The organism is Paludisphaera borealis (genome assembly GCF_001956985.1).
GTDB classification, from domain to species: domain Bacteria; phylum Planctomycetota; class Planctomycetia; order Isosphaerales; family Isosphaeraceae; genus Paludisphaera; species Paludisphaera borealis.
This window is the reverse complement of the sequence record NZ_CP019082.1, coordinates 5181668-5412353: the sequence shown is the minus strand read 5'-3', so window position 1 is coordinate 5412353 and position 230686 is coordinate 5181668. Positions and strand designations below refer to the sequence as shown.

The window sequence follows — 230686 nt, the reverse complement described above, 5'->3', positions numbered from 1 at the left end:
ACCTGGCGATCGCGCTGGCCGTGCAGACGGTCCGGATCGTGGCGCCGATCCCCGGCAAGACGACCGTCGGCATCGAGGTCCCCAACGACCGGCGATCGATGGTCCGGCTCAGCGACGTGATCGCCGGGGTCGACGGCGAGAGCCAGAAGTGCCGGATTCCGCTGTTCCTGGGCAAGGACGTCAAGGGCGTCCCCATGGTCTTCGACATGGCCGACATGCCCCACCTGCTGATCGCCGGCCGCACCGGGACGGGCAAATCGGTCTGCCTGAACGCGATGATCCTGTCGATTCTCATGACCCGTCGGCCCGACGAGGTCAAGATGATCATGATCGACCCCAAGGTGGTCGAGCTGTCGCAGTTCAAGAAGATCCCCCACCTGATGCACCCGGTCGTCACCGACATGAAGAAGGCCGAGTCGATCCTGGCCTGGGCCTGCGACAAGATGGACGAGCGGTACGGCTTCCTCGCCCGCGCGGGGGTGCGGAACATCCAGTCGTACAACGCGCTGGGGGCCGACGAGATCATGGCCCGCACCCAGCCCGAGGACGACGAGGAAGCGAAGCGGATTCCGACCTACATGCCCTGCATCGTGATCGTCGCCGACGAGATCGCCGAGCTGATGATGACCGCCGGCAAGGAGGTCGAGCAGCACATCGTCCGCCTGGCGCAGAAGTCGCGGGCCGTCGGCATGCACCTGATCCTCGCCACTCAGAAACCGACGGTCGACGTCGTGACCGGCCTGATCAAGGGCAACATGCCCGCGCGGATCGCCTTCCAGGTCGCCAGCCGGAGCGACTCGCGCGTCGTGCTCGACGAGATGGGCGCCGACAAGCTGCTGGGCAACGGCGACATGCTGTTCCTGGTCCCCGGCACGTCGCAGATCGTCCGCGCCCAGGGGACCTACGTCTCCGACGCCGAGCTGAACCGCGTCACCGAATACCTCAGCCAGTACCCGGCTGAATACAGCCGCGAGATGATGCAGCTCAAGGTCGGCGGCGGCCCCTCGGGCAAGGAGCGCGGCGCGGCGCTCAAGGAACGCGACGACCTGTACGAGCCCGCCATCGAGATCGTCATCCGCGAAGGCCGAGGCTCGTGCTCGCTGCTCCAGCGCGCCCTGGGCATCGGCTACGGCCGGGCCTCGCGGCTGATCGACTTCATGGCCGAGGACGGCGTCGTCGGCGAATTCAAGAGCGGCTCCGCCCGCGAAGTCCTCTACACCTGGGACGAATGGGAAGCTCTCAAGGGGGGGGAGACGGCGGAGACGGCGGCCGGAGCGAAGCGGCGGCCTGATCGCCGCGGAACTCCGCTGGTGCGAAGCCGCGCGGCAGGCCCTTCCCTAGCACCAAGTCTCAATTGTGTCGAGCCTGAGACCCCATCGCCCTTCCGCCGAGTCTTAATTGTTTCGTTCGCAACATCATTACATGGACATTGCGTCTTAATTCTTGAGTTCGGCCGTTGTTTCTCCGATTTCCATCTGGGTTCGACGAAACTTCTTGACACCGCCGCCTAGGAAAACATAGATTGCTTTGATCACTCCGCAGGGTTCTTTCATTCGACCACAACACCGACACGACTGACGGCGTCCGAGGCGCATCCAGTCCTCGACTCGCGTGTTTTTTTGCGCCCGTCGTCATTCGCTTGGGACCGAGGGCGAACAAGAGAATATGCGGAGCGCCTGACTGGAATCTTGCTTACGGGATCATCGAACGGCGGGTCGTGCTTCGGCGTCGTTGACTAGTAAGTATTCATCGATCACCCGACGCGCGGGAATCCCGTGCGGCGAAGAGCCTGGGCTTATTCGGCCTCGGGTCGCCGCACCGCCATGAGTAGCCTTGGCCCAGACGAATCCAATCTGCACTAATCAAACAAGATTGGTGCCGCGACAGGAGATGATTTGACAATGCAACGACTTATTGTCGCCGCTCTGGCACCGGTTGTGGTGTGTTCTCTCGCTTTCTTGAGCGGCTGCGGGGGCGACGAGGACCGGGCGACCGTCACGAGTTCTCCGGAAGCCAAGAAGGCCGACGCCGGGGCCCAGAACGGCATGATGGAGCTCATGCAGACCAAAGGCGCGGCGAAGGCAAAGCCCGCAGCGAAGCCCTGACGTTCCTCCCCTCGACCAGCAAGCGCGTCGGCACCCGATCCCATTTCCTGGTAATCGTCATCTTCGGGCGGCGAGGTCCTTCCGCCCGGGGCGTCGACTCGCTGCCCTCGACATCGAGCCTTGTTCCGCAAGGAGCCTCGCTGCGTCGCTTCGATTCTGAAGGTGACTTGCGAGGCTGAGATTTCCGCACTCTGTTCTCTCTTCGTATCTCATCCTCCGTTATTCGTGGAGATTGTGCATGTCTCAGAAAAATTCTCGAGGATTCACGCTGATCGAGCTGCTGGTGGTGATCGCCATCATCGCCGTCCTCATCGCTCTCCTCTTGCCGGCCGTCCAGTCGGCCCGCGAGGCCGCCCGCCGCGCCCAGTGCATCAACAACTTGAAGCAGATCGGTCTGGGTCTGCACAACTATCACCAAGGCGTCGGCTCGTTCCCGATGGGCAACGCGATCGCCTACAGTGATCCTGGCGTGCAGACGACCTGGGGTACGTTCAGCGCCCTGGCGATGATGCTCCCCTACGTCGAACAGACCCCCGTTTACAACTCGTGCAACTTCGCCTGGACCGTCTGGTACGGCACGGGAGCGGCGCTCAACAGCACGGTCTGGAACGTCAAGGTCAACGGCTTCCTCTGCCCGTCCGACGGCAACGCGGGCCGCGACCACCTGAACAGCTACCACGGCTCGTTCGGCACCGGCACCCTGCCCTGGAACGCTAACACCAACGGCATTTTCGCCCCCGAGAACACGGCGTACGGCGTCGCCGACATCCCCGACGGCACGTCCAACACCATCGCCTACGTCGAGGCCCTCACCGGCGACTTCAACAAGCTCTCGGCCCGCCATCGCGGCGTGATCTCGGGAACAGGGATGAGTAGCGACGCGACCACAAACATCTACGACGCGCGCACCAACCTCGTGGGCGTCATGAAGAACGCCCAGGGTTGCCAGCAGGCCTTCGTGGCCGCGCCTGGAGGGGGTTCCAACCGCGGCCAACGTTGGCAGACCGGCTCGCCGGGACTGTCGCTCACCAACATCATCCTGACGCCGAACTCGAACCTGGTCACCTACTCGGCCTGCCGGTGGGATTGCTCCAACACCTGCGGCTCCGACTTCGGCCACCTGTTCTTGCCCAGTAGCGCCCACCCTGGCGGCGTCAACGTTCTGCTGGCCGACGGCTCGGTGCGGTTCGTTAAGGACTCGGTCGCCCAGCAGACCTGGATGGCCCTCGGTTCGCGGGACGGCGGCGAAGTGCTCTCGTCCGACAGCTATTGACGATGGTTCTCGCAAGCCGAACTCAGCGCGTGGTTTCGCGCGGCGAATGGAGGGCCTCTCGGGCCCTCCGTTCGCTTTTCATGGCAAGCTCAAGCCACCGGCCGGGCCGGCGACGGGGCGACGACTTCGTTGAGAGCCAGGGCGTTCCATTTCGATCCGTCCCAGGCGAGGTCGTTGATCGAGGCGAAGTCGATGGCGATCCGGTCGAAGTCGGCGGGGACGTAATCCGGTAGAAGGCTCAGAAGCGCCACGCGGATCACGATCCCGTGAGCGACCACGATAGTCGTCCGCCCCTCGTGGCGGCGGCGAAACTCCTCAAGGATCGGCAGGACCCGCCGGGCGATCGCCGCGAACGACTCGCCGCCGGGATGGCTGAATTCGAGATCCCCGGCGATCCACCGCCGCTTCGATTCGCCGTAGACGTCCCACCCGGCTTCGCGGGTCTGGCCGCTGAGGGCGCCGATCCGCCGCTCATGGAGATCGACGACCACCTCGGGCGTCAAGCCGCAGGCCGCGCCGACGGGCCCCGCGGTGGCGATCGCCCGGCGCATCCCCGAGCAATACAGGGCGTCGGCCCGGACGTTCGCGAGGCGATCACCCAGCAAGGCCGCTTGACGCTCTCCCCAGGGGCTCAAACCGATGTCGGATTCTGCGCCGTGGAAGACGTTGGGGGTCGAGGTCTCGGCGTGTCGGATCAGAAGAAGGCGAGTTTCCTGCAACGTCTTGCTCCGGGCGTGACGAAAGAGAAAGAATAGGGGCGGCGACCGATCGCCGGTCCGCCCGACTTCATGAAAACAGGCTCGCGATCGGCGGCCCCCGAATACAAGCCCGAAGCGCCAGCGAGTGAATTGATTCCAACGGCCGATCGGAAATTCACTCGCTGGCGCTTCGGGCTTGTATTCGGGGAATTCGGATTCGCAGAGTGCGCGACTCAAATGCAAACCGCGACAGGTAAAGCCATATGACCCCCACCCGGAACAGCTTCGACTTCGTCGACTACCAGGGCAAGTGTCGCACGATCCTCCTGTTCGGCATGCCCGGCAGCGGCAAGGGGACGCAAGGCACGGTGCTCGGCCAACTCCCGGACCTCGTCCACATCTCGATGGGCGACGTGTTCCGGAAAATCCCCAAACTCGGCAAGTTAGGCGCGGAGATCGAGAGCTATACGTCGGTCGGCAAGATGGTCCCCGACGACCTCACGGTCCGGATCTTCGAGCGGCACATCAAGATCCTCGAACTCCAGGAGTTCTTCCTCCCCGACCAGCAGACCCTGATTCTCGACGGACTGCCCCGCAACCGCGCCCAGGCCGAGCAGCTCGACGCCAGCCTCGACGTCGTCCAGATTTTCCATCTGAACATCGACGACGTCAAGCTCGCCATGAAGCGGCTGCGGGCCCGGGCCTTGCGCGAGAACCGCCTCGACGACATGAGCGACGAGGTCATCAAACGGCGGCTGAACACGTACCACGAAGAGACCTTCCAGACCCTCAGCTTCTATCCTCCCGAGCTGGTCTACAAGATCGAGGCCGGCCAGGCCATGATCCACGTCCTCCGCGACATCGTCAACCGGCTCTCCGAACTCCGAAACGCCGGGATCGCCTGAGCGGGTCAGGTTACGCAGCGCAAGGCAATGCCGAGATCCGAATACAAGCCCGAAGCGCCAGCGAGTGCATGGATTCCAGCGGCCGACCGGAAATGCACTCGCTGGCGCTTCGGGCTTGTATTCGGAGGGACCTGAAGACATCCCCCACGCCTCACTCGAAGGAGAATCGCCGCACATGGTCCACCCCGAAGCCGCCTTTCAGCCCCACGTTCCCGACGACTCCCAGATGCCCGAGCTGACCGTCCGGGCGGTCGTGCTCGGGTCGCTGCTGGGCGTGGTCTTCGGGGCGTCGTCGCTCTACCTGTTCCTCAAGGTCGGCATGACGGTCTCGGCCTCGATCCCGGTCGCCGTGCTGGCGATCACGATCTTCCGAGGGCTCTCGAAGGCGTTCCAGCTTCGCCGGGCGACGATCCTCGAGAACAACATCGTCCAGACGGCGGGCTCGGCCGGCGAATCGATCGCCTTCGGCGTCGGGGCGACGATGCCGGCCCTGATGCTGCTGGGCTACGACCTGGAATGGTCGCGGGTCATGCTGGTCTCAGTGCTCGGCGGCCTGCTGGGGATCTTGATGATGATCCCCCTGCGGCGGGCGTTCATCGTCAAGCAGCACGGCGTGCTCCCCTACCCCGAGGGGACGGCCTGCGCCAAGGTGTTGATCGTCGGCGAGCAAGGGGGCTCGAACGCCCGGACGGTGTTCCTGGGCTTCGGCCTGGGGGCGGCGTACAACCTGTTGATGAAGGGGTTGAAGCTCTGGCCGGGGGAATGGTCGAAGGCGATCACCGGCGTGAAGGGCTACTCCAAGGCGGTCGTCGGCCTCGAACCCGACCCCACGCTGCTGGGCGTCGGCTACATCATCGGGCCTCGGGTCGCCTCGATCATGGTCGGCGGCGGCATGCTTACGGCGCTGATGCTCATCCCGCTCATCAGCCTGTTCGGCGACGGCCTGACGAGCCCGCTCCCCCCCGGCAAGACGACCATCAGCGCGATGAGCGCGCGGCAGATCGGCAACACGTACGTGCGGTACATCGGCGCCGGCGCGGTCGCCACCGGCGGCATCCTGAGCATGCTCAACGCCCTCCCCTTGATCATCGCGTCGATCGCCGGCAGCTTCCGGTCGCTCGGCAAGGGGGACGAGACGAGGCTTGACGAACTGGAGAACGGCCGCGACGGCGTCCCGCGCACTGACCGCGACATCCCGATCCCCCTGGTCTTCCTGGGCGTTCTCGGCCTGATCGCGGCGATCGCCTCCTCGCACCTGATCCCGACCGATACGGTGGGGCGGATCGCCGGGGCCGTGATGATCGTGCTGTTCGGCTTCCTGTTCGTGACGGTCAGCTCGCGGATCACGGGCGTGATCGGCTCGTCGTCCAACCCGATCTCGGGGATGACGATCGCGACGTTGCTGTTGACCTGCGTGGTCTTCGTGATGCTCGGCTGGGTGGGCCCCGAGTACCGCCTGATCGCCCTGTCGATCGCCGGCATCGTCTGCATCGCGTCGTCCAACGGCGGCACGACCTCGCAAGACCTCAAGACCGGCTACCTCGTCGGCGCGACCCCCTGGAAGCAGCAGGTGGCGATCCTCGTCGGCACCCTGCTCTCGGCCGTCGTCATGGGGGGCACGCTGCTCTGGCTCAACGACGCCTACACGACCAGAACCAGCCGACCCGAAGACCTTCCCAAGATCGTCGTCGACGTTTCGACGCTCACCGAGACCGAGACCTTCGACGGCAAGGAGTTGAAAGTCTGGCACCCGAGCAAATCCGACGAAGGGGCGCCGCTCGCCAAGTACCTCGTGGATGAAGCGGGCCATGTGCAGGTCGCTTTCGATCCGGGCATCGGCGGACGGCTCAACTACTCGACCAGCGGCGCACCGATCAAGAAATTCAGCCCGCCGCAGCCGGAGATGTTCGCGACGATCATCGACGGCATCATGGCCGGCAGCCTCCCCTGGGGCCTGGTCATCCTGGGCTCGGTCCTCGCAATCGTCGTCCAGCTCGCGGGAGTCTCGGCCCTGGCCTTCGCGGTCGGGGTTTATCTGCCGCTGTCGACGACACTGCCGATCTTCGTCGGCGGCATGATCCGCCTCGTCGTGGACCGCGTCCGCAAGTTCAACGCGGAGGATTCCGACACCAGCCCCGGCACCATGCTGTCGACCGGCCTGATCGCCGGCGGCTCGCTGGCCGGGATCGTGGTCGCGCTGCTCATCGTGTTCGAGGACGTCGGCAAGAAGCTCGACTTCTCCACGCTGACGCCCTCGGGCGAGGAGTTCCTGCTGCCGGCGCTCCCCACGTTCGCCATCCTGGCCGCCGCGCTCCTGTACGTCGCCCTGACCGGCAAGCGTCCGGGCGTGGAGGAAGTCGGCAAGGGCGCCCCCGATCAGCTCGACTGACGCGGGTGATCGCTCAGATTCAGCCGTTCGCCGCATGACTTGATTCCGGCCGGTGTCTTTGAGGATGGAGTCCACGATCAAGACCCGGCCAGGAGTCGAGCCATGCCAACCACCGCCCCTTTGACCGTCGCCGAGCCCCTCAGCGACGAGGCGCTCCTGCGGCGCTTCGCCGATCGCCGCGAGCCCGAGGCGTTTACGACGCTGGCCGAGCGGCACGCGGGCCTGGTTTACGGCACCTGCCTGCGGATCACGGCGGACCGCCACGACGCCGAGGAACTGACCCAGGACTGCTTTCTGCAACTGGCGAGGAAAGCGTCGACCGTCCGCTCGTCGGTCGCCGGTTGGCTGCACCAGCTCGCGACGCATCGGGCGCTCAACGCCGTCCGGGCTCACGGTCGACGCCGGGCGCACGAAGCCCGCGCGGCGGCCGAGGGAAGCCACGAAGCCGAACCCGTCGAAACCTCGTGGCGCGAGGTCGAGCCGCTGCTGGACGAGGCGGTCGACGCCCTGCCCGACGGGGTCCGCGACGCGATCATCCTCCACTTCCTCAAGAGCCTCCCGCAAAGTGAAGTCGCCGACCGCCTGGGAGTCCACCAGTCGACCGTCTCCCGCCGCGTCGGCGAAGGGTTGAAGCTACTCCACGACCGCCTGCAAGCCTCGGGCGTGATCTTCTCGGCGACGCCGCTGGGGGTGCTCCTGGCGGCCCACGCGGCGCGGCCGGAGGCCCCCGACCTGGCCGCGAGCCTGGGCAAGATCGCGCTTCTCGGCGCGGGTTCGGGAGCAGCCGGAAAGGTCGTCGCCTGGCTGGGCGTCTCTCTGAGCCAGCTCAAAGCCTGGGGACTGCTCGCCGCCGCGGCGATCGTGCCAATCCTCGTTCAACTGATCGTGGGGGGGTGGTATGGCTTTCCGGTGTTTTTGCTGATGCTGGCCTACATAGACTGGCGGCGGCCGGCGTGGGCTGAGTCCATCGCCCTTTCGCCGAGAGGAGGGGTCTGTGACAACCCATACCACATCTTCAAGCGGTGGACATGGACGGCCCCCCCCCAGAACTGGCGCGGGGCGCTGGCGAGCTCGCTGGCCGGGGCAGCCATATTCAGCGTCTTGGCGTGGGCGCTCGTGCAAGGCCCCACTCCCATGCCGGGACTCAGCCCCTTTTTTGTCATCACCGCGCTCTTTCAATTGAGTGTGGCCGTGCGCGTCGGCGTCCGGGTCCATCGCCACGGGAAAGCGAGAGGACGCGAAGACGAGACGGCCGACGTCGCCTCCGTCCCCGATCTCGCCTGCGTGATTCAAAGCGCGGCCTCTGCCACCGTGGGGGTGCTGGCGACCCCTGTCATCGCCTTCCTCGCCATCCGCACTCAATGGCCTCTCAAAGCTGCCTTGGGCGTTCTACTCACTGTTGCGACCACCACGGTCTGGGGGATCGTCGATGCGGCTCGCAACTACCTCCGATATCGGCGGCTCGCGCCGACGCCTCCCCACGAGGGTGAGGCGCGGCCTCAGTCCGCCAAGGGAGGTCTCGTCTTCATGATGTTCACCGGAGTCTTGTTCACGGCGAACGCCCTGATCGAAGCCCTCCAGATCGCGCCCGTCTCGCCCGACTACGCGAAGACGGCCGAACGCCTGGTGCGTCATGCGGCGACCGTGGGACTCCTTCCATCGGCCGCACTGCTCTTTCTCACCTTCACGATCCGCCCCCTCGCCCAACTCCGCAGGACAACGCGACCGGCGCTCTGGCTGTTCGCCGTCGCCGTCGTTGCGCTCTGCGGCTTGCTGGACCTGGGCCTCTGCATCGCCTGGCTCATGCCGCGAAATTGAGGCGTTGTCAGGCGACCTTCGTCGACCCGCCGGCGTCGGCGACCTCATCGGTCCAGACGACGAACTTCTGGAGGGTGGTCGGACCGAAGCTGGTGGTCAGAGCGACGTCGGTGGCGTCGCGGCCGCGGGCCATGACGATGCGGCCGATCCTCGGCTTGTTGTGGCGGGCGTCGAACGTGTGCCAACGGCCGCCGAGGAAGACCTCGAACCAGGCGCTGAAGTCCATCGGATCGGGAACGGCCGGGACGCCGATGTCGCCGAGGTAGCCGGTCGCGTAACGGGCGGGGATGTTCAGACACCGGCAGAACGTGACGGCCAGGTGGGTGAAGTCGCGACAGACCCCCTTGGCCTCGACGAAAGCGTCGTAGGCCGTCTTGGTCGACCGCGCGTGCTGGTAGCCGAACTCGATGTGGCTGTGGACCCAGTCGACCACGGCCTGCACGCGGCCCCAGCCCCTGGGCGTCTTGCCGAAGAGGTCCCAGGCCGCCTCGCCCAGCCGGTCGACCTCGCAGTAGCGGCTGGCCAGCAAGAACTGGATCACCTCGGTCGGCAGCTCGGCCACGGGATGCTCGCGGGCGTCGGGGTGCGCGGGGTCGGGCTGTCCGTCGACCGCGACCACCGCGTTGTTGGTGAGACGCAATTGGCCCGGGGGGGCGAGAATCCGCCTCACGCGATTGCCGAAGCCGTCCAGATAGTCCGACGCTCCGACTTCAGGCTCGATCACGAGCGCCTCGGGGTTCTGGAGCGACGGCTCTACCGAAGGATGCACCCGAAGGAGCATCAGCATGGGAATCGGGGTGGGGACGTCGAAGACGATGTCGTAGCCGATCCTGATGTACATCGCGCAGCCCCGAACGGGTGCAAGTGGAGAACCCACGGAGAGAGGTCCGAGAATCGTAACACAGTTCTCCGCCCTCGTCGATCGGCCGGCGTCGTGGTTGGAACCGCCGAGCCGAGCAACGGATCTTGCAACGGGTTGGACGGTCATGGTATGCAAGCTCGATCGATCGTCGGGCGATCCGCCCGACCGGGAAGACCGTGTGTCGAGATTCGCGGAGACCGTCGACGATGACGTATTGCCTGGGCATCACCACGAAGGACGGGTTCGTGGTCGCCTCCGATTCGCGTTCGAACGCCGGCTACGATCAGGTCAACGTCTGCCGCAAAATGCACCTCTTCGAGCAGCCGGGCGAACGCGTCTTCGTCGCCATGACCAGCGGCAGCTTGTCGTGCAGCCAGTCGATCGTGACCCTACTCCGCAAAGACTTCGGCATCGGCGCCGGTCTCGCCGCCGCCGAATCCATGTACGACGCAGCCCGCGCCGTGGGCGAACAGGTCCGGCGCGTCTCCGACCTCGACCGCAGATCGCTCGAACAGGACGGCTTGAAGGTCAACGTGCACGTCATCCTGGCTGGCCAGATCCGGGGCCAGCCCCACGACCTGTACATGATCTATCCCCAGGGAAACCCCCTCCGCTCCACCGAGGAGTCTCCATTCCTTCAGATCGGCGAATGCAAATACGGCCGCCCGATTCTCGACAGGGGCGTCCGGTTCGAACACACTTCGCTCGAAGACGCGGCGCGGTACGCCTTGATCTCGATCGACTCGACCCTGCGCTCGAACGTCACCGTCGGGCCGCCGATCGACCTCCTCGTCTACGGCCGCGACGAACTCCACCTCGATCGCCGCAGGCGGTTCCTCGACCGCGATCCCGACCTCATCGCCATCCACACCCAATGGGAACAGGCGCTCCGACTCGCCGTCCAGGCGATCCCACGCGTCAATTTCGAGCCCGAAACGTCCATGTAGCATGGTTTACTTTTGCAATGAAGACGGCAATGGGTGACTGCGGCAGAATGCCACAGATGCGAGGGCCAAGGCGTCCGCCCTGTGGCGTTGCTTCGCTCCGTCACAGCCACCCAGACGCGATCAGGGTTTGACGACGGTCTTCTTTTCGATCGTGGTGGTGGTCGTCGACGTCGGCTTTTCGATCGTGGTGGTGGTCGTCGAGGCCGGCGGTACCACGCGGACTGGTTTCGTCGGAGACGCGGGGATCACGCGGGCGGCGCCGGCGATGGTCAACTCGTCGACAACGGTGGTCACGCCGACCGTGTCGCGAGCAAGGATGACGGCCCGCTTCTTGGCGGCGGCGTCCGCCACCGCGCCTCGAAGCGTCGTCGTGCCGTCGGGCTGGACTTCGAGCTCGATGACCGAATCGGTGAGCTTCTTGTCCCAGTGGATCCGGGCGTAGACCCGGCCAAAAACGTCCGTCTCCCGAACCGCCGCCTGACCGCGAGCAACGGCGCCTTCGACGCCACGGCGGATGTTCCGACCGGCGTTGTCGAGGGCTTCGCCCGCTCGCTCGACCACGCCTTGAGCCTTGCAGTCTGGGGTGGCGGCGGCCAGCGAGGCCGCCAATAAGGCGAACGAGAGCATCCAGGCCGCCCTCGTAATCGATCGACTCGGCATAACTTGAGTTCCTTCGTGTCTCGGCTCCCCGTGCGAAGCCGGATCGCCATGGTTCGGAGCATCGCCTCCCAAACCGATCCGCCGGCATGAGAGTGGTCGAATATCAACCCGCGAGTCGACGTTTTCCTGACGCACTTCGCATGCCAGGAGTACCGTTCGAGTGAACCTTCTCAGCGCAGATTGGCGGGGTCGGTCGATCCCGTCAGAGCGGCATGCTAGAGGGCTGGTGGTTGTGGACCTGTCGCGCCGTGAGATCGGAAAGGGAATGATGACAAAATCTCAATGCAGCTCCTTGTCAAGGCCGATCGAGAATGATACTGTTAGGTTGTCTCCTTCTCTTTCTGACTATTCAAAACATTCCATCTCGTTCTCGACTCGGGTTGCTCGCAACGTCCGACGATCTCCGTCCGTCTAGAGGTCGGTTTTCGACGGCGCTGATCGAGCTGGGCTTGGGTTCCGCCTTGGGCAGGGATGTGTGCGTCGAGGCCGGTCGGCTTCGCGAGGAAGGGTTTTGAAGGGAGTCGTCGCAGCCGGACGAGGCGGCCGTGGGATCGGCGCCGCGGCCCGGACCGCTCGGTTCAATCCAAGCTTCAATTGAGGAACGCACTCCATGGGGATTCGTCGTCCAGCGTGGTTTTTTCGCGTTGCGCCTTCCGCTCCCATCGCATGGGGCGGTGTGGCGTTCTTCGCCCTGGCAATGCGGGCGGCGAGCGAGGAGCCGGTTTCGACAGCCGCTCCCAGACCCATTGCGCCGACGTACACGAAGGACGTTCAACCGATCCTCCAGAAGAAGTGCCAGAACTGCCACCGGCGCGATCAGGTGGGGCCGTTCGCACTCGAAACGTATGAGCAGGCCCGCAAGCGAGCCGCCGACATCGCGTCGGTGGTCGGCGACCGTTCGATGCCCCCCTGGAAGCCGAAGTTCGGGTTCGGCCCCAAGTTGAAGCATGACCCGTCGCTCACCCACGCCGAGATCGCCGTGCTCCACGCCTGGGCCGCCGCCGAGGCTCCTAGAGGCGACCATCATCCGACCGCGGCCGCCGCGGCCCCCGAGGCCGGCGCCTGGGCGCTCGGCAAGCCCGACCTGGTGCTCGAGATGACCGAGGAGTTCGTCGTCCCCGCCAGCGGCCCCGACATCTACCGCTGCTTCGTCATCCCCTCGAAGCTGCCGCACGACGTCTACGTCTCGGCCGTCGAGTACCAACCCGGCAACCGCCGCGCGGTGCATCACGTGATGGCGTTTCTCGACCTTCAGGGGGCGGCGCGGGTGCGCGACGAGGCCGACCCGGGCCCCGGCTATTCGTCGTACTCGGGCGCGGGCGTCGAAGTCGACGGCGACCTCGGGGGCTTCGCCGCCGGTAACCAGGTGTCGCACCTCCCCGACGGCGTGGGCCGTCTGGTGCACCGCGACGCCGACGTCATCCTCCAGGTCCACTATCATCCCACCGGCAAGGCCGAAGTCGACCGCACGCGTCTGGGGTTGTACCTCTGCCGCAAGCCGGTCCAGCAGACCGTGCATTGGGCCAATGCGAACAACGACAAATTCCGGCTCCAGCCGGGCAAGTCGAACATCGAAGTCAAGGCGTCGTGGTACGTCCCCGTCGACGTCGAGGCGCTGGGCGTCACCCCGCACATGCACCAACTCGGCCGCGACTTCCGGATGACCGCCACTCTGCCCAACGGCAAGATCCAGGACCTGGTGCATATCGCCGAGTGGGATCCTTCGTGGCAGAACACGTACTACTTCGAGAAACGGATCGACCTGCCCAAGGGCTCGACAGTCAACATCGTCGCGCACTACGACAACTCGGCGCATCCTCGAAATCCACACTCGCCGCCCAGACTCGTCACCTGGGGCCCCGAGGCGGCCGACGAGATGTGCGTGGGCTATATCGGCATCGTCAAGAAGGGCCAGGATTTGACCACGGCCGGCGAAAAAGACGACCTCTACCAGATCCTCGCCCAGCAGTACCTTCGCAAGGTCGTTCGCCAGCAATCAGCCCGCCGCTGAGAGCGTCGACCGGCTCGCCCCCCCTGGCACGCACGGTTGGGCGGCCCGACGCTTCATCCAACATCACTTGGTCGCATCCAGAGGTCAGCCAACGCGGATTTCTTCGTTTCTTTGTTGTTGAAAATCTTTTCGGTCGCGTTCATGATGAGAAATCAAGACGTTCGATGGGAATCGTCGCACGACTTCTTTTCCGCCTGTTCGAGACTCGATCATCATGAAACGTCTCCTCCTGCTGATCGCGGTTCTACTCGTCTCTCTCTCCTTCGCTCGGCCCGCTTCCGCCCAGTACGGGATGCCGAATTTCGGTGGCGGCACAACGCTGGACGAAGACATCCAGTCGCAGCGATCGAAACAGATGAGCCAGCAACAGGTCTACACCAAGCCCCACGCCAGGCCGGCCGTTCCGGGAGCGAACGCTTCTTCTTATAAACGAGGCGCGGCGGATGCGTTCGGCCGCGTCGATCTCTCCGGCAGGGCGGCGCCCCGCTACCCGACCATTCGCGACGGCTCGTACAACTTCAGCCCCTCGCATTACTCGCGCGGACGCCAAGGTGGAGTGAAGCGCCCGCAAGCGCCTCGGCTGTTTCCGAGCGTCGGAACGCCCAGGCGATCGCGATGAGCCCACGGCGTCGCGTGTGAAAACGCGCACGGCCGGCGTCAATCGCGATACCCGCGGCGGTTCTCGGGGTTTCCTACTCCAGGAACATCTTTTTCCAAAGCCTTGGGAGCGCCGCCATGCGGAATACCTTTCGACTCGCTCTCCTTTGCGGGCTCGTCCTGGTGACGGCCTCGACCGCTGACGCCCAATGGGGACGAGGCCGCTCCGGAGGCGGGGTCGTGATGGGTCCCGACGGCCCCCTTTACGACACGCGATCGCCCGAGTGGCGAATGTCGGGTGGCAATATCTTCGTCTATCAGGAATTGATGGAACAGAAGATGGAACTCGCGCAACAGAAGTACATGTACCAGCAGATGCAGCAGGCCGCCAAGCAGCAGAAGAACCAGGCCAACGGCAAGGGCAAGACCAAGGCCAAAACCCCCAGTCAGTCCAACGGCTCGCCCCTCAACACGCCGGCCGCCGCCGGCTTCAACGATCCGTTCGCCGAACCCGTCAATCATTACAAGCGCAAGAAGTATAAGTCCCTCAAGTCATCGTCAACCGTCTCGTCAAAGACGGACAAGGCGAAAACGGCTCCGTCGAACACGACGCCCTGATTCGCGCTGTGACGGATCGGCGCGGGCCGATCTTCCGCCTGAACGCAAAAGGAGAGCTGAGGACTCGCGTCCCCACTCTCCTTTTTTCGTCGCGGCCAGCCCGGAAGCCGTTGCTCAGGCTTTGACGGGCTGGAATGTGAAGTTCTTGCCGTCCCAGTCGATCTCGACGACGTCGGTGGGGTTCACGCGCTGGTCGAGCAGCGCCTTGGCGAGCGGGTTAGCCAGACGCTGCTGGATCACGCGCTTGAGCGGCCGAGCGCCGTAGGCCGGCTCGAACCCCTCCTCGGCGAGCTGTTCCCGAGCTTTGTCGCTGATCCGGACCGTTAGATTGGCCTCGGCGAGTTGACGCTCCAACCGCTTGATCTGGTAACCGACGATCTGGGCCAGCTCCTTCCGCCCGAGCGGATGGAAGATGATGGTCTCGTCGATCCGATTGAGGAACTCGGGCAGGAACGCCTGCCGCAGCATGTTCTGAACCTCGTGGCGCATCGTCGACTCGTCGGCCTTGCCCGAGAGGTCGGCGATGACCTGGCTGCCAAGGTTCGAGGTCATGATAATGACCGTGTTGCGGAAATCGACCGTACGGCCCTGGCCGTCGGTCAAGCGGCCGTCGTCGAGCACCTGAAGCAAGACGTTGAAAACGTCGCGGTGGGCCTTCTCGATCTCGTCGAGCAGGACGACCGAGTAGGGACGGCGGCGAACCGCCTCGGTGAGCCTTCCGCCTTCCTCGTAACCGACGTAGCCTGGAGGCGCCCCGATCAACCGAGCGACGTTATGGCGTTCGCCGTATTCGCTCATGTCGATTCGGACCATCGCGGCCTCGCTGTCGAACAGGAACTCGGCGAGCGCCTTGGCCAGCTCGGTCTTGCCGACGCCGGTGGGGCCGAGGAACAGGAACGAGCCGATCGGCCGGTTGGGGTCTTGCAGCCCCGCCCGGCTGCGGCGCACGGCGTCGGACACGGCGCGGACGGCGTCTTCCTGGTTCACGAGGCGGAGGTGGATCTGGTCTTCGAGCTTGAGCAGCTTCTCGCGCTCCGTGGCAAGCATCCGCGAGACGGGGATGCCGGTCCACTGGCTGACGACCTCGGCAATCTCTTCCGAATCGACCTCGCGCTTGAGCAGCCGGCCCGCCTCCTTGGGCTGGTCGTCGCCAGCAGCGGCCTCGGCTTCGGTGATCCGCTTCTCCAGGGCCTTGCGTTCGGAGTCGAGCGCGGCGAGGGTCTGGAACTGCTTCTCGTCGGGCCGTTCGCCGCGCTGCTGCATGTGGCGGATCTCGTCCCAGAGCCGCGCGTAGTCGTTCTTCACGGCCTCAAGCCGCTCCCGGACCTTCTGAACGTCTCCCAGGCCGGATTTCTCCATCTCCCACTGCCGGCGGAGGTCCTGGAGTTGCTTCTCGACCTGCTCGATCTCCGACTCGATCTCGGCGAGCCGTTCGAGGGCGTGCTCCTCTTCTTCCTTCTGGAGCATCCGCTGGGCGAGCTGGAGCTGGAGCAGCCGGCGCTGGAGGACGTCGATCTCGGTGGGAACCGACTGAAGCTCCATCGACAGCCGGCTGGCCGCCTCGTCGATAAGGTCGATCGCCTTGTCGGGCAGGAACCGGTCGGTGATGTACCGCGAGGCGAGCTTGGCCGCCGACACGAGGGCCGAGTCCTTGATCTTGACCTTGTGGTGGACCTCGTAGCGTTCCTTGATGCCCCGGAGGATGGCGATCGTGTCGTCGATCGAGGGCTCGCCGACGAAGACCGGCTGGAACCGGCGCTCGAGCGCCGCGTCTTTCTCGATATGTTCGCGGAACTCGTCGAGGGTGGTGGCGCCGATGCACCGCAATTCGCCCCGCGCCAGCGCCGGCTTGAGCAGGTTGGCGGCGTCCATGGCGCCTTCGGCCTTGCCCGCGCCGACGACCAGGTGCAGCTCGTCGATGAAGAGGATCACCCGCCCCTCGGAATCGGAGACCTCCTTGAGGACCGCCTTGAGCCGCTCCTCGAACTCGCCGCGGAACTTGGCGCCGGCGACCAGCGCCCCCATGTCGAGAGCGATCAGCTTGCGGTTCTGGAGGCTCTCGGGGACGTCGCCGGAGACGATCCGCTGGGCCAGGCCCTCGGCGATGGCCGTCTTGCCGACGCCCGGCTCGCCGATCAACACGGGGTTGTTCTTGGTGCGACGGCTGAGCACCTGGACGACGCGGCGGATCTCCGAGTCGCGGCCGATGACCGGGTCCATCTTTCCCTTGCGAGCGAGCTCGACCAGATCGCGCCCGTACCGCTCAAGCGCCTGGTACTTGTCGTCGGGGTTCTGATCGGTGACCGTCTGGTTCCCGCGCACCTTCTGAAGCGCCTTGAGCACCTCGGGCGTGACCACGCCGAGGGCTTCCAGCAGTTGCTGGGCCTTGCTCTTGACCTTCGTGAGACCGAGCAACAGATGCTCGACCGACACGTACTGGTCTTTCATCCGGTCGGCTTCGGCCTGGGCGAAGTCGAGGACCGCCGACAGGTCGGGGCCGATCGAGACTTCGCCGCCGGTGACACGAGGGAGCGAGTCGAGCCCTCCCTCGGCCGCCTTGAGCACCTGGGCGGGGTTGACGCCGAGCTGAGTGAGCAGGGCGCGGACCACCTGCTGGTTCGGGTCCAGGAGGCTCGCCAGCAGGTGCATCGGCTCGAGCCGCTGGTGGCCGCGGTCGCGAGCCAGCCCTTGGGCCCCTTGGAGGGCCTCCTGGCTCTTCAACGTCAGTTTATCGAATCGAAACGCCATGATGGGTCGTCGCCTTTCGGGAATCACGCCGCGACGGGCTCGATCACGGCGCCCGCCGTCGTTCGTCGGCGTACAATGGATCTTACGTGTTCATCCCCCGAGAAGTTCACATGCTCTTGCGAACGAAGCGGCGGCGGCGCGTCGTCCGGGCGCGCGAACGGGACGGAGGCGTCGACGGCGTCGAATCCTCCGTCCCGTGGAGCGGTCGGCTGAGAAAGAGCGATCGATCAGGGTCGAGACCCGGCGGTCACTTCTTCTCCTCGAACTCGACGTCGATGACGTCGTCGGGCTTGGGCTCGGCCCCGGCGGCGGCGGCGCCCGCGGCGGAAGCTCCAACCTCGGGACCGGCCCCCGGCGCGGCGCCGGGGCCGCCGGGCGCGGCGGCGTAGAGGTGCTCGGACATCGCCTGGCTGGCCCGCTGAAGGTCGTCGATGGCGCGGTTGAGGGCGGCGGCGTCGTCCCCCTTCTTGGCCTCGTTGACCTTCGCGATGGCCGCGCTCAGGGCCGTCTTGTCGGAGTCGCTGAGTTTGTCCTTGTGCTCTTCCAGCAGCTTCTCAAGCTGGTAGACGCGCTGCTCGGCGGTGTTGCGGGCCTCGGCCAGCTCGCGGCGCTTCTTGTCTTCGGCGGCGTGCGACTCGGCGTCGCGGTTCATCCGTTCGATCTCCTCCTTGCTGAGTCCGCCGGAGGATTCGATGCGGATGGTGTGCTCTTTGCCAGTCCCCTTGTCGCGGGCGGTGACGTTGAGCAAGCCGTTGGCGTCGATGTTGAAGGTCACTTCGATCTGGGGCACGCCCATTCGCGCCGGGGGAATGCCTTCCAGGTTGAAGTCGCCCAGCGATCGGTTGTCCGACGCCATCGGGCGTTCGCCCTGGAAGACCTTGATCGTCACGGCCGTCTGGTTGTCCTCGGCGGTCGTGAACGACTCTTTCTTCTCGGTCGGGATGGTCGTGTTGCGGGGCACGAGCACCGTCATCACGCCCCCCTTGGTCTCGAGGCCCAGTGACAGCGGAGTGACGTCGAGCAGGAGCACTTCCTTGACGTCGCCGGTGAGGACGGCGCCCTGGATGGCGGCGCCCACGGCCACGACCTCGTCGGGGTTGACGCCCTTGTGGAGGTCCTTGCCGAAGATGTCCTTGACGATCTGCTGGACCCGCGGCATCCGAGTCGATCCGCCGACCATCACGATCTCGTCGATCTGCGCGGGCTTGAGCTTGGCGTCTTCGAGCGCCTTGAGGACCGGACCGCGGCAGCGCTCGAAGAGGCTGTCGGTCAGTTTCTCGAACTGGGCGCGGCTGATCGTCATCGTCAGGTGCTTGGGACCGGACGCGTCGGCGGTGATGAACGGCAGATTGATGTCGGCCTGAGACTGGAACGAAAGGTCCTTCTTGGCCTTCTCGGCGGCTTCCTTGAGCCGCTGGAGCGCCATGGCGTCCTTCCGGAGATCGATCGACTGTTCCTTCTTGAACTCGTCGGCGATGAAGTTGATGAGGGCCTCGTCCCAGTCGTCGCCGCCCAGGTGGGTGTCGCCGTTGGTCGAGAGCACCTCGAAGACGCCGTCGGCGACGTCGAGGATCGAGATGTCGAACGTGCCGCCGCCCAGGTCGAAGACCGCGATCTTCTCGTTCTTCTTCCTGTCGAGGCCGTAGGCCAGCGCGCCCGCGGTGGGCTCGTTGATGATCCGCGCGACTTCCAGGCCGGCGATCTGGCCGGCGTCCTTGGTCGCCTGCCGCTGGCTGTCGTTGAAGTACGCCGGCACCGTGATGACGGCCTTGCGGACCTTGTGCCCCAGGTAGCTCTCGGCGGCCTCCTTGAGCTTCCGCAGGATCAAGGCGGAGATCTCGGGAGGCGTGTAGTCCTTGTTGTTGACGTGGACCTTGACGAAGTCGCTGGAGCCGCCGACGACCTTGTAAGGCACCATCTTCTCTTCCGACCCGACCTCCTCATGACGGCGGCCCATGAACCGCTTGATCGAGTAGATCGTGCCGGCGGGGTTCGTGATCGCCTGCCGCTTGGCCGGGTCGCCGACGAGGATCTCCCCCTTCGACGAGAACGCGACGACCGAGGGCGTCAGCCGGCTCCCTTCCTGGTTGGGGATGACCGTGACGTCGCCCCCTTCCATCACCGCCACCACACTATTCGTGGTCCCCAAGTCGATCCCGATGATTTTCTCACCTTCCGCCACAACCAGTCTCCTTTCCCAACGCTGAGCGATGTCGAGGATGCACGCGCGGCACGCCGCCTCGCGAAGCGACCAGCCCTAACGACCCATGGTTTCCGAAATTGGACTCGCTGGCGCTTGGCCGCTCGGCTCCAATTTCACCGTCGCTCAACCGATGCTTCCTCCGAAAAGCAAGCGTCGTGCCAGACTGCCGCGTTTCTTCCTGGGACACCGTAAGACAAATTGACGCCGCTATTTAGAAGCTCGTCCGCCTACCCGACGGAATCGCGCTGCTTTCACGTATCGCTGCCGATTTGACAGCCGACGATCACCGCCTCCACGGCGACCGTCTTTTTGGCAGTCCTGTTCGGGACCGTCTTCGGACGACTTGGATCACCGACTTCCCCAAACCCTTAATCATAGGCGGCTGAAAGGGCCGGGAGAATTGGGTAGAGGCGGAAGTCAAAAATTGCTTGACAGCAACCCACTTTTCTTTTAATTACTTATGCCTGTGAACCTTGCGTCCGAGGTTCCGGACGTGCAAAGCGTTGGTGCGTATCTCATGGGGGCGTTTTGGAAAGCCGTGACGGTCGAGCGTAAGGCTCGGCTTCACGGGAACTTTCGCCTGGAACCCTCATCCTCCGAGAGATTTCTCCGCATCTTGCCTGATCGAGGACGTTCGCACTTACCTTCTGGTCGTATCTCCCGAGTGCACCGATGGCCCGCAAGTCCAGTCCCCCAGGTCGTACCGTTCCACCGGCGAAGGGATCGGCGGCCGAGCCCGCCGACGCCAAGAAGGCACCCACTCTGGCGAGCCTGCGCGGAGAGATCGACCGCATCGACAAGGAGTTGGTGACGATCCTCAACCGCCGGGCGTCGATCGCGACGCAGATCGGCCAGGTCAAGAACACCAACGGCCTGGAAATCTGGTCGGCCGCGCGTGAGGAAGAAGTGCTCGCCAAGGTCCTCGGGGCCAGCCAGGGCCCCCTGCCCCAGGACACCCTGCGGCTGATCTTCCGCGAGTTGATGAGCGGCACCCGCGCGCTGCAACGGACCCTCCGCGTGGCTTGCCTGGGTCCCAAATACAGCTACAGTTATCTCGCGGCGGTCGCCAAGTTCGGCGAGGCGGTCGAGCACGTCACGGTCGGCTCGATCGCGGCGGTGTTCGAGGAGGTCAACCGCCGCCACGTCCAGTTCGGCATCGTGCCTCTTGAAAACTCGACCGACGGGCGAATCGCCGACACGCTCGACATGTTCACCAAGCTGCCGAACGTCAAGATCCGCGCCGAGGTCCGGCTGCGAATCCACCACTGCCTGCTCGGCCGTTGCGAGTGGAGCCAGATGCGGCGGGTGTACTCGAAGTCGCAGGCGCTCTCGCAATGCCGCAACTGGCTGGGCAAGAACCTCCCCCAGGCGGCCAAAGTCGAGGTCGTCTCCACGGCCGCCGCGGCCGAGCTCGCCCAGCGCGAGGAGTACGCCGGCGCCGTCGCCAGCAAGCCCGCCGCCCAGGCGTACCGGCTCAACGTCCTGGCCGAGAACATCGAAGACCAGGCCAACAACCTGACCCGCTTCGCCGTCATCGCCGAGACCCCCGAGGCTCGCACCGGCCGCGACAAAACGACCCTGATGGCTCGACTCCCCAACGAGGTCGGCTCGCTGGCCAAAAGCATTGCCCCGCTCGAAAAGCTCGGCGTCAACATGACGTGGATCGAGTCGTTCCCGATGCCCACCGGGTCGGGCGACAAGGACCCCGCCTACCTCTTCTTCCTCGACATCGAGGGCCACGTCACCGACCCCCAGGTCCAGAAGGCCATCGAGGCCGTCCGCAAGCGGTGTGAACGCCTCGACGTCCTCGGCTCTTACCCCCGCAGCGAGATCATCGAGAGCTGAGCCGCGGACGGCGGCGGAAAATCGGCGGGCGCGGTGCGGTCAATGCGGGCGCGGCCAGCTCAAGCATCAGGTCGGGCGCCATCACCCGAAGAGGACCATCGCGGGCAGGCGTCGGAGTCCGTCGTCGGGTGTTTGAGTCGCCCCCAGCATCGGAGCCCCCGGATGGCCAGGAGAACGCGTGGACGGCTCGGGAAGCGCGTCGCGGTAGTTTGCTTTCTCGCCGCGACGGCGGCCGTGGCTGTTGGAATCGCCGCATTCCTCGCGTCGAATCGCATCGGCTCGACTTGGCGGCTGGTTCGCGGCAAGGCGGCGTACACCCGAGGCGAATGGGCGGAATCCGCCAGAGAGGCTCGGGACCTGCTCAAGAATGACCCTGAGAATCGAGGCGCGCTCCTCCTCCTCGCTCGATCCATCGCCAGCTCCGGGCATTTCGATTCGGCGATGGACGTCTACCGCCGGGTGGGGCCCAGCGCTCTCGAACCTCAGGACTATCTCCTCATCGGCGACGGCTCCTCGAAGTCGGGTCAGGAGACGCTGGCGCTCTCGGCCTGGCTCAACGCCGAGCGGCTCGATCCCGACAGTCCCGACGCTCTCGGCCGGCTCGCGCGCTACTACCACGACGCCGGGAAACCACTTGAGGCGCTCCCGAGAGCCCGGAAACTCGCGAGCGATCCCAAGCTCGGCCTCCGCGGCGCCTGGATCGAGGCGCGGATCTCCAGCGACCTCGACCAGCCCGAGGCGGCGGCCGAGCCGCTCGAACGGGTCTTGAAAGCCGACGGCCCGAGCCTCCAGACGATCGGGATCGATCGCGCCGAGGTCGTCTCGCTCGCCGCACGCGTCAATTTAAAGCTGGGCCGCCCAAAGCGCGCCCTGGAGATTCTCGACGTCGCCCCGGGGGCCGAACCGATACGCGAATCGCGATGGCTCGCCAGCCGCGCCCTGCTCCAGCAGGGCAAGGCGCGCGAAGCCGAATCGGCCCTCGCCGCCGTCGTCCCCTCCGAATCGCCGCTGAGGCGCGAGCCCTCCCCGTACACAGGGGCCGCAAGCTGCCGGCCGTGCCACTCCTCGAATTACGAGTCGCAGCAGTCCAGCCGGCACTCCCAGACCTTCCACGACCGCTGGGACGGCCCAACCGCCTCGGGACGCGAGGGAGAGATCGCCGACCCAGCCTGGCGCCGCGTCCACCATCGCTTGACGACCGACGACGGGACGACTTCCCTGGAGACGACGGTCGTCGACCAGACCTTCCGGGCGATCGTCCAGTACATCGTCGGCTCGGGAAACCATGGTCAGACCCTCGTGGTCAAGGACGAGCACGGCGAGTTCCGCGAAAGCCGCGTCTCCTACGAGCCGAAGCGAGGCGCGTGGACCAAGACCATCGACCACCCCGATTCGCCCCCTGACGCGCTCGGCTATCTCGGACGACCCGTCTCGTAGGACGCCGCTCGGAAATGCGTTCACTGCCACACGACCACCGCGTCGGCGGTCTTGAGCCCTGCGCCGAATCGCCCCCACGATCGAGGGATCGGCTGCGAACGCTGTCACGGCCCCGGCGGCAACCACCTCAAGGCGGTTGAGCTTGGGTTCTCCGACCTGGCGATTGCAAGGCCCTCGACGGCCACTGCGGCCGAAGTGACGAACCTCTGCGCCGAATGCCATCGCGAGGCCGCGCCGGGGATGGCTTCCGGATCCGCCAGCTTCATCCGGTTCCAGGCCCCGAATTTCGTCAAGAGCCGTTGCTACATCGAGAGCGGCACGTTCAGTTGCGTGAGCTGCCACAACCCCCACGAGAACGTCGCGTCCTCGCCGGCCGTCTACGAGGCCGTCTGCCTCCAGTGCCACTCCACGACGAAGCCTCCCGCTCCAACCCCGCGCCAGGCGGCGGGGGAAGCCAAAGCCGGCGCGACCTGCCCCGTGAACCAGACCGAAGGGTGCTTGAGCTGCCACATGCCCAAGGTCCCCAAGGCCGTCCCAAACGCGGAGTTCACCGACCATTACATCCGCGTGCGAAAAGACTCAAAGGCCGCGGAGCCTCGGACCGCTCGCCGAGAATGATCGAAAGCCTCCGGTCGATCACGGCCACGCCATTGCCCGCGCCCCGACCCGACGATTATCCTGTCGCTATCAATAAGCGGCCACGAGACGCGAAAGGATTGGTGGATGGGCGATCTGGCTTGTATCAACGGCGAGTTGACGGCGGTCGAACAGGCGAAGGTCTCGGTCTTGGATCGAGGCTTCCTGTTCGGCGATTCCGTCTACGAGGTTTGCCGGATTTATGACGGCCGGTGCTGGCTGGAAACTCAGCACCGCGCCCGGTTGAAGCGAAGCCTCAAAGAGCTGGATTTCCCCCCATACGACGACGACCGCCTGTTCGAGCGGATCTACCGGACGATCCGGGCCAGCTTCGTCAAGGAGGGGCTGGTCTACGTGCAGATCACGCGAGGCGTCGCGCCACGGACGCACACGTTTCCCGACCCGCCGGTCGACCCTACCGAGGTGATCATCGTCCGCCCGTACGACGACGCCCCGACGGCCGCCCGCCGCGCGACCGGCGTCCCGGTCGTCAGCTATCCCGACCTCCGCTGGAAGCGCTGCGACATCAAGTCGACGAACCTGCTGGCGAACGTCCTGGCGATCGAGAGCGCCCGTCGCGCCGGCGCGTTCGAGGCCGTGCTGATCGACGCCGACGGCTACGTGACCGAGGCGACGCACACGTCGCTGCTCTGGGTCCGCGAGGGCCGTCTTGAAGGAACGCCGGAAGGCCCCGAGATCCTGATCGGCATGACCCGCCACCTGGCCCAGCGGCTGGCCGCCGAGATCGACGTCCCGTTCGTCGAAGGCCGGATCACGCTCGCCGCTCTTCAGGCCGTCGACGAAGTGATCCTGGTCGGAACCTCGACTGAGATCCTCCCCGTCTCGACGGTCGACGGCCAGAAGATCGGCACGGGCAAACCGGGGCCGATCGCCCGGAGACTCCAGACCGCCTACACGGCGGCACTCGACGCCTGGCTCGCCGACGGAAACTCTGCGACCCCGCGAAAGCCCGCGACGGGGGCTCAATGACGTCGCCCGAGCCTTCCGACCCGCTCGACCCGTTCGAGGCGCACTTCCACCGTGAGCCGCTCCAAGGGGCCGGCGTGAGCCTGGTCCTGCTCGCCGACGCGGACGCCGACTCTGAGGCGTCGGCCGCCGTCCTCGCTCCCTGCGCCGAATGGCTGCGAGGCGATCATCGAGCGGTGGAGACCTTGATCGTCCCAGTCGATCGAGCAAACTCCCGGCTCAAGGACCTGATCCACGACGCCCTCGAATCCGTCTCCCAGCCGATCGTCCTGCTCTGCACGGCCGTCGAGCCGCTCGCCCCGGCGCATCTTAAGGGGCTGCTGAAGTCGATCGACCAGGCCGACCACGTCATCGGAAAGCGGCCGGTGGAACCTCCGACGGAGATCGTCCGCCGGCTGGCGAGCCTGGTTCGACGCCTCGTGTTCGCCGTCCCAATCCTCGACGTGAACTCCCCTTGCCAGCTCCATCGGACCGAGAAGCTCCGCGCGATCCCGCTCCAGTCGGGTTCGTCGTTCGTGAACGTCGAGATCCTCGCCAAGGCTACGTTTCTCGGCCACCTACTCGACGAGGTCGAGATTCCGGCGCTCGCCGGGAAGGTCTGGCGGCGCGGCCGGTTCAAGGATCTCCGACAGGTCCTCAAGCGACCAACCTTCCGCTCCGCTCCGGAGTGGGAATCAAGTCCACTTGAAGAGGCGGAGAGCCAGCCAGAACGTGCCGATCGCCCAGGCGGCGAGGATGGCGATCGCCTTGAGGACGTCGAAGCTGTCGAGCCCCGCCCCTTCGAGAATGACCAGCCGCAGGGCGTTGACGAGCTGGGTCAGCGGCAGGGCCTGGATGAACGGCTGGAAGAAGCTGGGGAACCGCTCCGAAGCGAAGAAGACGCCGGAGAAGAGCCACATCGGCAGCATGACGAGATTCATCAGGCCGCTGACCGTCTCAGTGCTGGAGGCCCGGCTGGCGACCAGGAGGCCGATACCCGCGAACGCCAAAGCGCCGATCACGTCGAGGACGATCACGAGCAGCAGGCTGCCGTGGATCGGCATCCGGTAGGCGAACACGCCGAGCAGCAAGAGCACCGCGAGGTCAGGGATCAAGAACGTCAGCCGCGAGGCCAGAATGGCGCCGAGGAAATCGCGCCGGGGCATGGGGGTGGCGACGAAGCACTTCAACAGCTTGCCGATCCGCATGTTGACGAGAAAAAACCCGACGCCCCACAACCCGCCCCCCATCGCGTTGATCCCGATCAACCCCGGGATCAGGAAGTCGATGTAGCGTGATCCGGGCTCGGTCACCAGGACGTCCGTGGTGGCCCTCGGGTTCGTCCTACCGGCCGCCTGCTGAAGCACGTCGTCGATCGCCAGCCGGGCGGAAGCCGCCTCGGGACGGGTCGGGTCGTACTGATAGGTCCACGAGGTCTCGCCGTCGGGGTTGATCACGATCGGCGTCTTCCCGGTCTTGAGCCGATGCAGCGCCTGGGCTTCCGGATGCACCGAAAGCTCGACGATCGGCGCGATCCCGCGGGCCGATGCGCTCGCGGCGGCGGCGCGGGCGTTGTGATCAGCGACGGCCTTCTCGATCGCGGTGGCGGCCGGTCCGGCGACCAGGTCGGCCTGGACGGGCGCGGGGGGACGGTTCTGGAACGCGAAGCCCAGGACAACGGCCAGGAGCATCGGGAATCCGTAGACCCAGAAGATCCGCGCGGGCTGGCGGACGAACTCGCGAAGTCGCGCGAGGTAGAGCTGGAAGAACGGAGAGTTGCGGAGCATTCGCGATCCTCGAAGCGGCGGGGAAACCTCGCCGCATGTTCCTGTTCTCGTCCAAGAAACCGGTCCGTCGCCAGTCAGGCGCGGCTTCTCCGCCGGCGTCCACCGCGCCTGGCTGGGGAGGGTTCCTCGGCGACGTCGTCGCGGAGGTGGCGGCCGGTCAGGGAGACGAAGACGTCTTCCAGGCTCACGTGCCGGGTGGTCAGCCGGGCCAGTGGGCGTTCCTGAGCCCCGAGCGCATCGAGCAAGGCGGGAATGGCCCGGTGCGGCTCGCCGGCCGTCAGGGAATAGCCGTCGGCGTCGATCCGCGCGGAGAGCACCGAGTCGAGACCGCCGAGCGCATCCGTGTCGAGCGGCGGCCCTTCACCGCCGAGCGCGAACTCGATGATGTGGTCGCCTCCCAGCCGCGCGATCAGCTCGGCCGGCGACCCCAGCGCGATGATCTTGCCGTGGTCGATGACCGCAACACGATCGCAGAGCCGCTCGGCCTCGTCCATGTAGTGGGTCGTTAACAGCACGGTCCGGCCGCTCTCGCCGAGTCCGTGGATGACGTCCCAGAGCTGCCGCCGCGACTGCGGATCAAGGCCGGTCGTCGGCTCGTCGAGGAACAGGACGTCAGGGTCCCCCACCAGGCTGACGGCCACGGCCAGCCGCTGCTGCTGGCCGCCGGAAAGCTGCTCGATGAGGGCGTTGGCCTTGGTTTCGAGCGACACGCGCGCGATCGCCTCGTCGGCCGTCAACCCCTGGCGGTAGAAGCTGCGGAAGACGGTCAGCAACTCTCGGACGGTCTCCTTATCGGGGAACCGGGTCTCTTGCAACGTAACCCCGATCCGCTCGCGGATGGCCGCGTCGCCGTCCTCCCAGCGGAGGCCGAGGATTTCGACCTCGCCGGAGGTCGGCCGGGTGAGCCCTTCCATGATCTCGACCGTCGTGGTCTTCCCCGCGCCGTTGGGGCCGAGCAGGCCGAAGCACTCGCCTCGACGGATCTCCAGGTCGATCCCGGCGACGGCGTGGACCGGGCCGTCGCGGCCGGGGTATTGCTTGTGCAAATCCTTGACGCGTATCGCCAGCTCCGTCGTCACGCTCGTCTCTCCGCAAGGCCGTCGCATCGCCAGGTTCGTGATAGGCGTCGATCTCGTCGCATTCAGATCACGAGCCCTTCTCGAAGAATCGTCGTCTTGGGAACGACGACGACGCCGTCCCGGATCACGTGGGTCGGCGTCTCCTCGGAATCGACGATCCCGGTCTCGTTGACGATCTTGACGTTGCGGCCGACGCGCACGTTCTTGTCGATGATCGCTCGCTCAATGACCGCGCCGGCGCCGACGCCGAGGTTGGGACGGCCCTCGCGCTGGTTTTCCTCGACGTCCTTGGTCTGCTCGTAAAAGTCGCCGCCCATCAGGTACGAATCGCGAATGGTCACGTTCTCGCCGATGAAGGAACGGACGCCGATCACCGAGTTCTCAATGACCGCCCCTCGGCCGATGACGCAGCCGTCGCAGATCAGGCTGTTCTTGATCGTCGCTCCGACCACGCGCGAGCTGGGCAGGTAGCGGGGCCTCGTGAAAATCGGCTGCTCGCCGTGCGTGAAGTCGAACGGCGGGTGGTCGAGCGTGAGGTCGATGTTGGCCTGGTGGAAGGCGCCGACGGTGCCGATGTCTTCCCAGTAGCCGTCGAACAGGTGCGCCTGCACGCGCTGCTGGGCGATCGTCTGGGGCAGAAGCTCGTGGCCGAAATCGGTGGCCGAGCTGTTGCCGAGCAGTTCGACCAGCGTCTTGGTGTTGAAGACGTAGATTCCCATGCTGGCGAGATACGGCCGCCCTTGCGCGCTCACGCCCATCTTCCCCAGCCAGTTCGGGTCGGTGCGGACCCGGTTGAGCTTCTCTTGGGTCTTGGGCTTCTCCTCGAAGTCGATCACCCGGCCGTCGGCCTGGATGCGCATGACGCCGCAGGAGCGCGCCTCGGACTCGGCGACCGGCAGGGCGGCGATCGTGACCACCGCCTTGTTCTCGAGATGAGTGCGGATCATCTCCCTGAAATCCATCCGGTAGAGCTGGTCGCCCGAGAGGATCAACACCAGGTCGTACGACTTCTCCGTGAAATACGGGATGTTGCGGCGGACGGCGTCGGCGGTCCCTTGATACCATGTTTCGTTTTGCATCGTCTGCTGGGCGGCCAGGATCTCGACGAAGCCCCCGTTGAACGGGTCGAACTTGTACGTGTTGTAAATGTGCCGGTGCAGGCTGACGGAATTAAACTGGGTGACGACGAAAATGCGGTGCAGCCCGGAGTGAATGCAGTTCGACACGGGGATGTCGATGAGACGATACTTCCCCGCGATGGGCACCGCGGGCTTGCTCCGCGATTTCGTCAGAGGATAGAGACGCGTGCCTCGACCGCCTCCCAAGATCAACGAGATGACCCGAGGCATGAGACCCCTCCTTCATATTTTGCTACATCAACAGCGCAGACCGTCGGCCGATTCCACGACCACGACGGCCGTGTTCCCGCTCACGACCTCACGACCTCGCCTTGTCGTCGACAAGCTTATCGTACACGACCCGGAGCAACGCCGCGAGCGGTCGAAAAAGTCGCTGGAACGAGCGTCGAAAACCCCACGACCATCCCAGTCGGCCCGCCGGCCGAAAAACCTCGGCCCCGACAAGACGAGGCTCAAGATCGAACGGCCGACAGGCCCGGCGCGCGACGGTCGTCGGCGACCTCACCAACCGCGCGACATGTTCGATTCGACGGCCTTGCGGGCCTTTTCAAGATCCGTGCCCGTCGACTGCATGTACAGCCGGACGGCGTGGATCTTGTCGCCCTGCGCCTTGGCCAGGCACTCCCGAGCCGTCGAACACGGGTCGGAATCGGCCTGGACGCCCAGCAGGTTTTTGGAGATCACCCAGGCGTCTCGCGGACGATGCGCCACCCGAAGAATCTCCTCACCCGGGTAGTTCGTGCTGGCGAACGACCGGGCGGAGTCTTCGTCCTCGGCGGACGCAATCATGATATGCGACGTAGTCTCGACCTCAAAGAGAGGCATGATCGACTCCCCTTCTGCAAGAGGACCTGTTCAAGGGAAAACAACCCGCGATTGGGTCGTCGTCGACGTCGTCAGGATCTTCATCCTGGATCGTACTCCCCCCATTGAGCCGGGTCAAATGGGCTGATCGGCGGTCTCGATCCGAATCGGAAGCCATCGCGGACGCGCCAGGAATTTCGATCCGCGCGGCGCGACTCCTCCGATCGCCCTCGCTCTCGCCCCACTCCCCATCGTGTTCCGCTCACTTCGATTCGATCCACGACCCTCCAGGCACGCCGCGCCGCCGAATAAGCGTCGTTCGACGACCACGGTCGATTTTCATTAAGGTTGCTTCCGGCACGATTAATTCTATTGAATTTCCCCTGATTCGTCGTAGACTTGTCTTCAAATCGGTCTCATCTTCGCTTTCCAGGCGATTTTGCCGTTCCGATCTGCGTCGAACTCGCTTTTTGGCAACCACCCATGGGCGACGACACCTCCAAATCCAGAGGCGTAACCTCGGCGTGGCCGTTGCCGGCCGCGGTCATCGCCATGTTGACGTTTCTGGGCTTCTCCAATCTTCCCGGAACACAGCAATCCGGTTCAACGCCCGCCCGCAACGCGGCTCCGGGGGCGGCCTCGCCGGCCGACGATACGCCGATCGACACGCTTCTGGATGCGCACCTATTCGGCGACGGCCGCAACACCGAGGAGGAACTTCGAGAGAAGATCACGATCCTCGACCCCCTGCTCCGGTTTTACGCGTCCCGGCTGGCTCGGTTGGATCCGGCCGATCGATCCCTTCTCGCCAAGGATCCAAAGTACGCGAAAAGCCCTCTGGACCCCTCCAAGGTCGTCGGCTGGATGATCGATCCCGAAAAGACCCACGACGATCTCAAGGTCCTCGTCTGCATGGTCCCCGACCCGAGTCTGTCGGGTTCCGCCTACAGTTTCGACAGTACGATCACCGCCTTGCTGCTGGCCCTGCGCAACACCGGATACGTGCTCGACGGTTATCAGATCGACTGGAAAGGGCCGGCCGGCCGAAGGGTCGAAGTACCCACCTCGACGCCGGCGTCAGGAACTTTGCGCCTGAGCCTCTCCGCGCCGGGCGCCGACGCGCGGATCCGGCGGCCGGGCGTCATGCTGGTTCGCAGAATGAAGCTCAGCGATGGGAAAACCGGCGAAGAGAAGATCCAGCACGAGTTGGTCATGCTGCTCCTGGTGCCCGAGACGCCGATCGTGGGAGTCGATACGGGGATCTTCCAGACGAGCCTCGACATCGCCGCCGAATTCGATGGGCGGCATCCTCCCGGCCCGGTTCGAATCATCGGTCCGAGCTTCTCCGGATCGGTCTCGTCGGTCATGCGAGCCTTGAAGGCGTGGCTCGACTCCACGAAGCCGCCCGCTCCAGCCAAGCCGGGAAGTCCGCTTCGCGTCCACTGGATCAACGGCACGGCTCTCTCGCTCGACGTTGATGCAATCCAGGCCGCCTTCTCCTCCTCATCTTCGAGGAACGAACAGGTCGTCCGACTCGAGAACGTCATTTACGGCTATGTCGACCTGCTGACGTTCGCTCTGAAATTCCTGAGAGAGTACGCCAGCCCATTGGTCCCCAACAACCGTATCGCTTTCCTGACCGAGGAGACGACAGGCTACGGAGCGTCGCTGCGACGGTCGAGAATTCCCGCCGAGGCCGGATTTGATGAGTTTCGGTTTACATTCCCCGCGCAGATCGCCGAGATGCGCCGGCGGTACGCCCGCCAGGACCAGGGGAGCGCGTCGTCGCACTTGCTCCGCACCGCCGAACGGCTGCGCTTTGAAGAGGAAGAGTCGGAGAAGTCCGAGTTCATCCGTCCCGAGTCGCCCGCCTTCACCTCGGCCAGCGACGAGCTCCGCCTGCTTCGCGTCGCCGAGCAGATCAACAGCCTCGACATTCGTTTCGTCTATCTCTCGGCGACCGACGTCCGGGACCGCCTCTTCGTCGCCGAGTTCATCAAGGCCAATTGCCCCGACGCCATGGTCGTCCTTCCGCAAGCGGAACCCGCCTTCACGCACAAGGAGACGATCGGCCAGTTGCGCGGCATCTTATTCGCATCGACTTATCCAATGTGGACCAATCACGCCAATCGACGAGAGCCGATCTTGACGCTGCCCGAGCACTCCGCCTATGGCGTATACAACGCCGCCATCGCGCAGCTTTGCGAACTCGCCACGCCTGGAGAGGAGTTCGACCGTTGCCAGCGACAATTGGCCGACTACGCGTGGAATGATGATCGATCCGGGCGCAGGAGCCCCGCAGTATGGATGACCGTCTCCAGCCAGAAAGGCCATCTCCCGCTGGCCGTCGACGTGCCCCAGGAGCCTAAGCATCCAACGGGTCCTGGTCGATACGCCGCCAGCATCTGGCGACCGTCCGGGGGAGATCCCCCACTGCGGAAGGCCGGGGCTTCCGAGACGTCTCGCGAGCTGTTTTTGTCGCGCGTTCCGATCACCAGCGGCGTCTCGTGGCTGCTGCCATTCGTCTTCGGCGTCGCTGCGGCGGCGTTGCTGTCTCACTGCCACGCGAAAAACCGCCGGATTCGTGAAGATCGTCTCGTCGTCGACGCACACTACCCCCTTCCCTCCGAAGCGGTCGGCGTCCGTCTCCCGTTCAACAGCCTTCTGAACCAGGGCGCGGCGAAGGCCAAGGACCTGAGCCTGTTCGCCGAAGCGAGTATGGGCCATGTGTATCGGCACGAGGGTCTCGGCCTGCTCGGCCTTGTGATGTTCTGGTTCATGTATTTCTACGCCTCGTTCGGCGGCCGGCACCTTCAGAACAGGAATTGGCTCGTCCCGCTCGCCGTGGCCGTCGTCATCTGGACGATTCTGAGGTGGAGACTGCTCCACTACTCCGCCGCGAGCGCGCCCTCGATTCCGCTGACACGGCCCCTGTTCATCGCCGCCCTTTCCGGCTGCGTCATCGTGGCGGCGGTCTTTCCGCGAATCGCTCAGACGTCGCTCGCTGTCCGCTCGAATTTTTTTACGGCGTGCGCGTTGGTCTGCGTTTCCACCTTCACGCTTCTTGTCAGGCGGCGACGATCGCGGGCTCACGGCGGGGAGAAGTCTCAAGACAACAGCCCCGACGATGAGCGGATCGTTCCGACATCGGTGACTCTCGGCGTACTCATCTGGAGCATGCTCCTTGGTTTCTTGACGTTCAGCGCCAGCACGTTGGAGCCGTCCGCCCTTTTGTCGTTGGCGATGAGGCTCCTGCTCGCCGCCCTCTTCGGCGCCGTGATTCACATCGCGATCTATCTCCGCGAATATTGGACGAGACTCGACGCCTGGACGGAATCGCTCCTCAGCCTGCCCATGGGGGACGCGTTCGACCGGCTGCCGCTCCGGCTGACCTCGCGTCTGGGGAATTTCGCCGACGTCTGGACCGGCGGCGCCGACAAGGAGTTAGACGAGCGGCTCCACCTGATCCGCGCGAATCTGGGTAGGAACCTCAAGTCCGGCGCCGCTCACGGCGTCCGCGTTCGAAGCGAGGATTTGCGAGCGGTTCGCGCCGAGTTGGAGAACAAGCCTCGGGCGGAAGGGGCTTCCTGCGCAACGCGAGCGATCACCAGACTTTTGACTCACGTCTGGCTGGATCGCAGCCCGGTCAAGGCGTTCTCCGATCAGGGTGTGAAGCCGCCCGAAAAAGATGAGCCGAAAGCCGACAAGGCTGAACCAGCAGCGACCCCATCATCGAGCGACGACCAGTCCCAGTTCGACTCGCTGCAGGCGAGCGCCGTCGAGGGCGTGGAAACCTACCTCGCGATCGAAGTGGTTCGCTACCTCAACCGGCATCTCGAAATCCTCTGGGTGCGCGTCACGGCGCTCACCGTGTTGACGCTCATGCTCGTGGCCACGGTCAACAGCTATCCGTTCCAGCCCGCGGGGACGCTCTTCCAGTGGACGATGTTCATCGTCGTCCTGATGGTGATGGTGCTCACTCGCGTGCTCGTGGGGTTTCACCGCAACGCATTGATCTCGCGCGTGAACAAGCTTCCGACCGACCGGTCTCTGTGGAACCTCGACTTCGTCGGCAAGCTCATCGCCTACGTCGGCCCCGTCGTCGCGGTGTTCGCCGCGCTGTCGGTGAGCATTTCCGACCTGATCCGCCTTGTGCTCGGTCCGCTGGTGCGTTGAATGCAAAGGCTTCTGTTGGAATGCGCTCCCTGGAGGTCTCCATGTCCCAGGCGAATGGTTTGTGCGTCCACCAGCTCTTGGAGCATCCGCTGAAGGCTGGGGGACCGAGCGTCGAGACGGCGGTCGACGACCTGCGGAAACGGGTCGAGGGCAAGGAGTTCAGCGACATCATCGATGACGAGGGGCATCAGTACGTCGATCTGGTCCTGCAAGGAGGCGGGCTCCTGGGCATCGCGCTGGTGGGCTACGTCTACGTGCTGGAGAAGGCCGGTATTCGCTTTCTCGGGATTGCGGGGTCGTCCGCCGGGGCGATCAACGCGTTGCTCATCGCCGCCCTGGGGCCGCCTTCGGAAGCCAAGAGCGAGAAGCTGCTGAAACACCTCGCCCTTCTGGACGCGAGCCAGTTCCTCGACGGTGGTTTTTTCGCGAGGAACCTGTCCGCCGCAGTCTCGCGCGGGGCGGGCAAACTCTCGATTCTGTCCCAGGCCGCCTTCGTTTTCCCGGGCTTGGTCAAGTCTTTCGGCCTTCATCCCGGGCGAAAGTTCCTGAGCTGGTTGGACGACATCCTCGACAGCGAGGGAGTTGAAACCTGCGAGAAGCTGGAAGCCAGGATGAGCGTCCTGCCGAAAGGCTTGCGACTGAGATCGAATCGAGACGACGAAGAGGCCCGGAAACGATTCAAGAGCCGCCTCCCAGGCCGCCTGGCGATCGTCGCGGTCGATGCTTCCACCAAGACGAAGTTCGTCTTTCCGGAGATGGCTGATCTGATCTGGGACGACGTGGGGGCGATCTCGCCGTCGAGGTTCGTACGGGCTTCAATGTCCATACCCTATTTTTTTGAACCGAGTCGCGTGGAATGCGACCATCGAGCGACCAAGGCGCCGCGGTGGAAAGAATACGGCTACGAGGCGGAGCTTCCCGAGCATCACCTGTTCGTCGACGGAGGGGTCGTGTCGAACTTTCCGATCAACATCTTCCATGCGACGGACGTCGTGCCGTTCGCGCCGACTCTGGGCGTCCGCCTGGGAATGGAGCGACGCGCTCCGGATCTGTCGTCGCTCGGGGGATTCTCGGCTGCGTGGATCGGCTCGGCCAGGCAGGCGCTGGATTTCGACTTTCTCTACAACAACCCGGATTATCAACACCTGATCGGTACGATCGAGACCGAGGGATTCAACTGGCTGAACTTCAACCTCGGCCCCGAGGAGAAACTCCAACTTTTCGCACGCGGGGCGGAAGCGGCGATCGACTTTCTCGCGGGGCCGAAATCGGAGAACGGCGCAAGTTCGAAGAAGCGTATGGGCTTCGACTGGGGCAGGTACAAGGCACTCCGCGAAAAGCTGGCCGAAGCGGACGTGAGATCCAAGGACATGCAACTCCCCGTCCCCTCGCCCCGCTCAAATCTTGAAACCGTCGCCGCGGAACGATGAAGCATGCTGAGCCAAACCTGCCGCCAGCCCGCCTGGCAGGTCCACTACATCGTCGAGCCGCGTCGTCTGGGCGATACGGCTTTCAGTGGTCGCCCCGGCAGAATCAGCGACCTCGCCTGAAAGAGTGCTTGCAATGCGCCCCGATGATGTTTAATTATTGAAAGGTCGTCCCCACATGATCTCGTGACGAGCCGGATTCAAAAACAGTTTAAAATGGGTTTTTCGCCCGCAAGACGATCGAGTCATCCGATGTACGGAGCGGTGGTCCTGCTCCTGGGACTGATCGCTTATGCGTCCAACCCGGCTGGAGCGGCTTGCGGAGACTACAGCGCCTCCCACTCCTGGCGATCGTCCCTGGCTTTGTTCTCCGATTCTGGAACACCCAGGCACTCCGACGTCGATCGGGAAGGACCGACGCCCGGCCACGACGTACCGTGCTCCGGTCCCTCGTGCTCGGAAAGGTCGAGCGTCCCCCTCAGCCCGCCCCCGGCCCCCTTGGCGCGCCCCGACCCCTCGTGCTGGACGATGGCTTTCCCCCCCCTGGCTGCGCCGAATCCGACTGGAGTCCTCGCCAGCGAGACGCCTTGCCGCCCTCGGCGCGTACCCACGTCCATCGAACGCCCCCCGCGATTCCCCGGCCTTCTCGGCTTCTGATCCTGTTCATCGGCGTCGCCGCGGTTCTCGCCCGATCCCTCTTGGGCGTTGGTTTGCACCGTCGTCCCTGACGAGTCGGGTTTCCGTGGAACCCCGTGAAATACGCCAGGCGCGGTTCGGGACGCAGGCGACGACGATCGCCGCGGATTCCACCTGATCAAACCTTGTCCTCATCTGGGTTGCGCCGGCCAAGCGAAGGTTCGCGGCCTCGCGTCATTGCGATATTCATCCCTCCCAAAATATCCCGTTGGAGCCTTCTCGCCATGCGTCGTCGAGCGTTCACGTTGATCGAACTGTTGGTGGTGATCGCGATCATCGCCGTGCTTATCGCGATGTTGCTGCCCGCCGTTCAAAGCGCCAGGGAAGCGGCGCGGAGAGCGCAATGCACGAACAACCTGAAACAATTCGGCATCGCCCTGAACACTTACGAGAGCGCCTACGGCGTCTTCCCCTTCGCACGAGGCGGCTATTACGCGACCGCCCCCTGGTATGGTCGATGGTCGGCCCACGCCATGGTCTTGCCGCAACTTGAACAGGCGACCATTTTCAACGCGATCAATTTCTCGCTGTCGCCGACGACGCCGGACCTGGGGGCCAACGCGATGGGCGGCGTGATCTTGCCGGCGCTCCCCGTGCCGGAGAACTCGACGGCCTCCCAGGCGGCGATCGCGACTTTCACTTGCCCTTCCGACTACACCGAGAGCAACTGGCAGGGCAGGAACAGCTACGTCATCAACCAGGGCGGTTGGATGTACGATTCGACCAAGAACTCCGAGACGGTCGGCGCCTTCTCCGACCGCAGCGCCGCGCGGCCGGCCTCGGTGACCGACGGCATGAGCCAGACCGCGTTCGCGAGTGAGAGGCTGCTTGGCGGCGGGATCAAGACGAAGGATCTTTCGGGATGGTACATGTCCATGACAGGACCCATGCCGAAGTCGGCGGACGAGACCTACGCGAACTGCCAGGCGGTCGGGGGGAACAAAAGCGTCTGGTTCAAGCATACAGGCTCGGCTTGGGCTTCGGGAGAGATGGCGAGCACGGCCTACAACCACGTCGCGCCCCCGAACGGCCGCTCCTGCGCGATCATGAACAGCGCCCAAATGATGGGCTCCTGGTCGGGCGATTCCATGAACCTCCCATGGTACATGCAGGTCACGCCTTCCAGCGGCCATCCGGGAGGCGTGAACGTCCTGGCGGGAGACGGCTCGGTGCGATTCGTCAAGGATTCCGTTGCGGTTCAGGCATGGCGGGCCCTGGGATCACGAGCCGGGGGTGAAGTCGTCTCGTCGGACGCGCTGTAACGCGGGCTTCGTTTGGCTTCCGCGCCCCGGAATCTGTTCGGATGGCGACGATCAGCCATGCTGAACCCATCGTCAAGATCGGGTGGGGGCCGCTTCACAACCTTGAGGCGATCTCCACCAACTCACATAGACCCGACCCGGCGCCGATCGAGCAATCGGCCGTCGCGACTTCGCATCGGAGACAATTCATGAACATCCCCCGCGTCTTGTTCCCTCTGGTCTTCGGTCTCGTGCTGGCGCTCGCAGCGCCGGTTCTCATCGGCGGATGTTCGAACCGCTCCGCCTCCGACAGCGTTCAGGCCGAGGACAAGGACGAGCAGTCTTACTTGCAAGAACGCATTCAAAAGAGCTTCGACAAGAGGCCGAGCAAGAAGACCAGATGATCAAGGCCGTCCGAGGCACGACCGAGAAACCCTCAACGTTCTGACTCCCACCCATTCCCTGATCCTCGAACGCGTAATTCGCGAAGTCCTCGACTTCCGTTGCGGCGCGTCGCAAACCGACGATCTGACTCTGGTCGTCCTCAAGCGGATCTCGTAATCCGCCGACTCCCGAACGGGCTGACGCGTCGTGGGATCTTGCGGCGAACGGTCGACGGCCCGATGATGGAAGGATCGGCACTTCGCCCTCGTTCTCTATGCGTTCCTGGTTTCCGTCGTGGGAGAGTCGCTTTGGATCGAGCGGCGAAGTATGCGGCCTCCTCTCAGGTGATCCTGGCGGTTCTGGGCGTCGTCGGTGCGCTCTACCTGCTGAAGACGATCCTGGCGCCGATCGCGTTCGCCCTGATGCTGGCGTGCATCTTGTCGCCGGTCGCCAACTTCTTCCGGCGATGGTTCCCGTTCGGGCCGATGGGGGCGTTGGGGTTCTTCCTAATGCTGGTCTTGGGGGCGATCTATCTGGCCAGCCTGACGGCCGAGAGCCTGGTCCACGCCGCCAACACGCTGCCTTCGGACATCGAGCGGCTCGCCGGCCAGGTCAGCGCCCGGATCACCGACCTGATTCGCGACCAGCCGTATCTCCGCGTGATCCTCCCCGAACCCGGCACCATCGACCGACTCGGCGACACCAACCGCGCCCTGCTGATCGAGAAGCTGAGCCTGGGGCTGACCGACTTCACCGCCTGGGTGGTCCAGGGGTTCATCGTCCTGGTCCTTGTGATCTTCCTGCTGATCGAAAGCGACATGCTTTCGAGCAAGGTCTTGCGGTTCTTCGCCCGGACGCCGGAGTCGGCCCGTAGCGCTCATCTGATTCTGGATCAGGTGACGCGAAAGATCCGGGCGTACCTGATCGCGCGGACGATCATCAACCTCGGCCTGGGCCTGGTCGTGGCGCTCGGCCTCTGGGTCCTGGGCGTGAACTTCGCCTTGCCGCTGGGGCTGTTCGCGGCCGTGACGAATTTCATCCCCTATATCGGCCAGCTCGCGGGAGGCGCCCTGCCGACGTTGATCGCGCTGGGGCAGTCGGGATCGCTGGGCGACGGCCTGATCGTCGCGGCCATGTACCTCGCCGTGGTAGGGATCGAGGGCTACGTGGTGACTCCCATGGTCATGGGCAAGTCGCTCGACCTCAACGGCACGACGGTGTTGATCGCCTGCTTGTTCTGGGGGTACATCTGGGGGCTCTCGGGCCTGATCCTGGCGATGCCCATCACGGCCAGCCTCAAGCTCGTCTGCCAGACCGTCCCCGAGCTGAACCGCTGGGCCGAGCTGATGAGTGTCGACTGGCAGTCGCCTTCGCCGGCTGACACCCGAAAACCGGCGGCGGCCGACGCCGACTTCTCGAACGCCTCGGCCGAGCCTGCTCCCGCCTCCAAAACGAGCGAGCCCTCGGCGGTCGGTTGACGTTCCTCCTACGATGATCGTGGAACGAATTCGAACAACCCCGCCCTCACATTCTCGAAAAGGAGTCCTGACATGGAAATCACGCTCGAATACTGCGCCCTCTGAGGCTACGAGCCGCAGGCCGTCAGTTTGACGGCGAAGCTTCTGACCCGCTACAAGCGGGCGATCAGCCGATACGTGATGATTCCCTCGTCGAAGGGGTGTTTCGAGCTGACCGTCGGCGGAAAACGCCTCTACTCGAAACTTCAAACCGGCGAGTTCCCGGACGAGAACCAACTGGTCGACGCCGTCGGCAAGGCGCTGGGGGCCTGATCGTCGGCCTCACATCGAGGTGCTCATGACGACGACCCCGAAACGACTCACCGACTACGCCAACTGCGCGGGGTGCGCGGGAAAGATCTCGCCGGCAGGGATTTCCCAGGTGCTCCGCGACTGGGCCAAGGCCCCAAACCATCCCAACGTGCTGGTCGGCACCGAGACCATGGACGATGCGGGGGTGTACCGGATCGCCTCGAATCTGGCCCTGGTGCAGACGCTCGACTTCTTCCCACCGCTGGTGGACGACCCGTTCGCGTTCGGCCAGATCGCCGCGGCGAACGCACTTTCCGACGTCTACGCGATGAACGGAACGCCGATCACGGTCCTGAACATCGCGGCCTTCCCGGTCGACGACGCATCGCTGGAGATCCTCTCCGAGATCCTTCGAGGCGCGGCCGACCGCGTGGGCAAAGCGGGGGCGGTCACGCTCGGCGGCCACACGATCCGCGACAAGGAGATCAAGTTTGGGCTGAGCGTCACGGGGCTGGTCGATCCGGCCGAACTCTTGACGAACGCCGGAGCGCGCGTGGGAGACCGGCTCGTCCTGACCAAGCCGCTGGGAACCGGGTTCGTCACCACGGCGGCCAAGCGCCAGGAGTGCCCGGAAGAGGTTCTGGCCCGCGCCATCGCTCAGATGGTGGAACTCAACGCCGACGCGCGCGATGCCCTCCGCGCAGCGGGAGGCGCGCACGGCCTCACCGACGTCACCGGCTACGGCCTCGCGGGTCATGCCTTCGAGATGGCTCAGGGCGCCGGGCTGACTCTGGAGATCGACTCCCGGGCCTTGCCGATCATTGCGGGAGCCTTGCCCCTGGCCGTCGAGCGTTATCACACTCGGGCCAGCACGACGAACCGCGAGCACCTGGAAGGCCGGCTCCGGGTCGACTCCGACGCCGACCCGACGCTCGTCGCGTTCGCCTTCGACGCCCAGACGTCGGGCGGGCTGCTGATCGCCGTTGATCCCGACCGCTGCGCCGCCCTCGTGGATGAGCTGACCGTGCGCGGCACTCCCGCCGCGGCGGTCGTCGGTCGCGTAGTCGCCCGGCGAGGCGCGATCGCCGTGGCCATCCATTGACCGAACTTGAACCGGCTCGAAATCACGGGATCGACTAACGAAACAACCCATCCGGCGGATCATACAGATCCGCCGGATGGGTTTGGAAATCCCCGTCGTCTCGTTCAGATGAGGGCGTCCACCAGCTTATTGCACGAAGGCGTCCTGGCTGACCGGCAGTTGCTTGTAGGCACCGGGCGCGACCGGCAGCTTGCTGCCGGCGGGGGAGACGATCTTGGCGAAGACGGTGCCGTCGATCGTGTTGTTAATGAACCGCACGGCACCGTCGCAGAAGGCGTAGTTGGCACCGTTGGGATGGCCGCTGTTGATGAACGGCGAGGCCCCCTTGCTCACGGACGACAGGATCGCTCCGTATCCGATGTTCTCATAAGAGCCGAGCTTGTTGGCGTTCGACCACGCGGCATTGTCGTTCTGGTTGCTGTACGTGCTTCCGAACGCCGTGACACAGGCGCCCGTCGCCGCATGGAAGGCCGTCTCGCAGACGTCGTCGGAGGCGTTGAACATGATGACGCCCGGCCAGGGGGACGACCAGTTGGACGCGATGCCGCCCGTGTAGGCGCCGCCGGAGGAGTATCCGGCCATCGTGTTCTCACCCAGCAGGATCGTCGAGCCCGCGCCGTCAGTGATGCCGGCGACCGTGGTCTTCAGACCGCCCCAGGCGGGGTTGCGGCCGTTGAGGTTCGCGGGGGCGGTGTAGGGAGAGGGGGCCTGAGAGTCGTAAACCGAGTTCAAGAACATCACGCCGAGCTTCTGGTGGACGCCCTGGGCGAGCAAGCCGGTGGGATCGGCCGCGCCGAACCACTGGAGCTGAGCCCCCGAAGTGCCGCCCTTGGCGTCGCCATCGGTCTGAAGGCCGACGAACGCCAGGGGATTGGCCGCGAACCGCGTGAATCCGCCGTTGACGACGTAGCTGAGGTTGCCTTCGTTCGGAGTGGTGTTGGTATCGTCGGGGCATCGGAGAATGCCGAGGGACGCCCGGCCGATCAGATCGTTGGGGGTCGTCGCGGTGTCCGGAGCGACTGTCGACCAGTAGGGGAAGTGGGTGGACCAGTTGTTCGCCATGTCGGCCTGGTCAAGATCTCCGAGGAGGTCGACGACCCAGCTCCACCCGGCGGCACCCGTCGTCGTTGCGGCGACTCCCGTCGCGCCCGATCCGATGGCCGCGGTCAGAATCGACGTCGCGGGGCTGACCGCGTTGACGGGGTCTTCGAAGAACGTGCCGGCGGCCGGATAGGCGTTCTTGCGGGTGGCGAACCCGTTGAGGGCCAAGGCGAGCTGACGCATGTTGTTCTGACAGGCGGCGCGGCGGCCGGCCTCGCGGGCGGAGTTGATCGCCGGCAAGAGCATGCCGACCAGGACGCCGATGATGCTGATGACGACCAGCAGCTCGATCAGCGTGAAACCACTACGACGACGGGGATTCATGAGCGACCCTTTCATGGACAGAAGAACGAGACTCGGTGAATTTTATCGATGTATTGCCCCCTTAGACAATACGTTCGACGTGTGATGTTGTGACGTGACGGCGGCTCCGCGCCCCGGTTTCCACGCGGGAAGCCCGCGACGCGCGTCCTTCAACCAACGGCAACGGTCAGGGCGGCCGGGCTCCGGGCGAACCGCCCGTCGGCTCGCTCGAGTCGATACACACGACGATCATTGGATGATCTTCCGGTAGAGGACGGCTTCGCGGTACTGGCCCGGGCTGCGGGGGTCGAAGCCGCTGAGCTTGAGACGGTCGACGATGAAGAACGCGCGATGGCGGACGTTTTTGCCGTTGAGCATGCCGACCTCGCGGCCGAGGACGTCGTAGGCCATATTCGGGCTGATCGCGGCCATCGCCGGGTCTCCCAACGTCGTCACCTCAAAGAACCCGACGGTCACCCACACCGCGTACTGATGCGTCCGCACCGTGCTTAGATTCATCATCTTCTGCATCCATTCCGACCGGTAGTACGGATGCTGGGCCGAGTCGGCGAGAAATGCGGATGGGTTCTGGGTCAGGTTGACCGTTTGATCGTCCAGAGCCAGGACGGCCGGCGGCGTGTATCCGAGCTCCTGCGTATCCGTAGGGACGACATAGGCGTTGCTCGTGTTTTTCGTGTCCGGCAACGAGAAGAACCGGCGCGGCGGGATCGCCGGAGGGTAATACTGGTTCGTGACGGACGGCGGGGCGGTTCGATTGAGGATGTTCTGGTTCTTGACGCCCGAGTCCTGGGCCGTAATCCCGTGGTCGATCTGCTTCTGATTAACCGTCGCGAACGCCGGACGCATGATCGTGAAATTGATGTCGGGATACGTCAGCGACCGGAACGGGGTCTCCGCCGACAGGGGTACCTGTTGGGCGGGGGGCAGGTTATCGTACTGGGGGTTCGAGGTTGCATGTTGCGATCCGAAGTACATATAGCCCGACGAGCCGTGGCGGACCTTAAGGAAGTCGGTGAAGGCCGCCTTGAGCGGGGAGACAGGCACCCCAAGATTGAATCCCGTGTTCGATATGGAGTAGGAAGCCGTGGGCGCGCCCGTGGCGCTGACCTGGGTCACGATCTGGGGGGGAGTCGTGCTCGTCACGGCGCCGTTGAGCTTCGACGGGACGGTGACGACCTGCTGAGATCCTCCCGGGTTGTCCGTGCGGTCTCCCGCGTTGCCGACCAGGCCCAGGAACACTTCCTCGTCCATGATCAGATTGAGGTTGATCTGGCCCGGCCGGACGTCCTGACGAAGCCAGTCGAAATTCACGCCCTGCGCGGCGGTGCCGATCGCGCCTATCACGGGGCTCGGCACCTCAAAGGCTTCGAACATCTTGTACCAGCCGCCGCTGCTCGGCCCGGCCACGGGGTCCCAGGTGGTCGGATTGCCGTTCTTGGCCAGCGAGGCGGACGAGTAGAAGAGTTGATCGACCAGGTAGGGGTAGGTCTGGGGTTCGGCTGGGAGCGCGAGCCCCAGGGTGACGGGGGAGGTGGTCGAGGGGGGCGGATCACCGGGGCTAGCCGCCCTGTTGAAATAGACGCCGGTATTGCTCGCCGTGGGCTCAGCCTCGACGAACAGCTTGGTGAAAAGCCCTGGAGGGCAGCCGGGCACCAGCATCAGTTCAGCCGGGCTGGTGAAGTCTCGGTCGTTGAAGACGAAGCGGTTCCACCGGGTGTCCTTCTGGCCCGCACCGACATCGATGCCGAGCGAGTGGAAGATGTTCGGCTCGGTGGCGGGGTTGGTCTGCGCCGTCTTCGTGTAGATCCCGTAGTTGGTCGGGGCGCCCGAGATCGCGGCGGTGACTTGTTCGGTGAATCCGTATCGGGTCACGTCCAAGTTTTTGGTGTTGATGATGTTGGGGACCTGGGGGACGAGATGCCCGCCGCGATAGGGCTGAAACCGCTGAACGGAATAAATCTGGTTGGCCGCCGTGGTGTTCGGGATGACGTTCCCGGTCTCATCCGTTTTCGTGCCGTCCAGCGGGCCGGTCCCTTCGATGAGCGGGAACCGCATCGAATCGACGACGACCATTGGATTGGTCGCGGAGACCGCCTTGAACGGGTTGGCGGGGCGGCGCAGGCAGACCCACTTGTACTTATTGGCCAGGGGGGAGGACTGGATCGGCAGCCGCGGCGTCGGCGGGTAGGTGGTCCTCCAACTGGGGGTGCCAGACCCCGCCACGACCTCCTGGTACAGCGCGCCCGGGGGGATCGTGAAAGTCGGATTAGGCGCGGCCGTGGCCTGCGTGAGGGGGTCGAAGCTCGTCCCGAACGTCTGCGACAGGGTGGTGAGGGGAGCCGACTCGCTGCTGGCGACGGGCAGGGAGTTGCCGAGCGTGTAGAGCCAGCCCGTGGGGAACGCACCGTCGGTCTGGGCCAGGGGCGTGAGCACCACGTCCTGCCCCCCCGCGAACGATTCGCGGTTCAGGGGCGTGGGGCTGTAGTAGCCCGTTGCGCCGGTCGGAAGCGGCAGGAGTTGGCCGGTGTAGGGGTCGGGGCGGGTGTTGGGAAAATCGTCAGTGAAGATCAGGTCCCAGCAGCCGCCGCTGTAAGGATTGGAGGCCGTGAAGGTGAACCCACCGAGATTCAGATAGCTCGCGTTGGGGGGCGCCAGCGGCGGGTAACCCGTCTGGGCGTCCGTAAGCGTGTTGACGAGTTCGATGAAGAACCGCCCAACGGCCACCTGGCTCCCCGTCACCTTCGTCAGGAACGAGTAGGCCAGCACCTCGTTGATCGCGACCGGGTTGTACTCCATGCCGTACTGGGTCAGCGCCAGGTCGGTCGTCGCGGAAAACAGCGGATCGCTGCGGAGGATCAAGCTGGGGGCCGCGGTCGCGGTGCCGGGACGGACGCAAACGTCGGGGTTGACGAACTGCGTCATGGTGGCGTCGGGGTCGCGGAAATCGATGATGTTGATCAGATACTGGCTCAGAAGCGCGAGTTCCTCGGGCTGGTTGATGCTCATCGGCGGCAATATGGTCTTGAGGAACTGGTAGCTCTCGGTGATCCACTTCACCCGCGTGGGCTCGGTCGACTCGTTCGAGACCGGCAGGGGGAAGTTGAGGTTGATCTTACGGTCGCGGTGAACCAGGCTCGGAGCGCTCGACTGGATCGCGCTGGCGGACGGCGGGTTGACGAAGGCGACCCCCGTCTGGTTCACCGCGTACAGGCTGGCGTTGGCCGTCGCGCCGGACGTCGTGACGACCTGATAGGGATCTGCGGCGGAGGGGCTGGCTCCGGGCTGCTGGAACGGCCACTTGAAGCGGCTGTTGTCGCTGAAGTTGTTGCCCGGGTTGTCGTTGGTCCAGGTGAAGGCGTTGGTCTCCCAGACGTCGATCGAGTACAGCCGCCGCCGCCGCAGCGCGTCGGAGGCGTCGCGGAAGCTCAGGGGCGCCAGCTCCGAGAGCCGGCTGTAAAGCGACGAGCCGTCCTGGTCGTGGGCCCGGTAGAGCCACTCCAGATCCTCGACGCCGAAGATCGCGTCCGACGCGCCGGGGTAATAGAGCGCCGTCTCGTTGGCCTCGTTCAGCCCGGCGCTGTGCTGCTGGGAGTTGATGTTCACGTCGTAGGTCGGCAGCGCCGACCCGCCGCTCGTGGGGACCGGCTGGTTGTTGTAGGGGTCGAGTACGGTGCTGGGGTTGCCGCTGGCGTCGAGGTGCGTCGGCGTCGCGGCGTAGAGCAAAGCTGTCTCCGCGGGATGCGTCGCGGCCGAGACGACAGCCAACGAGGGGTTGCGTTGCGATTCGTAGCCGTGCAAAAGGTTGTTGGTGACGTCATACGGCGCGGGCTTGCCTGCCGTGGTGGCCGGGTACTGTGGCATGGGGCTGGGGATTGTGACCGTCGCGACCGGGATGCCCGGCGGTCGGAAATACTTGTTGTAGGCGACGCGCCCGCGATTGTCGTTGCCCACGCTTCCCGGCGCCGTGTATATTCCCACTCGGCCGTCGCCCGCGAGGTCGATCGGGGTGACGAAGCGACGCGCTCGCTCGGAGAACACGGCGGTGTCGCCCGCCGCATCGTAGTAATCGGCCGGCCAGTTGGTCGACCAGAGACCGTAGGAAGTAAGACCGGAACTAGGGGCCAGGTTCGAAGGGCCCATCGACTCACCCGCGGCTCCCTGTGGCCAGAAGTCCAGGGCCGTATAGTTGTCGTCGCGGCCGTCCCCTCCCAGTACTGCGGGCGATCCGGTCCCCGTCAGCGACAGGCCGGCGCGCACCAGGTTGGGGAACGCCATGAGCGGCGTAACGCCGCCGGTGTTGAAGAGGCTCGGGATGTAGCTCTCCTCGCCCCACCGGCCCGCCACCGTCCGGGGAGGAAGCGCGCCGATCCCCATGCTGAGCGTGTCCGACAAGTCCGCGACGTTGTTGGGCAGGAAGTAGCCGCCCACCATGTTCTGGTCGGCGTAGTTATCGCCGGCGTACGGTCGCGTCCCCGCCAGGATGTTGCGGAGCTGCGTCACGTTCACCGAGATGGGCGTGGGTTTGACCGTCACGCCATCGGTGTCGTAGCTGGTCGCGTTGTCGAGCTGATTGCCCCCGGCGTTCTGCAAGCCGAAGCTCGGATCGACCTCGCTGGGCGAGTTGCCCAGGTGCGACGTGTGCATATGGAGCGGCACGCCGTTCGCGTCGCGCATCTGGAGGTTGCCGGCCGTGTTCAAGGGGATCCGGCCGTTGAGGCCGATGACCATGAACGAAAACAGGGGCTTGTACCAGAGGCCGCGGCTGTCGCGGACCGGAGGGTAGCCGAGGTCGACCCACACCGAGTCGGTGATCCCGTCGGCGTCGTTGTCGACGTCGTACTCGATCCTCCCGGTGGTTGGGTCCGGGGTAAGATTGCGGAACGAGACCGAATCGTGGCCGTCGATCGTCCGAGGGCGAAGGATGCGCGACCGCGACGCGGCGCTCAGGCCCGTCCAGTCGGCCGCCTGGAGCATGCCCGGGCGGTGGAACGAGGGGACGATCGCCTTGCCGTCGGCGCTCTGGATCGCCAGGAACCAGTTTTCGAGGTCGCAGGCGTCGTAGTCCTCGTCCATGCCGACGACGTTGGGGCGGCCGGGCGCGATCGACGCGATCGAGGTGTCGCCGTTGAGGAGCCCGCGGTTGTATCGCATGTTGGCGTACTGCGCCAGCGGCCCCATCCCCGGACCGTTGAAGGCGCGGAGGAACCGGCCGTCGAGCGTGAATGTATAGCCGATCGGCACGTACGGAGTGGCGGCGTTCTCACCGATCAAGACGCTCCGAATGACCTCGACGGCCTGATTGGACGGCCGCTTTGTAAAGTCGGGGCTGCGGTAGATGTAGTCAGTGCCGGGCTGTCCTCGGCGGCCGATTTGCGCGGAGGGGGGCGGCGCGAGGAAGAAGGTCCGGAACTTGCCGGCGCCACCTTCCAAAAGCCCCGTCGTATCATCCTGAACGATCTCGAACGTCTGGCCCATCAGCCGCGTTTCTTGATTCGCAGCGTTGACGCTGCCGTACTGGTGGTTGAACTGGACCACCCATCGCGTGAAGTCGTAACCGTAGTACGGTTGGTAGATGTCGGTGGCGGCCGGGATGTTCGTGATGCACTGGATCGTGCCCGAGCGAACTCCCGAGGTGATCAGCGTAGCGGCGGAGAAGCTGGCGACCTGCGCGAGGTAGCCGTTGTTCTGGGCGTCGTTGCCGTACGCGTCACGGGCCAGGCTGTGGCCGCGAATCGCCGAGCGGACGTCATCGGTGTCACCGACAAGCTGAGAGAGGGCGAACTCCATCAGCTCCGCCGGTTGGGGCCGCATGACCGACTGGGCGTAGTTTCGCGCGCCGACGCGGGCCTGCCCCGAGATCGTGGCGAACGTCACTCCGATGAACGCCAGCAAGCCCAGCATGCCCAGAATCAGGATCAGCGCGATTCCCCGGCGCTTTCGCAGTCTGGCTCGGTTCGTCGTCAACATACGGGCTCTCCCTCTCGAATCGCCGCGACGGGCCCGGACGGCCCCATGAGTCGATCGTCGTAAGCTCGTCCGCTTCTACGGGGCCGTGCGGCCCGCGTCAGAGACGGTCGGTGAAATCGTGCCGGATGGTTACCTGTTTGATGCGCTGATTCGTCGGGTCGACGACCCGGACCTGGATCTGAATCCCCTTCAACGGCGCGGGATACGGCGGCGGATACGACGGATAAACCGGCGGCGTGAACGGCGGTCCGTAGACCGTGCCGGTCGTCGGGTCGACCGCGTGCGCGGGTGCCACGGAGTAGTCGGTCGACCAGGTGTCGAAGACGCGGCGAAGCCGGTTGATGTTCGGGGCGTCGTCGCCGAGGTTGGTGACGCCGTTGCCGTCGATCGGATAATTCGTGAAGGCCGGGTAGAACCCCGTGGGAAACTGGGCGTCGGACCGGAAGTCGCCGAGAAGCGGCGGCATCCGCCCCTCATGGCCGAACGTCGCCAACGTCGGCATCGACCGGGCCCCGTCGAACGGCCGGCCGTTCAGACCCGTCGCCGGCCCGTCGGCGCCCGTCGCGCCGGCGAACGGTGAGTAGGCTTTGCTCGGGGTACCCGAGAGGAAATTGTAGTTCTGTGTGTTGTCGGTACTGCGATTGAACTCGGGGATGTTGCCGTCCATGCGGACGTCGTTCTTCCATCCCAGGTCGACGTAGCCGGCATAAAGGTCGTCGTACGCCTTGATGTCGAAGCTCCGCACGCCGGTCATGATCAGGTCGTCCTCGCCGACGTAGGGCCAGAGCGAGATTGTGCCGGCCGCATCCACCGTGCCGTAGTTGGTGGTGATCACGCTGGCGGTGCCGAAGTCGTCGGAGTACAACTGCGGGTTGAGCCGCACGGGCACGGGAGTGGGCAGAGCAGCCATCATTCCCGTCATCGGCGGCAGCAGCTCGACGTCGTCGACGACCTTGAGCATGCCCCCGTTGAGGTTGGTGGGGGCTCTCGGATTGAGCCCCGGCGCCTGCGCGCCGCTGTTCAGGTTGAGCTGCCACGTCGGGTCGAGCCAGCCGAACGAGAGGGTCTCGCGCGAGGTCGGGAAGCCCCACCAGGTCTGGAACGTGCCTTCGGCGGCGACCGGTCGATAGAGGTTGTCGCCGAGGTCCAGCGGGTTGTGGTTGAGCCGCTGGAGGTAGAGCAGCGCGCTGGCCGAGCCATTGCTGAACCTGTTGATGTTCTGGTCGGGCGTCGGCGAGTGGATCCAGCCGACCTTCGGGAAGGAGCTGTCGGTCTCGGGCTGCGTGTAGGCGCCCGGGAAGATGTACGGGAAGGCCATCGAGGAGAAGTGGCCTCCTGTCGGCATGGCGTAATTGGGGGCGAAAATCAGCTTGAGAGGGGCGAGAGCGGTCGTGAAAGCCCCGGTCGAGTCGGTGTAGAGGGTCGGATAGAAGTCGGGCACGCCGTCTTCATTGGAGTCGTCGGCGATCCCGTCAGGGCCCGCCGCGAGCGTGGCGTTGTTGATGTAGTCGTCGCTGAACCGTGGGGAGAAGGCCCGGTTCTCCCGGTTGGTCAGGTCGCCCAAGGAGTTAAGCACGATGTGCGAGAACGCACCGCCGATGGGACCCGACGACCCCGGCCGGGCCGAGAGGTCGTTCACGCCCTGCCAGCTCACCTGCGCATTACCGCCGAAGGCGCCGGGTGTGAACACGACGTTCTTGGCCCAGCCGGTCTGAGCCTTCAACATCGTGTTGCCAGTCATCTGGACGATCGAGCTCTGCCGCTCCGGCGCGATCAGCAGGACCCGGCGGTAGAGGTTGCCGTTGCGGAGGAAGTAGATGATCTCCGCGAAATCGCTGGTGATCAGGATCGGCTGGTTGTTGGTGTACAGGCTCAACTGAGCGCTCGTCAAATTCGAGGGGTCGTCGACGGGAGCGGTGCTAGAGTTGACGGGAGGCTTCAGAAGCACCCGCCCGCGGAACGGCCGGCCGGCAGGCGCCTTGGCCGTGAACCGGATGTAGTCGTCCGAGTCTTCGCCCTGGATGTCGGCGAACGCATTCTCGCCGTACTCGAGATAGCCCAAGCCGTCCTTGGGATTCAACGGGGGGGTGAGCCGGGCGGTCACCCCGTTGAGGTCGGACCGGACCATCGCGTCGAGCCGCCGCAGCGAGTTGTCCAGCTCCTGATAGCTCTGGGCGGACGAGAGCGAGCCGGTCGCGGCCTGGAAGATCTGCACGAGGATCGTCATCAGTAGGACCAGCACCGCGACCGTCACGAGCATCTCGACGAGCGTGATGCCGCGCCGGCTCGGGCGAAGTCTGCGAGGGTCGACGGCGGTCGGTTTCACGGCTTTACCCTTGATGTCGGAGGAGCGCCGCGGCGGGCCGAGGCGGTTCAGACGCAAGTCGATGATTCGAGGTCGAGACGAAGGATTCGAGACGGATCAAGGCACCACGATGGTACGAGGCGCGACGCCGATCACGAACGGCGAGACCAGCGCCGCGTTGACGTGGTAGGGCACCATGTTGGTAACGTCCCAGAGCGTCTTGGCGCGAAGATTCGTGTTCGTGTAAACCAGGGCGTACCGGCCATTGCCGAACGTCGCGTACGGCGTGCCGGCGGTGTCGGCGGGGGCCGTCACCCGCTGGATCTGATACCAGAAGCAGCGCTGGGCCGGCGGCGGCGGCGGGCTGCCGGCGTATTGAAACCGGGACTGAGCGACGAGTTGCCGCCGCTCGTACGTGACGTCGGCGACCCACGAGCCCGTCTTGATCTCGAGGTCGGGCGTGCCCGAAGGCCAGAGCAGCAGAATCGCGTTGTTCGAGCCCAAGGGCACGCCGACGACCGTGTTGTTGCCGTCGTTCATCGTCCCCACCTGGACCAGGTTCGTCCCGTAGCCGAAAACCGCCTGGACTACTCGCTCGCCAGCGACGTGGGTGGTGCTCGTGCCCGTCAGCGTGTTGTTCAATGTTTCGAGGCCGAACGGACGGTTCTCGAAGACCACCACGTCGCCGTCGAAGATCCGGCCGTTGTAGCTGTCCGACTGCTGGCCGACGAACATGCAGGTATAGCGCCAGTCGTTGGTGACGGCGACGCCGTTCGCCATCGCGAGATCGTGGTTCCCGTCCTTGTCGACGAAGGCGGGGTTGTTGTTCACGAGGTCGGGGATCACCGGGCTCGGCGTCGACAGGGGGGAGACGGGCGCCGTGGGGTTCTGGTAGTCCTGGTAGACCCCCTCGGTCTCCTGCCACAGCACGTCCTCCGGCGAGACGAACGTCGACAGGATCATGTTGGCATTGTAGTCGGAGTACAGGTAGGTCTTCAGGATGGGGTCATAGGTCGTCTGGGTGAGGTCCGTCAGCCGTTGCAAGCCGCACACGCTGGGCAGGCTGGCGCTGTCCCCGCCGCTACTGTCGGACAGGCCCAGCGAGGTGCCGTCGCCGAACCGGAACTCGACGCCGTTGCTCGGGTCGGGCACGATTCCCTGCTGATACCACCAGAGCGGGTCGTAGGCGACCGGAAGGCCCGGCCCCGGGATGGCGCTCAGGCCGTTGACCGTGACCTGGTTGTTGGCGTATTTGGCCCCCATGCCCCCGGTTCCCCGGTAGGCCCCCGCGTTGGCGGGCGTGGCGTTGCCCGACCAGTCGGAGACAGTCGACAACGGGGTCGGCGTGTCCTGGATCCAGGGGTCGAAGCCGCCGTACGTGGGGTAGTAGAACGCCGAATACCAGGGGCAAAGGTTGGGGTTGAGGAACCGCGTCTTGCTCAAAAGCCCGCGCGACGTCAGGTCGGCGCCGACCGACTGGGAGAGGAACGCGGTCCGGCTGTACCGCTGCGCTTCGCGAAGCCGGAGCAGGCCGATCGGGAACAGCGTCGCCAGCGAGACCAGGCCGATCCCGAGGATCATGATGGCGATCAGGATCTCGGTCAGGGTGATGCCCCGCCGCGTCGATCGGACTTCAACCGCGCGCCGCATCGTCATTGACCACCTCGCACGCCTTGCTGCGCCTTGATGAGCGGAAAGCTCGGGTTGTAATTGGGGACGCCGCTGTTGGCGGTGTTGTAGTCGCCCGGGACCGTATCAAAGTCGCTGATCTCGTTGACGGCGATCTGACCGTTGCGGGTGAAAAGGGTGAGCAGGCGGTTCTCCCCCTTCAAGTACATGGTCGAGTTCGGATTGAACCCCGCAGGCACCGGCAGGAACGGGGGGAGCTGAGGCGTGCCGTCGGCGTTCGCGGATGCGGAGCCGGTGATCTTGAAATCCGAAGTCGCGTAGAGATCCGTGCGCTCGGCCAGCCAGAAGTGGAAGTAGGAGTCGGCCAGCGAGAAGCTCGACGGCGCCGAAAAGATGCTGTTCGGCAGGACCTCGCCCTGGGGCGAGACCATGATGTCGATGGCGCCGGTGAACCGATTCACCGGCAGCCGCGACCGCTCCGGGCTGGCGTCCGCCCAGGTCGTCAGGTCGACGACGACGCTCGCCGGCAGCGACGTCTCGCGAGCATTCGCCGACGGCGTGGGACGCCGGCTGATGGTGTAAGGGAGATTCAAGCTCGCGCCGCCGCCGTTCACGTTGCCCAGGCTGCCAAGCCAGCGCTCCGTCTCCCATTCGCTGTACGGCGGAGGCGTCGACGCGGCGATGTTGTCGACGAACCCGTCGAGGTTGTTGTCGAGCCCGTCCCAGCCCTCGTCAATGGCCCCGTTACCGTTGTCGTCATAGCCGTTGACGACGAAGAGGAACTCGTGGGGGATGGTGTTGGGCTGGTTGGGATACAGCAGCGGCACTCCCGACTGTCCCGCAAGCGGTGCCTGTCCCGGCAACCCGATGTTGACGAATAGTTCAGCGTTGCCGCCGGCAGGCCCGACGCTCATGGGCCCCACGACGGTGTAACGCGTCCCGGAGTTGCCGATCTGGATCTTGTCGCCGACTCGCACGTTCCAGAACCAGGACGTCGGATTGTTGCGCGGAATCAAGCTGGGATTGCCGAGATAGCCGAAATCGTGATCGGAGAGGGCTTCTTCGACGACGAGCACGGGAACCGCAGGGGGCAGAGTGGTCTGGGCGGGAAAAAAGGGCCAGCTCCCCCCGCCCTCGCCCGGGTAAAGGAGGCTGAGCGGCGGGCCGTTGGCCAATGGCACATTTAGGAAATTGGACGTAGGCCGGACGTTGACCCTCCCCTCCGTGTAATCGGGCGCCGGCTCGATCGCCACGATCCGGTTGGCGGCGAGGATCCTCGCGGGGTCCAGTTGTCCGTAGTTGGGCAAAGTCGAGTCGGTGACGAAGGTGACGAAGTTCGGGTCGGGGAGCAGGCGGATGCCCCGCGGCGCGTTGGCGTGGACGGCGGCGTCGCGGGCCCCGACGAGGGCGCCCTGGAGAATCCGCGCGGCCTCGCTGACCTCGCGATGGCTGAGCGCGGGGATGATCACCGGCAGGGCCACCGCGCTGACGAGGAGGATGATGAGCATCACCACCAGCAGCTCGATCAGCGTAAACCCGGTTCGTCCGTGGCGACCGCCCGTCGAGGGGCGCGGCCGTGTCGTTGCTGCGGGCCTCATGGCGCGGACCCTCCGATCCCACCTGCCGGGATGTTGTGGTTGTTGATGTCGTCCTGACCCTGGGCCTGAATGTCTAGGGTCGTCGGAGGGTAGTTCGGAGACGAAGACACACTGGTAACCGTGTCGCCCAGGCTCACTTTGCCCGTCACCAGATTGGTGAGATCCTGATAATTCAACGGAGCCGCAAGGCTCTCCATGCCGAGCAACGGAAACGCCGCCGAGTAAATGCTGCCACTCGCTGCGGTCGCAAGGTCGGACTGCAAAGCGGCGTCGCCGTACAGAAACACGCCGAGCTGCTTGTCGGGGCCCGCCGAGACGACCAGGAACTTGCTGGAGAACGACCGCCGCGCGGCAAAGTCGCCGCCCGGCGCGCCGCGATCCCAGAACTGGCCGGGAACGGGGGCCGTCGCCGACTGAAACAGGGGCTCGTGCAGCAGGTGGAAGTAGTTCTCGAAGAAGGCCACGCCGGGGCTCCATTTGCCCGTCCCGTTGGACGTGAAGCCCGCGGGGAACGGCGGCACGGCGCTGTTCTGGGTGGCGTCGTTGTACCCGCTCGACCACCAGGCCGCCGACATGAGCTGCTGGTTGGGGTCGAGCGCGTCGAGCTCGCGCTGCTGGATCATGTCGTCGTAGGGCGACGAATAGACGGGATTGCCGGTGGTCGTGTTGGTGAGGAACCTCTGACCCTGCTGAAAGTCGGAATGGAAGAGCAACGGCCAGCGGAAGAACTGGAGCGGCTCGCCCCAGGCGTCGACGAACTCGGGGAGGCCGTCGCCGTCAGTGTCCTGAACTTCCTTGTCGGTGAAGTCGTCGCGGTTGAGGATCGAGCCGAACGGCCCTTGCGCTTCGACCAGCAGGGCGTACAACATCTCCGCCCGCGCGGTCTTGTGCGTGTGGGCCGCGAGGTTCGTCTGAACGAGCGCCAGGACGGCGGCGTTGCCGCCCACCCCCTCGGCCCACTCGTCGACGCGGCCGTCGCCGTTGTTGTCGACGCCGTCGAACCCCGTGGGCAAATAGCCGAGATTCTTGTACACGCCCGCGGCCACGTTGTACGACGCGCCGTAGATCCCCAGGCCGGGGTTGAAGTAGTTCGCCCCGGTCACTGCACTGTACGGCCACCCCGTGCCGAGCGGCAGGACGTACGGGGCGTCGGCGTCGGGCGCGGTGGCGACGGTGTTTGGAGAACCGTCGACGATCGGGTACGGGTTGGCCGCGAAGTTGAGCGGGTAGCCGTACGTCGCGGGGTCTTGAACGTAGAAGACGTCGGGCATCTCGCGCTGGAACAGCTCGATCTGGGCCAGCACGAAGGCCCGCTCGGAGGTCGAGGCGTTCATGGGCGTGACACCGTCGTAGATCTGCGAGACGATGGTCTGCACCGCCGTCGGCGAGGCGACGCGGGCCTGGAGGATGGCGTCGACGCGGTCGCTGAGGGCCGAGTCGATCTTGGCGATCAGGCCCTGGGTCGCCTTCTCCTGGGCCGACCGCAGGGCGCTCATCGACGCGTTCAGCATGAACACGAGGATGATGCTGATGATGACCATGACGACGATCAGCTCGACCAGCGTGAACCCTCCCGGTCGGCGCGTCGCCGACGAGGGTCTGGACCGCCCGCCGTCGTTGTTCCGCAATGTATCGAGCACGATGGACAACCTCGAAGACCGATGACCGGGGCGAAGTCCGAAAGGGCCGCAAGAGCCTGCGCCGGGCCGTCCCCGGCGATGACCGGCCGGGGCCTCGCGCCCCGGCGGAGCGTCGGCGTCAGTCGAGCCGGCCCCCCTTGAAGTTCGTCACGTTGTCTTGTTCCCGCTGCCGCATGCTGGGCGCCAGGTTGACGGGCATCGCCGCGGCGGCGTTGAACACGAGCGGATCGGTCGCGTTGGCCTTGTACCCGCCGCCGGGTCCGAATTGCCCGTCGATCCCCGCCGAGATGATCTGGAACGAGTTCTTGTTGATGTATTCCGGATTCACGGTGTTGCCCGTCGATACGATGGGCGCCCCGTTGGTGTAGGGGTTGGGGGCGAAGCTGCCGTTGACCTCGTTGAAAAAGATGGAGCCGATCCCCGAACTGGGCTGGCCGGTGGCCGCCCACGTCGCGTTCACGACGGTGCCGTCCTTGAGCGCCCCCTCCTCGGCGTAATTCACGTCGTCGGGGTCGTAGCCGGCCCCCTCGTAGGAAGAGAAGTAGACGAACGGCTGCGGCGTGCCCGAGGCGCTCAGGTTGTCGGAGTATTCGGGGAAGCCGTTGCCCGTCGTCCCGTTGGCGAACACCGGGTAGTTGTCGTTGAGCCGACCAGGGCGGAACTCGAACGTCGGCGACGACCGGTTGGCGCCCAGCGGGGTGATGTTAGAGTTGATCGCCGGGTTCGAGGGGTTCTTGGAGAACCCGGTCGTGGTGTACGCCCCGTCGACGATCCCCGGCAGGCCGCCCAGGAAGAAGACCAGGCACTCGGCGCCGTCGAGGACGTGGATCTGACCGCTGGTCAGAAGGCCGTTGGCGATCGTGGGCGCTTTGTTGTCGCCGTTGAAGTCGTACCAGCCTCCGGGGATCTGGCTCGCGCTGAGGGGGCCCGTCGTGCTGAGCGTCATCTTGGGCCAGATCCGCCGCAGGTACGAGACCGACCGCGGTCCGAGCGGAGCCAGAGTGTTGCCGAGATAGGCCGGCGAGTAGTTGCCCGTCTCGCTGAGGACGATCCGCGACGGCGGGTCCACGCCGTACTGCGCCTTGAACTGGGCCAGGGCCTGCGCGATCTGGTTGATCTCGGCCGACGCCGCGGCGACCTTGGCGGTGCGGACGGCGCCGTTGATCGCCGGCAGCAGCAGGGCGATCAGGATGGCGATGATCACGATGACCACCAGCAGCTCCACCAGCGTGAAGCCGCGCCGGCGGGGGGCGAGGGGGCTGCGGGCTCGGGTCGAGGGGCTGTTCATCGGTCCGGGACTCCCTGTGGGGCGGCGGTCAGAGGGCGGCGGCGCCGAGCGCGACGGGCGGCCGAGGCTGATCCGTTCTCATGTGAGGTACGACGATTCGGAATATTTTCAAGTGCCGAGACGAACATTCTTGCCGAGCGACCGCGAGAACCCGCGACGGCCCCGGCCCCTCCCTCCTCGGGGAAGGGCCCGCGGCCGGAGTCTTCGTCCCTCATCCCGAGAGCTTCTCGATCAGCGTGATCAGGGGGAGGAACAGGGCGATGACGATGAAGCCGACGATGCCGCCCAGAACCACGATCATGATCGGCTCGAGCAGGCTGACGAGCGACTCGACGGCCACCTCGACCTCTTCGTCGTAGTTGTCGGCGATCTTGTTGAGCATGGTGTCGAGGTCGCCCGTCTCCTCGCCGACGTCGATCATGTTGACCACGATGTCGTCGACGATCCGCGCCTCGCGAAGCGGCTGGGCGATCGTCTCGCCCTCGCGGATGCTGTCGTAGATCCGGGTGAACGCCCGCTCGAAGACCGCGTTGCCCGCCGTCTCCTTGACGATGTTCAGCGACTCGAGGATCGGCACGCCCGACTGGACGAGCGTCCCCAACGTGCGCATGGTCCGCGCCACGGTCGACTTCTCGGCGATCGTCCCCATGACCGGGATCATGAGGAGGACTCGGTCGCAGACGTAGGCCCCCGTCTTGTTACGGTACAAGAGCTTGATGAAGATCCACAGGAACAGCGGCGACAAGAAGACGAGGTAGAAGTACTTGATCAGGAAGTGGCTGGCCGTGATCAAGAAGATCGTCATCTTGGGCAGCGGCACGCCGAAGTCTTTGAAGATCGACTCGAACTTGGGGATGATGAAATAGAGGATGAAACCGACGATCACGCAGGCGACGAAGATGACCACGACCGGGTAGACCATGGCCCCCTTGATCTTTCGCTTCAGCGATTGCGACTTCTCCTTGAAGTCCGCCAGGCGCTGGAGAATGGCTTCCAGGGCGCCGCCGGCCTCGCCGGCCTTGATCATGTTGCAGTAGAGCCGGTCGAAGGCCTTGGGGTGCTTGGCGAACGCCTCGGAGAGGGTCTGGCCGCTCTCGATGTCCTCGATCACGTCGGCGAGCGAGTTCTTGAGCACGCCCGGCTTGCACTGGCCCTCGAGGATCTTCAAGCTGCGGAGGATCGGCAGGCCGGCGTCCTGAAGGGTCGAAAGCTGGCGCGTGAAGGTGCAAAGCTGCTTGGTCGAGATCCGGCCGATGGTGAACGACTTCTTCTTCCGCCGCCCCCCCTTCTTGGCCGCCCCCGTCTTGCGGGTCTTCTTGGCCTTCTCCGAGATCTTGGTGACGAAGAAGCCCTTCTGGCGGATGAGCTGCTGGGCCTCTTCCTGGGTCGCGGCGTCGATGGCGTCCTTCACCTCGCGCCCGGTGTGGTCCATGGCTTCGTATTGATAGGTCGGCATCGGCGCTCTCCTGCCGCGGGCGGGGGTCCGGGGTCTGCTGTTTTTGGGGATTCGTGTGGCGTCGCGTCGTTTCGTGTCGTTGGGTCGGATGTTCGAGGGCGAGGATCTCGATCCGGACGTCAAACCTCGGTCATCGTCTCGCGGAGGATCTCCTCGACGCTGGTCCGGCCGTCGCCGATCGCCTGCAGGCCCGACTCGCGGAGGGTCCGCATGCCGTACTTGCGGCACGCCTCGCGGAACTCGTCGAGCGAGACCTCGGCGACGATCATGTCGCGGAGCACGTCGTTCATGACGATCAGCTCGTAAATCCCCATGCGGCCCTTGTAGCCGGTGTTGTTGCAGCGCTCGCAGCCCTTGCCGTAGAACCACTTCTGCGACGCGGCCTGCTCCTGGGTCAGCCCCAGCTCCATGATCACCTCGGGGCCGGGCATGAACTCGGTCTTGCAGTTCACGCAGAGCTTCCGCACCAGCCGCTGCGCAAGCACGGCCTCGATGGTGGCGGTGATCAAGAACGTCGGCAGCCCCATGTCGCGGAGCCGGGTCACGGCCGAGGGGGCGTCGTTTGTGTGCAGCGTGGTGAAGACGACGTGGCCGGTGAGCGACGCCTGGATCGAGATCTCGGCGGTCTCCAGGTCGCGGGTCTCCCCCACCAGGATCTTGTCGGGGTCCTGCCGGAGGATCGCCCGCAGGCAGGCGCCGAAGGTCACGCCGATCTCGGGGTTGATCGGCACCTGGATCAGCCCCTCGATCTCGTACTCGACCGGCTCCTCAGTAGTGATGATCTTGTCTTCGATCTTGTTCAGGTCGTTGAGCGTGGCGTAGAGCGTGGTGGTCTTGCCCGACGAGGTCGGCCCGGTCACCAGGATGATGCCGTTGGGCTTGTGGATCACGTCGAGCCACCGCGCCAGGGTGTCTTCGGGCATGCCCAGCTTCTTGAGGTCGAGCTGGACGACCGAGCGGTCGAGAATCCGCAGGACGACGCTCTCGCCGAACATCGTCGGCAGGGTCGAGACCCGGATGTCGACGTTGTTGCCCCCCAGGGCGAGCTGGATCTTGCCGTCCTGCGGCAGCCGACGCTCGGCGATGTCGAGGTTCGACATCACCTTGATGCGGCTGGAGATCGCCGGCGCCAGGTGCCGCGGCGGCGGCACCAGCTCGTACAGGATGCCGTCGACCCGGTACCGCATCTTGTACTCTTCCTCGAACGGCTCGAAGTGGATGTCCGAGGCCTTGTCCTTGATCGCCAGCAGCAAGACCATGTTCAAGAGCTTGCGCACCGGCGCGGCCTCGGCCATCTCCTCGATGGCCTCGAGGTCGATCGTGCTCTCGTTGCGGCCGGCCATCTTCTGCAGGCCCTTGTCCTGCTCGATCTGCCGGACCACGTCCGAGATCGACTCGTGATGGCCGGCGTACAGCCGCTCGATCGCCGCCGCCACGTCCGACTCGGACGCGATCGCCCCCTTCACCTCCACCCCCAGGAACGTCCGCAGATCGCCCAAGGTGGAAGGGTTCTGGGGCTCGGCCATCGCCACCGTGACGCTCTTGTCCTTCTTGTGCTGCGAGATCGGCACCACCTTGAAGGTCGTGGCCATGTTCTCGGTGACTAGCTCCGTCATCTCGGCGGGGATCGTGGTGTCGGCCAGCCGCATCACCTTCATCCCGAGCTGCTCGCCGAGCGCCTTGAGGACCTGGTCCTCCTTCACCAACCCGAGGCGCACCGCGACCTTGCCCATGAGCTCGGAGCCCGAGCGCTTCTGGTCCTCAAGGACCCTCATGAGGCCGTCCTCGTCCAGGTAGCCCATGTCGACCATGATCGTGCCGAGCCGTCGTGCCATGCCTGGTCGCCCCCCGGTCCGGGCGCGGGCGGCCTCCGTGGAGGCCCGCCGGGACCGTTTCGCCTAGTCGAACCGTGTTCGTGCGGGTGGAAGTCGAGTCGTCGAGAAGAACCGCCCGCCGAGAACCGGCGGGAGGCCGCGGGAGGAGCCGGCCGCGCGAGCCGGCGAGGAAACCCTCGCCGCCGCCCGACCCTCCCGGCATGAACAAATTCTGAACCGTCGCAACTTAGAGAATCACTTACACTTCGATACGTCGCCGTCGCCGCCGCGTGACCCCCCGGCCCCGGTTTTCCCGAGGCGGTCGAATCGTGTATGCGGGCGCTCAGTCGGCGGCCTCCTCCTCGGCGTCCTCGTCCTCGAAAATCCCCTTCTTGGCGTTCTCGATGCGGTCGCGGAGGTCGTTGATCTTGCGCGCCTTGTAGAGAACTTCGGTCTCCTCGACGAGCCCCTGCTTCCAAAGGTTGAACAGGCTGTCGTCGAGCAGAATCATCCCGTGCTTGCGGCCGGTCTGGATCGAGGAGTCGATGCGGTACGTCTTGTTCTCGCGGATCAGGTTCGAGATCGCCGGCGTCACCACCAGCATCTCGTAGGCCGCCACCAGCCCCTTGGGCTTGCGCGGCAGGAGCGCCTGGGCCAGCACGCCGATGATCGCCACCGAGAGCTGGGTGCGGATCTGGTCCTGCTGCTCCTTGGGGAAGACGTCGATGATCCGGTTGACCGTCCCTTCGGCCGAGTTCGTGTGCAACGTGCCGAACACGATGTGGCCGGTCTCGGCCGCCGTGATCGCCGCCTGGATCGTCGCCAGGTCGCGCATTTCGCCCACCAGGATGATGTCCGGGTCCATTCGCAGGGCCCGGCGGATCGCCTCGGGGAAGTCGGGGACGTCGATGCCGATCTCGCGCTGGTTCACAAGCGATTTGTTGTGCTTGTGGAAATACTCGATCGGGTCCTCGATCGTGATGATGTGGCGGTCCATGTTGTGGTTGATCCAGTTGATCATCGAGGCCAAGCTCGTGGTCTTGCCCGAGCCCGTCGGCCCGGTGACCAGGATCAAACCGCGCGGCCGCTGGATCAAATCTTCCATCACCTTGGGCAGCCCAAGCTGCTCGAACGTGAGGAACTCGTTGGGAATCCGCCGCAACACAAGACCGATGTTGCCGCGCTGCTTGAAGATGGCCACGCGGAAGCGGGCCATCTCGCCGAACGCGAACCCGAAGTCGGTCCCCCCCACTTCCTGCAACTCTTGCTGGCACCGCTCCGGCGTGATGCTCTTCATCAGGGCCATCGTGTCGGGCGCTTCAAGCACCTTGGTGGCGAGCGGGCGCAAGTGACCGTGAAGTCGCAACATCGGCTGAGTGCCGACGGTCAGGTGAAGGTCGCTGGCCTTCTGCGTGCACACGGTCTGGAGCAGCTTATCGATGAGCAGCGTGCCCATTGTCGTCACTCGCCTCCAACGGGGAATTCGATGGAACGTCGATTGGTCATCTCGATACCAATCCTCTCGGGTTGACTTTGTCCTGGAGACCAGGTGTCCATCGAATTACTGAGCCCCGTCTTGGAGTTAGGCGATGAGCCGTCTTCCCCTCGACCTAACCCATTATTTCGACCCGGTGCGGCTGGATCAAGCGCGGTGCCTCTGCTTTGATCGCAAGAATTCGGGGTCGCCCGCCGCGGCGCGGCGGACGACGCGCGTCATGATCGCGGTTTCATCATCGGCCGGCTCGACCCGCCGCGCCGACTTTCGCCAAATTCGGCTATTTCTTCGCGGCCGTCGGGGCCGCCGGAGTCGGCTCGGAGGCGATGTCGTGCTGGGTGATCCGGAGGACCTCGTCCAGGGTGGTGATCCCCTTGATCGCCTTGATCACGCCGTCCTCGAACAGGGTACGCATCCCCTGCTTGCGAGCCACTTTACGAATCGCCATGGTGGATTCGCCCTTGAACGCCATCTCGCGGACCTGGTTGGTCAAGATCATCAGCTCGTAGATCCCGAGACGGCCTCGGTAGCCCTTCTTGCTGCAATGACTACAGCCCTTCCCCTTCATGAAGTTGGCTTTCTTGGCGATCTCCGGACGAAGGCCGATACCCGCCAGGACGTGCGGCGGCGGCTCATACCGAACCTTGCACTTGGGACACACCTTCCGCACCAAGCGTTGAGCCATGATCGCAAGCACGGAACTAGCGACAAGGAACGGCTGGATGCCGATATCCACCAGACGTGTAATGGCGCTGGGCGCATCGTTCGTGTGCAATGTACTGAAAACCAAGTGTCCCGTCAGTGAGGCCTGGATCGCGGTCTCGGCGGTCTCCAAATCGCGGATTTCGCCGACGAGCAGGATGTTGGGATTCTGCCGCAGCATGGCTCGAATGATCCGCGCGAAGGTCATTCCGATCTTGGCTTTCACCTCACATTGGTTCACGCCCGGGAGGTAGTATTCGACGGGGTCCTCGGCCGTGATGATCTTGACGTCCGGCCGGTTCAGCTCGTTGAGTGCGGCGTACAGGGTGGTGGTCTTGCCCGACCCGGTCGGCCCGGTGACCAGCAAGATGCCGTTGGGACGTTTGATCAGTTGCTTGAAGCGGGCGAAGTCGTCGTCCGAGAACCCCAGGTCCTGGAGCCCGACCTTGATGTTCTCGCGGTCGAGGATGCGCATGACGACCGACTGACCGTGGGTGGTGGGGAGGATGCTGACGCGGAGGTCGATGTCCTTGCCGGCGACGTTGATCTTGATCCGGCCGTCCTGGGGCCGTCGCTTCTCGGCGATGTCGATGGAGCCCATGATCTTGAGACGACTGACCATGGCGCCCAGGAGCCGCCGAGGCGCGCTGTCGCGCTCCATCAGCACCCCGTCGATCCGGTACCGGATCCGCACCCGCTCGGCGAACGGCTCGACGTGAATGTCCGACGCCCGCATCGTCACGGCTTCCTGGATGATCAGGTGCACCAACCGGATGACCGGGGCATCCCCTTCTTCCAGCGTATTGGTCCGAGAGAGGGTGTTCGGCGTCCCGTCTTCGGCGAAGTCGATCTGCGTATCCGTGAATTCCGTGAGCATCGAGTCGACCGACTCGGTCTCGGACGCCGAACCACCGTAATACTTGTTGATCGCCTCGATGATCGCCTCGCGCGGGGCCAGGGCGACCTCGATCTCCCGATTCAGGACGAACCGCAGCTTCTCGATCGTCTCGAACCCCATGGGGTCATGCATGATGACGCGAATCGTGCCATTGCCTTCGGACATCGGCATCACGATGTTCTCGCGCGCGAGCGATTCCGGCACGAGGTTGACCACCGACGCCGGGATCTCGACTTCGCGGAGCTCGATGAACGCGAGGCCGTGCTGCTCGGCCTTGGCCTTCACGATATCGTCGGCGTCCGCATAACCGAGCTTCACCAGCGCGTCCTCGACGGCGCCGCCGGAACGCTCCGCTTCCTTGAGCTGATCGGGCCCGATCACGCCGCGTCGAATGAGGATTTCCGTCCAATCCCGACTTTTGGCCATGACGTCACAACTCCCGTGGTGATTTCCCAATGCGGCCCGGAACGCGCGACCGGTCACGGCCGAAGGTGCGGCGTGGACGGCGGCTTGGCCCGGTCGGTGAACCGGCCCGAGCGACGAAGACGCGATACGATGACGTAACGTGCGATACGAGTATAGAATCCACCGTGTGACAGAAACGAACGGCCCCGTTCGCCTCGTCCCGTGGCTTATCGAAAGGAATGTACGAATCCGATGATGCCATCGTCAACGTACCAGACCCGGAAGGCTTCGGCAAGGAAATCCGATAGAATTCGATCATTCCCCGAGGCCCCGCGCCGCACATGCAAGCCATTATGACGCTTTGTATTGGGCCGAGTCGGACGGGGGGCGGAAATCGACGCGGACGTGGCGTTCGGGAACCGCGACCGGCGGGTTTCGGCCGACTTCCCAAAGCCGCGCCGGCCCACTAGACTGACGATGAGGAGATCGAGCGTGCAGGGAAAACCGCCTTACGAGGTCGAATGATGGCGAATGCTGCCGGCGCGGCTCAGGCCGTTCTGCTTCGAGACGACGACAACGTGGCCGTCGCGGCCCGGCCGATCCCGGCGGGCTCGCGGTTGAGCTTCGGCCCGGAGTCGGTCGAGGTCCGCGAGCCGATCGCGCTGGGCCACAAGGTCGCCCTGGCCGCGATCGCGCCGGGCGAACCGGTGCGGAAATACGGCCAGGTGATCGGCTTCGCGTCCAGGCCGATTCCCGCCGGGGCGCACGTCCACGTCCACAACTTGAAGGCCGACCTATTCGAGCGCGACTACGCGTACGCGACGGAGCGCCCGGCGGGCCGGACGGGCGAGCCCCCGCGGACGTTCCAGGGCTTCCTCCGTCCCGACGGCCGGGTGGGCACGCGCAACTACGTCGCCGTCATCAGCACGGTGAACTGTTCGGCGAGCACGTCGCGGTACATCGCCGACCGGTTCCGCGATCGCGATTTCCGGGCCGACTATCCGAACGTGGACGGCGTCTTCGCGATCACCCATAAGGGAGGCTGCGGGCTGCCGTTCGAGGGCCAGGACCACAAGAACCTCGAGCGCGTGCTGGCGGGCTTCGCCAACCACCCGAACGTCGCGGCGTACGTGATCGTCGGCCTGGGGTGCGAGGGAGCCTACGCCGAGCACCTGATCGACAGCCAGCAGTTGACGCTTCTGGTCCGCAACGGCGACGGCCGGCGGCCGACAGCGCCTCCTAGACCTCGGGTTCTCAATATCCAGGACGAGGGGGGGATCACCCGGACGGTCGAGGCCGCGGTCGCGGCGGTGGAACAGCTCTTGCCCGAGGCGAACGCCTGGCGGCGGTCGGAGCAGCCGGCGTCGAAGATCTGCCTGGCGATGGAGTGCGGCGGCTCTGACGGCAACTCCGGGGTCACGGCCAACCCGGCCCTGGGCGTCGCGGCCGATCTGCTCATCGCCCAAGGAGGGACGGCCGTCCTGGGAGAGACCACCGAGATCTACGGCGCCGAGCATCTGCTGACGCGGCGGGCGGTCTCGGCCGAGGTCGGTCGCAAGCTCGTCGATCGGATCAAGTGGTGGGAGTGGTACACTGGCGTCTTCGGCGCCGAGATCAACAACAACCCGTCCCCCGGCAACAAGGCGGGGGGGCTCTCGACGATCTACGAGAAGTCGCTCGGAGCGCTCGCCAAGGCGGGCTCGACCGCGCTGGTGGACGTGGTCGATTACGCCCAGGCGGTGCCCGGCCCCGGTCTGGTGTTCATGGACACCCCCGGCTACGACCCGCCTTGCACGACGGGCCTGGTGGCCGGCGGCGCCAACGTCCTGGTCTTCACCACCGGGCGGGGGAGCGTGCTGGGACTGAAGCCGACCCCTTGCGTCAAGCTCGCCACCAACACGCCGATGTACGATAAGATGAAGGACGACATGGACCTCGACGCCGGGCCGATCCTCGAAGGCGAGTCGGTCGAGAGCGTCGGCCGCAGGCTCTTCGAGCGGATTCTCGAAGTCGCCAGCGGCGACTTGACCAAGAGCGAGCGGATCGGGGTGGGCGAGGAGGAATTCGCCCCCTGGACGATCGGGCCGACCCTCTGATTATGAGTACGATCGAACGACTTCCGGCCCACAAGAGCGGCGTCGCGTCGCGGACGCCGCCGGGCTTCTTCCAGCGCAGCGGTTGGCCGCTGATCGTGCTCGGCTTGCTCGAACTCGCCTGGCTGGGCTGGTTCTTGTGCGAACCGCTGCCCAACGCCCCCTCGCCGCGCGGCGCGATCACGCGCGGCATTCTGTTGCTCGACACGTTCCCCGGCGTCGTGCCCGACGTCTCGTTCCGCGAGTCGCTGCTGGGCAAGGGGTTGGACGAGTTGAGCCACGTCGAGAACCTCCCCCAGCGGCTGCCGATCGTCGCGGCCGCCGGCCTGATCGTCCTCGCCGCCCTCGGCCTGGGCGACCTGATTCGCCGCCGCCTGAGCGCGGACCTCGACGCCGGGATCGGCGAGCGGCTGGCGCTCGATTTCGGATTGGGGACGGTCGCCCTGGCCCTCGCCGCCCTGCTCCTGGGCCGCCTGGGCCTGCTGCATCCCTGGGTCTTTCGAGTCGGGCTGGGCGTCGTTGCGGTCGCGGGGGTCGCGGGCTCTCGGTTCTGGAAGTGGGAACGCCCGCGGTTCGAGACGGGAACGGCGGTCGCGGTCTTGATCGTCGCGCCCTTCTTGGTGTTGATGCTGCTCGGCGCGATGCTCCCGGCGGTCGACTTCGACGTCCTCGAATACCACCTCCAGGGGCCGAAGGAGTATTTCCAGAACGGCCGGATCGCGTTCCTTCCCCACAACGTCTACACGAGCATGCCGTTCGGCGTCGAGATGCTCCACCTGATCGGCATGGAGGTGATGGGCGACTGGTGGTGGGGAGGGCTGGTGGGTCAGCTCCTCGTGGCGCTTTACGCTCCGATGGCGGCGGTCTTGATCGCCGGGTCGGCCTCGCGGCTGGGTTCACGGTGGGCGGGCCGGTTCGCCGCCATCGTCTATCTGACCACGCCGTGGATCTACCGACTCGGCGTGATCGCCTACGTCGAGGGGCCGCTTTGCTATTTCCAGGCGGCCCTGCTCTGGACGCTGATCCGGGGATGGAACGACGAGCGCGCGCCGAGGGGGCGGTTCTGGGGGCTTCTCGGCCTGCTGGCCGGTGGGGCGATGGCCTGCAAATATACGGCGGTCCTCTCAGCGGTCATCCCCTGGGGCGTCTTCAGCGTGGCCGACTCCGCGCGGCGGCGGTCGGCGCGGCCGGTGCTGGCCTTCGTCCTGGGATGGTCGGTCGTCATGGCCCCCTGGATGATCAAGAACGTGATCGACACGGGCAATCCCGTCTATCCGCTGGCCTGGAAGGTCTTCGGCGGTCGCGACTGGACCCCCGCGCGTGAAGCGCAATGGTCGCACGCCCACGGCCCGAGGCCGATCACATCGGCTCACTTCTGGCATTCGGTGGTCGAGGTCGCCGGCCGTTCCGACTGGCAGTCGCCGCTTTACCTGGCATTCGCACCCCTCGCCTTCCTGAAACCGCGATCGCGCAAGCCGGCTTTATTGTTGGGCGGTTATCTCGTTTACAGCTTCTTGACATGGTGGCTGCTGACGCACCGGCTCGATCGGTTCTGGCTGCCGATGCTCCCCGCGGCGGCGGTGTTGGCCGGCCTGGGGGCCGATTGGTCGGAGACGATGGCCTGGCGGATCATCCGCGCGGGGGTCTTCGGGCTGGCGATCGCGACCAACCTCGCCTACTCGTCGACGGCGCTGGCGGGCCTCAACGAATGGACGGGGGACATCGAATTCCTCCGCCGCGACATGCCCCGCCGTCTGAATGCGCCCCTGGCCACAACCGACGCCCGGCTTCCGGCCGACGCCAAGATCCTCCTGATCGGCCAGGCGGCCGTGTACCACCTCAACCATCCGATCCTCTACAACACGGTCTTCAACCCCGAGACGATCGAGGTTCTTGCCGGCGACCGCCCCCCCCAGGAGGTCCGCCGCGTCCTGCATGATCGCGGAGTCACGCACGTCTACGTGGACTGGAAGGAGATCATGCGGCATCGCGACCCGTCCGGATACGGGTTCACCGATTACGTCTCCCCACAGCGGTTCGCCGTCTGGATCGCCGCCGGAATCCTCGGCCCGCCGACGGCGATGGGCATGGAACAGGACCTCTACGAGGTCCGGTGAACCAATCGAATCAAGAGCCCCGTCGCCCTACGCGGCCCGGTGGAGTCCAGCGCGCCGGTCAGGTGAAGGAAAAGTTCCGCAGACGCCGGGTTTCGCGGCTCTCGGCCCTTTGATTCCTTGCACACAAATCAAGGCAGCAGCGTGAAACCTTCCTGGGAAAAGTGGGCGTCGCGCGTGAGGACTTTGATGATTCCTTGAGCTTTCATCATGGCCATCGAAGAACAGTCCGTGAGACTGTAGTCCTTGTCCAGTCGGGCTTCATAAAGGTCGAGTGCGTCCAGGAAAGACCGCCGGGACTGTGGCACGACTTCGATGTCGGGATGGGCGAGGATCTGGCGGATGATGGCGGCCGCGCGCGAGCGCATCGCGGGGCCGAACGCGCTGAAGTGGGCCAGAACTTCGTCCAACACTTCGTCGCTGGTCACGAGTTGCAAGCCGCCGATGGCGCGGTAGGTCGTATGCCACTGGTCCCGTGGATTGATCCGGGCGACCCAGTAGACTGTGTCGGCGAATGCTCGGCTCATGAGGAGCGTTTGGGCGTGCCGTAGATGTAGTGATCGTGTTGGGCCGCACTGTCGATGGGGAGCTGTTCGAGCACGTCGACGGGCAAATCGCTCATCAGTTCGTCGATGATCTCGCCGATCGCTCTGCCACCGATTCCGTTCACCGACTTCGGCTTCGCCTGGTAATCTTTACGCTGCTTGAGCAAACCCAGGGCTTCTTCCAAGACTGCGGTTTCCGAGGGGAACCGACCGGTCTGGACTTCCTCACGCACGAAGCGTTGCCAGCTCTCGGAGAGTAGGATGTTCATGTTTGTTGCTCCACGAGGTCTAGAATAACATGGCTTCTCGGGTTCGCCAAGTTCGGGAAGATTACCGCATCAGATCGCCTCTTGCTCAAGCGGCTGGAAACGATCTTCCTCCATGTCGGCCGCGAACAGAATGGCGGCCTGAATATCTTCGGGTGAGACGCGGTAATTGGCCATGATCGTCCCCTTCCGCCAGGCTGGCGAGGATGACGCTCACCATCACTCGCGACCTTTGATGCATTTCTTGCCGTGACGAACATCCGGTCTCACGCTGATCCGATCTCGCCAGTTCATGTCCTGCCTCACATTCGGTAGCTTGACTGCGATTTCACCGCATCCGTCAGAGGCGGAAATCCAGAGAAGGTCGAAGACATGAACTGACACCGGGTTTCCCGCCGGTATGAGGTTCGTTGAACCAACGCCCCGCTCGGGCGTCGACAGTAAAACACGGGCACCCCACAAGGGGCACCCCTACCGTGCCAATCCCGGTCGCACGGCGATTCGTAGGGGCGCCCCTTGTGGGTGCCCGATCCATCATTGGCGTTGCGGGCGCGCGATTCGTAGGGGCGCTCCTCGTGAGTGCCCGATTCAACATTGGCGTCGCGGACGCGTGATTCCGTCAGGAAATCCATGGCGTCTCCCGATCGTTGTTCGGGGTCCCATTGGGGTTCTCCCGATCGAACGCCCAGCGGCGGGGGTTGTCGAGGATGTAATCGTGAATCCGTTCGAGGGAAACTTCATCACGAATGACGTGCTCATGGTAATTGCGTTGCCAGAGCGCGCCGACGAATCGCGGCCAGCCCAAGGTTTTAACCCCGCGCCCGTATTCCAACGTCGTCAACGATTTGAACGCCCCGACCACGTCGCCCACCGTGATGCGGTCATCCGAAACTCGGGCACCCACAAGGGGCGCCCCTACGGCGGACGGCGCGTCTCCGTCCCGCAAAAACAAAACCCCGTGCAAATGGTTCGGCATGACGACGAACACATCCGGCGCCACTCGTGGGAACCGCTGCGTCAAGGCGGCCCACGCCTCCGCGACCATCAATCCGGCGGCGTTGGCCCGCATCGCCCCGTCGACCACCTCACCGAACAGACACGCCCGATCCTGAACGCAGATCGTCACGAAATATCCGCCCGCCTGCGCGTAGTCGTACCCCTTCCATCGTATCGACCGACGACGGAGCCTGACTGGGTCCGGAGTAATCAACACGCCTCCAGGGGAAACCCGGTGTCAGTTCAGGTGAAACCCGGTGTCGGCCCCTGTTCCGGCCTTCCCTGGGCGTCTCCGGGGCTGGCGTTCGAGCGGGCAGCCTTAGCGCTCGGCGTGGGACGCTTCCTCGACGAGCTTCAGGGCGTTCTCGATCAGGATCTCGCCGGTCATCTCGCCGAGCGAGGTCCGGGAGACGTAGTCGTAGCGGGGGAAGCTCTGGAAATCGACCTTGGTGAGGATGTAGCCGAACGCCTCGTTGGTCAGGCCGAAGAGGAAGTTGTGCTTGCCCCCCATCTTCCGTTTGAGGTAGAAGCCGATGTTGGGCAGGGCCTCGCCGGGGATCGTCAGGATCTGGGCGTCGCCGAGGGTGACGAGGTTGACCCGCGCGCTGACCGAATGGTCGTCGTTGTGGGGGTACTTGAGGGGCGAATGCGTGATCACGGCCCACATGGCGGGCGACTCGACCGGAAACCGAACCATCTTGGCCTGGCAGGCGAGCGCGGGATCTTTCTGTTCGGGGGCGTCATGAACGATCCGGATCGCCTCGGAGGCCATCAGGCGGCCAATCCGCAGGCACTCGTCCCACGATCGCGCGTCCTTCCAGTATCCCCGGGCCTGGTCGCTGGGCTGGTCGAGGTTGCGGTTGTCGGCCGTGACCATCCCCCCCTGGGCGCTGTTCATGAACAGGGCGACGCCGCCGGCCTGCGACTCGATCGTCTCGCAGAGCGGTCCGATGAGGTCGGGGCTGAGGATGCCGACCTCGTTGCCAAGGACTTCAGGGTGGATCGCGTAGTTCACCAGGGTCGCGATCGTCTTGCCTTCCAGGGTCTTCGCCTGGATGACGTTCATGCGGCGGTCGTAAAGGTCGGGAGCGTAATAGTTGTAAGCGATCTTGCCCTTGGCCTCGCCGACGGCGATCTTGAGGGTCGCGGGCTGAAGCCGGTCGACGGCCTCGTTGAGCGCCTCGGCCGCCTTGTCGCAGACCATGTTCATGTAGGCGAGGTCGCCCGTGTGGCCTCCCTTGCCGTCCGGGAAGGCGTAGCAGTCGGGAGCGCTGTGAGTGTGGGTCGAGCCGATGAGGATGTTCGTCGCGGGGATGCGCGTCACCTTCGCGCGGACGCGGTCGCCGAGGGCCGAGGGGAAGCCCAGAAGGTCGAGCGCGACCACGCCGACGGTCACGTCGCCCTTGCGAAACACCAACGCGCGGGCCGTGAGCTCGCCGCGCTTCTCGCGCGCCGGGTGGGTCGGCCCCATGCCTCCGGAGACCGGCAAGAGCGGGTTGGGCGTGATCACCTTGACCGACGCGCCGGCCTGGATCTCCCCCTTCGCCTCCCCCCCGGCCAGGACCGCGCCCGCCAGGGCGCAAAGGACGAAGGCTCGACGCGGCCGGCTCAGGTACACCGAGAATCGCTTCATACGTTGGCGCCTCATCGTTCGGGGCTGGTCGTGCTGTCCACGGACGGGCGTCATGGTACAGGGCGCGGGCGCGCAAGGAAACAAGGAGCATCATGAACGAATTGTCGACGGTGACGGGCGGGGCCGGGTTCATCGGCGGGCATCTGGTAGCGCGGTTGGTCGAACTCGGCCGGCCGGTGCGGGTGATTGAGCGGCCGGGGGTCGACGTGGGACGCCTGCCGGCGGGCGTCGAGGTCGTCTTCGCCGACATCCGCCAGCGGCAAGGGCTCGACGAGGCCCTCGCGGGGAGCCGGTTCGTCTACCATCTGGCGGCGAACCCCAACCTCTGGGTTCGCGACCGCCGCGAGTTCGAGGCGGTCAACCACCTGGGGGCGGTCCACGTTTTTGAAGCGGCGCTCGCGGCGGGCGCCGAGCGGGTCGTGCACACCAGCACCGAGAGCATCCTGACCAAAGCCCGCGCGACCGGCCCCATCGACGAGAACGTCGAGATCGACGAGAGCGACGCCGTCGGCCCGTACTGCCTCTCCAAGCTCCGGGCGGAGAAGGCCGCCATGCGGCTCGCGAATCAAGGGAGGCCGGTGATCGTCGTCAACCCGACCATGCCCGTGGGGCCGGGCGATCGCGGGTTGTCGCCGCCGACCCGCCTGATCCTCGACTTCTGCTCGGGAAGGCTGCCGGCTGTGATCGACTGCACGCTCAACCTTATCGACGTCCGCGACGTCGCCGAGGGGCTGATCCGGGCCATGGCGGTGGGCCGCCCGGGACGCCGCTATCTGCTCGGGGGCACCAATCTCAGCCTCGTCGGCCTGCTCGAAATCCTCTCCGAATCGACCGGCGTTCCGGTCCCGCGACGGCGCGTTCCGTATGCGTTTGGCCTGGCGTTTGCCTATCTGAGCGAGGGCTGGGCCGACCTCGTCACGGGGACGTCGCCGAAGGCTTCGGTCACCGGGCTTCGACTGGCTCGACGAATCATGCACTTCGACGCGCGAACGAGTCTGAACGAGTTAGGTCTAACGCCGCGACCGATCCGGGAATCGCTCGACGACGCGGTCCAAGGGTTGCGGTCCGACGGCCGATTGCCGTCGATCGCCCCCCAAAACCTCGGCCTGGACCGATCTTAGCGGCGTCCACGCACGATCTCGGCCGTTGGAGACGCTTGCAAATCCGCCTTTCTCACATTCCTGAACGCCGCGTATTAATCGGATCGCGATTTTTCTGTTTGATTTCGAGGTCTATTCCTGTTAGAACCCCTAATTCATCAGGACAGCCAGTCGCTTTTTCAGTCGGTCTCGCCGGCGGACGCCTCCTGAGCGAGGAAGGCGAAGAACCGGGTCGATTTTCGGTTTCGGGGCCGGAGCTATTCCGTTCCCTTCCCCAATCCGACCGGGAATCGCACAACACGAGCGATTTTCTCGACCACGAAGTTGGTCGCCCAGTCCGCCTAGTTTATATTTGCTTGGGGCGAAGAAACCGTGTCGTGATCCACTCGGGTTTGCGGTTCATCGTGTAGGCATGGATTGGCCCGCTTGGTCTCGTGAATTTCGCTTCGACACCGGATGTCAAGATCAATACAGGATTTGCGATAGTGCCCCGGGGGTTTTTTAGTCTATAATGAACTAAGGCACTTCCGGGGCAGAGGATCTCAGCATGGTTCCTGCCGTCGGTTTCGTCCGAGGAACTTGCTCCATGATCGCGCGTCTTGTGGCCCTCGACGAAGGTCCAGACATCATGCTGGATCGCGCCATGGTCGTCGTTGGGCGGCATCCGGCCTGCGATGCGCGGCTCGATTCCTTGCGCGTGTCTCGTCATCATTGCTGCATGGTGCACGAGAGCGGAGAAGTCGTCGTTCGCGATCTCGGGAGCACCAACGGCATCCGGATCAACGGTCAGCGGGTGGAGATGGGCCGGATGAAGGCGGGCGACGAGCTGTCGATCGCCCACATTCGATACCGCCTCGACAACGGGCAAGGGCACGAACAGACGATGGTCGACCCGGAGAGCCCGGTCTCGGCGAAGCTTCTGGGCGACGAAGGTTCCCAGGTCGTCAACCCGCTCTTGCCGCTGCCGGCGGACGAGAACGCCCTGGCCGCCGCCGTGCGGAAGATCCTTCCTTCGGCGGTCGCCGAGAAGTGTCGGATTCAGGTCATCGTTCAGATGACCGGGGAGAAGGAAGCCAACGGCGCGTCTCCCGTCCATGCGGTCGATTCCCACGTGGCGGAGAAGCCTTCGGAATGAGTTTCAAGCTGACTCCCATCGTTCAACGAAGCGGCCCCCCCATCATGGTGCAGCGGCCCATCCTGCTGATCGGCCGACATCCCGAGTGCGACTTGCGGCTCGACCTGCCCAAGATTTCTCGACGGCACTGCTGCCTAGCCTCGGCTTACGACCGTGTCTTGATCCGCGACCTCGGCAGCCGCAACGGCGTCCGGGTCAACGGCCGGGTCGTCGACGAAACTCAGCTTTTTCGAGGCGACGAGGTTGCGATCGGCCCCTTGATCTACCGCGTCGACGACGAGGAGGGCGAGTCCCCGGGGGGCGGTCCGCATTCCCGCCCGGCGGCGGCTCCCGCGCCGGGAGAGTCGGAGTCGCACGTCGATCTCATCCCGCTGGACGACGTCTGACCCTGCGAGTCGAGGTGGAGGAGAGTCGATCGTAGCGATGGTTCCACCGACGCATGCGAAATCCGCGACGGCGGCGTCTTAAGAAGTCGCCGTTCCCGGTGATACAATACTTGGTTGTACGACTCCTGGACGGCGGCCCCGGGCCCTGCTTCGCTGACCTCGGGTCTCGGGTCTCGTCCTCCTGGCGATCGATTTTCCCGTTTCCCAACCGCTGAAGCGCACCCGCGAGGGAGGAACACCATGAGACGAATATTCCCCACGATGTTGGGGTTGGCCATGGCTCTGACGGCCTGTTCGACCGAAGCCCGGGCTCAGTGGGGCTACGGCAACTACGGTGGTTACGGCGGCTATGGGTGGGGCGGATGGGGAGGTGCCGGCAGCACCTTCCAGGGAAGCGTCGCCCAGGGCCTCGGCATGATGTACATGGGCGAAGGCTCTTACAACAAGCAGACGGCCATCGCCAACTCGATCAACGCCGATACGATGATGCGCTGGAACCAGTTCGTCTACGAAGGACAGAAGGAGGCCACGCGGCGCTATTTCGCTCGCCGCAACGCCGAGTTCTCCAAGGATCGGGAGGCGTACAACACAGCCCTCACCAGGCTCAACGAGAATCCGAGCCGCAGCGACATCGAACGGGGCGACGCGTTGAACGCGATCCTCGACCAGCTCAACGATCCGCGCATCCACACCTCGACGCTCCGCTCGATCGACGTCAACGTCGATGCCAAGCTGATCCGCGAGATCCCGTTCACCAACGCCTCCGAGGCGATCACCATCAGTCTCGAACAGCTCAAGGACGCCACCCGCTGGCCCCGGGCCCTTCGCGATGCTCGGTTCGCCCCTGATCAAAAAGCGTTCGAAGACGCCGTCGTCCAGGCGCGCAAGGAAGACGAAGAGGGCGAGATCGCGCCCGAAACGCTCGACAAGGTCCGCCAGGTCGCCACGGACATCAAGGTGAAACTCGGCCAGATGCCGCTCGACGATCGGGCCGAGACCAGAGAAGCCCAGAACTTCGTCAAGACGCTGTTCGCCATGACGCGCATGCTCGCGAAGCCGAAGGTCGAACAGGTCCTCTCGGAACTTCGGAAATTCGAGAAGACGACCGTGGGGAACCTCCTCGGCTTCATGCGCACCTTCAACCTGCGCTTCGGGCCCGCGACCACGCCCGGCCAGCGGAACGCTTATAACGAGCTGTTCTCGGCCATGGACCAGGTCCGCGACAAGATTGTCGCGGAGGCCAAGCTCGACGACACGGTGACCGAGAAAGCCAAGACCGCCAAGCTCCACGACTTCTTCTCGGCGATGGAGATGGATCACGTCGAAGGCAAGAAGCCGGCCGCGACGACCCCGCCGCCGGCCCCCCAGCCGTGACCGATTCGCATCCCCCCCTGCCCGTCGACGGTTCTAGAACCCCGACGGGCGGGGCTTTTCCCCCTCTCCCGGTTCGCCGTCGTCGCTCGCAGTCGACGATGCACTCGCCTCATTTCTCCTTCGTCACGGCGAGCCTCGCGCGGACCAGTTCGGGCAGAAACTTGACGGGAAGCGTCCCCTCCGAGAGCGCGGCCTCGTGGAACCTGGCGAGGTCGAACCGATCTCCCTGCTCGCGCTGAACCGACTGCCGGAGCCGATAAAACGCCGTGCGTCCCACGAAATACGTGGAGAGCTGGCAGGACGACTGCTTGGAGCGGATGATCTTGCCCACGGCCTCGCCTTCGGTCTGGAAGGCTCGGTTCATCAGCAGGTCGCGCGCCTCGGCGTCGGTCATGGCGCCGCAGTGCATCTTGTTGTCGAGGATCGCGTTGACCACCGCGCGAAGATAGAACTTGAGCTGCTGGAGCCGCAGCTTGACATCCCCGCCGCCGAACCCCTGATCGAGCATCATCTGCTCGGTGTACACAGCCCACCCCTCGGCGAACGTCCCGGAAGAGAGGACGAGGCGGATGAAGCTGGGGCATTTGTTGCTGTATTCGAGCTGGACGTAATGGCCGGGATAGGCCTCGTGGATCGTCAGGATCTTGAGCATCGACCGGTTGTATTCGCGGAGCAGGCTGTCGGCCCGCTCGCGGCTCCAGTCGGCGGGGGGCGGGCTGATCGAGTACTCGCTCGACCCTCGCGAATCGAGGGGAGGCGCGGGGTTGAGATAGGCGACCGAGTTGCCCCGCATGAACTCGGGCATCTCGATGATCCGGCACTGGTCGGGCTCGGGCAGAGCCAGGATCTTGCGGGCCGAGATGAAGTCCTTGATCGCGTGGACCGTGCTCCGGGCGTCGGCGACCAGCGAGTCGGCCGTGCCGTGGTCGTCGCCGATCCGTTCGAGCACGCGCCGGGTCATCTCCGAGCGGCCCGCGGGGTCGTCGGGGGGGACCGCGACGCCGGGGAAGAACTCCGACCAGATCTGACGGGCGAAGACGCTCATCTCGGTCTCGACCCGGACCGCCTCGCGCTCGGCCTCGGCGAGCACCTCGTCGGCCGTCAGACCGGCGTCCAGCTCGTAATCGAGCTTCTTGACGAACAGCTCGCGGCCGATCCGCCAGTCGTCGGTGCTCCTGGGCAAGACTTCGGTCTTCAAGAACGCGAGGTAGTCCGAGAGCAGGCCGACCAACTTCGCGGCGTCGGCCGCGAGCTGGCCCTCGCCGGGAGGGTCGCCGGCGAGCCGGAACAGCTCGGTCTTGTAGAAGCCGACGGCCCCCTCGGTCTGGCGGATCGCCGTCTCAACCTTCACGCGCGGCGGCCGGCCGATCGTCTTGCGGGCGGTCTCCAGTACGCGAGGGACCTGCCGCATTCGTTCGAGCGCGTTCCGCCGGTTGACCTCGCGCGGCAGCGACGACTGGGTCAGCAGCAGGTAGACGCTCTCGGTGGCGTAGTCGCCGTAGACCCGGGGATCGTCGCGGAACGGGTGGAACGTCTCGCCCAGCCAGATCGTGCTTTCCAGATGCCGCAGGAAGACGTCGTAGTCGATCTTCGAAGGCCGCGAGAGGCGATCGACGACCACCTCCTTCCGCAGCCGGGCCAGAGTGTCGCGGCGGAGCTGAAGATTGGCCTCGCGCGCCTCGGGCGACAGGTCGTCTAGCTTGTCGTCGAAGCCGTGCTCGCCGAGCCTCGTCGCCGACAGCGGCTCGCGGTGGAACGTCTCGGTCAGGTAATCGCGGAACAAGGCGTTCAACCGCGCGTCTTCCGGCAAGCCCCCCGGATCGTCGGCCGCGATCGACAGGCCGGACGCGGCGACCAGCGCCAGCACGAGAAACGACGATCGGTGTCGAGTCATGGCGTTCTGCTTTCGAGGATCGTGTGGTCCGCCGGCAACCTGGAACGGCGGTCGTCTTGCCAAGGCCCAGCGAGGATGGTAGAAATTGACCATACGGTGCGATACTCGCCGTCGTCAATCAATGCGCTCCCCGACCCGCGGCGGTTTAACTTCCGACTGGACCACCGGATATCGATCACGACGTCCGCCCATCCTGCCATGTAAGACTTCCATTCATTCCGAACGCTGGACGGGTCTCCCTCGGTACGCGTCGAATCTTCAACGCGGCGTCGAGGGGAAGCGAGGCGCCGGGCCCCAGTCGTCGCCGAGGCGTCGCCAGGCGATCGATGCGGGTGGTCTGGCTCAACGAAAGGGATACGGGCTGACCGCGACACACCGTTTTTCCGTGTGCTGAAGAACGCGCGACGTTGCAGGTTGGCCCCGACAGGTATGACGGCCGTGTCGATTTCATCGCAGGTCTTACTGATTCGCCCCGGCGCGACGCTCTACGACGAGCAGAACCGGGTCCAAGGCGTCCTCGACATCCCGCTCAGCGAACAGGGGAAGACCGAGGTCGCCCGGCTGGCCGAGCGGCTGGCGACGCGCGACGATCAGACCGCGCTTTCGGCGCTGTACTGCGGACCGGGCGAAAGCGTCGTCCGGACCGCCGAGATCATCGGCAAGGCGCTCGGGCTGCGTCCCCGGCGGATCGACGAGTTCCGGAACCTCGACCAGGGGCTCTGGCAAGGGCTGCAAATCGAGGAGATCCGCCGTCGCAACACCCGGCTGTTCCGCCAGTGGATCGACGACCCCCGGACCATCTGCCCCCCCCAGGGCGAGACCGTCGAGGACGCGATGGAACGGCTCCGAGCCGCCTTCAAGCCGCTCTTTCGCCGCCATGCCGACGAAGCCTTCGGCCTGATCGTCGGCGAGCCCATCGCCCGGATGATCGCCTGCTACCTTAAACGCGTGCCTCGACTGCACCTGGACGAATTCCTGCCATGTTGCGGCTATGAGCGGATCGAGGTCCGGGCCGACCTGCTGGGCGGGAACGGCTCCTCTTGACAAACGTTCGTCGCAACGGAATTGTGTGGATTCATCGACCACCGCGCGTCGGGCCGACGCGACGGCGATCCGAATTGGAAAGAAGACGGGAGAACGCCCATGGCCGGTAAAGGAGGAGGTCCCCTGCACGCCTGGCATGGCCATTTCGAAGCCAAGCGGGTCCCCGAAGGGGTCTGGATGCGGTGCGAGGGCTGCGGCGCGACGCTCTTCCGCAAGCAGGTCGAGCAGAACCTGAGCGTCTGCCCCGAGTGCAACCACCACATGCCCGTGACGGCCGTCGAGCGAATCCGCCAGCTCCTCGACGAAGACACCTTCGAGAACTGGTTCCCTGACCTCCTGCCCGCCGACCCCCTCAAGTTCGACGACCGCCGCCCCTACCCCGAGCGCGTGAAGGCCGAGCAGGCGCGAACCGGCCTGAACGAGGCCGCCCTCGTCGGCCAGGGGTTCATCAAAGGACGGCGCATCGTCTTCGGCATCACCGACAGCAACTTCATCATGGGAAGCATGGGTTCGGTCGTCGGCGAGAAGCTGACGCGGGCCGTCGAGGAGGCCACTCGCCAGAAGCTCCCCTTGGTGATCGTCTCGGGCTCGGGCGGCGGCGCCCGGATGCACGAAGGCATCTTCTCGCTGATGCAGATGGCCAAGGTCTCCACCGCACTGGGCCGCTACCGCTCGGCCGGCGGCCTGTTCATCAGCGTCCTGACCCACCCGACCATGGGAGGCGTCGCCGCCAGCTTCGCCTCGCTCGGCGACATCATCCTCGCCGAGCCCAAGGCGCTCATTGGTTTCGCCGGCCCCCGGGTCATCGAGCAGACCGTCCGCGTCCAGCTCCCCCAGGGGTTTCAGACCAGCGAATTCCACCTCCAGCACGGCTTCATCGACCGCATCGTCCATCGCCGCGACCTGAAGAGCATGATCGCGCAGTTGATCGACTATACGAGCACCTGAGGCCGCCGTCCGGGCTCACGACGGCTTCGAGGCGGACCGGCCGCCCCGGCCGTCCTGCCCGAGCAACGCGAGCAGGCGGTTGTCGTGCGGGTACGGATGGCCGTTGTACTGGCGGAACCCCTCGGCCTTGGCGACGCCGATCTCCGCCCCCCGCTTCGCCCCCCATTGCTCCTGGCTCGTCAGGTATTCGTCCATCCCGTGCTGCCGCAAGAGCCAGTCGCGCTGGCTGGCGTGGCAGGCGAGCATCGCCTTCTTGACCTCGAAGACGTCCGTCACGTCGACGTGGAAATCGGCCGGGGCCGGCCTGCCGTCGCGATCCGCCCCTTCGAGCGAGTCGACGAAATACAGGTGCGGAATCCAGTCGATGGCCGGCGCGGGCTCCCACTGGCGGGTCGCGTAGTTCGGGCACGAAGCCGAGAAACAGGCGTCGCGCACCAGAATGCTCGTGGCCTCGTGGTCGCAATGATAGTCGACCGGCGGCGCCGTCAGGATGATGTTCGGCCGCACCCGCCGCAGCGCCTCGGTCACCCGCCGTCTTGAATCGTCGTCGTTGAAGATGACCAGATCCCGGAATTCGAGGCACAGGTAATCGGCGCCGATCAGATCGGCGGCCGCCTTCGCCTCGCCGCGACGGACCTCGGCGATCGCCTCGCAATCCAGCTCGGCGCTGCCGCAATCGCCCGGCGTCATCGTCGCGATCGTCACCGCGAAGCCAGCCCGCTTCAAAAGCGCGAGCGTCCCCGCGCACTGAAATTCCACGTCGTCGGGGTGGGCGTGAATCGCGAGCACGCGCGTCTGAGTCGACATGACCGGTCCTTTCCAAAGGCTCCATGTGGCGAAAAAACCGCCCAGAGAGTAACCAGCCTCCCCTCCTTAACACAAGGGGGATACTCACCTTGTGGAACATGGCCAGGTGATCTTGAAGAATGTCTCAGACGACCCGAAAAAAATGTTCTCGCGTGCGCTAGATTACCTGTGTACATTAGCAGCCAAAGGGTCAGTAAGTGATCGTCCGTGTGCTGCGCTTATTTCCATCGGGCGCGCGGATGCGATCCGATCCCGGCGTTCGACACTACTGGAGATGAATCATGGCCGACCTCGACGCGCTCACGCTTCGCCAGCGCGAGATCTACAACTTCATTCGCAGCAAGATTCACGGACGAGGATACGGCCCGACGGTTCGGGAGATCGGGGTTCATTTCCAGATCAAGAGCCCTAACGGCGTGATGTGCCACCTCAAGGCGCTCCAGAAGAAGGGGCTGATCCATCGCGAGCCGAACATGTCGCGCGCGATCCAGCTCCTCGAAGAATCGGCCACGGGCCACCCGACCGGCGTGAAGCTGGTGGGCCGCATCGCCGCCGGCCAGCCGATCGAGGCGATCGAGCAGAACGAGGAGCTGACGTTCTCCGACTGGGTCGAGGACGGTGCCAAGTTCGCCCTCCGCGTCACCGGCGACTCGATGATCGAGGAGCACATCGCCGACGGCGATTTCGTCATCATCAAGAAGCAGGACCAGGCCCGCGACGGCCAGATCGTGGCGGTCCGCGACGAGGACGGCGAGGCCACGCTCAAGAAGATCTACCGCGACCGCACCCGGGTCCGGCTCGAACCCGCCAATCGCGCGCTCAAGCCGATCTATCGCGACCATGTCGACATCCTCGGCGTCCTGGTCGGCGTCGTCCGCAAGTACTGAGCGCCGGTACGGCACAGTGCGGCTTGACTTGACGGCGTCCGGGATTGTCCCGATTATTGAGAGTCGAGCGCGGGTTTCTCACCGTCCGAGAGACCCGGCTCCCTTTTCGAATGGGTAATCAAGGATCGAAAGCCGCCTTATTATGGAACCGGATGCCTCGGCTCCCGCCGACCTCGTCAAGCTTTTCACTGATGGCGCGTGCAGCGGCAACCCCGGGCCGGGGGGCTGGGCGTACATCCTCCAGCACCCCGCCAGCGGGCAGGTGCGCGACGCCTCCGGCGCCGAGCCCGAGACGACCAACAACCGCATGGAGCTGGCCGGCGTCATCGAGGGCCTCGCCTCGCTCAAGCGCCGGTGCCAGGTCGAGGTCGTCACCGACAGTCAATATGTCGCCAAGGGCATCAAGGAGTGGATGCCCAACTGGAAGCGCCGCGGCTGGCAGCGCAAGGAAGGCAACACGCTCAAGCCGGTCATGAACGTCGATCTCTGGAAGCGGCTCGACGAGCTGCTGACCCAGCACGACGTCCGGGTGACCCATGTGTTGGGCCACCGCGGACATGCCGAAAACGAAGCCTGCGACCGCATGGCCGTCGAGGCGTACAAGGCCCTCAAGCGAAACCGCTGACGGCCTCAGCCCATGACGTTCGCCACGGCCTCGCGGGCTCGGATCATGAGCGGGCTGTCGGGCTTGCCGGTGCCGGGCAGGTTGTACATGGCGGCGGCGGCCAGGCGCGACCGCCACTTGGGATCGGACGCGGCCAGGCACTCCTCCCAAATCGCCGCGCCGTACTTGTAGTCGTGGCTGTCGGTCCCCTTGTGGAAAATCATCCGGCTGGCGGCGTCGAAGATCGACTTGGCCGATCCGCCTTGCCCCAGGTACGCCATGGTCTTGGCGGCGGCCGCCCCCCGGTCGCCGTCGATCGTCCGGAAGATCGCACCGACCGGATCGCCGTCGGTCGAGACCGTTTCCTCGGCGTCGTGCAGCTCGTCGATCGTGACCGGCTTGGGCGACTTGATCCGCTCACGGTACATCGGCTGCCAGCCGACCGCCTGGAGCAGCGCCAGCTTGCGGGTCGTATCGTCGCCGCTGGCTCCGAAGATGTAGTGCAGCGAGTTCGCCGACGTCGTCGCGTGGATGGCGATGATGCCGGGGTTGCGCATGATCAGCTCGCTCGAATGCAGGACGACGGCGTCCCAGAGTGAGCCGGGGGCGACTCCTTGCTCCAGCAGCTTGACGGCCTCGACCGACGCCGCTTCGGGCGACGCCTGGCGGAGCGTTTCGAGCAGCGAGCGGGTCGCGCCGGGGTCCGCCTTCCCGAGCTGCCAGTCTTCGCGGATCTTGCGGGCGTTCTCCAGATTGGCGGCGTACGGCCCGACGGGGCCGGGGCGGTCGCCTTGGGCGTCCAGCAGGCCGTAGGCCAGGCAGCGCAGCACCGGCTCGGCGTTCTCCCAGCCGATCGCCTGCAAGGTCCGCCAGCTCTGGGAGGTGAAGATGGCCTTGTGGCCGATGTCGCGCTGGTCGCGGACGCCCATCCGCCAGAACGGCTCCATCGTCTCGGCGGCGCCCGAACCGCGGCACAGGCCCGCGACAGCGACGTCCGCCGCGCCGACGTCCCAGGCGTCCATCGCCTTGATGAAATCGTCCTTCGCCCGGTGCGGCTTCGGCACGCGCGATTCGTCGACCGGCCCGAGCGCCCAATCGCCTTCCTGCACGTCCTTGGCCTGCGACGCCTTGAAGTTGTCGAGCGCCCAGAACAACGGCAACAGCCGCTCCGAGAACGGCGCCGACTGGCCGAGCAGATGCGCCGAGTTGATGACCAACACCGCGTGGAACTTGAATCCGACCGGCCGCGGCTGGACGTTGCGGACGCCGGCCAGGAACAGGCCCCCCAGAAGCGCCCGGTACGACAGGCCCGCCTTGAGCTCGGCCACGGCCTTCTCGAAGACCTTCTCCCGGGGCGTCTCCTCGATCCAGCGGACGACCGGCTCGATCTCGGGCCGCAGGCGGACCATCTCCGGCCCGACCTTGGCCTCGTCGGCCGCCGGGGTGATCCCTCTCAGCAGCTCCCATGAGCCGAGCCCGGCGCCCAATCCCAGGGCCGAGGCCGAATGCAAGAAACGTCGTCGCGGAAGTTGACAGCCCATCGGTCCACCGCCTTCGTAATCGAAGAGAGGCCGTCGCCGCCCCTCGACGGGACGCGGCGGGAGCGCCGGCGCGTCGAGACGACGCACGCCCATCCCGCATGGTAGCCGACGGCCGCCTGGAAGTGAACCTCCCAGGCGGAAACCGAGCCCGTCGATCGACCACCGCTTCATGCGAATGGCATCACGTTCACATCTGCTGAAGTTGATTGATCTTGTTGTAAAGCGTCTTGAGGCTGATGCCCAGCTCCTTGGACGCGGCCGGCTTGTTGCCGTTGTGCTTTTCGAGGACGACCTGGATGTAGCTCATCTCGATGTCGCGGAGGGTGGGGGCACCGTCGGGGATCGCGAAGTGGGGCGAGCCGATCGGCTGGGCCGCGCCGGCGTGCTGGGCCCGCACCTTGGAGGATGGGTGTTGCGTCGGCAGGTGTTCGGGGCGGATCGGCCCGTTGCCCGCGAGGATCAAGGCGCGCTCGACGGCGTTGGCCAGCTCGCGGATATTGCCCGGCCAGTCGCAGGCCGTAAGGACGTCGACGGCTTCGGCCGAGATCGAGGTCTCCATCAGGCCGCGGCGAGCGGCGTGCCGCGAAAGCATGTGCCGAGCCAGCTCGGGAACGTCGAGGCGGCGTTCGCGGAGCGGCGGCAGGACGATCTCGAACGTGTTGAGCCGGAAAAACAGGTCTTCGCGAAAAAGCTCGTGGGCCACCATGTCGCGGAGGTCGCGGTTGGTCGCGCAGACGACCCGGACGTCGACCCGGAACGGCTCGTTCTCGCCGACCCGGCGGATCTCGCCCGCTTCGAGGAAGCGGAGCAGTTTCACCTGCACGCTCTTATCCAGCTCGCCGACCTCGTCGAGGAACAGGGTGCCGCCGTTGGCGACCTCGAAGAGCCCCTTGCGGTTCATCTCGGCGCCGGTGAACGCCCCCTTGCGGTGGCCGAACAGCTCGCTCTCGACCAGGTTCTCGGGCAACGCCCCGCAGTTGACCGGGATGAACACCCGCTGGGCGCGGTCGCTCTTCTCGTGGAGGTTGCGGGCGACCAGCTCCTTGCCGGTGCCGGTCTCTCCCAGGATCATGACGGTCGCGTCGGTGGGGGCGATGGTCTCGATCAGGCGGCGGACCTGCTGCATGGCCGGCGTCTCGCCGATCAGCAACGGCGCGCCCTCGGCCGCCTTGAGCCGGGTCTCGAGCGCGGTGTTCTTGTTGGCCATGTCGCGACGCTCGGCGACGCGACTGAGGATGACTTCCAGCTCGGCCCATTTGCAGGGTTTGGTGAGGTAGTCGAACGCGCCCAGGCGGAGGGCCTGAACGGCGGTGTCGACGGTCGCGTGGCCGGTCAAGAGGATGACCTGCGTGTCCGGGCTGAGCTGGCGGATCTGGGTCAGAACGTCGATCCCGGTGATCCCCGGCATCCGGATGTCGAGCAGGGCCGCGTCGTACGACCCGCGCTCGAGCGCCCGGAGTGCGGCGGTGCCGTCGGGGCAGACGGTGACCTCGTGCCCGAGCCGGGGCAGCTCCATCTGCATCAGGTCGCGGAGGTGCGCCTCGTCGTCGGCGAACAAGATCCGCAGTCCCCCTCGGCGCGACTTATCGATCATAGCTTCCTCCTGAACCTTCCTGGCCATCCGTGGGTCCGGCTACCGAGACGACCCGCGGGCCTCGTCGGCGTTTCGCCGCGGTTCGTCATCATGTGTATTCGTATGCGCAGCGGTTATGCGGCGTGCCCGCGCGACGCTCCCGCGACGGCGGGCTCGCGACCGCCTGGACCGTCGCCGATCTCGGACGGGTGGATCGGCAGGCGGACCCGGAACGTCGAGCCCCTCCCCTCGCCCGGGCTCGTCGCGGTGATCTCGCCGTGATGCTGGTTGACGATCCGGTGCGTGATCGACAGGCCCAAGCCCGTCCCCTTGCCGTCGCGGCGGCGCGTGAAGAACGGCTCGAAGATGTTCTCCAGCACGTCGGCCGCGATGCCGCAGCCGTTGTCGTTGAAGATCACCTCGGCCATCCCGTGATCGTAGCGAGCGTCGATCCGCAGCACCCCTCCGGCGTCCATCGATTCGAGCGCGTTGACCACCAGGTTCAGGATCACCTGCTTGATCTCCTGGCCGTCCACATGGGCCACGATCGCTTCCTTGGGCTGGAACACGATCGTCTTGCCCCGGTATTTGCCGATGTGGCGGATCATGTCGACGACCCCCTGGACCAGGCTCGGCAAATCGGTGCGCTCGCGCTTGATGTCGTTGCAGCGGGCGAAGTCGAGCAGCTTCTCGGTGATGTTCTTACACCGGAACGCTTCTTCCTGGATCATCTTCAGATATTTCGATACAGCGCGGTGATCGGGGTCGTCGGACCCTTGCGTCAGCGCTTCGAGGCGGCTTTCGAGGGCCTCGGAGCAGAAGGCGATCGAGGCCAGCGGGTTGTTGATCTCGTGGGCCACGCCCGCCGCCAGGAAGCCGACTCCCGCCAGCCGCTCGGAGCGGACCAGTTGCCGGCTCCGCTCCTGGACCTGCTGTTCGAGGTCGGCGTAGGTCATGCTGATCCGGGCCGTCATCTCGTTGAAGGCCCCGGCCAGGTCTTGCATCTCATCGCCCGAGTGGAGGTCGATCTTGTAATCGAACGAGCCCCGCGCCACGCGGCGCACCCCGCGCTGGAGCAGCCGCACCGGGTAGAGCACCCAGCGGTGAAACAGCGCCGTCAGGCCGCAAAGCATCGGCAAGACCGCCAGGGCCGAAGTCCAGACGATCACTCGACTGATCTGATACTGCGTCTTCGACATCACGAGCACGTCGTAGAAGTCGTCGTGCAGCTCCTTGGGGAGCCGCATCACCGTGTACTTCAGGCGATCGATCCTCGACTTGACGTCCGTCGCCGGTTCCAGCTTTGCCTGGGTTTCGGGATTCTGGGCGAGGTTGGACGACTTGAGATCCGTCGCCGGATCGAGCTGTCGCAACAGTTCGGGATGCTGGGTGACGAAGTACGTCGTACCCGGCAGGATTGGGGCCTCGGGGGGATCGGAGCGACTCAGCTCGTTGATGATCGCCGTAAGGTCGTCGTCGAGCCGAAAGGCGAGCCCCAGTTCGTCGAAACCGCTGTTGGCCCGGTTGCCCCGCATCGTGTTTTGCTTCAGCTCGTGGAAGTACTCCAGGAGCCCGGCCTGCGCCCGCCGCGCCGTGACGAGCAGCGAGTCGGCATCCTCGGCGCTGTCGTCCGGGGGATGGAGCCGGAGAATGCACTCGATCAAGTCCTTCGAAGCCCCCAGCTCGCGAAGCTGGTCGGTCAGCGTCAGGTTGCTGACGTGGAACGAGTGGAGGCCGAAGATCGAGCCGCCCATCAGGATCAGCATCATGCCGACGACCACGCCCAGGCCGACCATGAGCTTGATGCGGATTGGCCACCGGACCATGGACGACCTCCTTGTCGTTCGGGTAGGCTTCAAGTGTTCAGTAGGGGCCGTCCCGCGTCGTCGATCCTCGGGTCGGGTCGAGACCTTATACCAGAAGTCGCGAGATCGCTCAAACGGACTATCTGGCTTCGGAGTCGAACACCCGGCGCCCCCGGGCCGATTTCCTTATCAGCCCAGCAGGCCGAGCCAGTGGGCCGCGCCGGCGGCCGCGAGAGAGGCGACGAGCAGGGCGGAGAGGCCGAATCGGAACCGGCGGATGCGGTTCTGGAACAGGACCTCGCGTTCGGGGGCGTCGATCAGCTTCTGGAGGAAGGCGATCCGGCTGGCGATGCTGCCGTGCCGCCACGACCGAGCCGTCGCGTCGATGCCGTTCTGATGGGCGACCGACGCCAGCGCCTCGGAAAAGATCTGGATGCCGGCGGGGCACAGAGCTTGGATCGGCGGACCGGGCGCTTCGGGCTCGTCGTCTTCAAAATCGAAATGCGGCGGGCAGTCGGTCAGTCCGCACGAGACGGCCTTGCAGCCGAAGACGTCGGCCTGACGCTCAAACCGTCGAGAGATCTCGCCGAATACCAGCCAGAAGACGACCCCGACGCAGGCCAACGCCAGCACCCCCTCGACCACCCCGCGCAGCGTCGGCAGCGAGGCCAGGTCGAGCCCGGGGACCGTCGCGATCCACGATTCCAGACCGTTGAGCACGGGAGACGTCAGCGTCAAGAACGTCAGGCAACCGACGAAAAAGAAGAGAAAGAACGGCAAGTGGCGATGCGCGACGTGCCCCGCCTCGTGCCCGAAGACCGCGGCGATCTCCAGCGGGCTGAGGGCGTCGATCAGGGCGTCGGAAAGCAAGACGTAGCGAAACTGGGGCAAGACGCCGGTCACGCAAGCGTTCACCATCAAATGGTCGGTGTCCCAGACCAGGATGTCGGTGAATCGAAACCCCGACCGCCGGGCGATCGTCTCAAGCCTGCGCCGGAGCGGGCCGTCGGGCAGCGACCGGGTCGGCCAGGCCAGGCGGACGAATAGCGGCGAGATCAGCAGAATCCCCACGCCCAGCACCGCCAGATCCACCGGCTCGGACCAGGAATTCGTTTCCCAACGGGGCCAGAGCCGGCCGATCACGTCGTTGCGGATCACGAATAGGGAGACGATCGGCAGGATCAACGCCAGCGACTGCCGCTCTTTCAGGTACAGATGCCGGGCCGTGGCTCGGCCGCTCCGAGCGATCGACAGGCCCTGAATCGCCCGCTCGCCGTAGTACGTCCCCCACCAGTAGCAAAGCTGCATCAGCAGGAACGGCGCGACGATCAGCAGATCGTCGACGAGGATCGACCCGCGCCATCCCCACGCGTCGAGCACGACGCCCGGCCAACCGCGATCGAAGATCATCCAGCCGTAGACCGCCATCGTCCCGACGTTCAGGAGCCGCGAGCCGATCACGAGATCGCGCCGCATGCGCGAGGTCGCGTAGCCTCGTCGCCTCACCCGCCACGCGGTCCCGAGCCCGACCGCGAACGACAGGCCGGAGATCAGCAGCCCCCCCGCGACGACCCACAGAACCGCCTCGATCAGGTCGGCGCCCTCCGGCGGCGGCGCGGACGGCCCATCCACCGCGAAGGCCAGGAAGAGAGCGACCAGGAGCGGAATCGGTATCATGAGGGGGCTACGGCGGAAGGATGAAGGGGTGATGGGGCGTTTAGCAGTCGGCGTCAGGACAAGCCGACGCAAGTATCCCTTCTCCCGCCGGGAGAGGGAAAACATTCACCGATGCGATCATCTCTAATCAGGGGCTTTCAGGCCCCCTCGGAAACCCCCGAAAGGATGAACGAGACGGGGTGCGGGATCGGATGCGACTCGCCCGGCGCGGTGAGACTCAGGGGCAGCGCGACCCGCCAGGTGTTCTTCGCCTCGTCGTGGATCATCGAGACCGGGGCGTTGGCCGGCACCGAGAGCATGAAGAAAACCGCCGGGTGGCTCGTGCCGGCCGCCTCCGAGCTCTGAGCTTCAAGCTGCTTGCGCGGCAGGCTCGCCACGGCCTTGTCCTTGGCGGCCGGCAGCAGCAGCGTGTAATCGCGGAACGGGCTGACACCGAGATGGTCGCCGTTGACCGGCTGAAGCCCGTATCGCATGGTGTAGACGCCCTTGTCGATCGTCTGGTCGCGGTAGTCGTGCGCCTCGCCGACGAGATGGAGGACGCCGAGCAATTCGCCTTCGGCCAGGAACGGGAACTGGATCGCGCCGTTGGCGCCCGCGGGCTTGGCCTTCGCCGGGATCGCCTTGCGCAGCCAGATCTCCGCGAACGGCTTCCCCTGATCGTCGGTGACCCGGTAGCCCTGACCGTTCAAGCCGGATGCGATCTCGGGCGCGACGCCGGCCGGCGGGGCGTCCTTGATCGGTTCCACCTTGTAGTCGTCGGCCGAGACGAGGGCCGGGGCGAGGAGGAGCAGAACGAAGCTGCAAGATCCCAGGAATCGCATGAAGGATGGCCTCTCGTCCGCCGCCGCCGCTCCGCCGGTTGCGCGGAGACGACAGCGGACCGTGTTCAACGGAGAGCCGTCCGGCGGCTCTCCTTCGCACATTCTGATTATGGAAAGAGTCGTCGTCGCGGAAGGAAACCCGCTCAGAGCGCGAACCGACCCACGAAGCTGCTGCGGCAGTTGGGATCGTCCCAGCGGCTGTCGAGCCCTTCGCCCTTGAACTGGTGGCCGAGCGTGTAAGCCGGGGACACCTTGACCGAGCTGGAGAGCGGCGAGTAGGCGACGACCTCGTTGCCACAGAAATGGTCGCCGTCGTCGAGCGGGCGGGTCACGATCTGCGCCAGGTTCGCGGCCCAGAACGAGGCGCGGGGCGATTGCGGCATGCCGTGGGCCGAGTGAGCGGCGTCGGCCTCGGTGGTCGCATGTGCTTCCAGTTTAAGGGTCATGCGGGCGGTCTTGACCTCCGCGACCCGGCTCAGGCGGGCGCCGCCGAGCTCGTGGGACATGGCGACGAGCGCCTCGCGCTGGGCGGGGGTCGCCTTGTCGTCGACGATCACGACGGCCTGGGCCTGGTCGGGCCGATCTTGAGAGAAGGTCGTGGTCCCGCGAACGGCGGCGGCCACGCAGAGCCCCTTCAGGTCGGTCCCCTTCCAAGTCCCCTTGGTGACTTTCCAGGCCATGACGGCTTGATCGCCGGTCGTGAAGACCTCGGCGTTCGAGATGCAGGGCCCCGTGAAAACGTCGGCCGTGCGGGCCTCAAGGTATTCGCCCTCGATCCCCGCCGCATGGGCGGCGCTCAGGGTGAAGACGAGCACGGCGCCGAGTGAGGCGGCCAGAGTATTCCGCATGGATGGAAGCTCCCAGTGAATCGTTGAACTATCGTCGCAACGCTCAACAAGCTATCAATTATCCGAGCCGCGGCGACCGCAAGTCAAGGGGCGGCGTGCGTCGGGCCCGGGTCGGACGCGGGCTCGTCGACTGCCGGCGCCCAGCCCGTCCGCCGCTCCGACTCGTCGTCGTCATCGGTCTCGGCGCGGGCTCGCGACGGAACCCTGAACTCGCGCGGCTTGGGTGCGTCGTCGGGATCGCGGGCGGCCTGGACGCGAGTACCGGACGGCGACGAGGCGGCGCGGATGGTGGCGGGGAGACTGTCGCGAAGCTCGCTGAAGGCGGCTTGAAGCTCGTCGCGCTCGCCCTGGTAGGCTTGCACGCTGCGTTCCAGCCGCTCGATGGCCTCGTCCTGCTGAGAGAGTCGGCGGGCGTCGTCCACGGCGCGCTCGGAGAAATCCTGGTTCTGGTTGCGGTAGGCCAGCATCTGGTCCTTGAGCTGGTCGTTCTGGGAGCGCAGGGTCTGGCTGAGGCGACGGCACTCGTCAAGCTGGCGACGGGCCCCGAACTGGCAGCCGGGCAGCGCCGAGGCCAGAACGAGTGCGAGGATCGGCGTTGCGACGAGGCGGAGCGCACGGATCATCCGTCCCGAGTCCTTTCGGAAACGATCGCGGGGCGACGGCCGAGGAACGTGAAGCGACCCGCTTTCGCCCGGAACAGGGCGGAAAGCGGGTCGTCGTGGTAGTCGCGCGAAGGTGATCGCGACGTCGTATTACCGGATTCGGCCGCCGGGGGCAAGCCCAGGTCGGCTCAACTGAAGAGCATGCCGGAGATCGACCGGACGAGGCCCGAGGCGACGCCCCCCTCGTTGAAGTCGTAAAGGTTGCGGACCAGGTCTTGCGCGATGAAGGCCGCGAAGAAGATGAACAGGCTGGCGGCGGCCAGGAGCCCGACGGAAAGGCCGTCCCAATCGACGGCGGCCTCGCGGGAGATCACCATGGCGGGAGTCGACGAGGCGCCGCTGGGCGAGTCGTCCGAAGACCACGAGGTGGCCATCTCGCTGGAGACGGCATCGTCGAAGCCGTCGTCGTCTTCATCATCGTCGTCATCGGCGAAGGCCGAGGGCGCCATCGCGGTCGCGGCGTTCTGATCGACGTCTTCCTCGTCGATCGCGAAGACCTCCGAGCCGCTGTCGCTGTCTTCGATGTCGAAGTCGCTGCCGCCGGTCGGAAGCTGCATGGTCCTGTCGTCCGACTCGTCGTCGAGCGCCGCGTCGACCTCGAAGTCGGTGTCGTCGAAGATGTCCTTCTCGCCCCTGCCGATCACCGGAGGAGGCGTGGCGGCCAGCGATGGCTTTGCCTTGCCCGGCGCCGCCTTGGGGGCGGGCTTGGACTTCGAGGTGGGGACCTCGTCGCCGCTCAGGGGGGCGAGTTCGATGGAATCGCCGCCGAGGTTGAAGTTGCCGACGCCCTGGAGGTTGATCCCCGAGTCGCTGGGCCGCGACAGGTTGATGCCCGAGAGGTTGGGGTCGGCGGCCGTGACGTCCGAGTCGCTCGGACGCATCGGGGTGGCCTCGAACTCGTCGCTCTGGTCAAGGGCGCTCAGCTCGAAGTCGCTGCCCGACTCGGGCGAGAGGACGTCGACCAGGTCGCTCGACGGATTGAGTTCGAAGTCGCTGTCGTCGGCGCTGCCGGCGGGGACTTCCGCCGACGAGCCGACCACCGGGCTGGGCCGCACGGCGGTGTCGCCCGAGCCCGAGGTGAGGAAGTTGTGCTCGGAAGTGTCGTCCTTGATGAGGGTCACGTCCGAGTCGCTCAGGAGCCTGCGGTCCGGGTCGGGCGAGGCGAGCCGGACGTCGGAGTCGCTGGCCCCCTTGAACTGTTCCGGGACCAGCCGGACGTCGGAATCGCTCGGCCGCTTGCCGGACGACTGCATGCCGATGATCACCGAGCTCGAGCCGGTCACCGGGTTGGGGGGGAGCGAGAGGTCGTCGAACATCAGGTCGTGGTCCGAGCCGGACTCGGCGGTCGGCTTGTCGCCGGGGATCGCGAAGTGCATGGTCTCGGCGCCGAGGTCGGGCCTGGCCACGCCGAGCTGGAACTCGGAGAGGTCGAGGTCTTCCAGGTCGGCGCCACTGGAGACGGCCGGAACTTCGAGGTCCGAGAGCCGCAGCTCGGCGTCGCTCCCCAGACCGCGGCGCCGGGCCAACTCGTCGACGTCGACGACCCGGAACCGCCAGGTCCCGCCGTCGAGGAACGCCCGGATGTCGCGCTGTTGAGCTTTCTCCGTCAACTCGTCGGGACTCATCCCCAAGACGCGGGCGGCTTCTTCAAGCGTGTAAAATTGTGCCATTGGACATGGTCCTCGCGGTCGAGATCGGCCGAGACTCGGCCGTGGTTGGGTCGATTCCAAGTGAGCTGGAGACCGCGACCAACCCTGTGCGCGCGGCTAGCGGTCCCCCGATGATCGTCCGGTCTGCGAAAGGGCCTTCACCGTCGCTTCGATGGCGCTGGGCTCCGGCGGTTGATTGTTATAGTGCTCCAGCTTCAGGTCGTACTGATACTGCCGAGCGGCTTCGAGCTTGACCACGCCCTTGGTGTTGGTGGGATCGACCCGGTAGACGGCGAACGCCCGCGTCTTGGTGTCGATCAGGTACAGCCACTGCGCGGTCCCTCCCGGCGAGGTCACGAACGCCATCGTGCCGCCGGCTTCGCCCGAAGCCAGCGGACGCGCCTGCCCTTGCGGTTGCGGCGCGCGGGTCGGATCGTGAGGTCGCTGCGGCTGGATCGCTGGTATCGATGAGTCTCCCCCCGCCCCAGTCTGGGCCGCCGCTTCCGGACCTCGCGCCCCGCCGACCCAGGAGACGGCGACTCCCAAGATCAAGCCGGGCAAGCCGAACCGCGCCGCGCCGCTCCAATTGCGAACGACCATCACGTCCATCCTCCTTGACAACGCCGCCAGCCCCATCCCTTTGGGGCCGACCTCCTCGTCCAAACCAACCGCGCATCTCCTCGACCCGCGGAGCTTGAGCCCTCGCGCAGGCTCGCCAGCCGACTCTCGACTTTAGTCTATCACACGGTTCTGGAGAATTCGGACGGCCCGACCTTTTGGGCGAACGGCCCAGGGTCGGCTTCTTCGACAGGCGTCGGCGCATGGCAAGCGTGCCTCAAGCCGCAGCCAACACCTCATTTTAGCGCTTCCGCCGATCAACGCAAGCCCACCCGTCTTGCCGAGTCGCTACGATCGGAGAAAATTGTTGCACTTTCCTTGAAATTTCTTGCCGCTGTTGGTACGTTGTTAAACAATTGCCGTAGTCGTGTCCGACGTTGCTGTCGGATGCGCTGCCCCACTGACTGCTTGCGACCCCGACGTCCACCGGTTTCTCCGCCCGAATACGGCCCTCGCTCGCCGTAGCTCCGATCAGAAGGATTGATCGCCATGCCTGGAACCCGAGATCGGAAAGTCCTGGGAACACTCCTCGCGGCCGCTGGAATCCTCGCGGCCTTCTCGATCGACGTCCGAGGCGACGACAAGGACGCCCTCGTCGGAACGCCCGCTTCACTGGCGATCAGCCCGGCCGACGCCACGCTCGTCGGCCGCCGCGCCACTCGCCAGTTGATCGTGACCGGCACGTATCCCGACGGCGTCCGCGACCTCACCCACGCCCTCGAATGGACCAGCGCCGATCCGGCGGTGGCCGTCGTGTCCCACACCGGACGGGTGGTTCCGCACGGCAACGGCAAGGCGGTGATCACCGCCCGGCGGGGGAGCGTCGAGGTCTCGACGACAGTCCAGGTGCAGGGGCTCGACAAGCCCGCGCCGGTGAGCTTCCGCCGCGACGTGATGCCCGTGCTCAGCCAGGCGGGTTGCAACACGGGCGCCTGCCACGGCACGCCGACCGGCAAGGGGGGCTTCAAGCTCAGCCTCCGCGGCTACCTGCCCGACCAGGATTTCACCACCCTGACCCGCGAGTCCGGCGGCCGGCGGATCAACACCTTCGCCGCCGACACCAGCGTCACCCTCCGCAAGCCGCTCGGCGAAGTCCCCCACGAAGGGGGCCTGCGGTTGAAGCGGACGTCCAAGAGCTTCGAGTTCCTCCGCGACTGGATCGCCGAGGGCGCGCACGACGACCCGGGCGGCGTCCAGCCCGTCAAGCTTGAGATCGTCCCCAGCGACCGGGTCCTCAACGCCCCGGCGAAGTCCCAGCAGCTCGCCGTCCTGCTGACCCTGTCCGACGGCTCCCAGCGCGACGTGACGCCGATCTGCTACTACGACTCGTCCAGCCCCGACATCGCCGAGGTCGACGCCGACGCCCACGTCGTCTTCAAGAACCGCGGCGAGGTCGCCGTGATCGCCCACTACCTGAGCCTGGTCGCCATCATCCGGCTCACGCATCTGATCGAGGTCCCGGGCTTCCAGGTCGCCCAGGTCCCGCAAGACAGCGTCGTCGACCGCGCGGTCTACGAGAAGCTCAACCGCATCCGCATCGCTCCGTCCGAAAGCTGCACCGACGCCGAGTTCATCCGCCGCGCCTACCTCGACGTCGTCGGGGCGCTTCCCACGCCCGAGGAGACCTCGGCGTTCCTGAGCGATAAATCGGCAGACCGCCGGGCCAAGGTCGTCGACCGCCTGCTCGAACGCCCCGAGTTCTACGACTTCTGGGCGCTCAAGTTCGCCGACGTGCTCCGCTCCAACGGCCGGTTGATCCAGCCCAAGGGGGCCTACGTCTTCCACCGCTGGATTCGGTCGGCCCTCGAACGCGGGATGCCGATGGACGAGTTCGTCCGCATGCTGCTGGCGGCCGACGGCTCGACCTACTCGAACCCCGCGACCAACTACTACCGGATCAGCCGCGACCCCGAAAGCTCGGTCGAGACGACCGCCCAGCTCTTCCTGGGCGTCCGCATCCAGTGCGCCAAGTGCCACAACCACCCGTTCGAGAAGTGGACGCAGGACGACTACTACGGCTTCGCCGCCTTCTTCTCGCAGGTCGGCCGCAAGCCCGGCGGGCTGCCCGAGGAAGAGGTCGTCTTCTCCACCGGCGCGGGCGACGTCCGCCAGCCCCGGACCGGTAAGGTGATGCCCCCGAAGGCCCTCGGCGGCCCAGTGCTCGACGACGCCAAGACCGACCGCCGCGCCCGGCTCGCCTCCTGGCTGACGGCCGCCGACAACCCGTTCTTCGCCAAGAGCCTCGTCAACCGGATCTGGTATCACCTGATGGGCCGGGGGATCGTCGAACCCGTCGACGACTTCCGCGACTCGAACCCCGCTTCGAACGACGACCTGCTCAACGGCCTGACCAAGGGCTTCGTCGCCGGCGGCTACAACCTCAAGTCGCTGATCCGGACGATCCTCCTGAGCCGGACCTACCAGTTCTCGGCGACGACCAACAAGCTCAACGCCGACGACGCGATCTACTTCTCGCACGCCACGACCAAGCTGTTGCCCGCCGAGGTCTTGCTCGACGCCATCTCGGTCGTGACCGGCACGACGACGACCTTCGACGGCCTTCCCAAGGGCGCCCGCGCCACGCAGATTCCCGACGGCAAGATGGACAACCCGTTCCTCAAGACGTTCGGCCGACCGGCCCGCGAGCTGGCCTGCGAATGCGAGCGCGAGAGCGACTCGAACCTGTCGCAGGCCCTCCAGCTCATCGGCGGCGCGACCGTCAACGGCAAGCTCCACGACGACAACGGCCGGATCGCCCTGCTCGCCAAGAGCGGCAAGCCCCCCGAGGCGATCACCCAGGAGCTTTACCTCGTCGCCCTCGGCCGCGCCCCCAACGCCGCCGAACTCGAAGCCGCCGTCAAACACCTGAAAGCCGCCAAGGATCTCCGCTCCGCCACCGAAGACCTCGGCTGGGTCCTCATCAACTCCAAGGAGTTCCTGTTCCGGCATTGATCGGAACGGCTCAAAGCCGCCCCGGAGGAGGTGCCGCTCGACGCGGCGCTTCCCTCACGGCGACGGCTTCTGGCGATAGGGCTTCTTGTCGCGGTACAGGTCCAGGCGATTGCGAAACTCGGGCTTCCTGGCCTCGCGGTCTTCGCCCAGGAGCTCGATCGCCTTCTCTTCCCACTTCACCGCCGAGGCGAAGTCGCCCGTCTCGGCGTAACCGGCGGCGAGCGCTTCCAGGTCGTCGGGCCGGTTCCATTCGTTGATCTCACAGGCGCGCATCGCCGATTCGACAGCACGTTTGCCGTCGCGTGCCTTGTCGTCGAGCGCGGTCGCCCAGATCCAGGCGCGGCCGTTGTAAGCGGGCGAATGCTCGGGATCGAGTCGGATCGCCTCGGTGTAGTCGGCGATCGCCTCGTCGTACTCCTTCTTATCGGCCCAAGCCCTGCCGCGCGCATCGAAGTTGAATCCATCCGTCGGATCGAGGCGGATCGCGTCGGTGAAGTCGGCGATCGCCTTGTCGTACTCCTTTTTTCGAGACCAAGTCCAGCCGCGTGCATTGAAGTTGAATCCGTCCTTCGGAGCGAGTCGGATCGCCTCGGTGTAGTCGGCGATCGCCTTGTCGTACTCCTTCTTGCTGGACCAGGTGCTGCCGCGAAAGTGGTAGGCGTAGGCGTCCGCGGGATCGAGGCGAATCGCTTCGCTGAAATCGGCGATCGCTCTGTCGAGGTCGCCCTTCTCGGACCAATCCATGCCGCGGGACCTGTAGTTTTCGGCGACCGCAGGATCAAGTCGAATCGCATCGGTGTAGTCGGCGATCGCCTTGTCGGACTCTTTCTTTCTGGACCAGACCCTGCCGCGAGAACTGTAGTTGCCGACGTCCGCGGGATCGAGGCGAATCGCTTCGCTGAAATCGGCGATCGCCTTGTCGTACTCTTTCTTCGATTCCCAGGCCAGGCCGCGCAAGCTGTAGGCGATCGCATCCGCCGGATCGAGGCGGATCGCGTCGGTGTAGTCGGCGATCGCTCTGTCATCGTCTCGCTTTGCAGACCAGGCCATCGCGCGCAAACTATAGAAGACCGCCGCCAATGGATTGAGCCGGATCGCCTCGCCGTAGTCGGTGATCGCCTTGTCAAAATCCTTCAATTCGGACCAGGCGCTGCCGCGTGATCTATGGAGACCGGCGTTTGTGGGATCGAGGCGGATCGCCTCGTTATAGTCGACGATCGCCGACTCGAAGTCCTGCTTGTCAGCCCGGGCGTCGCCTCGGGCGCTGTAATTGTCCGGGTCCGCGGGATCGAGGCGGATCGCCTCGCTGCAATCCGCAATCGCCTTGTCCCACTCACCCATCGAAGCCCAGGCGTCGCCGCGGAGCGTGTAGTTTTTCGCTCGCTCGGGATCAAGGCGGATGGCCTCGGTGTAGTCGCCGACCGCCTTCTCGAACTCGTGCTTATCCGACCAGGCGTCGCCCTGGTTGGCATAGGCGGCTGCGCAACCCGGATCGATGCGGATCGCCTCGCCGTAATCGGCGATCGCCTTGTCGTATTCGTTCTTCTCAGCCCAGGCATTGCCGCGGCCGAGATAGGGAACGGCATTTCCGGGATCGAGACGGATCGCCTCGTCGAAGTCGGCGATCGCCTTCTCAAGTTCGGCTCGCTTGAGTTGGACGAACCCTCGCCACAGGTAATTCTCTGCGTCCCCCGGGCTGGCGTCGATCAGGTCGGTGATGTCCTCGATCATCCGTGCGAGCCGGACGACGTCGCCGATCTCGACCGACTGTTTCGCGCCCGAGTCCTCAGCCGTCAGCAAGAAAGACGATCCGTCGACCTTCTCGACTTTGTAGATCCGAAACCCACACGCGGCCTTTCCGCGAGCCGGATTCTTGGCGGGGACTTCATCGTCGATGGGCTTGCCGTCAACCAGCAGGACGGCGCCGGGCCGAACGATCACCTGTTCGCCGACCCACAAGGCGACGTCGGGCGCTGGTCCGGCCAGGCAGGCCGGCGAACCGCCGATAGCGGCGAGCGTTGCGACCAGCGCGGCCGCGAGGAGAGTCGTCTGGCAGGAGGTGGATCGAACTCGGGTCAGTCTTCCGGCACCACGATGCAGGGACGTTCGACGTCGCATGGCCGTGCTCCTCACCGCTCGATGTTGTTCTCATGTCTCCGGCGAGCCAACCACGCTCGTCAGCAATCGATACATGAAAGTACCAAGGCGGTGAGAGCCGAACGATAAAAAAACGTCAAAAATCCTCGCTTGCCCGGAGCGGCGTCCGGTGTGTTCGGCGAGGGGGGCCGAGACGTGGTAGAATAGCCTCGTTCTTGGTTCTTTGTTCCCGTGCGAGGCCTCGTCGTGAGTTCGACTTCAAGTGAGCGCGTGCTGGTGGTTCCCGCTTCTGAGCTGGACCGGCTGGGAAGGTTTCAGGGGTTTCACGCCGACGCCGAGCGGTATCTGTCGGTCTTGCTGACGCCCGAGCTGATGTCGTATCGGCCACGGTCGGAGGTCGAGGACGATCCGAGCTGGAAGCAGATCATCCCGTACGTCGTCCTCCGCGCCGGCGACGCGGTGTTCAGTTACACGAGGGGCAAGTCGCAGGGCGAGGCGCGGCTGCACCGGCTGCGGTCGCTGGGGGTCGGCGGGCACGTCGACGAGGCCGACGCGGAGGGCCGCTGCGGGCGCGAAGCCTACGACACGGCCATGCGCCGCGAGCTGGATGAGGAAGTCGACATCCGCAGCCGGGGGACGATGAAGCTCGCCGGCCTCATCAACGACGACTCGACGCCCGTCGGCTCGGTCCACCTGGGAGTCGTCCACATCTACGATCTGGAGAATCCGCTCGTCGCCCCACGCGAGGCCGGGCTGGCCGATTCCCGGTTCGTCCCGGTCGCCGATCTGGCGTCGGCCCGCGAGGAGTTCGAGACCTGGTCGCGGTTCTGCATCGACGATCTACTGGGGAGTCGGTGACACCCACGCGGGGAGCGTCGAGCGGGTCGACGCCTGCGGGCTGGGCGACGGGCTCTGCGCGCTCGGCGGCGGGCCGGGCTGGCGGGCGTCGAGCCACTTGATCACGGCCGGAAAAACCTCGACGGGCGCGTGCTTGCTCCAGACGAGGTCGCAGTGGCCGTACTCGCCCTGGCTCCCCTGCTCCTTGCCGAAGATCAGCAGCGACTTGTCCGGACTCCCCAGCGCGTTGAAGGTCATCCGCGTCGACGGGACGTCCGAGATCAGGTCGCTGCTTCCGGCGATCATCAGGGTCGGCGTGAGCACCTCGGGGAGGTGCTCCGCGTAGTCGATGCGTTCGTCGGCCGAGAGCAGGTGGCCGTTGCGAAGATAGGGCGCGAACTGCCGGAGCGCGCCGGGGCCGGGGTCTTCGAGCGTGTAGCCGTAGAACCGCGAGACGGTCCGGGGGTCGACGTTCTCGGCCGTGTAATAGAAGCGGTCGATCAGGTCCATGCCCGGCATCCGGAAGTAGGTCAGCGGCCTGCCGAGCCGGCCGGCGCTGGCGACGGTCAAGAGTCCTCGAATCCCGGCGTTGGCGCGGATCATGTCTTTCTGAGGAATCGTCGCCTGGATGATCGTGCTGCCCATGCCGACGAAGTTGGCGATCCGGTCGGGCTCGGAGGTGAGCTGAAGATAGGGGAACATGAGCATCCCCCCGAGGCTGTGGCCGACCCAGTTGACCGACCGCCGGCCCGAGTCGCGCTCGACGTATTCGAGGACCGCCGGCACGTCGTTGCGAACTAGATCATCGACCGACCAGAACGACTCCCCGCGCTCTCGGAGCGGCGTCTCGCGCAAGAACCGGTTGAGCCGATCGCAAACGCCCAGCCGGGCGTTCTCGCCCGAGCCCCGGAGGTCGAAGACGTAAACCTCGTAGCCCTTTGCCGCGAGTTGCGAGGGGAGATGATCGTCGGTAATCGTCCAGAAGGTGGCGTTCAGGCCGAGGCCGTGGCAGAGGATCACCGGCAGCTTGCCCGGGTCGGGTCGCTTCGGCCGGTAATGGCGCACTCCCAGCCGCCAGCCGTCCCTCGTGTACACGAAATCGTCCGAGCACGGACGCAGATCGGGCGAGGGGGCGTTGCGACGCATCGAGGCGCAACCGGAAAAGCCGGAGACGAGAGCGGACGTCGCAACCGCCGCCCACTGCCTCCGCGACAGACGGTGCATTCGTTCGGATTCCCTTCCTACTGACGACGTTGCCGAAGGTCGTCCTGACCTCGGAGCGGGGGATTCTAATCAAGAGCCGGGTTCCTGGGAACGCGAGCCTGACGACGACCCGAAATCGCGCCGCAAACTCGGCCGGCTCCCCCACAATTCGCGCAATTGAGCGGACTTCCGACTTGAACGCGGGTTGGCCGGGTCGCAAGATCGGAGGACGTCGCGGTCGCGAATCCACCACGAACAAGGAACTGCATCCATGTTTTCGGGAATCACGGGCATTCTGATCGTCGTGGCCGTCGTCGTCGTGCTGGCCCTGGGCTGGGTCGCCGGCGCGTACAACAGCCTGGTCTCGCTCCGCAACCGCTACAAGACGGCTTTCAGCCAGATCGACGTCCAGCTCAAGCGGCGGTACGACCTGATCCCGAATCTGATCGAGACCGCCAAGGGCTACCTGACCCACGAGCGACAGACGCTCGAAGCGGTCGTGCAGGCGCGGAACTCGGCCCTCGCCGCCAGCCGGACCGCCGCCGCCAACCCCGGCGACCCGTCGTCGATGGCCGGGCTGGCCGCCGCCGAAACCCAGCTCAACGGCGTGCTCGGCCGCCTGTTCGCTGTCGCCGAAGCCTACCCAGACCTCAAGGCCAACCAGAACATGCTGGCGCTCCAGCAAGAGCTGAGCGGAACCGAGAACCAGATCGCCGCGACCCGCCAGGTCTTCAACAACGCCGTCATGCAATACAACACCGCCCGCGAGGTCTTCCCCACCAACCTCGTCGCCAACGCGATGGGCTTCGCCCCCTCGCAACTCTTCGAGCTGGAAAGCGACAAGGAACGCGCCGTCCCCGGCGTGTCGTTCTAACACGGAATCGCCTGAAACCGTCGCCTTTCGCGCGCCGTCGACGGCGGGAGGATGGTACACGCCCGAAGCGCCGGCGAGTGAATCGGCGTATGCCCACCGTAGATTCACTCGCTGGCGCTTCGGGCTTGTATTTCGGGCGGCCGACCGCCGAGGGGCGGCGATCCTGGCTGCGCCGCATGAGACGCCCGGCCCTCGCATCCGAGCTTGCCGAGCAACGGGACGGCTGGTAGGCTCAGGGCGCTTGACCCTGGAAAGCCTGGGAAAATGTAACGGCGATCGTCGAAAACAGCCCGGGCATGACTTACCACGGACGCACGGCCGGGCCGAATCTGTTGAAAAACCATAATCTCCGTAAGGTCGTCGTCATCGGTCTCGACGGCCTCGAACCGAGCATCGTCGAGGCGATGCTGGCGGCGGGCGAACTGCCCAACCTGGCGAGGCTCGGCAGCGCCTCCGGCGAGGGCGTCGCGCGGATCGCCACCACGAGCCCCGCGCAGACCCCCGTGGCCTGGTCGACGTTCGCCACCGGCGTCAATCCCGGCGGCCACGGCGTCTTCGACTTCCTCCGCCGCGACCCGGCCCGCTACACCCTCGACAGCGGCCTGAACCATTACGAGCAGAAGAACGCCCTGCTCCCCCCCAAGGCCGTCAACCAGCGCCGGGGGACGACCGTCTGGGATTTGCTCTCGGCGGCCGGAATCCCCTCGACGATCCTCCGATGTCCCTGCACGTACCCGCCCGACCGGCTTCGCGGAACCCTGCTCGCCGGCATGGGCGTCCCCGACCTCCGCGGCGGCTTCGGCACCTCGACCTATTACACGACCGACCCCGCCGCCGCCCCCCGCGAGAGCGAGAACGTCGTCGCGATCGTCGACGACGGCCGAGGCCCGGTCGCCACCCACTTGATCGGCCCGCGCAATCCCCGCTCCCGCGCCGACTGCCATCTCGAAATCCAGCTCGTCCGTGGTCCCGAACCGGACGGCCTGACGATCCGGTCGAACGGCGAACCGCGCGAAATCCAGGTCCGCGAAGGCCAGTGGAGCGGCTGGCTCAAGGTCAAGTTCAAGGTCGGTCCGCTCCAGTCGGTCCATGGGATCGTCCGGTTCCATTTGATCCAGTTTCAGCCCACGATCATCCTCTACGCCTCGCCGGTCAACTTCGACCCCGCCGCCCCGCTGTTCCCGATCAGCTCGCCCCCCGAGTACGCCCGCCAGCTCGCCGGCGAAATCGGCAAGTTCTACACGACCGGGATGGTCGAGGATCACAACGGCCTGATCAACGAGCGGATCTCGGAAGAGGCGTTCCTGGCCCAGTGCGAGGACGCCTGGCGCGAGCGCCGGGCGATGATGGAACACGAGCTGGCGCGGTTCGACTCGGGCCTCTTCTACTGCCTGTTCGACACGCCCGATCGGGTTCAACACATGCTCTGGCGTTTCCGCGAGCCCGAGCACCCGGCCAATCGCGGCCGGCCGCCGGTTCCGGGCCTCGAACGCGGGATCCAAGACCATTACCGACGCGGCGACGAGGTCGTCGGCCAGGTGCTCGACCATTGCGACGACCGCACGCTGCTGATCGTCCTCAGCGATCACGGCTTCAGCAGCTTTCAGCGCCAGTTCCACCTCAACTCGTGGCTCCTCGAACAGGGGCTCCTGGCGCTTCAGCCGGGCCTCGCGCCCGGTCACGAGGCCGGCGACTTCTTGCGGGGGATCGACTGGAGCCGGACGCAGGCCTACGCGATGGGCCTGAGCGGGCTGTACCTGAACCTCCAGGGCCGCGAAGGAAAAGGGATCGTGCGTCCCGACGACGCCGACGCGCTCAAGCGGACGATCGCCGAAAAGCTGACGGGCGTCCGCGACGACGATCGCGGCCGGGTCGCGGTGCGTTCCGCCCTGCCCCGTGAGCAGGTGTATTCGGGACCGTTCGTCGCCGAGGCGCCCGATGTGATCGTCAACTACGCGGCGGGGCATCGGGTGTCGTGGTCGTCGTCGATGGGGGGCGTCGCGGCCGGCTCGCTCCACGAGGACAACACCAAGAAATGGTCCGGCGACCATTGCATCGACCCCGCGCTCGCGCCCGGGGTCCTGTTCATGAACCGGCCGTTCCGCCGCGATTCCGCCCGGTTGGCCGATCTCGCTCCGACGATTCTGGACGCTCTGGGAGTCGCCCGGGGCCCGCTCATGGAAGGGAGTTCGCTCGGAACATGAAAATCCTCGTGATCGGCCTCGACGGCGCCACGCCGGAACTGCTCCTGGGGGACGACCGCCTGTCCACGATTCGGAGCCTCATGGAGATCGGCTGCCACGGCCGGCTGAAGAGCGTCGTCCCCCCCATCACCGTCCCCGCCTGGATGTGCATGGCGACCGGCCAGGACCCCGGCTCGCTGGGCGTCTACGGGTTCCGCAACCGCGTCGACCACTCGTACAAGAATCTCGAGATCGTCGACTCGCGATCGATCACCGCGCCAGCCGTCTGGGACCAGGTGGCGCGCGAGGGGGGCAAGTCGATCCTCATCAGCGTCCCCCCCGGCTACCCCGCGCGCGAGGTGAACGGCATCTCGGTCGGCTGCCTCCTCACGCCCGACACGAGCGAGGGGAACTACACCTATCCGCCTGAAGTCGCCGCGACCATCGAACGGCTGGTCGGCCGCTATCCGGTCGACGTCAAGGATTTTCGGAACACCGACAAGGCCCGCATCCGCGACGACCTCCTCGACATGAGCCGCAAGCAGTTCACCGTTGCGCGGCACTTCCTCGAAAACGAGCCGTGGGACTACTTCCAGTTCGTCGAGATCGGCCTCGACCGCATCCAACACGCCTTCTGGCGGCATCACGACCCCGAGCACGTCCTCCACGAGCCCAACAGCCCGTTCGCCGACGTCGTCCGCGACTACTACCTGCACCTCGACGAGCAGCTCGCGAGCGTCCTCGACTTGCTCTCCGAGGACACGGTCGTCCTGGTCGTCTCCGACCACGGCGCGAAGCGGCTGGACGGCGGCTTCCGCGTCAACGAATGGCTGGTCCGCGAAGGTCTGCTCGCGCTTCATTCGTACCCCGAGCAAGTCACGCCGATGGCGAAGCTCGACGTCGACTGGAGCAAGACGAAGGTCTGGAGTGAGGGAGGCTACCACGCCCGCGTCTTCCTGAACGTCAAGGGGCGCGAGCCCGAGGGGACCATCGAGCCGGCCGACTACGAGCGGTTCCGCGACGAAGTCAAAGCCCGGTTCGAGGCGACCACCGACGCCGAGGGCAAGCCGCTGGGGACGCTCGTCTTCAAGCCCGAGGAAGTCTACCGCGACGTCCGCAACGTCGCGCCCGATTTGATCGTCCACTTCGGCGGCCTGTCGTGGCGGTCGATCGGTGGCGTGGGCTATCCGACGATCCACGCCCGCGAGAACGACGCCGGCCCGGACGACTGCAACCACGCCCAGCACGGCGCGTTCGTCCTGGCGAGTCCGCAACTCGCCCCCATCGGCGAGATCCACGACGCCCACCTGCTGGATATCGCCCCGACGCTCCTCGAACTCGGCGGCTACGCCCCCCTGCCCGACGCGCATGGGAAGTCGCTCGTGGCGGGACGCGGCTCCCAGCCGCCGACCGACGCGGCCGACGCCCCCGACGACGACGAGCTGGTCCGCGAGCGGCTGCGCGGGCTCGGCTACATCGGCTGACGGCCGCCAGTCGATAAAACGCGACCCGCCCACCCCCGGCGCGGGAAAACCGACTCGCAAGGAGATCGGAAAGCTTGATTACGACGGTAGGAAGACGTATGACGGAATAGGGTGAATTTCGCGAGGAACGGAAGAAACGCCGCGCGACGTTCGACCGATCACTCTTGCGGCGTGGAATCACCGTCGGAGACCGACCGCGCCCTCACGAGCGTTTGAGTTCGACCTTCTTGAACGAGTTGATCGTCTTGATTCAGCAACCGTCGATGCCAGGTCACCAGGCCTCGACGCCCCCGCGCCTGCGGCTGGATCGCCTCGATCGTCGAGATCACCCGGAGCGTGTCGCCGAACGCGATCGGCAACAAGAATTTCCATTCGAGAATCGCCAAAAACGCGATTGTGTCCACGCGCGGGGCGTTGCTGGCCAACCCGGCCGCGAGGGCGAGTCCAAGCAGGCCGTGGGCGACGGGTTTGCCGAACGGACCGTTCTTCGACCAGTCGTGATCGACGTGCAACGGGTTGAAGTCGCCCGAGAGCCCGGCGAAGAGGACCACGTCGGTTTCCGTGACGGTTCGCCGGGCGCTTTCCCACTCGTCGCCAACGACGAGATCCGCGAATCCAAGCAGTGTCACACGATGTCGCGTCACGTCGTCCCAACTCCACGTCGTCCCAACACCCTCGATCCACTCCTCGGCGGACGCTCCATGCGTGGGAAATATTGTGGGAAAGCCGGATTCCAAAGTCAACGTCGCGTCGATCGCGGGTCGCGCGCTCAACCCGGCGCTAACCGTTGTGAAAAAGAGCGTCCAAGATTTTCGCGCACGGCCCGAGATTTGAAGTGACTCGCTAGAGACGCTTGCCCTGAGAACTTTCCGTTCGATGACCGAGGGAAGGAAGGAACGGCGATGACTAGGCCTTACCGATTCGTGATCGCGGACGACGAGAAAGCGGTCGCCACGGGTTTGCAGAATCAACTGGAGTCGTTGGGGTACGACGTGATCGCGGTGGTCAACGACGGCCAGCGCGCCGTCGAGATCTGCCGCCGCGCGCTGCCCGACGCCGTGTTCCTGGATATTGAGATGCCCGTCCTCGACGGCCTGGCGGCCGCGCGGCAGATCGCCGACGACCCCGGCACGCCGGTGATCATCATGACGGCGCATGGACATCCCAACCTGATCGACCAGGCCGTCGAGGACGGCGTGATCTCGTACCTGCTCAAGCCGATGACCACCCCGAGCCTGCAAGCGGCCGTCGAGATCGCAATCGCCCGGGCCCGCGAGATCCAGGTTCTGCAAGAAAACGTCGATCACTTGAAGATCACATTGCGCGAGCGCAAGTTGATCGAGCGAGCCAAAGGCATCCTCATGTCTCGCAAAGAGTTGAGTGAGAACGAGGCGTTCCGTTTATTGCAACGGCAGAGCCAGGACCGGCGGATTCCGATGGCTAAGCTCGCCGAGTCGATCATCCAGACCGACGAGCTGTTGGATTCGCCGAGCCAGCCCGTCGGCCCCGCGTCCCGGCCGGTCCGCAGGCCGATGGAGCCGCCGTCGGGCGAATAAGTTGACGCGGGGCGTGGTCCGCGTTAGGCTGGGATTTCGAGGATGCTTGAGGTTTGGAGGATTACCAACCCGGCATCCTTTTCGTCTGAGTCTTCGCTGACCATCTCTCATCGGACGACGGAGCATACGCCTCGGTTCGGGAACGGACGACCGGCCTTCGTTCGACTTTGACTCGGCTCGCCTCGCCCTTCCCATCTGCTCGTCAGTCGCTGAAAAAGATCGTGGTTCGCGCGGTCGCCTCTGCTTTCTTCGGCTCGCTGGCATCATCAAATGAGGAGACGGGCATGCCGATGCAAATCCTGAGCGCGGAGCATTCACGGTTCGAGTTCGGCAGAACGCACCAGGAGCTCGCCCAGTACATCGAAGGGCATGTCAACCGCGCCTCCAACGGACGCATTCGCGACCTGCGCGTCGTCTATTCCGACGATCAGATCGTCCTGGAAGGACGCTCGCGCACCTACCATGCGAAGCAGCTTGCTCATCAGGCCGTCCTCGACCTCACCGACGGACACCCGCTGCTGGCCAACCAGATCGTCGTGTTTTGAATCGCGCACGATCCGGGGAGTCCAACTCCGCGATCGTCGAGGTGAATCCTCGACTGCGATCGTACCCCTCCTCGAGCGCCCGGCTCGGTTCTTCCTGACGACGAGTCTGCCATGGATGCGCATCTCGACCAGCCCCCCCCCTCGCACGCTTCAACGTCCTCGGCCGCGCCGCTCGACATGCGGTTCGACCGCAAGGAGTTGCACACGCTGTTGTGCAGCCTGAGCCACGAGCTTTGCCGGCCGCTGGCTTCGTTGCGCACCGGCTTCGACCTCTTGATCGCCGACGGCCCCGATGCGATCTCTCCCGAGCAAATGGGCCACGTCACGACGATGATGGGACTTTGCGACGAACTGCTCCTCCTCACGCGCAGCTACCTCGATTACGCGGAGGTGGTCCGGGGGGCGCGGACGCCCAGCCTGGGGACGTTCTCGATCGGCGCGATCGTGGGCGAACTCGATCGCCAGTTCGGGCCGGTCGCGCGCAGTCGCGGCCAGGGATGGAAGGCCGTCACCGTCCATCCCGACGCCAAGGTGGTCACCGACGCCTCGCGTTGCCAGCAGGTTTTCGGCAACCTCGTCTCCAACGCGATCAAGTACACCCCGCCGGGCGGGACCATCGCCGTCTCGGCCCGGACCGACGGCGATTCATGGAGCCTGACCGTCGCCGACGACGGCCCGGGCGTCCCCGCCGAGTCGCACGAGCGGATCTTCGAGCCGTTCTTCCGGCTCCCCCGCGACGAGCATTCCAAGACCGAGGGCAACGGATTGGGGCTCTCGATCTGCCGCGAGCTGACCGCGCAGCTTCACGGCCGGATCGTCGTCAAGTCGGAGGTCGACCGTGGCACGTCGATGACCGTCGTCTTCCCCAAACAGCCGCCGGCACCCACGAACGCACTCTCGCCCGCATGAGACCCGGCGTTCCGTCGCTCGGACGCGTCTTGGCCCGGCGACGGCCCCGCCCTTCAGAATGCCCGGGGCAACGACCGATCCCCATTGACCAGGGGTTGGATAGACCGTAGCTTCCGAGTTCGCGTGGGACTCCGCGCCGCGCATATCGAGGCGACGCGGCGGGTGTCAGGCCGGATCGATCAACCCACCCCAGGGAGGGGACGAATCGCCATGCGGCGCGGGGCGTTGATCGTCTTATTAAGTGGCTTGCTGGGTCTGCTGCCGGTGATCTCCGGGTGCGGTTGGACCAACACGCGCCGGCCGAGCTTGAAGGACGTCCCCACTCCTGAGCAGGCCGCCCAGGCGCAGGCCTTCAGCGAGCGCGCGCAGGAGGCCGTCGATCGCGGCGACCTCGAGCTGGCGAAGGTCGAATTGACTCGGCTGGTGGCGATCTCGCCTCGTTCGCCCGAAGGTCACCAGCGGCTCGGCCGGGTGTTCGAACAGCAAAACCGCGTCGACGAGGCCGAGGCCTGCTACAGCCGGGCGTTGCAACTCGATCCCGACTACGTCGGCGCGCTGATCGGCATGGGGCGCGTCGAGGTCTTGCGCGGCAACCCTCAGAGCGCGCTCAAGCGATTCGAGACGGCCATCGAGATCGAGCCGCACGAGGCGACGGCCCACCTGGCGCTGGGCGCGGTGTTCGAATCGCTGGGGAGGACCGGCGAGGCGCAGGCCGCCTACTTCCGCTCGCTGGAGAACGACCCGCTGCTCGGCGAGGCGAGCCGTCGGATCGCCGCGCTCCAGATCGCGCGGAACGAGGCCGACCAGGCCCTGGCTCGACTCGACCAGACGATCGAGCTGGCGCCGGGCGATGCCGAGGCCCTGCTCTTACGAGGCCGCGCGCACCTGGCGTTGCGGCACATCACGCCGGCCATCGTCGACCTCCGCGCCGCCGCCGTCCGCCTCCCCAACCGCCCCGACGTCCACTTCAACCTCGCCCTGGCCCTCGAAGCCGCCAGCCAGCCCGGCGACGCCCTCAAGTCGGCCGAACAGGCGCTCCAACTCGCCCCCGACTACGCCGACGCCCGCGACCTCTCCCAGCGACTGCGACGCTGAGCAAGGCCGGCGGGCGTATGGGATCGGTCAGGCTCGGCTCGCTCAGCCGGCCTTCTTCTCGGCGACGACCGGGTTGCGGAGCACTCCCAGGCCGTCGATCTCGACTTCGACCACGTCGCCCGGCTTGAGCCAGACCTGCGGCTTCCGCGCCATGCCGACGCCCGGCGGCGTGCCGGTGAAGATCAGGTCGCCCGGTTCGAGGGTGACGATCCCCGAGAGGTAGGCGATCAATTGATCGATGGGGAAGATCAGTTGGTTGGTGTTCGAGTTCTGCATCGTCTCGCCGTTGAGCCGGAGCCGGATGCCCAGCTTGTGCGGGTCGGCGACCTCGTCGGCCGTCACCAGCTCGGGGCCGATCGGCGCGAACGTGTCGAACGTCTTGCCGGCCATCCACTGCTTGCCCGGCTTGTTGAGCTGCCAGTCGCGGGCCGAGACGTCGTGCCCCACCGCGTAACCGCCGACGTGCTTCATCGCATGCTCGACCGGGATGAACCGGCCGCCGCGACCCACGACCACGACCAGCTCGGCCTCGTAGTCGACCTCGTTGCTGACCGACGGCAAGACGATCGGGGCCAGGTGGCCGATCAGAGCCGAGGGGTACTTGCTGAACAGGACCGGCTCGGGAGGAACGGGCATGCCGCTCTCTTCGGCGTGATCGCGGTAGTTCAGGCCGATGCAGATGATCTTTTGCGGATCGGGAACCGGCGCCAGCAGCCGAGACGTAGCCGGATCATACGACGTCTTCCCCTGCTCGACCGCGGCCTTCGCCTCGCGCTGACCGTCGGCGTCCAGGGCCAGCAGCCCTCGAACGGTCGACGGCAGCCGGGAATCGGCCGCGTTCACGTCCACGTATCGACCCTGCCAAACACCGCAGGCTCGCGGGCCCTGCTCGGTAGCGACTGTCACCCAGCGCACGTCGTTGCTCCTTGGTTGCCGTATCAAAAAAATCGGCCCGACCCGTTGCGGTCGAGTCCGGTCACGTCCCCAGTCTACCCGCTAACCAGGCGGAATCAGAGGACCAGCCGGGCCGCCTCGCGATCGAGGTAGAGCCGCGCGCCGGGATGCCCGCGCAGGGCCGTCGCGGGGCAGGCCTCGCCGATCGGTCCGCGAAGGGTTTCGAGCACCGCGTTCGCCTTGCGAGGGCCGAGCACCACCACGGAGACCACCGGCGCGCTGAGCAAGGCGGGGACGGTCAGCGTGTAGGCGTGCGTCGGCACCTCGTCGATGTGATCGAAGCAGCCGTCGTTGACCTGCTGGACCCGGCAGGCCTGATCGAGCCGCACGACCTTGATCACGAGAGGGTCGTGGAAGTCGGCCACGGGCGGGTCGTTGAACGCCAGGTGGCCGTTCTCGCCGATCCCCGCGCAAACGACGTCGGTGGGCTCGGCGAGCAGCCGGTCTTCATATTCGAGGCAGGTTCGGAGCGGTCGCTCGGCGCGCTCGCCGGGGATCAGGCGGAGCCGGTCGGCGTCGAGGTCGACGAGCCGGAACAGATGTTCCTGAAGGTAGCGGCGGAACGACGCGGGGTGGTCGGCGGGGAGCCCCAAGTACTCGTCCATGTGGAAGCCGACGACCCGCGACCAGTCGACTTGCGTGCTGGCCACGAGCCCCGCGAGGAACTCGTTCTGGCTCGGTGCCGCGGCGAAGACGACGTTAGCCTTGCCGGCGGCTTTCTGGCGGTTGTGGATCGCCAGGCCGACGGCCTGGGCCGCCGCCTTGCCGGCCTGCCCCCGGTCCTCATAAACGAGGACCTGAAGCGCATCGATGGTGAAACGGGCGATCGGCTGCGGATCGGGAGGCGTCATGGGCGGAACCTGATGGATCAGGGGATCGGTCGATTCGGGGCGGCCTCCGATTCGAGGCCGAGCCGCCGAAGCTGAAACATAGCCGAACCGATCCCCGTCCGCCAGCGTTCTCAGGACATGACCAGGCCGCGGACGTTCTCGTGAGCCGACCGCGAGCGATCGGGCACGCCCTGAAGCTCCGCGCAGAGCTTCTGGCACTCGACCAGGTCGCCGAGCAGCGATTCGGTCAGGAAGGCCTCGGTCGGGCCGTCGCCCGCCCATTGAAGCTGGTCGTGGCACTGCGACATGTGTTCGAGCAAATCCTTCATCCACAAGAGTGTGTGTCGCCGATTTCTCATCGTGGAGTCGTCCTCATCCAGGTCCATGATTCGGATTGGTAAGCCAGGTTCCCATCGGGAGACGGCCGCGTCACTCGGCCTTCTCAGTCGAAACGGCTCATAGGGCAAAGCGTGTGCCATCGCCGAAACTCGCCCCGCGCCGACGGCCGAACTCCAAGCAAGTCCCGAACTTGAGCGAAAATCGACAATCTTCGTGGATTCTCGACCCCAAGCCGGAAGCGATGTAAACTTTACACAGCGAAAGTCGTCGCCGGCCCTCGAAATACAAGCCCGAAGCGCCAGCGAGAGAAGGGTTCACGTCGCCGAGGTCGACCGTGACGCGCGCCAGCGATCCCCTCGCTGGCGCTTCGGGCTTGTATTCGGGTCCAAGCGACGCGCACCGCGAACGCCCAAACCCGGCGATCGAATGGGCCGACGACTTTTCAAAGGCCCGCCGAGCCTCTAGAGTGGCAAGAGAACCGTCCCCCCGAGGAGGAAGATGCATGGGCGCGTGGGAACCGTTCTCGATCTCGACTTCGGAAGCGGAGGAGCGGAACTGGGGCGGCCTCCGGGAATGGCCCAAGTCCGTCGTGCGCTGGCTGTTCGGCTGGGGCGACGACGAGCGCGAGCTGCCGCTCTCGACCGGGTCGTCGGCCCGATTCCAGAACATCTGCATCAGCCGCGAGGCCGGCGCAGGCGGCGGCGCGATCGCCCGGCTGCTCGGCCAGCGACTGGGCTGGAAGGTCTTCGACCATGAGCTGCTCGAAGCCATCGCCCACCGCATGGAACTGCCGATCGACGACGTCCGCACCTTCGACGAGCTGGCGCCGAGCGTCATCCAGGACTGGCTGCTGCCGCTCCGCGAGGAGCACTACGCGCCCCAGGAAGCGTACCTCGACCATCTAGCCAAGCTGATCGAAGCCATCGGCCGCGCCGGGCAATCGGTGCTCGTCGGCCGCGGCGCGGGGTTTCTGCTCCCTCGCGAGACGACGCTGTCGGTGCGGATCATCGCCCCGCTCCGCGCCCGGTCGCTCCGCCTGGCCGAGCGGATGGGGGTCTCGGTGCGAACCGCGCGGCGAGCCGCCAAGGACCTCGACGCCCGCCGCGCCACGTTCGATCGCACGATGCACCGGATGAGTTCCAGCGACCCGCACAACTACGACATCGTCCTCGACTCGCACAGCCTCGGCCTCGAAATCGCCGCCGAGGTCGTCTTCCGCGCCGTCGACGCCGGCCGTCCCGCTTCCCCCAAGGCCGTCAGCCCGCTCGGCCCCGCTTCCTGGACCATTTCCGGCCCCGGCGCGTCGTCCCAGCCCCCGACCTCTCTCCCGATCTCCCCCCGTCCCCAACCATCCCCCGCGCCGACGCCCCCGCCGATCACCGGCGCCCCCGGCCCGACGCTCGCCCCCGACGCCTTCGAACGGCCCGTGTAGCACGGATCGAGGCCATTCGACGCTTGCTCGCCGCGCGGCCGTCGAGTAGAGTCTCGTGGGCGTTCAACAATTATCCATCAAGTAAGACGTTGGAGTCGTCGCGATGCTCAACCTGACAGCGACCGGCGGCCGGTTGTGTGAGGGCTTGCGACGGCGCGACATCCTCCGGATCGGCAGTCTCGGGGCGCTCGGCGCGGGGCTCGGCTTGCCCGAGCTACTGGCCAGCGGCGGGACGACGCCGGGACGGGCGCGATCGTGCATCGTCGTCTTCCTCAACGGCGGCCCGGCGCAGCATTCGACGTGGGACCCCAAGCCCGACGCCCCCGAGGCGGTTCGCGGGGCGTTCAAGCCGATCGCCACGACCGTCCCGGGCCTGCTCGTGGGCGAGCTGATGCCGAAGCTGGCCGAGGTGGCCGACAAGCTTTGCGTGCTCCGGGCCGTCTCGACGCGGGACACCGGCCATTCGTCCAGCGGCTACTACATGCTGACCGGCCGCCCACACACGCCGCCGAACGTCGAGGGGGTCTCGCCGGGCCCGCCCAACGATGCGCCGGTGCTGGGGGCGATCGTTAACAAGCTCAGCACGCCGAGAGGCGGACTGCCCGCGACCGTGACGCTCCCCCAGCGGATCTTCAACACCGGAGGAACGGTCATGAGCCTTTGGCTCAACCCGTCCCATGAAAATGGGGTCGGGTTGGGTTATGCTGCGGATGTCCGGCCCTGGGCGAGAGGCCGTCATTGGCTTTGGTGTCGCGAACCCGCGAAGGAACTTGGTCCCGGCCTCGGCTCGACTTCACGTCGAACCCCGTCCTGTCGCCCCCCGGAAGCGGGGGAGCACGTAGAAGAAACTGCTTTACGCCCCGAGGTCGTCCCACCGGCTCGGACTGCTTCGTTTCCGACCACTCGAGTTGGAGGGGACGTCATGGACATCGTTCACGATCGCTGCGCCGGGCTCGACGTCCACAAGAAGACCGTCGTCGCCTGCGTCCGCCACATCAACCCCGACGGCTCGGTCGCCTCGGTGGTCCACACCTTCGGCACGATGACCGCCGACCTGCTGGCCCTGGCCGACTGGCTCGACGCCCACGGCGTCCGCGAGGTCGCCATGGAGAGCACGGGCGTCTACTGGAAGCCGATCTTCCACATCCTGGAAGGGCGATTCGACGTGATGCTGGTCAACGCCGGGCGGCTCAAGCAGGTCCCCGGCCGCAAGACCGACGTCAAGGACGCCGAGTGGATCGCCCAGTTGCTCCAGCACGGCCTGCTGTCGCCCAGCTTCATCCCCAAGCCGGAGATCCGCGAGCTTCGCGACCTGACCCGGCAGCGCACCGAGTTGGTCCGCGACCGCGCCGCGGTGGCCAATCGCCTCCAGAAGACGCTGGAGGACGCCAACGTCAAGCTGGGGTCGGTGGCCAGCGACGTCCTGGGGGCCTCGGGGCGCGCCATGATCCGGGCGATCATCGACGGCCAGGACGACCCGGAGAAGCTGGCCGATCTGGCCAAGCAGCGGCTCCGGGGCAAGATCCCCGAGCTGAGGCGGGCGCTGTTGGGCCGGGTCACCGACCACCACCGCTTCGTGCTCCGGCTGCTGACGGATCAGATCGACGCGTTGGAACGCCTGATCGAGCGGCTGGACGAGCGGATCGACGAGGCCATGAGGCCGTTCGACGAGGCGGCGGGCCGGCTCCAGGGGATCCCCGGAGTGGGGGATCGGGCGGCGGAGGTGATCGTGGGGGAGATCGGGCCGGACGTGGAGTCGTTCCCGACCGCGGGCCACCTCTGCTCCTGGGCGGGGCTGTGCCCGGGCAACGACCAAAGCGCCGGCAAACGCCGCAGCGGCAAGACGACCAAGGGGAGTCCGTGGCTGCGTTCGCTCCTGGTGCAGTCGGCGTGGTCGGCCAGCCACGCCAAGAACACCGCCTTCAGCATCTGCTACCGTCGATGGGTCCCACGACTCGGGAAAAAGAAGGCTCTGATCGCCGTGGCGCACAAGATCCTGGTGGTGATCTGGCACCTGCTCAAGAACGGGGCCGACTACCGCGAACGCCAACTACCAGCCCCTGCAGCCTGACACATGGCCCGGAAGATTTTCAGAAGAACCCAGTGGTTGGGGCAGGACGCCGGGTTCCTCGGCCGGTCGGCCGACCCCTGGTTCCTCAACGCCGAGATCACGCCGAGCGGCTACCGCGTCGGTGAGATCAACCTACCCGACGGCCTGGCCATCGAGCGCGTCGAGTCCCGGCGAGCCCTCGGCGAGCAAATCGCCCGCCGCCTGGCGTTCCTCGACCACGACGCGACCTCCTCGGCCCTCGACTCACAGACCCGGCAGGCGTTCGACTTGCTCCGCTCGTCCGAGGCGCGGACAGCGTTCCGCCTGGAAGAAGAACCGGACGCGGTCCACGACCGCTACGGCCGGACGCCGATCGGCCAGGGGTGCCTGTTCGCCCGCCGGCTGGTTGAAGCGGGTGTGCGGTTGGTCCAGGTGAACTGGTATCGCGGCGTCGACGAACCGCCGACGTTCCCCGTATGGGACACTCACGCCGACGAGACCAACCGGCTGAAAGACGTCCTCGTGCCGCCGACCGACCGCGCCCTCGCCGCGCTGATCGCCGACCTGAACGGCCGGGGGATGCTCGACGAGACCCTGGTCGTCTGCATGGCCGAGTTCGGCCGCACGCCACAGCTCATCGGCGGCGGTCGGAGCCACTGGGGAGCGGTTTTCTCCGTGGCGATGGCCGGCGGCGGCGTCCGCGGCGGCCAGGTCTACGGCGCGTCCGACCGATACGCCGCCTACCCCAAGGAAGGCCGCGTCACCCCCGAAGACCTGCACGCGACGATCCTCCACCAACTCGGGATCGACCCCCACCTCGAGATCTTCGACAACCTCGGCCGCCCCCACCCCGCCAGCCGCGGCGAAGTCGTCCAGGCCATCCTGTAACCCCCCGGCTCGTAACCCCTTGCCGACTATGCGGCGAATTCACCTCTCGCCAGTCACGTGCGTCGCCATATCGTGACAAACGAAACACGCAGGCTCGCATGCGGTTTCCGTCGGTGATTCTGGACTCTCGTCTCTTTCATGCCTCATACTTGGAAGGGATGATTAAGAGAATTTCAGGGAGTTCCCATCATGAGCCAGGTCGATCAACCGATTACCTTTAACGTCGTTGCGGTCTACCCCGACCACGAGTCCGTGGAGCGCGCGATGAGTCGCCTTCACGCGGACGGGTTCGAGATGCGCGACCTGTCGATCGTCGGCCGCGACTTCCGGGTGAACGAGGAGGAGTCGGCCGAGCCCATGACGATGAGCGACTACGCCACGACGGGCGCCGAGTTCGGGGCCGTGGTCGGCGGCCTCTTCGGTCTTTGCGTCGGCATGGCGTTTTTGATCCTGCCGGGCCTGGGGCCGGTGGTGGTGGCCGGGCCGATCGCCGCGGCGCTGGCCGGCGGCGCGGAAGGCTCGCTCGCCGGTGCCTCCCTGGGCGCGCTGGTCGGCGCCCTCGTCGGCTGGGGGGTTCCCCATGACCGCGCCCTGGAGTACCGCGACCATGTCAAGAGCGGCAAGTACCTCGTCCTCGCCCGCGGCGATGCCACGAAGATCGAGCACGCCAGGGCCGTACTCCACCACGAAGCCCTCGAACACGAGAAACACGAGGCTTTCGCACACCCCTGATCGCCGGCCGCCGTCTTCCGGACCGCCACCGCTTCGATATTTTCAACAGGATGGGCACCGCCTCGGCGGCATGACCGATTGCCCTGAGAACAAACCCGCGAGAGCATCCCCGAATACGAGCCCGAAGCGCCAGCGAGTGCATCGATTCGAATGGCCGACCGGAAATTCACTCGCTGACGCTTTGGGCTCGTATCCGGACCCGGATCTGCATCGCATTTTCATGAAGCCGGGCCCCCCCACGGGGTCATGACGGCTTGCATTTTTGTATTCCAGGGGCTCGGAATAGGTGTCGGGCGCTCAGCGCGTTCGCAACCCGACACCCGGTGGCGAACTCGACGTTCAAAAACGGCGACTCGTCGTAAGTTAACAAGGGAATCCCTGCGATTCCCCGACATGCTCCTTGGAAATTCGGTTGCAGACCAGAACGCTCGCTCGGAGTCCGGAGGCGGGATGCCGCGGACGAAAAAACGCGCGAACGGACCCAATTTCCGAGAGGGCGGAATCGCCCCGTCGCGACGAGGACAGCGGCGAACCGAAGTCGCCGAGACCAGGGGGCGAACCGGTGAACCATGGACGATCGGCGGTGTCGAAAGCGGGTCTTTCGAGCCGAACGAAGCCAAACAGGAAGTCGCGGGCAATTGCCATATGCCAAACGACTTAGGTTGACCATGACATCCAACGGCGACCCGCGATCGAACCCAATTTCGCAGTCGGCGTCGGGTCACCCGAAGGGGCGTCGCCGGGTCGGGGGAAAGGGCGAAAAGCAGACGAATGGACCCAATCGGCTAGGGCCGTTCGGGCGCGTCGGCGCGGTCGTTTCAGGGCGAACGAAGCCAATCGCGATCAGGCGGCGAAGCCGTCCTCGACGGCGATGATCGCGATGCCGTAGCGTTCGGCGAGGGCGACGACTTCGGGCTGGTCGATGACGATCGTCCGGCCGGCCTCAATGGCCAGGACCCGAGCGCCGGCTTTGTGGAGGTTTTCGATGGTCGTCGTGCCGATTGTAGGGACGTCGAACCGCATGTCTTGCTGCGGCTTGGCGACCTTGACAAGCGTCCAGCCGCCGGCCCGGCAAAGCTGCCCTGCGCGTTCGATGCAGCGGTCGGTCCCCTCGATGGCCTCGATCGCCAGGGTGGCCTTCTCCTTGACCGCGACCGACTGACCGACGTCGAGCCGGCCCATCTCCTTGGCCATGAGCCAGCCGAACTCGATGTCCTTGCGCTCCGCGTCCGACGGGCCGCGGCGGGTGAGGATTCCGTCTTTCACGAGCAGCTCCGGGCAATAGTCGAGGGCCGAGGCGAACGTCATCCCGTCTCGCTCGAACTCGGCGATCACGGACAGCAAGAGCGAGTCGTCGCGGTTGTCGGCCCGGCTGCGGCGGTGCCACCACTGGATCGTCCGGAGGTCGGGCCAGAGCTGGACGACGCGCCAGGGGGTGTAGATAACGTTCTTCGTAACCTTGCCCGCCATCACGATTTGCTTCGCGCCGCGGCGGCGGAAGGTGCGGATCATCCGCCCCATCCGAGCGACGCTGACGATGTCGAAGGACGTGCACAGCTCCCTCAGCTCGTCGGACGCCTCGTACTGGATGCCGACGCAGGCCACGGCCAGCCCCTGCCGTCGCGCGGCCTCGGCGAAGAGGATCGGAAACCGGCCGCTGCCGGCCAGCAGGCCGATCGTCGGCGTGCTGGGCGCGAGGCTCCCCGGCCGGGTGCTTCTCCTCCTGTCGGCGATCGTTTGCTGGAGCGGCGACACGTCCTGTCTTCCTCGTTCCAAGAAGGGATTGAAATGCGATCAGAATCCGGTGGGGTCGACGTCGTGGTCATGGTCATGGTCGACGTCCCCCACGGTTCCGTCGTGATTCGGGCTCAGCGGAACAACAGCCGAGATCGCCTCGATCTGGGCGGAAAGTTCTCGGAGCTGACGATGCATCTCGGGCAGCCGGGCGATCATCTGGAACAATCGGCGCTGTTCGCGGACCGGGATGGCCGGCGACCCGAGCACCTGCTGGCCGCTGGGGATGTTCCGATGCACGCCGGCCTGAGCGCCGACGATCGCGCCGTCGCCGATCTGGGTCTTGTCCTTGATCCCAGCCTGACCGGCCATCACCACGTAGTCGCCGGTCGTGCAGCTTCCGGCGATGCCGACCTGACCGCACAGCAGGTTATGCCGGCCGATCTGGTTGTTGTGGCCGATCATCACGAGGTTGTCGATCTTCGTCCCCTCGCCGATCCGGGTCGCCTCGAACGTAGCGCGATCGATTGTGCAGTTGGCGCCGATTTCGACGTCATTGCCGATTTCAAGCTTGCCGGTATGGGGGATTTTCACGTGCCGACCGTTCGCCTGACGATAGCCGAAGCCGTCGCCGCCGAGCACGGTGCCGGCGTGGACTTCCACCCGGTCTTCGAGCGTCACGTCGGCGTAGAGGACCGCGTTGGGGTGGATCATGCAGTCCCGGCCGATCCGACAGCGATCGCCGATCACCGCGCCGGGGTGGATCGTCGAGCCGTCGGCGACGACCGCCTGATCCCCCACGTACGCGAACGGATAGATGGCGACGTCCCGGCCGATCGTGGCGGTCGGAGCCACCCAGGCCTGTGGGTGCACGCCCGTCCACCGAGGCTTTTGTTCCCCGGAGAGGTGCGTGCGGACCATGATGAACGCCGCGATCGGGTCATCGACTTCGATGACCGGCAAGTCGTCCTTGACCGTCGGACGTTTGACACGGAAATGGGGACCGACGATCGCGGCCGAAGCCGGCGACGTCCGAAGCAGCTTGGCATAGCGGTCGTTCTCGATAAACGTGATGTCGCCGGGTCCCGCCTCGCTCACCGGTCGTGCCGAGTGGATCGAGACCTTCCCATCGCCGACGAGACGACCGCTGACCAAGGCCGCGAGCTGTTCGACCGTTGCGACCACTGGCGATTCCTTTCTTCCCTGAAAGGAGCAGACCAGAACCGAGGTGACGAATGCGCTGAGGTCAGTCTCTAGTCCAGTCCGGTCTTGATTCGGTTCAGTTTGGACTCGCGATCCGTCACCGGCCTTCCTGGCCAGTCGGGAATCTAATCCAACTCGGCGTGACAGGCAAGCCGAGTCGAGCCCCAGCCGAGCGCCATCCCCTCCGGACGGCATCGCGGAATCGCCTCCACTCCCGTCCATCGTCAAACCGGGCCCCCGAACTTCAAGCTTCCGCCGCGCGAAGCTCAACCACCAGCGTCAGGGTCGAAACATGCATCACGTCTTCGGGAACCTCGTGCCCCCGGTCGAGATAGACGGCCGAAAGGCCCGCCCGGATCGCGCCGTAGACGTCGTTTTCGAGGTCGTCGCCGACCGACAAGATCCGCTCGGGAGGGAGTCCCAGACGCTCGCACACCGCCTCAAAAAACGACCCATGTGGCTTACGGAAACCGACTTCCGACGACACGACCAGGCCGTCGACCATCGCCGCCAGCTCGGGGAGGCCGGCGACCACCTGGCGGAGTCGGCCGTCGAAATTGGAGCCGATGCAGACCTCCATCCCGGCTTCGTGAAACGCCCGCAGGGCGGGCACGGCGTCGGGAAAACAGCGCCACGATTCAGGACGGCCGAAATGGTCCCAAAGTTCGTCGAAAGCCCGCTCGGGATCGGGAACCTCGGGCAAGACCTGGGCGACGATTTCGCGCCAACGCCGCCGCTCGATCCCCTCGTCGGTCGAGTGGATTCCCCGATCCGCTCGAATCGCGTCGTCGCGGAAGGTCCGCTGGAACCGCCGTCGGACGTCCTCGCGATCCAACACCACCCCCTGGCGCAAGGCCGCCTCAGTGTAGGCGTCGGCCACGGCGGGCGTCGGTTTGATTAAAGTCCCCACGGCGTCGAGGACGATCCCCTCGATAAGGTCCCATTTCGGTTGCTTGCTCATCGGCGTCCACTTGGTTTGCAGCACAGTTGAATTCGGGGAAGACACGACGATTCGCCCCCCCTGGACCGCACCCGGCCCCCCAGCCTTTTAGCAATCTGGGCAAGCCTCACAGATATTGTGGGCCCAAAACCGGGTCCGGGGAAGATTGATCTTCGTTGAGTGACCCCCTCCCTTCCCGTTTTTCACCAGGAATCGAGCCCATGCACCCCACGCGCCCGCGTCCGAGTGGCTTTTACCAGGGGCCGCACTCCACCATCCCGTCGACGCAGACCCAGGCGCTCGACCGGCGGCACACCCTCGACGAGCAGCAACGGGCCTACCAAGGCACGCACGAGTCGCTGCGCCCGTCCGAACCCCGCCGTCGGCCGCCGTCTTGAGATAAGTCGGTGGATCAGGTCTTCTTGCCCGGTCGGACCAGGCCAGCGGCGACGTCGACGTCCAGGTCCGACGTCTGGCCGGCGGCGAGCTTGATCAGGGCGATCCCAGCCATCGCGGCGTTGTCGGTGCAGAGCGACGCCGGCGGAATAAACGTCTGAACACCGATCCTGTCGGCCATCTCGGCGAGCCGCTGGCGGAACCGGGCGTTGGCCGCCACTCCGCCGCCGACCCCCAGGCGCTTCAGGCCGGTCTGCTTGAGGGCCTGGCGGGTCTTGGCGACGAGGACGTCGACCACGGCCTCCTGAAAGCTCGCCGCCAGGTCGGGGATCGCGGCCGGCGACGGCTGGACGGGGCCCCGCTCCTGGTTCGGCCCCCGGATCGCATAAAGGACGGCCGTTTTGAGTCCAGAGAAGCTGAAGGCCAGCCGGTCGTCGTGGAGGAACGAGCGAGGGAAGGCGTAAGCCCTTGGATTGCCGGCCTTTGCGGCACGTTCGACCTCGGGGCCGCCGGGGTAGCCCAGGCCTAGTAGGCTGGCGACCTTGTCGAAGGCCTCGCCGGCCGCGTCGTCGACCGTGCCCCCCAGCAGCTCGCAGTCCAGCGGTCCCCGGCAGTGGTAGAGGCTCGTATGCCCCCCGGAGACCACCAGCCCGACGCACGGGAAGACCTGGCGGTCGGGGAAGGCGAGCTGGCAGGCGTACAGGTGCCCCTCAAGATGATCAACGGCGATCAGCGGGACGTCCAGGGCCAGGGCGAGCGCCTTGGCCGCCGTGAGGCCGACGACGAGCGCCCCCACGAGCCCCGGGCGGGTCGCGACGGCGACCGCGCCGAGGTCGGCGAGCCCGACGCCGGCGCGTCGCAGGGCCTCGTCGATCATCGGCAAGACCTGGGTCACATGAGCCCGCGAGGCGATCTCGGGCACCACCCCGCCGAACCGCTTATGGAGCCCGATCTGCGACGACACCACGCTGGAGAGGATGCGGGGCACGCCCTCGGCCGGCGGCTTCGGGCCTTCGAGGATCGCGGCCCCGGTCTCGTCGCAGGTGGTCTCGATGGCGAGCAGGAGCAGGCGGTCGGGGGGCATGATCGATACCGGAGAGAGGCGAGGCCGGCGGCCTCCGGAAACAGCCGTGGCGAGGTCACGCGACCTCGCCACGACGGGGATGGAACGGGTTGTGAGAACCGGGCCGAGGCTCCGGGGTCAGGCCGCCTTCGCCTTGGCCTCTTCGGCCGGAGCGGGCGCGGCGAGCTTGGCCTTGAGGACTTCAAGGGCCTTGTCGACGACCTTGTCCACGAACTTATGGCTGTCGGCGGCGGGCGCGACGACCTTCAGCGGGGGCGCGGGCTTGGTCGGATCGGCGGGGGGCTTGTCTTTCTTCTCGACGTCCTTGGACTCGGCCTTGTCCTTGTTGTCCTGGGCCTTCTCGGCGTCGGACTTGGCCTCGACGTGCTTCTTCGGGTTGAGCTTGGCCAGCTCGGGGAGGTCGCGGGTGCGACGGCCCCGGAACCATTCGATGTACTCGGTCGGCTTGAGCTTGACCTCCATGCCCGGGTCGGGCGAGACGCCCCACTTGTCGGTCGTCTTGGAGTCGCGAAACCGGTGGATGTTCTCGCCGGACGGCCGGAAGTAGCTGGCGACGGTCAGCTTGAGGACGCTGTCGCCGTCTTCGAGTTCGAGGATGTTCTGCACCGACCCCTTGCCGTAGCTCCGCTGGCCGACGATCGTCGCCCGCTTGTGGTCCTGGAGCGCCGCGGAGACGATCTCGGAAGCCGACGCCGAGTTCTGGTTGACCAGCACGACCATCGGCAGGTCTTCATACGTGCTGTCTTTCTGGGCGGTGTAGGTCTTGGGGATCGTGTTCCGTCCCTTGGTGCTGACGATGTCCCCCTTGTCGAGGAACGTGTCGGACACCTCGACCGCGGCGCTCAGCAGGCCGCCGGGGTTGTCGCGAAGGTCGAGGATCAGGGCCTTGGCGTCCTGGTCCTTCAACTCGTCGAGCGCCTTACGGAGTTCTTCGGCGGTGTTCTGGATGAACGACGAGATCCGGATATAGCCGATCTTCTTGTCCTTGTCGATCATATAGTCCCACCGGCCGTTCTTCTCGCGGTGGTCGCCCAGGACGCTGGGGACTTCGATGATCGCGCGGGTGAGCTTGATCGGTTCGGGCTGCTCGCTCCCCTCGTGCAGGACGTCGAGCGTGACCTCGGTGCCGGGACGGCCGGTGAGCACTTCGACGGCCTTGTCGGGGCTCATCCCCTCGGTCGAATGGCCGTCGATGTCCATGATCAGGTCGCCGGCCATCACCCCCGCCTCATAGGCCGGGGTGCCGACCATCGGCGAGATCACCCGCAGCCGGCCGGCGTCGTTGTCGAGGCCGACCTGGATGCCGATGCCGCCGAACTTGCCCTCGATCTGCTTGCGGAACTGCTTCCATTCGCTCGTGTTGATGAACGAGGAATGCTGGTCGAGGTTCTGGAGCATCCCTTCGAGGGCGCTCTCCAGCAGCTCGCGGCGCGTGACGGGACGCACGTAGTTGGCTTCGACCTTCTCGACGGCGTCGACGAACAACCCGTACAGCTCGAGCATCTCGTCCTTGGGTTTGGCGCCCTGCGTCGCCTGCCAGCAGAAGGCGCTCAACGCGGCGACCACGGCCAGGCCAAAATAGATCCGTCTCGGCATCGGCGAGCCTCCCAAGATGTCGTTCCGACCTTGCTCGATCCGCCTTCGATTGGAAGACGGCGATCGTCTCTTGCCTTCAGTCTATTCGACGATCGCGGAAGCCGGCAAGCTCGCCCTCCGCGATCAAGGCCCGCAGGCCCGGCGTCCTTAGGACGACGGTTCCGCGCCGGCGTCGAGCCCAGCCAGAAGTTTCGCCGCCTCGTCGAGTCCGGCGACCGGCTGGCGGCAGGCGCGATCCTCGCAGTAATAGAGCGTCGCACGGTCGCCGATCGGAGGACGATTCTCCAACAGGGGGACCACGCAGGCGAGCGATTCGACGGCTCCCGGGGCCGCCGGGGCGACGACCGCGCGCGGCAGGAACCGGGCGTGGACGGCTTCGAGAACCTGGTCGAACTCGCGCGGGGCCGAGCCCGCGACCACGGCCAGTTCGCAGCCCGGCGCGACCGCGAAGTCAAGGGCGAGCAGGCTCTGCCCGGCCGCCGTGGGGGCGTTCTCGAATACGGTCTCGACCGCCGCGATCGCCTCGCGCCCGGTCCGGTCGAGGTCGTCTCGGCCGGTGAGCGCGGCCAGACGGACGAGGGCGGACGCGGCCATGCCGTTGCCCGAGGGGGTCGCGTTGTCGAACAGGTCCTTCTGACGCGTGATCAGGACTTCATGGCTCTTGCCGGTGAAAAAGAAGCCGCCGTGCTCGGGATCGACGAACTCGTCGATCATGACCCGCGCCAGGTCGAGGGCGGCCTCGATCCACCGCGGTTCGCCGGTCGCCTCGTAGAGCCGGGTCAGGCCGTCGATCAGGCAGGCGTAGTCGTCGAGGTAGGCGTTGAGGGTCGCCCGGCCGTCCTTGTAGGTGTGCAGCAGCCGGCCGTCGTCGGCTCGCATCCGGTCGAGGATGAAGCCGGCCGCGCGGCGCGCGGCGTCGAGATACCGAGGCTCCTTGAGCAACCGGCCGGCCGGGGCGAGGGCCGCGATCATCAGGCCGTTCCAGGAGACGAGGACCTTCGTGTCCTTGGCCGGCGGAATCCGCTTCTCGCGGGCCGCGAGCAAGACCGTGCGCGACGCGGCCAGTTCGGCGTTCAGCTCCGTCTCGTCGCGCCCCAGCACCTGCGCCGCCTGGGTGATCGTCCGGGGCAGGTTGAGGATGTTGCGGCCTTCCCAGTTGCCGGGCGGCGAGACGTCATAAACATAAGCAAACGTCTTGCCACGCTCTTCGCCCAGCAGGTCGAGGATTTCGCCCAGCGACCAGACGTAGAACTTCCCCTCCTCGCCTTCGCTGTCGGCGTCCTCGGTCGAGTAGAAGCCCCCCTCGGGGGCGGTCATGCGGCCGAGGACGTAGTCCAAGGTCTCGCGGGCGACCTGGCCGAAGTAGGGCTCGCCGGTGAGTTGGAGCGCCTCCAGGTACGTCGAGGTCAGGAGCGCGTTGTCGTAGAGCATCTTCTCGAAGTGGGGGGCGAGCCAGCGGTCGTCGGTCGAGTAGCGGGCGAAGCCGCCTCCCAGGTGGTCGTAGATGCCGCCGCGAGCCATCTTGTGGAGCGTGTGCACGGCCGCGTGCCGGGCCTGAGCGTCGCCGGTCCGCTCGGCCTGTCGGAGCAGGACGCGGAGGTCCATCGGGTGGGGGAACTTGGGCGCGTGGCCGAAGCCGCCGTTGAGGGCGTCGAAGGTCTTGACGAGCGCCCTCGATGCGCGGTCGAGGTGGTCGACGACCAGCGAGTCGGCCGACCCACCCCGGGCGACGGCCGCCATCTCGTGCAGCCGGTCGGTCATCTCGGCGGCCGACTGCTTGATCTCGTCCTGCCGCTCTTCCCAGGCGCGATTCACGCTCAGCAAGACCCGGGGGAACCCCGGCATCCCCCGCGAGTCGGTGGGGGGGAAATAGGTGCCGCCGTAGAACGGCTTGAGGTCGGGCGTGAGGAAGACCGACATCGGCCAGCCGCCTCGCCCGGTCATCGCCTGGACCGCGTTCATGTAGATCTGGTCGAGGTCGGGGCGTTCTTCGCGGTCGACCTTGATATTCACGAAGTGGGCGTTCATGATCCGGGCGATATCCGGATTCTCGAAGCTCTCGCGCTCCATGACGTGGCACCAGTGGCACGCCGAGTAGCCGATCGACAGGAAGATCGGCCGGTTCTCGGCCCGGGCCCGTTCGAGGGCCTCAGGCCCCCACGGAAACCAGTCGACCGGGTTCTGCGCGTGTTGGAGCAAGTAAGGGCTGGTCTCGCCCGCCAGCCGGTTGGCCGGGTGCGCGTGCGAGCCGGAACGATCGGAGTCTGCGTGTGTTGATGACATGCCCGAATTCTAGGCCGGAACCGGCGACAAGGTCAACGTCGGCGCGCGGGCGAGGCCTCAGAGCGGCGCACCGGCGGGCGCGGACAGCCATCAAAGCAGGCTGTCGCGAGCATGCCTTCTCCCGCAAGGGGAGAAGGGAGTTCGACTCCGTCCCGCCTGCAATCCAACGGCAGGCCGCCTTAGATCTCGTTGGCCAGCTTGTAGATTCCGTGCCCCTCGGGCTTCAGCTTGCCTTCGGCGACCAGCTCGTCCCAGATCCCCACGGGGTGGCCGGCGGGGGGGGTGATGCCGCCGATATGGGAGGTCTTGGAGCCGGGGCTGAGGCCCGAGTGGTCGTCGAGTCGTGCGAGTTTAAGGCGCTTCTTGAAGGCCTTGTAGGCCCGTTTGCGCTCTTCATCCGTGGACATGCCGTCTCTCCTGGCGCGAGGCGACTTCGTGGGTTCCCGGCCCCTATGATGCCGGGAAATTCCAACGTGTCGAGTCCGATTCGCTTCGCTCGGAGCGGGATTCAGACGGGGTCGGCCAGGCGGCGGCTGACGACTTCGAGCAGCCGGCCGGCTTCCTGGGTTTCGAGGTTGCCGTTGAACCGGACGCTGAACGTCCGCTCGCCGTCCCAATCCTGGTTCTTGGCTTCTTCCTGGGAGTGGACGATGACGCCTTGAAACGTGGTGCGGCGGAGGAGTTCGTCGATCAACTCCTCGGTCGCGAAAAGCTCCAACTCGCGATCCGTCATTCTCAGCCTCGGAGAAAGAGGGGAACCGACTTCGTTCCCGATGCCGCGGCGGGGTGCGTTCACGCCGACTTGGTGAACGATCAAGTGGATTCTAATCAGACCCCCGGGTTCGAGGGAAGGCCAATCGCGAGATGGGAGGCGAGCGAGGGGAGGACGACGCCGCGCGAGTCTCGGCGGCGTGCGGGGGATGGGGGAGTCGGGAATGGTCGCCGCGGCGAAGCGAACGGGTTCCGATCGCCGCGGCCCCGATCGTCAGAAGCGGGACGAGGGCTCGAGCAGGACGTCGCGATACGTGCGCACCCGAGGGCGCGCTTCACCCCGCTGGAGGGTCATGTCTTCGGGGTACTCGATGGCCAGCCTGACCCTGTCGCCCCGAATCTCCACGACCGTGACGATGACGTCGTCGCCGATCATGACGCCTTCGCCCTCTTCCCTGGGGATGACGATCACTATGCACCTCGTTGCTAGGTTCAGAAGGCTGAATCAGGCCCGACGTCGCGATGCCTCGGAGGCGACGGTCGGGAACGACCACCTGATTGTATCGACGGCCCCTAGTCCGTCAATCGCTTACCGACGACCTTGGCGAAGGCCCCTTGAACGTACCGGCTTGCGGCGTTCGCCGAGGCGATTTTCCGATTCGCGACGGGCCCCCGACGGCGGCCCCGAGGCGCGGAACGGCCGCGTCGATCAGGTCGCGCGCCACTTCAGATCGACGGGTTCGAGATCCTTGTCGAGACCGCCGTCGACGCGGTGCAGCTCGATCGTCGCGCCGTCGACCGTGGGCTCGAACCGGCACCAGCCCAGTGGCTGGTCGGCGGCGAACGGGTAGCCGACGGCCGGCAGGTTGACGAAATGCAGGTCGCCGTCGCGTCGGAGATCCCACCTGTGCGAATGACCGAAGACCAGGGCCTTGACCTGCTTGCGAGGGCGGAGGATCGCCAGGAGTTCCTCGGTGTCCCAGAGGCACTGCCAGGCGTTTTCCGACGCGTTTTTGGGGTTGTGGTGAACCAGGACGACCGTCGACGACTGCGGCTCGGCGTCGAGCGTCTTCGCCAGCCACGCGCGCTGGGGCTCGCGGAGATTGCCGGTCACCTGCTTCGGCTTGTCGAGCGAATCGAGGATCACCAGCCGGATTCCGGCGACGTTCACGACTCCGATGTAGCGATCGTCGACCAGGCCCAGCCCGGGGTCTTCGGGCTTGAGCACTTGGAGGAACTGGGCCCGGTCGTCGTGGTTCCCCATCGCCAGGTGAAAGGGCACGCCGAACTCGCGGAGCGGACGGATCAACGACAGGAACTGCTGGTAATCGCCGGGCTGCCCGTCTTTGTGGGCGAGGTCGCCGAGCACGACCACGGCCCTCGGCATTTCGGGCTGCTTGAGGATGTCGAGGATGGCGACCCGCAGGTTCTTGGTCATGTTGTTCTTGGGCCCGCCGTTTTCCGCGACGACCGGGTCCGCGTTGATGTGCGTGTCGGACAGGAGCGCGATGTACCCCGACGGCAACGCACTGGGCGTCGGCTCGCCGACCGCGACGGGTTGCTCGGCGTTCCCGCAGCCGAGGACCGTCGAGACGCCGCCGAGAGCGAGGCCCGAGAGGAAATCACGACGAGTCGGCAACAAATGAATCGGCATATCTTCGTTCGCTTTAATTATTTGGATTCGAAGTACGATCTCTCTCGTCTTGCCGTTTCAATAGTACTACCGGCCCGCATCTCGTGCCATCTCTCCATGCGATGATGAGACGTCCGACGCGCGCGTCGTCGACGAAAACGCCCGCCTGGCGAGGGCGGGCGTTCGCTTCCGTGGGGTTGAACGATCCCGTGCCGGCGGCCTCAGGTCGTCTCGACGACCATGCCGTTGGCGCGGATCGGGTCGACGGACGGGGCGGGTTCGATGCTCGGGACGCCGTCGACGCCGCCGGTCGCCATGGCCGCCTGGATGTTCTCCATCGCCTGCTTGGCGATCGCGTCGGTGAAGTCTTGGAGGCCGCTCCCGTTCGGCGAACTGGCGAGGTCGAAGCCCGATTTCTCGGCGACGAGCAGGCTCATGAGCATGCCCATGAGGCCGGTCCCGACGGCCGAGCCGCCGTCGGCCGTGCCGCCGCTCCCCGGCGCCATGAACACGCGCTCGGGAACCAGCGGCTGCGTGCTGGAGGCCAGATTCTGTGCGACGACCGACAGGGCGTAGAGCCGGGGGTCGGTGAACGACTGGATCTTGCGAAGCAAGACCGACGCTTCGGACAGACCTTCCTGGAGCAGCCGGGCGCCTTCGCCCCGGCCGGCGAGGATCTTCCGACGGCTGTCGGCCTCGGCCCGGACGACGACTTGCTCGGCTTCCTTGCGGGCTTTGGCGAGCTGGGCCTCGGCCTCGTTCTCGACGATCCGCACCTGGATCAGCGAGTTGGTCAGCGTGGTCTGCATCTCGGCCGTCGCCTGCGCCTCCTTAAGCGCTTTGAGCTTCTCGGCCGCGACCACCTGCTTGCCGTACGTCTCCATCTGTTCGAGCGAGAGCTGACGCAAGCGGAGCTGTTCCAGAAGGTTCTCGATCTTGCCGCCGGCCTCGGCCGTGTCGGGCTTGCCGATCAGCACGTCGACGCATTCGATGTCGAAGTTGTGGAACTTCCGGCTCAGCTCGTCCTGGGCCTCGTGCTGGATCGAGTCGCGCTCCTGGAGCAGGTCGAGCATGGTCCGCTTGTGGGCCACGTCGCGGAAGTAAGCGCTCAGCATCGGGTCGAGCGTCTGGGTGATCAGCTTCTTGACGTCGCCGAACCGCTGGATCACGCTGGGCGCCTTCTGGTAGTCGATGTGGACGACCACCGAGAGCGGCAGCATGGGCTCGTAGGCGTCGCGCGTCACCAGGTCGATCGACTTCAGGCTCTCGTCGTAGCGATGGCTCTCGGTCCGGCCGGTGACCCAGTGGAGCACGAAGTTCGTCGTGGGCACCAGGATGATGTTGCCCGCATACGTATTGAAGGCGTACTTGCCCGGCCCCAGCGGTTTTTCCTGAACGCCGCGCTCGCCTTCCGAGACGCGCTCGCCGTGGCGGAACGTCTGCCCCGAGAGGTCGTTGCCGGTCCGCCCGTAATAGCTGACGATCACCCCGACGTAACCGATCGGCACGATCGTCTTGGGGATCGATTCGACGGTCGCGAACCATCGATTGATGAAGTACGTGCCGTCGATCAACGTCGCATACTGGCGACCGCGACGGCCGCCGGCCCGGAGGAACGCCTCAGGGTCCTGGTAATTGTTGTGGTGGTCCTTGTCGTTGCGCTCGCTGCCGACCGCTGGCGCGATGATCTCGCCCGTCGACAGCGAGGGGCCGTCATGCACGGTGACGATGCCCATGCTGTCGACCAGCACGCGACGCTCGGGGTTGAGCGGGTCGGGAGCCTCGATCGATCCACCGATCACCACCGGGTCGAACCCAAACTCTTCGGCCAACTGGCGCTGCCAGCTCACGAGCGTCTTGAATTCGTGCTGGCCGCCGACTTCGAGACGGTAGACCATGTCCTCGGTGATCACGTAGAAGAGGGCCAGGTTGACGGCGTAAACGCCTTCGCGGAGGATCGACCGCTGCCGACCACGCTGGCCGAGCGCGGGCTCTTGCTCGGGATCAGCGGCGGCGGCCGGGCCGACGAGGAAGGCGCGGGCGTCCTGGAAGTTGTTGCAGTCGACGACCTGGCCCAGCGTCTGCACCGGCGCCAGCGGCACGCCGTCCCGGGCGTAGACGTAGCCGATCTTACCTTGCGGCACCATGACGAGAGGCAGCTTGTGAATCCGATACTGCCAGCGCCAGAGTCCGATGTGGACGCCGCCGCGGAGCAGCTCGGCCTGAAAGCCGGCCTCGCCGTTCAGGGCCATCATCCGGCCCTCTTGAACCGAGCCCTTGCCGGCCCAGAGCTTCTCGACCACGCCGACCCGATTGTTGGCGATGTACCGCAGGCCCAGCAGCTCGCAGAAGACGGCGAGGGCCAGAATCAACCCCACGAGCCAGAACAGGCCGGCGGGGACGTCCGAGAAGTCCGCGAACAGAGCGGCGTTCGGGAGGTTGAAGGAAGGAACGAAGTGCGATGCCACAAACACGAAGAGTGGCGAGCCCACGTTGCGACTCCAGGGCGAACGATCGCGCGAGGCTCGCTTGACGACGGGACGACCGTGAAGCGCCAACGCCTCGTGCAAGACGCCCGACGAACATCGGGCGCGGCGGAGACGTTCACGCTCCGCCGTATTTGACGTATATTCGCATTCGGCTTGAAATATTCAAGGATCTCGGTTTAAAACCTCGCGGAATCCGCACCCAGTGCATTCCGCGCCCGACGCGCCCGAAAGGTTGCTTCCATGAGCTTTGAAGTCGAGGTCAAGTACCGCCGCGTGGATCACGACCGGCTCGTCCGCAGGCTCGCTGAACTCGGGGCCGAGGCGAAGGGGAGCGTCGAGCAAGAAGACTCTTACATGAACCACCCGTCGCGCGACTTCGCCGTCACCAACGAGGCTTTCCGCATCCGCCGCGTCGGCGACGACAACCGGATCACCTACAAGGGGCCGAAGCACGCCGGCCCGACCAAGACCCGCGAGGAGATCGAGATCCCCTTCGCCGCCGGCCCCGAGCCGCTCGGCGGTCTCGTCCGGCTGTTCGAGACCCTGGGCTTCAAACGCGTCGCCACGATCCGCAAACAGCGCGAGAGCTTCCACCTCCGGTTCGAAGACCACGACCTCGAAATCGCCCTCGACCGCGCCGAGAATCTCGGCGACTTCGCCGAGATCGAAGCCATCGCCGCCGACGCCGCCGACCTCCCCCGCGCCCAGCGCGCCGTCCTCGAACTCGCCAAGCTCCTCACCCTGACCGACGTCGAGCCCCGGTCGTACCTCCGGATGCATCTCGAGAGCGCGGCGCGTTCCTGAGATGAAAACCGGAGGCCGCGACGGCGGGAGTCGACGGCCTTGAGTAGGAGACGCGGATTCGCATGAAATCATACAACCTGAAAACCGCGATGATCGCGATCGCGGTGGTCGCCGTCCTCTGCGGTAGCGAGGTCATGAGAAGGAGGTCGGCGCGCTTCAAGAGGCTTGCCGCGATGTACGCCGGCCTGGAGGCCGATCACGTCTTCCGGGCCTCGGTCGCCGATGCAGGCGAGGCCTTCGCCGCCGAGAAGGTTGGTCAGGGCGAGTCGGGCCGCTCGTCGGAATGGAAGGAACAACGGGATTGGTGGTCGATGCAAAGAAAGCGGAACAGGAATCTCGCGGCGTCCTATCGACTCTTGAAGGATCTATGCCTGAACGCCACGCGCAGCCCCTGGAACCTTATGCCTCCCGTCGAGCCGGACATCCCCGCCGAGCGACTCCTCCCGCCTCCCGATCTCCCACTTCAATTCACGACCGATCCGGTGACTCTTGAGATGTCCCCCTATTGAATAAGAGCAAGATTTGGCCGACTTGGCTGGCTGGCTCGGCCGAAGCCTCAACTATCCGACCAAGACGTCGGAGTCCAGGAGGGAGCGGCGCGCGGCTGGCCGACTCTACGAAACGGGAGACGCCCATGCGGTACGTGATGCGGCAGAAGTTCTTCAGTTGGGGCGACGACTTCACCATCCAGAACGAGTCCGGCGAGGACGTGTATTTCGTGAAGGGCACGGTCTTCAGCCTCGGCGACCAGCTTTCGTTTCAGGATATGCAGGGCAATGAGCTGGCCTTCATCCGGCAGAAGTTGATGGCCTGGGGGCCGACGTACGAGATCTTCAGCGAGCGCGAGCTTCGGGCGGTCGTCAAGAAGTCGTTGTTTACGTTCTTCCATTGCACATTCAGCGTGGACGTGCCCGGCCCCGACGACCTGGAAGCGTCCGGCGGCTTCACCGATCACGAGTACACGTTCGTGCGGGGCGGACGGGTTGCAGCGACCGTTTCGAAGCAATGGTTCACCTGGACCGACACCTACGGCGTGGACGTCGCCGAGGGCGAGGACGACCTCCTGATCCTGGCGGCGACGGTCGTCATCGACCTGGCTTGTCACGACAAGAAAGACTGACGCGACGGTCGCCACAATATTCCCGGCTCGGCGACGAACACCATCCGGGTCCGGGACTTTCAGAAGGAATGATACATGTCTCACGATGCGTTCAGTCTGAGCGTGCTTGCCGCGCTCGCCGCCGTGGCGATTCTCATGATCGTCGTCGCTCTGCCGGTCGTGCTGAGCATGCGCCACGCCGCGAAAGACCGGGAATTCCAGCATGCCGAGCGGCTGAAGGCGCTGGAGATGGGCCGACCGTTGCCGGGCGAATCCACACCCGAGTACTCGCCCAAGGGCGCGGGCACGGGGATCGGCGTCTGGGTCCCGATCTGCGCCCTGGGGATCGCCCTGGCCGCCACGACGGATTCAAACAATTCGGAAGCCGCCGACGTGGCCATCTGGGTCTCGGCCGGTTGCGTGGGAATGACAGGCGTGATTTGCGGCACCATCCTGGCCGTGCGCGCAACGATGCAGAACGGCAGAACGGCCAACCACTTCGCCCCCTCCAAGCATTCGTTCGAGGAATCCGAGATCGACACCGTGAGCCGACGCGGCCTCTGAGCCGAGGCGGGTACGAATCAGCCGCCGCAGCAGGGGCAGATTCGCGGCACGAAGACGGTCAGCGTCGCGCCGTATTTCGTGAACTGGTACGGCTTGCCGTCGAGGACGCCCCCCTGCTTGGGCTCGGTTTTGTGGGCCGCGATCAGGTAGCTGTTCGCCTCGGTCGGCTCGAACGACGCTTCGCCCTTCTCGTCGGTGAGCCGCTCGTAACGATCGTCGAGGCCGGATTTGAGCGTCGCGCCACGGGGGATGAACGACACCCGCTCGCCGGCCAGCGGGCGGCCCTTGTAGAGCAGCCGGACCTGAATCGGAGTGCCGGGCCCCATCGGCGTGACGGGGTTGACGACGGGCACCAGCTCCAGGTCGTGCCCGAGCGGCTTGTCGAAGCCGGGATTGTCAGCCGACGGCTTGTCCAGGCTCGTCGAGGCGACGAAGAACGTTTTCGCGCCCTTGATCGACCGCTCCGGCGCGTAGCTCATCACCCGGTCGGATCGGTGGCCGATGAGATAAAGCCCCGGCTGGGCGGGCTCGAACCGGGTCGTCCAGTAGCCTTCCTGCGGCGTGTACCCGGTGTCGATCAGCCGATCCTTCAAGTCGTACCGTGTCCCGTCCGGCCCGACCACGTCCAGACTGGCGCCTTCCAGCGACAGCTTGCCGGCCAACTTGAAATCGCGATGCTCGTTGCCGTGGTTGCCGAGCATCAGGTCGACGTGGACCACGTCCCCGGCGCGGACGATGTTCGTATTGGTCTGCACCCATGTATCATGAGCAAGAGCCGATGCGGGCGTCGTGAAGGCCAGAAGCAGAATCAGGCGTTTCGTCATGGTGGTTTCCGTTAGGTGAGTCGTGGAAAGCCGTCGTGATGTGGTCACAGTCGCGGATGGGTTGTTCGATCCAGCGAAGTCCGTGGCCCAGCATACCGCCGGGCCACGGGCCTCATGCGGCCGTCAGTCGGGCTTGTGGTCCTTGTGGCAGGCCATGCACGAGGTCGAGACCTTCTTGAACGCCGCCTCGGCCGCCGGTTTGTCCTTCTTCTTGGCACCGGCGTCCAGCGCCTTGGCGTTTTCGTAGTAGGCTTCGGCCAACTTCTTGAAGTCCGCCTTGTCGCCCTTGGGCGCGTCGTTCTTCGGCAAGTCCGCGCCCAGGGTCACGAAGCCCTTGCTGAGATCCTGAATCGACTTCCAGTCGGGCGAGTCCGCCTTGAAGGCCGTCTTCAATTTGTTCAGGGGCGCGTCAGCGCCCTTGTGCAGCTTCTTCATGACCTCTTTGATCGTCGCCGGCTTCTTGTCGTCGTCACCGCCGGCCCAGACCGAAACCGCCGAAAAGGCGATCACGCTCACCACGCATGCCAGTCGCTTCATATCAAATCTCCAGTGAATTGGGATACTCTCGACAGGCCGTTCCGCCCGTCTCTTGGGCACTTTTGTAGATACTCCGTGATCTCCGCCAGACGCAGCCCTGGCACCGCGTGGGGCTTCCTCTTGGACTACAGGTCGAACGGACATCCCGAATACTCTTGATCGGGCGCGTCCACGACGTCGATCGGCCGTTCAGCCGTGTCGGACAACCTCGCGAGCGTCGCCCCCAGTTCCTGGAGCATTCCCGACGAGTAGCCGGGCCAATGATTTAGGATGCGCCCGTCGGCGTCGACCACCACCACATAGGCGGAATTCTCGATCTCGTAGGCTCGCACGATCTGTAAGGCCGGGTCGAGCAAGAGCGGATAGTCGATCCGGAATCTCTCCGCCCACCGCGTCGCCTTTTCCGCCTCGACGTCGATCACCCCGAAAAACCCGGCTTCGGGGTAGGCGGCGTGCAATCGATTGAAAAACGGCTGGGCCGCCTCGCTGCACGGGCAGCCGAACTTGGCGAAAGTCAGGACGACCGGCCCGCGACGACGCAGTTCGCCGAGGTTGTAGGTACGGCCATCGACGGCCACCGCCTCGAAGTGTGGGGCCGTGCGCTCAACCATCGCCTTGCTGGCGTCGGCCATCTCCTTCGTGACGAGGTGTTTCGTCGAGCCTTCAATGATCATCAACGTGGAAGCGACAGCCCCGCCCGATTCGGAGCGGAGCCGCGCCAGTGCGAATACTCCGCCCACTACTGCGATGAGAGCGCAGAACGTCGCGACGGCGATACGGTTCATAGTCGTGCCTCCGCTCAATAGGCGTCAGCGGAGATCACCTCGCCGCCGCTGCGGGTGCTGAGCCCCCGCCACGCCGTCAGGTTGACAGCGTCCTTGACGAACTGGACGTGTCCGTCGCAGCAGAGCAGGTTCACGCCGCCCGGGTGGTTGCCGCGGGCGGCCTTCCAGGCCGGGTTGTGCGGCGGGCTCGACTGCCAGCAGTCGAACGATTTGGAGTTCGGCGTGAGATAGTGGTTGTAAAGCGTCGTGCGATAGTCGCCGTCCCACCAGCCGTAGCCCTTGTCGAGCCGCCAGCCCGAGGGACTCGCACAGCCCGCGTCCGAGAGCGGCGTCGAGCCGATCGCCGCCGCGCGCCGGACGTCCTGCGGCATCGGCGTCGCGCCGGTTTGCGTGCTGGCCCCTCCGCCGGCCGGGCCGATGAGCTGCTCGGAAGCCGCGGCCGTGTTGCTCGATCCGTCCGTGAGCGAGGCCATCGACTGGGCCGATCCAAGCACGAACGCGCCGTTGGCTTGCACCGTCACCCCCGCGTCGCCCGGATTCACGGTCGCGGGCGACCCGTCGCCGGTGCAGAAGTGGTAGTTGCTCATTCCCGACGTGACGCCGCCCGGCAGCGTGGTCGGCGGCTCGGCCGAGTCGCTGGGGCAGAGGAAGAAGTTCACCTTGGACGCCATCACCGTCGTGTTGGCCGGAAACGGCGTCCACGGCGAAGTGCCAAGAACGCTGCTCGGACCGGCGGCGATCGGCCAGTTCATATTGAGGGCGTTGTAGACGTTCGACTGTTCGAGATACGGCGTGAGCTGGGCGAGCACCGACCAGCGATAATGCAACGCCGGAACCCCCGGATAAACTTGCGTGGGACGCGGGTAGAGGAAGCCGACCGGGAAGGTGTTCAAGGCCGAGTGGTAATTGTGCAGCGCGATCCCGATCTGCTTCAGGTTGTTGGTGCACTGGGCGCGCCGGGCCGCTTCGCGGGCGGCCTGAACGGCGGGCAGCAGCAAGGCGATGAGCACGGCGATGATCGCAATGACCACCAGCAGCTCGATGAGCGTGAATCCGCGACGGCGATGCATGTCTTGATCCCTGAATAGAAAAACTCGGAACGCGGACCGGCGCGAAGCCGACGGCCCGAAAGGGCGCGGTTCACGACGACCGTGGATATTCACGTGACGGACGTTGCCTGGCCCCGGCCTGCGTTTTGAGCGCGCGGACGGAGTCCGTTGACATCGAGGGCGATGAACTGGAATCAGGCGACGGCCGGGCGTTCCGGGGGATCGTCAAGGCGGGAAGACCGCCGAGGAGGGAGCATGCAGCGCGTGAAGGAAGGAAAGAGCCGTTCCGCGACGACGGGCGTGAGCGGCCCGCACAGGGCAAGCGCGGCGGCCTTGGCGCTAGGGCCGGCCGGAGGCGCGTTCGGCAGGATCGGATCACCGCACGGGGCGGAATTCAGGCACGGCCCCGCATCCGCTCGCGCCGGCGACGGTGAAGCGGGACGAGGCTTCGCAGCCTTCGGCCCGCAGCAGCACGACGCCTTCTTGCACCTGCTGCCGCAGTTGCAGTGCTCGCTGTGCTCTTCCGCGTCGAAGGGGGGAGCTGAGGAAACCTGCATCGCATCCACGCTCCGCCCTTGCCCAAGGCTGAGCGCGAGCACGACCGCCGGCAACAACTTGCAGGCGAACCTTCGCGTCCAGGGGTAGGGTCGGGATGTTTCCACGCGGGCGGCTTTCGTGGCGGGATGGACGAGGCGCGGTTGGGTCCACGTCGAGCCTCCATGATCGAACGCCGACGCCGTCGTGTCAAGGAAGCGGCGCTTTCAAGTCGGGATTCCGGGCCGCTTCAGCAGCAGGCCGAACGCCCAGGGTCTCGATCCTCAGCCGGTTCCGATACGTCCCCGCGGCATGGCCGACGCAGTCCCAGCCGCGACCGACCGATGTGCCGGCCAGCGTGATGTAGATCGCGGCCCTCGAACCGGGCGCGTCGCCCTCCAGGCTGAACTCGATCGCGTTGACCGGCGCGCCCCAGCCGGCGGTCGGCGAGAGGACCGTCCCAGCCTGGGCCGACCAATCGTCCAGCGTGATCCGCGCGACGGCCGCATCGCCGTCGTGAAGCGTAATCGCCAGCGGCTCCGAACGGGTCAGCCGGCCGCCGGCCAGCTCGCGGAACGGCCCTTTCTCGCCGCTCGTCCCCTCGACGACGTGAAAACCTCCAGCGGCGTCCATGTACGCGAACCGCAGCGGGCGGCCGACGGGATAATCGGCGGGACGCACTTCGATGCGTTGATTCGGACAAGGAGAGAACGACAGCGAAAGCCGCTTGTGTCCGGAGACCTCAACGTCGCAGAACGAGTTCAGGTGCGACTCGATCGGGCACGGCAAGCGGGCCGTCGACTCCAGGACGATCGGACCGGCCCCGGCGTCCGGCCCGACCTGAAGCGTTGCGTCGTAATCGGCGCGGTAAGTCAGCGACAGCCCGTTCTCGTCCTGGGCGGCCGAAGTCAGTCGCAGGTCGGGGCCCTCGCGAATCGCGGGAGGAGCGAGGATCGTCAGGCAGCCGTCGGGCGATCGGGCGAGGAACCGCAGGAGCGGCTGGACGGACAGCGTCAGCCCCCCGGCCTTCACGGTCGCCGACCCGTCGCCGACGTGGACGAACAACCGTTCTCCCAGCCGGCCGTTTGGAGAAGGTGCGACGGTCCCGGAAACCGTCTCGGGCATCGCGAGGTTGAGCGGCCGGGTGTCCGGCGCGGGGGGACGTTGCGAGAGCGGCAAGACGGCGCCGACCAAGGCGGCGACGAGCGCGACGCCCCAGACCGGCCAGACCGCCGCCGGCGCCTTGCGCCGGAAGGTCATGACCAGAGCCCCGGCCATCAGGGCGGCCCCGATTAGCGGCACGACGAACAAACGGCCGAGGGTGATCGGGAAGACGAACCGGCCCACGAGGGCCGAGGCGCACCACGCGGCCGGAAACGCGGCGAGGCTCGCGCGGAGCCGTTCAAGTCGCTCGCGCCGGGCCGCCATGACGGCCGCGACGACGACGGCCAGGACCACGATCGGGGCGACGCTGTTGCTCCAGAAGCGCGGGTGCGAGAACGGGAAGCCCCCGGGCGTGAGCCACCACCACGCGGAGGCGGCCACGGCGTGGAGGCTGAGGACCAGCAGCCAGAACAGCCGCCAGGGTCGGGCCATTGGTCGGGCTCCTTCCTCGATCCGTCCGATCGACTTCACGCCCGTTCGGCCGAATCCTCGATCGACTCCAGGTCGACGACCCGGTCGTGTGGGCCGCGATAGGCGGTGGCGGACGGCCCGGCGACGGCGACGCGGCGGTCGCTGAGCCAGGCGAGGATGTGGTCGGCGGCGCGGCAGGCGGCACCGGGTTGGGCGGCGGTGTGTCGCAACGCGGCGAGGTCGGCCGTCGCCCGGGCGCGGGCCTTCGGGTCGTCGAGCCAGGTTCGCCCCCAGCGAGCGAGATCGGCCGAAACGTCGACGGCGGTCAGGTACTCGGGCATCAGCTCGGCGTCGGCCAGCAAGTTGACCAGCGTGATGTACTTGGACTTGATGAACCAACGCGCGACCCAGAGGTCGAACGGCCGGATCTTGTACACGATGACGGTCGGCAGCGCTTCCATCATCAGCTCAAGACTCACGGAGCCCGAGACTGACCAGGCGACGTCGGCGAGCCGGATCAATTCGGGGGTGCGGCCGGCCATCACTTCGAGCTTCGGGCCGGGTCGACCGTCCTTCGCCAACGTCTGACCGATGATCTCCTCGGCGAACGTCTTGTGCCGATCGTGGAGGCAGGCCACCACGAACCGCACGTCGGGACGGGCTTCGGCGAGCTTCGCCGCGGCGCTCGCCAGGATCGGCAGGTTGCGCTTCAGCTCCAGGGTCCGCGAGCCGGGCAGGATCGCCAGCACCGGACGGCCGTCGGCCTCCTGATCCTTCAGGAAGTCCTCGTCAAGCTCGCGATCCTGGAGTTCGTCGAAGTACGGATGGCCGACGTAGACCGCCTGGGGAACGTCGCGGTCGTGATACCAGGCCGGCTCGAACGGCAGGCTGCATAACACGAGGTCGACGTTCTCGCGGACCTTCTTGACCCGCCATCCGGCCCACGCCCAGAGCTGGGGAGGGACGAAGTAGAAGACCGGAACCCCCCTGGCCCGCGCCCGCTTGGCGATCCACCAGTGCAGGCCCGGGTAGTCGACGAGCACGACGGCGTCCGGGCGCTCGTCGCGGAAATAGCGGTCGGCCCGGACGACGAGCCGGATGAACGTGACGATGTTGAGGAACACGCTCAGGAACCACATGACCGCCAGGTTGACGAGCGGATAGAGCAAGGTCGCCCCGGCCTCGGTCATCTTGGGACCGCCGTAGCCGACGAACTCGGCGTCGGGCGCGCGCTCGCGGAGGGCGTGGATCAGGTTGGCGGCGTGCAGGTCGCCGCTGGGCTCTCCGGCCGAGATGAAGATGCGCATCCGTGGTTACTCGCTTCCGTGCTCATTGGTTTCAATCCACGCCCCAGCGAGGGGACGAACCGACTCGTTCGGGCGCGGGCGTGAAATCCCTACCAGAAATCGCCGCGGCCGGGAAGTCGAACCGGAAAGACCAGCGCGAGGCGCGACTTCCTCGGCGGCGGTCGCCGGGGGTTCGTGAACGCCCTGTAACGGCCGCCGAGGAATTATCGCGCCTTCCAACCGGTTCAGCTCGTCCGCATCGATCCGCTGAAAGCGGACATCTGGGCGACAAGCGGAGTCGCGGCAGCTACCGACGTGGACAGGGCCGGAGCGGCCGTGGAGACGTTGGAACCGGCCGAAGCCACTCCGCGAGTGAACGAGAAATCGTTTCCGCCGATCGACTGCCCCTGGAAGTCCAGGTTGATGTTGAACTGGTTCACCTGGCGGCCGTCGGTCGGCTGGATCGGACGGTTGTTGAGGAGGAATCCGGAGCCGCCGGCGACCTTCTCGTACTGCGCGAGCTGCTGATAATCGAGCGTGATCGGCGTCGAGAGCACGAGCCAGTTGACGGTCTGCGAAAGCGGCGGCGTCGTCAGCGAGCCTTCGTAGAACCAACCTTCCAGGCTGGTGGGGAGCAGGCCGGCGAAATCGATCGGGCTCGTGCCCGGCGTCGTGGTGTTCGGGCTCGTCAGGTCGGCCGTGGCGGCGTCGAGGATCGGCTGGAGCGCCGAATTATGCGCCCCGAGCTGGATGAAGACGGCGACGACCGTCTCGGCGCCCGCCGCGCTGACGTTCACGAAGTGCTCTTCCATCGGGTACGTTTAGCCGTTGACCTGGTTTTCCGCGGTGTCGTGGTAGTGGAACTGCACGAGGTGGAACGACTGGCCGTCGAGGTCGATGGAATTGCTGGCCGTCGAGCTGAACTGGACCTGAATCTGGGCTCCGTTGTTGATGATCGCCGAAGGCGTCGCGTCGGAATAGTTGATCGTCAGGTATTTGCCGAGATTGATCGGGGCGCCGGTGATGTTGATCGGCGACTCGAACGGCAGGGCGCCGGCCGGCGCGACCGTCGACCACGACGCCGGCCCCACCGGCCCGTTCGCCGGATTGTTGTTGCCCGTGTGGTAGCTCCAGTTCGTCCCGTTGTACGGCTTGCCGGTCACCGGGTTGGTGGCGTACGACCCCGTCGGCGCGCTGAACGTGAACGTCGGCGAGGTCTGGGTGAACGCCCTTGGGGCTACCACGTGGACGACGTACGTCCCATCGTTCCTGACCCGGAACTGATAGTTGCCCCGCGGCCCCGTGCGGGTCTGGGCCACGACCTGGTCGTTCGAGCCGATCAACTGGACGAGCACGCTCCCCAGACCGCGCCCGTTGGCGTCGTTGGTGATCTGCCCCGAGATCGTCTGGACCGGTTTCCAGGCGGCGCCGTGAACGCCGCTGAGGGCCAGACGCGGCTCCAACCACTCGACCCCGAGGAAAAACCGCGTGGCGCTCGCTCGGTTCACGACTCTTGTCAAATGTTGTCGTCGCATGGGGATGAATCGCTCCATGGCAGCATAGATGCGAGATCTCGATGACCAAAGTTGATTAAAAAACATCAACCTCGCGCATCATAGCCACGACGCAATACCTGTAAATCCCCCAGAGCCAAGCGGCGGCCGCTGGCGAAAATTAAAACGCGTTTACAACCTGGACATATTAGAGAATTCAGCTACTCGACGGATCTTCCTAATAAATGGGAAAGTCCGCCGATCTCGTTGGAAAGGCTGCGATATTAAGCCTTAATAAGCACATCTAAATCCGGACGAAGCCATGAAAAAACTCCAGCGCGGGCTTCGCTGGGGAGACATGGGCTGATGGACGGGTGTGGAGGGGACACTCGGGGCGGGCGCTCACGCGTCGGGCTCGGGCTCGTCGGGGAGGTTCAGTTCCTTGATCCGACGGTAGAGCCGAGGTCGTGAGACGCCGAGGATCTCGGCCGCGCGCGACTTGTTGCGACGGGCCTTGGCCATCGCGTTTTCGATCAGACGCCGCTCGACGTCCGTAAGGATTTCGTCGAGGGGTTTGGGAGGGGCGGCGCGAGGGGGCAGGTACGCGGCGCCGAGGTCGCCTCGGACGCCGGCGGGCAGGTCGTCGGCGTCGATGGGAACGGCCGGGACGTGATGGTCGTTCGCATCGGTCCCGGAGGCGTGCGCGTGGTCGATGACGCGGCCCAATTCGCGAAGGTTTCCAGGCCAGTCGTAGGCCGAGAGCGCCGACTCCGCGGCGGGAGTGAAGCCCGACCGTTGCGGCCCTCCACGCTGATTGGCGCGTTCGAGGAAATGTTGCGCGAGCAGCAGAATCTCGCCCCGGCGCTCGCGCAAGGGAAGGAGCCGGATAGTCAGGACCGAGGCGGCGTAGTAGAACTCGGAGCGGAGCCGTTCAGAACGGACGGCGGCCTCCGGATCGCCCGAAGTGAAGCACAGCAGGCGGACCCGGCCGTCGAGCGCCTCGACAAGCCGCAATTGGACGTCGCGCGGCAAGGCCAGGACGTCGCCGACGAGGAGGGTCGAGCCGTCGTCCGCCGCCAGTCGGGAAGGCGCGGCGGCCTCGGCGCCGCGAGGGTGGTCGGCGGCCGGCTCCGCCGTGGCGAACAGCTCGCGCTCCAGGACGTCGGCCGGCAGCGCCTGGCAGTCGAAGGTCGACAGCGGCGAGCCCGACGCGGCGCCGAGCTGATGGATCACGCGGGCGACGTGCCGCTTTCCGGTTCCCGGCTCGCCGACGATCAGGGTCGGCGCGCGAGACGACGAGGCGACTCGCACCTGTTCGAGCAGGCGATGGTGGGCCGGTCCCGCGCCGATCAGGGTGTCGAATCCGAAGCGTTTGTAAAGCGCCTGCCGCAGTTCGAGCAGCCGGACGCGGAGCCGATGCGACTGCGACGTGACCACGGCCGATGGGTCGTCGGCCTCGCGCACCTGGCCGAGCAGTCCCAGCAGCGCGCCGTCCGGCCCCCGGAACGGCCAGAACGCGACCCCCCGCCAAAGCCGTTCGCCGCTGGCGCGGAGGATCAGGGTCGAACTCGTCGCGGCGCGGCCGGCCAGGACCTCGGACGGTGGGGTGAAGCTGGCGGCGAGGTCGGCCGCGTCGCCCGCCTCGGAGGGCCCGTACGACGAGCAGACCGTTCCCAGGATGGACTCGGCTTTGTGACCGGTCAGACCCTCCCAGGCGTGGTTCACCCAGATGATGCGAAGGTCCGAATCGAGCCAGAACATCGGCTCGCGCGCCGATCGCCAAAGCTGATCCGGCCGGAACGCCGAGGCGCGTGGGGGGGGCATGATTCGAGGACACTCCCACGGGGTGGATCGGAACGACGACCCATCGGCGATCGGCTCAGGACTCGGAGAACCGGCTCCACGACCAGACGACCTGGCCGATCAGGAAGTTGGGGCTGGCCTCCCCCATCTCGACGGGGACCAACGGGAACTCGCGCCCCGCCTGATTAGGCCGGAGGATCAGATGACGTCCGCTGACGTCCAGCCACCGGATCATCGGCACGCCGTCGGGACACGCGGCGACGATCCGGCCTCGGAGTTCCATCGGATTGGTGATGCTGCGGTCGATCGCCACGATCGAGCCCGACGGCAGGATTGGATTCATCGAATCGTCGATCATCCGAACGCCGACGGTCTGCGCGGGATTCGCCAACCAGTGGCGGTACGCCAGAACGTGGCCCTCGATCCGCGACGCGTCCAGTTCCGGCTTGGCCAGGGCGTCGAGCGGGAACAGTTTCACGGCCTCGAATTCCGAGGTCAACCGCGCGGGCAAGTTCTCGGGAGCGACGACGATCGCCTTCTGCGACGCCCGCTCAAGCTTCTCCAGCCCGCGCCGGATCAGCTCGACGGGCGACAGGTCGGAGAGCATGCGGTCGTCGGAGGCCGGGCTGTATCGGGGACCGTCGCCCGAGATCAGATACATCGGGTTGGCTCCGGTCTGCTCGATGAACGCGAGCAAGACCTCGGCGGGGACCGTGACCCCCGTCTCGTAGTTGTACCACGTACGAGCCGGCAGGCTGAGTCGACGGGCGAGCTCAGGGCCGCCATGGTCGCCGAACAGTTCCTGACGGATCTCTCGCAATCGGCGCGAGAGCGACGCCTTCAGGCTGACACGTACTTTCGGAGTCTTCTTCCGAGCCACGGCGCTCGATCCCGTAAAGGGAACCTCCCAGGTCCATTTTGATCGTCTTGGGGCCTGGGAGTGAGCGGAGCCTGAACCGACCTCAAAGTCCTGAAGTGAGGACTGTGAAATGGGTTCCAACAGCCTTGAGCCGTCCGTCGAACTCCTCCCGCGGCGTCGACGGATCAACCTAGCACAAATCGATCAATAAGTCACGGGCATGAGCCGTTGTTCTACTAAAGCACCCTCTCACGTCGAGAAATGACAACAAACCTCGCTCTCGTGCGTTTTTTTCGCTCCTCGCGACCTCGCGGAGAACGGTGTCGCGAGCCAACCCACCGAGCGCAAACCAATACTTGGCAATGAGATCCGGGGCGTGGGTCGGCGACCGGCTTGATCGTGCCGCCGGACGACCCGCATCCTGGTTCTTCTTAGTAGACGCCGAGCTCGTCGCGCGCCGCGTCGGTCATGCGGTCGGGCGACCACGGGGGGGACATGACCAGTTTGACGTTGGCTTTGGCGACGCCTTCGACCTTCTCCAGGGCCGTGACCGCGTTACGAAGGATCTCGGGGCCGACCGGGCAGGCGGGCGAGGTCAGGGTCATCTCCATGTTGACGTGGTCGTCCTCGGCCTGGATGGTGTAGACCAAGCCCAGGTCGAGGATGTTGACGTTCAGCTCGGGGTCCTTGACGGTCCGGAGGGCGTCGAGCAAGGCCTCTTGTTCAATCATGGATAAATCTCCTCGCTGATTACGTGGTTTCTTGAAGTCAGTCCTGAATGCGAATATAGACGTCGTCGCCGCGAAGTTCGACCTCGTGGACGGCGACCGGTTCGATCGCGGGGAAGCGGAGAACCTTGCCGGTCCGGACGTCGAACCGTGCGCCGTGGCGCGGGCATTCGATTTCCACGCCCTCGAGGTCCCCCTCGGCGAGCGGTCCGCCGTCGTGAGTGCAGACGTCGTCGATCGCATAGTAAGTATCGTCGTTGACCCGGAACAGGGCGATCGCGCGGCCGTCGACGTCGAGAAGCTTCTTGCCGCCGGGCGCGAGTTCCGAGCGGGACGCCGCCTTGACCGGTTCGGGCATACTGTTCATCCTATCAGGTAGAAGTTGAGCCGTGCTGGGCGACGGCCGCGCGCGCGACCTCGCGCTTGATTCGCCGGAGGACGCCGCTGAGCCCCCGGACCCGGAGCATTCCCAGCACTTCGGTCAGGCCGCACTGGTCGACCAGGTCGGCGGGCGCCTTGAAAACGTCTTCGGGGGTCGAGCCGTTGAGCCCTTCGAGAACCAGCGATACGAACCCGCGGACCGTCGGGGCTTCGATCGGCGCGTCGGCGTAAAGCGCCACCCGGTCGCCGATCATGTCGACGAACAGATAGACGGGCGACTGGCACTCCTCGACCCGGTGCTCGGCGTCCTTCCTGGCTTCGAGTGAGGCGGGCAGGGGTGGGAGGTTCTTCGCGAAGTCGATCAGCAGTTCGATCCGTTCTTGGCGGTCGGCGTCGCGAAGCTCGGCGATGATGGCGTCGAGTGCGGCTGGCATGGCGTTCCTCGGTAGCTTGCGGTTCGGGACGGCGCGGGCCGATCCCGGCGGGTTCGTCAGGCCCCGCGCGCGATCGGGGCGCGGACCAGGTTGCCCCACTCCGTCCACGAACCATCATAATTGCGGACCCGGTCGAAGCCGAGCAGGAAAGTCAGGACGAACCAGGTCAGGCTCGATCGTTCGCCGATCCGGCAGTAGGCGATCACGTCGTCGGCCGGCTTCAAGCCGAGGTCCTTCTGGTAGATGGCGCGCAGCTCGTCGACCGACTTGAACGTGCCGTCGTCGTTGACCGCGCGGTTCCAGGGGACGTTCCGCGCGGTGGGGATGTGGCCGCCGCGAAGCGAGCCCTCCTGGGGATACTCCTCCATGTGGAGCATCTCGCCGGTGAACTCCTTCGGGCTCCGGACGTCGATCAGGGGCTTCGACGCCTTGAGGTGGGCCGAGACGTCGTCGCGGAAGGCGCGGATGGCCGCTTCGCCGTCGCCGGCCGCCTTGTAGTTCGTGCTGGGGTAGCTGGGGACCTCGCGAGTGACCGGTCGGCCCTCGTCGATCCAGAGCTTGCGACCGCCGTTCATGATCTTCAGGTTCTTATGGCCGAACAGGGTGAACGCCCAGAAGGCGTAGCAGGCCCACCAGTTCGACTTGTCGCCGTAGAAGACGACCGTGGTGTCTGCGGCGATGCCGTTCTTCGAGCAGAGTTCGGCGAACCTCTCGGCGTTGATGTAGTCGCGGACGATCTGATCCTGGAGGTCGCCCTGCCAGTCGATCCGGACGGCGCCCGGGATATGTCCTACGTCGTAGAGTAACAGATCCTCGTCGCTCTCGACGATCCGGATCTTGGGATCGCGAAGGTGCTCCTGGACCCAATCGGCTGAGACGAGCGCGTCGGGATGCGCGTAAGGTTCCCCCATCAGACGAACTCCTTCCTTCCGGAAGCAAACGAACGACCAGGAATCTCAGGAATTTCCGAGCTTGGCGGCGACGGCCTGCCGAAGTGTTTCGCGGACCGGCTCGACGGTGATCCGGTCATAGACGTTGGCGAAGAAGCCCTCGACGATCAGCCGGACGGCCGTCTCGCGGGGGATGCCGCGCGCCTGGCAGAGGAAGATCATCTCCTCGTCGACCTTTCCGGCGGTGGCGCCGTGGGTGCAACGGACGTCGTTGGCCTCGATCTCCAGGCCGGGGATCGAGTCGGCGCGGGCCGCCTCGGAGAGGATGAGGTTGTCGTTCTTCTGGTAGGCGTCGGTGCGTTGGGCGTCCTTCTCGACACGGATCATGCCCTTCCAGACGATCCGCGACCGGTCCTTCAACCCGCTCTTGTAGAGGAGGTCGCTGGTGGTGTGGGGTGCCATGTGGTCTTGCCGGGTGAAGTAGGCGAGGTGCTGCTTGCCGGTCGTGAACATGACGCCGTTGACCTGGGCGCTGGCCCCCTGCCCCGTCAGCGCGACTTCTTGATTCACCTTCGAGAGCCGCGATCCCAGGGCGCCGACGGTCCACTGCAACGAGGCGTCGCGACCGACCAGGGCGCGCTCGCGGGTGAAGTGCCAGGTGGCCGCGTCCCAGTTCTGGAGGTTGACCAGGCGGAGCCGGGACGACGCCTCTTGAACCACTTCGACGGCCCCGACGTGCAAAGCCGGGGCGTCGCCTCGGCCTTGGCTAGCCGTCTCGCGGACGAGCGTGGCCTCGGCACCCTCCTCAAGCACGACCAGGGTGTGACTGAAGTCGACGCGGCCCTCCTCGGTCATGCCGGCCACGCTGAACAACGGAAGCTCGACCTTCACGCCCTTGGGGACGTAAAGCAGCGTCCCGCCGCTCCAGAAGGCCGCGTGCAGCGCCGCGAACACGTCGTCGGACGGCTTCACGACCTCGGTGTGGAGGTACCGTTTGAGCAGCTCGGGATGATCCTTCGCGGCCGTATCCAGGTCGACGAAGACCGCGCCGCCAAGCTTGGCGGGATCGGCCTTGCGGACCAGGGCCCCGTCGACGTGCTCGACGCCGGTCCCGTAATGCGAGCTGAGGGTTTCCCAGAGCGGGTCGAAGGCCGAACGGGCCCGGGCGCTCGGCTCGACGGCCGAGGCGGGGCCGAACTCGTTCATCTTCAGCGCGCGGACGTCGGTCCGCCGCCACTCCTCGTCGCGCATGGTCGGCCAGGCGAACGCCTGGAACCGGGCGAACGCCTCGCGCCGCCGGTCGGTCAACCAGCCGGGCTCGTCGCGCCCCTTGAGGAAGGCCTCGAAGGCCTCTTCGGTGAATCCGCCGGTGATCGTCTTGGAAGAAGCTGCAGTTGTCATCAGGAATTTATCTCAATCAATGACCCATCAGAACGAGGCGTCTTCGCTCCAGATTCGTCTTGTTCTCGCGCGACGTGTTCCACCAGTGAACGGGCGAGTCGCCCATAGATTCCGGGGACGGACGCATCGTCTCCGCAGTACCGTATCCTCATCACCCTGAAATTGGTCCCAAGCCGGCGGTTCGCTTCCAACAGAGCTTCCTGCGCCTCGCGTCGGAGGTCGATTCGATCGTCCGAAGCCTCAATCGTCACTTCGGAGTTTTCGAAAGTGACTCTCTCCAACACGGGCGTCGAGGACTCTCCCCCGGTGGACAACGCGACTCCCCAAAAATGACGATGGGGGCCGCTGACTCGGGTGACGACGTCGAGATCGCCGATCCTGGTAAACTGTATGGTTTCTAGGGCTCATGTAGACCATTCGGTGGGCGGCCTCTGCATCTTCGGATGGTGGGCATCGCCCACCATCCGAACTCGTTGCTGTGTGGGCAGTGAAAAAAGTAGGCGGCGCCCCCCCCTTCAAGAACGTCCGGCGCCCGACCTCAGCCGACCGAGCCTTCCATCTGGAGCTGGATCAGTTTGTTCATCTCGACGGCGTACTCCATCGGCAGCTCCTTGACGAGGGGCTCGATGAAGCCGCTGACGATCAGGGTGGAGGCTTCGGCTTCGGAGAGGCCGCGGCTCTTCAGATAGAAAAGCTGCTCCTCGCCGATCTTGGAGACGCTGGCCTCGTGGCCGATCTTGACGTCGTCCTCGTCGATCTCGATGTACGGGTAGGTGTCGGACCGGCTGAGCGGGTCGAGAATCAGGGCGTCGCAGACGACGTTCGACTTCGACCCCTTGGCCCCGGGGGCCACCTTGAGCAGGCCGCGGTAGCTGGCCCGGCCGCCGTTCTTGCTGATGCTCTTGGAGATGATCCGCGAGCTGGTGTGGGGCGCCGCGTGGACGACCTTGCCGCCGGCGTCCTGGTGCTGGCCCTTGCCGGCGAAGGCGATCGAGAGGATCTCGCCGCGGGCGCCCTTGCCGACCATGTAGACGGCCGGGTACTTCATCGTCAGCTTGCTGCCGAGGTTGCCGTCGACCCACTCCATGAGGGCGTCTTCATGGGCGACCGCGCGCTTGGTGACGAGGTTGTAGATGTTGTTGGCCCAGTTCTGGATCGTCGTGTAGCGGCAGCGACCGCCCTTCTTGACGACGATCTCGACCACGGCCGAGTGCAGGCTCTCGGACGAGTACATCGGGGCCGTGCAGCCTTCGACGTAATGGATCTGGGCGCCTTCCTCGACGATGATCAGGGTCCGCTCGAACTGGCCCATGCTCTCGGCGTTGATCCGGAAGTAGGCCTGGAGCGGGATGTCGACCTTGACGCCGGCGGGGATGTAGACGAACGAGCCGCCGCTCCAGACGGCCGAGTTGAGCGCGGCGAACTTGTTGTCCTCGATCGGGATGATCGTCCCAAGGTACTCCTTGACGATGTCGGGGTATTCGCGGACCGCCGTGTCGGTGTCGACGAACAGGACGCCCTTCTTCTGGAGGTCTTCACGCAGGCTGTGGTAGACGACCTCCGACTCGTACTGGGCGCCGACGCCGGCCAGAAACTTGCGCTCGGCCTCGGGGATGCCGAGCTTGTCGAACGTGTTCTTGATGTCGGCGGGGACGTCGTCCCACGACTTACCCTGGCGGTCGGCGGCCTTCATGTAGTAGTGAATGTCGTCGAAGTTCAGCTCGGAGAGCTCGCCGCCCCAGGTGGGCGTCGGCTTCTTGTGGAAGACGTCGAGCGCCTTGAGGCGGAAGTCGCGCATCCACGACGGCTCGTTCTTCATCTCCGAGATCTGGTTGACGACGTCGCGCGACAGCCCCCTGCCGCTCTTGAAGGCGTAGTTTTCGTCGGAGTCGCGAAATCCGTACTTATACTCGTCCTTGATGCCTGCCACCTGAAGATTCAGATCGGTCGCCATCGCGGTTTCCTCTTGTTCTCGTTGGGAATCGTCTGTCTCGCCGGGTCTCGTCAACGACGCGCGGGGGCGTCACGGGGCCGTCGGGTCACTTGACCAACTGGCCGGCGCCCTGCGGGTTGGGGTTGGCGGCTTCCAATTCGTCTTCGTCGCGGGCCGCCTCGGGGTACTTGGCGCGGACCCAGTCGTAGCCTTCGCGTTCGAGCTGCTTGACCAGTTCGGGGCCCCCTTCCTCGACGATCTGGCCGCCGAAGAGGATGTGCACGAACTGGGGCTTGATGTAGGTCAAAATGCGTTCGTAGTGGGTGATGACCAGAACGCCGGTCGAGTGCTTGGCGGCGACCCGGTTGACTCCCTCGGAAACGATCCGGACGGCGTCGATGTCGAGGCCGCTGTCGGTTTCGTCGAGGATCGCGAAGGCCGGCCGAAGCATCGCCAGTTGAAGGATCTCGGCCCGCTTCTTCTCGCCGCCGGAGAACCCTTCATTCAGGTAGCGGCGGGCGAACTCCTGGTCCATGCCCAAGTCGTCCATCTCCTGGCGCAGCTCCTTGCGGAAGTCGCGCATCGGGATCAGGTCCTGGCCTTCCTTCCGCTCCGGGTTGCGGACGTTGGTGACCGCGTGCCGCAGGAAGTTGGCGACCGTCACGCCGGGGATCGCCGTGGGGTACTGGAACGCCAGGAAGACGCCCGCCTTGGCCCGCTCGTCGGGTTCCAGGGCCAGAAGGTCCTGGCCGTCGATCGTGACCGTGCCGCCGGTCACTTCGTAGTTCGGGTGGCCCATCAGAGCGTAGCTCAGGGTGCTCTTTCCCGAGCCGTTGGGGCCCATCAGCGCATGGACTTCGCCCTGCTTGATGGTCAGGTCGACCCCTTTCAGGATCTCCTTGCCCTCGATGGCGACTCGTAGATTCTCGATCCGAAGTACCTTGCTCATCGAAATTACACCCTGTTGAGATCGTCTTCGTAAGACAGGCTTCCAAATCCCTGGGACGATCCTCCGACCGCCAGGCTCACGGCCGGCTTGGCCTGGAAATCGCACGAGCGGTCGCCGTCGAGACGGCATTGGCTGAGCTTCAGCCCCGCGCCCAGGATCTTTTCCAACATTTTTCGTTCCAGGCCGCAGATCGCCCGGTCCATCTCCGCGAGCTCGTAATACGGGCACGAGTGCTGACGAAGGAACGGCAGCACGACGGCGTCGTCCCGGGCCACCTCGGCCTCGACCCCGCGCCCCTGAAGCAGGCCGCTGAGCTGAACCAGGCGGCCCTCCCACTCGTCCCCCTTGACCTGCGCCCGGTAGACGTCGGCCAGCCGTTCGGTGACTCTCAGGAACAGATGCCGCCTGAGCTTGCGGTCGGCCATCGTCCCCATCATCTCCTCCCAGAGCGCGACGGCGAGGTCGGCGTAGTTCTGGCCGAGCCGCTTATGCGCCTCGACGCTCGCCTCGTACGTGTGCTTGGGGCGGCCTCGCCCGTCCTGGCGCGACCGTCGCTCCACCAAGCCGTTGCCGACCAACCGCGCCAGCCGATTGCGCACCGCCGTGCCGGTCACGCCCATCTCCGCGACCATCTCGTTGACGGTCAAGGGACCGCGGCGGCGGATCAAGTCCAACAGGCTTCGATCGGACGACTCGGACATCATCTCCGCCTCCCCACACGGCGTTCACAGGTACGGCAGAACTCCATTCTACGGGTCGCGGCTCCCCCTCGTCCATGACTCCCGGCCGCATTCTCGCCTTTTATACAAAAAGAATTGCGAAAAATCGATCCGCGCGACGAGAATCGCGCCGCCGGGTTTCTTCCACGAGCTTGGGCCGTGCGACGGTTCGAGAATTCCGGGCGCGGGGTGACGGCATCTCCAATTGAACACGCCGCCGGGATCGACCAAACTCAATGATGGAAAGCGAGCTTCCGACAAAGCGAGGATGCATGATCGTGCAAGCGATCGACCCGCGTCGAAACGACACGGGCAAGGTTGGGGGGTCTTTGTGACCGACGTCGATCAAGAACTGCTGGTGGCCGTCCTGGCGACGTTGACCGACACGATCCCGGAGGAGACGGTCGCCAGCGTGGTGACGCAATGGGCTCAGGATTCTACCCGTTCCCTGGCCGAGCTGCTCAAGGATCAAGGCGGCCTGGACGAGCGCCAGCTCCAGGTTCTGCGGCGCATCGTCGCGGCCCATTGGGAGAGCTGTCACCACGACCTTGGGCGCAGTCTGGAAGCCTGGAGCGTCGCGACGCATTTGCCGGACGGACGGACCGAGGTCGAACACGTGGAGAGCCGCCCCCAGCTCGGCGACTTCCTGGCGCGGTATCTCGACCGGACGCCGGCTCAGGGCTCGATCGAGGCCGAGGGCGCTCCGGGCCCCATGGAACTTCCGGATTCGGCCTCCGACACGCGCTATCAGATCCTTCGATCGCACGCCAAGGGGGGGATCGGGCAGGTCTGGGTGGCTCGCGACCGCGAACTTCAACGCGAGGTCGCGCTCAAGAAGCTTCAGGGCCGATACGCCGATCGCGGCGACCTCCGCGCGCGGTTCCTCCTGGAAGCCGAGATCACCGGCAAGCTTGAGCATCCCGGGATCGTGCCGGTCTACAGCCTGGGCAAGGACGCCGAGGGACGCCCGTTCTACGCGATGCGGCTGATTCGCGGCGACAGCCTGGCGGTCACGATCCAGCGGTTCCACGAGGCCCGCAAGAAAGCCGAGGCCGAGGCCGGCGCGGGCGAGTCGCCCCCCACCTGGGGGATCGAGTTCCAGGCGATCCTCCGCCGCTTTCTGGACACCTGCGACACCCTCGCCTACGCGCACAGCCGGGGGGTGATCCATCGCGACCTGAAGCCGGGCAACATCATGCTCGGCCCCTACGGCGAGACGCTGGTCGTCGACTGGGGGCTCGCCAAGATCATCGACAAGCCCGACGCCGCGTCAGGGCTCAGCGACGACGAGCCCGAGCCGGACGACTCGGGCCCGACGTCGTCGAGCGACACGAGGCCCGGCACCAGCATCGGCACGCCGTCGTACATGAGCCCCGAACAGGCTCGGGGCGACCTCGACCAGATCGGGCCGCGCAGCGACGTCTACAGCCTGGGGGCCACGCTCTACGAGCTTCTGACGGGGGTCGTCCCGTTCCGCGGCGACCGGGCGCCGCTGATCATCGCCGCCGTCCTCAAGGGCAACCTGACCTCTCCCTTCGCTCTGGCGCCGTCGGCCCCGCCGCCGCTCGTCGCCGTCTGCCGCAAGGCGATGGCCTACGAGCCCGAGGACCGGTACGAGACGGCCGGGGCGCTGGCCCGCGACCTAGAGAACTGGTTGGGGGACGAGCCGGTCTCGGCCTATCCCGAGGGGCGTTCGGAACGGCTTTCGCGGTGGATCCGGCGGCACCGCACCTGGGCCTACTCGGCCGCCGCCGCCCTGGTCGGCCTCAGCCTGATCGCTTTGATCGCCGTGGCCTTCGTCGACGCCGCCCGGCGAAACGCCGTCGAGGCCCACAAGGAAGCCGAAGACAACTTCAGTCTGGCGCAAGCGGCCGTCGACGAATACCTCACCAAGGTCAGCGAGAGCACCCTACTCAAGGAGGAAGACTCGCTCGACATGCGACGGCTCCGTCAGGAGCTGCTCCAGACGGCGCTCCGCTATTACCAGAAGTTCGTCGAGGAGCGGAAAAGCGATCCCCGGCTCCGTCGCCAGCTCGGCTCGGCCTATCATCGCGTCGGCATCATCCGCGGCGAGATCGACACCCCCCAGACGGCCCTCGAACCCCTGCGCGAGGCCCGCGCCGTCTGGGACGGGCTGCTCGAAAAAGCCCCGCACGACCTGGACCTCCAGGCGAAGCGCGCCCAGACCCTGATCCAGATCGGCAACGTCCTGGCCAAGATCGACCGGCCGCGCGAGGCGATGCGGTCGCTCGAAGAAGCGGCGGAAGTGCTCGAAGTTCAGACCGGCCTGACCCCGTCGAATTCCGACCTCCTCATGGAGCTGGCCGCCTGCTATTCGGAAATGAGCGCGATCCAGGCGACGCAGGAGCAAGCCGACGGCGCCCTCGCGTCGTTGGCCAAGGCGCATCGAGTCCTTCGTCGACTCATCGATCAGTCTCCGAACGAGATCCTGTATCAGCGAGCCCTTGCGGAAGTCGTCAACAATCAGGGCTTCGTCTCGTTCAAGCGACTCGACTATCCCAAGGCGCTGGAGGCGTTCCAGGAGTCGCAGGCGATCTGCCTGAGCCTGGTCGACCGCGCGCCGCCGGGCCCCAAGCCGATCCGCGATCTCGAATTGCTCGGGATCAGTTATTACAACATCGGCAACATCCAGACGCACGATGGTGCGTTCACGAAGGCCCTGGCGTCGTACGACCAGTCGATCATCTACCGCTCGGCGCTGGTGGAAGGGCACCCGTCGGTCCCTCGGTTCCAGGTCGAACTCGGCAAGAGCCATCGCGAGATCGCCTTCGCCCAGCATTTCTCCGGCCGAGACGCGGACGCGCTCGACTCGCTCAACCGGTCTCGAACCATCCTCGAACCCCTCGTCAAGAACGATCCCCGACGCGCTCTGTTCCACAACCAACTCGGCCGAACCCTGAACAACATCGGCTACATCCACGACGAGCAGCGCGACAACCGCAAGGCGTTCGTCCACTTCCAGGAAGCCGTCGTCGAGCACCGTCGAGCCGTCGCCGAATCGGTCGACGCCCACGAATACAAGTACTTTCTCGCCATCTCGCTCGGCAATCTGGGAGAGCAATACGTCGATCTGGGAGACCCGACCAAGAGCCTGCCCTACTTCGAAGAATCGCTCCAGGCGCTCCGGGAGCTTCTGAGCGTCAATCCGGACAACGACGAGTACTGGAACAACGTGGTCGACTCCTTGTCGAGCCTCGCCGCTCTTCGACGTCAACTCGGCGAGCCGGCGCGCGCTCTCGACGACCTCAAGGAAGCCGGCCGGATGATCGAATCCGCCGTCCCGACTTCGACCCGGAAGTCGAGTCTGCAATGCCAGTTGAGCGGACAACTGGTCCAGCAGGCCGGCTGCCTGGCTGATCAAAACGAGTTGGCCAAGGCCGAGGCGGTCCTCGAACAGGCCGCGACCCTGATGCGAACCGAGCGGTCGCAGGCGGGTCCCGCCGACGAGCCGGCCACGCGGCGGGGGCTGTCCGAGGCCCTCCAGGATCTCGCCCGCGTCCGCCGACTCCAAGGTCGGCCCGACGCCTCGGCCCGCGCCGCCGCCGAACGCCTGACCCTCTGGAACCGCGCGAACCGCGACGAGCTGGCGACCCTGGCCTCGCAAGCGGCGGCCCGCGCCTGTCTCGTCGGCTACGGCCGCGCCCCCCTCCCCCCACGCGGCGACGCCGTGCGGGAACTGTTCATCCAAGCCGCGGTCGACGACTTTCGACTCGCGTGGGCCCTCGGGTTCCGGGACGGGCCGCGCATCCGCGCTGACCACGATCTCAACGCGATCCTTGATCGCGAGCCCCTCCGCGCCCTTCGCGACGACCTCGACTTCCCCGAACGGCCGTTCGCTGCGCCATAATGAACCAATGAACACGGCGCATTCCCAAGCGATTCTTTTCTCGTCGCACGGCCGTCGCGATGTGTAAGAATAACTTGGAATCCGCGTATCTTTCCGGCAAGGAAAATGGCTGACGATCCCGTCTCTGGAAGTAGGAGATTCCCCCATGGCTGCATCGAGCCACAATCCGCCGAAGGATTCGGACAACTCGCCCAAGAAGTCCTCGGACACCGTCAATCTGACGCCCGACGAGCTGCGGCGGATTTCCGGCGGCGCCAAGATCGGCGTGATCCCGCCGACGCCGACTCCTCCGCCCACACCCCCGGGCAACGGCAATACACCGAATCCCAACACCTGAGCCGGGATCACTTCCTGAACCGCCGCACGCGGTCGGGGACCAAGAGCCTGGGGCCGGATGATTCATGACCGCGACCGAAACCGCAGCCCCCAAGCCGGCGATCGAGAGTCACGGCCCCGCGCTCGAGGATCTCGACGCTCTGGTCGAGGTCACGTCGCCCCACGCCTGGGCTTCGCTGACGACCCTGTTCCTGATCTGCGGCGCGGCGGTGACGTTCGCGTTCCTGTATGAAGTGCCCAAGAAGGTGCACGGCGACGGCATCCTGCTGATCGACAAGGACACGCTCGCCCAGGTCCGCTCGCACGGCGACGGCCGGCTGGCTTCACTCGACGTCAAGCTCGGCGATCGAGTCGCCAAGGGCCTCAAAATCGGCCTGCTGTCGCAGGAAAACCTGAAGGACGAGATCCATGAGACCCAGACGCGCCTCGACGAGCTGAGGAACGAGGACGTCCGGCTCACCGAGTTCGAGCAAGACGAGCGCAAAACGCAGGAGCTGGCCGTCCATCAGCTTCGCCAGACGCTCCAGACGACGATCGACAACAACCGGATCGGCCTCAAGGTGGCCGAGATGATCAAGGACGGGTCCGAGCGGCTCCGTTCGCGGAACCAGTTGAGCAACCTCGACCTGCTCGAATCACTCGAAAAGCTCTACGAGATCCGCAACAACGTCGATGTCGGCGGCACGAAGATCGCCGAGCTGAGCCTCACCTGGCTCACCGCCGAGAACGCGCGTCGCAAGACCGCGCTCCAGCGACGGCTGGAGATCAATCGGCTCGAAACCAAGCTCGACCTCGAGCGCGCGAAGCTCGATCGCACGTCGCGGATCATCGCGCCGGTGGAGGGGAAAGTCACCCAGATCCTGACGGCCGTCAACGAGATGGTCCACGAGGGTTCGCCGGTGGTCTTGCTGTCGACGGAGCGGACCGATTCCGCCGCCGACGAGGTCCGCGGCCCCTCTGAATGCATCGTGTTCGTCGCCGCCGGCGAGGGGAAGAAGATCAACGTCGGCGACCACGTCGAGGTCGTCCCCGCCACCGTCAAGCGCGAAGAGCACGGGTTCATCCACGGCCGCGTCGCCGCCGTGTCGGAGATGCCCGCCACGAAGCTCGCCATGGAGACGGCCCTGCCGCACCCCGACCTGGTCGAGAGCTTCTTGAAAAAGTACGCGCCAGGGGTCTTGCTGCGGGTCCACATCCATCTGGAGGAACGCCCGGCCGGCCGGCTCGCCGACGACGGCCCTCGCAACAACCGCTTCCGCTGGTCGTCCCGATCCGGCTCGGCCCAGACGCTCAAGACCGCCACGATGTGCGAGGCCGCCGTCGTCGTCGAGCGCCAGCGACTGATCCACCTCGTCGTCCCCTGGACGAGAAAACTCCTGGGCGCCGACTGAGCGGCTCGCGTGAGCTGGACCGCCCCGAATACGAGCCCGTTCCGATCACACTTTGAACTGGCCCACCTTGTAGGTTCCGGGCGTGATCCGGAAGCTGACGGCGAGGCGGTTGTAGCTGTTGATGACGACTGCGGCCCAGGTCAGGTCGGTCAGCTCCTTCTCGCTGAACTGCCCGCGCGCCTGCTCGTAGACCTCGTCGGACGGGCCGCCGTCGGCGATCCGCGTCACGGCCTCGGTCCAGGCGAGCGCCGCGCGCTCGCGGTCGGTGAATTGCGGCGCCTCGCGCCAGACGTTCAGCAGGTAGATCCGCTGCTCGGTCTCGCCCGCGGCCCGGGCGTCCTTCGTGTGCATGTCGAGGCAGAAGCCGCAGCCGTTGATCTGCGACGCCCGGATCTTGACCAGTTCGAGAAGGCTCGACTCCAGCCCGCAGCGTTCGAGGTACGAGCCGAGGGCGAACATGGCCTTCATCGGTTCGGGCGACGCGCTCGCGTATTCCATGCGCTGGTTCATGATTCGTCTCCTAGGATTGAGGTTCACTTGCCGTATCGTTAATGGGTTCCGGTCCTGAGAAAGACCACCGTTCGAGTTTGTCGGGGTTCAGGACGACGTAAAGCGTTCCGACGCTCCCGCGATTCTCGGCGAACGTGACGAGCGAGACGGCTTTTCCTGACGCCGAATAGAACACGCCCGGTCGGCCGTTTACGATGGTCGCCGACTCGTCGCAGTGGAGATAAAACTTGCGGAAAGTCACAGCGAGCAGCTTGGCGATCTGTCGGGGGTCGGTAAGGGGCCGAGGTGCCGCGTGGACCTTGCCGCCGCCGTCGGAGTACAGGACCGCGTCGGGCGTCAGCAGTGATTCGATGGCGTGGACGTCGCCCGACCGGCAGGCGTCGAAGAACCGCGCCGCGAGGTCCTCGGCCTGCTCCGCCGTCGAGTGGAACCGCCGATCCTTGTTGTCGACATGCTTCCGGGCGCGGGCGACGATCTGCCGGACGTTCACCGGCGTCTTGTCGAGCAGCGCGGCGATCTCCTCGAATTCATAGCCGAAGACCTCGCGCAGCAAGTAGGCGGCCCGCTCCGACGGCGACAGGGTTTCGAGCAGGACGAGAAACGCCATCGACAGCGATTCCGCCAGTTCCAGGCTGTCGTCGCCGGCCCCCGCCCAGGTCTCGGCGACCGGCTCGGGGAGCCAGGGGCCGAAGTACGTCTCGCGGCGTTTGGCCTGCCGGAGACGGTCGATGCAAAGCCGCGTGGTCGCCTTCACGAGCCAGGCGTCGGGCGCGGCGACGTCCGAAACCTGCTGATAGCGCAGATAGGCGTCTTGCACGGCGTCCTCGGCGTCGGCCGCGCTGCCGAGCATGCGATACGCCAGGGCCAGGAGCCTCGGCCGCATCCGCTCGACTTCCGTTTCGCTTGTTTCCAGGTCGGCGTTCATGGCGAGTTCCTGGTCCACATCTTGCCTCACGGTTTCCCCGAGCCCGATCCGATCAGCAGCAAGGACGCCGACGGTCGAGATTCCGTGACATCGACGCCGAGAATCCTCGGAACGGATCCCGAAATTTGACGCCGCAGTTCACCTGCCGATTCCACACGATCGTCACAACCGACTCTTTTCTCCACAAGGCAAGAGTGGATGGCATAATAGGTTTCGACTCACTATTCCACCTAGACCCCGCAGGCTCCGCGGAGAGCCGGAAACATCGAGTATGCCGAGCGATCGAGAGCGACGACACCGGCCGGTCCGCACGCCGACGGTCCTCCAGATGGAGGCTACCGAGTGCGGGGCCGCGGCGCTGGGGATCATCCTCGAATACCACGGCCGGTATGTGCCGCTGGACGTCCTGCGCGAAGACTGCGGGGTATCGCGCGACGGCAGCAACGCCTACTACATCCGCGAAGCGGCCAGACGGTATGGGCTGGAGACGTCGGCCTTCCGCAAGCCGGCGGCGGGGCTCGCCACGAAGAAGCCGCCGCTGATGGTCTTCTGGCAGTGGAACCACTTCCTCGTGGTCGAGGGTTTCGCGCGCGGCAAGGTGTATCTCAACGATCCCGCCTGCGGCCGTCGGGTCGTGAGCTTCGCCGAGTTCGAGAAGCAGTACAGCGGCATCGCGTTTTCGTTCGAGCCGGGGAAGACTTTCAAGCGCAAGGGGAACCGGCCCGGCGTTCTGAAGGGACTCTCCCGACGGCTCTCGACTTCCAAGACCGCGCTCTGGTTCGTGATCCTCGCAGGCCTGGTTCTGGTCGCGCCCGCGCTGGTGGCCGCCTCGTTTCAGCGCGTGTTCATCGACGAGATCCTCGTCGAGGGCCGTCGCGACTGGCTCAAGCCGCTGCTGATCGGCATGGGCCTCACGGCCGTGGTCCGGCTGGCCGCCGTGACGCTCCAGCAGGTGTATCTGACCCGGCTCGAAATCCGGATGGCGCTCTCGGAGTCGGTCAAGTTCCTGCAACACCTGTTGCGGCTGCCGATGAACTTCTATCAGCACCGCTACGCGGGCGATCTGGTCAGCCGGGCGGTCAGCACCGTCCGCGTGGCGCAATTGATCTCGGGAGAGCTGGCCACCACGGCGGTGAGCTTCTTGACGGTGATCTTCTTCGCGGCCGTCATGTTCCCGTACGACCCGCTGCTGACGGTCGTGGGCGTCGGGATCAGCAGCGTGAACCTGCTGGTCCTCCGGTGGTTGAGCCGCTGGCGGATCGACCGCAACCGGACGATCGAGCAGGTGCGCGGCCGGCTGGCGGCGAGCCTCATGTGGGCGATCCAGATCATCGAGACCGTCAAGGCGACGGGGGCCGAGTCGGACCTCCTGGCGCGGTGGACCGGCCACCAGGCCCGCGTCGTCAGCTCCGAGCAAGACCTGGGCGCGTACGATACGGTGCTGATGATCCTGCCGCCGTTCCTGTCGGTGATGACGTCGATCGTGATCCTCGGCCTGGGCGGCCGGCAGGTCGCGGCCGGCAGCCTCACGATCGGCGCGCTCGTGGCGTTTCAGGCGCTCCTGGCCCATTTCAACCAGCCGTTCCGCGACTTCGCGCGGCTGGGTTCCGAGGTGCAGGAGCTGCAAGCCGACCTCGATCGGATCGACGACGTCCGTTCCCACCGGCTCGACCCGCTGCTGACGCCGCGTCCGGCGCCCGCTTCGCCGACGGCCTGGCCGCCGCGGCTCGACGGCCGCCTGGAGCTGCGGTCGGTGACGTTCGGCTACAACCGGACCGTCGACGAGCCGCTGATCAAGGACTTCTCGATGGAGATCCGGCCGGGCCGACGGGTCGCCCTGGTGGGAGGCTCGGGGGCCGGCAAGTCGACGCTCGCCCGGCTGATCGTGGGGCTGCATCAGCCCTGGAGCGGCGAAGTGCTTCACGACGGCCGGCCGATCGCCGAGATCCCCCGCGAGGTGTTCGTCAACTCGGTGGCGATGGTCGACGAACGCATCAGCATGTTCCAGGGCACGGTCCGCGACAACCTGACGCTCTGGGACGATCGAATCAGCGTCGATAGGCTGTCGCACGCCGGCCTGAGCGCAGCGATCCACGGCGACCTCCTCCAGCGCCGGGGGGGCTACGACGCGGCGGTTGCTGAGCAGGCGCGGAACTTCTCGGGGGGCCAGCGGCAGCGGCTCGAAATCGCCAGGGCGGTCGTCCGCGACCCCAGCCTGCTGGTGCTCGACGAGGCGTCGAGCGCGCTCGACCCCAAGACCGAGGCGATCGTCGACGACCACCTCCGCCGTCGAGGCTGCTCGTGCCTGATCATCGCCCACCGGCTCAGCACGATCCGCGACTGCGACGAGATCATCGTCCTGGCCGCCGGCCGGGTCGTCCAGCGCGGGACGCACGAGGACCTGATCCGCGAGCCCGACGGCGAATACGCCCGGCTGCTCTCGCAGCAGTCGACGCCGGCGCCCCGAGGCTCGCGGCTGACGACCTTGCTCGCCTCGGATCGGACGTCGGCCTTCGCCCGCAACGGCCAGGGGGCGGCCGTCTCCGTCTTGGCCTCAGCCTCATGGGTCGGCTCGGACGACCCCTCGAACGACGATTCGTCCGGACCGAAGTTTTTGATCGAGGAGCTTCAGTCGTTCAGCCGCCCCGAGGAGACGGCCGCCAACAACCCGCTGCCGCTCGATGATCCCGAATCCGTCTGGTGGGTGGAGCGCGGGCAGGTCGACGTCTTCTTCACGCAGCCCGATGGAGCAGGCGGCCCCGGCCGGAGGCGGCACCTCTGCCGCGTCGAGGAAGGGGGGTCGATCTTCGCCGTCAGCGGCGTGCGAGGGCGATCCGGGGGCGGGCTGCTCGCCGTCGGGGTCGGCTCGGCGTTGCTCCGCAAGTTCGCGCGCGGCGACCTGATGCGGCTCAGCTTTGAAGAGTCGCTCGCCGAGCAGGTCGCGCTTCTGATCGACGACTGGATCTTCCGCGTCAGCCGCGCCCTGGGCGAGTCGATCACGCGGCGGACTCAAATCGACCTGACGCTCGGCGAAGATATCGAGGTCGCGCAAGGCGCTCGTTACGGCGTCGCCAAGGGGATCGCCTGGGTCCGCCGGCTCGACGGCGGCTCGCTGTTCCTCGACGCCCAGCCGCTGCCGGCCGACGAGCGCGAGTCGCGGTTCCCGCTGTCCGAACACCTCTGGCTGACGGCCCTGGCCGACTGCCGCGTGACGGCCTGCGACACGCTGACGATGGTGCGGACGGGAGACCCGTGGGCGGGCTTGATGGATTTCCATCGCGCGGTGCTCGACGACTTCGCGCGGATCGAGCACCGTGAGGCCGAGCGTTCCCAGGCCGAGCTGACCGGCGCCGTCGCCGCCGAGTCGGCCTTGACGCGACGGTTCTCGATCCAGCTCGCGGCGGTCGCCAACAACGCGGCCGGCGTTCGCGCCGAGCCCGGTGCCGACCCGTTGCTCGCGGCCTGCCAAGCCGTCGGCCGCGAGTTGGGCGTCGACGTCCGCGCCCCCCGGCGGCGGTCCGACGACGAGCCCGACGACGGGGGCCATCCCCTCGCCGAACTCGCCCGCGCCTCGGGCTTCCTGATCCGCCCGGTAACGCTCCCCCCCGGCTGGCACGATCGGACGCCAGGCGGGCCGCTCCTGGCGGAATTCGACGACGGCGAGCCGAGGCCCGTCGCGCTTGTACCCCCTTCCGGCTGGCGACGCCTCTTCCGGCGCTCGTACGAGATGGTCGACCCGGCCAAGGGGAGTCGACGGCCGATCGACGCGGCGGTCGCCGGGCGGATCTCGCTCAAGGCCTGGAGCTTCTACGCCACGCTGCCCGATCATCGACTGGGGATGATCGACCTTCTGCGGTTCTGCCGGAGCAGGGTTCGCGGCGAGGTCCGGCTGGTCTTCGCCCTGGCCTTCGCGGCGGGCCTCCTCGGGCTGGGAATCCCGATCGGCGTCGGCGTTCTGGTCGACGACGTGATCCCCGACGCCGACCTTCCGACCGCCGGCTGGTCGCGGCTGGTGGTCCTCTGCTCGTTCTTGCTGACCCTGGCCTACTCGGTCACGATGTTGCAGGTTTTCCAGGGCCTCACGATGCTCCGGATCGAGGGCAAGCTGACGCCCTCGGTCGTCCCCGCCGTCTGGGACCGCCTGCTCCGGCTGCCGACCCGGTTCTTCGCCGACTACTCCTCGGGCGACCTGGCCCTTCGGGCGATGGGCCTGGACGCGATCTTCAAGAAGGCCTCGGGCGCCGCCGTCACGACCGTCGTGACCGGCCTGACGTCGCTGTTCAACCTCGCCTTGCTGTTCTGGTATAGCTGGCGGCTGGCGCTGATCGCCTCGCTGCTGGTCGGCCTCATGTTCGTGGTCACGATGGCGATTCTCGCCGGCCAGCTTCGCCAGGAGACGGCGATTCGCAGGGTCGAGGGCTCGATCATCGGCTTCTTGCTGGAACTCGTGGGAGGCGTGTCGAAGCTCCGCACGGCGGGCGCGGAGAACCGGGCGTTCGGCCGTTGGGCCGAGCGCTACGTCGAGCAGCTTCGGCTGACGGTCAAGGCGCGGCGGTACGCCAACCGGCTGCACCGGTTCTTCGCCATCTTTCCGATGCTGGTCGCGATGGTCGTGTACTTGGGCGCGGTCCATCTGGTCGACGGACCGAAGACGACGGGCGACTTCCTCGCGTTCACGATCGCGCTGTCCGGCGTGGTGGGCTCGGTGCTGGCGGTGGGGTTCACGCTGCTGAGCTTGCTCGAACTGCCGCCGTTGTACCAACGCGTGCGGCCGATCCTCGAAGCCGTGCCCGAGTTTCCGGCCGCGGCGGTCGAGCCCATCCAGCTATCGGGTTCGCTGGCGCTGAACGGGGTGTCGTTCCGCTATCCGGGTCAGGACGGCGGCGGCGCCAAGGTGCTGGACGACGTGAACATCCAGGTGCGGCCCGGCGAGTTCGTGGCGATCGTCGGCGCCTCGGGCTCGGGCAAGTCGACGATCATGCGGCTGCTGATGGGTTTCGAGACGCCCGGCGTCGGCGCCGTGCTGTTCGACGGCCGCGAGTTGGCGACGCTCGATCTCCGCGAGGTCCGCCGCCAGATCGGCGTGGTGCTCCAGAACGCCGACCTGATGCCGGGCGACCTGTACAGCAACATCGTCGGCTTCGCCCCCGACCTGACCATGGACGACGCCTGGCGCGCCGCCCGGCTGGCGGGGATCGATGACGACATCGCCCAGCTCCCCATGCAGATGCACACCCTCGTCAGCGAAGGGGGAGGGAGCCTCTCGGGCGGTCAGCGGCAGCGGCTTTTGATCGCCCGCGCCGTCGTCCGCCGCCCGCGTATTCTGCTGTTGGACGAGGCCACCAGCTCGCTCGAAAACGTCACCCAGGCGATCGTCTCCGAGAGCCTCGCGCGCGAGCTCAAAGGGACCACCCGGGTCGTGATCGCGCACCGCCTGACCACCGTGGTTCAGGCGGATCGGATCTACGTGGTCAAGGCGGGCAAGATCGCGCAGGCGGGCCGATACGACCAGCTCGTCGCCGAGCCCGGCCCGTTTCAAGAGCTGGTGCATCGCCAGACGGTCTGATCGAGATCAAGGCCGACGCCGGAAGCGGTTCCGGCCTTACAGGCCCTTGCCGCCGAGGTGCTTGCGCTTGCGGGGGTTGCGGACGCCGTGGTGCTTCACGCGCCGGCCCTTGGCCGTCGGTGAACTGTCGGCCCGCCGCTTCCACTTGCCACTCTTGCGATGCTTCGTCTTGACCTTCATCACGCCCACCATTTTCTAAAAGTCGACGCGGAACGAACACCCCGGAAAACCAACCCAACGGCGGGCCGGAGCGCGCAACCGCGATCATCGATTTCGAAGAAGGACGATTATGCCCGCTTCGGCCCTCCTGATGCAAGGCGAACTGGAGCGGGCCCGGTGACGAGTCGATCGACTCGCTCAGGATTTCAACGCTTTGACCGGTCCCTGGGGCGTCGCCTGGGCGATCTGCACGGCGGGCTCGGCCTTGGAGTGCCCCTTGGGCGGGACGATCGACAGAGTGAAGTACTGGCTCGAATTGCCGAGGTGTCCGGCCTCGTCGACCGCGCGGATGCGCAGCTTGTACGACCCGACCGCGAGCGGCGTCGAGAGCTGGATCGCGTACCGCCCGTTCTTCTCGGGCGTACCGGTGCCGACGACCTCTCCCGTGTCCTGATTATAGATCTGGAGCAGCGCGTTGGCCTGATAGGTGCCGCCGAAGGTCGGCTGGCTGAGCGGGCTGACGGAGTGACGAGAGTCGACCTGCGCGCCCGTCGCCTTGGTGATCGTCGGAACCCCGGGCGCGGGCATCGGCTGACCGACCACCTGCGCGAGCTGAAGGACCATTGCGTAGTCGTTCGTCGCCAGGAACACCGGCTGGATGCTCGCCGTGTCGACTTTCGTGACCAGCGAATTCATGGCCGTCGCCACCTGCGACGTCGCCTCGGGCGTGGCCCCCGAGGCTTGCAGCACGCTGATGAACGCGTTGTTCAAGACGCGGGCGTCCTGCGGCCGTAACGACGGCCGGCTGACGATGTCGCGCATCGCGAAGTTGTAGGCTTGCAGCGCACTCGAAGGCGCGGGGTGCAGCAAACTGACCATCGAGGTCAGTCCGGCCTGGATCTCGGACATCGTGTCCTTGGGCAGGAACCGGTTCGGCGAGAGGGTCCTGAGCGTGCCGGGAAGCCTCTCGATCCGATGGAGCTTGTCCTGGATCGTGATTGGCAGAATCTGACCGGTCGCCGGCGTCGTCATGCCGGTGAGGGCCGAAGCGGCCGACGCGGCCGACGCCGTGGAGAGCATCATCCGAGTCTCCATGCCTTCTGACCGGGGTATGAAACGGCGGCGGTCCATCGCACCACTCTCCTTGCGGATATCTGCGTTCAAGCGACTGGTCCGGAACCCCGGCGCTGGATGCTTACCGGCTGATCGCGCAGCCGACGAACACGAGTCGACCGGTAGACGTGACGCCCGGCGGCTCGTTGGCGATCGTTTTCGTTCTCGATTCGATATGTCGATCCGGAACCCTTTCAAGGCTCCGAGCGGCACTCTCTACCACAACCCCCCAACCTTGCCTAGAGCGGGTTTGGCGAACCACGACGGCGGCCGGCCCAGGTTCCGTCGGTTCGCTATTTCAGATCGATCGTCACTTTGCCGATCTTGCCGGTGAACTTGTTCTCACGCTCCTTGTAGTCGTCGGTCACGGGCGTCTCGCCGTCGAGGCCGACGTCCGCGCCTTCGTCGGCCGAGAAGATGTACCCCTGCGTCCTGTCGATCCGCCCTTCAGCGACTTTCTCGCCGTTGACGAGGATCGTGCCCGTGCCGCCCTTGCCCAGGCCGCCGCCGTCGTATTGGAACTCAAAGCGGATCGTCGCCGCGCCCTCGGGCAGCGCCTTGGGCGAAGCGACCTTGGAGACGCCGAGACCGAGATAGTTGTAAGCGTACATCGGCCTGCCATCCTTGACGAAGAGGCTCCACCCGCCGAACCGGCCTGCCTGGGCCAGGATCACACCGTCGGCGCTCCCCTTTGGAATCTCCACCTCGGCGGTGATGGCGTGCGACCGGTTTTTGATGTTGATGAAGACGTTCTCCGTCATTCCACGCATGCCATCGTAGACCGTCAGCGCAGTGCGGCCGGCCATCAGGTCGGGGCGGCCGACGAGGGCGGCGTTCACGCGCTCGAGGACGCGATCATCAAGGGGCAAGGCGTGGTTCTTGGCCGCTTCCGTGAGAAAGAGATCCTGCAACTCCTTCAGTTTTTCGGGGTGTTTCGCGGCCAGGTTGTTCGCCGAGCTGAAGTCCTCCTCGACGTGGTAGAGTTCCCACTTGTCTTCGAGCAAAGGATGCCGTGGCGTGCTTTCCCAGGCGGCGCGGTGGACGGTGTGGGCGAGCCAGCCGTCATGGTAGACGCCGCGGTTGCCGAAGATCTCAAAGTACTGCGTCCGGCGCCGGTCCTTGGCCTTGGCGTCGGCGAACGTGTAAAGCATGCTCACGCCTTCGATGGGCGTCTGCGGCGTTCCGTTCACCGATTTCGGTTCGGGCAAGCCGGCCGCTTCGAGGATGGTCGGCGCGACGTCGATGACGTGATGCCACTGCGATCGCACCTCCCCCTTGGCCGTAATCCCCTTGGGCCAGTGGACGACCATGCCGTTGCGGGTGCCGCCGTAGCTGCCGGCGACCTGCTTCGTCCACGTGAACGGCGCGTCGCCGGCCACGGCCCAGCCGGCGGCGTAGTGGCCGTACGAGTTCGGTCCGCCTAGATCGTCGAAGTGCTTCAGGACGTCCGCGACAGATTCGGGCACGCCGTTGAAGTAGGTCGCTTCATTGAACAAGCCGTTCATGGTCCCTTCGCCGCTCGCGCCGTTGTCGCCGACCATATAGAAGACGAGCGTGTTATCCAACTGGCCGAGGTCTTCGACGGCCTGGATGACGCGGCCGACTTCGAAGTCGGCGTATTCGCCGTACCCCGCGAATACTTCCATCTGGCGGGCGAAGAGCGTCTTCTCGTCGGCGCTGAGCGTGTCCCAATCCTTGATGGCCTCGGGTTTGGGCGCGAGTCTGGTGCCCGCGGGAACGACGCCGAGCTTGATCTGGCGGGCCAGCGTCTCTTCGCGGAGCTTGTCCCAGCCCTGGTCGAACTTGCCTTTGTACCTGGAAATCCACTCCTTCGGCGCGTGGTGCGGGGCGTGCGTGGCCCCGGGCGCGAAGTAGGTGAAAAACGGTTTGTCCGGCGTGAGCGATTTCTGGGCGCTCGTCCACTTGATCGCCTGGTTGGCCAGGTCGGTCATCAGATGGTAATTCGGATCTTTCGGTATTTCGACCCGAGTCATGTCTTCATAGATGGCTGGGGACCACTGATTCGTTTCGCCGCCGATGAAGCCGTAGAACTTGTCGAAGCCGGAGCGGGTGGGCCAGCGGTCGGTCGGGCCGGACGGGCTGACTTCCCAGGCGGCGGTCTCGTGCGATTTGCCGAAGGCGGCCGTGCTGTAGCCGTTGAGCCGTAACATCTCAGCAAGCGGAGCCACGCTGTTCGGGCGTTGCCCGGTCTGGCCGGGGAACGCGGTGGCCGTCTCCGTGATCGAGCCCATGTTGCAGACGTGATGGTTCCGGCCGGTCAGCAGGGCCGCACGGGTCGGCGAACAGAGTGCCGTGGTGTGGAACTGATTGTAGCGAAGGCCGCCCTTCGCCATCCGCTCCAGCGTCGGCATGTGGATCGGCCCGCCGAAGGCGCTGGATTGGCCAAACCCCATGTCGTCGATCAGCACGATCAGAACATTGGGCGCGCCATGCGGCGCCTTCACCTCGAAGCGCGGCGGCGCTTTCGCGTTGCGAGCGTCGAGTGTCGTGATCGGCGGAGACGAAGGCTCCCGGATCGGCAGCGCCGTTCGGTCCAGGTTGTATGCCGCCTCCTCGCGAGTCGTCGCCGCCGGATTCCCCGCGGAGGGGCCGGCTGCCGCCATCCAGCCGAATACAACGCTCATCCCAAGCAAAACCGGCACTCGTACTCTCGCGGCGCTCCACATGACGGCCTCTTTTCGTTGACCGACCAATGAACTTGGAGAGGTGACGCTCGACAGGCCCTCCTTGGCAACCAAAACCCAGCCTGGCGGCTGATAGAGTCTACGTCGCCCCAACCTCTCTCGCTATGGAGTTGTCTTCGACCACGTCACGCGGCGCTTCCTCCCCCTTTCAGGCCGTATGTGGCTGCCAAATCGTGTTCTCGCCTGAACCGAGTCGAAACCGCCTGAAAACACAGGGGTGCGATGGTCAAGAACCAATGCCAGATAGGTCTTACCCTATCTGTCACCGGGCGGCTTCGAGGCTTACGCCGGTTTTCTGCTCCGTTGCTACCTACGCCTCTGGCTAATCTCCCACAAAACCCTGGGAATCGGAACCGCGAGGGCGATACGATGGAATCGCCTCCCGCGGCTCGGCTCTCCTCCCGCGCCCGTTCTCCCGCTCGACCGACCTCAGGAGAAACTCCATGCCCCGCACCTCTGGAATCGTCCTGGCGCTGGCCGCGTCGGGATGGCTGTGGACGTCCGACCTTCGCGCCCAGGCGCCGCCCCCCGCCAAGGCCGAAGCCACTCAGGACGCAAAGAAACCCGAGCCCTCCAAGACTCCGACCGAGGCGAAGCCCGAGCCGCCCAAGCCGCCGGCCGATCCGATCGATCGCATCAAGGAAGAAGGGGACAAACGTTCGCAGGTCATGGCGACGCTCAGTTATCTGACCGACGTGATCGGCCCGCGCCTCACCGGGTCGCCGAACCTGAAGCGGGCGAACGAATGGACCCGCGACGCCCTGGCGAACTGGGGCCTGGAAAACGCCCACCTCGAAGCCTGGGGGCCGTTCGGAAAAGGCTGGACGCTCAAGCGGTTCTCGGCCCAGGTGATCGAGCCCCAGTGCATCCCCCTGATCGCCGTTCCGAAAGCCTGGTCCCCCTCGATCGAGGGGACGCTGACCGCCGAGGTGGTTTACTTCGACGCCAAGACCGAGGCCGATTTCGAGAAGTACAAGGGCAAGCTCAAGGGCGCCGTCGTCCTTACAAGCGCTCCGCCCGAGGTTCTCGCCCGGTTCGCCCCCCTGGCCAGTCGCCGTACCGACAAGGAGCTGCTCGACCTGGCCGACGCCCCCGAACCCGGCGGCCGTCGCGGCCGGACGTTCGACCCCAAGCTCCGCGCCCAGATGGAGCTGGCGTCGAAGAAAACCAAGTTTCTGGCCGACGAGGGCGCAGCGCTCTTGATCGACCCCAGCCGCACCGGCGACGGCGGCACGCTGTTCGTCCAGTCGGCGAGCGTCCCCGGATCACCGCCCCCCTTGCCGCCCTCCGAGGGTTCCCCGGACGCCGCCCGGACCCCTCCCCCACGGCGGATCTCTCCCTGGGATAAGGACGCCCCCAAGATCATCCCCCAGCTCGTGATGGCCAAGGAGCACTACAACCGCCTGGTCCGGATGATCCAGCAGGGCGAGAAGATCAAGGTCGCGGTCGACCTCGCCGTCGAGTTCCACGGCGACGACCTCAACGCGTACAACACCGTCGCCGAATTGCCGGGAACCGATCGGAAGGACGAGATCGTCATGCTGGGCGGCCACATCGATTCGTGGCACGGGGGCGTCGGCGCGACCGACAACGCCGCCGGCGTGGCCGTCGCGATGGAGGCGATGCGCATCCTCAAGGCGCTCGATCTCAAGCCGCGCCGGACCGTCCGCATCGGCCTCTGGAGCGGCGAGGAGCAGGGCCTCCACGGCTCGCGCGCCTACGTATCCGAGCATTTCCGCAAGGCGCCCGAGGACCGGGGCGGGGCCGCGAGCGAAGACGTGGACACGCGGGAAAACGTCGCGAGCAAGCCCGAGTACGACAAGTTCTCGGCGTATTACAACCTCGACAACGGCACCGGCAAGATCCGCGGCGTCTACCTTCAGGGCAACGAAGCCGCGCGGCCGATCTTCCGCAAGTGGCTCCAGCCGTTCCGCGAGATGGGCGCCACGACGCTGACCAGCTCCAACACCGGAGGGACCGACCACCTGTCGTTCGACGGCGTCGGCCTGCCCGGTTTCCAGTTCATCCAGGACGAGGTCGAGTACGGCACCCGCACCCACCACTCGAACATGGACGTCTACGACCGCGCCCAGGCCGACGACCTGAAGCAAGCCGCCGTGATCATGGCCGCGTTCGTCTACAACACCGCCATGCTCGACGAGAAGCTTCCCCGCAAGCCAATCCCGCCGCGCGCCCGTCCCGCCGTTCGCGCCGCGGCGCTCGACGCCCCGACGCAGTAATCGCCGAGTTCACCAACGCCGCTACGGATAGCGGCGTTCGAGGTCGGCGACGAATCGCTTGACTTGCCGCACGCCGCAGTGGTGAGCCCTGGGAAACCGCTCGCGAATCCCTCGGTCGGCCGCCTCGAGAAGCTGGGGCCAGAGCGCGACGGCACCGATGATCAGGAACGGTGTGCCGATCGGTCCCGGCAGCAGCACGCCGCCGACGCCGGCGACCACAAACAGGATCGCCAGCTCCTTGGGAATCGGTCCGATCGCCTCGGAGTCCTCGACTCGCGTCAGCTCGCCGCCCGTCGCCTGGATTGCGGACATGCTCGGACCCCTGTTGGTTGGATTATTGCTCGGCGATGCGTTCCAGTTGGGCGTCGGCGGTGGCTCGTCCGTCGTCGGTCTTGTCGTCGACCACGGGCTGAGGCGATTGCTTGGATTGCGGCAGCCACCAGTTGATCGTCAGGCAGAGCGTGACCAAGAACACGCGCAACGCCCACTTGCCCCAGTGCGGAAATGCGGGGAAGCCCGAGACGTAGCCGGCGGCGAAGAAGGTCTCCAGGTCCTCGGCCATCATGTCGGCCGCGGCCCAGGCCAGGACGGCCGCTCCGGCATAGGCGATCCATCGGTAGCGACTCATCATCTCGGTGATGACCGCGCTCAGGGCCAGCAGCATCGAGATCGACAGGATCAGCCCGAGAAAGATCAGCCACGGATTGGAATCGCTCGCGCTGGCGATCGCCAGCACGTTATCGAGGCTCATGATGAGGTCGGCCATCGCGATCCGCTGGATTGCCTTGAGCATTGAGGTCGGCGCGGCGTGAGGGTCTGCGGCGGCCTGCCCTTCCTCCTGCATCAGTTTGCAGGCGATCCAGGCGAGCAAGACGGCGCCGAAGAATCGCAGGCCGGGAATCATGAGCAGGTAGAAGACGACGAACGTCAACCCGATCCGCATCACGATCGCCAGGCCGCAGCCCCAGAACATGGCCTTCTTGCGCTGGGCGGGCGGGAGACGATGGGCGGCCAGGCCGATGACCACGGCGTTGTCGCCGGACAGTACAAGATCGAAGAGGATGATCTTCAGGATCGGGATCAGGTAGTCGAGCGTCATGCGATTCTCGGAAATTCAGGTCGGAGGCGTTCGCGGCCGCGACCCGCCGTCCGTCCGGGGCCGTCTCCGCCGGAAACGAGCATTCCCAGCTCACGCCGATCGACGGCGTCGCAAAGCTTCCATCATAGCCCAGCCGCGCACGCCTGAAAACAGCTAACGCCCGATCGCGTCGAGCGTCTCGCCCCCTTGATTGATCCCCCTTGATCCCTGGGATAAAATGCTCCGTGCTCGCGGTCGAGAACCTAACACACCTAGGAGCGCCAGACCTCTCGGGCGTCGCCCGCCCTTCTCGCCCCGGAGAGGAACCGCGGCTTCCGCCTCCGGCCCACCTTCATGAAACACCCTCACACCGCCCCGCCGCGACGTCCGTTCCGGCTCCTGACCTGCCTCGTCCTGGGCCTCGGCTGCCTGACCGCCGGCGCGTCGGCCGACGAACCGCACGTCTTCTCGCATGAGAGCGTGATGGGAACCTCATTGGAGCTGCGCGTGTGGGCCGACGGCCGCGACCTTGCTCGCGACGCCGAGGCCCGCGTGCTGGGCGAGATCGACCGACTCTCGGCGATCCTCAGCGGCTACGACCCGAACAGCGAGTTCTCGCGATGGCGACGCGCGACGGGACGACCGATGGCCGTCTCGCCGCCGCTCTGGGACCTGCTGCAAGCCGCCGACGCCTGGCGGACCCGATCCGCCGGCGCCTTCGACCCACGAGTAGAAATCCTCAGCAAGCTCTGGACCGAATCCGCCGCGAACGGACGCGAGCCTTCGGCCGACGCGACCCGGCAGGCGCTCGACGTCCTGGCCAGCCCCGCCTGGCGACTCGACGCCGACGCCCGCACGGCCGCGCCGCTGTCGGAGTGTCCGCTCAGCCTCAACGCGATCGCCAAGGGCTACATCGTCGAACGGGCGTGCGACGCCGCGATGAAACTCGGCGGCGTTCGCGGCCTCGTGCTCAACGTCGGCGGCGATCTTCGCGCGGTCGGCGAGGCCGTCGGGGCGATCGGCGTGGTCGACCCACTGGCCGATTCGGAATCGTCGACGCCGTTGACCGTGATCGAAGTCCCCGACCGCGCGGTCGCCTCCAGCGGCCGTTCGCAGCGCGGGTTCTCGATCAACGGACGCTGGCACTCGCATATCTTCGACCCGCGCACGGGCCAGCCGGTCGAGGCCGTCGCCGGGGCCACGGTCGTCGCGCCGCGATCGGCCGACGCGGACGCCCTGGCCACGATCTGCAACGTCCTCACGCCCGACGAAAGCCTCGGGCTGGTCGACGCGACCGCCGACGCCGCCTGCCTGATCGTGCTCGCCGACGGCCGGACCGTCCGCAGCGCCCGATGGACCCGCTACGAACATCCCGCTTTCGCGCAGTCCGCCGCGAGCCCGGTCGGCCAGGAGCCGAAGCCGGCCAAAGCCGAGAAATCGACCGAAGCCGAGAAGCCGGCCGCCGCGCCGTGGAACGCCGACTACGAGCTGGCGGTCGATTTCGAGATCAATAATCCGTCCGACGCGGGGCGTCGCTATCGGCGGCCGTACGTCGCGGTCTGGGTCGAGGACAAGGAGGGGCGGCCGGTCCGCAACTTGATCTTGTGGCTCTCGCAGGGGGGGGCCGGGCCGTTCCAGTGGGTCCCCGACCTCAAGCGGTGGTATCGCGCCGACCAGCTTCGCAAGCAGACCGACAAACGCGAGATGATCTTCACGATGGCGCGGGCGACCCGCGCGCCGGGCAAGTACAAAGTCGTCTGGGACGGCAAGAACGACCTGGGCAAGCTCGCGCCCCAGGGCGACTATACGATCTTCATCGAAGCCGTGCGCGAGCACGGCACGTATCAGAGCATCCGCAAAGACGTGACTCTCGCCGCCACGCCGTTCACCGAGGACCTGAAGGGGAATGTCGAGATCAAATCCGCCACCATCGCGTACCGTCGCAAGCCCGAGCCCAAGAAGTGACGACGACGCGAACGAGCCCGCGACCGTGATCGTGACCGAAACGCCGGCCGCCGGCCGTCCTCGACGCCGCCGGCTGGCGATCCGGTTCGCGGCTTTCATCCGCTGGCTGCACATCTACGTCTCGATGTTCGGTCTGATCGCCGTCCTGTTCTTCAGCGTGACGGGCGTGACGCTCAACCACCCCGACTGGTTCCTCGGCGAGATGGAGAGCCGGAGCGACGTCGAGGGACGGATCGATCCCAAGCTGCTGATCCCCGCATCCCCCTCGGGCGAGGTCGCGAAACTCGAAGTGGTCGAGCACCTGCGCAAGGCCCACGACGTCCGCGGCGCGCTCGTCGAGTTCAAGGTCGACGACGCCGAGTGCCTGGTCGCCTTCAAGGGCCCCGGCTACGCCGCCGACGCCTTCATCAACCGCGACGACGGCAAGTACACCCTCAGCCAGACCGCCCACGGCCTCGTCGGCGTGATCAACGACCTCCACAAAGGCCGCGACTCCGGCCCCGTCTGGTCGCTGGTCGTCGACGTCTCCGCCCTGCTACTCGTCGTCATCTCCCTCTCCGGCCTGATCTTGATCTTCTACCTCAAACTCCGTCGCGTCCCCGGCGTCGTCGTCGCGATTGCGGGAGGATTCGTCGTCGGCCTCCTCTACTGGTTCGGCGTGCCGTGAGACGTCGGGGCGAGCGGAAGGCGCCGGTCCCCTGGCTGGAATGATCTAAGGGGAGCCAACGAATAATGACAGGAGCCAACGCCCCCCGCGCGACCTCTGGTGCGGTTCATCTCTACTCGGAACGGCCTGGCCTTAGGCCCGTCGCCGCGACGCCTTCCGAACCGATGCGATCAGCAATCCCCCTGCGCCGGCGCCGAGAAGGACCAGGCTGGAAGGCTCGGGGACCGACTGGATCTGGAAGGTGGCGAGCAGGTCGTCCGGGGAGATGATGTGGGAGATGTCGTAGCCGTAGGGGGTCGCCTTGCCGAGGATGCTGTTCAAATAGTCGGTCTGGTCTGGGCCGCCGAAGACCAGGGCGATCACGCCTCCCTGGGCGACGTGGTCGTTGATGTTGTCGCCGACGATGAAGGCGGCGCCGAAGGCGATGTTGTTGACCTCCGTCCCCGCGTCCCAGACGTTCTTGCCATAGACCTGGATCGTCTTGGGGCCGAGGAACGCGCCGGACGCGTCGAAGACCTCGAACGCCTTCGGGTCGGCGTTGCCCATGAAGAAGTCGTTGGAGGGAACGACCATCGAGGCGAAGCTCAGGTACCGATTCATCGACGGATCGGCGACGCTCAACAAAGCAGTCACACCGGAGCCGGGCCCGATCGGGGCCGAGCCGGCGACCGTCTGGTCGCCGTGGCCGGCGAACGCCGCCAGCAGAGCCGAAGGCTTCCCGAGTTCGGCCGTGGTCTGGATCGTGGACGAAGCCGTGCCGCCGGCCGTGAACGTCTGGTAGGAGCCGTCATGAAGGCCGAACCAGACCGGCGCAAACGCGAACCCGCCGGCAGGCTGATTGTTCGTGACGGTGATCTGGAGAGTGTCCGCGGTCGCGGGCGCCGAGAATGCCAGCGCCAACACGGCCGCGACGGCCGGGAACCACGCTCTTTGGTTGTGAAGTCGCATCAGTGCTCCTTGCTTCCTGAGTCCGTTTCCGGACTACCTCGAATACGCGGCCCATCGCCGACGTCTCCGGGATGAGTCGCAGCGCCGGGGCGAGCGTTACGAGCCGTTCCGATTTTTTTCCTCGAACCCCGCGTCTTCGCCCTACAATGGGCCTGGCCTCGGCGGTCGCCGAGGGTCGCGGGCGCAAGACGGAATGAGGGAGCATGACGGTCGAGCCTGGCCGGAAGACCGACTCCCGGGAACCCCCGGAATCGCCGACGGACCCCGAGCGCTGGCTCGATGAGCATGGCGATGCGCTCTACCGCTATGCGCTCGCGCATGGAATCCGGCGCGACGCGGCCGAGGATCTCGTCCAAGAGTGCTTCCTGGCCGCGCTCCGCGCCCGCGAGCGATTCGACGGCGATTCCTCGGAACGCACCTGGCTGCTGGCGATCCTCCGCCACAAGCTCGTCGACCACTACCGGCGCGGAGCGGCGGTTCGCGTCGAGTCGGCATGGGACCTGGAGGAAGACGGCCCGCGCAGCGGCATCCTCAACCGCTTCTTCCGCGACGACGGAACCTGGCGCCGCGCCCCTTCGGCCTGGAAAATCGCGTCTGACCCGATCGAGAGTCGCGAGTTCCTCGACTTCCTCGACGCCTGCCTCGAACGGCTGCCCGGCCCCCTCGCCGCCGCGTTTCTCCTCCGCGAGGTCGAGGGCCTGGATATGGACGTCGTCCGCCAGCGGCTCGCGATCGCCTCGGGCAACCTCCGCATCCGGCTCCATCGCGCCCGGCTCTTGCTGCGCGACTGCCTCGGCAAGCATGGCTTCGGCGAGCCCGCCGACGACCCCAGGAGGACGACGTGAGCCGGCACGGTCGATGGACCCGAATCCTGACGCTGCACTGCGAGACCGCCTCCGAACTCGCGTCCCAGGAGATGGACGAGCCGCTCGGCTTCGCCGACCACCTGGCGCTCCGCGCGCACATCCTCATCTGCCGGTCCTGTCGCCGGTTCCAGCGCCAACTTCTCTGGATGCGCCTCGCCGCCCGCTCCCGCTCCCGCGTCGGCGTGCTCGACCAGGCGACCCTTTCCCCCGAAGCCCGGGTCCGAATCGCCGAGGCCCTGCGCGAAGGTGGAAACGACGACGGACCGCCCCCGTAGAGCGCGACATCGCGTCGGCGCGGTGAAGGCGGCTTGACGCCGCCGAGGATGTCACATAAGCTGTTTGTTTCGCACCTGGTCGGCGCGACAACGCCGGGGGGGGCTGGTCACGGCCCGCACCGAGCGACCTTTTTTACGTAAGCGGCTGAGGACAGAAGGTTTATGCCCCGGAAGAAGTTTGGACGCAACCGCAAGAATCGCTGCCGGTTTTGCACTCCTGAAGGCTGTCCCCGTCCGGCCTATGTCGACTACAAGGACATCGGCCTGCTGAAGAAGCTGTGCACCAATCAGAGCAAGATGTTCTCCCGCAAGCGAAGCGGCAATTGCGCCGCGTTCCAGCGGGCTTCGAGCGCCGCGGTGAAGCGGGCTCGGTTCATGGGCCTGCTGCCGTACGTCGGCGAGTAAGCTCAAAGCGACGCGAACCCTTCCCTCATGAGGCGGGCGGGTTCGCGTAAAACGCTTTGAACCGGCGTTCGAGCTGATCGACGGGAATGTCCAGCCGGTCTTCGAGCGAACGGCCGGACGACCGCTTGATCCGCCCCCGGTAGGCGTCGCGCACGTAGTCGAGGAACGGCTCGCGGTGCGCGCCCTGGTCGGCTTGCATCAAGAAGACGGTCAGGGCCATCGCCTGCTGATAGTTGACGTAAATCCGCTCCTCGCGGTTGAAGGCCTGCTGATCCTGTTGCAGGAACTCCGCCAGGGGCATGAACTTGCCGGCCTTGAGCGACCGCACCGCTTCTTCAAGCCGCGCCCCGACGAGCCCGCCGACCTCGATCGACTTGTCGGGCAAGGTCTCTACGGTCTCGAAGTAGGTGCCAAGCCCTTCGAAGACCCAGTAGTTGCCCACGTTCCGGGTGTAGGCGTTGCGGCCGGCCGTCTCGAACAGAAGCTGGTGCGAGACCTCGTGATAGAGGGTCGCCGTCACCGGAAGCTGGCCGTCGACGTCGCGAAAGAAGTAGGCCGTCGCGCGGTTCCCCTTGCCCGGCTTGGGAGGATCGTAATAGCCCAGGCTGTTGGAAACGTCGTCGTTCGTGACCGTGCGAACCCGGCGCAGGTATTCGTCGTGGTCGGCGAAGTAGAGAATCCGGTGCTGCTGATAGGTTGTGACGCCGGTCAGCGAGGGGGAACGGAGCCTTTGCGCCAGGTGAAGGTTCTCGCCCACGACGTCGGCCGTCAACGCGAAGAAGACGTCGTAAAACGCCTCCAAGCGGCGGCTGAACACGATCGCCTCGGCGAGCGGCACGTTGGTCTGGACCTCGAAATGCTCGGTCCGGATCGTCCAGGGGGGCCGCCAGTCGGCCCGCAGCTTGTCGGCCTCGTCCGCCGGCAGCCAGGTCGTCTTGCTCTGGCCTCGGATCGTCGGGGCGGGGAGTTCCCCCAGCTCAAGGTGCATGATCCAGTCGGCGGGCATCCAGCCGTAGACCGGGTGCGCGACGAAGCCGTTCTTGAGCTTGTCGACGGCGAACGGCCGCGCCCAGCCGCCGTCGTAGGGAACATAGCCGAGAAGCCGACGAGCCTCAGCGTGGTCGGGGTCGCGTTCGAGGATCATGCGGAGGTAGAGCCCCGCCTTGGCCAGGTGCGGCGGGTCGGCTTTGGCCGCCTTCCGCACGAGGTCGAGGAGATCCTTGACCGACTGCGAGCGGATCGCTTTCAGCTCCTTCTCCCAGTCGGACGACGGTGAGGCCGGTGCCTTGGACTTGGTCTCGGCCGGGCGACTTGGCACGCTCGCCAGGCCGGCATGCGGCTCGACGACCGGGGGCAGAGGCTTGATGCGGGTCGCCACGCCGGTCGGCGGCGCGGGCAGAAGGCCCCGGACCGCGCCGGCCGCCTTGGTCTCGGACCGAACTTGCAGGCGGTCGGCGAGAGCGCGAAGCGCTACGGCCTCGCGCGTCTGAATCGCCGCCGAGGCCTTGCCAAGCTCGGCGCTGAGGTCGGCCGTCGCCGTGGGCGAGGGAACTTGAAGCGTCAAGGCGAGGCCGGCGAGCAGAAGGGTCGACGTCATGCCAGGGTCCCCGGGGCGTCGTGGCGAGGATCGCGGAACCGAACACGCATGCACGGGTGCTCATCAGGGAAAGACGAACGCCCTCCGATATTATTCGGTCCCGCGGCCGCCGACGCCACTTGAAAACGGGCTGGAGGCGCGAGACGGGTTGGGCTGGACGGCCCGGGCGAAGGCTCGCACAATGCGGCCCGGGGGCGGGCTGCGCGTCCCCGGCGGATCAGAAGACGACCAACGGGAAACGGAGACGACCGGCCATGGACTCGTCGCGTCCTCGCCTTGCGAATGTGCTCATGCTGATCGTGGGACTGGCCCTGGGACTGGCCCTCGCCAACGGCCGACCGCCGCAACTTCGGGCGGGCGGCGGGGATCGGTCGGGCGAGTCGGCCGTCACCACCGGACCGATCGCGATCCGCTACGACGAGGGCAACAAAACCCAGATCCCCCAGGACGCCCTGTACTACCTGGATTACAAGGCGGGCAAGTTGCTGGCGACGATCCCCACGTTCCGCCAGACGCTCAACTCGACCCGATATCTGGAGCCGTTCGCCGAGCGCGACCTGGTGACCGATTTCAAGGTCGACGTCGACAACGGCCCGCGCCCGCACTTCCTGATGACGACCGGCCAGCTCGGAACCTTCGGCGCGGGATGGGCGCCGCTGTTCGTGTTCGAGACGAACTCGGGCCAGGTCGCCGTGTATCGAATTCAGCAGCAAACGGTCGGGATCAAGAATCAGATGAAGTTCGAGCTGCTCGAACTCCGCGCGGTGAGCCCGCCGACGGCGGCGGCGCCCCCCTCCCAGCCCTGACCATTCGATCCCGCCTGGACCGGCTCAGTTCGGCGCGCCCGGCGGTCGGCCCGGCGGCCCGCCGGCGGCTCCCGCGCCGGGCGCGGCGGCGGCGGTTCCCGCCTCTTCGCGGAGGATCGCCCCTTCACCGTATGGACGGGCTTCCTGGCGGTCGAGCAGCCAGCGGCCCCGGGGATCGAAGATCTGGACCGGGACGAGCTGATTGCCGGCGGTCTTGCCGTACGAGCGGTAGGGGTCGCGCGCGCCGACTCCGTAGCGGGCGAAGATGTCGCCGGTCGTGTGCTGGAAGAAGCCCAGCCAGTGGTGGTCGAGGCCCAGGCCGAACGGCGGCCGGCGGTCGTAGGTGATGTAACCGAACATCTGCTTGTGGATCGGCGCGGCGTGGAACGACAGGAGGATGATCGAGAACGTGACGAGCACCGTTCCCAGCGCGAAGATGAGCCGGGTGACGTGGAAGACGGCCGCCGGGAAGCGGACCTGAGCCGGCGCGATGGTCTCGGTGATCATTCGCAGGAGCAAGAGCGAGACGCAGAAGATCAGCATCATGCTGAGGGTGTCGGAGAAGCCCCAACCGATGCCGGTGGAATCGATCAACTGGGCGAGCGGCTCGTAGAAGTTGAACGCGATCATGCCGGCGAAGACGACGTTGAAGAACATGAGCGCCGCGCCCCAGGCGCCTTCGCTGGAAACGACGTAGGTCATGAACAAGATCAACGCCGCGAAGATCAGGTCGACGACTGCTGGTGGCACGGACATAGGAAGGATCTCGTTCTACGGTTGGGGGATGACGAACCGTTTCAGCCGTGGGACGTCGGTTATTTGACGACGCGGAGCAGTTCCTCGATCGAAGTCCGCCCCTGGATGACCTGGCGGAGGCCGTCTTCCTGGAGGTAGATCATGCCGCTCTTGCGGGCCTCGGCCTTGATCTTGGTCAGCGACGGGTTCTCGCGGAGCATGTCGCGGATCGGCTCGGTGATGACCAGCAGCTCGAAGATGCCGGCCCGTCCGAAGTAGCCGGTGCCGCCGCACTGGGGGCAGACCTGCTCGGGGTTCTCCGGCCGTCGGTAGAAGACGTCGACCTTGTCGGCGGGCAGATTGGCCTTCTTGAGGAACTCGGGCTTGGGCTTGTAGGGCTCCTTGCAGCCTTCGCAGAGGAGCCGGACGAGCCGCTGGCCGAGAACCGCGGTGAGAGCCGAGGCGATCATGAACGGCTCGACGCCGAGGTCGAGCAGCCGGAACAAGGCGGTGACCGCGTCGTTGGAGTGGACGGTCGAGAAGACCATGTGGCCGGTGTTGGCCGCCTGGCAGGCGATCGTCGCCGTCTCCTGGTCGCGGATTTCGCCGATCATGATGACGTCGGGGTCTTGCCGCAAGATCGACCGCAGGCTGGTGGCGAACGTCTGGCCCGATTTGGTGTTGATCTCCATCTGGGTGACGTTGTCGAGCTGGTACTCGATCGGGTCTTCGACGGTGATAATGTTCCGCTGATAGCGGTCGATCTCCCGCAACGCGGCGTAGAGCGTGGTCGACTTGCCCGACCCGGTCGGGCCGCAGCAGAGGAACATGCCGTGGGGCTGGGTCACCAGGCTGCGCGCCTGCTCGACCAGCTTGGGACGCATGCCCAGGTCTTCCATCTTGGTCACGGCCGACGTGTTGTCGAGGATTCGCATGACCAACTTCTCGCCGGCCTTCGACCCCGAGGTGCTGACCCGGAAATCGAGGTCGCGGTTCTGGAGCTTGGCGCCGAACGAGCCGTCCTGAGGCTTGCGCTTCTCCGAGATGTCCATCGCGCAGAGCACCTTGATCAGGTTGACCACCGCGTCGCCCGTCGGCCGGTCGAACGGCTCGGCGGCGTGAAGGATGCCGTCGATCCGGTAGCGGACCGAGAGCTGCTCGGAGGTCGGCTCAAGGTGGATGTCGGAGGCTCGCCGCAAGACGGCGTCGTAGACCAGCTCCTTGGCCGCCATGAACGACCGCGACTCCTCCGCCTGGCGGACCCGGCTGGGGTCTTCCTTGGCCATCCCGGCGCTCTTGCCCACGAACGTGATCGGCGGGCCGGCGCGGTCCATGGTCGTGACGTCGCGATTGAACAACGGCCGCGTGCCCATCGAGGCCAGGATGTTGTTGGCTACCTCGCCGAAGTGGTAAGGCGTGAGCACCTTCTGATCGTCGGCGACCGTCTGGTTGCGGACGAAGACGTACGTCAGGATCGGAATGAGGTAGGCCAGCAGCAGGAGCGTCAGCCCGACCGGATAGATCGGGATCGCGAAGAGCATCACGATGCCGAGCACGCCCGAGAAGAAGATCACGCAGTTCCAGGTGGCGAACTTGAGGTTGTTGAGCCTCTTGGTGTCGTGCTCGACCCAGTCGGTCGTCCAGGTCCACAGCAGGTAGATCAAGACCACCGGGATGAACTTGAACAGGTTGAGGTAGAACCCCGGCCCGCGCGGGGAAACGAAGGGAGCGGGATCGCCAGCGGGAGCCTGGGCGAACAGCGGAGTCAAGACGTCGGCCGCATCGGCCCCCGCAACGACGCCGAGCGTCACGATCAGGAACGTCGCGAGCACCGGAAACGGACGAATCATTGAAGACCTTTCTTGCGTGCGATGTCCCAGGCCAAACACGAATCGGCCCCCGGGTGTGGGAGGCCGCGACCGGACCGGCGCCCCACTCGGCCGACTTCGCCGAGATCGGGGAACGAGCCCCGGACGACGCTCACTTGGCGACGCCCCAGGCCACGCGCGGCCGTCCCGGCGATGGGGGGCCGCCGGAACGCCCTCGGATCGATACGCCGTGCCCCTTAGAGAATACCAGGTTGGTTGATCGTAATCCCCTTGAGCGCCATTTTCAAAGCCTCGGGGCTCGGAGCCACTTCGAAGGCGGTCGCGCGCTCGATCTTTTCACCCACGACCAGCAGCCGCAGGCTCTCGGTGAAGTCGAGCATTCCCTCGTCCTTGCCGATCCGGATCGCATCGCCGAGCTTGGTGTCCTCTTCGCTGAGGATCAGCTTCTTGACCGTCGGATTGATCCGCATGATCTCGTTGGTCGGCACCCGCCCGACTCCCTTGTCGGCCCATTCCTTGGTGGTCGGCAACAGCTTCTGGGCGACGACCGCCTTGAGGTTGAACGCCAGCGACTGGCGGAGCGGCGCGTGCATCTCGCGCGGAAACAAGTCGAGCAGACGGCTGATCGTCGAGGGCGCCGTGCCGGCGTGGATCGTGCCGAACACGAGGTGCCCCGTCTCGGCCGCGTGCATGGCCGCGCTGAACGTCTCCCTGTCGCGCATCTCGCCCACCAGGATGATGTCCGGGTCCTGCCGCACCGCGTGCTTCAGCGCGATGTCCCAGTTGAGGACGTCGATGCCGATCTCGCGCTGGTTGATGATCGACTTGTCGTCCTTGAACGTGTACTCGATCGGGTCCTCGATCGTCACGATGTGCATCCGCTCGCGCTGGTTGACGTACTGGAGCATCGAGGCGATCGTCGTGCTCTTGCCCGACCCGGTCACGCCGGCCAGGATGATGATCCCCTGGTCGTACTGGGTGATCTCGGCCAGGACCGCCGGCAGGTGGAGGTCTTCGAACGTCGGGATCTTGTTGTTGACCCGGCGGGCCACCAGGCTGAGCCGACCGCGCTGCTTGAACAGGTTGACGCGGAACCGGGTCTCGGTGTCGCCGTCGTAGATGATGTGGGCGAAGTCGGCGCCCCCTTCCTCGTCGAGAATCCCCCGCTGGCGAGGGGTGAGCAGGGGGTACATCAGCCGTTCCATGTCCGACGCCGTCAGCGGCGGGAGCTGCATTTGCCGCAGGACGCCCGCGAGCCGCATCGACGGCGGCATCCCGACCTTCAGGTGCAGGTCCGAGCCCTTGTACTTGATGCACATCCGGAACAGCTTGTTCGCCTCGGGCTCGGTGGGGGCGACCTCGACGTTGGGTTCAATGGCGCTGGAGTCAGTGGCGGTCGACATCGGCAGGCTCTCCTCGGGATGCGAAAATGATCGTTGAGGATGGATCGCGGCGAGGTCTGTTCCAGTGGGTTTTTCCGCCGGGCGTCGGGCGGTTCGCGGACTTCAACGGCGGAACGAAAGCCAGGTCGTCGCGGCCTCGGACCGTCCGTCGTCAGCCCGCCGCCGAGGCGGGTCGGGGCCGCCGGACCGCGACGCCGCGGGCGGCCAGATAGTCTTTGGTCTCCGGGATCGAATACTCGCGATAGTGGAAGATGCTCGCCGCCAGTGCCGCGCTCGCGCCGGCCTCGGCCAGAACGGCCCGCAGGTGCTCGGGGCTCCCCGCTCCGCCCGACGCCACCACCGGCACCTCGACGGCGTCAACCACCGCGCGGGTCATCTCCAGATCATAACCGTTCTTGGTGCCGTCGGCGTCCATGCTGGTCAGGACGATCTCGCCGGCGCCCAGCCGCTCGACCTCGACCGCCCAGGCGACCGCCTCCAGGCCCGTCGCGATCCGGCCGCCGTTGATGTGCACCTCCCAGACCTCGCGGCCGTCGCGCCGCACCCGCTTGGGATCGATGTTCACCACGATGCACTGGCTGCCGAACCGTCGCGCCGCCCGGTGGATCAGGTCGGGGTTGCGCACCGCCGCCGAATTGATCGAAACCTTGTCGGCGCCCGCCTTCAAAAGCGCCCGGACGTCGTCCAGGGTCCTGATCCCGCCTCCCACCGTCAGTGGCATGAAGCAGACCTCCGACGTCCGACGCACCACGTCCATGAGGATCTCGCGTTCCTCGTGGCTCGCCGTGATGTCCAGGAAGACCAACTCGTCGGCCCCCTCGGCGTCGTACCGCCGCGCGACCTCGACCGGGTCGCCCGCGTCGCGCAGGTTGAGGAAGTTCGTCCCCTTGACCACGCGGCCCTGGTTCACGTCCAGGCACGGGATGATCCGCTTCGACAGCATGCAGAGCCCCTCTCGGGACGCCGTCGGAGGAACCCCGCGAGCCGCGCCCGAACCGATCCTGTCACGTACAGTTACGACCGAATCCTGCAAGAGGACGTCGAGGTATTCTATAACACTCCTTCCGTCGATCCTAGTGGCTCGCTGAAAGATCTCATTCCCCCCTCCCCGGCCTTCCGACGCTCCCTCGCCGCGACGACCGGCGCAGCTTGATACCACACCAAATCGATCGACTCACGTAACATTGCCCTTGACCCTTCCCGGCGGCGACGGAATCAATAGAGCGTCGGCGTCGCGGGACGCGTGCTCGCCGGCTTCCGGTTCCCCGCCGCGCGGGGCTGCACTCGTGCTGACCTGACAAGGCCGCTTGGTTTCATGAAAACGCACTTCGTTCCCGACGCCCGGCCCGGTTCAACCTCGACCTCGCGCCCGCGGCTCACGGCGATCTCGGGGCTGAGGCTCGTCGCCTGCTTGCACATCTACGTTTTCCACATCATGCAGGCGCATCGCGCCGGGCTGATGACGTTTGAAATCCTGGATCGGCTGCCGACGCCGGTGTCGCGGATTCTGAGTCAAGGTTTCATCTCGACGGGGGTGTTCTTCCAGCTATCGGGGTTTCTGCTGGCTTATGCGTATCTTCGTCCCGACGGCCGGCCCAAGGTTTCCGACCGCGCATTCTGGGTCGGGCGGGTGTTCCGGTTGTATCCGCTTTATCTGCTTTCGCTGATCCTGCTGGCACCGGCTCCTGCGTTGTTGCCGATCACGGCGAAGCCGACGACCCCGGGCGACATGGCGGCGATGGTCGCCACGAACCTGACCTTGATCCAGTCGTGGTTCCCGTCGTACGCGATCGCCTGGAACGCCCCGGCGTGGGCGCTTTCGGCTTTCGTGCCGCTCTATCTCGTGTTCCCGGGCTTCAGTCGATGGATCGCGGGCTTCGAAGCTCCGGCGCTGCGCAGGATGCTCGGCGGGTTGCTCGCCGCTTCGATCGCCCCGGCGTGCGCGTACATGATCGTCGACCCTTACGGCGACGCCTGGAACGCCACGGCCATCACGCTCGGCGGGTTCTGGCTCAACGTCCTTCGTTTCGATCCGCTCGTCTGGCTCCCCCAGTTCCTGGCCGGCGTGGTCCTCGGCCGGCTCGTCGTTCTGAGGACGAACGAACCGGCAGACGGGCCGAAGTCGGGAATCGCGCGCGGCGACCTGGCGGCGGCGGCGATCCTCGGAATTCTGGCCTTCGCGCCCGTGCCGTACGTCTTGCTCCGTCACGGCCTCCTGGCTCCGCTGACGCTCGTCGTCCTGGCCGACCTCGCCGCCGGGAAGGGGTTCCTCAGCCGCCAGCTTTCCGGCTCCTGGCAAGACCGCCTGGCCGACGCCGGCTTCGGCCTGTTCGCGTTGCAGATGCCGGTCGGTCTCGGGTTCGCGTTGGCCGTCTTCCGAGGATCGACCGGCACGACGGGCCAGCTCGCGGCTCTCGTGATCGTCACTCTCGCCGCCGCCCTGACCTGGTCCGAATTCGTCCAGCGCCCACTCTTGCGACGGCTGCGGAAGAGGTCGACGCCGGTGATCGGCGGCGAATCGGCGAGTCGCGAACGGCCTTTCGCCACGACGGCGGCCGTGGACTGAGGTCGGGCTAATCGACGATCCGTCGCATCCCGGCGCCCATCGCCGACGGCTCGCGACTCAGCAGTTCTTCGGGGACGAGTTGAACCAAAGCGCCAAGGCGGTCCGCGGCGTTGTGGTCGGGCTCTCCGCCGGCGCCGGCCAGGATGGCCGAGAGCTCCTGAAAATAGCTCAGCTCGTCGTAGGGGCGACGGACGAGCGTGATGTCAGTCCAGCCGCCGTTGACCTGATAAGCTCGGTAGGTCACCGCGATGCGGATCCTCTGCTGGCCTCGGTGCTCGAGGAATCGTCGAAAGCCCTCGAAATCCCGCATGACCTCGCGCTGGACCTGAGGACTCGCCAACTCACCGAGCGTATCGGGCAGCCAGAGGTGCAGCGTCTCGGAACGGACGATCATGCCCGCGCCGGGATACTCGTAGGTCGCCCCCCCTTCATCGGGTCGAGTCGAATCGGCGCTCAACCAGGCCGCCCACGTCATCGCCGCGACGAGGAGGACGATCAGGGCGGTCGCCGCGCCCTGGACCAGGACAATGCGTCCCGTCCCGGGGAAAGCCGTCTGGCGGGTCCATGATTCCATCTCACGGCCGTTGTATGATTGGAGCATGGCGAATGATTCCACAAGACCGCTGGGATTCAGACCGCACCTTACTTCCTTGAACCGCGCGAATCGTCGCCGACGGGACAATTCGATCGGAGATGGTGCCCGAGCGGCCCCGGTCCGCCCCGGATTCGGCTCATAATTTTCGTGATCGATGTCCCGCGCGGGGGCGTTTGCGCGGTTTCATGCTTGTTAGGGGTTCGCGCGCGAGGGGGATGCGGTCTTGAAACCCTGGTGGAAACATCCATGACCTGCAATTCGAGTGAGACGAACAAGTTGCTCGAACAGGCGGCCCAGGGCGATCCTCAGGTGCTTGAGGAGCTTCTGGTCCGGCATCGCGACCGGCTCCGCCGGATGATCGCCGCGCGGCTCGATCCGAGGCTCAAAAAGCGGATCGACCCATCGGATGTGATCCAGGAGGCGTACCTGGAGGCCTCGACGCGACTGCCGTCTTATCTGCGCTCTCCCACGATGCCCTTCTTCCTGTGGCTCCGATTCCTCACGGGCCAGAAGGTGGTGACGTTGCACCGCCGCCATCTGGGCGTCCGGATGAGAGGCGTCGACCAGGAGGCGTCGTTCCGTCCGGGCGCGTTTCCCGAAGCCTCGTCGGCCGCGTTGGCCGCTCATTTCGTGGACCACGGCGCCCGCCCCAGCGAAGCCGCGATCCGCGCCGAGACGAGGGAACGGCTCCGCATCGCCCTCGACGGCATGGCGCCGATCGATCGCGAGGTGCTGGCGCTGCGGCATTTCGAGCAGTTGAGCCGCGCCGAGATCGCGACGGTGCTCGGAATTTCCGAGGCCGCGGCCGGCAAGCGGTATCTCCGCGCGCTCGAGAAGCTGAAGCAGATCATGAATCCCGCCGGCGACGGCTCGGAGAGTTGACGCGATGAGCGAGCCGTCCGCCGACCTCGACCCGTTCGAGATCCTGATCGACGAATTCCTCGACAAACATCGAGGGGGCGAACGGCCGTCGTTGACCCAATTCGTCGGCGAGCACCCCGACCACGCCGAGCGGCTCCGCTCGCTCATCCCGGCCATGCTGGCGATGGAGGAACTGGGCCTCGAAAGCGAGGCCGGCCCTCCGTCCGGTCGATCCGCGGCGCTCGCTCGGATGCCCCAGCGGCTGGGCGACTACGTCCTGATTCGCCCCGTCGGGTCGGGGGGCATGGGAGTCGTGTACGAGGCGGTCCAGGAATCGTTGGGCCGCCACGTGGCCTTGAAAACCATCACCTTCCAGCACCCCAGCGACACGACCGGCCTTGAGCGGTTCCGCCGCGAGGCCCTCGCCGCCGCGCGGTTGCAGCACGCCCACATCGTGCCCGTGTACGGGCTCGGCGAGCACGACGGCCTCCATTTCTTCACCATGCAGTTCATCGATGGGCTCGGGCTTGACCTGGTGCTCCGCGAAGTCCGTCGGCAGCGGCGCAAGCCCATCGCCGCCGATCCGCCGACCGACCAAGAGCTTTCGAGCGGTCTGGCCCGGGACCTTTACCACGGCCGGTTCCACCCCCAGTCGACCCCGGTCGCGGACTCCGCAAGCGAGGCGCGATCGGAGACCCCGATCGCGCCGATCGTCCGAACCAGTCCGTCTCCACGGATCGAGGCCCGCTACTTCGACAGCGTGGCGTGGCTCGGCGTCCAGGTGGCCGAGGCTCTCGAATACGCTCACCGGCAGGGCGTCCTCCACCGCGACATCAAACCGTCCAACCTGCTGATGGACGCGAACGGACACGTCTGGGTCACCGACTTCGGGCTGGCCAAGATTCAAGACGGCGACGAGTTGACGCGGACCGGCGACGTCGTCGGGACCTTGCGGTACATGGCGCCGGAGCGGTTCAGCGGCTGGTCCGACCCCCGGAGCGACGTCTTCGCCCTGGGGGCGACGTTGTACGAGCTTCTGACGTTCCGGCCGGCGTTCGACGAGCCGGACCGAGTCAGGCTGATCGATCGCCTGCTGAACGGCAGCCCGACGCCGCCTCGGCACCTCGACCGTCGATTCCCGCGCGACCTGGAAACGATCGTCATGAAGGCGCTCGCCAACACGCCTGGCGAGCGGTACGCAACCGCCGGCCAGTTGGCGGAGGATCTGAGGCGGTTCGTCGCGGGCCGACCGATCCTCGCCCGCCGATCCGGCCGGATCGAACGAAGCTGGCGGTGGTGCCGCCGCAACCCGGCGGGCGCCGGCGCGGCCGTCGTCGTCGCGGCGGCGCTGGCGACCGCCGCGACGACCTCGATGATCTACGCCTACGAGCAAGGCAGGGCGGCGCGCGAGGTCCAGGGCCTGGCCGACGCCCTTTCCAACGAGCGCGAGAGCCTGCGTGAGGCGTTGGCCGAGCAAGTCAGGGCCGCTCGCGAGATCCAGGAACTCGCGGACGCCCAAACCAAGGTGCGCGAGAGCCTGCACGTGTCGCTGGCCGCGACCCAACGTCTCCTGGCCCGGCAAGACTTCGACCGCGGCCAGGCGGCTTTCGAGAAGGAGGAGATCGCCGCGGGGCTGCTCTGGACGCTTGAGAGTTGGCGGTCGGCCCGCGACGCGGCCGACCTCGACTGGCAACACCTCGCGCTCGCCAACGTGTCCGCCTGGAGCGAACGGTTCCCGCGCCTGAAAAGCCTCCTCTCCCACGAAGGCCCCGTCGACGCCGCCGCCTTCAGCCCCGACGGCAAGACCATCCTCACGGGCGGCGACGACCGCACGGCGAGGTTCTGGGACGCCGATACGGCCCGGCCGATTGGAGAACCCCTGCAATTTCCCGGCGCGGTCCAGAGTGTGGCGATCAGCCCCAACGGCGAGACCGCGTTGATCAGCGGCAGCGACGGCGCGGCGAGGTTCTGGGACGTCGCCGCCAGGCGACCAGTCGGACCGCCGCTAACGCACAAAAGCGGAATTCTCTGCGTGGCGTTCAGTCCCGACGGCAAGATGGTCGCCACCAGCGGCGCGGACAAGACGGCCCGGCTCTGGAACGCCTGGACCGGCGAGCCGATCGGCGCGCCCCTCGCCTCTCAGCGGCCGGTCACCGCCGTCGCGTTCGATCCGGGAGGCGCGATGATCGCCACCGTGAGCCGGGATGCGACGGCCCAACTCTGGAACACCTCCGACGGCGGGCCGATCGGCGGGCCGCTGGAGCATACAACCGAGCTCCTGTCCGTGGCGTTCCGCCCCGACGGCAAGATCCTCGTCACAGGCGGTTGGGGAGGCCGAGTGCGGGTCTGGGATACGACGACCGGCCAGCCGATCAACAGCGAGCCGAACCTGCATCGGGGCTACGTCCGAGGCATCGCGTTCAGCCCCGACGGCAAGACTTACGCCACGGCGAGCGAAGACAAGACGGCGAGGCTCTGGGACGCCGCGACCCACAGGTCCATCGGCCCTCCCCTCATCCACCAGGGGCCGGTCGTGGCCGTGGCGTTTCGCGCCGACAGCCGGGCCCTCCTCACCGCCAGCAGCGACCACACTGTGCGCGTCTGGGACGCCGAGTCGTGCCGCCATCGCAGGCCCGCCATGGAAAAGCCGCTCGCCGGCGAGACCGTCGCGTTCCTCCGCGACGGGAGGACCTTCCTCGCCGCCGGCGCGGGCCCGGCGCGGATCTGGGACGCCGCCTCGGCAGGCCAGGTCGGGGGCGGCATGCCCTCCTTGGGTCGGGTCCGCTCCGTCGCGGTCAGCCCCGACGGCAAGACCCTCGTCGTCGGCGGCTCCCCGGCGCAGCTCTGGGACGCCGCCACGCGGAAGCCGATCGGCCAGCCCCTCTGGCACCCGCAGGGCGCCGACGTCGTGGCGTTCAGCCCCGACGGCAAGACCGTCGCCACGGGGGGGGCGGATCGGACGACCCGCCTCTGGGACGCCGCAACCGGACAGCCGATCGGCGAGCCGGCCGTCCACCCCGGCTCGGTCGACGCCCTGACGTTCCAGGCCGACGGCCGGGCTCTCATCGTCGGACTCGACGCCGGCGCCGCCCAGGCCTGGGACGTGACGACCCGGAAATCCCTCGGCCCGATCCTTCAGCACCCGGGCGCGGTCAGCACCGTCGCGGTCAGTCCCGACGGTAGGTCCATCGTCACGGGCTGCGAGGACGGCATGGCCCGCATCTGGAACGCCGCCACGGGCGAACTCCTCGCCCCTCCCCTGCCGCACCTGGCCTGGGTCTTCGCCGTGGCGTTCAGCCCCGACGGCAAGTCGGTCGCCACCGGCAGCCGAGACCGCACTGCGCGAATCTGGGACGCCGCCACCGGACAGCCGATCGGCCCGGCGTTCCGGCATGCTCACGACGTCTGGTGCGTCAGCTTCGCTCCCGACGGCAGCTCGCTCCTGACTGGAGACATCGCCGGAACCGCGCGGATCTTCCCGATCGCCCGAGAACTACCCGACGACCTGGAACAGGCCGCCGCCCGGGTGGAGGTCCTCACGGGAGTACGGCTCGACGCCGCCCGACGATCGATCCAGTCCCTCGACAACGCGACCTGGCGGACGGCGCGCGACCAACTGAGAGAATCGGGCGCCCCTGGATTCGAGATCCGCCACTGACTCCCGCGCGTCCGGTCGGCCAGGTCCGATCACGAGCCCGGTGCGCCAGCGGGTGAATTTCCGGTGGCCGTTGGAATCGATTCACTCGCTGGCGCTGCGGGTTCATCTTCTGACGGGCTTCGCCTGCGGCGCCCGTACGACCAGCGTCCTGCCCGTGTCGATCGTCGTCTTCGCTCCGTCGGGGTCGGTCACGGAAACGAGCACGTGATACGTTCCGGCCGGCACGCTCGCGTCCAATTGCTTCGCCGAGAGGTTCAGCTTGGCTTGTTTGCCCAGCTTCAGCCTGACATTCGCCGCGGCGCTCGCGATCGTGAAGTCGCTCGGCGAGCCGGTCGTCGTCGTGGAAAGGATCAATGAAGCCCGCACTCTTTGTGTGACGGGAATCGAGGACGCGGTCAGCGTGACCGTCTGCTGGATCTTGGCCTTCTGACCGGCGACCACCAAAGCGGGCAGAGCGCCCCTGGCGGCCGGCGTCAGGTCCGATGCGGGCTGAACCACCGGGGGCGTCGTCACCGGGGGGGTCGTGCCTGGAGGCGTCGTCACTGGGGGGGTCGTCACCGGGGGCGTCCCCTGAGAAACGGTGACGGAGAACGTCTGCGTCGCGGCGACGCCGTCCGAGCCGTACCCCGTGACGGTGATCTTCGCGGTGCCCGCCGCGAGCGGGGTTACGATCAGATTGTTCCCCTGGAGCGAGGCCGAGGCCACGCCGGGGGCGTTGCTCTGAGCGGAGAAAGCCTCATCGGCCGTGGTCACGCTCTTGATCAGGATCAGGTTGGAAGGCTGAACGGCCGCCCCGGTCTTGTAATTTTGCAGGGGCGCCGAATCCAGCGGCGAGGACATGGGTCCCGGCGAGGGAACCGGCACCGCTGCGATCGCGTCCATCACCGCCAGCCCGGAGGCTCCCACCACGTGCCCGAAGACGGTGAAGCCGCCGTTCTGGTTGTTGAGGTTGGAGGCGTTGGCGTCCGATTCGTTGAAGAAGAACTGACTGGTCGCGCTGTTGGGGTCGCTGCCGAGCTTGGCCATCGCGATGGTGCCGCGGACGTTCGACGCGCCGTACTCGTTCTGGACCGGGGCGTCCGTCGGGGTGGCCGCGATGTCCGGCTTGGAGGAGAGCTGGAAGCCGCCCGCCTGCCAGATGAAGCCGGGAACCGATCGGTGCACGACGGAATTGGTGTAAGCGCCCTTGTTCACGTAGTTCTGGAAATTCGCGACGGTCTTCGGCGTCGTCGCGGGGGTCAGCAGGACCGGGATCGTGCCGAGCGTCGTGTCGAAAATCGCGAAATTGGGGGCTGCGCTCGGATCATTGAAGTAGGAGCCCAGATTCACGGGCGCCGCTGCGGCACCGGTGGCGACGCTCATATCCGGCAACGGCGTCACCGCCGCGATGGTCATCAGGGCGCGGGTTTCGAGATATTCGACCTGGCCCAATGGGCGCGAACGACGTGTTCGTTCCTGCCTCTTCATTTGCCGTTCTCCGAAATGCGTGATTGCCTGGCATGCGGGGCGAAGACGGCGATGAAGATTCAGCCAGAAGGGTTTTCTTGTCGGGTCAAGGCCATCGGTTTGGATCGGGCCGAACGAGGAAATCGAGTCTCCACATTCATGCCCGTAACGCGACGTGACCCTCGTCATACTGCCGATCGGATTTCGGCGACAGGCCAATTTCCGGACCTGAACTTCCGTTCGGCGCGATTTCCACGAAGTCGCGGCCAGCACCGGTTCGACGCGGAGGCTGAAGGCGTGCTGTCCGAATGGGCGGCGGCCAGGGTCAAGAAAGACCTGGATGAGCTGGACGACCGACCTGGCCGCGGCGATGGCGGCGGCGGCTCTTGCGCTGAATCACACCCGCCGCTGGAACCCGTGATACCGCGTCCCCTGGTACGTCAACGTACCTTCATCCCCTTCGGCGAGCAGCCCGTACTCCGGCCCGGAGAGGCTGAACTCGAATCGATCGCCGCCTTTCAGCTCGAAGGTGGCGAAATAGAAGGTCGAGACGCGGCCATGCGAATGCTGATACGACCGCCCGCGCGTTTCGGCCCTCTTGGTCACGACGCGCGCAGGGAACTCCTGGATCGGCAGGCTATTGTTGCGCGACCACTCCAAGATTCCGGCGACGATGCTGTAGGCCATCGTTCCGAAAACGATCACGAACACCACGGCGAAGAATAGGGGCTCGATCGCGAACAGTTCCATCGCGCATCCTCAGTGAATGGGCGGTGTTACGGCCTCGTACGGACACTTGAAGTCGGCCGGAAGTTCGCGATCCGCCTCATCCCGATCAAGTCCTGCGTCTGGGAGGGAAAACGGGGACTTGGCTGGCCCGCCTCCCTCCGACGCCATGGCCGCGATCAGATCTGGCCGCAATCCTCGACGAGGATCTTCGCCGCCGGCTTCCCGCTGCCGGAGCCGAGCCCCTCGATCTTCTTCACGATGTCCGAACCCTCGGTCACCTCGCCGAAGACCACGTGCTTGCCGTCCAGCCACGCGGTCGGCACCGTCGTGATGAAGAACTGCGAGCCGTTGGTGTTCGGCCCGGCGTTGGCCATCGACAGGAGGAACGGCCGGTCGTGCTTGAGCGTGAAGTTCTCGTCGGCGAATTTCGCCCCATAGATGGACTTGCCGCCGGTGCCGTTGTGGTTCGTGAAGTCGCCCCCCTGAAGCATGAACTGGGGGATGACGCGGTGGAACGAGGAACCCTTGTAGCCGAAGCCCTGCTCGTGCGTGCAAAGGGCGCGGAAGTTCTCGGCGGTCTTCGGCGCCACGTCGTCGAACAGTTCCATGGTGATACGCCCGGCGGGCTTGCCGTCGATGCTGATGTCGAAGTAGACGCTCGGTCTGGCCACGCTGATGGTCCTGTCTTGGAGTTTCGCGGGATTGGGACAGAGTAAAGTACCGTCCCGCGCCGCTAGCCTCAACCCATTTGTGGGGCGTGCCCCGGCCCCGACGCGGAAGAAAATGGGGAAAGGGACGGGGAGCAGGCCAAACAACGCTCCTGCCCCTCTGTTTCATCTGCCCCTTTATTTCATGCGTGGGTGGTTCCAGAAAACTCCGTCCTGCCCTCCAAAAATCAGTGTACAGGCGTTGACAAACACACCGACGTCTGGTTCCAATCCCCTCTGACGTGGAAGTGGAAACCACCTATACACTCGTTTTCCAGGGAGGCCCTCATGACTTACTCGGAAACCCTTCTGCCGGAGTTCGATCAGGAGATGGCGAACACCCGCAAGGTGCTCGAACGAATCCCCGACGACAAGCTCGACTGGAAAGCCCACCCGAAGTCGCACACGATCGGATGGAACGCCAACCACGTGGCGGACATCCCCAACTGGCTCGTCGCGGTGCTGACGACGTCGTCGCTTGACATCGCCCCGGTCGACGGCGAACCCTACGTCTCCCCGAAGTTGACCAGCAGCCGTGAGATCGTGGAACTCTTCGACCGCAACGTCGCCGCCGCGAGGAAGGCCATCACCGAGGTCAAGGACCAGGACGTGGGCACCCCGTGGACGCTGGCGAAAGGCGGCGATCCGATCTTCACCATGCCGCGCTCGGCCATGATCCGCAGCTTCATCCTCAACCACCTGATGCACCACCGCGCACACCTCTGCGTCTACCTCCGCCTGAACGACCTCCCGGTCCCCGGCATGTACGGTCCGTCGGGGGACGAATAAGAAGCCCAGATCGGCGCTGAGGATCGGGACGTCGAAGCAACAACGAGAAAACGGGGGATAGCCCAGACGAAAGCGCTACGTCCCCGTTTTTCTCGCCCGCCGACCCGTCAATCCGATGCGGAGATCGTCTCCCCGCCGGCCCGGGTCCCCAACCCGCGCCAGATGGCGCGCGCCGTCGTGTTCTTGTAGAAGCTTACATGCCCGTCGACGGCCAGGGAGTTAATCCCGCCGGCGTGACGGCTCGCCGCGGTCCATGAGCCGGTTGGGATGTTATTTCCGTTGCCGCAAGAGGGCTTCCCAACGCCCTGATTGTGATTGTAGAGGGTGTGCGTCAGGTCCGTTTGCAGCCAGAAGCAGCGTTTGCCGTTCGGCCCGGGCGGGTAGACGCCGACGCTCGAATCGCACGCCTCGACGAAGCGGTCGAAATCGGTGGTGGTGGGAACCGAGTAAATGTTGGCCGTGGGCTCTGACGAGACGCCCATTCCCTTCCCGAGGACCCATTCCGAGACGGCGACCGTGTTCGAGGCCCCGTCAACGATCTGGGCGAGCGTGACGGAGGCCGTGGACAACCCGTCGAAGACCCCGGCGGCGGCGGTACGGGCCCCTTGGAAACCATATCCCACATTGCCGGCGTAGCTGGTGGTCGCCGAGACCCACGAAGGCGCCCAATCGCTCGGGCAGGCGAGGACGGCCAGCCTGGTGACGGCGGCCGTGTGATGCGCATCGATCGGGAGGCCGGGCGGGTAGTCGTAAGCGATCGACACCCACGCGTTCGTGTTCAGCGAGTTGTACAGGGCCGTCTGTTCGAGGTGCCCCAGCAGGGGGACGTATAGCGAGAACCCGTTCCAACACCGCCCGGGCGGCAGCCCCCCCGCCGACGCCGCGTAGTTGTTCAACGCCACCCCGATCTGCTTCAGGTTGTTTGTGCACTGCAGCCGCCGGGCCGACTCGCGAGCGGATTGCACGGCGGGCAGCAGCAGGGCGAGGAGGATCGCGATGATGAAGATCGCGACGAGCAGTTCGATCAGCGTGAACCCGCGACGCGGGACGTTCCGTCGAGTCATGGCTGAGCTCCCGGACTTGGTGCGACCGAGACGTCACTACAAGAGGACACGACCTCCCCGGCGCGACGCATGCCCGAGATCGATCTCGACCGGGTCGCCTCGACGATCTGAAGTTCAGTCGAGACGTGGCCTTTCGGCTCGATCCACAAGCTCGCTCACACGGGGCAGAACCGAATTAGCGAACTAGCTGACTAGCACACTATATCACTGAATCGTCTTACATTCAAGCACCCAGCCAGGCCATCGGGCGCGATTCTCGCCGCGCGATCTAGCGAGGCATGACCACGATTGAACGGACCACATCAGAGTAAAACGAGAGTGAATCTCTCTAAGGGCCCTTGCGGATCCAGTGGTCGCTGAACATCATTCCGTTGCCCGAGTCGCGCGGGGGCATGTGACACTTGAGGCAATCGGATTGCGATGAGACCGGGCAGGCATGTTGCGGCGGGGTGGAATGGCACGATAGGCAGATTGCTTCATACTCGACTTTATCGCGTGAAGTCGGTGCGTGACTGTCGTGGCAGGTCGAGCAACTGAGGGTCCCCTTGCTTTGAGTGTAGCATTTGGATTGCATGAGACCGACCGGCTGAAACCGGGCGAGGATCGCGTTGTCGGGGCGAAGCTGGTCGCGGGGAACGTATTCGGGGAGGCGATGGCATTGGCCGCAGAGCCGGATATTGAGCTCGGCGGTGGCGGGCTTCGACTCGCCGAACGGCATCCGAAGGGCCTTGTCTCCGCGACGCGCCGCCTCGACGTGAGATCGGCCCGGTCCGTGGCAGCGCTCACACGAAACGTTCGGCATGATGGCCGCGGGTTCGATGAATCGCTCGTCATCGGCCGAGAGCCGGGTCGCGTGGCAGCCCATGCATTTCATCGTCTCATCGGCCGTCAGCGCGTGTCCGTCGGCGGACCGGCCGATCGGGTTCGCCCCGGCCTCCTGGGCCGGTGTCACATCGAGTTCTTGACGATCTGTAAAGTAGGTCAAGCGATGTTCGAGGCCGAGCGCACGCCCCTCGGCGTCTCGACCGGTCAGGCTCAGGAAGGTCACGGCATGTGTTCCCGAGCCAAGCGCGTAATCGAGCGTGTGTTCGGCGACCTTGCCGGCTTCAGTTCGCGACGCGATCAGATCATGATCCCGTAACGCGTAAGCCCATGATGATTCCGGATGCTCGGGATCGACGGCGGTACGCCCGTCGAGCCAGCCAGCGAAATCGACCATCGCGCCGGGCTGAAGTGTACGTGCATGCCCCGATCGCGAATGTAACGCCGCCTCGCCGGGGTGGCATTCGCGGCAGGACCTGGCCCCGATGTAGTCGGCGGAGGTCACCTTCTTGGACGAAACGTTCTCTACCGTTGGCCCCGACACCAGGAACCACAGCACCAGAAACGGCCCCCCGACGGCGACGGCCATGAAGGCGGCCACTCTACCGAGTTCCTTCGGGACGTTTCGTGGCTCGTCAAGGGGTGCGTGTCGTTCGTCCGAGTCGTTCAAGCGCCGACACCCCTGAAGCCGTTTCATCCTTGTCACCACGAATATTGTATCGACTCATTCGCTCTGGGGTAGTGGCCCGATGGCGGGGATCTCCGTAGCCCCATGGGATGGCCCCCCAACGCTCGCCCCTGCCCCGATCCCGCTGCTGCGCCACCCACGTCGTCCGCAACGGCGTTCTCCGGTCCGGCCCGCCCCAACTCCTCCGCCGAGGTTGCGGCCGTATAATTCGGGTGATTTTCTTGTCATTCAAGTGATTTTAGTGCGACAATTCGGTAACAGAATCGTTGCTAGTCGAATGAAAGTGGACAAGCACGCGTCAAGGCCGAGATGAGAGTCGACCGCCCTCACGGCGGCCTTGAAGGCAGTCGTTACGCTCTCCCTGGAGGGTGTCCCCCATGACCGGCCGCACCGAACGCATCGCCGCCTTGGCGATCTGCATGATCGGCCTCGCCCTGCGAACAGTTCAGATCGACTACAATTTTGATATTGATGAACTGTTCTCCGCCCGGATTGCGGCGCAGCCCTTCGGGGGGATGATCCGGCAATCCCTGATGGACCATCCCCACCCGCCGCTGCATAACCTCCTGCTGTTCTCTTGGGTGCGGGCGTTCGAGGTCGGAGAGATCTCCGTGCGGTCGTTCAGCGTACTCTGCTCGGCGGCGTTCCTCGTCGTCACCCATCTCCTGCTACGCCGACTTATGCCGCCGGGGCCGGCCCTTGGTGCTCTGGCACTCGTGGCCGTCTCTCCTTTCTTCGTCTACTACGGCCAGCAAGCCCGTCCATACAGTCTCATCGCACTCCTTTCGGCCGCCAACCTGCTCGCCCTCCTGAGGCTGCTGGACGCTCCAGCCGTCCGCGGCCGGGTCGTCGTTTGGTCGGTGACTTGCGCCGTGTTAGCCTGGGCGCAGTACATCGCCGCCTTAACCGTCGCCGCTGAGATTGCCATCCTGCTGCTCGTCCTGCCGCGCCGGGAAAAAGTGCTCGTGGTCGTCGGCGGCGTTCTGGCCGTCGCGACCGTCCTACCGTGGCTAATTACTGCGATGGGCAGTCATATACTTCACGGGACCGACCCGCTGCCGCACATCGACTGGATCAAGCAGCCGACGCCGCAGGAATTGGTCTGGTTCTACGCCGGAATTTTCGGCGACGTGCCTGGCATCCGTTCCCGGTGGCTCTTGCTCCCTCTGGCGGCCCTAGGAGTGGCGTACTATGCGACCGCGATTCGACGCGGCTTGTCCCCGCCCGCCTTCGCCCTGACCGGGATCGGCGTGGGCGTGCCCCTGGTCGTCTTCGCCCTGTCAGCCTACGGTCCCAAGTCCGTCTGGGCGGAGCGTCAATTCATGGGACCGGCGCTGGCCTTCGTCGCCTTGGTCGGCCTCTGGGCTGCGAACTGTCCCCGGTGGCTTGGCAGGGTCGCCCTCGTCGGGGCCTTGGCATGGCTGACAGCGGCGGTGCCCTCGGCCTTCCCGATGTATACGAAGCCACCTTGGCGTGCCGTGGCGGAGTACCTGGACGTTGAGTATCCAAACCGCCCAGTCCTGGCAGCCGAAGACTGGGTCGCCGACCCGCTGGGCTATTATCGGAAGGCGGGCGAGGTCGTGCGAGTACAGGACCGGCCATCCGGGCCCGCGATCCTGCTCTGCCGGCCGGGTCGTGACGAGGGCCTGGCGCGGAATTCGACGCCGCTCAGGGATTGGTCGTGGCGTCGAACACGCCCCCCTAACGACAACGCCAGTCTGCGGCTTTACGAGGTCGCCAGATGACAAGGCAAGAATATCGGCCCAGGTCTGCTAAAAACAGGAAAACGGGGATATAGAACAGGTAAGCGGCTAAAACGCGTCACATCCCCGTTTTCTCCCGATGACCGGCTGGAAGCTCAAGCGGCGGTTCGCCTACGGCGGCGCCAGGTGCAGCCGAGGCCCGCCAGGACGGCGGTGCAGGCACTCGTCAGCGTCCCGGGTTCGGGGACGGCGGAGAGGGGGACGCCGTCCAGCGAGAACGCGAAGTCGTTCGCAATGGGGGATCGGATCCCGAAGAAGTCCTGGTAGGCCGAGTTGTCGCCGCCGGTGCCGTACTCCCAACCCCACTGCGGAGGGAAGCCCATGTCGGCCACGATCGACAACCAATACTGCGTGCCGGCCGTAGCGGCGAAAGAAGTGTTTAGAATGGCCGAATAGCTGAAAGCCGGGTCACTCTGATCGTCGAGACCGAGTGAAGTCTCGTTGGCGTTCCCAACGATAAAATCGGTCGCCAGCGCGGTGCCCGGCTGGCCGGCGTTGTCTGCGTAAAACGTCAGCGTGAACCCGGATATGGCGGCGGGAGCTCCATTGAAATAGCTCCCCACCCAGGAAACGTCGGTGATCGTGGCTCCCGTTCCGATCGTGAAATTGTCGTATACGGTGGCGAAATTGCCAAGTCCGCCGCTGGGGTCGTTCTGGCTCGCATACGCCCCGTTGAGGTTGGTCGGCTGGTCGAAGACCGGGGTCGCGTGGGTCGGGCAGGCCCCCGTCACAACAAGAACACCCAGCAGCGCTGTCGCTACTCTGATCCTCTGCATCGAGTTCGTCATCATTTGCACCTTCGTTGATTGCTATTTGCCAAGATCTCAGGCGTGGATGTCACACCGAGGACCGGAATCGTGGCACAACGAGGGGTGGCCTTCAACGAAAGGTGATGTGAATCATCATGGAACCGTTGAAGTCGAAAAACAGGGACATTGCGTGGGCATAGAAAGAAATAAAAAGCGCAGCATAGCGATGCTGTCCCTTCCAGCGCCGTCCTCGGCATCGCGGGAAGAAATCGGGGACAAATCCTTATGGGTCAGCGGTCGTTCTACCTGAGCTTCAAGCCTACGACGACGGCCGTCGGCTGAAATCGTGCTGATCGACGATCCGGGGGCATTCGGGGAGGGAGTTGAGGAAGGTCTTGCCGTAGGGTTTGGTGAGGACGCGGGGGTCGAGGATAGCGACGATGCCCTGGTCGGTCCGGGTGCGGATCAGGCGGCCGAAGCCTTGCTTGAGCTTGATGACGGCTTCGGGGATCTGGTATTCGACGAACGGGTTGCCGCCGCGGCGGCGGATCTCTTCGAGGCGGGCTTCCAGGAGCGGGTGGCTGGGGACCGAGAACGGAAGGCGGACGATGATGACGTTCGAGAGCGACTCGCCCGGCACGTCGACCCCCTGCCAGAAGCTGTCGGCGCCGAAGATCACGCTGTCGACGTCGGCCTTGAACGCCTCGACCATCTTCGACCGCGGCATGCCGTCGCTCTGGGCGAACAAGGCGATGTTCCGCTTGGCCAGCCAGGGCGTCAAGGCCCGGGCCGCGGCGTCGAGCATCCGGTACGACGTGAACAGGACGAACGCCTTGCCCTGCGTCTGCTCCAGGTAATGCGCGATGGCCGTGATCACCTGCCGCTCGTAGTCCTGGGGCTGCTCGGACGGGTCGGGCAAGTTGCGGGCCAGGTGGATCTTGACCTGGCGCGGGTAGTCGAACGGACTCCCCAGCGCGAGCGTCTCGGCGCGGGTCAGGCCGAGCCGCGACTTGAGGAAGTCGAACTTGGGGGGCGACCCGACGCAGAGCGTCGCCGAGGTCAACACGCAGGTCGGGACCTGCTCGAAAAGCGTCTTCCGCAGGGTCGGGCCGACGTCGAGCGGGGCCGAGGCCAACCGGATGCGACGCCTCCCCTTGTTCTCGGACTCGACCCAGTAGACCTGCTGCTCGGCCGACTGCCGAACCCATCTCTGGACCTGGTCGGCGAGCCCCTCGCAGCGCTCGGCGGCCGAGGAGAGCTCGATGCGGGTGTCCAGCTCCGCAATGTCCTCGGAGCCTCGATCGATGGCGTTCCCGAGCTTGCGCAACTCTTCGGCGAGCGCGGCGGAGAGGTCGATCGGCTTTCGCACCCGGCCGTTGCCGCTCGATCCTTGCTTCGCGTGCCACTGGGCGACGACCTCGAAGAAGTCTTCCGAGGCCGTCCGCACCCGGCGAACCTGCTCGATGGCTTCGAGCATGTGGTGGTAGACGAGCGTCCCCTTCTTGGTCCGATCGTTGTAGAGCCGGGCCAGCGTGTAGTCGACGCCGACGTTCGAGAGCTGGAGCCCCAGGTGCTCGCCGGCGACGGCTTCCAGGGTGTGCGCCTCGTCGAAGATCGCCACGTCGTAATCGGGCAAGAGCCCGAAGCCCGAGGCCCGCAACGCCAGGTCGCTGACGAACAGCGCGTGGTTGACGATCAGCAGGTTGGCCGTCCAGACGCGGCGGCGGGCCTTGAAGTAGAAGCATTCCTTGTGGCGCGGGCACTCGCGGCCCAGGCAGTTGCCGTTCTCGCTCTGGACCGCGTCCCAGACGCCGGGATTCGGCCGGAAGTCGAGATCCGAGCGGGTCCCGTCCTGCGTCCGTCCGGCCCACATCCGCATCGAAGCGAGCTGGTCGAGATCGTCGGCGCTCTGGAACGTGGTCGCCTGACGGCTGACTGCGACGTCGAGCCGGCGGAGGCTGACGTAATTGCCGCGCCCCTTGACCAGGACGGCCGAGAACTCCTGGGGCATCACCGACCGCAGAAACGGGATGTCCTTGCTCAGGAGCTGTTCCTGGAGCGCGATCGTGTGCGTCGAGACGACGATCTTCTTCTTCATCTCGACGGCGGCCATGATCGCCGGCACGAGGTAGGCGAAGCTCTTGCCGACGCCCGTCCCGGCCTCGACCACCAGGTGATGGCGGTCCTCGATCGCCTTCGCCACGGCGTCAGCCATCTGGAGCTGCTGTTCGCGGACCTCGTAGCTTTTCAGCCGACGCGCCACGGCGCCGTCGGGTCCGAGAATCGAGGCGGGGTCCAGTCGGGTTGTTGCCATGCGACGTCCGTGAGGGAGGAAACGACCCGAGCGAGTGAAGGCGGAGCGTCGGCTCAGCGACGATCAGGCGCGCCCGACCAGGCCCTGAGTCGGACTCGACGCGGTGGCGTAGAGCTTCTTGGGGATGCGTCCGGCCCCCGCCGCCAGCCGGCCCGCCTCGACGGCCAACCGCATGGCGTGGGCCATCCGCAGCGGGTCGTTCGCCCCGGCGATCCCCGTGTTGAGCAAAACGCCGTCGCAGCCCAGCTCCATCGCAATCGCCACGTCGCTGGCCGTCCCCACCCCGGCGTCGACGATCACGGGGTACGACGGATCGTCCCCCTTCAGATCTTCGAGGATGATCCGGATGTTGTTGGGGTTGAGGACCCCCTGCCCACTGCCGATCGGGCTGCCGGCCGGCATCACCGACGCCGCGCCCGCTTCCTTGAGCCGCCGCGCCATGATCGGATCGTCGCTCGTGTAACAGAGGACCTGAAAGCCCTCGGCGACCAGCACCCTCGTCGCGTCAAGGGTCGCGACCGGGTCAGGCAAGAGCGTCCGGGTGTCGGCCAGGACTTCGAGCTTCACCCAGTCGGCCCCGGGGTTGCCGAGCCCTTGGAGCAGCTCGCGGCCCAGGCGGGCCGTCCGCAGCGCCTCGTCGGTGCTGAAGCAGCCGGCGGTGTTGGGGAGGATCGTGTACTTGCCGGGATCGAGGAAGTCGAGCAGGTTGCGGCCGTCGCGGTCGACCAGCCGCTCGCGGCGCACCGCGACGGTGACGACCTCGGCCCCGCTGGCTTCCAGGCAATCGCGCATCAGTTCGAGCGTGGTGTACTTGCCGGTCCCCACGAACAGCCGGCTGCGCACCGCATGGCCGCCGATCGAGAGCAGTTCCGGCTCGGCCGCGGCAGGCGCGGACGGCGAACCACCGCCGACGAGCGTGACGATCTCCAGCGTGTCGCCCGGCGCGATGTCGGTCTCGGCGTGCTTCGAGCGCGTCACCAGGCCGCGATTGAGCTCGACCGCGACGTGCTCGGGTTTCAGTTCCAGCAACCCGAGAAGCCGGGCCACGTTGAGCGCGTCCGGCACCTCGCGCTTCCGGCCGTTGAGCGTGATCTCCACGATCGATCCCACCGCCTGGCCGTCCCAAGGCCGCCGTTTCGAGACGCGGACGACGATTCGCCACGCCCCACGACTTCGCCCCCGGACGCCCCCCTTGATTGACCCAGTCGACCCGCCCCCAGACGCCCGCACGCACGTCCGGAACGACGCGGCTTCATCGTATCGCGGGCGAGGAGAAGGGGTCAAGCCTGCCCGCCGCGCCGGCCGGGCGCGCGCGGACGATCGAAGTCGGAATCCAGGCCGAACCGCCGACGGCCGGCCGAGCGATTTCACCGACTCTTCATGCCATCACATTTTTCGTGCATAAATGATGATTTGCTTGCAAATTTCCTGACTCGTCTCTAAACTTCCAGTCGATTGCGAGTGCAGGTCTGCGAAGTCGGTCGCTCCGCGGTCCCGCTCGAAGTCGAGGGCGTCTCGCGCGCCCGCCAGGCCGGTTCTCCCCGTCTCACGAGGAATCTCCCGCCGCCTTGCGACGATTCCCTCCTGGAGGGTAAGTCACCGTCCGCCGCCGTTCGCGCCTCGGGCCGCGAAAAAGTCGCCTGTAAGCTCGACGCCCCGGCGGCCGTCTCTAGTTTTCAGGATCGTTTCGCAACTGTTCCGAACACAGAAAGATTCCTTCTCGCGACGAGGGTCCGACCATGAACCGGCCACGCACGGCGTTCACCCTGATCGAGCTGCTGGTCGTGATCTCGATCATCGCGCTCTTGATCGGCCTTTTGCTGCCGGCCGTCGTCGCCGCGCGGGAGGCGTCGCGCCGGGCCAAGTGCCTCAACAACCTGAAGCAGATTGCGCTGGCGACCCTTAACTACGAATCGGCCCACGCGAGCTTGCCGTTCGGCCGCCGGACCATCTCGATCACCCCGTTCAGCCCGGGCTATCCGACCCCCTGCGACTTCACGCCGCAGCTCTCGCACACGGTCTTCGCCTACATCTGGCCGTTCCTTGAAGGCAACAACGGCTACAACGCGTTCAATCTGACCCGCCCCTACAACAGCCGGGCCAACTTCACCAGCGAGGCCGTCCGAACCGACGCCTACGTCTGCCCTTCTGACACCGACTACGTCCCGCTCACGGGCGCCGACGTCATTCCGTTCTCACAGGCCTCGTACGGTTCGAACAACGGACTCCACGAACAATACCTGATGAACTGGTCGAACACCGGCGACATCCCCGACCCCACCGGCCAGTATTTCCAGATCTGCAACCAGGTGCCGGGCGACGGCGTCTTCGGCACGAACTGGTGCCACCGACTGTCCTCGATCGTCGACGGGACAAGCAACACCCTCCTGTTCGGCGAGACCTCGCGATTCCGCGACGAGCCGTCCGGGTCGAACTTCTACACCAACCTGATCGGCGGCTGGTGGTCGGGCCCCAACCAGGTCCCCGGCACGCTCAACGACTTGCGGATCACCGGCGGCGCCACGGCCGTCCCCAAGCTCAACGCCCCGCGCGATCCGGGGACGGCGGTGCTCTACGACTGCCTGGGGACCGCGCTCTATCCGCCCGACTGGATCAGCGTGCCGTCGTGCCAGAACTACGGGAACATGGGCTTCCGCAGCATGCACCCCGGCGGAGCCAACTTCGCGCTGGCCGACGGCTCGGTCCGGTTCATCAAGGACGGCGTCAGCGTCGCCGCCTACCGCGCCATGGCCACCCGCGCCGGCAGCGAAGTCGTCAGCGCCGACCAGTAACGCTTCTCAACGATTCACGACCCCGATTCCAGGACCCACTCGATGCCGATTCGTACGTTCGTCCTCCTCGCCGCGGCGACGGCCGCCTTGGCGGTCGCCACGGGCTGCGAAACCAAGCCCGACGCCACTTCGACCGACCCCGCGCCCGTGGCTCACTCCTCGGTCCGAACCGGCCTGAAAGGCAAGCCGGGCGCCAGGGGAGCCGCCCGCTCTCACAAGCTCCCCATGCAGACCGGCCCCGCGCAGTCGTCGACCGCCAACGATCTCTGAGCCGCGGGCTTTCGACAGTCGACCGGCGATACAAACCATCATGACGCCGTGGCGACACCCGGCCTCATGAAAATGAGCTGACGAGAAGTCACGCGGGCGGCCTCCGAATGGAGCCCGAAGCGCCAGCGAGTGAATTTCCGGTCGGACAGCGGGGAATTCACTCGCTGGCGCTTCGGGCTTGTAACCTAGCCAAGCGCTGTCGCAAGCATACATTCTCCCGCAGGGGAGAAGGGAATTCAGGCCCGGCCCGTCGACGGCCCAAAGGCAAACCGCGCCAGAATCCGCATCTCCAGCGAAGTCGCCAAAGCCAACCGAATCAACACAATCCGATCACTGAATGAGTCGCGGGCGACCTGTCGTAAACTATGGGGTGACGATCGGCTTTCCCGGCGTTCTTTGACAATGCGCGATGCGACGAAAAAAACCCTCGGCGCGGGCGAGCGGAACGCAAAAAACCGACGAAGGAACGGTCATGAGCCTTTGGCTCAACCCGTCCCATGAAAATGGGGTCGGGTTGGGTTATGCTGCGGATGTCCGGCCCTGGGCGAGAGGCCGTCATTGGCTTTGGTGTCGCGAACCCGCGAAGGAACTTGGTCCCGGCCTCGGCTCGACTTCATGTCGAACCCCGTCCTGTCGCCCCCCGGAAGCGGGGGAGCACGTAGAAGAAACTGCTTTACGCCCCGAGGTCGTCCCACCGGCTCGGACTGCTTCGTTTCCGACCACTCGAGTTGGAGGGGACGTCATGGACATCGTTCACGATCGCTGCGCCGGGCTCGACGTCCACAAGAAGACCGTCGTCGCCTGCGTCCGCCACATCAACCCCGACGGCTCGGTCGCCTCGGTGGTCCACACCTTCGGCACGATGACCGCGGACTTGCTGGCCCTGGCCGACTGGCTCGACGCCCACGGCGTCCGCGAGGTCGCCATGGAGAGCACGGGCGTCTACTGGAAGCCGATCTTCCACATCCTGGAAGGGCGATTCGACGTGATGCTGGTCAACGCCGGGCGGCTCAAGCAGGTCCCCGGCCGCAAGACCGACGTCAAGGACGCCGAGTGGATCGCCCAGTTGCTCCAGCACGGCCTGCTGTCGCCCAGCTTCATCCCCAAGCCGGAGATCCGCGAGCTTCGCGACCTGACCCGGCAGCGCACCGAGTTGGTCCGCGACCGCGCCGCGGTGGCCAATCGCCTCCAGAAGACGCTGGAGGACGCCAACGTCAAGCTGGGGTCGGTGGCCAGCGACGTCCTGGGGGCCTCGGGGCGCGCCATGATCCGGGCGATCATCGACGGCCAGGACGACCCGGAGAAGCTGGCCGATCTGGCCAAGCAGCGGCTCCGGGGCAAGATCCCCGAGCTGAGGCGGGCGCTGTTGGGCCGGGTCACCGACCACCACCGCTTCGTGCTCCGGCTGCTGACGGATCAGATCGACGCGTTGGAACGCCTGATCGAGCGGCTGGACGAGCGGATCGACGAGGCCATGAGGCCGTTCGACGAGGCGGCGGGCCGGCTCCAGGGGATCCCCGGAGTGGGGGATCGGGCGGCGGAGGTGATCGTGGGGGAGATCGGGCCGGACGTGGAGTCGTTCCCGACCGCGGGCCACCTCTGCTCCTGGGCGGGGCTGTGCCCGGGCAACGACCAAAGCGCCGGCAAACGCCGCAGCGGCAAGACGACCAAGGGGAGTCCGTGGCTGCGTTCGCTCCTGGTGCAGTCGGCGTGGTCGGCCAGCCACGCCAAGAACACCGCCTTCAGCATCTGCTACCGTCGATGGGTCCCACGACTCGGGAAAAAGAAGGCTCTGATCGCCGTGGCGCACAAGATCCTGGTGGTGATCTGGCACCTGCTCAAGAACGGGGCCGACTACCGCGAACGCCAACTACCAGCCCCTGCAGCCTGACACATGGCCCGGAAGATTTTCAGAAGAACACAATCCGATCACTGAATGAGTCGCGGGCGACCTGTCGTAAACTATGGGGTGACGATCGGCTTTCCCGGCGTTCTTTGACAATGCGCGATGCGACGAAAAAAACCCTCGGCGCGGGCGAGCGGAACGCAAAAAACCGACGAAGGAACGGTCATGAGCCTTTGGCTCAACCCGTCCCATGAAAATGGGGTCGGGTTGGGTTATGCTGCGGATGTCCGGCCCTGGGCGAGAGGCCGTCATTGGCTTTGGTGTCGCGAACCCGCGAAGGAACTTGGTCCCGGCCTCGGCTCGACTTCATGTCGAACCCCGTCCTGTCGCCCCCCGGAAGCGGGGGAGCACGTAGAAGAAACTGCTTTACGCCCCGAGGTCGTCCCACCGGCTCGGACTGCTTCGTTTCCGACCACTCGAGTTGGAGGGGACGTCATGGACATCGTTCACGATCGCTGCGCCGGGCTCGACGTCCACAAGAAGACCGTCGTCGCCTGCGTCCGCCACATCAACCCCGACGGCTCGGTCGCCTCGGTGGTCCACACCTTCGGCACGATGACCGCGGACTTGCTGGCCCTGGCCGACTGGCTCGACGCCCACGGCGTCCGCGAGGTCGCCATGGAGAGCACGGGCGTCTACTGGAAGCCGATCTTCCACATCCTGGAAGGGCGATTCGACGTGATGCTGGTCAACGCCGGGCGGCTCAAGCAGGTCCCCGGCCGCAAGACCGACGTCAAGGACGCCGAGTGGATCGCCCAGTTGCTCCAGCACGGCCTGCTGTCGCCCAGCTTCATCCCCAAGCCGGAGATCCGCGAGCTTCGCGACCTGACCCGGCAGCGCACCGAGTTGGTCCGCGACCGCGCCGCGGTGGCCAATCGCCTCCAGAAGACGCTGGAGGACGCCAACGTCAAGCTGGGGTCGGTGGCCAGCGACGTCCTGGGGGCCTCGGGGCGCGCCATGATCCGGGCGATCATCGACGGCCAGGACGACCCGGAGAAGCTGGCCGATCTGGCCAAGCAGCGGCTCCGGGGCAAGATCCCCGAGCTGAGGCGGGCGCTGTTGGGCCGGGTCACCGACCACCACCGCTTCGTGCTCCGGCTGCTGACGGATCAGATCGACGCGTTGGAACGCCTGATCGAGCGGCTGGACGAGCGGATCGACGAGGCCATGAGGCCGTTCGACGAGGCGGCGGGCCGGCTCCAGGGGATCCCCGGAGTGGGGGATCGGGCGGCGGAGGTGATCGTGGGGGAGATCGGGCCGGACGTGGAGTCGTTCCCGACCGCGGGCCACCTCTGCTCCTGGGCGGGGCTGTGCCCGGGCAACGACCAAAGCGCCGGCAAACGCCGCAGCGGCAAGACGACCAAGGGGAGTCCGTGGCTGCGTTCGCTCCTGGTGCAGTCGGCGTGGTCGGCCAGCCACGCCAAGAACACCGCCTTCAGCATCTGCTACCGTCGATGGGTCCCACGACTCGGGAAAAAGAAGGCTCTGATCGCCGTGGCGCACAAGATCCTGGTGGTGATCTGGCACCTGCTCAAGAACGGGGCCGACTACCGCGAACGCCAACTACCAGCCCCTGCAGCCTGACACATGGCCCGGAAGATTTTCAGAAGAACCCAATTCGCCGTGCCCCGATCCGCCCCTCGCGACGATCGGCGGCCACAGGCCTCGGCTGCCGGTGATCGGTGCCGAACGAGGCCCCGACGCCCCCATTATCAACCGCGTTTTCGGCCGAACGAAGCCAAGCCTGAATCCGCGGCCGAATCGATTACCCCAAAAGGCTTTACGTCGTCCACACCGGTCCAAAAGCGGGCGAGAACGAACCCAATTCCGGCGGCCGTCGAGGCCCCCGGCGGGCGCGGATCGTCGGGGGAGGAAATGCGGTTCCGAGGGGCCCGAAGGTGCGTCGGCCCGGCGAAGGGACGAGGGGTTTTCCGAGCAAACGAACCCAATTTCCGGAGAGGGGGCGATCGGTCCGGGCCGGCGTCAGAGCCCCTTCAGGCCCCGGAGGCTGCGGCCGACCTGGTAATGGCAGAGGGCCAGCGCGCAGGCGTCGGCGACGTCGTGGGGCTCGGGGAGTTCCTCAAGCCTCAGCTCGGTCTGGATGGCGCGCTGCATCTGCTCCTTGGGTGCCTTGCCGCTGCCGGTGAGAGTCTTCTTGACCCGGGCCGCGGCGTAGCCGAAAACCGGAATCCCGCGCGACGCGGCGGCCAGCACGATCACCCCTCGGGCGTGCGACATCAGGATCGCCGTCCGGGGGAACTTGACGTGGCTGTGGACCCGCTCGATCGCCAGGGCGCCGGGCGGGTAGGCGGCCAGCAGCTCCTGGACGTTCCGGAAGATGTAGTCCAGCCGCTGGCCCAAGGCCCGGCACCCGGAGCCGGGCCGGATCACGCCGGCTTCCACGACTACGGGCCCTCGCGGACCGGGGTCGACCACCGCGTAGCCGGTCACGTTGAGCCCCGGGTCGATGCCGACGACCCGGTCCCAGACGGGCGATGCGCCGCCGTCGGCCGGGGGGGCCGCGTCGGACTCCAGGCCCGCATCGGATTCGCACGATCCCCGCACCATGAGAGTCGCTCCCTTCTTTGTACGCTGGCCGTGGGACCAGCTACAAATCAGGCCGGCCTCAGAGAGGCCAGCTACAAATCAGGTCGGCTACAAACCGCGAAACCGCCTCAACGCTTCGGTTCGATCCGCCAACGCGTCCCCTGCGCCCCGTCTTCGAGGACCACGCCCAGGCCGGTCAGGCGGTTGCGGACCTCGTCGGCCATCGCGAAATTCTTCTCCTTGCGGAGCCGGGCGCGAAGCTCGATCAGGAGTTCGAGCAGGTCGCCGGTCAGGGCGTCGCCGCCGACCTCGGGCTTCACCTGCGGCTTCTGAAACAGGCCCAAAATCTGGCTCAGCTCCTTGAGGACCACCATCCCGGAACGGTAGTCGGCCAGGTCGGCCGCCGGCGAGCCGGGGGTCAGGGTCGCGGCCATGCGGTTGACCACGTGGACGACGTCGTACAACTCGCCGAGCGCGCCGCCGGTGTTGAAATCGTCGTCCATGGCGTCGAGGAACCGGGTGCGGTGCTCGGCGATCTCCTGGAGGGACGGCGAGCTTCCGACTTCCCAAGCCGCGCGGTTCTTGGGGGCGTCGAGCCGGTCGAACGGCTCGTTGCCCAGCTCCTCGAACCGCTCGAACGCCCGGTAGAACGTCTGCAAGCCGCGGTCGATCTCGGCCAGCCGCGTCGGCCCATAGTCGATCGGTCGGCGGTAGTGGCTGGAGAGCACCAGGAGGCGGATGGTGTCGGGCGAGTAATCGCGGAGCAGATCGCTCATCAGGACGATCGTGCCGGGATCGGACTTGGAGATCTTCCGGCCGTCCTTCGTCAGCAGGCCGTTGTGCATCCAGTAGGAAGCGAAAGGAACGCCCGTGTACGACTCGGACTGGACCAGCTCGTTCTCGTGGTGCGGAAACACCAGGTCGAGGCCGCCGCCGTGGATGTCGAAATGCTCGCCGAGCAGCTTGAGGCTCATGGCCGAGCACTCGATGTGCCAGCCGGGACGGCCGGGCCCCCAGGGGCTGTCCCACGACGGCTCGTCGGGTTTCGACCGCTTCCAGAGGGCGAAGTCGCCGGGGTTCCGCTTCAGGGTCGTCGGCTCGATCCGGGCGCCGGCGAGCAGGTCGTCGGGATCGCGATGGCTGAGCTTGCCGTACGACTCGGCCTTGTTCACGTCGAAATAGACGTCGCCGCCGGACTCATAAGCGAAGCCCTTCTCGATCAACCCACTCGTGATGGCGATGATCTCGCCGATGTGCTCGGTGGCGCGCGGCATGTGGTCGATGCCGTCGACGCTCAGGGCCGACAGGCATTCGAGGTAGTCGGCCGTCACCAGCTCGGCCAGCTCCTTGACCGTCGTGCCGTCCTTCTGGGCCTGGATGATCAGCTTGTCGTCGACGTCGGTGATGTTGACCACCCACGAGACCTGGTAGCCGAGGTAAGTCAGGTAGCGCTTAATGGTGTCGAAAATCACGGGCCCGACCATGTGCCCGATGTGGCTCTTCGAATAGACGGTCGGCCCGCAGACGTACATGCCCACCCGCCCGGGCGTGACCGTCTGGAACGGTTCCTTGTCCCGACTCAGCGTGTTGTAAACTCGAAGCGCCATGGGTTTTGCATTCTCTTGCAGGATGGTGGGATGAGGAAAACGAGCCGTCGTCACGCAAGTCGAACCCGACCGTCCCGACGCCCGGGAACGCTTCCGGCCGGGGCGGAAAGGGGGTCAGCGCTCTGGCGTACAGGATTCGAGAAGCACGACGGCGTGACAGGCGATCGCCTCGGCCCGGCCGACCGGCCCGACGTGCTCGCCGGTCTTGGCCTTCACGTTCACCGCTGTTTCCGGAAGCCCCAGCAACCGCGCGAGGTTCGCCCGGATCGTCGCCTTGTGAGGGCCGAGCTTGGGGGCCTGCGCGTGCACGATCACGTCGCAGTTGACCGGCCGCCAGCCCTCGCGGCCGACGCGGTCGACGACCTCGGCCAGCAGCTGGGCGCTGTCGAGGTCGCGCCACTGGGGGTCGTCGTCGGGATAATGCTCGCCGATGTCGCCGAGGGCCGCGGCCCCCAGCAGGGCGTCGGCCACGGCGTGGCAAACGACGTCGGCGTCGGAGTGCCCGGCCAGTCCCCGAGAATGCTCGATCCGCAGACCGCCCAGGATCAGCGGCCGGTCTTCCACCAGCCGATGCGTGTCGTGTCCGATTCCCACTCGCATGGGCAAGATTCCAGGCCCGTCGACAGAAGGTGCAACTCGACCACCCGATACCGGAGACCGCTCGTCGTCCGCCTCGTTTCCATCGGATGGACGGGAACCGTCAAGGCGGGACGACGCGACCTTCCCAATCGCCTGGGTCGCTCGCGAGCCGCTTCCCAACCGCGGTCGCCCGAGACGGAAAAGCCCTGCCGAGGCTTCCACCGCGCCCAAAATCGTAACCAGTCCGCGGAACTCTGCCTATCCCAAGCAGCTTCGGCCGTCTGTTCCCATTTTTCACACGGGATCTCGGATTTTGGGAAGAAAAGTTTCAAGCCATGGACTTTCGACCACCAGAGCAAGGATGCATTAAAACGATATTCCAAAGTTCTTATTGCTTACAAGACAATATCTTGCGGCACCGACAACAGAAATCGAGTTGCCGCTGGCATGGCGAGTGCAGTATCTTCGGGATGTCGTTTGCGACCCTGGCTGAGGGATCGAGACGCCAAGCCGGCAAGGTTGGCCTAAACCCAGCGACGGACGCTCACACAAACAAACGCAAGACGCTACAGCCACCGAGCAAGGAGGACTGTTATGTTGGTTCTCAGCCGCAAGGTTAATGAGAAGATCGTGATCGACGGCGGAATCGTCGTGACCGTGGTCAAAATCGAAGGCGGTCAGGTTCGCCTGGGCATCGAAGCCCCCAGCCATGTGAAGATCTTCCGCGAGGAGATCGCCGGCAAGATGCACGAGGATCGCCCGGCGGGCGCGGTACTCGTCGGCGTCTGAGACGATCGACGCTCTGGATCACCCTCGATCGTCTCCCATGGGGACGCGGATTGAAACCAGCGAGCGGAACAGTTAGCTTGGCGGAGAACTTCTCTTTGACCAAGTCCGATCGGTTCCCATACTGAACCGCGGGGGAGACTCAGCGATGTCTGATTGTCGAGGGTTGAATGAAGACGGCGGGTCGGACGTCGACCGTCGTGCGTTTCTGGGGACCGGGGCCGGCGCGGTGACCGCCGCCGCCTTGCTCGGCCAGACGGAAACCGCCCGGGCTCAAGACCAGCCGGCCGCCAAGGCGTCCGCCTTGATTCCCAAGCGGGTGCTGGGCAAGACGGGCGTCGAAGTGTCGATGCTCAATCTCGGCACCTGGAAGAGCGTCGGGCTCGACCGCATCCTGCGGCTGGCCTGGTCGCGAGGCCTCCGCTACATCGACACGGCCGCGAGCTACGGCTCGGAGCCGGCGATCGGCCGCTGGATGAAAGAGAATCCGGGCGTCCGCAAGGATCTGTTCCTGGTCACGAAGGACGGGCACGCCAATACGCCCAAGGACCTGATCGCCGGGCTCGACAAGCGGCTGGAGCAACTCCAGACCGACTACATCGACCTGATCTTCATCCACGCCCTGGGCGACAGCAACATCGACAAGCAGATCGAGTGGCCCAAGAGCCGCGAGTTCAAGGAGACGGCCGAGGCCATCCGCAAGTCGGGCAAAGCCAAGTTCGTCGGCTTCTCGTGCCACCATCCCCGCCAGGCGGAGATCCTCCAGAACGCCGCCGAGGGGGGCTTCGTCGACGCCATCATGGTCCGCAACAGCAGTTGGGCGAACCATGAAGCCCCGTTCGACAAGGCCCTCGACGCCTGCCACAAGGCGGGCATCGGCCTGATCTCGATGAAACAGATCGCCGGCAATACGAAGATCGACGACATCGCCGCACTGCTCCCCGAGTTGAAGGAGAAAGGGCTGACCCCCTACCAGGGCCTGCTGCACGCGATCTGGACCGACGAGCGGTTCTCCTCCGTCTGCGTGTCGATGCGGAACACCGATCAGGTCCGCGAGAACACCGACGCGGCCCAGCGGTTCAAGCCGATGACCAAGGCCGAGATCAGCCGCCTCCGCGACGCCTGCCTCGCCGCCGGTCCGACCTTCTGCGCCGCCTGCGACGGCAGTTGCAGCCGCGCCGGGGGCACCGACGCCGAACTCGGCACCCTGACCCGGCTGCTCACTTACCACGACCACCACGGCTACCGCGAAGAAGCCCGCCGCCAGTACGCCGACCTCCGCCCCGAGGCCCGCGACTGGACCGGCGCCGACCTCGCCGCCGCCCGCGAAGCCTGCCACAGCAAGCTCGACTTCGCCGACCTCCTGGCCCGCGTCGAGAAGAACCTGGCCTGACCCGTTTTCAGCAAAAGCGAACTTTTCAAAAACCCGGCCGGCGCGCCGTCCCTCAACGGACCGCGCCGGCCGTCGTCATGCCGCCTACAGGGGATTATTGCGGATTTCGCCGGTCCAGCCCCCATCTGGAGCTAGGCATGGGCGATATCCGACGATATACTTTGGGATTCTCGCCGGTTCGTGCGCAGGCGCGTGCTCGGGCTGAAACTCCGATTCCCGCAATCGGGAACGGAGCCTCCGCCCAGACCGCCGTTGCAGGATCTTAAAACGGATTGGCGATTGGGCTTACAACACGACGCGGGTCGAATTCCTGAGGACCGCCGGTCCGAATGGCGAGACCGGCGCGATCGCTTCGAAGGGAAAGAGAGTACAAAACTGTGGTGAAGTTACGGGTTCGCGCGGGAGAGTCGATTCAGGAAGCAGTCCGACGGTTCCGGAAGCTCTGCGAGCGCAGCGGCCTCCGGAAGGAGATGCGCCGCAAGGCTTACTACGAGAAGCCCAGCGAACGCCGCCGGCGCGAGGAACTCAAGCGACTCCGCAAAGCCCGGCAGCACCAAAGCTCCCGCGTTTGACGACCACCACAAGGCGAGCGGGGGGCTGCACCCAGCCCCCCCGGCCTTTGGTCGTTTACCGCCGCGTCGGTCTCACACCCGCGTGATCAGACGTGGATCTCGGTCCGAGTCTCGGTCCGACCGGGGTAGCGGCGGCGGATTGGCTCGATCTCGGCTTCGAGGAACTCCTCGACCTGCCGCGCCGATCGGCCGGTGAACTTCGACGGGTCCATGACCCCGGCGAAATCCAAGGGTGGGAAGGCGGCGTCCTTCTCCAGGCGCGCGATGAGATCGTTGTCGGCCGCGCCCCCCTTGAGGCGAGCCGCGGCGTCGTGCGAGTGGACGCGGATGCGCTCGTGGAGCGCCTGGCGGTCGCCGCCGGCCTGCACGGCCGCCATCAGCAGGTTCTCCGTCGCCATGAACGGCAGTTGCTCGGCGATGTGGGCGGCGATCCTTGGTGGGTGAACCACCATGCCCGGCACGACGTTGTTGTACAGGTTGAGGATGGCGTCGACCCCAAGGAACGCCTGGGGGATGATCAGCCGCCGGATGGCGCTGTCGTCGAGCGTGCGCTCCAGCCACTGGGTGCCCGCTGTGTGAGCCATCCCCGCCGGCAGACCCATCACGAACCGGGCGAGCGAGCACATCCGCTCGGCCCGCATCGGGTTGCGCTTGTAGGCCATCGCCGACGAGCCGATCTGCTCGGCCTCGAACGGCTCCTCTACTTCTTGCTCATGAGCCAGCAGCCGGAGGTCCATGCCGAACCGGTGGCCCGACTCGGCGACGGCCGCCAGAGCGGAGACGGTCTGCGAATCGATCTTCCGCGAATAGGTCTGGCCGGCCACTGGGTAGGTCTGATCGAAACCGAACGCCGCCGCGACCTTGTCGTCGAGCGCCTTGACCTTGTCGTGGTCGCCGTCGAACAAGGCGAGGAAGCTCGCCTGCGTGCCGGTCGTCCCCTTCACCCCCAGGAACCGCAAGTCGGCCAGCCGGCGCTCGATCTCGCCGAGGTCGAGAATCAGCTCGTAGCACCAGAGCGTCGCCCGCTTGCCGACGGTCACAAGCTGGGCGGGCTGGAAATGGGTGTAGCCCAGGCAGGGGAGATCCTTCCAGCGGTCGGCGAACCGGGCCAGGGCGTCGATCGCCCCGACGAGCTGGTCGCGAACCATGCCGAGCGCCTCGCGCGACAGGATCAGGTCGGTGTTGTCAGTGACGTAGCAGCTCGTCGCGCCCAGGTGGATGATCGCCCCGGCGCTCGGCGCGGCGTCGGCGAAGGTGTGGACGTGGGCCATGACGTCGTGGCGGAACCGCCGTTCGTAGTTCTCGGCGGCGGCGAAGTCGATCGTCTCGATCTGCGCCCGCAGCGCCTCGACCTGCTCGGCGGTGATGTTCAGCCCCAGCTCGCGCTCGGCCTGGGCCAGCGCGACCCACAACCGGCGCCAGGTCGAGAACTTCACCTGCGGCGACCACAGGTGGGCCATCTTCCGGCTGGCGTACCGCTGGATCAGGGGATTATCGTACGTCTGGTAGTCTTTCATCGTCACGTCAACGTCCGTTGAGGTTGAATCCGGCGCACGGGAAGGGGACGCGGGCGGCCCTCAGATTCCGGCCAGGGCGTGCGCCCGGCCGACGCGGGAGATGGCCCGGTAGAAGGCGGCGGTGCGCATTGTGATGTTCTTGCGGTGGGCGATGTCGTACATCTCGTGGAACGCGTCGACCAGCCGGCGTTCCTCCTCGCGCTGCACCTGTTCGAGAGGCCAGCGAAAGTTCTGGAGGTTCTGGACCCACTCGAAGTAGCTGACGATCACCCCCCCGGCGTTGGCCAGAATGTCGGGGACGACGGGAATGCCGCGTGCGTTGAAGACCTCGTCGGCCTCGGGCCAGGTCGGGCTGTTGGCCGCCTCGACGATCAGTTTGGCCTGGACCGCCTCGGCCAGGGTCTTGTCGAACACCCCTCCCAGGGCGGCGGGAATCAGGACGTCGACGGGCATCGTCAGCAGTTGCTCGTTGGTGGTCGCCTCGCCCCCCTTGAAGCCCACGATCTTGCGGGCGATGGCCACGTGGCGGTCGAGCTCAGCGACGTCCAGCCCCTCGCGATTGAACACCGCGCCGTAGGCGTCGGAGACGGCGACGATCTTGGCCCCCTGCTCCGCCAGGAACCGCGTCGTGTAGCTGCCGACGTTGCCGTAGCCCTGGATGGCGAACGTCGAGCCGCCGATCGTCCGGCCGAGCCGCCCCAGGATTTCGCGGGTGATGATCGCGACGCCGTAGCCCGTGGCCGCCTCGCGACCGGGTGAGCCGTGCAGCTCGACGGGCTTGCCGGTCACGCAAGCGGGAGTGAAGCCGGCGAACTTGCCGTACTCGTTCATGATCCAGGCCATCACCTGGGCGTCTGTCCCCATGTCGGGCGCGGGGATGTCCTTCACCGGGCCGATCATGTCATGGATCTTCTCGGTGAACCGCCGCGTCAGCCGCTCGGTCTCAGCCCGCGAGAGCTTGGTCGGATCGCAGTTGATCCCCCCCTTGGCCCCGCCGAACGGCAGATCCACCAGCGCGGTCTTCCAGGTCATCAGGCTGGCCAGCGACCGGGCCTCGTCCTGGTCGACATGCGGATGATATCGCAAGCCCCCCTTGAACGGCCCCCGGGCGTTGTCGTGCTGCACCCGATAGCCGATGAAGTTGCCGATCTGGCCGGAATCGAGCTCGATCACGACCTCGACGCGGACTTCCCTGTCGGGAGTGACCAGCAGCGTCCGAATGTTCTCTGACAGGCCAAGCAGCTTGGCGGCCTGGTCGAAATAATGACTGGTGGCCTCGAACGCTTGCATCGCGACGCCGATCCAAGGATAACGGAACAAGGCGGTAGAGCAGGGATGGACGACCCAAGATCCGATCCTAACGGACCACCCACCCCCTCGCAATGGGAATGGCCCCCCGGCCCGCCCTCCCGGCCGACGCCCCCCGCCCGGCCCCTCCGATCGATTCGCCGCGGCCGACTTCCCGCTGCTCGGGACGCCGCCCCTCGACCGCGCCGATCACCGAGCCCGGCCGATTCCACCGACCACCCATCGATAATCGAAAAGGCGAACGCACTGATGACACCCTGGAAACTGGCGGATATCACCTACGGCGAGCTGAAATCGAAACCCGAATACCAGGCGGCCGTCCTCCCGCTGGGCGCGACCGAGCCCCACAACCTCCACCTGCCTTACGGCACCGACACCTTCCAGGTGGAGACCATCGCCTCGCGCGCCTGCGAGATCGCCACGGCCAAGGGTGCCCGGGTGCTCCAGCTCCCCGCGATCCCCTACGGCACCGAGACCAACCAGATGGAATTCCCGATGGCGATGAACCTCAACCCATCGACCCTCGCGAAAGTGATCGCCGACCTCGTCGAATCGCTGGCCAAGCATAAAATCCACAAGCTGCTCTTGCTCAACGGCCACGGCGGCAACGACCTGAAATGGGTCCTCCGCGAGCTGCATCGATCCACGCCTGTCCGCCTGTTCCTATGCAACTGGTACAAGGTCGCGGCCGACGGTTACGATTCGATCTTCGAGAAGAAGGACGACCACGCCGGCGAGATGGAGACCAGCATGGGGCTCGCCCACTTCCCAGACCTCGTGAACCTGCCGGCGGCCGACGACGGCGCGGTGCGGGCGAGCCGGTTCGACGCCGTCAACCGCGGCTGGGTGGAACTCACCCGCCCCTGGCACTTGCTGACCACCAACTCGGGAGCCGGAAACCCCCACGCCGCCACGGCCGAGAAAGGCGAGGCCGTCACCGCCCGCGTCGCCGAACGGATCGGCCTCTTCCTCGCCGAACTGGCGGAGGCCCCGCTCGACGCCGACTTCCCTTTTTAAACGTGGACTTGAACCCAAATCTGGATAGGAACATGGAGAATTATGACATGCCGTCCGCACGCGCGGGGTCGAAGATCATCGCCTGGGCCGGCCTCGGCGTCGTCTGCGGCCTGGCCTTCGCCTGCGCCTGCGGGCCGGCCGACGAGCCGGCGGGGGTCGGTTCGTCGCCGAAGGCCGCGTTCGCGAGCGGAAAAGGCACCGCGGCCCCCAAGGTCGAGACCAAGAATTACGCTCTCAAAGGCGAGGTGCGCAAGATCGAGAAGGAGAACCACCAGTTGGTGATCCGCCACGAGGCCATTCCGGGCTTCATGGGAGCCATGACGATGCCGTTCCAACTCCCCAAGGAGACCGACTTCGACGACTTCCAGGTGGGCGACATCGTGGAAGGAACGTTGCGGGTCGAGCTCGAGAACGGCGAGACAAGCGACTATCAACTTCAGGACTTGGCGGTTTCCAAGCCGGCCCTCGCCGCTCCTCCTCTTCCGCTAGTCGTCGACTCCTCGGGAAAGGCCGTCTCGGTGCTGCCGAGGTCGAAGCGGCTTGAACCGGGGGAGGCGGTCCCCGACTTCACGATGACTGGCGAGGACGGCAAGACGTCCAAGCTGTCCGACCTCCGCGGCCATGTCGTCGTGCTGACATTCATTTACACGCGATGCCCGCTGCCGGACTTCTGCCCGGCCATGGACCGTCGGTTCGCCGAGCTGGCCCAGTCGCTCTCCACGTCGCCGAGCCGGTCGGAGAAGGTCCGCCTGGTCTCGCTGTCGTTCGACCCCGAAAACGACACCCCGGAAGTCTTGCGCAAGCATGCGCGGATCAGGGGGGCGACGCCGCCGTTGTGGACCTTCGCGGTGGCCTCGCATGACGAGCTGGCCAAGATCGCGGTCCCGCTCGGACTGGTGTACGGGCCCGGCAAGAATGAAATCATACACAACCTTTGTACAGCGGTGATCGGCCCCGACGGCAAGCTCGTCCGCCTCGAAGTCGGCACGAAGAACAACCGCTGGACGACCGCCGACCTCCTCAAAACCCTCTTCCCCACGCCCTCTCCCGGCTGACCAGCCCCCCGAGGCGAGGGCCCGGCGCGGCCCTCGTTCTCTTGCTCGAACGCACACAAGTACAAGCCTTCGTGGGTGAACCGGCCGGCGCGGAGGCCGGCCGCCCCGGCGGCACGCCCTCCTCGCGCCAACAAATGGACGAATTTAAGGCATTAAAGTTTGCAGATCGCGATTGACATGAGTTAGATTAGCTATAAGATGTCGACAACCACCCACGTTGAGATACGTTCGCGCAAGGTTGTGATCGACTCGTTGTGGGATTTCGAGCCGCCGTCGAGCCGGCCCGCGCGGGAGGACCTCCCCGGGCCGCCGCCGTCGACTCGTAGGTCCGCCTCGAGTCCGTGGACCCTAGCCGCGGCCATCGATTCCTTGGATGGAAACCTCGTCCTCGCCTGAACTTCCGCCATCGGGCCGAGGACGGGTTCGGGGTCCGTTACGGCGACCGTTAAACTGCATCTCTGAACAGTATCAGGAGGGTATCGTCATGGCAGTAGCGAAAGCGAGTCCTAAGTCCACCGCCGCCCCCAAGGCCGCCACCACCACCGTCGTCGTGGCCCCCAAGGCGGCCGCGACCCGGACCACCAAGTCGGCCAAGGCCGCCGACCAGCGGTTCCAGCAGGCCAAGCGCGCGTCGATCCTGCTCAAGCACGTGAGCGACCCCACCCGCCTCCAGGTGATCTTGATCCTGGCCGAAGGCGAACGCCACGTCGGCGCCCTGTGCGCCCAGCTCAGCCAGAGCCAGCCGGCGGTGAGCCATCACCTGGCCCTGCTCCGCCACGGCAACATCATCGCCCCCCGCCGCCAGGGCAAGAACAACTTCTACAGCCTGACCGACACCGGCGCCGAGCTGGCTCGCGTCGTCAAGAACCTGATCGCCTGACCACGCCCACCCATCCAGGACCGTCCCCGCTTCTCGGGGCCGGTCCTTGGCTCGCCCGCCCCCCTCACGGCAGCAGCCGCTGGCCGACCACCGTGTTCAGATTGAGCATGCTGCGACGGTGCCGCACGGCCGTATCGAGATACGCCTTGACGTTGTCGTTGTAGATGCGCTGGGCTTCCAGGTACGACACGACGGTCTGCTGCTCGTCGCCCGTCTGGAAGAGCGTGAAGCGGTCGTCCTTCGCCTGCTCCGAGGCTGGGAGGATGCTCGTACGGATCTTCTCGACGATCTGGGCGGTGACCACGTATTCCCGGGCCGCCTGGACGACCTCGTTGCGAACCCGGCGCTCGATGTTCGCCAGTTCGATCTTCGACTGTTGAATGTTGATCCGGGCCCGCTCGATGTTCCCTTGGTTGCGGTTGTAGACCGGCAGGGGGACCGTCACGCCCAGGGCCCACGCCGTCCCGCTCTTCTTGCCGAACGGCGAGTTGTCCTGGAAGGTGTAGGGCTGGTAGAGGACGTAGGCGTCCTGGTAGCGGTTGGCCATGGCGAGCCGCAGGCCGGCCTCGGCGGCCTGGAGCCCCAGCCGATACGAGACGACGTCGGGCCGGTTCGCGCAGGCCATCTCCACCAGAGAGTCGACGGGAGGGGGCGGTGGGCTTCGGTCTTCGATGGTCCCCTGAAATTCCATGGCTTCGGCCTGTTCGGGGTCGATGTTCAGCATCAGGCCGAGCGCCCGCTTGGCCCGCTTCAGGTTCTCATCCGCATCGACCATGCCGACCGCGGCGATCTGCTGCTGGGCTTTGATCTGGTTCACGTCCGCACGTGACGCCCTGTCCTTCTCATACAGCATCTGGGTCGCCCGGATCAGCTTGGCGAGCCCCTCGGCGCTGGCTTTCGCGTACCGGCTGGTCTGCCTGGCGGAAAGGATGTCGAGGTAGGCGGTGTAGAGGTTGTTGATCTCGATCCGGACGGCGTCCTGGTACTGGGCCTCGGTCACCCGCAAGGCGCGCGAGGCGTACTCGGTGCGAGCTTGCCGCTTGTGCGAGAAATCGACGGGGTGGGAGATGTTGACGTCGTACTGGACCGGGCCGCCGGGGCGCTGCTCCGACCAGCGGCCGTAGGGGATGAGCTGCGAATCGGCGTAGAGGATCGGGTTGGCCCGCAGGCTGGCGGTCAAGACGTCGGCGCGGGCCTGGGGGATCTCCAACGACTTGGAACGGAGATCAAGGTTCTCCTGGATCAGGCGGTCGATCGCCTGGTCGATGGTCATGCCGTCGGGGGGCCCCTCCGACTCCCCCTCGGTGGGGAGCGCCAGCGAGCCGTACAGCGGGGCCCTTGGCACCGGAAGCGCCTCGGGCGCGGCGATGCCCCGAGGCGGCGGCGTCCGTCCTTCCATGGGCCGGGAGATCGACGCCGGGGCGCGCGAGCCCGCCGTCCCCACGCGTCCCATGAGCGGCGCGTCGCCCCCCGGTTGCGATCCCAGCAGCATCGGATCGGTCCCCGGCGGCGTGCCCAGCCGCGACTCCGATGATCCCGGGCTCGCCGCCCCCCCCCTCATCGCCGGCTCGACCGTCTCGATCACCGCCGACTGCGACCAGGCGACCCTGGGCGTCGCCGCGCCGAACAGCGCGATCGCCACCGCCAACCTCGCCGAAACCCGCGCCGAACTCGATTTCGCGCCCTCTTGGGTTGTTCCCAGCTTCTCCATACCCGCCCCTCCCAGGCTCAGGACGACCCACGTCGAAGGCCGACCCAGGAATCCCGTGCATCCTGCTCCCACGGTTCTATCGGACCGAACCGCTTCTCGGAATGAATCGATCTTACCCGGACATCCCGAAGCCCCTTCCCTCAGCACTCACCCTAAATTCTTTTTAATCGACACAACCCAATCGGCTTACCATCCATGGAGATAAGTAGCGGAGGATGGCGAGTGCGCGGGATAATCCAAGCAGTGGGCCCTGTCGCAAACGTCCGACGGAGGGTACGTTTTAGGGGCGTGGAGTCGAAACATTTCGACCCTTTCCCCTCGGTCCCCCGAGGTGAGCGGAGAGACGATTTATATGATTACCGTCGGTCGAGGTGTTGCGAGCGGCTGCGGCGGGGTCAACCGCCGCGATTTCCTGCTCGCGGGCGGGATGGGGTTGGGCGCGTTGGGCCTTCCGCTGTCGGAAACGAGCCTCTTCGGTTCGCCGACTCCTCGGAACGAGAAGGCGCTGATCCTGCTCATGCTGGTGGGGGGGCCGAGCCAGCTCGAAACCTGGGACCCCAAGCCCGACGCGCCCGAGGAGGTTCGCGGGCCGTTCCGGTCGATCGCGACTCGCGTTCCGGGCGTGCGGATCAATGAGAACCTGCCCCGGCTGGCCGCGCGGATGGACAAGCTGGCGCTGATTCGCTCGCTCCATCACGACGAGGCGCCGATCCACGAGACGGGACTGCAACTGCTCCAGACCGGCCGCCTGAGCCGATCGGAGGAGGTGCACCCGCATATCGGCTCGGTGGTGTCGCGGTTGAAGGGGCCCATCGGCTCGACGCCCCCGTTCATGATGGTCCCGGGCGCGATCCAGAACACCGGCGTCGTCGTGCCCCGAGGCCAGACGGCCGGATGGCTCGGCGCGACCCACGCGCCGTTCCAAAACGCGACGTTGAACGTGGAGGGGGAGCCCGAGCGGCTACTCCGGGCCTACGGGCCGAGTAGCTTCGGGCGGAGCTGCCTGCTGGCCCGGCGGCTGGTCGAGTCGGGCGTTCGCGTGGTGACGGTCAACATGTTCGACACGGTGTTCGACAAGATCACCTGGGACTGCCACGGCTCCGGTCCGTTCAGCACGCTCGACGACTACCAGCGCCAGCTTCTGCCGACGTTCGATCAGGCGTTTTCCGCGCTGCTTGACGACCTGGGCTCGCGCGGGATGCTGGAGTCGACGCTCGTGGCGGCCGTCGGCGAGTTCGGCCGAACGCCTCGGATCAACGGGGCCGGCGGTCGCGACCACTGGCCCGGCGTCTGGAGCGTCGCGCTGGCCGGCGGCGGCGTGCGGGGCGGCCAGGTGATCGGCGCCAGCGATCCTCACGCGGCGGCTCCGATCGACCGCCCCGTCGTCCCTCAAGAGCTGTTGGCCTCGATGTACCACGCGCTCGACGTCGACCCGTCGCAGCTCTTGAACGAGTCGGCGTCCGAGATTCCGACGCCGGCGGCCGACTTCAGTCCGGTTTACGAACTATTCTCCTAGGAAGCAGACTTCCGAGACTCGGGTGGACGTTCCGCGCGAGCGGCTGAAGGCCGTCGGGTGGAACGTCCACCTTGTGCTCCGAGACGAGGACGACCCCGACGACACCCATTTCCGACCGTCGCCGCGACCGATCGTCGGTTCCATTTCCGAAGGAAGCCGTCCGATGAGCATCGTCTTCTTCTGCCAGAACTGTGGCGCCCGCTTCGACGTGGACGCCCACGCCGCGGGCAAACAAGGGCGCTGCAAGCACTGCGGCCAGAAGATGGTGGTTCCCCAGGCGGGGAGCCTAGCGTCGCTCGCCGCGACGCCGCACCTCGCGAGGGCCATGGCCACGGCCACGGCCGCACGGGTGACCGCCGACGCGTCTTCCGCGGAGGGCGGCCCGGACTGGCTGGCGCGGATGGGGAGTCAGGCCGTGCTCGCCCCCTTGACCGTCGACCGCATGCCCGGGCTGCGGAAGCCGAAACCCAAGCTGACCCCCATGGACGACGCCCCGGATGAGAACTCGAATCCGTACGCCCTGGTTGAAGCGCCCAAAACGCGTCGCGTCAGCGTGGGGTCCAGCAAGCCCGCCGGCGAGGTCAAGATTCTCTGGCGGCGGCAGCTCGGGACGATCCAGAAGGCGTTCCGCTGGATCAACGAGACGGCGTACCTGATCTCGGTTCCGTTCATTATGCTGATCTTCCTGGGGGCGATGATGCACAACCGCCCGATGGCCCTTCTGGGCGCGGCGGTCGTGGTCGTGCTGAACATCGGGCGGATCGTCAGCGGCCTGGCGAACATCGTCGTCATCCCGTTCCGCGAGAGCCCGCTCCAGGGGATTCTCTTCCTGATTCCTCCGATCACGTTCTTTTACATGGCGAACCACTGGAGCAAGCTCAGGAAGCCGACCCAGCGGGTGATGGGGCCGCTCTTGACCATCGGCCTGGTGATTCTGGCGTTCACGTTCATCCCGTCGCTTTCGGGCAAGGCCGCGGCCTCGGGCGGCGTGAAAGGCCGGTTGAAAGCGACCGTCACGGACCTGAAACAGTCGATCCAGAGCGAGGCCGGCCAGCTCAAGAACCTCGATCTGAAGTCGCTCGCCGCCCCCGCGCCGGCCGAGTCGAAGCCGGCCGGTGGAAGCGACGGTCCGGGCGCTTTGCAGCAGTTGGAGACCAAGGTCCAGGGCGCGAAGGAGATGATTCGCAACCAGGCCGACCAGATCCGCCAATCGGCGCAGCCCCAGTGATTGCGGCTCCCGCGTTTCGCCTCGCCCTCATTCCGATCATCGATCCGAATCCACGAATCAGTCGAGAATCCGCATGACGACCTCCCAGAACACGGCTCTCGCGGGCGATCAACCCGATGACGACTCGATCGTCGACCTGGAGCCCACTCAATCCTTGGAGCTGGCTTCCGCCGGCTCGTTTTCGACTCGCGCCGGGGGGGGCGTCGCCCTGGTGGATGGAAGCTGGCGGAGCCTGCGGAGCGAGACGCACGACCTGCGGCGGAATCGACTGACCTCCGCGGCGCTCTTCATGGCGGTCGTCTCGGCGGTGCTGCTGATCTGGAGTTTCTTCAACGGCACGTCGATGCACTGGGTGATCACCGCAATGATGGGCTTGCGGCTCGTCGTCGCGTCGACCGTCGCGGGTCTGTTGCTCAGCAAGCTGCCGATCTCGACCGACCGGGTCCGGCTCATGGAGTACGGCCTGTTCGGCTTGATGGCGGTCCTCATCGCCGTCACCCAGTACGTTGTGGACGTCGAGTTCCTCCGACGAGGCGACGTTCTCGCGGCGGCGACATACATGAAGAACGGCGTGATCGGCATGATCGTGCTGATGGTGCTCTACGGGACCTTCATCCCCAACGACACCCGGACGGCCGCCACGGTCATCCTGACGATGGCCCTGGTCCCCATCGTGTCGTTCGCCCTGCTCATGGAAGCCGAACACCCCGACCTCGTCGAGGAGCTTGAAGGGATGCGAGGGGGCGAGCACGCCGGGTCGAACGCGCTGTCGCTGATGATCGGCGCGGGGCTGGCGATCTACGGCGCGCACATCCTCAACGGCCTGCGGAAAGACCTGCACAACGCCCGCAAGTACGGCCAGTATCAGCTCGGCCAGCAGCTTGGCGTCGGCGGCATGGGCGAGGTTTACATGGCCGAGCACCAGCTCCTCAAACGGCCCTGCGCCCTGAAGTTGATCAAGCCCGGCGCGGTGTCCGACCCAATCGCCCTGGCCCGGTTCGAACGCGAGGTCAAGTCGGCGGCGCGGCTCTCGCACCCCAACACGATCGCGATCTACGACTACGGCCACACCGACGACGGCACGTTCTACTACGTCATGGAATACCTGCCCGGGCTGAGCCTTCAAGACCTGGTGACACAGTACGGCCCGATGCCTCCGGGACGGCTGATCTTCCTGCTCCGCCAGGTCTGCGCCGGGCTGGCCGAGGCGCACTCGCTGGGGATCATCCACCGCGACCTGAAGCCGGCCAACCTCTTCGTCGCGCTGCGCGGCGGCGAGGCCGACGTCGCCAAGGTCCTGGATTTCGGCCTGGTGAAACTGACGGGCGACCCCGACGCGCCGGAGCTGACGACCGACCAGACCGTCAGCGGCACGCCGACGTTCATGTCCCCCGAGCAGGCGACCGGCGACAGCGCCCTCGACCCGCGAACCGACGTCTACTCTCTCGGCGCGATCGCCTACTTCGCGCTCACGGGCCAGCCGCCGTTCAAGGGGAGCACCCCGATGGCCGTGATGATCGCCCACGCCCGCGATCCCGTCGTCCCCCCCTCCCAGATCAACGAGTCCGTCCCCGCCGACCTCGAACAGGTCGTCCTCCGCTGCCTCGCGAAGAAGCCCGAGGACCGCTACTCGAACGTCAAGGCGCTCTCGAAGGACCTGGCCGCCTGCCAGGCGAGCCACGAGTGGAACGAAGAACGGGCCGAGGAATGGTGGCGGAAGCTGGTCCAGCCCATCCCCGGCCCGGCCGAGGCGGCGGCCGAAGCCGCCGCGGTTTCCTGATGGATGGTCATTGTAGCCGGCCTCTGTGAGGCCGGTCCGGTCCCACGCCGCGCGTCCCGGCCCGGGGTCACAGACCCCGGCTACAATGACAACACCGCGTTAACGCGCCGCCTGGGCTCCCGGAGGCTTGTAGCCGGGGGCGGCGGTGATGGTGCGGAGGGCCTTGCCGTCGGCGAGGTTCCAGAGGCGGACTTCGCCGTTCCAGCTTCCCGAGGCGATCGTCTTGCCGTCCGGGGAGATCGCCAGCGCGTAGACCCAGTCGCCGTGTCCTTCGAGCTTACGCAGCGTGGAACCGTCGGCCGGGTTGAACAGACGGACGACCTTGTCGGCGCCGCTGGCGGCGAGGGTCTTGCCGTCGGGCGCCATGGCGATCGCGAAGACCGGCCCGCCGAAGACGCCGATCTGGCGGACTTCCTTGGCCTCGCCGTCGAGCGACCAGAAGCGGACGTGGTTGTCCTCGCCGGCCGAGAACGCCTGCTTGCCGTCGGGCGTGAACGCCACGGCGTAGACCGTCTGGCCGTGGCCGGTGAACGTGACCAGCGACTCCTTCTTCTCGACGTCGAACACCTTGCACGTCTTGTCGCGGCTGGCGCTGGCCAGAAGCTTGCCGTCGGGGCTGAAGGCGATGTCGTAGATCCAGTCGGCGTGGTCCTCGATCTGGACGAGGATCTTGCCGGTGGCCGTCTCGTGGACGCGGACCGCCCGGTCGGCGCCGGCTGTGGCGACCTTCTGGCCGTCGGGGCTGAAGGCGACGGCGAACACCACGTCTTGGGCCTCGGCCAGATCGCGCACCGGCTTGGGCGGCTTGCCGGCTTCGAGCGACCAGAGCCGAGCGACGCCGTACTGGCCGGGGTCGCCGCCCGCGGTGGCCATCCACTTGCTGTCGCGGCTGATGGCGATGTCGTAGGTCCGCTCGGGCAAGCCCTGGACGCGGCCGTCGAGCGCGCCGTCGGCCGTCTTCCAGGTGGTCAGCTCGTGGTAGCCTGAAGCCTCGATCCGCTGGCCGTCGGGGGTGAACTGCAACGCCGTGACGGGGACGGTCGTGGGATACGCGTCAGGGATCGCCGTCTTCCGGGTCTTGCGGAGCAAGAAGGTCCAATCCTCGGTGGGAGCCGTACCGTCGTACTTGGCGCCCTCGCTCACCCACCGGGTGAGGATCGCGACGTCTTCCGGGGGGAGCGGGTCTTGCTTGTAGGGCATCCGAGGCTGGGCGTCGGGGCCGAGCGTCTCAAGGAGATAGCTCTCGTCCGGCTTGCCCGGTTCGAGCGTGATCCCGTCGCCCACCTTGCCCCCCTTGGCAAGCTGCGCGAAGGTCGTCATCACGTACTTGCTCTCGGGCTTCTTGGGATTGTGGCAGGCGATGCAGTTGCGCACGAAAATCGGCGCCACGTCGTTCATGAAGCTCACCGGCTTCACCCCCGCCGCCGCGGGCTTGGCGTCGGCGGGCTTCGCATCAGCCGGTTTGGCGTCAGCCGGCTTCGCAGCGTCGGCGGGTTTCGCGTCAGCCGGCTTCGCAGCGTCGGCGGGCTTGGCCGGTGCGGCGGGCTTGGCCGGTGCGGCGGGCTTGTCTTTCGACGGCTCGGCCTGGCCGAACGCGAGACCGGCGGGGAGCAGCAGCAGGGCGGAGACGCTGGCGATTGCGGACCATCGCATCATCGAGGAAGGCGAACGCATGCGCGAACCCCCGGGTGAAGAAGAGAGCGGGTGATGGGGCCGTCCAAAAATAGCTTCCAACTCTTTCGCATAACTTGGAGGTCGGGAAGACTCACCACGGAGGACGCGGAGGACACGGAGAAGAAAAACCTCGGATGGAATTCTTGTCTTTTCCTCCGCGTCCTCCGTGGTTGAATCTCTTCGAGCGTTGGACGTTGTTCGCGGACGGCCCCCATGAGTTCATTTCGGTTTGGGCGCGACGATCTTGGCGGCCAGGGCCGAGGGGGGGAAGGCGTAATCCTTCTTGTCGATCTGGAAGACGGCGGCGACCTTGGCGGCAGCTTCGGCCGGCTTGGCGTCGGCGGCGGCCGTGACCTTGACGACGAAGTCCGACGCTCCGGGAGCGACCGTCGCCGGGTCGGCCTTGAGTCCGGCGGGAAGGCCGTCGAGGCGGATCACGACCGGGTCCTTGAAGCTTCCCTTGCGGACGACCTTGCCCTTCACTTCAACCGTCGCGCCCGGGGCCAGCTCGACGGCGGGCGCCGCCAGCGTCAGCTCGATCGGTCGGACGACGTTGAGCGTCACGGCGGGGATCGCGAGCGTCCGCTCGCCGGGGGCGAACTTCCCCTTGGCCGTCAGCGCGACGGTCATGGCGCCCAGGGCCGCCTCAGGCGCGGCGGCCACCGTCGCGGTTCCCTCGCCGGCTTTCTCGGCGATCGTCGCGGCGGGGGCCGTGAGGCCCGGCGGCAGGGCGAGCGACGCGATCGCGAGCGCGGCGTTCGCGTCCTTGGCGCGAACCACCTTGATGGGGATCGACACGCTCTGGCCGTGGGCCACTTCGAGCGGACCAGCCGGCGCGTCGAGGGTCGCGAGCGTCGGCTGCGCGGTCGCCGAGGTCAGCCCGTCCTCGTCGAGGACGTTCGTCGGCAGGAATTCCTGCGACGCGAAGGTGGTGCGATGGACGGCGAGCTTCTGGATCGGCCCGCTCGGCCCCTGCCCCACGCCGACCAGTTTCAGCGTCGAGAGCGGGAAGGCGGCGTCGGCGGTCGCCGACAGCGAGAGCGCCCCGACGACCTGCCCGGCCGCGATCGTTCCAGGCCGGAAGGTCAACCCGGCGGGCGGGTCGAGGACCGAAAGCGTGATCGGCCCGTCGAACTCGCGGCGGGTCAAGGTCACGCCCACAACGGCCGTGCCCCCCTTGGGAATGCTCGCCTGGGCGTCGTTGAGGTGCACGTCGAAATCCGGTGCGACCGGTTCCACGAGAATCCGGTACGGGAAGCCGATCCCGCCGCGCTTTTCGAGGTCGTGCAGAACGAGCGTGACCTCGTTCACGTCGCCGGGGACGGCGAGCGTCAGCGACGGGTCGGGCTCGACGATGTTCTGCACCACGCCGTTCTTCATAGGTCCGGGCGTGGTCGTGTCGTCGGCGTTGCCGATCGCGGCGCCCTTGGGGTTCAAGACCTGCAACACGCCGTCGAGCTTCGAGCCGTGCTGGGACGCCTCGACCTTGATCCGCACCTTCTGACCGGGCGTCACCGCCACCGTGAACCGATCCTCGTCGCCTGGCGGGTCGATCCGCCCGTTGAAGACGACCGGCGCCACCCCCTTCGGCGGCCCGTCGGCCGGATTGGTCGATTCGCGGATCTCGGGATAGCGCGAAACCAAGATCGGACGCAGCGATTCGACGTCAGTCGCTCCCGCCGCGCCGGGCGTCGGGCTGGCGACCTTCGGCCAGTGAATCCAGGCGTTGCCGAGAGGCGACACCCGATCGGCGGCGATCGCCAGGTCGTTCAGCGTCCCCCCCCGAAGCTCAAAGCCCACCGTCTCGCCCGCGCGGCCGCCCAGCGGATAAATCTCCTCGGCGATCGGCACGACGCCGATCGTCAGCCGATAGACCGGCCGACCGCCTCCCAGATAACGCGAGTCGGAGATCTCGACCACGTAATCCGTGTCCTCAGGAAGCTCGGCTACGAGCCGGGCGTCGGTCAACAGGCCCGGCGAGTCGTCGGCCGAGGCGATGAACCGCCGCGAAGCCGACGCCGTGGTCAGCCGGATCGAGGGGTCGACCCCCGAACCCAGCCGCGCGCACTGGGCGTCGACGACGATCTTCTGCCCCTTCTTGCCCGTGAACTTGAAATAATCGACGTCGTTGGCCGCCGCCCGCCCCTCGATCACCAAGGGAGGGGCCGGAACCGCCTGGGCCGTCTCGAACGTGCTGTTCTCTTCCTTCTCGGCGACCTGCGGGAGCTGGCCGACCGCGAACAAGAACGGATTCGAAATCCCGTCGTCGGTCTGCACCCGGATCGGGTAAACGCCCACCGCGACCGTCGCCGGCACGTTGACCTTGAACACCCAGGCCCCGGCGTTACTCTTCTCGGGAGGCGTCGGCTCAAGCTGGAACGGGAACGGCGCGATCAGCCGCGGATTGCCCGCGAGGTTCGCCCCCGTCAAGTTGACCTCCGCGCTCTCGCCCCGTTTCACCCCGAACGGCGACACCTCGCCGATCGTCGGCGGCTCGGCCCTGAGTGACGGTTCGGCGATCCAGCTGAGTACTAACACGACGACGGCACGTCCGAGGATTCGGCTCATGAGATCCAACTCCGTAGTTGACAGATCGCGCAGCCGTACAGGGGGGAAGGCGATGGGGCGGGGAGTTCAAGAAGTATCCAACTCAAATTCAACGTCGCATGCCATCCGCGATTTGTCAAGAACCGGTCGTCGGAGGACCATGGGCGCGGGAGCGACGTCGCCGGGGCGCCACGTCGGGCGTCACATGGTGAGAAACGGGACCGGCAAGAGGAAGGCGTGCTGCTCGTAGACGCTCCAGAGGCCTCCCCACGAGGTGTACTGGGAGATGAACACGACGAGCACGTAGAAGAGAGCGACGACGACGATGGCGAGCCGGCCGAGGATGCGGAAGAACCAGTGTCGCGGCTGATCGCGTCGGCGCGAACGGGCGTAAGCCCAGCCGACCAGCAGGTGAGCCGGCCCCAGAAAGATCACGAAGACCAGGCTCGGCAGCCACGCGGCCTCGCGCGGGATCATCTCGATTTTGAGCAGGTAGAGCGGGACCGAGGCCAGCAGCAACACCGCCAGGGCGAACGCGAAGGCCCAGGGCGCCCGTCCAAAGCCCTGGCGCACGGCCCGGAATGAGAACAAGGCCGAGGTCCGGCCCTCGACGGCGTACCGCACCTGCAAGAACGGCAGGCGAGGCGCCACGAAAGCCAGCGAAATCGCCCCCACGATCCCCAGCAACGGGAACCGGGAGGTCGACGCCAGCAGGGCCGACGGCAAAACCAGCCAGGCGAGCGTCCCCAGGAAGCCGATCAAGCCGAGCCGAAAATAATGCGGCAGCCGAAGCCGCCCGACGAAGCTCCAGAACCCGTCGCGCGACGCCGCGTACAGCCCCCCCTCGCGGAGCCTTCGGTAAACCCACAACGGGTTGCCGAACGGCCAGAGAAAATGCCGGATGCGACCGCCTCGGGCGAAGGCCGCCAGCAGGTGCAAACAGGTGAGCGCCCAGACGACGGCCCGGATGATCCGCCAGGTCCGCTCGACCGATCCTCCCGGATCGATGATCGCCGCCGAACCGGCGTACAGACCCGCCAACCAGAGCGGAATCAGCGACGCGACGACGCCGACGGCCGTCCCCCCGACCCGACCCGCCAGCCGCACGCCGATCACCCCGTCGCGCAACCTCCCCGACCGAGCAACCCGCGCCGACGACTCCAGGAGATAGCCCATGCTCAAGAACTGGAGAATCGGCAAAGCCGCCAGGATCGACAGGCCCAAAATCAACGAAACCATGCCGAAAACCCAGCCGATCGCCGAGCCCAGCCCCCGGATGGACCGCCACAACAGCCCCCGGACTCGCCGAAACCGGCGCGGAGGGGCGTCGGCCGGCGGAAGTGCGGCTTCAATGACGACCGGCGGTTCTTCGAGCAACAGAGCTTCGTGCATACCATCCATTACTCGCCCGGATCGATTCGTGTTTCAAGCCGGCGGCCCGGACCGGTTTCCTGAAACGCGGCGAGGGCGGGCCGGGTAGTAAGCTACGATCGAGGATGAAGCGAAGTAGATCGAGAGGGGAAACGGACATGCGGCTGCGCGACCTGGGATTCGTCTGCCTGATCGTCGCTTGCGGCCTGGCCCTGGGCCGGGGCGTGTTCCGGTCGTCGGCGAGCGTCACGGCCGTCAAGGCCGACGTGTCGCAGCCGCTCCCTGATCGGCCGAACGTCGTCGGGAGGGTCGACGAGGCGTTCCGACGATCGTGGAATGAGCGCGGGATCGAGCCGGCGCCCCCCGCCCCGGACCTCGCCGTCATGCGCCGGCTCTCCTTGGCCCTGGCCGGCACGCTGCCCTCGCTGGAGGAGATTCGCCGGTTCGAGGCCCAGCCCCCCGAGCGCCGGATCGACGGCTGGCTCGACGACCTGCTCCGAGACCGCCGGTCGGCCGACTACCTGGCCGAGCGGTTCGCCCGGGCGTTCGTGGGGACCGAGGACGGCCCGTTCATCCAGTTCCGCCGCCGCCGATTCATTTCCTGGCTGAGCGACGCCTTGCTGGAGAACCGCCCGTACTCGGCGATCGTCCGCGACCTGATCGCCGACCGCGGCATCTGGACCGACCATCCGGCCACCAACTTCGTCTCCGTGACGTTCGACCCGGCGGTCGAGCTGCCCGACCCCGAGCGTCTGGCCGCGCGGGTGTCGCGGGCGTTCCTCGGTGCCCGGATCGATTGCGCGCAATGCCACGACCACCCGTTCCAGCACTGGAAGCAGGCCGATTTCCGGG

At 66.0% G+C, this 230686-nt stretch carries 178 protein-coding genes and 3 pseudogenes (2 of these 181 cut by a window edge); 79 read left to right on the top strand and 102 right to left on the bottom strand.

From position 1 onward, the window contains the following. The 3 genes from BSF38_RS20880 to BSF38_RS20870 form a co-directional block, all read left to right on the top strand. On the top strand, nt 1-1511 hold the 3' portion of the coding sequence (locus BSF38_RS20880) for an FtsK/SpoIIIE family DNA translocase (RefSeq protein WP_076348882.1). Its footprint begins 1045 nt before the window's first position; 1511 of the gene's 2556 nt are visible here — the last part of the coding sequence; its start codon lies beyond the left edge, outside the window; the stop codon is at nt 1509-1511. A gap of 390 nt (nt 1512-1901) precedes the next feature. Beyond that, the gene (locus BSF38_RS20875) at nt 1902-2105 is read left to right on the top strand and encodes a hypothetical protein (protein WP_076348880.1); all 204 of its coding nucleotides are present in this window, start codon (nt 1902-1904) and stop codon (nt 2103-2105) included. Nucleotides 2106-2343: 238 nt separating this feature from the next. Continuing rightward, nucleotides 2344-3378 carry a DUF1559 domain-containing protein gene (locus BSF38_RS20870; RefSeq protein ID WP_076348878.1) on the top strand — a complete coding sequence of 345 codons (1035 nt, stop codon included), beginning with the start codon at nt 2344-2346 and terminating at the stop codon, nt 3376-3378. A gap of 89 nt (nt 3379-3467) precedes the next feature. Here the strand turns inward: BSF38_RS20870 and BSF38_RS20865 are convergent, their stop codons facing one another. After that, on the bottom strand, nt 3468-4097 hold the full coding sequence (locus BSF38_RS20865; protein WP_076348876.1) for a histidine phosphatase family protein: 630 nt from the start codon (nt 4095-4097) through the stop codon (nt 3468-3470). 242 nt (nt 4098-4339) lie between these two features. Here BSF38_RS20865 and BSF38_RS20860 point away from each other — a divergent pair, with 242 nt between their 5' ends. The 3 genes from BSF38_RS20860 to BSF38_RS20850 all read left to right on the top strand — a co-directional run bounded on the left by BSF38_RS20860 (nt 4340) and on the right by BSF38_RS20850 (nt 9188). Next, nucleotides 4340-4981, top strand: coding sequence for an adenylate kinase family protein (locus BSF38_RS20860; RefSeq protein ID WP_076348874.1), 642 nt, complete (start codon nt 4340-4342; stop codon nt 4979-4981). Nucleotides 4982-5156: 175 nt separating this feature from the next. Beyond that, nucleotides 5157-7370: an OPT family oligopeptide transporter gene (locus BSF38_RS20855; RefSeq protein WP_076348872.1), complete on the top strand. Its 2214-nt coding sequence runs from the start codon at nt 5157-5159 to the stop codon at nt 7368-7370. A gap of 102 nt (nt 7371-7472) precedes the next feature. Then, nucleotides 7473-9188: an RNA polymerase sigma factor gene (locus tag BSF38_RS20850; protein WP_083713150.1), complete on the top strand. Its 1716-nt coding sequence runs from the start codon at nt 7473-7475 to the stop codon at nt 9186-9188. 7 nt (nt 9189-9195) lie between these two features. On the opposite strand, the gene BSF38_RS20845 is transcribed toward BSF38_RS20850, so the two are convergent. Beyond that, nucleotides 9196-10029: a transglutaminase-like domain-containing protein gene (locus BSF38_RS20845; protein WP_076348868.1), complete on the bottom strand. Its 834-nt coding sequence runs from the start codon at nt 10027-10029 to the stop codon at nt 9196-9198. Nucleotides 10030-10256: 227 nt separating this feature from the next. Here BSF38_RS20845 and BSF38_RS20840 point away from each other — a divergent pair, with 227 nt between their 5' ends. Further along, on the top strand, nt 10257-10997 hold the full coding sequence (locus tag BSF38_RS20840; RefSeq protein WP_076348866.1) for a proteasome-type protease: 741 nt from the start codon (nt 10257-10259) through the stop codon (nt 10995-10997). 120 nt (nt 10998-11117) lie between these two features. On the opposite strand, the gene BSF38_RS20835 is transcribed toward BSF38_RS20840, so the two are convergent. Then, the gene (locus tag BSF38_RS20835; protein ID WP_083713147.1) at nt 11118-11657 is read right to left on the bottom strand and encodes a BON domain-containing protein; all 540 of its coding nucleotides are present in this window, start codon (nt 11655-11657) and stop codon (nt 11118-11120) included. A 610-nt stretch (nt 11658-12267) separates the two neighbouring features. Here BSF38_RS20835 and BSF38_RS20830 point away from each other — a divergent pair. Then, a complete protein-coding gene (locus BSF38_RS20830) occupies nt 12268-13668 on the top strand; it encodes a monooxygenase (RefSeq protein ID WP_083713144.1) in 1401 nt (466 codons plus the stop codon). A gap of 84 nt (nt 13669-13752) precedes the next feature. Here BSF38_RS20830 and BSF38_RS32390 read toward each other — a convergent pair whose 3' ends face one another. Further along, nucleotides 13753-13884, bottom strand: coding sequence for a hypothetical protein (locus tag BSF38_RS32390; protein WP_257787830.1), 132 nt, complete (start codon nt 13882-13884; stop codon nt 13753-13755). Here BSF38_RS32390 and BSF38_RS20825 point away from each other — a divergent pair. Further along, nucleotides 13883-14287, top strand: coding sequence for a hypothetical protein (locus tag BSF38_RS20825; protein ID WP_076348860.1), 405 nt, complete (start codon nt 13883-13885; stop codon nt 14285-14287). The two genes, BSF38_RS32390 and BSF38_RS20825, sit on opposite strands and share 2 nt — an antisense overlap. A 116-nt stretch (nt 14288-14403) precedes the next feature. Continuing rightward, entirely contained in the window at nt 14404-14883 is a 480-nt protein-coding gene (locus tag BSF38_RS20820) for a hypothetical protein (protein WP_076348858.1), read from the top strand. Nucleotides 14884-14997: 114 nt separating this feature from the next. On the opposite strand, the gene clpB is transcribed toward BSF38_RS20820, so the two are convergent. Both clpB and dnaK read right to left on the bottom strand, forming a co-directional pair. Then, on the bottom strand, nt 14998-17631 hold the full coding sequence (gene clpB / locus BSF38_RS20815; RefSeq protein WP_076348856.1) for an ATP-dependent chaperone ClpB: 2634 nt from the start codon (nt 17629-17631) through the stop codon (nt 14998-15000). Nucleotides 17632-17878: 247 nt separating this feature from the next. After that, nucleotides 17879-19813 carry a molecular chaperone DnaK gene (gene dnaK / locus BSF38_RS20810; protein WP_076348854.1) on the bottom strand — a complete coding sequence of 645 codons (1935 nt, stop codon included), beginning with the start codon at nt 19811-19813 and terminating at the stop codon, nt 17879-17881. A gap of 693 nt (nt 19814-20506) precedes the next feature. Here dnaK and pheA point away from each other — a divergent pair. From pheA to BSF38_RS20790, 4 genes and pseudogenes are all read left to right on the top strand, one after another. Then, nucleotides 20507-21679, top strand: a complete 1173-nt coding sequence (gene pheA / locus BSF38_RS20805; RefSeq protein WP_076348852.1) for a prephenate dehydratase — start codon at nt 20507-20509, stop codon at nt 21677-21679. Nucleotides 21680-21841: 162 nt separating this feature from the next. Next, complete coding sequence (locus tag BSF38_RS20800) at nt 21842-23116, top strand: tetratricopeptide repeat protein (protein WP_168189424.1); 1275 nt, start codon at nt 21842-21844, stop codon at nt 23114-23116. An 18-nt stretch (nt 23117-23134) separates the two neighbouring features. Next, a pseudogene (locus BSF38_RS20795) lies at nt 23135-23734 on the top strand (hypothetical protein); the annotation flags it as partial. A gap of 105 nt (nt 23735-23839) precedes the next feature. Next, on the top strand, nt 23840-24742 hold the full coding sequence (locus tag BSF38_RS20790; protein ID WP_076348846.1) for an aminotransferase class IV: 903 nt from the start codon (nt 23840-23842) through the stop codon (nt 24740-24742). Here BSF38_RS20790 and BSF38_RS20785 read toward each other — a convergent pair. From BSF38_RS20785 to BSF38_RS20760, 5 genes are all read right to left on the bottom strand, one after another. Next, nucleotides 24736-25206: a hypothetical protein gene (locus BSF38_RS20785; RefSeq protein ID WP_145952248.1), complete on the bottom strand. Its 471-nt coding sequence runs from the start codon at nt 25204-25206 to the stop codon at nt 24736-24738. The two genes, BSF38_RS20790 and BSF38_RS20785, sit on opposite strands and share 7 nt — an antisense overlap. Before the next feature lie 207 nt (nt 25207-25413). Further along, a complete protein-coding gene (locus BSF38_RS20780; protein WP_076348842.1) occupies nt 25414-26505 on the bottom strand; it encodes an ABC transporter permease in 1092 nt (363 codons plus the stop codon). Between the two features lie 74 nt (nt 26506-26579). After that, on the bottom strand, nt 26580-27584 hold the full coding sequence (locus tag BSF38_RS20775) for an ABC transporter ATP-binding protein (RefSeq protein WP_237170549.1): 1005 nt from the start codon (nt 27582-27584) through the stop codon (nt 26580-26582). Between the two features lie 62 nt (nt 27585-27646). Next, on the bottom strand, nt 27647-28933 hold the full coding sequence (locus tag BSF38_RS20770; protein ID WP_076348838.1) for a glucose-1-phosphate adenylyltransferase: 1287 nt from the start codon (nt 28931-28933) through the stop codon (nt 27647-27649). Between the two features lie 291 nt (nt 28934-29224). Continuing rightward, nucleotides 29225-29548: a DUF6793 family protein gene (locus tag BSF38_RS20760; protein WP_076348834.1), complete on the bottom strand. Its 324-nt coding sequence runs from the start codon at nt 29546-29548 to the stop codon at nt 29225-29227. A gap of 531 nt (nt 29549-30079) precedes the next feature. On the opposite strand from BSF38_RS20760, the gene BSF38_RS32180 reads away from it, so the two are divergent. The 7 genes and pseudogenes from BSF38_RS32180 to selD all read left to right on the top strand — a co-directional run bounded on the left by BSF38_RS32180 (nt 30080) and on the right by selD (nt 40322). Further along, nucleotides 30080-33703: a hypothetical protein gene (locus BSF38_RS32180; protein WP_237170548.1), complete on the top strand. Its 3624-nt coding sequence runs from the start codon at nt 30080-30082 to the stop codon at nt 33701-33703. Nucleotides 33704-33723: 20 nt separating this feature from the next. Then, nucleotides 33724-35133 (top strand): patatin-like phospholipase family protein, encoded by a 1410-nt coding sequence (locus BSF38_RS20750; RefSeq protein ID WP_237170929.1) that lies wholly within the window; start codon nt 33724-33726, stop codon nt 35131-35133. A gap of 917 nt (nt 35134-36050) precedes the next feature. After that, a complete protein-coding gene (locus BSF38_RS20740) occupies nt 36051-37088 on the top strand; it encodes a DUF1559 domain-containing protein (protein WP_076348826.1) in 1038 nt (345 codons plus the stop codon). Between the two features lie 41 nt (nt 37089-37129). Further along, nucleotides 37130-37471, top strand: a complete 342-nt coding sequence (locus tag BSF38_RS20735) for a hypothetical protein (protein ID WP_076348824.1) — start codon at nt 37130-37132, stop codon at nt 37469-37471. 288 nt (nt 37472-37759) lie between these two features. Beyond that, entirely contained in the window at nt 37760-38929 is a 1170-nt protein-coding gene (locus BSF38_RS20730) for an AI-2E family transporter (protein ID WP_083713139.1), read from the top strand. A 117-nt stretch (nt 38930-39046) separates the two neighbouring features. After that, a pseudogene (locus BSF38_RS20725) lies at nt 39047-39241 on the top strand (Rdx family protein); the annotation flags it as partial. A gap of 25 nt (nt 39242-39266) precedes the next feature. Further along, nucleotides 39267-40322, top strand: a complete 1056-nt coding sequence (selD, locus tag BSF38_RS20720; RefSeq protein WP_076348818.1) for a selenide, water dikinase SelD — start codon at nt 39267-39269, stop codon at nt 40320-40322. Between the two features lie 126 nt (nt 40323-40448). Here the strand turns inward: selD and BSF38_RS20715 are convergent, their stop codons facing one another. From BSF38_RS20715 to BSF38_RS20665, 11 genes are all read right to left on the bottom strand, one after another. Then, the gene (locus tag BSF38_RS20715; protein ID WP_076351225.1) at nt 40449-41747 is read right to left on the bottom strand and encodes a DUF1559 family PulG-like putative transporter; all 1299 of its coding nucleotides are present in this window, start codon (nt 41745-41747) and stop codon (nt 40449-40451) included. A 228-nt stretch (nt 41748-41975) separates the two neighbouring features. Continuing rightward, complete coding sequence (locus BSF38_RS20710) at nt 41976-47714, bottom strand: hypothetical protein (RefSeq protein ID WP_076348816.1); 5739 nt, start codon at nt 47712-47714, stop codon at nt 41976-41978. Nucleotides 47715-47811: 97 nt separating this feature from the next. Next, nucleotides 47812-50040 carry a prepilin-type N-terminal cleavage/methylation domain-containing protein gene (locus BSF38_RS20705; RefSeq protein WP_237170547.1) on the bottom strand — a complete coding sequence of 743 codons (2229 nt, stop codon included), beginning with the start codon at nt 50038-50040 and terminating at the stop codon, nt 47812-47814. 96 nt (nt 50041-50136) lie between these two features. Beyond that, on the bottom strand, nt 50137-51675 hold the full coding sequence (locus BSF38_RS20700; protein WP_083713136.1) for a type IV pilus modification PilV family protein: 1539 nt from the start codon (nt 51673-51675) through the stop codon (nt 50137-50139). Then, nucleotides 51672-53246 carry a prepilin-type N-terminal cleavage/methylation domain-containing protein gene (locus BSF38_RS31750; RefSeq protein ID WP_076348814.1) on the bottom strand — a complete coding sequence of 525 codons (1575 nt, stop codon included), beginning with the start codon at nt 53244-53246 and terminating at the stop codon, nt 51672-51674. The genes BSF38_RS20700 and BSF38_RS31750 overlap by 4 nt, the downstream gene beginning before the upstream one ends. Next, on the bottom strand, nt 53243-54886 hold the full coding sequence (locus BSF38_RS20690; protein WP_168189423.1) for a prepilin-type N-terminal cleavage/methylation domain-containing protein: 1644 nt from the start codon (nt 54884-54886) through the stop codon (nt 53243-53245). Before BSF38_RS20690 ends, BSF38_RS31750 begins: the two co-directional genes overlap by 4 nt. Before the next feature lie 118 nt (nt 54887-55004). Further along, nucleotides 55005-56174, bottom strand: coding sequence for a type II secretion system protein (locus tag BSF38_RS20685; protein WP_076348810.1), 1170 nt, complete (start codon nt 56172-56174; stop codon nt 55005-55007). Between the two features lie 211 nt (nt 56175-56385). Next, on the bottom strand, nt 56386-57630 hold the full coding sequence (locus BSF38_RS20680; protein ID WP_076348808.1) for a type II secretion system F family protein: 1245 nt from the start codon (nt 57628-57630) through the stop codon (nt 56386-56388). A gap of 119 nt (nt 57631-57749) precedes the next feature. Then, nucleotides 57750-59465, bottom strand: coding sequence for a GspE/PulE family protein (locus BSF38_RS20675; protein WP_076348806.1), 1716 nt, complete (start codon nt 59463-59465; stop codon nt 57750-57752). A gap of 322 nt (nt 59466-59787) precedes the next feature. Beyond that, nucleotides 59788-60900: a type IV pilus twitching motility protein PilT gene (locus tag BSF38_RS20670; protein WP_076348804.1), complete on the bottom strand. Its 1113-nt coding sequence runs from the start codon at nt 60898-60900 to the stop codon at nt 59788-59790. A 319-nt stretch (nt 60901-61219) separates the two neighbouring features. After that, the gene (locus BSF38_RS20665) at nt 61220-62965 is read right to left on the bottom strand and encodes a GspE/PulE family protein (RefSeq protein ID WP_076348802.1); all 1746 of its coding nucleotides are present in this window, start codon (nt 62963-62965) and stop codon (nt 61220-61222) included. A gap of 503 nt (nt 62966-63468) precedes the next feature. On the opposite strand from BSF38_RS20665, the gene BSF38_RS20660 reads away from it, so the two are divergent. Together BSF38_RS20660 and BSF38_RS20655 are read left to right on the top strand one after the other, a co-directional pair. Then, nucleotides 63469-65040: a UxaA family hydrolase gene (locus tag BSF38_RS20660; protein ID WP_076351219.1), complete on the top strand. Its 1572-nt coding sequence runs from the start codon at nt 63469-63471 to the stop codon at nt 65038-65040. A gap of 2 nt (nt 65041-65042) precedes the next feature. Then, on the top strand, nt 65043-67154 hold the full coding sequence (locus BSF38_RS20655) for an ArnT family glycosyltransferase (RefSeq protein ID WP_076348800.1): 2112 nt from the start codon (nt 65043-65045) through the stop codon (nt 67152-67154). Nucleotides 67155-67282: 128 nt separating this feature from the next. On the opposite strand, the gene BSF38_RS20650 is transcribed toward BSF38_RS20655, so the two are convergent. The 4 genes from BSF38_RS20650 to BSF38_RS20635 form a co-directional block, all read right to left on the bottom strand. Continuing rightward, entirely contained in the window at nt 67283-67678 is a 396-nt protein-coding gene (locus BSF38_RS20650; protein WP_076348798.1) for a type II toxin-antitoxin system VapC family toxin, read from the bottom strand. Continuing rightward, a complete protein-coding gene (locus tag BSF38_RS20645) occupies nt 67675-67965 on the bottom strand; it encodes a hypothetical protein (RefSeq protein WP_083713128.1) in 291 nt (96 codons plus the stop codon). Before BSF38_RS20645 ends, BSF38_RS20650 begins: the two co-directional genes overlap by 4 nt. 616 nt (nt 67966-68581) lie before the next feature. Further along, nucleotides 68582-69088 (bottom strand): transposase, encoded by a 507-nt coding sequence (locus tag BSF38_RS20640; protein WP_210405626.1) that lies wholly within the window; start codon nt 69086-69088, stop codon nt 68582-68584. Nucleotides 69089-69277: 189 nt separating this feature from the next. Then, entirely contained in the window at nt 69278-70591 is a 1314-nt protein-coding gene (locus BSF38_RS20635; protein ID WP_237170545.1) for a hypothetical protein, read from the bottom strand. Nucleotides 70592-70683: 92 nt separating this feature from the next. Between BSF38_RS20635 and BSF38_RS20630 the strand changes: the two genes are divergently transcribed. The 4 genes from BSF38_RS20630 to BSF38_RS20615 all read left to right on the top strand — a co-directional run bounded on the left by BSF38_RS20630 (nt 70684) and on the right by BSF38_RS20615 (nt 74586). Next, nucleotides 70684-71712 (top strand): NAD-dependent epimerase/dehydratase family protein, encoded by a 1029-nt coding sequence (locus BSF38_RS20630; protein WP_076348795.1) that lies wholly within the window; start codon nt 70684-70686, stop codon nt 71710-71712. Between the two features lie 565 nt (nt 71713-72277). Then, complete coding sequence (locus tag BSF38_RS20625; protein ID WP_076348793.1) at nt 72278-72826, top strand: FHA domain-containing protein; 549 nt, start codon at nt 72278-72280, stop codon at nt 72824-72826. Next, on the top strand, nt 72823-73212 hold the full coding sequence (locus tag BSF38_RS20620; RefSeq protein ID WP_076348791.1) for an FHA domain-containing protein: 390 nt from the start codon (nt 72823-72825) through the stop codon (nt 73210-73212). The genes BSF38_RS20625 and BSF38_RS20620 overlap by 4 nt, the downstream gene beginning before the upstream one ends. A gap of 240 nt (nt 73213-73452) precedes the next feature. Further along, a complete protein-coding gene (locus tag BSF38_RS20615; protein ID WP_076348789.1) occupies nt 73453-74586 on the top strand; it encodes a hypothetical protein in 1134 nt (377 codons plus the stop codon). Between the two features lie 109 nt (nt 74587-74695). Here BSF38_RS20615 and BSF38_RS20610 read toward each other — a convergent pair whose 3' ends face one another. Further along, complete coding sequence (locus BSF38_RS20610) at nt 74696-76480, bottom strand: DUF885 domain-containing protein (protein WP_076348787.1); 1785 nt, start codon at nt 76478-76480, stop codon at nt 74696-74698. 429 nt (nt 76481-76909) lie between these two features. Here BSF38_RS20610 and BSF38_RS20605 point away from each other — a divergent pair, with 429 nt between their 5' ends. Continuing rightward, the gene (locus BSF38_RS20605; protein ID WP_076348785.1) at nt 76910-77524 is read left to right on the top strand and encodes a histidine phosphatase family protein; all 615 of its coding nucleotides are present in this window, start codon (nt 76910-76912) and stop codon (nt 77522-77524) included. Between the two features lie 99 nt (nt 77525-77623). Beyond that, the gene (gene accD / locus BSF38_RS20600) at nt 77624-78472 is read left to right on the top strand and encodes an acetyl-CoA carboxylase, carboxyltransferase subunit beta (protein WP_076348783.1); all 849 of its coding nucleotides are present in this window, start codon (nt 77624-77626) and stop codon (nt 78470-78472) included. A 15-nt stretch (nt 78473-78487) separates the two neighbouring features. On the opposite strand, the gene BSF38_RS20595 is transcribed toward accD, so the two are convergent. Continuing rightward, a complete protein-coding gene (locus BSF38_RS20595; protein WP_076348781.1) occupies nt 78488-79279 on the bottom strand; it encodes a PIG-L deacetylase family protein in 792 nt (263 codons plus the stop codon). Nucleotides 79280-79560: 281 nt separating this feature from the next. Between BSF38_RS20595 and lexA the strand changes: the two genes are divergently transcribed. Next, on the top strand, nt 79561-80166 hold the full coding sequence (gene lexA, locus BSF38_RS20590) for a transcriptional repressor LexA (RefSeq protein WP_076348779.1): 606 nt from the start codon (nt 79561-79563) through the stop codon (nt 80164-80166). A gap of 142 nt (nt 80167-80308) precedes the next feature. After that, on the top strand, nt 80309-80791 hold the full coding sequence (rnhA, locus tag BSF38_RS20585) for a ribonuclease HI (protein ID WP_076348777.1): 483 nt from the start codon (nt 80309-80311) through the stop codon (nt 80789-80791). Between the two features lie 5 nt (nt 80792-80796). Here the strand turns inward: rnhA and BSF38_RS20580 are convergent, their stop codons facing one another. The 9 genes from BSF38_RS20580 to BSF38_RS20540 form a co-directional block, all read right to left on the bottom strand. Continuing rightward, a complete protein-coding gene (locus BSF38_RS20580; RefSeq protein WP_076348775.1) occupies nt 80797-82311 on the bottom strand; it encodes a hypothetical protein in 1515 nt (504 codons plus the stop codon). A gap of 187 nt (nt 82312-82498) precedes the next feature. After that, a complete protein-coding gene (locus tag BSF38_RS20575; RefSeq protein WP_237170543.1) occupies nt 82499-83905 on the bottom strand; it encodes a sigma-54-dependent transcriptional regulator in 1407 nt (468 codons plus the stop codon). 113 nt (nt 83906-84018) lie between these two features. Beyond that, the gene (locus tag BSF38_RS20570) at nt 84019-85710 is read right to left on the bottom strand and encodes a sensor histidine kinase (RefSeq protein WP_076348773.1); all 1692 of its coding nucleotides are present in this window, start codon (nt 85708-85710) and stop codon (nt 84019-84021) included. 168 nt (nt 85711-85878) lie between these two features. Beyond that, nucleotides 85879-87366: a M48 family metallopeptidase gene (locus BSF38_RS20565; protein WP_168189422.1), complete on the bottom strand. Its 1488-nt coding sequence runs from the start codon at nt 87364-87366 to the stop codon at nt 85879-85881. A gap of 137 nt (nt 87367-87503) precedes the next feature. Next, entirely contained in the window at nt 87504-88187 is a 684-nt protein-coding gene (locus tag BSF38_RS20560; protein ID WP_076348771.1) for a hypothetical protein, read from the bottom strand. Between the two features lie 143 nt (nt 88188-88330). Further along, nucleotides 88331-89035, bottom strand: a complete 705-nt coding sequence (locus BSF38_RS20555; RefSeq protein ID WP_076348769.1) for a DUF1326 domain-containing protein — start codon at nt 89033-89035, stop codon at nt 88331-88333. Between the two features lie 83 nt (nt 89036-89118). Continuing rightward, nucleotides 89119-89658, bottom strand: a complete 540-nt coding sequence (locus BSF38_RS20550; RefSeq protein WP_076348767.1) for a hypothetical protein — start codon at nt 89656-89658, stop codon at nt 89119-89121. 167 nt (nt 89659-89825) lie between these two features. Next, nucleotides 89826-91367: a helix-turn-helix domain-containing protein gene (locus BSF38_RS20545; protein WP_076348765.1), complete on the bottom strand. Its 1542-nt coding sequence runs from the start codon at nt 91365-91367 to the stop codon at nt 89826-89828. Between the two features lie 96 nt (nt 91368-91463). Next, nucleotides 91464-91946, bottom strand: coding sequence for a hypothetical protein (locus BSF38_RS20540; protein WP_076351209.1), 483 nt, complete (start codon nt 91944-91946; stop codon nt 91464-91466). A 507-nt stretch (nt 91947-92453) separates the two neighbouring features. On the opposite strand from BSF38_RS20540, the gene BSF38_RS20535 reads away from it, so the two are divergent. Further along, complete coding sequence (locus BSF38_RS20535) at nt 92454-94916, top strand: DUF1549 domain-containing protein (RefSeq protein WP_083713125.1); 2463 nt, start codon at nt 92454-92456, stop codon at nt 94914-94916. 54 nt (nt 94917-94970) lie between these two features. Here BSF38_RS20535 and BSF38_RS20530 read toward each other — a convergent pair whose 3' ends face one another. Then, entirely contained in the window at nt 94971-97034 is a 2064-nt protein-coding gene (locus BSF38_RS20530) for a tetratricopeptide repeat protein (RefSeq protein WP_083713124.1), read from the bottom strand. A 225-nt stretch (nt 97035-97259) separates the two neighbouring features. Here BSF38_RS20530 and BSF38_RS20525 point away from each other — a divergent pair, with 225 nt between their 5' ends. Beyond that, nucleotides 97260-97871: an NUDIX domain-containing protein gene (locus BSF38_RS20525; RefSeq protein WP_076348761.1), complete on the top strand. Its 612-nt coding sequence runs from the start codon at nt 97260-97262 to the stop codon at nt 97869-97871. Here the strand turns inward: BSF38_RS20525 and BSF38_RS20520 are convergent. Then, a complete protein-coding gene (locus tag BSF38_RS20520; RefSeq protein ID WP_083713123.1) occupies nt 97854-99074 on the bottom strand; it encodes an alpha/beta fold hydrolase in 1221 nt (406 codons plus the stop codon). The two genes, BSF38_RS20525 and BSF38_RS20520, sit on opposite strands and share 18 nt — an antisense overlap. Nucleotides 99075-99324: 250 nt before the next feature. On the opposite strand from BSF38_RS20520, the gene BSF38_RS20515 reads away from it, so the two are divergent. From BSF38_RS20515 to BSF38_RS20505, 3 genes are all read left to right on the top strand, one after another. Beyond that, on the top strand, nt 99325-99927 hold the full coding sequence (locus BSF38_RS20515; protein ID WP_076348757.1) for a LemA family protein: 603 nt from the start codon (nt 99325-99327) through the stop codon (nt 99925-99927). Nucleotides 99928-100223: 296 nt separating this feature from the next. Continuing rightward, complete coding sequence (locus BSF38_RS20510) at nt 100224-102131, top strand: alkaline phosphatase family protein (RefSeq protein WP_076348755.1); 1908 nt, start codon at nt 100224-100226, stop codon at nt 102129-102131. Further along, nucleotides 102128-103594 (top strand): alkaline phosphatase family protein, encoded by a 1467-nt coding sequence (locus tag BSF38_RS20505; RefSeq protein WP_076348753.1) that lies wholly within the window; start codon nt 102128-102130, stop codon nt 103592-103594. The genes BSF38_RS20510 and BSF38_RS20505 overlap by 4 nt, the downstream gene beginning before the upstream one ends. Before the next feature lie 158 nt (nt 103595-103752). Here BSF38_RS20505 and BSF38_RS20500 read toward each other — a convergent pair whose 3' ends face one another. After that, nucleotides 103753-104238 carry a MaoC family dehydratase gene (locus tag BSF38_RS20500; RefSeq protein ID WP_076348751.1) on the bottom strand — a complete coding sequence of 162 codons (486 nt, stop codon included), beginning with the start codon at nt 104236-104238 and terminating at the stop codon, nt 103753-103755. Nucleotides 104239-104496: 258 nt separating this feature from the next. Between BSF38_RS20500 and BSF38_RS20495 the strand changes: the two genes are divergently transcribed. The 4 genes from BSF38_RS20495 (at nt 104497) to BSF38_RS20480 (ending at nt 107699) form a co-directional block, all read left to right on the top strand. Then, nucleotides 104497-105150: an ANTAR domain-containing response regulator gene (locus BSF38_RS20495; RefSeq protein ID WP_076348749.1), complete on the top strand. Its 654-nt coding sequence runs from the start codon at nt 104497-104499 to the stop codon at nt 105148-105150. A 284-nt stretch (nt 105151-105434) separates the two neighbouring features. Further along, nucleotides 105435-105695: a hypothetical protein gene (locus BSF38_RS20490; RefSeq protein ID WP_076348747.1), complete on the top strand. Its 261-nt coding sequence runs from the start codon at nt 105435-105437 to the stop codon at nt 105693-105695. 111 nt (nt 105696-105806) lie between these two features. Next, entirely contained in the window at nt 105807-106604 is a 798-nt protein-coding gene (locus BSF38_RS20485; protein WP_076348745.1) for a sensor histidine kinase, read from the top strand. A 210-nt stretch (nt 106605-106814) separates the two neighbouring features. Beyond that, on the top strand, nt 106815-107699 hold the full coding sequence (locus BSF38_RS20480; RefSeq protein WP_076348743.1) for a tetratricopeptide repeat protein: 885 nt from the start codon (nt 106815-106817) through the stop codon (nt 107697-107699). A gap of 42 nt (nt 107700-107741) precedes the next feature. Here BSF38_RS20480 and BSF38_RS20475 read toward each other — a convergent pair whose 3' ends face one another. The 3 genes from BSF38_RS20475 to BSF38_RS20465 form a co-directional block, all read right to left on the bottom strand. Beyond that, nucleotides 107742-108614, bottom strand: a complete 873-nt coding sequence (locus BSF38_RS20475; protein ID WP_076348741.1) for a fumarylacetoacetate hydrolase family protein — start codon at nt 108612-108614, stop codon at nt 107742-107744. 95 nt (nt 108615-108709) lie between these two features. Then, nucleotides 108710-109504 carry a glucosamine-6-phosphate deaminase gene (locus tag BSF38_RS20470; protein ID WP_076348739.1) on the bottom strand — a complete coding sequence of 265 codons (795 nt, stop codon included), beginning with the start codon at nt 109502-109504 and terminating at the stop codon, nt 108710-108712. Nucleotides 109505-109614: 110 nt separating this feature from the next. Further along, a complete protein-coding gene (locus BSF38_RS20465) occupies nt 109615-109842 on the bottom strand; it encodes a hypothetical protein (RefSeq protein WP_076351205.1) in 228 nt (75 codons plus the stop codon). Nucleotides 109843-110324: 482 nt separating this feature from the next. Between BSF38_RS20465 and BSF38_RS20460 the strand changes: the two genes are divergently transcribed. The 4 genes from BSF38_RS20460 to BSF38_RS31440 all read left to right on the top strand — a co-directional run bounded on the left by BSF38_RS20460 (nt 110325) and on the right by BSF38_RS31440 (nt 114924). Continuing rightward, nucleotides 110325-111254, top strand: a complete 930-nt coding sequence (locus tag BSF38_RS20460; RefSeq protein WP_076348737.1) for a cytidylate kinase-like family protein — start codon at nt 110325-110327, stop codon at nt 111252-111254. Between the two features lie 103 nt (nt 111255-111357). Continuing rightward, nucleotides 111358-113325 (top strand): IS110 family RNA-guided transposase, encoded by a 1968-nt coding sequence (locus tag BSF38_RS20455; RefSeq protein ID WP_076348735.1) that lies wholly within the window; start codon nt 111358-111360, stop codon nt 113323-113325. A 36-nt stretch (nt 113326-113361) separates the two neighbouring features. After that, the gene (locus BSF38_RS20450) at nt 113362-114192 is read left to right on the top strand and encodes a DUF1501 domain-containing protein (RefSeq protein WP_237170542.1); all 831 of its coding nucleotides are present in this window, start codon (nt 113362-113364) and stop codon (nt 114190-114192) included. 189 nt (nt 114193-114381) lie between these two features. Continuing rightward, complete coding sequence (locus tag BSF38_RS31440) at nt 114382-114924, top strand: general stress protein (RefSeq protein ID WP_076348731.1); 543 nt, start codon at nt 114382-114384, stop codon at nt 114922-114924. Nucleotides 114925-115767: 843 nt separating this feature from the next. Here the strand turns inward: BSF38_RS31440 and BSF38_RS20440 are convergent. The 11 genes from BSF38_RS20440 to BSF38_RS20390 form a co-directional block, all read right to left on the bottom strand. Next, on the bottom strand, nt 115768-116679 hold the full coding sequence (locus BSF38_RS20440; protein ID WP_237170540.1) for an LpxI family protein: 912 nt from the start codon (nt 116677-116679) through the stop codon (nt 115768-115770). Between the two features lie 39 nt (nt 116680-116718). Next, a complete protein-coding gene (gene lpxD / locus BSF38_RS20435) occupies nt 116719-117843 on the bottom strand; it encodes a UDP-3-O-(3-hydroxymyristoyl)glucosamine N-acyltransferase (protein ID WP_083713122.1) in 1125 nt (374 codons plus the stop codon). Between the two features lie 262 nt (nt 117844-118105). Beyond that, nucleotides 118106-118822, bottom strand: coding sequence for an HAD family hydrolase (locus BSF38_RS20430; protein ID WP_083713987.1), 717 nt, complete (start codon nt 118820-118822; stop codon nt 118106-118108). A gap of 391 nt (nt 118823-119213) precedes the next feature. Beyond that, nucleotides 119214-120281, bottom strand: coding sequence for a tRNA (adenosine(37)-N6)-threonylcarbamoyltransferase complex transferase subunit TsaD (tsaD, locus tag BSF38_RS20425; protein WP_076348727.1), 1068 nt, complete (start codon nt 120279-120281; stop codon nt 119214-119216). Nucleotides 120282-120398: 117 nt separating this feature from the next. Further along, a complete protein-coding gene (locus tag BSF38_RS20420) occupies nt 120399-121877 on the bottom strand; it encodes a S41 family peptidase (protein ID WP_076351201.1) in 1479 nt (492 codons plus the stop codon). 147 nt (nt 121878-122024) lie between these two features. Next, complete coding sequence (locus BSF38_RS20415; protein WP_076348725.1) at nt 122025-124160, bottom strand: thioredoxin domain-containing protein; 2136 nt, start codon at nt 124158-124160, stop codon at nt 122025-122027. A gap of 179 nt (nt 124161-124339) precedes the next feature. Then, a complete protein-coding gene (locus BSF38_RS20410; protein ID WP_076348723.1) occupies nt 124340-124567 on the bottom strand; it encodes a hypothetical protein in 228 nt (75 codons plus the stop codon). Nucleotides 124568-124668: 101 nt separating this feature from the next. Further along, nucleotides 124669-124893, bottom strand: coding sequence for a hypothetical protein (locus tag BSF38_RS20405; protein ID WP_076348721.1), 225 nt, complete (start codon nt 124891-124893; stop codon nt 124669-124671). Nucleotides 124894-125145: 252 nt separating this feature from the next. Beyond that, nucleotides 125146-125343, bottom strand: coding sequence for a carbon storage regulator (locus tag BSF38_RS20400; protein WP_076348719.1), 198 nt, complete (start codon nt 125341-125343; stop codon nt 125146-125148). A 237-nt stretch (nt 125344-125580) separates the two neighbouring features. After that, a complete protein-coding gene (locus tag BSF38_RS20395) occupies nt 125581-126525 on the bottom strand; it encodes a metallophosphoesterase family protein (protein ID WP_076348717.1) in 945 nt (314 codons plus the stop codon). 200 nt (nt 126526-126725) lie between these two features. Then, the gene (locus BSF38_RS20390; RefSeq protein WP_237170539.1) at nt 126726-128996 is read right to left on the bottom strand and encodes an SPFH domain-containing protein; all 2271 of its coding nucleotides are present in this window, start codon (nt 128994-128996) and stop codon (nt 126726-126728) included. Between the two features lie 237 nt (nt 128997-129233). On the opposite strand from BSF38_RS20390, the gene cyaB reads away from it, so the two are divergent. From cyaB to BSF38_RS20370, 4 genes are all read left to right on the top strand, one after another. Then, complete coding sequence (gene cyaB / locus BSF38_RS20385) at nt 129234-129797, top strand: class IV adenylate cyclase (RefSeq protein WP_076348713.1); 564 nt, start codon at nt 129234-129236, stop codon at nt 129795-129797. 62 nt (nt 129798-129859) lie between these two features. Further along, nucleotides 129860-130306 carry a hypothetical protein gene (locus BSF38_RS20380; RefSeq protein ID WP_076348711.1) on the top strand — a complete coding sequence of 149 codons (447 nt, stop codon included), beginning with the start codon at nt 129860-129862 and terminating at the stop codon, nt 130304-130306. 125 nt (nt 130307-130431) lie between these two features. Next, entirely contained in the window at nt 130432-130917 is a 486-nt protein-coding gene (locus tag BSF38_RS20375; RefSeq protein WP_076348709.1) for an LURP-one-related/scramblase family protein, read from the top strand. Between the two features lie 75 nt (nt 130918-130992). Next, nucleotides 130993-131460, top strand: coding sequence for a hypothetical protein (locus BSF38_RS20370; protein ID WP_076348707.1), 468 nt, complete (start codon nt 130993-130995; stop codon nt 131458-131460). A 17-nt stretch (nt 131461-131477) separates the two neighbouring features. Here BSF38_RS20370 and BSF38_RS20365 read toward each other — a convergent pair whose 3' ends face one another. The 4 genes from BSF38_RS20365 to BSF38_RS20350 form a co-directional block, all read right to left on the bottom strand. Continuing rightward, the gene (locus BSF38_RS20365) at nt 131478-132284 is read right to left on the bottom strand and encodes a DUF4198 domain-containing protein (protein ID WP_083713121.1); all 807 of its coding nucleotides are present in this window, start codon (nt 132282-132284) and stop codon (nt 131478-131480) included. Nucleotides 132285-132407: 123 nt separating this feature from the next. Then, nucleotides 132408-132821: a cytochrome c gene (locus BSF38_RS20360; RefSeq protein ID WP_076348703.1), complete on the bottom strand. Its 414-nt coding sequence runs from the start codon at nt 132819-132821 to the stop codon at nt 132408-132410. A 125-nt stretch (nt 132822-132946) separates the two neighbouring features. Then, nucleotides 132947-133606, bottom strand: coding sequence for a peroxiredoxin family protein (locus BSF38_RS20355; RefSeq protein WP_076348701.1), 660 nt, complete (start codon nt 133604-133606; stop codon nt 132947-132949). A gap of 14 nt (nt 133607-133620) precedes the next feature. Next, nucleotides 133621-134676 carry a DUF1559 domain-containing protein gene (locus BSF38_RS20350; protein ID WP_076348699.1) on the bottom strand — a complete coding sequence of 352 codons (1056 nt, stop codon included), beginning with the start codon at nt 134674-134676 and terminating at the stop codon, nt 133621-133623. A 234-nt stretch (nt 134677-134910) separates the two neighbouring features. On the opposite strand from BSF38_RS20350, the gene BSF38_RS20345 reads away from it, so the two are divergent. Further along, nucleotides 134911-135300: a hypothetical protein gene (locus tag BSF38_RS20345; RefSeq protein ID WP_076348697.1), complete on the top strand. Its 390-nt coding sequence runs from the start codon at nt 134911-134913 to the stop codon at nt 135298-135300. Between the two features lie 99 nt (nt 135301-135399). On the opposite strand, the gene BSF38_RS20340 is transcribed toward BSF38_RS20345, so the two are convergent. The 13 genes and pseudogenes from BSF38_RS20340 to BSF38_RS20275 form a co-directional block, all read right to left on the bottom strand. After that, nucleotides 135400-136785 carry a hypothetical protein gene (locus BSF38_RS20340; RefSeq protein WP_145952247.1) on the bottom strand — a complete coding sequence of 462 codons (1386 nt, stop codon included), beginning with the start codon at nt 136783-136785 and terminating at the stop codon, nt 135400-135402. A 35-nt stretch (nt 136786-136820) separates the two neighbouring features. Continuing rightward, a complete protein-coding gene (lpxB, locus tag BSF38_RS20335) occupies nt 136821-138071 on the bottom strand; it encodes a lipid-A-disaccharide synthase (protein ID WP_076348693.1) in 1251 nt (416 codons plus the stop codon). Nucleotides 138072-138295: 224 nt separating this feature from the next. Next, a pseudogene (locus BSF38_RS30090) lies at nt 138296-139585 on the bottom strand (carbonic anhydrase family protein). 360 nt (nt 139586-139945) lie between these two features. Next, nucleotides 139946-141367 carry a sigma 54-interacting transcriptional regulator gene (locus tag BSF38_RS20320; RefSeq protein WP_076348687.1) on the bottom strand — a complete coding sequence of 474 codons (1422 nt, stop codon included), beginning with the start codon at nt 141365-141367 and terminating at the stop codon, nt 139946-139948. 55 nt (nt 141368-141422) lie between these two features. After that, the gene (locus BSF38_RS20315; RefSeq protein WP_076348685.1) at nt 141423-142226 is read right to left on the bottom strand and encodes a S24 family peptidase; all 804 of its coding nucleotides are present in this window, start codon (nt 142224-142226) and stop codon (nt 141423-141425) included. Between the two features lie 410 nt (nt 142227-142636). Further along, nucleotides 142637-142936: a metal-sulfur cluster assembly factor gene (locus BSF38_RS20310; RefSeq protein ID WP_076348683.1), complete on the bottom strand. Its 300-nt coding sequence runs from the start codon at nt 142934-142936 to the stop codon at nt 142637-142639. A 37-nt stretch (nt 142937-142973) separates the two neighbouring features. Next, nucleotides 142974-143291 (bottom strand): non-heme iron oxygenase ferredoxin subunit, encoded by a 318-nt coding sequence (locus BSF38_RS20305; protein ID WP_076348681.1) that lies wholly within the window; start codon nt 143289-143291, stop codon nt 142974-142976. 13 nt (nt 143292-143304) lie between these two features. Then, nucleotides 143305-143748 carry a SufE family protein gene (locus BSF38_RS20300; protein ID WP_076348679.1) on the bottom strand — a complete coding sequence of 148 codons (444 nt, stop codon included), beginning with the start codon at nt 143746-143748 and terminating at the stop codon, nt 143305-143307. 56 nt (nt 143749-143804) lie between these two features. Then, nucleotides 143805-144659, bottom strand: coding sequence for a sulfurtransferase (locus BSF38_RS20295; protein ID WP_076348677.1), 855 nt, complete (start codon nt 144657-144659; stop codon nt 143805-143807). A 45-nt stretch (nt 144660-144704) separates the two neighbouring features. Further along, nucleotides 144705-146039, bottom strand: coding sequence for a Fe-S cluster assembly protein SufD (sufD, locus tag BSF38_RS20290; RefSeq protein ID WP_076348675.1), 1335 nt, complete (start codon nt 146037-146039; stop codon nt 144705-144707). A gap of 538 nt (nt 146040-146577) precedes the next feature. Further along, nucleotides 146578-147993 (bottom strand): Fe-S cluster assembly protein SufB, encoded by a 1416-nt coding sequence (gene sufB / locus BSF38_RS20285; RefSeq protein WP_076348673.1) that lies wholly within the window; start codon nt 147991-147993, stop codon nt 146578-146580. Nucleotides 147994-148078: 85 nt separating this feature from the next. Continuing rightward, entirely contained in the window at nt 148079-148921 is an 843-nt protein-coding gene (gene sufC, locus BSF38_RS20280) for a Fe-S cluster assembly ATPase SufC (protein ID WP_076348671.1), read from the bottom strand. A 5-nt stretch (nt 148922-148926) separates the two neighbouring features. Then, on the bottom strand, nt 148927-149625 hold the full coding sequence (locus BSF38_RS20275; protein WP_076348669.1) for a helix-turn-helix transcriptional regulator: 699 nt from the start codon (nt 149623-149625) through the stop codon (nt 148927-148929). A 346-nt stretch (nt 149626-149971) separates the two neighbouring features. Between BSF38_RS20275 and BSF38_RS20270 the strand changes: the two genes are divergently transcribed. The 3 genes from BSF38_RS20270 to BSF38_RS20260 all read left to right on the top strand — a co-directional run bounded on the left by BSF38_RS20270 (nt 149972) and on the right by BSF38_RS20260 (nt 155235). Further along, nucleotides 149972-153508, top strand: coding sequence for a serine/threonine-protein kinase (locus tag BSF38_RS20270; RefSeq protein WP_076348667.1), 3537 nt, complete (start codon nt 149972-149974; stop codon nt 153506-153508). 145 nt (nt 153509-153653) lie between these two features. Further along, on the top strand, nt 153654-153845 hold the full coding sequence (locus BSF38_RS20265) for a hypothetical protein (protein WP_076348665.1): 192 nt from the start codon (nt 153654-153656) through the stop codon (nt 153843-153845). A 64-nt stretch (nt 153846-153909) separates the two neighbouring features. Beyond that, entirely contained in the window at nt 153910-155235 is a 1326-nt protein-coding gene (locus tag BSF38_RS20260) for an NHLP bacteriocin system secretion protein (protein ID WP_076348663.1), read from the top strand. A gap of 45 nt (nt 155236-155280) precedes the next feature. On the opposite strand, the gene BSF38_RS20255 is transcribed toward BSF38_RS20260, so the two are convergent. Both BSF38_RS20255 and sigJ read right to left on the bottom strand, forming a co-directional pair. Beyond that, complete coding sequence (locus BSF38_RS20255) at nt 155281-155745, bottom strand: carboxymuconolactone decarboxylase family protein (protein ID WP_076348661.1); 465 nt, start codon at nt 155743-155745, stop codon at nt 155281-155283. 10 nt (nt 155746-155755) lie between these two features. After that, nucleotides 155756-156670: an RNA polymerase sigma factor SigJ gene (sigJ, locus tag BSF38_RS20250; RefSeq protein ID WP_076348659.1), complete on the bottom strand. Its 915-nt coding sequence runs from the start codon at nt 156668-156670 to the stop codon at nt 155756-155758. A 271-nt stretch (nt 156671-156941) separates the two neighbouring features. Here sigJ and BSF38_RS20245 point away from each other — a divergent pair, with 271 nt between their 5' ends. Continuing rightward, nucleotides 156942-162236, top strand: a complete 5295-nt coding sequence (locus BSF38_RS20245; RefSeq protein ID WP_076348657.1) for an NHLP family bacteriocin export ABC transporter peptidase/permease/ATPase subunit — start codon at nt 156942-156944, stop codon at nt 162234-162236. 36 nt (nt 162237-162272) lie between these two features. Here the strand turns inward: BSF38_RS20245 and BSF38_RS31435 are convergent, their stop codons facing one another. The 3 genes from BSF38_RS31435 to BSF38_RS20235 all read right to left on the bottom strand — a co-directional run bounded on the left by BSF38_RS31435 (nt 162273) and on the right by BSF38_RS20235 (nt 166132). Beyond that, nucleotides 162273-162416: a hypothetical protein gene (locus BSF38_RS31435; protein WP_168189421.1), complete on the bottom strand. Its 144-nt coding sequence runs from the start codon at nt 162414-162416 to the stop codon at nt 162273-162275. A gap of 177 nt (nt 162417-162593) precedes the next feature. Next, on the bottom strand, nt 162594-163478 hold the full coding sequence (locus tag BSF38_RS20240) for an Ig-like domain-containing protein (protein ID WP_145952246.1): 885 nt from the start codon (nt 163476-163478) through the stop codon (nt 162594-162596). Between the two features lie 323 nt (nt 163479-163801). Continuing rightward, on the bottom strand, nt 163802-166132 hold the full coding sequence (locus BSF38_RS20235; RefSeq protein ID WP_076351199.1) for an arylsulfatase: 2331 nt from the start codon (nt 166130-166132) through the stop codon (nt 163802-163804). Nucleotides 166133-166656: 524 nt separating this feature from the next. On the opposite strand from BSF38_RS20235, the gene BSF38_RS20230 reads away from it, so the two are divergent. Further along, on the top strand, nt 166657-168453 hold the full coding sequence (locus BSF38_RS20230; protein ID WP_083713117.1) for a M20/M25/M40 family metallo-hydrolase: 1797 nt from the start codon (nt 166657-166659) through the stop codon (nt 168451-168453). Nucleotides 168454-168474: 21 nt separating this feature from the next. On the opposite strand, the gene BSF38_RS20225 is transcribed toward BSF38_RS20230, so the two are convergent. Both BSF38_RS20225 and BSF38_RS20220 read right to left on the bottom strand, forming a co-directional pair. Next, the gene (locus BSF38_RS20225; protein WP_076348653.1) at nt 168475-168765 is read right to left on the bottom strand and encodes a hypothetical protein; all 291 of its coding nucleotides are present in this window, start codon (nt 168763-168765) and stop codon (nt 168475-168477) included. Between the two features lie 22 nt (nt 168766-168787). After that, nucleotides 168788-169552, bottom strand: a complete 765-nt coding sequence (locus BSF38_RS20220) for a TerC family protein (protein WP_076348651.1) — start codon at nt 169550-169552, stop codon at nt 168788-168790. A gap of 333 nt (nt 169553-169885) precedes the next feature. On the opposite strand from BSF38_RS20220, the gene BSF38_RS20215 reads away from it, so the two are divergent. Next, complete coding sequence (locus BSF38_RS20215; protein ID WP_076348649.1) at nt 169886-171496, top strand: DUF2271 domain-containing protein; 1611 nt, start codon at nt 169886-169888, stop codon at nt 171494-171496. A gap of 25 nt (nt 171497-171521) precedes the next feature. Beyond that, nucleotides 171522-172163, top strand: a complete 642-nt coding sequence (locus BSF38_RS20210; protein WP_237170538.1) for a PepSY-associated TM helix domain-containing protein — start codon at nt 171522-171524, stop codon at nt 172161-172163. 132 nt (nt 172164-172295) lie between these two features. Here the strand turns inward: BSF38_RS20210 and BSF38_RS20205 are convergent, their stop codons facing one another. After that, the gene (locus tag BSF38_RS20205) at nt 172296-173111 is read right to left on the bottom strand and encodes a spondin domain-containing protein (protein WP_076348647.1); all 816 of its coding nucleotides are present in this window, start codon (nt 173109-173111) and stop codon (nt 172296-172298) included. Nucleotides 173112-173314: 203 nt separating this feature from the next. Between BSF38_RS20205 and BSF38_RS20200 the strand changes: the two genes are divergently transcribed. The 3 genes from BSF38_RS20200 to rpsR all read left to right on the top strand — a co-directional run bounded on the left by BSF38_RS20200 (nt 173315) and on the right by rpsR (nt 174657). Then, nucleotides 173315-173956: a sigma-70 family RNA polymerase sigma factor gene (locus tag BSF38_RS20200; RefSeq protein ID WP_076348645.1), complete on the top strand. Its 642-nt coding sequence runs from the start codon at nt 173315-173317 to the stop codon at nt 173954-173956. Continuing rightward, nucleotides 173953-174252 carry a zf-HC2 domain-containing protein gene (locus BSF38_RS31745; RefSeq protein WP_083713115.1) on the top strand — a complete coding sequence of 100 codons (300 nt, stop codon included), beginning with the start codon at nt 173953-173955 and terminating at the stop codon, nt 174250-174252. The genes BSF38_RS20200 and BSF38_RS31745 overlap by 4 nt, the downstream gene beginning before the upstream one ends. Before the next feature lie 162 nt (nt 174253-174414). Then, on the top strand, nt 174415-174657 hold the full coding sequence (gene rpsR / locus BSF38_RS20190) for a 30S ribosomal protein S18 (RefSeq protein ID WP_076348643.1): 243 nt from the start codon (nt 174415-174417) through the stop codon (nt 174655-174657). A 25-nt stretch (nt 174658-174682) separates the two neighbouring features. On the opposite strand, the gene BSF38_RS20185 is transcribed toward rpsR, so the two are convergent. After that, nucleotides 174683-176254: a DUF1570 domain-containing protein gene (locus BSF38_RS20185; protein WP_076348641.1), complete on the bottom strand. Its 1572-nt coding sequence runs from the start codon at nt 176252-176254 to the stop codon at nt 174683-174685. Nucleotides 176255-176508: 254 nt separating this feature from the next. On the opposite strand from BSF38_RS20185, the gene BSF38_RS20180 reads away from it, so the two are divergent. Then, nucleotides 176509-177060, top strand: coding sequence for a hypothetical protein (locus tag BSF38_RS20180; protein WP_076348639.1), 552 nt, complete (start codon nt 176509-176511; stop codon nt 177058-177060). A gap of 24 nt (nt 177061-177084) precedes the next feature. Here BSF38_RS20180 and BSF38_RS20175 read toward each other — a convergent pair whose 3' ends face one another. The 4 genes from BSF38_RS20175 to hisF form a co-directional block, all read right to left on the bottom strand. Continuing rightward, nucleotides 177085-177816 (bottom strand): CvpA family protein, encoded by a 732-nt coding sequence (locus BSF38_RS20175; protein ID WP_076348637.1) that lies wholly within the window; start codon nt 177814-177816, stop codon nt 177085-177087. A gap of 59 nt (nt 177817-177875) precedes the next feature. Continuing rightward, nucleotides 177876-179645 carry a GspE/PulE family protein gene (locus BSF38_RS20170; protein WP_076348635.1) on the bottom strand — a complete coding sequence of 590 codons (1770 nt, stop codon included), beginning with the start codon at nt 179643-179645 and terminating at the stop codon, nt 177876-177878. Between the two features lie 215 nt (nt 179646-179860). Further along, nucleotides 179861-181027 carry a type IV pilus twitching motility protein PilT gene (locus BSF38_RS20165; protein ID WP_076348633.1) on the bottom strand — a complete coding sequence of 389 codons (1167 nt, stop codon included), beginning with the start codon at nt 181025-181027 and terminating at the stop codon, nt 179861-179863. A gap of 151 nt (nt 181028-181178) precedes the next feature. Then, the gene (hisF, locus tag BSF38_RS20160) at nt 181179-181970 is read right to left on the bottom strand and encodes an imidazole glycerol phosphate synthase subunit HisF (protein ID WP_076348631.1); all 792 of its coding nucleotides are present in this window, start codon (nt 181968-181970) and stop codon (nt 181179-181181) included. Nucleotides 181971-182342: 372 nt separating this feature from the next. On the opposite strand from hisF, the gene BSF38_RS20155 reads away from it, so the two are divergent. Then, nucleotides 182343-183593, top strand: coding sequence for an acyltransferase family protein (locus tag BSF38_RS20155; RefSeq protein ID WP_076348629.1), 1251 nt, complete (start codon nt 182343-182345; stop codon nt 183591-183593). A 7-nt stretch (nt 183594-183600) separates the two neighbouring features. Here BSF38_RS20155 and BSF38_RS20150 read toward each other — a convergent pair whose 3' ends face one another. After that, on the bottom strand, nt 183601-184194 hold the full coding sequence (locus BSF38_RS20150; RefSeq protein ID WP_076348627.1) for an HAD family hydrolase: 594 nt from the start codon (nt 184192-184194) through the stop codon (nt 183601-183603). Nucleotides 184195-184434: 240 nt separating this feature from the next. Between BSF38_RS20150 and BSF38_RS20145 the strand changes: the two genes are divergently transcribed. Together BSF38_RS20145 and BSF38_RS20140 are read left to right on the top strand one after the other, a co-directional pair. Further along, nucleotides 184435-185070 (top strand): sigma-70 family RNA polymerase sigma factor, encoded by a 636-nt coding sequence (locus BSF38_RS20145; RefSeq protein ID WP_076348625.1) that lies wholly within the window; start codon nt 184435-184437, stop codon nt 185068-185070. 4 nt (nt 185071-185074) lie between these two features. Next, on the top strand, nt 185075-188707 hold the full coding sequence (locus BSF38_RS20140; protein ID WP_237170537.1) for a serine/threonine-protein kinase: 3633 nt from the start codon (nt 185075-185077) through the stop codon (nt 188705-188707). Nucleotides 188708-188809: 102 nt separating this feature from the next. Here the strand turns inward: BSF38_RS20140 and BSF38_RS20135 are convergent, their stop codons facing one another. The 3 genes from BSF38_RS20135 to BSF38_RS20125 all read right to left on the bottom strand — a co-directional run bounded on the left by BSF38_RS20135 (nt 188810) and on the right by BSF38_RS20125 (nt 191553). Next, entirely contained in the window at nt 188810-190174 is a 1365-nt protein-coding gene (locus BSF38_RS20135; protein ID WP_076348623.1) for a peptidylprolyl isomerase, read from the bottom strand. A gap of 375 nt (nt 190175-190549) precedes the next feature. Then, nucleotides 190550-190903 carry a DUF2500 domain-containing protein gene (locus BSF38_RS20130; RefSeq protein ID WP_076348621.1) on the bottom strand — a complete coding sequence of 118 codons (354 nt, stop codon included), beginning with the start codon at nt 190901-190903 and terminating at the stop codon, nt 190550-190552. 155 nt (nt 190904-191058) lie between these two features. Then, nucleotides 191059-191553, bottom strand: coding sequence for a peptidylprolyl isomerase (locus tag BSF38_RS20125; protein WP_076348619.1), 495 nt, complete (start codon nt 191551-191553; stop codon nt 191059-191061). A 324-nt stretch (nt 191554-191877) separates the two neighbouring features. Between BSF38_RS20125 and BSF38_RS20120 the strand changes: the two genes are divergently transcribed. Further along, nucleotides 191878-192378 (top strand): DinB family protein, encoded by a 501-nt coding sequence (locus BSF38_RS20120; protein WP_076348617.1) that lies wholly within the window; start codon nt 191878-191880, stop codon nt 192376-192378. A 107-nt stretch (nt 192379-192485) separates the two neighbouring features. Here the strand turns inward: BSF38_RS20120 and BSF38_RS20115 are convergent, their stop codons facing one another. Both BSF38_RS20115 and BSF38_RS20110 read right to left on the bottom strand, forming a co-directional pair. Then, the gene (locus BSF38_RS20115; protein WP_076348615.1) at nt 192486-193442 is read right to left on the bottom strand and encodes a DUF1559 family PulG-like putative transporter; all 957 of its coding nucleotides are present in this window, start codon (nt 193440-193442) and stop codon (nt 192486-192488) included. Nucleotides 193443-193770: 328 nt separating this feature from the next. Then, nucleotides 193771-194865 (bottom strand): multiheme c-type cytochrome, encoded by a 1095-nt coding sequence (locus tag BSF38_RS20110; RefSeq protein WP_076348613.1) that lies wholly within the window; start codon nt 194863-194865, stop codon nt 193771-193773. A gap of 464 nt (nt 194866-195329) precedes the next feature. On the opposite strand from BSF38_RS20110, the gene BSF38_RS20105 reads away from it, so the two are divergent. Next, nucleotides 195330-196697, top strand: a complete 1368-nt coding sequence (locus tag BSF38_RS20105; protein WP_076348611.1) for a glycosyltransferase family 39 protein — start codon at nt 195330-195332, stop codon at nt 196695-196697. Between the two features lie 113 nt (nt 196698-196810). On the opposite strand, the gene BSF38_RS20100 is transcribed toward BSF38_RS20105, so the two are convergent. From BSF38_RS20100 to thiS, 3 genes are all read right to left on the bottom strand, one after another. Beyond that, on the bottom strand, nt 196811-197506 hold the full coding sequence (locus BSF38_RS20100) for a DUF7901 domain-containing protein (protein ID WP_083713113.1): 696 nt from the start codon (nt 197504-197506) through the stop codon (nt 196811-196813). 277 nt (nt 197507-197783) lie between these two features. Next, nucleotides 197784-199778: an ATP-dependent DNA helicase gene (locus BSF38_RS20095; protein ID WP_076348609.1), complete on the bottom strand. Its 1995-nt coding sequence runs from the start codon at nt 199776-199778 to the stop codon at nt 197784-197786. 63 nt (nt 199779-199841) lie between these two features. Continuing rightward, the gene (gene thiS / locus BSF38_RS20090; protein ID WP_099092108.1) at nt 199842-200879 is read right to left on the bottom strand and encodes a sulfur carrier protein ThiS; all 1038 of its coding nucleotides are present in this window, start codon (nt 200877-200879) and stop codon (nt 199842-199844) included. A gap of 638 nt (nt 200880-201517) precedes the next feature. Here thiS and BSF38_RS20085 point away from each other — a divergent pair. From BSF38_RS20085 to BSF38_RS20070, 4 genes are all read left to right on the top strand, one after another. After that, nucleotides 201518-202570, top strand: coding sequence for a DUF1559 domain-containing protein (locus BSF38_RS20085; RefSeq protein WP_076348605.1), 1053 nt, complete (start codon nt 201518-201520; stop codon nt 202568-202570). Between the two features lie 42 nt (nt 202571-202612). Further along, entirely contained in the window at nt 202613-202840 is a 228-nt protein-coding gene (locus tag BSF38_RS20080) for a hypothetical protein (RefSeq protein ID WP_076348603.1), read from the top strand. A gap of 742 nt (nt 202841-203582) precedes the next feature. After that, on the top strand, nt 203583-204731 hold the full coding sequence (locus BSF38_RS20075; RefSeq protein WP_076343043.1) for an IS110 family RNA-guided transposase: 1149 nt from the start codon (nt 203583-203585) through the stop codon (nt 204729-204731). 450 nt (nt 204732-205181) lie between these two features. Further along, nucleotides 205182-206330 carry an IS110 family RNA-guided transposase gene (locus tag BSF38_RS20070; protein WP_076343043.1) on the top strand — a complete coding sequence of 383 codons (1149 nt, stop codon included), beginning with the start codon at nt 205182-205184 and terminating at the stop codon, nt 206328-206330. A 399-nt stretch (nt 206331-206729) separates the two neighbouring features. On the opposite strand, the gene ruvC is transcribed toward BSF38_RS20070, so the two are convergent. The 3 genes from ruvC to ispF all read right to left on the bottom strand — a co-directional run bounded on the left by ruvC (nt 206730) and on the right by ispF (nt 209500). Then, nucleotides 206730-207314 carry a crossover junction endodeoxyribonuclease RuvC gene (gene ruvC, locus BSF38_RS20065; protein WP_076348601.1) on the bottom strand — a complete coding sequence of 195 codons (585 nt, stop codon included), beginning with the start codon at nt 207312-207314 and terminating at the stop codon, nt 206730-206732. A gap of 107 nt (nt 207315-207421) precedes the next feature. Continuing rightward, on the bottom strand, nt 207422-208900 hold the full coding sequence (cysS, locus tag BSF38_RS20060) for a cysteine--tRNA ligase (protein WP_076348599.1): 1479 nt from the start codon (nt 208898-208900) through the stop codon (nt 207422-207424). A gap of 114 nt (nt 208901-209014) precedes the next feature. Next, the gene (gene ispF / locus BSF38_RS20055; protein ID WP_076348597.1) at nt 209015-209500 is read right to left on the bottom strand and encodes a 2-C-methyl-D-erythritol 2,4-cyclodiphosphate synthase; all 486 of its coding nucleotides are present in this window, start codon (nt 209498-209500) and stop codon (nt 209015-209017) included. A 573-nt stretch (nt 209501-210073) separates the two neighbouring features. On the opposite strand from ispF, the gene csrA reads away from it, so the two are divergent. The 3 genes from csrA to rpsU all read left to right on the top strand — a co-directional run bounded on the left by csrA (nt 210074) and on the right by rpsU (nt 212230). Continuing rightward, nucleotides 210074-210268, top strand: a complete 195-nt coding sequence (gene csrA, locus BSF38_RS20050; RefSeq protein WP_076348595.1) for a carbon storage regulator CsrA — start codon at nt 210074-210076, stop codon at nt 210266-210268. A 145-nt stretch (nt 210269-210413) separates the two neighbouring features. Continuing rightward, nucleotides 210414-211658, top strand: a complete 1245-nt coding sequence (locus tag BSF38_RS20045; RefSeq protein ID WP_076348593.1) for an aldo/keto reductase — start codon at nt 210414-210416, stop codon at nt 211656-211658. 377 nt (nt 211659-212035) lie between these two features. Next, nucleotides 212036-212230: a 30S ribosomal protein S21 gene (gene rpsU, locus BSF38_RS20040; protein ID WP_197490704.1), complete on the top strand. Its 195-nt coding sequence runs from the start codon at nt 212036-212038 to the stop codon at nt 212228-212230. A gap of 86 nt (nt 212231-212316) precedes the next feature. Here rpsU and purB read toward each other — a convergent pair whose 3' ends face one another. Together purB and BSF38_RS20030 are read right to left on the bottom strand one after the other, a co-directional pair. Further along, the gene (gene purB / locus BSF38_RS20035; RefSeq protein WP_076348589.1) at nt 212317-213747 is read right to left on the bottom strand and encodes an adenylosuccinate lyase; all 1431 of its coding nucleotides are present in this window, start codon (nt 213745-213747) and stop codon (nt 212317-212319) included. Between the two features lie 60 nt (nt 213748-213807). Then, on the bottom strand, nt 213808-215037 hold the full coding sequence (locus BSF38_RS20030; protein ID WP_076351189.1) for a Glu/Leu/Phe/Val family dehydrogenase: 1230 nt from the start codon (nt 215035-215037) through the stop codon (nt 213808-213810). Nucleotides 215038-215304: 267 nt separating this feature from the next. Here BSF38_RS20030 and BSF38_RS20025 point away from each other — a divergent pair, with 267 nt between their 5' ends. The 3 genes from BSF38_RS20025 (at nt 215305) to BSF38_RS20010 (ending at nt 218007) form a co-directional block, all read left to right on the top strand. Then, nucleotides 215305-216072, top strand: a complete 768-nt coding sequence (locus tag BSF38_RS20025; protein WP_237170536.1) for a creatininase family protein — start codon at nt 215305-215307, stop codon at nt 216070-216072. A 47-nt stretch (nt 216073-216119) separates the two neighbouring features. Next, nucleotides 216120-217127 carry an SCO family protein gene (locus tag BSF38_RS20020; RefSeq protein ID WP_083713975.1) on the top strand — a complete coding sequence of 336 codons (1008 nt, stop codon included), beginning with the start codon at nt 216120-216122 and terminating at the stop codon, nt 217125-217127. A gap of 484 nt (nt 217128-217611) precedes the next feature. Then, entirely contained in the window at nt 217612-218007 is a 396-nt protein-coding gene (locus BSF38_RS20010; RefSeq protein ID WP_083713111.1) for an ArsR/SmtB family transcription factor, read from the top strand. 64 nt (nt 218008-218071) lie between these two features. Here BSF38_RS20010 and BSF38_RS20005 read toward each other — a convergent pair whose 3' ends face one another. Then, entirely contained in the window at nt 218072-219649 is a 1578-nt protein-coding gene (locus BSF38_RS20005; protein WP_237170535.1) for a TolC family protein, read from the bottom strand. A 421-nt stretch (nt 219650-220070) separates the two neighbouring features. On the opposite strand from BSF38_RS20005, the gene BSF38_RS20000 reads away from it, so the two are divergent. From BSF38_RS20000 to BSF38_RS19990, 3 genes are all read left to right on the top strand, one after another. Continuing rightward, a complete protein-coding gene (locus BSF38_RS20000; protein WP_076348583.1) occupies nt 220071-221234 on the top strand; it encodes a DUF1501 domain-containing protein in 1164 nt (387 codons plus the stop codon). A gap of 163 nt (nt 221235-221397) precedes the next feature. Next, nucleotides 221398-222462: a zinc ribbon domain-containing protein gene (locus tag BSF38_RS19995; RefSeq protein WP_145952245.1), complete on the top strand. Its 1065-nt coding sequence runs from the start codon at nt 221398-221400 to the stop codon at nt 222460-222462. 73 nt (nt 222463-222535) lie between these two features. Further along, nucleotides 222536-224242 carry a serine/threonine protein kinase gene (locus BSF38_RS19990; RefSeq protein WP_076348579.1) on the top strand — a complete coding sequence of 569 codons (1707 nt, stop codon included), beginning with the start codon at nt 222536-222538 and terminating at the stop codon, nt 224240-224242. 99 nt (nt 224243-224341) lie between these two features. Here the strand turns inward: BSF38_RS19990 and BSF38_RS19985 are convergent, their stop codons facing one another. The 3 genes from BSF38_RS19985 to BSF38_RS19975 all read right to left on the bottom strand — a co-directional run bounded on the left by BSF38_RS19985 (nt 224342) and on the right by BSF38_RS19975 (nt 229855). Then, nucleotides 224342-225916, bottom strand: coding sequence for a c-type cytochrome domain-containing protein (locus BSF38_RS19985; RefSeq protein WP_237170534.1), 1575 nt, complete (start codon nt 225914-225916; stop codon nt 224342-224344). A gap of 219 nt (nt 225917-226135) precedes the next feature. Beyond that, the gene (locus BSF38_RS19980; RefSeq protein WP_076348577.1) at nt 226136-228484 is read right to left on the bottom strand and encodes a hypothetical protein; all 2349 of its coding nucleotides are present in this window, start codon (nt 228482-228484) and stop codon (nt 226136-226138) included. Nucleotides 228485-228664: 180 nt separating this feature from the next. Next, entirely contained in the window at nt 228665-229855 is a 1191-nt protein-coding gene (locus tag BSF38_RS19975; protein WP_076348575.1) for a hypothetical protein, read from the bottom strand. A 137-nt stretch (nt 229856-229992) separates the two neighbouring features. Between BSF38_RS19975 and BSF38_RS19970 the strand changes: the two genes are divergently transcribed. Continuing rightward, nucleotides 229993-230686, top strand: partial view of a DUF1549 domain-containing protein gene (locus BSF38_RS19970; protein ID WP_076348573.1) — the start only. It continues 914 nt past the right edge of the window; 694 of the gene's 1608 nt are visible here — the first part of the coding sequence; the start codon lies at nt 229993-229995; its stop codon lies off the right edge, out of view.

What these genes read in the sequence shown, in the direction of transcription:
- BSF38_RS20875 (WP_076348880.1), top strand. Translation starts at nt 1,902, where the DNA reads ATGCAACGACTTATTGTCGCCGCTCTGGCACCGGTTGTGGTGTGTTCT.
- BSF38_RS20870 (WP_076348878.1), top strand. Translation starts at nt 2,344, where the DNA reads ATGTCTCAGAAAAATTCTCGAGGATTCACGCTGATCGAGCTGCTGGTG.
- BSF38_RS20860 (WP_076348874.1), top strand. Translation starts at nt 4,340, where the DNA reads ATGACCCCCACCCGGAACAGCTTCGACTTCGTCGACTACCAGGGCAAG.
- BSF38_RS20855 (WP_076348872.1), top strand. Translation starts at nt 5,157, where the DNA reads ATGGTCCACCCCGAAGCCGCCTTTCAGCCCCACGTTCCCGACGACTCC.
- BSF38_RS20850 (WP_083713150.1), top strand. Translation starts at nt 7,473, where the DNA reads ATGCCAACCACCGCCCCTTTGACCGTCGCCGAGCCCCTCAGCGACGAG.
- BSF38_RS20845 (WP_076348868.1), bottom strand. Translation starts at nt 10,029, where the DNA reads ATGTACATCAGGATCGGCTACGACATCGTCTTCGACGTCCCCACCCCG.
- BSF38_RS20840 (WP_076348866.1), top strand. Translation starts at nt 10,257, where the DNA reads ATGACGTATTGCCTGGGCATCACCACGAAGGACGGGTTCGTGGTCGCC.
- BSF38_RS20835 (WP_083713147.1), bottom strand. Translation starts at nt 11,657, where the DNA reads ATGCCGAGTCGATCGATTACGAGGGCGGCCTGGATGCTCTCGTTCGCC.
- BSF38_RS20830 (WP_083713144.1), top strand. Translation starts at nt 12,268, where the DNA reads ATGGGGATTCGTCGTCCAGCGTGGTTTTTTCGCGTTGCGCCTTCCGCT.
- BSF38_RS20825 (WP_076348860.1), top strand. Translation starts at nt 13,883, where the DNA reads ATGAAACGTCTCCTCCTGCTGATCGCGGTTCTACTCGTCTCTCTCTCC.
- BSF38_RS32390 (WP_257787830.1), bottom strand. Translation starts at nt 13,884, where the DNA reads ATGATGATCGAGTCTCGAACAGGCGGAAAAGAAGTCGTGCGACGATTC.
- BSF38_RS20820 (WP_076348858.1), top strand. Translation starts at nt 14,404, where the DNA reads ATGCGGAATACCTTTCGACTCGCTCTCCTTTGCGGGCTCGTCCTGGTG.
- clpB (WP_076348856.1), bottom strand. Translation starts at nt 17,631, where the DNA reads ATGGCGTTTCGATTCGATAAACTGACGTTGAAGAGCCAGGAGGCCCTC.
- pheA (WP_076348852.1), top strand. Translation starts at nt 20,507, where the DNA reads ATGGCCCGCAAGTCCAGTCCCCCAGGTCGTACCGTTCCACCGGCGAAG.
- BSF38_RS20800 (WP_168189424.1), top strand. Translation starts at nt 21,842, where the DNA reads ATGGCCAGGAGAACGCGTGGACGGCTCGGGAAGCGCGTCGCGGTAGTT.
- BSF38_RS20790 (WP_076348846.1), top strand. Translation starts at nt 23,840, where the DNA reads ATGGGCGATCTGGCTTGTATCAACGGCGAGTTGACGGCGGTCGAACAG.
- BSF38_RS20785 (WP_145952248.1), bottom strand. Translation starts at nt 25,206, where the DNA reads ATGGAGCTGGCAAGGGGAGTTCACGTCGAGGATTGGGACGGCGAACAC.
- BSF38_RS20780 (WP_076348842.1), bottom strand. Translation starts at nt 26,505, where the DNA reads ATGCTCCGCAACTCTCCGTTCTTCCAGCTCTACCTCGCGCGACTTCGC.
- BSF38_RS20770 (WP_076348838.1), bottom strand. Translation starts at nt 28,933, where the DNA reads ATGCCTCGGGTCATCTCGTTGATCTTGGGAGGCGGTCGAGGCACGCGT.
- BSF38_RS20760 (WP_076348834.1), bottom strand. Translation starts at nt 29,548, where the DNA reads ATGCCTCTCTTTGAGGTCGAGACTACGTCGCATATCATGATTGCGTCC.
- BSF38_RS32180 (WP_237170548.1), top strand. Translation starts at nt 30,080, where the DNA reads ATGTTGACGTTTCTGGGCTTCTCCAATCTTCCCGGAACACAGCAATCC.
- BSF38_RS20750 (WP_237170929.1), top strand. Translation starts at nt 33,724, where the DNA reads ATGCGCTCCCTGGAGGTCTCCATGTCCCAGGCGAATGGTTTGTGCGTC.
- BSF38_RS20740 (WP_076348826.1), top strand. Translation starts at nt 36,051, where the DNA reads ATGCGTCGTCGAGCGTTCACGTTGATCGAACTGTTGGTGGTGATCGCG.
- BSF38_RS20735 (WP_076348824.1), top strand. Translation starts at nt 37,130, where the DNA reads ATGGCGACGATCAGCCATGCTGAACCCATCGTCAAGATCGGGTGGGGG.
- selD (WP_076348818.1), top strand. Translation starts at nt 39,267, where the DNA reads ATGACGACGACCCCGAAACGACTCACCGACTACGCCAACTGCGCGGGG.
- BSF38_RS20715 (WP_076351225.1), bottom strand. Translation starts at nt 41,747, where the DNA reads ATGAATCCCCGTCGTCGTAGTGGTTTCACGCTGATCGAGCTGCTGGTC.
- BSF38_RS20710 (WP_076348816.1), bottom strand. Translation starts at nt 47,714, where the DNA reads ATGTTGACGACGAACCGAGCCAGACTGCGAAAGCGCCGGGGAATCGCG.
- BSF38_RS20700 (WP_083713136.1), bottom strand. Translation starts at nt 51,675, where the DNA reads ATGACGATGCGGCGCGCGGTTGAAGTCCGATCGACGCGGCGGGGCATC.
- BSF38_RS31750 (WP_076348814.1), bottom strand. Translation starts at nt 53,246, where the DNA reads ATGAGGCCCGCAGCAACGACACGGCCGCGCCCCTCGACGGGCGGTCGC.
- BSF38_RS20685 (WP_076348810.1), bottom strand. Translation starts at nt 56,174, where the DNA reads ATGAACAGCCCCTCGACCCGAGCCCGCAGCCCCCTCGCCCCCCGCCGG.
- BSF38_RS20680 (WP_076348808.1), bottom strand. Translation starts at nt 57,630, where the DNA reads ATGCCGACCTATCAATACGAAGCCATGGACCACACCGGGCGCGAGGTG.
- BSF38_RS20675 (WP_076348806.1), bottom strand. Translation starts at nt 59,465, where the DNA reads ATGGCACGACGGCTCGGCACGATCATGGTCGACATGGGCTACCTGGAC.
- BSF38_RS20670 (WP_076348804.1), bottom strand. Translation starts at nt 60,900, where the DNA reads ATGGGCACGCTGCTCATCGATAAGCTGCTCCAGACCGTGTGCACGCAG.
- BSF38_RS20665 (WP_076348802.1), bottom strand. Translation starts at nt 62,965, where the DNA reads ATGGCCAAAAGTCGGGATTGGACGGAAATCCTCATTCGACGCGGCGTG.
- BSF38_RS20660 (WP_076351219.1), top strand. Translation starts at nt 63,469, where the DNA reads ATGGCGAATGCTGCCGGCGCGGCTCAGGCCGTTCTGCTTCGAGACGAC.
- BSF38_RS20655 (WP_076348800.1), top strand. Translation starts at nt 65,043, where the DNA reads ATGAGTACGATCGAACGACTTCCGGCCCACAAGAGCGGCGTCGCGTCG.
- BSF38_RS20650 (WP_076348798.1), bottom strand. Translation starts at nt 67,678, where the DNA reads ATGAGCCGAGCATTCGCCGACACAGTCTACTGGGTCGCCCGGATCAAT.
- BSF38_RS20645 (WP_083713128.1), bottom strand. Translation starts at nt 67,965, where the DNA reads ATGAACATCCTACTCTCCGAGAGCTGGCAACGCTTCGTGCGTGAGGAA.
- BSF38_RS20635 (WP_237170545.1), bottom strand. Translation starts at nt 70,591, where the DNA reads ATGAAGCGATTCTCGGTGTACCTGAGCCGGCCGCGTCGAGCCTTCGTC.
- BSF38_RS20630 (WP_076348795.1), top strand. Translation starts at nt 70,684, where the DNA reads ATGAACGAATTGTCGACGGTGACGGGCGGGGCCGGGTTCATCGGCGGG.
- BSF38_RS20625 (WP_076348793.1), top strand. Translation starts at nt 72,278, where the DNA reads ATGATCGCGCGTCTTGTGGCCCTCGACGAAGGTCCAGACATCATGCTG.
- BSF38_RS20620 (WP_076348791.1), top strand. Translation starts at nt 72,823, where the DNA reads ATGAGTTTCAAGCTGACTCCCATCGTTCAACGAAGCGGCCCCCCCATC.
- BSF38_RS20615 (WP_076348789.1), top strand. Translation starts at nt 73,453, where the DNA reads ATGAGACGAATATTCCCCACGATGTTGGGGTTGGCCATGGCTCTGACG.
- BSF38_RS20610 (WP_076348787.1), bottom strand. Translation starts at nt 76,480, where the DNA reads ATGACTCGACACCGATCGTCGTTTCTCGTGCTGGCGCTGGTCGCCGCG.
- BSF38_RS20605 (WP_076348785.1), top strand. Translation starts at nt 76,910, where the DNA reads ATGACGGCCGTGTCGATTTCATCGCAGGTCTTACTGATTCGCCCCGGC.
- accD (WP_076348783.1), top strand. Translation starts at nt 77,624, where the DNA reads ATGGCCGGTAAAGGAGGAGGTCCCCTGCACGCCTGGCATGGCCATTTC.
- BSF38_RS20595 (WP_076348781.1), bottom strand. Translation starts at nt 79,279, where the DNA reads ATGTCGACTCAGACGCGCGTGCTCGCGATTCACGCCCACCCCGACGAC.
- lexA (WP_076348779.1), top strand. Translation starts at nt 79,561, where the DNA reads ATGGCCGACCTCGACGCGCTCACGCTTCGCCAGCGCGAGATCTACAAC.
- rnhA (WP_076348777.1), top strand. Translation starts at nt 80,309, where the DNA reads ATGGAACCGGATGCCTCGGCTCCCGCCGACCTCGTCAAGCTTTTCACT.
- BSF38_RS20580 (WP_076348775.1), bottom strand. Translation starts at nt 82,311, where the DNA reads ATGGGCTGTCAACTTCCGCGACGACGTTTCTTGCATTCGGCCTCGGCC.
- BSF38_RS20575 (WP_237170543.1), bottom strand. Translation starts at nt 83,905, where the DNA reads ATGATCGATAAGTCGCGCCGAGGGGGACTGCGGATCTTGTTCGCCGAC.
- BSF38_RS20570 (WP_076348773.1), bottom strand. Translation starts at nt 85,710, where the DNA reads ATGGTCCGGTGGCCAATCCGCATCAAGCTCATGGTCGGCCTGGGCGTG.
- BSF38_RS20565 (WP_168189422.1), bottom strand. Translation starts at nt 87,366, where the DNA reads ATGATACCGATTCCGCTCCTGGTCGCTCTCTTCCTGGCCTTCGCGGTG.
- BSF38_RS20560 (WP_076348771.1), bottom strand. Translation starts at nt 88,187, where the DNA reads ATGCGATTCCTGGGATCTTGCAGCTTCGTTCTGCTCCTCCTCGCCCCG.
- BSF38_RS20555 (WP_076348769.1), bottom strand. Translation starts at nt 89,035, where the DNA reads ATGCGGAATACTCTGGCCGCCTCACTCGGCGCCGTGCTCGTCTTCACC.
- BSF38_RS20550 (WP_076348767.1), bottom strand. Translation starts at nt 89,658, where the DNA reads ATGATCCGTGCGCTCCGCCTCGTCGCAACGCCGATCCTCGCACTCGTT.
- BSF38_RS20545 (WP_076348765.1), bottom strand. Translation starts at nt 91,367, where the DNA reads ATGGCACAATTTTACACGCTTGAAGAAGCCGCCCGCGTCTTGGGGATG.
- BSF38_RS20540 (WP_076351209.1), bottom strand. Translation starts at nt 91,946, where the DNA reads ATGGTCGTTCGCAATTGGAGCGGCGCGGCGCGGTTCGGCTTGCCCGGC.
- BSF38_RS20535 (WP_083713125.1), top strand. Translation starts at nt 92,454, where the DNA reads ATGCCTGGAACCCGAGATCGGAAAGTCCTGGGAACACTCCTCGCGGCC.
- BSF38_RS20530 (WP_083713124.1), bottom strand. Translation starts at nt 97,034, where the DNA reads ATGCGACGTCGAACGTCCCTGCATCGTGGTGCCGGAAGACTGACCCGA.
- BSF38_RS20520 (WP_083713123.1), bottom strand. Translation starts at nt 99,074, where the DNA reads ATGCACCGTCTGTCGCGGAGGCAGTGGGCGGCGGTTGCGACGTCCGCT.
- BSF38_RS20515 (WP_076348757.1), top strand. Translation starts at nt 99,325, where the DNA reads ATGTTTTCGGGAATCACGGGCATTCTGATCGTCGTGGCCGTCGTCGTC.
- BSF38_RS20510 (WP_076348755.1), top strand. Translation starts at nt 100,224, where the DNA reads ATGACTTACCACGGACGCACGGCCGGGCCGAATCTGTTGAAAAACCAT.
- BSF38_RS20505 (WP_076348753.1), top strand. Translation starts at nt 102,128, where the DNA reads ATGAAAATCCTCGTGATCGGCCTCGACGGCGCCACGCCGGAACTGCTC.
- BSF38_RS20495 (WP_076348749.1), top strand. Translation starts at nt 104,497, where the DNA reads ATGACTAGGCCTTACCGATTCGTGATCGCGGACGACGAGAAAGCGGTC.
- BSF38_RS20490 (WP_076348747.1), top strand. Translation starts at nt 105,435, where the DNA reads ATGCCGATGCAAATCCTGAGCGCGGAGCATTCACGGTTCGAGTTCGGC.
- BSF38_RS20485 (WP_076348745.1), top strand. Translation starts at nt 105,807, where the DNA reads ATGGATGCGCATCTCGACCAGCCCCCCCCCTCGCACGCTTCAACGTCC.
- BSF38_RS20480 (WP_076348743.1), top strand. Translation starts at nt 106,815, where the DNA reads ATGCGGCGCGGGGCGTTGATCGTCTTATTAAGTGGCTTGCTGGGTCTG.
- BSF38_RS20470 (WP_076348739.1), bottom strand. Translation starts at nt 109,504, where the DNA reads ATGACGCCTCCCGATCCGCAGCCGATCGCCCGTTTCACCATCGATGCG.
- BSF38_RS20465 (WP_076351205.1), bottom strand. Translation starts at nt 109,842, where the DNA reads ATGAGAAATCGGCGACACACACTCTTGTGGATGAAGGATTTGCTCGAA.
- BSF38_RS20460 (WP_076348737.1), top strand. Translation starts at nt 110,325, where the DNA reads ATGGGCGCGTGGGAACCGTTCTCGATCTCGACTTCGGAAGCGGAGGAG.
- BSF38_RS20455 (WP_076348735.1), top strand. Translation starts at nt 111,358, where the DNA reads ATGCTCAACCTGACAGCGACCGGCGGCCGGTTGTGTGAGGGCTTGCGA.
- BSF38_RS31440 (WP_076348731.1), top strand. Translation starts at nt 114,382, where the DNA reads ATGAGCCAGGTCGATCAACCGATTACCTTTAACGTCGTTGCGGTCTAC.
- BSF38_RS20430 (WP_083713987.1), bottom strand. Translation starts at nt 118,822, where the DNA reads ATGAGCAAGCAACCGAAATGGGACCTTATCGAGGGGATCGTCCTCGAC.
- tsaD (WP_076348727.1), bottom strand. Translation starts at nt 120,281, where the DNA reads ATGCCCCCCGACCGCCTGCTCCTGCTCGCCATCGAGACCACCTGCGAC.
- BSF38_RS20420 (WP_076351201.1), bottom strand. Translation starts at nt 121,877, where the DNA reads ATGCCGAGACGGATCTATTTTGGCCTGGCCGTGGTCGCCGCGTTGAGC.
- BSF38_RS20415 (WP_076348725.1), bottom strand. Translation starts at nt 124,160, where the DNA reads ATGTCATCAACACACGCAGACTCCGATCGTTCCGGCTCGCACGCGCAC.
- BSF38_RS20410 (WP_076348723.1), bottom strand. Translation starts at nt 124,567, where the DNA reads ATGTCCACGGATGAAGAGCGCAAACGGGCCTACAAGGCCTTCAAGAAG.
- BSF38_RS20405 (WP_076348721.1), bottom strand. Translation starts at nt 124,893, where the DNA reads ATGACGGATCGCGAGTTGGAGCTTTTCGCGACCGAGGAGTTGATCGAC.
- BSF38_RS20395 (WP_076348717.1), bottom strand. Translation starts at nt 126,525, where the DNA reads ATGCCGATTCATTTGTTGCCGACTCGTCGTGATTTCCTCTCGGGCCTC.
- cyaB (WP_076348713.1), top strand. Translation starts at nt 129,234, where the DNA reads ATGAGCTTTGAAGTCGAGGTCAAGTACCGCCGCGTGGATCACGACCGG.
- BSF38_RS20380 (WP_076348711.1), top strand. Translation starts at nt 129,860, where the DNA reads ATGAAATCATACAACCTGAAAACCGCGATGATCGCGATCGCGGTGGTC.
- BSF38_RS20375 (WP_076348709.1), top strand. Translation starts at nt 130,432, where the DNA reads ATGCGGTACGTGATGCGGCAGAAGTTCTTCAGTTGGGGCGACGACTTC.
- BSF38_RS20370 (WP_076348707.1), top strand. Translation starts at nt 130,993, where the DNA reads ATGTCTCACGATGCGTTCAGTCTGAGCGTGCTTGCCGCGCTCGCCGCC.
- BSF38_RS20365 (WP_083713121.1), bottom strand. Translation starts at nt 132,284, where the DNA reads ATGACGAAACGCCTGATTCTGCTTCTGGCCTTCACGACGCCCGCATCG.
- BSF38_RS20360 (WP_076348703.1), bottom strand. Translation starts at nt 132,821, where the DNA reads ATGAAGCGACTGGCATGCGTGGTGAGCGTGATCGCCTTTTCGGCGGTT.
- BSF38_RS20355 (WP_076348701.1), bottom strand. Translation starts at nt 133,606, where the DNA reads ATGAACCGTATCGCCGTCGCGACGTTCTGCGCTCTCATCGCAGTAGTG.
- BSF38_RS20350 (WP_076348699.1), bottom strand. Translation starts at nt 134,676, where the DNA reads ATGCATCGCCGTCGCGGATTCACGCTCATCGAGCTGCTGGTGGTCATT.
- BSF38_RS20345 (WP_076348697.1), top strand. Translation starts at nt 134,911, where the DNA reads ATGCAGCGCGTGAAGGAAGGAAAGAGCCGTTCCGCGACGACGGGCGTG.
- BSF38_RS20340 (WP_145952247.1), bottom strand. Translation starts at nt 136,785, where the DNA reads ATGGCCCGACCCTGGCGGCTGTTCTGGCTGCTGGTCCTCAGCCTCCAC.
- lpxB (WP_076348693.1), bottom strand. Translation starts at nt 138,071, where the DNA reads ATGCGCATCTTCATCTCGGCCGGAGAGCCCAGCGGCGACCTGCACGCC.
- BSF38_RS20320 (WP_076348687.1), bottom strand. Translation starts at nt 141,367, where the DNA reads ATGCCCCCCCCACGCGCCTCGGCGTTCCGGCCGGATCAGCTTTGGCGA.
- BSF38_RS20310 (WP_076348683.1), bottom strand. Translation starts at nt 142,936, where the DNA reads ATGATTGAACAAGAGGCCTTGCTCGACGCCCTCCGGACCGTCAAGGAC.
- BSF38_RS20305 (WP_076348681.1), bottom strand. Translation starts at nt 143,291, where the DNA reads ATGCCCGAACCGGTCAAGGCGGCGTCCCGCTCGGAACTCGCGCCCGGC.
- BSF38_RS20300 (WP_076348679.1), bottom strand. Translation starts at nt 143,748, where the DNA reads ATGCCAGCCGCACTCGACGCCATCATCGCCGAGCTTCGCGACGCCGAC.
- BSF38_RS20295 (WP_076348677.1), bottom strand. Translation starts at nt 144,659, where the DNA reads ATGGGGGAACCTTACGCGCATCCCGACGCGCTCGTCTCAGCCGATTGG.
- sufD (WP_076348675.1), bottom strand. Translation starts at nt 146,039, where the DNA reads ATGACAACTGCAGCTTCTTCCAAGACGATCACCGGCGGATTCACCGAA.
- sufB (WP_076348673.1), bottom strand. Translation starts at nt 147,993, where the DNA reads ATGGCGACCGATCTGAATCTTCAGGTGGCAGGCATCAAGGACGAGTAT.
- sufC (WP_076348671.1), bottom strand. Translation starts at nt 148,921, where the DNA reads ATGAGCAAGGTACTTCGGATCGAGAATCTACGAGTCGCCATCGAGGGC.
- BSF38_RS20275 (WP_076348669.1), bottom strand. Translation starts at nt 149,625, where the DNA reads ATGATGTCCGAGTCGTCCGATCGAAGCCTGTTGGACTTGATCCGCCGC.
- BSF38_RS20265 (WP_076348665.1), top strand. Translation starts at nt 153,654, where the DNA reads ATGGCTGCATCGAGCCACAATCCGCCGAAGGATTCGGACAACTCGCCC.
- BSF38_RS20260 (WP_076348663.1), top strand. Translation starts at nt 153,910, where the DNA reads ATGACCGCGACCGAAACCGCAGCCCCCAAGCCGGCGATCGAGAGTCAC.
- BSF38_RS20255 (WP_076348661.1), bottom strand. Translation starts at nt 155,745, where the DNA reads ATGAACCAGCGCATGGAATACGCGAGCGCGTCGCCCGAACCGATGAAG.
- sigJ (WP_076348659.1), bottom strand. Translation starts at nt 156,670, where the DNA reads ATGAACGCCGACCTGGAAACAAGCGAAACGGAAGTCGAGCGGATGCGG.
- BSF38_RS20245 (WP_076348657.1), top strand. Translation starts at nt 156,942, where the DNA reads ATGCCGAGCGATCGAGAGCGACGACACCGGCCGGTCCGCACGCCGACG.
- BSF38_RS31435 (WP_168189421.1), bottom strand. Translation starts at nt 162,416, where the DNA reads ATGAAGGTCAAGACGAAGCATCGCAAGAGTGGCAAGTGGAAGCGGCGG.
- BSF38_RS20240 (WP_145952246.1), bottom strand. Translation starts at nt 163,478, where the DNA reads ATGATGCTCTCCACGGCGTCGGCCGCGTCGGCCGCTTCGGCCCTCACC.
- BSF38_RS20235 (WP_076351199.1), bottom strand. Translation starts at nt 166,132, where the DNA reads ATGGCGGCAGCCGGCCCCTCCGCGGGGAATCCGGCGGCGACGACTCGC.
- BSF38_RS20230 (WP_083713117.1), top strand. Translation starts at nt 166,657, where the DNA reads ATGCCCCGCACCTCTGGAATCGTCCTGGCGCTGGCCGCGTCGGGATGG.
- BSF38_RS20225 (WP_076348653.1), bottom strand. Translation starts at nt 168,765, where the DNA reads ATGTCCGCAATCCAGGCGACGGGCGGCGAGCTGACGCGAGTCGAGGAC.
- BSF38_RS20220 (WP_076348651.1), bottom strand. Translation starts at nt 169,552, where the DNA reads ATGACGCTCGACTACCTGATCCCGATCCTGAAGATCATCCTCTTCGAT.
- BSF38_RS20215 (WP_076348649.1), top strand. Translation starts at nt 169,886, where the DNA reads ATGAAACACCCTCACACCGCCCCGCCGCGACGTCCGTTCCGGCTCCTG.
- BSF38_RS20205 (WP_076348647.1), bottom strand. Translation starts at nt 173,111, where the DNA reads ATGCGACTTCACAACCAAAGAGCGTGGTTCCCGGCCGTCGCGGCCGTG.
- BSF38_RS20200 (WP_076348645.1), top strand. Translation starts at nt 173,315, where the DNA reads ATGACGGTCGAGCCTGGCCGGAAGACCGACTCCCGGGAACCCCCGGAA.
- rpsR (WP_076348643.1), top strand. Translation starts at nt 174,415, where the DNA reads ATGCCCCGGAAGAAGTTTGGACGCAACCGCAAGAATCGCTGCCGGTTT.
- BSF38_RS20185 (WP_076348641.1), bottom strand. Translation starts at nt 176,254, where the DNA reads ATGACGTCGACCCTTCTGCTCGCCGGCCTCGCCTTGACGCTTCAAGTT.
- BSF38_RS20180 (WP_076348639.1), top strand. Translation starts at nt 176,509, where the DNA reads ATGGACTCGTCGCGTCCTCGCCTTGCGAATGTGCTCATGCTGATCGTG.
- BSF38_RS20175 (WP_076348637.1), bottom strand. Translation starts at nt 177,816, where the DNA reads ATGTCCGTGCCACCAGCAGTCGTCGACCTGATCTTCGCGGCGTTGATC.
- BSF38_RS20170 (WP_076348635.1), bottom strand. Translation starts at nt 179,645, where the DNA reads ATGATTCGTCCGTTTCCGGTGCTCGCGACGTTCCTGATCGTGACGCTC.
- BSF38_RS20165 (WP_076348633.1), bottom strand. Translation starts at nt 181,027, where the DNA reads ATGTCGACCGCCACTGACTCCAGCGCCATTGAACCCAACGTCGAGGTC.
- hisF (WP_076348631.1), bottom strand. Translation starts at nt 181,970, where the DNA reads ATGCTGTCGAAGCGGATCATCCCGTGCCTGGACGTGAACCAGGGCCGC.
- BSF38_RS20155 (WP_076348629.1), top strand. Translation starts at nt 182,343, where the DNA reads ATGAAAACGCACTTCGTTCCCGACGCCCGGCCCGGTTCAACCTCGACC.
- BSF38_RS20150 (WP_076348627.1), bottom strand. Translation starts at nt 184,194, where the DNA reads ATGCTCCAATCATACAACGGCCGTGAGATGGAATCATGGACCCGCCAG.
- BSF38_RS20145 (WP_076348625.1), top strand. Translation starts at nt 184,435, where the DNA reads ATGACCTGCAATTCGAGTGAGACGAACAAGTTGCTCGAACAGGCGGCC.
- BSF38_RS20140 (WP_237170537.1), top strand. Translation starts at nt 185,075, where the DNA reads ATGAGCGAGCCGTCCGCCGACCTCGACCCGTTCGAGATCCTGATCGAC.
- BSF38_RS20135 (WP_076348623.1), bottom strand. Translation starts at nt 190,174, where the DNA reads ATGAAGAGGCAGGAACGAACACGTCGTTCGCGCCCATTGGGCCAGGTC.
- BSF38_RS20130 (WP_076348621.1), bottom strand. Translation starts at nt 190,903, where the DNA reads ATGGAACTGTTCGCGATCGAGCCCCTATTCTTCGCCGTGGTGTTCGTG.
- BSF38_RS20120 (WP_076348617.1), top strand. Translation starts at nt 191,878, where the DNA reads ATGACTTACTCGGAAACCCTTCTGCCGGAGTTCGATCAGGAGATGGCG.
- BSF38_RS20115 (WP_076348615.1), bottom strand. Translation starts at nt 193,442, where the DNA reads ATGACTCGACGGAACGTCCCGCGTCGCGGGTTCACGCTGATCGAACTG.
- BSF38_RS20105 (WP_076348611.1), top strand. Translation starts at nt 195,330, where the DNA reads ATGACCGGCCGCACCGAACGCATCGCCGCCTTGGCGATCTGCATGATC.
- BSF38_RS20100 (WP_083713113.1), bottom strand. Translation starts at nt 197,506, where the DNA reads ATGATGACGAACTCGATGCAGAGGATCAGAGTAGCGACAGCGCTGCTG.
- BSF38_RS20095 (WP_076348609.1), bottom strand. Translation starts at nt 199,778, where the DNA reads ATGGCAACAACCCGACTGGACCCCGCCTCGATTCTCGGACCCGACGGC.
- BSF38_RS20085 (WP_076348605.1), top strand. Translation starts at nt 201,518, where the DNA reads ATGAACCGGCCACGCACGGCGTTCACCCTGATCGAGCTGCTGGTCGTG.
- BSF38_RS20080 (WP_076348603.1), top strand. Translation starts at nt 202,613, where the DNA reads ATGCCGATTCGTACGTTCGTCCTCCTCGCCGCGGCGACGGCCGCCTTG.
- BSF38_RS20075 (WP_076343043.1), top strand. Translation starts at nt 203,583, where the DNA reads ATGGACATCGTTCACGATCGCTGCGCCGGGCTCGACGTCCACAAGAAG.
- BSF38_RS20070 (WP_076343043.1), top strand. Translation starts at nt 205,182, where the DNA reads ATGGACATCGTTCACGATCGCTGCGCCGGGCTCGACGTCCACAAGAAG.
- ruvC (WP_076348601.1), bottom strand. Translation starts at nt 207,314, where the DNA reads ATGGTGCGGGGATCGTGCGAATCCGATGCGGGCCTGGAGTCCGACGCG.
- cysS (WP_076348599.1), bottom strand. Translation starts at nt 208,900, where the DNA reads ATGGCGCTTCGAGTTTACAACACGCTGAGTCGGGACAAGGAACCGTTC.
- ispF (WP_076348597.1), bottom strand. Translation starts at nt 209,500, where the DNA reads ATGCGAGTGGGAATCGGACACGACACGCATCGGCTGGTGGAAGACCGG.
- csrA (WP_076348595.1), top strand. Translation starts at nt 210,074, where the DNA reads ATGTTGGTTCTCAGCCGCAAGGTTAATGAGAAGATCGTGATCGACGGC.
- BSF38_RS20045 (WP_076348593.1), top strand. Translation starts at nt 210,414, where the DNA reads ATGTCTGATTGTCGAGGGTTGAATGAAGACGGCGGGTCGGACGTCGAC.
- purB (WP_076348589.1), bottom strand. Translation starts at nt 213,747, where the DNA reads ATGAAAGACTACCAGACGTACGATAATCCCCTGATCCAGCGGTACGCC.
- BSF38_RS20030 (WP_076351189.1), bottom strand. Translation starts at nt 215,037, where the DNA reads ATGCAAGCGTTCGAGGCCACCAGTCATTATTTCGACCAGGCCGCCAAG.
- BSF38_RS20025 (WP_237170536.1), top strand. Translation starts at nt 215,305, where the DNA reads ATGACACCCTGGAAACTGGCGGATATCACCTACGGCGAGCTGAAATCG.
- BSF38_RS20020 (WP_083713975.1), top strand. Translation starts at nt 216,120, where the DNA reads ATGCCGTCCGCACGCGCGGGGTCGAAGATCATCGCCTGGGCCGGCCTC.
- BSF38_RS20010 (WP_083713111.1), top strand. Translation starts at nt 217,612, where the DNA reads ATGGCAGTAGCGAAAGCGAGTCCTAAGTCCACCGCCGCCCCCAAGGCC.
- BSF38_RS20000 (WP_076348583.1), top strand. Translation starts at nt 220,071, where the DNA reads ATGATTACCGTCGGTCGAGGTGTTGCGAGCGGCTGCGGCGGGGTCAAC.
- BSF38_RS19995 (WP_145952245.1), top strand. Translation starts at nt 221,398, where the DNA reads ATGAGCATCGTCTTCTTCTGCCAGAACTGTGGCGCCCGCTTCGACGTG.
- BSF38_RS19990 (WP_076348579.1), top strand. Translation starts at nt 222,536, where the DNA reads ATGACGACCTCCCAGAACACGGCTCTCGCGGGCGATCAACCCGATGAC.
- BSF38_RS19985 (WP_237170534.1), bottom strand. Translation starts at nt 225,916, where the DNA reads ATGCGTTCGCCTTCCTCGATGATGCGATGGTCCGCAATCGCCAGCGTC.
- BSF38_RS19980 (WP_076348577.1), bottom strand. Translation starts at nt 228,484, where the DNA reads ATGAGCCGAATCCTCGGACGTGCCGTCGTCGTGTTAGTACTCAGCTGG.
- BSF38_RS19975 (WP_076348575.1), bottom strand. Translation starts at nt 229,855, where the DNA reads ATGCACGAAGCTCTGTTGCTCGAAGAACCGCCGGTCGTCATTGAAGCC.